The following is a 230,686-nucleotide window of genomic DNA, read 5'->3' on the forward strand; positions in this document are numbered from 1 at the left end:
AGTCTGAACAGGGCGCTTTAGTTAGTAGTGGTAGACGCGAAACCGTGTGATCTACCCATGGGCAGGTTGAAGCTGTAGTAACATACAGTGGAGGACCGAACCGGTTGACGTTGAAAAGTCTTCGGATGACCTGTGGGTAGGGGTGAAAGGCCAATCAAACTCGGAAATAGCTCGTACTCCCCGAAATGCATTTAGGTGCAGCGTTGATTTATAGTTTTATAGAGGTAGAGCTACTGATTGGATGCGGGGGCTTCACCGCCTACCAATTCCTGACAAACTCCGAATGCTATAAAATGTTGATCAGCAGTGAGGGCATGGGTGCTAAGGTCCATGTCCGAGAGGGAAAGAACCCAGACCATCAGCTAAGGTCCCCAAATGTATGTTAAGTTGAATAAACGAGGTTGAACTGCTTAGACAGCTAGGATGTTGGCTTGGAAGCAGCCATTCATTTAAAGAGTGCGTAACAGCTCACTAGTCGAGCGGTTCGGCATGGATAATAATCGGGCATAAACATACTACCGAAGCTATGGACTTGAAAAAGTGGTAGGGGAGCATTGTAGTGTCGTCGAAGGTGGGTCGTGAGGCCTGCTGGAGAAGCTACAAAAGAAAATGTAGGCATAAGTAACGATAATGCGGGCGAGAAACCCGCACTCCGAAAGACTAAGGTTTCCTCAGCTATGCTAATCAGCTGAGGGTTAGTCGGGACCTAACGCGAACCCGAAAGGGGTAGTGGATGGACAACAGGTTAATATTCCTGTACCTGCTCACAATAAAAGTGACGGAGGCGAAAAGTTGGTGCGTACTGACGGAATAGTACGTTGAAGGGAGCGGTAACGCCCCGATAGTACACTAAAGCTACGGCTGCGGTGATAATCCAGCAAATCGACTTCCAAGAAAAGCGAGTGAAGCAGCCCGTACCCTAAACCGACACAGGTAGTTGGGATGAGAATTCTAAGGAGCTCGAGAGATTCATGGCTAAGGAACTAGGCAAAATAGACCTGTAACTTCGGGAGAAAGGTCGCCACGCTTCGGCGTGGCCGCAGTGAAAAGGTCCAGGCGACTGTTTATCAAAAACACAGGGCTATGCTAAATCGAAAGATGACGTATATGGCCTGACACCTGCCCGGTGCTGGAAGGTTAAGTGGAGGGTTTAGCTTCGGCGAAGATCTGAAATGAAGCCCCAGTAAACGGCGGCCGTAACTATAACGGTCCTAAGGTAGCGAAATTCCTTGTCGGGTAAGTTCCGACCTGCACGAATGGTGCAACGATCTGGACACTGTCTCAGCCATGAGCTCGGTGAAATTGTAGTATCGGTGAAGATGCCGATTACCCGCAGTGGGACGAAAAGACCCCGTGAACCTTTACTATAGCTTAGTATTGGCTTTGGATAAGTAATGTGTAGGATAGGTGGGAGACTTTGAAGCGGCGTCGCCAGGCGTTGTGGAGTCATTGTTGAAATACCACCCTTTGCTTATCTAGAGTCTAACCCTTCACAAAAGGGGACAGTGCTTGGTGGGTAGTTTGACTGGGGTGGTCGCCTCCAAAAGAGTAACGGAGGCTTCTAAAGGTTCCCTCAGCACGCTTGGTAACCGTGCGCAGAGTGCAATGGCATAAGGGAGCTTGACTGAGAGACATACAGGTCGATCAGGTACGAAAGTAGAGCATAGTGATCCGGTGGTTCCGCATGGAAGGGCCATCGCTCAAAGGATAAAAGGTACTCCGGGGATAACAGGCTGATCTCCCCCAAGAGCTCACATCGACGGGGGGGTTTGGCACCTCGATGTCGGCTCGTCACATCCTGGGGCTGGAGAAGGTCCCAAGGGTTGGGCTGTTCGCCCATTAAAGTGGCACGCGAGCTGGGTTCAGAACGTCGTGAGACAGTTCGGTCTCTATCTACTGTGGGCGTTAGAAATTTGAGTGGATCTGACTCTAGTACGAGAGGACCGAGTTGGACGAACCTCTGGTGTACCAGTTGTTCCGCCAGGAGCATTGCTGGGTAGCTACGTTCGGAAGGGATAAGCGCTGAAAGCATATAAGCGCGAAACCCACCACAAGATGAGATTTCTTTAAAGGGTCGTGGGAGATGACCACGTTGATAGGCTACAGGTGTAAAGGCAGTAATGTCATAGCCGAGTAGTACTAATAACCCATAGGCTTATTGTACGGCCGTTCTTTTTATAGGTACAACAAACTAATCATGTAGACTTTTCAATATGTCAACAATATACGGACCGAGCGTCCGAAAGACTTAAGGTGGTTATAGCGACGGGGCTCACCTCTTACCATTCCGAACAGAGTAGTTAAGCCCGTTAGCGCCGATGGTACTGCACTCGTGGGAGAGTAGGTCGCCGCCTTTTTTGAAAACCCTTTCATTGCATAGATGAAAGGGTTTTTTGTTTTGGGGGTGTAACGAAAAACAAAGTTTGTTTTAGGTTATAGTATTATAGTTTAAAAAAAGTGACACTCCTTAATGATATATAATATATGATAAACCAGTTGAGTTATGGAAATTGCTAATAGATAGAAAATTAAGCTATAAAAAAACCTGCTATAAGGCAGGTTTTTCATTTTTCATGTTTTTAATAAAGCCTTTTTATGCTCTAATAACACCTCTAGAAATTACGATTTTTTGAATTTCAGAAGTACCTTCGTAAATCTGTGTTATTTTTGCATCACGCATTAAACGCTCTACATGATATTCTTTTACAAAACCATTACCGCCGTGTATTTGAACGGCTTCAACAGTTTGTTCCATAGCTACTTTACTAGCATAAAGTTTTGCCATAGCACTAGACATATCGTAATTATTCCCTTGATCTTTATCCCAAGCAGCTTTCATTACTAGCATTCTAGCAGCTTCAATTTCAGTAGCCATGTCTGCTAATTTAAAGGCAATAGCTTGATGGTTACAAATTTCAGTTCCAAACGCTTTACGTTCTTTAGAATATTTTAGTGCCAATTCATAAGCACCTGAAGCAATACCTAATGCTTGAGCAGCAATGCCGATACGTCCGCCTGAAAGTGTTTTCATGGCGAATTTAAATCCAAAACCATCTTCTCCAATACGATTCTCTTTTGGAACTTTAACATCGTTGAATTGTAATGTGTGAGTATCACTTCCTCTAATACCTAATTTATCTTCTTTTGGTCCAATATCAAAACCTTCCATGCCTTTTTCAACAATAAAAGCATTTATCCCTCTGTGGCCTTTTTCTCTGTCAGTTTGAGCAATTACTAAATATACGTCAGATCTCCCTCCATTTGTAATCCAATTTTTAGTACCATTAATAACATAATGGTCACCCATGTCGATTGCTGTTGTAGCTTGTGAAGTGGCATCACTTCCTGCTTCAGGCTCACTTAAACAAAACGCGCCAAGATATTCTCCTGTAGCTAATTTAGTAAGGTACTTTTGTTTTTGTTCTTCGGTTCCATAGGCTTCTAAACCATAGCAAACCAATGAATTATTAACAGAAACCATAACTGAAGCTGATGCATCAATCTTTGATAATTCTTCCATTATTAATACATAAGAAATAGCATCCATACCACTTCCTCCATATTTTGGGTCAACCATTACACCCATAAAGCCAAGTTCTCCCATTTTTTTGACTAATTCGTCAGGAAACTTTTGTTCATTGTCACGTTCAATAACGCCTGGAAGTAATTCTGTTTGTGCAAAATCGCGAGCTGCGTCACGAATCATTATATGCTCTTCTGTAAGGTTAAAATCCATAATTTGAATAAATTGTTGAATTGATAAAATAAGACTGCAAAGATACTTTATTAATAGCATTTTTTCAATAAGGATTTATATTTTTACAGAATATGATAAAATCAGAATACTTTGTTGTTGGTTGCATGTCTGGAACATCATTAGATGGATTAGATTTAGCCTATATTCGTTTTTTTTTAGATAAAAAATGGAATTTTGAGATTATACAGGTTGTAACTGTGCCTTATTCTGAAGAGTGGAAGAATGATAAGTTGAAAGCTTTAGTGACCTTTTCAGTTGAAGAACTCAAAGATGTAGATGAAGAATATACCGAATTGTTAGCTGATAATATTAATAACTTTATCAGTCAAAATAATATAGCTAATCTTGATGCTATCTGTTCTCATGGACATACAGCCTTGCACCAACCGGAAATTGGATTAACATATCAAATAGGAAATTTAAGACTGCTTTCAAAACTTACTCAAAAAACTGTAGTTTGTGACTTTAGAAAACAGGATGTTGAGTTTAATGGGCAAGGAGCACCATTAGTACCAATTGGGGATAGACTATTGTTCTCTGAATATGATTTTTGTTTGAATTTAGGAGGGTTTGCTAATATTTCATTCGAACAAAAAGGTCGTCGTATAGCTTTCGATATCTGTCCAGCAAATATTGTACTTAATCATTATGTAGGTGAATTGGGATTGGAATATGACCCAAATGGAGAAAATGCTTCTAGAGGTCTAATTAATGAGTCGTTACTTAACAAACTAAATAAACTTCAATATTATAAACAAAATCATCCAAAATCATTAGGGTTGGAATGGGTTGAGAATAATATATATCCATTAATAGATAGCTATAATCTAGATGCGAAAACTATTTTGCGAACTTTTGTGGAGCATATAGCCGTACAAATAGTTAGTGCTTTTAATGAAATTCCTAAATCATCAGTATTAGTTTCTGGTGGTGGAGCTTATAATAGTTTTTTAATTGATTTGTTAAAGTCTAAAAGTTCAAACAAAATAGTGATTCCAAGTCAAGATATCTTGGAATATAAAGAAGCTTTAATCTTTGGACTATTGGGGGTACTTAAATTACGAAATGAAATAAATTGTTTAGCAAGTGTAACAGGTGCTGAAAAAAATCATAGCTCGGGAGAAGTCTATCAACCATAAAATTATTGTAAAATTAATATAAAGCGATTTTTTGTTTTTTATATTTGTTGAAACAAATCTAACTAGTCTTAATGAAAGAATTACTTCAAAAGTACGAAGACAAATCACCAGAAATTATTTTTAATTGGAAAGACCCAGAAACAGAAGCAGAGGGTTGGACAGTAATCAACTCTTTAAGAGGTGGAGCTGCAGGTGGAGGGACGCGAATGCGCAAAGGTTTAGACATGAATGAGGTGCTCTCTCTAGCTAAAACCATGGAAGTTAAGTTTACAGTTTCTGGTCCAGCTATTGGAGGTGCTAAATCGGGAATTAACTTTGATCCAAAGGACCCTAGGAAGAAAGGTGTTTTGGAACGATGGTATAAAGCGGTTTCTCCTTTACTAAAAAGCTATTACGGAACAGGAGGTGATTTAAATGTTGATGAAATTCATGAAGTTATACCAATAACTGAAGAAAGTGGCGTGTGGCATCCACAGGAAGGTGTTTTTGAAGGGCATTTTAAGCCTACACAAGCTGATAAAATAAACAGAATCGGTCAATTACGCCAAGGTGTAATTAAAGTAATTGAAAACCCAAATTATTCACCAAGTGTTGCGCAAAAGTATACGGTCGCCGATATGATAACTGGTTTTGGTGTCGCTGAAGCTGTAAGGCACTATTATGATATATATGGTGGAAATATTGCTGAAAAGCGAGTTGTTGTACAAGGGTTTGGAAATGTTGGTTCTGCAGCAGCTTTTTACATTTCAAAAATGGGAGCAAAAGTTGTTGGTATAATTGATATTGCTGGAGGTTTAATTAATGAAGATGGGTTTACTTTTGAAGAGATTACGGAATTATTCCTTAATAAGGATGGTAATGCTCTATCAGCAGAAAACCTGATTCCTTTTGATGAAATGAATGAACGTATTTGGTCTTTGGAAACAGAAGTGTTTATGCCTTGTGCCGCTTCGCGTTTAGTGACAATAAACCAAATAGATGAAATGATAGATACAGGACTGGAAGTCATTTCTTGTGGAGCCAATGTACCTTTTGCAGATAAAGAAATATTTTTTGGAACTATCATGGAGCATACAGATTACAGAGTGAGTCTTATACCAGATTTTATTTCTAATTGTGGAATGGCGAGAGTATTTGCTTATTTTATGGAGCGTCGTGTTCAAATGACAGATGAAGCGATTTTTAATGACACATCTAACACTATAAAGAAAGCGATGCAGAAGGTTTATGAGCAAAACCAATCTCAAACCCAAATTAGTAAAACAGCATTTGAAATTGCTTTAGGGCAGTTAATTTAAAAAAAATAAATTTTATGGAATCATTAATAATTATTGTATTTGTTGTAGGCTATTTAGCTATAACCCTAGAACATAATTTGAAAATAGACAAGCTTATCCCAGCGTTGGTTATGATGTCGCTTTGTTGGGCTTTAATTGCTTTAGGTCTTGAACATTTTCCACAATGGTTTGATTCCGCTAAACATGCTCTACTTGATAATTTTGGCGATTTAGGTCATGAAGAAAAGATGCATTTAATGGAAGAAACCTTATTGCATCATTTAGGAAAAACAGCAGAGATATTAGTTTTCCTCCTAGGAGCAATGACCATTGTTGAAATTATTGATTATTTTGATGGATTCTCTACCATTAAAACTTTTATTAAAACCAAAAGTAAAAAACGTATCCTTTGGATATTTGGGTTTTTGGCATTTTTTCTTTCAGCAATTATAGACAACTTAACTGCTACTATAGTTTTAATTTCAATACTTCAAAAAATAATACCGAATAGGGATTCAAGAATTTGGTATGCTGGTTTAATTATAATTGCAGCTAATGCAGGTGGTGCTTGGTCACCAATTGGTGATGTTACAACAACAATGCTTTGGATAGGCAAAAAGGTTTCAACAGGACATTTGTTTGTATACTTGTTTGTGCCTTCATTATTGTGTATGCTAGTGCCCTTTTTTATTGCAAGTTTTTTACCTGCTTTCAAAGGAGAATTAGATTATGAAGACCAAGATGATAAACCTAAAAGCCGTTTTAGCTCTACAATGTTGTATTTAGGATTGGGTGGTATTGTATCAGTACCAATTTTTAAAACAGTAACGCATTTACCACCTTATGTAGGTATGATGCTCGCATTAGGGGTAGTGGCCGTTTTTGCCGAAATTTACAGTTCTTCAAAATTCAGTATATCTAATTTTGATTCTGAAGAAAGTGATGCCCATAGCTCTCATAGTCCAGTCCATCATTCCCTTTCTAAAATTGAAATGCCAAGTATTTTGTTCTTTTTAGGAATTTTAATGGCTGTTGCTGCTTTGGAATCTTTGGGGATATTGTTTGGTTTTGCCACGTCATTACAAGAGAATATGCCCATGTTAGGTACGGAGTTACACCATGAAGGCGTTTCAGATTTGGTGGTTTTACTATTAGGTGTGGGCTCCGCTGTCATTGATAATGTACCTCTGGTAGCGGCTAGTTTAGGAATGTTTTCTGTACCTATGGATAATGAACTTTGGCATTTTATAGCCTATTCTGCGGGAACAGGAGGTAGTATGTTGATCATTGGTTCTGCTGCAGGTGTTGTAGCCATGGGAATGGAGAAGATTGATTTTTTCTGGTATCTAAAAAAGATCTCATGGTTAGCACTAGTTGGGTTTTTGGTAGGAGCTGTAGCCTTTATGTTTACTAGAACAATCTTCTAGCATAATTTAGTTAGAAAAAACACGTTATAAATTAAAAATAGATTCAATTATATATGATAAATTCTATAATTCAAGAAGTTCAAGATGGCACTGAAGTGTTAACGGATGGAGAATCAGTTGAAAAAACATTGTCCATTATTGAGTTGATTACCAGTGGAGGAACAGCAGGAATGTTAATAATTCTATTGCTTTTTGTACTATTAATAGTTGCTTGTTACATCTATTTTGAAAGATTATTTGCCATCAAAGCTGCTTCTAAAGTAGATAGTAATTTTATGAATCAAATTAAAGATCATGTAAGTAATGGTAAAATTGATTCAGCGCAAATGTTGTGTGCCCAAGTAAATTCACCTGTATCACGTTTGATTAATAAAGGTTTGACACGCATAGGAAAACCTTTGGAAGATATTAACACAGCTATTGAAAATGCCGGTCGTTTAGAGATTTATGGTTTAGAGAAAAACGTTAGTATGCTGGCCACTATTTCAGGAGCCGCTCCAATGATAGGTTTTCTTGGCACTGTAATTGGTATGATTTTGGCCATATTTGAATTGGCAAATGCAGGAGGAACAATCCAAATGGATGTTTTGGCAAGTGGGCTTTATACTGCTATGACGACAACTGTAGCCGGGTTGATAGTAGGTATTGTTGCTTACATAGCCTATAATCATTTAGTTGTTAAAACCAACAAAGTGGTTTATCAAATGGAAGCTAATTCAGTAGAGTTTTTAGATCACCTAAACGAGCCAATATAATATGGATATTCGCGGAAGAAATAAAGTAACACCAGAATTCAATATGTCATCTATGACGGACATTGTATTCCTTTTACTTATATTTTTTATGATCGCTTCTACTTTAGTTACTACAAGTGCTATTGATATTTTATTGCCAAAAGCTAGTGGCAAAACTGAAAATAAGAAATCAGTAGCCGTTAGTATTACAAAGGATTTACGTTATTATGTGGACCAGAAATTAGTTGGTGAGAGTGTTTTGGAGAATGAATTGGTAAGCGTTTTATCTAGTAAAGATCAGCCAACAATTGTATTGCGGGCAGAAAAAACGGTACCAGTAGATAATGTAGTTAAAGTAATGGATATAGCTAACCGAAACAAGTTTAAAGTTATCCTTGCCGTAAAACCGAATAATTAGCATGAAATATTTAGAGACTAAACATGAACGTAATTCAGCTAAAATCACAACTTTAATAGTTATGATTATTTTGCTGCTTTTGTTTGTTGTTGGTCCTCCATATATGGATCCGCCTATTGAATATGGTGTGGCTGTTAATTTTGGAAACAGTAATGTTGGTCAAGGAAATGTCCAGCCTAAAAAACCAATAAAATCAGAACCTAGAGAGGTGCAAAAACCTGTAGAAGAAGTTTCTAAACCAGAGGAAACCACTCCCGAACCGGTGTCATCTAAACAATCAAAGGCTGAAGATGTTCTTACTCAGGCTGAAGAAGAAGCTATTGCCATTAAAAGACAAAAAGAAGCTGAAAGAAAAGCACAATTAGAAGCTGAACAAAGAGCAAAAGCCGAAGCAGACGCTAAAGCAAAGGCCGAAGCTGATAGAATAGCTAAAGAAAAAGCCGAACAAGAAGCTAAAAAGAAAAAACTGGATGCGCTAATAGGAGGTGTTAGTAAATCTGAAGGTTCTGAATCAGGTGGAGAGGGTAATGATAATGAAGCAGGAGATAAAGGTCAGTTAGATGGAGACCCTTATGCAGCAAGCTATTTTGGAGACCCAGGCACTGGTAGTGGTGGTGTAGGCTATGGTTTAAATGGTAGAGGTAAAGCTACCTATCAAAAGCTTAAACAAGACTGTAATGAATCTGGTATGGTGATTGTTAAAATTGTTGTGAATAGAAACGGAAACGTTATTGAAGCCGTTCCAGGTGTTAAAGGTACTACCAATACAGCACAATGTTTATTAGAGCCTGCAAAAAAAATAGCTTTATCACATAAATGGCGACCGGATTCTAATGCACCAGCCAAACAAATTGGTTTTGTTAAAGTAAACTTCAATTTAGGCCAATAACTAATGACATATCAAGATACTTTAAACTGGATGTTTTCAAAACTTCCGATGTATCAAAGACAAGGTAAGGCAGCTTATAAAGCCGATTTGGGCAATACTATCTTGTTGGCTAATCATCTTAATAATCCAGAAAAAAAGGTCAAGTGTATACATGTAGCTGGAACTAATGGAAAAGGTTCCACGAGCCATATGATTGCTTCTATTTTACAGGAATCGGGTTTAAAAGTGGGGCTTTTTACTTCGCCGCATTTAAAGGATTTTAGAGAGCGTATTAAAATTAATGGTGTTTGCGTAAGTGAAGAATTTGTGATTGAATTCATTAACCAAAACAAAACATTTTTTGAAAGTCAAGCGCTTTCATTCTTTGAAATGACTACAGGAATGGCTTTTGAATATTTTTCAATCCATCAGGTTGATGTAGCTGTAATTGAGGTTGGACTTGGAGGGCGATTGGATTCAACAAATATTATTACACCATTAGTATCTGTGATTACGAATATAGGTTTGGATCATACCCAATTTTTAGGAAATACTTTAGAGGAAATAGCCAATGAAAAAGCAGGGATTATTAAACCAGAAGTTCCTGTTGTTGTTGGGGAATACCTAGAAGCTACTAAACCTGTCTTTTTAAATAAGGCACATAAAAATAAATCAGAAATATATTTTGCCCAAAATCTACACCATGTAAATTTTGAAAGTGATTTAAAAGGTAGTTACCAAAAGCACAACATTAAAACGGCAGTAAAAACTATACAAGTTTTAAACTTATTGGGTTATAAAATATCAGATATAAATATAAAGAAGGGGCTTTTAAATGTAGTAGCAAATACCGATTTAAAGGGTAGATGGCAAGTATTGCAGGAAAAGCCTAAAATAATTTGTGATACTGCTCATAACGAAGACGGATTAAAATATGTTATGAATCAATTGCAAGCTGAAAATTATGAAAACTTATACATAGTCTTTGGTGTGGTTAATGATAAAGATTTAGATTCTATACTAAAGTTATTGCCTAATCATGCATATTATTTTTTTTGTAAGTCTAATGTTCCCCGTGGTTTGGATGCGCATACACTTGCAGATCAATTTATAAAGAAAGGATTTAAAGGTGAAATATGTGAAAGTGTAGAAGGTGCGTTAAATACAGCCAAATCTAAAGCAAGTATTAACGATGTTATTTACGTAGGCGGAAGTACTTTTACGGTGGCCGAAATAATTTAGTTCACCTGCTTTTAAGACACTATATTTGTTTTTCAACTAAAAAAATATTTTAAAATCATGAAGAACTTAATTACACTATTATTGTTAGTGGTTTCTACAATTTCATTTGCCCAAGAATCTACCTATTTAAGATTTAATTACAATACAGGCGATAAGTATTTGATGAATATGGTCATGACCCAAGATATGGGTGAAATTATGAAAATGGATATGCAGATGGAAATGCAAACAGAAGTAAAAGAAGCTATTGATACTATTTTTAATACGGAAATGAGCTTTAAAAGCATTAAAATGGATATGAGTCAAGCAGGAAATAAATTATCTTATGATTCAGATACTAAAGAAGAAAATCTAGATGACGAAGGTAAAATGATGAGCGCGCAGATGAAGCCTATTCTGGAAACCATTTTAGCTGTGAAAACTAATGCTTATGGAGAGGTTTTGGAAATGAAAATGATTGAAGGTAATGCTGCCAATGCCGATCAGTTTACTAACCAGACGCAAAGTGTTATATATCCTAAAGAGGCTGTTAAATTAGGTTCTTCTTGGAGTGATGAAAAAGAAAACAATGGTATGTTAATCAGTTACACATATACAGTAAAATCCATTGACGCTAAATCAGTGATTTTAGATGTAAATGGAAGTGTTTCTGGTGTTGCAACTGGTACATTAACGGGGAGTATGAATATAGATAAAGCTTCGGGCATTTCTAATACATCAAACGTAACCATGGATGTGGACGTTATGGGACAAAAAATGACAACTGAAGTAGTAATTTCTATGACTAAAGTGCAATAACTTTAAAACATATAGATTGATTTAAAAAAGAATTTATTTTTTTTTAAAAAAGCTTTTGTGAATTGAAAAACTACTTTATATTTGCAGTCCGATTACAAAGGGCGATTAGCTCAGTTGGTTCAGAGCACCTCGTTTACACCGAGGGGGTCGGGGGTTCGAATCCCTCATCGCCCACAAAATTAAGTCCGTTTTAAAACGGACTTTTTTATTTTTGGGTCATTAACTCAGTTGGTTCAGAGTGTTACCTTGACAGGGTAGAAGTCACTGGTTCGAATCCAGTATGACCCACTAAAAAAATCTGCTGAATGCAGATTTTTTTAGTTTTAATAGTCTAGTAAATCCATAATACGTTCTAAAGCCATGCCTCTTGAGCCCTTAATAAGCAACAAACTATTGCTGATTTCTAAATCCTTATTATACTCTTTAAATTTGTCATAGGATTTAAAAAATAGACTGTTTGGATCATTGTTTTTGGATAAATAGAAATGCTCTCCAATGAAATATTTTCTCTTGAATGACATGTTTTGAACGAGTTTAACGATACGTTGGTGTTCCAATTGAGAACTTTTGCCCAACTCAAACATATCGCCAAGAAAAACTATCTTGTGTTTAGCTTTTTGATTGTTGAAGTTTGTTAAAGCGGCTTCCATGCTAGTTGGATTAGCATTGTAAGCATCTAAAATAATATTATTAGTTCCTTTGGATATTATCTGTGATCGATTATTATTTGGTGTGTAGTTTTCAATAGCTGCTTTAATATTTTCTAGAGAAACTTTAAAATAATCACCAATTGCTATTGCGGCAGCAATATTTCCAAAATTGTAATCACCAATTAATTGAGATTGAATTTGTTGATTTTTGTAGGCAACTTTAACGTAAGATTCAGAATCTAGTAAGTTAATGGTTATTACATCAGAACCTGAAGATGTACCAAATTTTATAGTTTTAGCATCTTTCGTTTTTTCTAATTGAATAGAGTTGTCAGCATTTACAAAAATAGTTTTATTATAATTTATTAAATGGGTGTACATTTCCGACTTTCCTTCTATAACACCTTCTACACCACCAAAACCCTCTAAATGAGCTTTTCCGAAATTAGTTATGTATCCATAATCTGGCATAGCAATATTGCATAAAAATTCAATTTCTTTTTTATGGTTAGCTCCCATTTCTACTATGCCCAACTCGGTTTGATTATTCATGGAAAGTAAGGTTAATGGCACACCAATATGATTATTTAAATTGCCTTTAGTAGCTGTAGTTCTATATTTTTCCGATAGTACTGCATTAATAAGCTCTTTGGTTGTGGTTTTGCCATTACTACCGGTAAGAGCGATAATTTTAATACCAAGATAATTTCTGTGATAAGTAGCTAATTCTTGTAGTGTTTTTAAAACATTATCTACTAAAATGGTTTGGTTATCAATCTTGTAAGTTGCCTCATCTATTATCACATATTTTGCTCCAAGTTTTATGGCTTGCTCGGCAAATGTATTTCCATTAAAATTTTCGCCCTTTAGCGCAAAAAACATATCATTTTTTGAGATTTTTCTGGTATCGGTTGAGACGCTTTTGCAGTCTAAAAACAGCTTGTGAATATCTTGAATTGTCATAGACTAAAAGTATAAAAAAAGTCCTGACGACAGTCAGGACTTTTTAAATTATTTTAAAACAAATTTCTAGTTTTTTGTTTTGTTTTTATTTTCAGATTTTGAACCTACACGAGACATGGCACATCTAAATCCAATATAATCTGTAGCCATATCCTGTGGAAAATAACGACGAGTAGCTGGGTCTAACCAATACTCTCTGTCTTTCCATGAACCACCTTTATACACACGAACTTCATCATTAATTAAAGAAGTACGCTTATCAGATTGATCATACTCACGAATTAACTGTCCAGAAGAATCAACTTCTACATTATGCTTTGGAGAATTATACATTTTACGTGTGTGTGAGTCTTCAGTTGTTCCGCCATCTTCATCTTCATTAAAGTTGTCTCTATATTGTCTTGAAGAACGCTTGTCACCATCTCTAAAGTTTCTGTTATCACTAGTGTCAAAGTTCATTCTCAAGTATGTTTCATTTTCATCAACTGGTACTTGATGAATTTCTCCAGGTAAGTTTCTAGCTATTACTTTTCCATTTGGTAAAGTATCAAAAACAATATCTTCAGTAGTTACTACTTTTACAGTACCATCTTCATTAATAGCATTTTTAGTATATACATTACCACGGTAGTAGTTAAAGTCAGTAAACTCATCATCTACTATAGGTCTATAAACATCAGCTACCCATTCGGCAACGTTTCCGGCCATATCATATAAACCATAGTCGTTAGGTTCGTATGATTTTACTTGGTTAGTAATATCTGCACCATCATCAGACCATCCTGCTATACCGCCATAATCACCTTTACCTTGCTTAAAGTTAGCTAATTGATCACCGCGAACTTTACGTTTCCCAGAACGCGTGTATTGACCGTCCCAAGGGTATTTTTTACGACCTCTGTATACATTATAACTTCTTAATGATGTTAATCCTAAAGCAGCATATTCCCATTCAGCTTCAGTTGGGAGTCTATATTTAGGGGAGATCAAACCTGTTTCTCTAGTTGCATATACTCCAACAGGGTCACCATTGGCATCTGTTTGCACACGTCTTCTTGTATTAGCTGGATCAGTAATATCAGTATTACCTCCATAAGTTTGAGTAGGGGCACTGATGTATGTATCGGTATTAAAAGTAGCGTCAGCAGATACATCTGTTATTTTAGCATCTCTTTTAATATAGCCTTCATCTTCTAATTTGGCTTCATTAACACGGTCTGAACGCCAGTTAGCAAACTCAACAGCTTGAATCCAACTTACACCTACAACAGGATATTCTGCATAACCAGGATGGCGTAAATAGTTTTCAGTCATAACTTCGTTGAAACCTAAACGATCTCTCCAAACCAATGTGTCAGGTAAAGCACCATTGTAAATGGCTCTGTAATTTTCATCTGTTGGGGGATAAACACGCTTAATCCAATCTAAATATTCTAAATACATTAAATTGGTTACCTCTGTTTCATCCATGTAGAATGATTGAACGTGTTGCTGATTGGGGGTGTTGTTCCAATCGTGCATGACGTCATCTTGAACTTTTCCCATTGTGAAGGTTCCGCCTTCTACAAAAACAAGACCGGGACCTGCCTCTTGACCTTTGAAGGAAGTATTGTATTGGAATCCACCCTCTCTCGAGTTGATGTCCCAACCGGTAGCTCTGGAGCTGTTTGAACTGGATGATCTTTTACAACCAACCATAGTGCTAGCGATAGCTAAAACTAACAATACCCTTATTGTTAATACATTTTTCATATCCATACTTTTAAGTAAGCCATTATTATTTTGGTGACGCAATATAAGAATTATACCTAATAATACAAGCAAAAAAACGATTTTTAGCTAAAAAAATATGCATTTCATCCTATTTATTAGGCATTACACCGATGATTTTTGACGTTTTTATTGTTGTTTTCTCACTTCATAACGTCTATTTTTGTCATTTATTATTGTTGACTAATCTTGTTTTTTGAAAATTGTTAATTTTCAAATAATAAGATGTGTTAATTCACGTTATTTGTGTGATGAAAAAGAAATTGTTACTACTAACCATATTGACTCACCTAATTGTTTTTTCGCAACAAAAAAGTTTTGTGATAAACTGGGAGGGTGATAAAACTATATCCACAGAAAGTTTTTCACTTAAGGTTCCTGCATTTAACCAAGAAAATTTTAACTATAGTCTTACTGATGGTTTGCAATTTATCAGTCAATGGAGCATAAGTCAACTTGTTGATGAAAATTCTGTAGAAATAACCAATGTAAGTTATGGAGTAATTTCAAAAAACGAGTTAAAAGGACTAAATCTTCAAACTGTTCCTAAATCACTGCGGCTTAAATTAGAAAATAGTATTGCTCGTGACAAGCGCTATGCATTTTTAACGGTTTCGCCAATTATTAATGAAAATGGAGTTTACAAGAAAGTAACAGCTTTTACTGTTTCTTATCGTACAAATAATAATGCTAGAACAGGATTTAGGCGTAATATTACGAATTCGGCTTTAAGCTCTGGAAGTTGGTACCGTTTTCAAGTCGATAAAACAGGTGTTTATAAATTATCTAAAAATTTTTTAGAGCAAATAGGTGTTAATGTAAATAGTATTGATCCCAGAACTATAAAATTGTATGGCAATGGTGGTCGAATGATACCTTATGCCAATTCAGAGCCTTACCCTTATGATGTTACTGAAAACGCTATACGGGTTGTCGGGGAAGAAGATGGCGTGTTTCATGATAGCGACTACATTTTATTTTATGGCCAAGGACCAAGAGGTTTCGATGAAACCCGAAACACCAATATTAACTGCTATACAGATATTACGTATTACTATATTAATGTGGGTTCTGGAAATGGAAAACGTGTACAACCTATTGTTGAGCCACCTGGGAATCCTGATGTGGTAATAGATACGTTTCAGGATTACGAATTTCATGAACTAGATGAATATAATTTAGCTAGTGTAGGTAGACGTTGGTTTGGTGATAATTTTGATGTTGAGAACAGCAAAAGTTTTGAATTTCAATTTCCTAATTTGGTAACAACCGAACCTGTGAAGCTAAAAACTTATGTGGCTTCGACTTCTGAAGTAGCTTCAATTATGGAGTTGTCATTGAACGGTAATAGTGTTGCTAATTTGGTAATACCAGCAACTACTTCAAGTACATTGGCTAGTGAGGCTATTTATGATGGTAATGTTAATGTAAGTTCAGATAATATTACTGTTTCTCTAACTTATGATAACAATGGTAACCCTTCAGCTTCGGCTTATATAGATTATGTTTCTGTAGAGGCAACCCGAGCACTAACGTATGCTGGTAGTCAGTACACGTTTTATAATAATGGTGTTGCTAACATATCTGGAATAGCTCAATATAATATATCCAATACCAATCAAGTAAATGAGGTTTGGGATGTAACCGATATTTACAACGTTAGAACTGTTTTGAATCCTGACTCTGACTCTAATATAAGTTTTAAATCAACACTAGGTAGTTTAAAAAAATATGCCATTGTTCCCGCAACAGGATTTTATGAGCCTATTTCTGTTTCGAATAGTAGGGTGAGTAATCAAAATTTAAAAGGAACCATTTTCAATAATGCTCAAGGTGTTTTTGAAGACATAGACTACCTAATTATAACAAGGAGCGATTATGTTAATCAAGCGCAGCGTTTGGCCGAAATTAATCGTATTCAAAATAATTTAAATGTAAAAGTTGTTTCGTTAGAAAGCATATATAATGAATTTAGCACCGGCAATCCAGATATTGGTGCTATAAGGAACTTCGTGAGGTATGTATATTATAACGCCAGTAATCCAGAAAATAGATTAAAATATTTATGCCTTTTTGGCGATGGCTCTTACGATTACAAGAACCGATTGTCCTATAATACCAATATAGTGCCTTCTTGGCATGCTTATGATAGTTTTAATTTAACAAGCTCATTTGTATCTGATGATTTTTATGGAATGATGGATGAGAATGAAGGTGCCATGCGAACGTCTGATAAGTTGGATATTGCTGTTGGTAGAATATTGGCTGATACACCACAACGAGCTAAAGATATGGTCGATAAAATTCAATCGTACTATGTTGAAGCCTCTTTTGGAAACTGGCGCAACAACTTTTTAGTAGTGTCTGATGATGTGGATGAGGCTTGGGAGAAAGATTTGCAAGGAACAACAGATGAAATTGGAGATTTAGTGGCTGAAGAAAAGCCCTTTATCAACGTAACCAAAATACATTCAGATGCCTACTTGCAAGAATCTTCAGCAGGAGGTGATCGTTACCCGAATGTGACTTTGGCCATGACAAATTCTATTGAAGCTGGTGTACTGGTTGTAAATTATTTTGGACATGGTGGTGAAGACGGTTTAGCCAAAGAGCGTATATTTGAAAAACCTGATGCTCAAAATTTAAATAATGTTTGTAAGTTGAATTGTTTTGTCACCGTAACTTGCGAATATACGCGTTTTGATAACCCCTTACGTCCAACAGCAGGAGAATACACTTATTGGAATAAGGATGGTGGAGCAATAGGGCTTATTACTACCACACGCCAAATTTTTGTAAGTGTTGGAATAACCTTTAATATTATTTTGGAGGAGTACTTATTTTCGTTTAGTGATGATGATGATTATGACGATGATGAATATCCAACAATGGCAGAAGCTTTAAGGCTTACAAAAACAAATCCTTCAATTTCGGGTATTGGTCAAAGACGATTAGTGTTTTTTATTGGTGATCCAGCAATGAAATTAGCTTTCCCAAAACCTGATATCAAGCTTACAGCAATTAATGATATACCAGTTGGTCAGCAAACAAGCCCTATTCAGGCATTAAGCAGAGCTAAACTAAATGGTGAAGTGGTTGATGATTCTGGAAATGTGATTTCAGATTTTAATGGTGTTTTATCAGTTGTTATTTACGATAAAAAAATTGAGAGGCAAACTTTAGGTAATGATGGTACTCGAGAAAATGGTCAACTAATCATTATGGACTTCGAAACTTTAGGTGCTGTAATCTTTAGAGGTCAAGCTTCAGTTACAAATGGAGAGTTTGAGTTTGAATTTATTGTGCCTAGAGATATTGGTATTCCAGTTGGGGAAGGCAGAGTCAGTTTTTATGCCAAACGTGAAAACCAGTTGGTTGATGTTGCCGGAGCTAATATTGATGATTTACTAATAGGGGGTTTGAATCAAAATGCTCCAGAAGATAATACGGGACCATTAATTTCATTATACATGAATGATGAAAGTTTTGTTTCGGGAGGTATAACTAACGAATCTCCGAGTTTATTGGTTAAGTTGGAGGATGAAAATGGTATTAATACGGCTAGCGGAATTGGTCATGATATTGTTGCCATTATAGATGGTGACGAAACAAATCAGTATGTTTTGAATGATTATTATCAAACGGAATTAGACGACTACCAAAGAGGTTCAGCAAGTTATCCGTTACGTGATCTGGAACCTGGACTGCATACTTTGACACTTAAGGCATGGGATGTTTATAATAATTCCTCAACTGATGAAATTCAATTTGTTGTACATGATGAAGACCAAGAGTTAATGGTTAATAATGTGCTTAATTACCCTAACCCGTTCGTAAATTATACAGAATTTTGGTTTAATCACAATAGTTCAGAGCCTTTAGACGTTTCTGTACAGATATTCACTGTTTCTGGTAAATTGGTTAGAACATTAAATGCCCAAACTAATACAACAGAATGTTGTGGAAAGGGGGCTTCAGCGTTATCACGGGATATTATTTGGGATGGTCGTGATGATTTTGGAGATAAAATAGGTAAAGGTGTTTATGTTTATAAGCTTAAAGTACGATCAAATACCTTGAACAAAACCGTTGAAGTCATAGAGAAACTTGTAATACTATAATAATAATTTATATTTGTCAAATAAATTCAATTCATGAAAAATAAAATTTTAATACTATTTGCAGTTGTTTTTGTAAATCAAATTTTTGCGCAAACAGTTGTGTTGCCAGATGAGCCAGATTCGAGAGTAATTACTACTGGTATGCCTTTTTTGCTAGTTGCGCCAGAAGCTAGAGGTGCTGCAATGGGAGATATGGGAGTAGCAACATCTGTTGATGTGTATTCGCAAAATTGGAATTCTTCTAAATATGCGTTTTCAGAAGCAAAACAAGGTTTTGGTATTAGTTACACGCCGTATTTAACAAAAATTGTAAACGATATTTCATTAGGGTATTTATCTTACTTCAATAGAATAAATGACCGTAGTGCATTTGCTGCAAGTTTTAAGTATTTTGGTTTAGGAGAAATAGAATTGGTTCAAGATGAAAACTCGCAACCATTGGTTGTTAAACCTAATGAGCTTTCTCTTGATGCCTCTTATGCTTTAAAGTTAAGTGAGCAATTTGCTATGTCTGTAGCTATGCGTTACTCACGCTCAGATTTAAAGATACAACAAGTGGATGCTAATGCACAAGCCGCGAGTACATTTGGTGTTGATATTTCTGGATATTACCAAAGTGAAGAAACCGCTTATAATAGTTTTAACGGTAGAACTCGTTTGGCTTTTGCTATTCAAAACATTGGCCCAAAATTTAAATACGATGAAGGTGGGCAAGAAAACTTTCAACCAACAACTTTACGTTTAGGAGCAGGTTTTGACTTTATTTTAGATAACTATAATAAAGTATCTGTAACAGGTGAGGTAACCAAATTATTAGTGCCAACACCTCCGGTCTATGGAACGGAATATGAGTATACAGATAATAATGGGAATGGTCAGTATGATCCAGATGAAGATGATTTGGGTGCGGTTGTTCAAACAGATATTATAATTGACGGCAAAGACCCTAATGTAGGTTTTTTCCAAGGGATGTTCCAATCGTTTGGCGATGCGCCAGGAGGATTTAGTGAAGAAATGAAAGAATGGACTTGGGCTCTAGGGGCTGAATATGTCTATAACGATGCCTTTGCTTTACGATTAGGTTACTTTCACGAATCTGAAGTAAAGGGGGCGAGACAATTCTTTGCTATAGGTGCAGGATTTAAATATAATATAATTGGTATAGATTTATCATATCTGTTCTCATCTTCAAATGTGCAGAATCCTTTGGAAAACACGTTGCGATTCTCGCTGTCATTTAATATAGATAGAGGTGCTTATGTCGAATACTAAAAAAACCAATAAGATCAACAAAAAAACTATTGCCTAACGCAATAGTTTTTTTGTCTAAAATAGTTTCTTATTTTTATTGAGAATACCAAAGTATGAAAGAAGTAAAAATTGAATCAGTTTTACAGGTCTACGACAACCTTGATGAGTTGCCAAATGACATTGCTGAATTAATGAAAAAGGCTTTTGATGCGAGGCAAAAATCCTATTCGCCATATTCTAATTTTAGTGTAGGGGCAGCATTGCTTTTAAATAACGGTAAAATCATTACAGGAAGTAATCAAGAAAACGCGTCATACCCATCTGGTCTATGTGCAGAACGCACAGCAATTTATTATGCAGGGTCACAATATCCCGATGCAAAAGTTTTAAAAATGGCCATTACCGCTGGATCAAAATTAAAAACAACGGTAACACCAATTCCGCCTTGCGGAGCTTGTAGACAGGCCATTGCAGAATATGAAGTCAAGCAAAATGCGCCAATAGAAATTTATTTTATGGGAGAAACAGGTAGGGTGGTTAAGTCCGATTCTTTGGCAAATTTATTACCTCTAGTTTTCGATAAATCTGTCCTATAACGTTTTCGAAATAAATTTTACGTTTTTCGGTTTTTTCATTACTAACTAAAGTGTTACTTTTGTTAATCGTTTATTTAATTAACGTAGCTCATGCAAAAAATAACAAAAGAAGTTTACCTAAAGTGGTATGAAGATATGTTATTCTGGAGAAAGTTTGAAGACAAGCTTGCTGCAGTTTACATTCAGCAGAAAGTGAGAGGATTTCTTCACTTATATAATGGTCAAGAAGCGGTTTTAGCAGGTGCTTTACATGCTATGGACCTTTCAAAGGATAAAATGATTACGGCTTATAGAAACCATGTACAACCTATAGGAATGGGAGTTGATCCACGTCGTGTAATGGCTGAATTATATGGTAAGGCAACCGGAACGTCACAAGGTTTAGGTGGTTCTATGCATATATTTTCAAAAGAACATGGGTTTTACGGAGGTCATGGTATAGTTGGAGGACAAATTCCTTTGGGTGCTGGTATGGCTTTTGGTGATAAGTACCATGAAACTGGTGCAGTTACTTTGTGTTACATGGGAGATGGAGCAGTAAGACAAGGCTCACTTCATGAAACGTTTAACATGGCTATGAATTGGAAACTACCAGTTGTATTTATTTGTGAGAACAACGGTTATGCTATGGGTACATCGGTTGAACGTACAGCCAACCATACTGATATTTGGAAACTTGGTTTAGGTTATGAAATGCCATGTGGTCCAGTTGATGGTATGAATCCTGTAAAAGTTGCTGAAGCCATGCATGAAGCTATGGAAAGAGCGAGAAAAGGAGAAGGGCCAACATTCCTTGAAATGAAAACTTACCGCTATCGTGGTCACTCTATGAGTGATGCCCAACATTATAGAACCAAAGAAGAGGTAGAAGAGTACAAGAAAATAGATCCTATTACGCAGGTCAAAGATATTATTCTTGAAAAGAAATATGCTACAGAAGCCGATTTAAAGAAAATAGATAAACGCGTAAAAGATTTAGTAAGCGAATGCGAAAAATTCGCAGAAGAATCTCCATGGCCAGAAAAGAATGTCATGTACGATACCGTTTATGAGCAAGAAGATTATCCATTTTTACAACATAAATTATAAGCTATGGCTGAAATTATAAATATGCCTCGTTTGAGTGATACCATGGAAGAGGGAACCGTTGCTTCTTGGTTGAAAAAAGTGGGTGATAAAGTTGAGGAAGGTGATATTCTAGCTGAAATTGAAACTGATAAGGCAACCATGGAGTTTGAATCTTTTCATGAAGGAACACTATTACATATTGGCGTTCAAGAAGGAGAGACTACCAAAGTAGATGAGCTTTTGGCAATTATTGGAGATGAAGGAGAAGATATTTCGGACTTGTTAAATAGCTCTTCAAATAATTCAGAAGATAAAAAAGAAGATAGTACTGTTCAAGATGAGGCTGAAGAGCCTAAAGAAGAGTCATCTGAAGTTGAAATACCTGAAGGGGTAACTGTTGTAACCATGCCACGTTTAAGTGATACCATGGAAGAAGGAACCGTTGCTACTTGGTTGAAAAAAGTTGGTGATGAGGTTGAAGAAGGTGATATTCTTGCTGAAATAGAAACCGATAAAGCTACCATGGAGTTTGAATCGTTCCAATCGGGAACTTTACTTCATGTGGGATTAAATGAGGGAGAGTCGGCTAAAGTAGACGCTTTATTGGCTATTATTGGGCCTGTAGGTACAGATGTTTCTCAAGTTGCCAAAAACTTTAAAGCGGACAGTGGTTCTGCTAAAAAAGAAGAACCTGCAAAATCTGTTGAGGCGCCTAAAACAAAAGAAGATGTTGTTTCTAACGAAAACGAAAAATCGCAGCAACAACCTCGTGAAACAAGTACTGGACGAATTTTTGTTTCACCATTAGCCAAAAAATTGGCAGAAGAAAAAGGTGTAAACTTGTTACAGGTTCAAGGCTCTGGAGAAAACGGTAGAATCATTAAGCGTGATATTGAAAATTATACGCCTTCAACTATAGCTGCTTCAGTTGGTAAATTTGTGCCTTCAGGGCAAGAAGATTTTGATGAGGTTCCAAATTCAAATATGCGTAAGGCGATTGCTAAAAATTTAGCTAAATCTAAATTCACAGCTCCACATTATTATTTAAATGTGGAATTTGATATGGATAATGCCATAGCATTTAGAACGCAATATAACTCGCTTCCCGATACTAAAATATCGTTTAATGATATGGTGGTTAAAGCTTGTGCTTTAGCTTTAAAACAACATCCTCAAGTTAATTCGCAATGGTTTGATGACAAAATGAGAATGAATAATCATGTCCATATTGGTGTAGCTGTTGCGGTACCAGATGGCTTGGTTGTGCCAGTTGTTAAATTTGCTAATGAGCAGTCGTTACCTCAAATTAATACTGCGGTGAAGGATTTTGCTATTAGGGCAAGAAATAAAAAACTAGCTTTAGATGAAATGGAAGGCAGTACGTTTACCATTTCTAATTTAGGTATGTTTGGAATTGAGAGTTTCACTTCTATAATCAACCAACCAAATTCAGCTATATTATCTGTTGGAGCAATTATTCAAAAACCAGTAGTTAAAAATGGGCAGATTGTTGTTGGTAATACCATGAAACTTTCTATGGCATGTGACCACAGAACGGTTGATGGTGCAACTGGAGCAGAGTTCTTACAAACTTTAAAAGGTTACATAGAAAACCCAATAACCATGCTAGTCTAAAATACTAGAGTTTTAAAATACTTTAAATCCCATTTCCAGTAATTGAAATGGGATTTTTTTATCTTTAGCATCTAATTTCGTTATATGAAAAAACTTATCATTTTAGTGTTGGCTGTAGCGCTTTCAGCTTGTAAGGGTTCTAATGTTTCAAACAAGAGCGTTGTTATTACTTCTAATGAAGTTAAGGAAACGGTGTCGTTTTTAGCATCGGACGATCAAATGGGAAGAGGTACTGGTACAGCCGGAATTGAATCTTCCTCAACATTCATTGAAAATGAATTAAAGGCATTTAACATAAAGCCCTACTATGAAAGTTATAGAGATAGTTTTAAGGTTAAAGACTTGAATGCTTATAACGTTGTTGGGTTTTTAGAAGGTTCAGATTCAAAACTAAAAAATGAAATCATTATAATTGGAGCGCATTATGACCATATAGGAACACGAGTAAAACCGGTAGAAAATGATTCAATTGGAAATGGAGCCAATGATAATGCAGCAGGTACTTCAGCTGTATTGGCTATGGCTCGCTATTTTGGAACCAAAAAAACAAACAAACGAAGCTTAATGTTTGTGCTTTTTTCAGCAGAAGAAATGGGTTTGCTAGGGTCTAAACATTTAGCGCAAAGACTAAAAGGTGATAATATTGATCTATATACAGTTGTAAACATAGAAATGATTGGAGTTCCTTTTAAAGACAGGGATTATGTGGCTTTTGCTACGGGATATGAAATGTCTAATATGGCAACAAAGATTAACGAATATCTTGGTAGTAATTTTATTGGGTCTTCAGATGTGGCTAAACAGTATAATTTATTCAGGGCATCAGATAATTACCCCTTTTATGAGGTATTTAAATTGCCAAGTCATACTATATCGTCTTGTGATTTATCGAACTACGATTATTACCATCATGTAGATGATGAAGTGGATAAATTGGATTATGATTTTATGGCCAGTTTTATCAATAAACTTATTCCGGCTATTGAAAAAATGAGTAATACACCTACAAAAGAAATCGTAATGACAAATGAGTAAAAACATAATCATAACAGGAACAAGTAGAGGTATAGGTTTTGAAATGGTAAAATTATTTTCAGGGCAAGGCCATAATGTTTTGGCACTTTCTAGAAATTCCGAAACTGTTAGCAGGCTTAACTTGAAAGGTGTTACTGCATTTTCCTTCGATTTGAGCAATAATTCAGATTACAAAAAGGTTTCAGATTTTATTGAGAGTGAATGGCAAAGTGTGCATGTTTTAATTAATAATGCTGGATTATTACTCAATAAATCCTTTTTAGAAACTACAATAGCAGATTTTGAAATGGTTTATAAAACCAATGTTTTTGGGGTTAGCGAAATGATACGTACCGTTTTACCGTTTATGCAAAATAGTAGTCATGTGGTTACTATAAGTTCAATGGGTGGTATTCAAGGCAGTATGAAGTTTCCAGGTTTAGCAGCTTATAGTTCGAGCAAAGGCGCTGTTATTACCCTAACCGAATTGTTGGCTGAAGAATATAAAGATTCTGGAATATCATTTAACGCACTGGCTTTGGGAGCAGTACAAACTGAAATGTTAGAGGAAGCTTTTCCAGGTTATCAAGCACCAACCACAGCGAATGAAATGGCGACTTACATTTGCCAATTTGCCTTAAGCGGTCAAAAGTATTACAACGGTAAAACATTACAGGTTTCAAATACCACACCTTAATTTATATAAGTGGAAATTTAAAAATATAAATTTCCTGTAATTGATAGGTATTTTTGCTAGTAAATATTATACGAAATTAACTAATTTTGTAAGCCAAAATATTTTAAATGCAAACAACTAACACCATACTGATGATTCGTCCTGTAAACTTTAGGATGAACGAGCAAACTGCTGTCAATAATTATTTTCAAGAAGATATAGACTTAAAGAATGCTGAAATTAATGCAAAAGCTCAAAATGAATTTGATGCATTTGTTGAAAAGCTTCGTGCAGTTGGTGTGAATGTTATTGTTGAAGATGATGACAGGTTAATGGATACTCCAGATTCAATTTTTCCCAATAATTGGGTTAGTTTTCATGAGAATGGAGATGTAGCACTTTATCCCATGTTCGCAGAAAATAGACGTAAAGAACGACGTGATGAAGTGTTTATGCGTTTAGAAAGTGAAGGGTTTAAAATTGAAAACATTATAGATTATACTAGTGCTGAAGAAGAAGGAATATTTTTGGAAGGTACAGGTAGCTTGTTGTTAGACCGTATTAATCATAAAGCTTATTGTGCTTTGTCGCCTAGAGCAGATGAAGATTTGTTTATTGAGTTTTGTGAAGATTTTGAATATTCGCCAATTGTTTTTACTGCGTATCAGTCTGTAGAAGGTAAGCGACTTCCTATATATCATACCAATGTCATGATGTGTTTGGCAGAAAATTTTGCGGTTATATGTCTGGATAGTATAGATGATAAAAAGGAGCGTAAAAGTGTTGTAAAGAGTTTAAAGCAAGATGGTAAGACCATTATAGAAATCTCTGAAGTACAGATGCATCAATTTGCCGGTAATATGCTACAAGTCAGCGGGCATTTAAATCAACGTTATTTGGTTATGAGCCAAGCTGCTTATGATAGTTTAACTCCAGATCAAGTGTCGCAAATTGAAAAATTCTGCCCTATTTTGTCTAGCTCGTTGGAAACAATAGAAACTTGTGGTGGAGGAAGTGCACGTTGTATGATGGCCGAAGTCTTTCTCCCAAAAGCTTAACTAAAAAACAAATTTAGGAATTGTTTAATGGGTTGGATTTTGGTAATTCAACATAAAAAGTACTGCCAGAATTTAAATCGCTTTCGACCCATATTTTACCGTGGTTTAAATCTACTAGCTCTTTACAAATAGATAAGCCTAAACCTGTTCCTTTTTCGTTTCCAGTACCTATTGTTGTGAATGAATTGCTTTTAAATAACTTTTTCTGGTTCTCTGGGGAAATTCCCACACCCGTGTCAGACACACTTAAAATGGATTTACCGCTGCTAATATGATTTGCTATAGTTATGGTATCGCCTTCTTTACTAAATTTAATAGCATTGGATAGTAGGTTTTGAATAACTATTTCAACCATACTTCTGTCTGCGTAAACAAAATCACGTAGTGTTTTGTTTCGAAGTAAAATACCTTTTTTATCAAGCTTCTGCTCAAGTAATTGAGTTTTTTCTTCAAATACTTCTTGAATATCAAATAAACTAGGGCTAGGCTCTAAAGATTGCATTTGCGATTTAGACCAGTTTAACAAATTAAATAAAAGCAATGAAGCATTATTGGCATTTTCACTTAACTCAGGGATTAAGTTGTTAAATTCAGATTGTGTTAACGAGCCTTCTTGTAATAAATCAATGAAACCTTTAATAGACGTTAAGCTATCTTTTAAGTCATGCGAAACAATTGAAAACAATTTATCTTTTACTTTGTTTATGTCTTCCAAGTGTTTGGTTTGTTCTAAAATAGCTTCGTTTTGCAATTCAATTTTTTTGTTTTTTTCTTCTAATTCACGAGTATATTTTAAGCGACTATTACGCTTGACATAAACTAGAATAAAGAATGTGAGCACAATAGCAAATGCAGCTAATAAAGCATATAGTATTAGTTTAAAATCTTTTAGTTTTTTCTCACTTTCTAATAATTCTTGGCCTTGTTTTACAATTAAATTGGTGTTAGAATTAGTTGGAATTTTATTTATGTCTTCAACTTGAACTGTACTTGGAGCAGAATTCACAGATTGCAGATTTTTTTCGGTAGCTAATTTATTTTTTAAATTAAAATAATCGCGTTGCCATTTAAAAGCACGTTCAAAATTCCTGTTGGTAGAGTCTAGAGATTTATACAGTTTATAGTTTTTAAGTAATTCGTTATTATTATCAATTTGTATTGCAATGATTCTTGCTTCATTTAACTGCAGTTCAGAAGCCTTTACCCTTCTTTGCTGTAAATTTAAATCCGCTAGATTATTAAGTGCAATAAGTAAGCCTAGTTTGTTATTTGTTTTTCTGTTAAGCTGTAGGCCTTCAATTAAATAATTAGCGGCAACATCATAATCCTTAAACTGTAGGTATTCTCCACCTAGCCTAGGGAGTATTTCACCTCTTAAGGAATCATTGTCTAGAGATATGTCTTTTAATACCTTTTCGTAATAATCAATGGCTTTACGATGTTCTTTTTCTTGAGAGTATAATTCAGCCAAATTTTTGTGGGTAGAGATAACTCCCATTTTATTCCCTAATGCTTGTTCAACTTCAAGCGTTTTTAAATTAAACTCAATGGCTTTAGACCTGTCGTTGGTCTTTTTGTATGCAGTAGCTAGGCTTTTATAGGCAGAACATAATTCATGTTTTAAGTTTCGTTTTTCTAATTCTCTGATAGCAGATAAAGCGTATTGCAAACCTTTATTATAGTTACCTCGCTCAATTTCTATTAAACCAATACTATTGTTTACTTTGGCAACGCTTAAGGTGTCTTTTTGTAGAAGGAATAGCTCTTTAGACTTTGTATAGTTGTCTATAGCGTTAATATAGTCGTTCTTTTTGGCGTAAATAAGTGCCTTGTAATATGTGATTTGAGCAATCCCTTCGGAATAATTTAAACTGGTTGCTAGTTTTTCACTTTCTGAAATAAATTTTAAAGCCTTGTTGTAGTCCTCAGAATTGTATAACGATTTAATAAGGCGTAATGAAGTTATAACTTTAGAGGTGTCTGACTTTTGAAAAGCTAACTGTATGGTAAGACTATCTTGTTCTCTAGTTTGTGAAAAACAAGTGATAGCAAAAAGGAATATAATTATAGTAATTAAATTCTTCATACGGTAAAAAACAAGTGCACACAATAACAAGCATTCTTTTTAAAGAACTGAATGTTAACTACCGACACTTGAAAGATGTTAGTTAGTTTAAGAAAGTCCATCAATTTGGGGAATTAATAGCATTACTTAACAAAAATTGCCAAAAGTGATTTAAAAAGCTAATTAATGGGTTTTAATACCAATAAATTAGATGAAAGGATAAGAAAAATTTTACATGATTTGTGCCCAATCGACTAACGGCAAATATCTTGGAAAAACTACACATTTGTCGATGAAATGCACGTTTGTAAATTGATAAATTCGGATGATTGGTTAATAGACATAAATACAAAAACTACAGCTTAAAAATATTTTGTTATATTAATGAGAATAAAAACCAAGAAATAATGAACAAAAATGTTAAAACAATTTTACTGGGAGTAGGTGTAATATTAGTTATTTATGGTATCTATACGCTTATTGCACCAGAAGCTTCGGTAGGAATTGGGGATTTAAGTATTGAAGCTCAAGATAATACCAATGCGTATATTACTATTGGTTTGGGGTTGGCCTCTCTAGCTTTAAGTTTTTTAGGCGGTAAAAAGTAGCCTAGGGTTTCTTAAATTTAAGGCTTGATATTTATTGATGTTAAGCCTTTTTATTGTGTCTTTATTTTAAAGTTTAACTGTTGAAAAGTTTTATATTTGCAGTCTTAAATTCATGATATGAACATTCAAGAAACCCTTTCAAATCAGGTAAAGTTAGCTGTAAAATCCAAATATAATGTAGACCTTTCTACAGTTGAATTTCAAGCTACCCGTAAAGAATTTCCAGGAGACATAACAGCTGTTATTTTTTCCATGCTTCGTGAAGTGAAAGGAAATCCTGTTCAGATTGGTGAAACTATAGGAAAGTTTTTAGTAGAACACGTTGAATATGTTAAAGACTATAACGTAGTAAAAGGCTTTCTGAATATTGAAATTAAGGATGAGGTTTTTTTAAACGATTTTAATGCCATATTAAAAGATGATAATTTTGGTATAAAGTCTGCTGATACTAATGGAAAGGCTGTAATGGTTGAGTATTCTTCACCTAACACCAATAAGCCGTTACATTTAGGACATATTAGAAATATTCTGTTGGGTTATAGTGTGTCCGAAATTTTAAAAGCTTCAGGTAAAAAAGTATACAAAACACAAATAATTAACGATAGAGGAATTCATATTTGTAAAAGTATGTTGGCCTGGCAACGTTTTGGAAATGGAGATACCCCAGAAACAACTGGTGTAAAAGGGGACAAGCTTGTAGGTGATTATTATGTGAAATTTGACCAAGAGTATAAAAAGGAAATTCAAAATTTAATACAAAAAGGTAATGCTGAAGAGGAAGCTAAAAAGAATGCACCAATACTATTGGAAGCTCAAGATATGCTTCGTAAGTGGGAAGCCGGTGATGCAGAAGTCGTATCCCTTTGGGAAACCATGAACCAATGGGTTTATGATGGTTTTGATGAAACTTACAAGGCTTTAGGAGTTGATTTTGACTGTTTGTATTATGAAAGCCAAACCTATTTGTTAGGTAAAGAGTTTGTGGTAGAGGGGCTTATAACTGGTGTTTTTTATAAAAAAGATGATGGCTCGGTTTGGTGCGATTTAACGGAAGACGGTTTAGATGAGAAAATCGTTCAGCGAGCTGATGGCACGGCTGTTTACATGACTCAAGATATAGGAACAGCCATTCAGCGTGTAAAAGATTACCCGGATATTGGAGGTATGGTTTATACGGTTGGTAATGAACAAGAATACCATTTTAAGGTATTGTTTCTAATTCTTAAAAAATTAGGATTTGAATGGGCTGAAAATCTTTATCATTTAAGTTATGGGATGGTTGATTTGCCAAGTGGAAAAATGAAAAGCCGAGAAGGTACCGTTGTTGATGCTGATGATTTAATTCATGAAATGGAAGATACTGCTGAAGATATTTCAAAGGAACTTGGTAAGCTTGATGGATATTCAGAAGAAGCCAAAAATGAGCTGTATCACACAATTGGTTTAGGAGCATTAAAATATTATATACTAAAAGTAGACCCAAGAAAACGTATTTTGTTCGATCCAAAGGAATCAGTTGATTTTCAGGGTAACACAGGCCCTTTTATTCAATATACATATGCTAGAATACAAGCTATTTTAAGAAAAGCAAATTTTGATTATAGCCATACAATTTCTGATAAGGATTTACATGAAAAGGAAAAGCAACTTATAAAGCTTGTGCAGCAATTCCCTGAAGTAGTACTGAATGCTGCAGACAGTCATAGTCCTGCTTTAATAGCAAATTACACCTATGATTTGGTAAAGGAGTTTAATTCGTTTTATCAAAATGTATCCATACTAGGAGCAGATTCTGAAACCGATAAGGTGTTTAGAGTTCAGCTTTCTATGGTTGTTGGGCGTACTATTAAGGCGGCATTTAAATTGCTTGGAATTGATGTTCCTGAACGGATGTAAGATAGTGGTTGTTCTAACAAAAAATCGTTAAAGTATAAATCAAATTCAGATAAATCACTAAATTTGAAGACCTTAATTTAAATTCCTTTACCATGAAAAATTTAGCATTATTTAGTAAGGTCATTATCCTTTCTTTGTTATTTACTCTAGGCTCTTGTAGCTCAACAGACGATAATGATTCTACCGGTGGAGGTGGAATCGGTGGTGGTGGAACTGGTGGAAATGTTAACACACAAATAGATGAGTTAAAGACTACAATGGCTACTGGCTCTTGGGTTGTTACATTTTATTTTGATACCGATCATGAAGAAACTAATAATTTCACAACCTTTTCTTTTATTTTCAATCCGCAAGGAAGTATAAATGCTTCAAATGGAGTTGATACCTATAATGGCACATGGTCTGTTACTCCAGATAGTAGTGGAGACGGTGATATCGATTTTAATATTTCTTTTGCCAGCCCGCCAGATTTTGAAGAGATAAGCGACGATTGGGATGTGACTTTTTATTCTGATGTCAAGTTAGAACTTCGCGATGTAAGTGGAGGAAATGGTGGAACTGATTTGTTAACCTTTGAACGATTATAATTTAAAACGATACCCTAAAAGAAACATTGGGTGTTATGCCTAGAGAGGTATTTTCAATCTTGACCAAATTGCTATTGCTGTCTTTAGTATAGTAGGAATTAAGTACATTTCTTGTGTCAAAAATATTCCAAACAGATACGCCTAAATGCCCGTTAAATGTTTTTGATAGCTTGATGTTGTACGTAGCCGAAAAATCAGATCGCCAATAATCAGGTAAGTTTTCACTGTTTGGAGAATTGTAATTAATAGTTGTAGTGTTTGCTGAAGTGTTATTGTTTACAAAAGTAGTAGGCCTACCTGAATGCCAATTTAATCCTAACGCTACTTTTAAATTATTAATCGTATATGTGCCAGCAAGGGTTAATTGGTGTGTTATGTCTAGATTATTAGGAAAACTATTACCATTATTTAAATCGGCAAACGTGTAATTGTTTTTGCTAAACGAGTAACTTAACCAAGTGCTAAATGTGCTAAATTGTTTATTGATTAAGAAGTCAACGCCTCTAACATTATACGCTCCAATGGCATTAACAAATTGATACTGATTTTGAAAGCCTTGACTACGGGAAGTAATGCCCTCTACATATTTGTAGTAACCTTCCAAACTAACTAATAATCCGTTTTTATTATAATGGACACCAGTTGATATCTGTTGGCTTTGTACTAATGGTATGTCTTTATTATTGGCCAAAACCCACCGCCGTTTTTCAATACCCAAAAAATCGTTTTGTAAATCAATAATTTGTGATGTAGTTTGACTTTTTAATTCCCCCAAAATTTCAAGTCTAAAATCTTTCAAAAAAGTTTGATTAATTGAAATTCGTGGTTCAAAAAAGAAATCGGAAAATTTTTCTATGTAATTGGCTCTTAAACCAAGTCTAGCGTGTGTGTTTCCAGAGTTTGATTTAAAGAATAACTCATTGTAAATGCTATGTGTTCTAATCACTTCTTTAATGTAACGCCTAAATTCAGGATTGTCTACATCTTCAAGATTGCCAATACCGACTTCGGTAAATTGATAACCACCAGAATAGTTCAAGTTTTTATCAATATTATAAATGGCTTGAAATTTTAGTCCGCCATCAATAACCTCATTTTCTTGTATTAGTTTTTGATTGTTGTTTAAGTCTTGATTTGTAGCATATAAATCATAATCTGAATAATAAAACGATGCAATGGTTTTAAATTTAGTGCTCCAATTTCTAGTATATTGAGTGTTAAAGGCTAAACTTCCTTGCGAGAGATTGCTGTTACTCGAAATATCCAGACTGTTATTGTTTATGGCTTCTTCGTAGTCAAGTGAATTGTAAATATTTAAGAAGCTAAATGCCAACTTATCTTTTTTAGATATATCATAAATTAGTTTGGAAGTCAGATCGTAGAAATAAAGGCGTTCATTATTTACAGAAACATTTTCAGTGTTATTTGTTAAATCTGAATCTTGAAAAATTCGTTTAAAATATTGGTTGTAGGTTGGGGTTTCATATAAATCTGTCAAGGAACGCCGTGCAGCAAATTGAAACTCTATTTTATTTGATAAAGGAATTTTAACAAAACCGTCAGCAGCAATTAAATTCATTCCTAATTCACCTTGAAGTGTATTTGATCGTTTGTTTGACGACTGCATATCGATTATTCCAGATACACCATCACCATATTTAGCACTAGACCCGTTTTTAGAAACCACAACATTGTCAATTAGCGAGCGGTTAAAAGGGGAAATTAGCCCGAAAAAATGACCCGATTGATACATTTTAATGCCATCCCAAAGAATTAGGTTTTGGTCGTTGGTTCCACCTCTTATGTTTAAATTGGAAACGCGTTCGTCAACACTTATAATACCAGGTAATGCTTGAATGGTTTGCAATACGTCTGGTTCAATCAAACCTGGTAAAATTCCAAATTCATTGAGTTTTAAAAGCGTGGTGCCATCATCATTCAGTAAAATACCTTGTGTCAAATAATTTTTAAGTACAACTTCTTCTAAAAATTGCGTTTTGGTGATATCTGAAAATTCCAATTTGCGTATCGCATAGGTATTGTTGCTTAGTTTTTCAAAAACCAACCCGGTTTCATGTTCTAAATAGACAATAAGTTCATTAAGTTTTATGTCGGTTTTTGGACTGTTTACGTTTTTTTGTACAACGTTAACATCGGCATAAGTGAAATTAATGTTGTACGACACTTCAATGGTTTTAAGCACATCTGAAAGAGGTTGCTTATTCTGACCTTGGAGTTGTGTTACAACGATTAGAAAAAAACAGAATACAATTACAAGGCGTTTACTCACGACTTAATTCAATCAGTTGGTTTTTAATCGAATACTTAATGTTTAAAGGTAAGGTAATTGATTTTAGTGCCAACTCCATGTCGTTATGAGTAAAACCGCCAGTAAACAGCACATTAGTGTCAATTGTTTTTGAAACTATTTTCATGTTGTACTGGCGCTCAAACTCTTCGAGGACAAATTTAAAAGGTAAGCTGTTAAATTTGCTTTCGTTGTTTAACCAATTAGGCTTACTAAAGGTTTCTTCTTCTGTAGCAATGAATTTCCCATCTAAAATTAAAAAGTTGTCACCAGGTTTTAAAACTTGAGTGTTAGTATCTGAAATTACTTTTACTGAACCCTCGTAACAGGTAACTTTAAATAAATTTTCACGACTATTTACATTAAATTCAGTTCCCAGAACGGTAATATTACCTTGCGTGGTTTGTACGGTAAATTTCTCTCCTTTCGACACTTTAAAAAAAGCTTCTCCAATTAAATCTAAATTACGATTGTCTTCCCATTTTTTTGCATTGTAGGTTAAGGTAGATTTGGCGTTTAAGGTAACTGTCGAGGCATCGGGTAAGGTTAGGTTTGTTTTTTCTGAAGTAGTTGTTGCAAAACGCACATTTGTAGGCGCAGTAAAGTAGTATATGCTAAAACAAATAGCTAATAATGCGGCAACTCTTAAAAATGGTCTTACCCAATTGGTTTGAACCTTTTGCTTTTTATGTATTTCAGTTGAAATAGTGTCAAAAACACTTGTGCTATCAAAATCAGGTGCTTTAAATTTATTAACAGCATCATGGAGTTTAACTAAACTACTATAGTCATCAAGCTTTTTAAAAGCTTGGTGTTCTTCAGCAGTTAAATCATGATTTAACCATTTTTTAATGAGTGTTTCTTTATCCATTTTCAATGTTCTATTAATATAACAGTTATGAATTAAAAATTCCTACCCCAAATTTTAAATACCCTCAATTTCTTGTCGTAACTGTTTTAAGGCACTATAAATTCGTTTTTCAACAGCTTTGGTTGAGATATTTAATAATTCGGCTATTTCTTTATGTTTTTTGCCTTCAATTCTATTCATTAAAAAAGCAGTGCGTTGCGCTTCGGTTAAATTTGAAATTGCTGTTTGTAATTTCAGCATATATTCCTTTTCCTCCATTAAAAATTGAGGGGTTTCATGAGTTGCCGATTTGGGTTTTACCTCTTGAAATTTTAAAACTACTTTTTGATGAGCCACTTCATTTAACATGAGATTGTTGCCAACAGTAAATAAATAAGACTTTGCTTTTTCGGGTAAAACCTTCTTGCAGTTTTTCCAAAGTTTCACAAATGCTTCTTGAACTTTGTCTTGCGGATTTAACTTCTCGCCATATTTGTAGTAGAGGAAATTGTGTAAATCTTTAGAATGCCTTTTAAAAATACTTGAAAAGATATTTTCATCACAAACATTATCATGTAGGTTATTTGGCATATAGTGTATAATTTCAGGTAAATGTATAAAAAAAGATATATTAAGGTAGGAATTTTTAGAACTCACTTGTTTTATAAGAAATAACCAAAAAAACATTTACTATGAAACTTAATTTGAAACCTTTTTACTTACTGATTGTTTTGTTGGGGTTAACCTTCTCGTGTCAAGATGAAGTGGTAGAGGAAACACCTACAAATGAAGAAGAAACACTGGTTGCAGATTCAAATCTAGCGGTCTTAATGCGAAATACCGTTACATTGGATGGCTCTATGGACAATATAATAGACCATGCCAATTGTATTTTAATTGATTTACCAGTTACAGTTGTTGTAAATGGAGTTACCCTTACTATTGAATCTGTAGAAGATTATGATGCCATTGAAGAAATAATTGATGAGTTTACAAACGATCAAGATGAAATAGAAATTCAATTTCCAATTGTTATTATTTTAAGTGATTATACAGAAGTCACAATTGAAAATCAAGAAGAATTAGAAACCTATATAGAAGATTGCTTTGGAGAAAATGAACCCGATGATGATATTGAATGTATTGATTTTCAGTATCCAATAACCTTTTCAATTTATAACAGTAATTTTCAGGTTATAGATACCGTTGAGATTCATTCCGATCAAGAATTATATGTTTTTATTGAAGAATTAGAAGGCGGTGTTTTAGCTAGCATCAATTTCCCAATTAATATGGTTTTGGCAAGTGGTGAAGTTATAGAGGTTAACAATAATACCGAATTGGAAATAGCCATTGCCGAAGCTGAGGACGATTGTGATGAAGATGATGACAACGATCATAACGATGATGATGAATGTAATTTGAGTTTAGACTTTGTAGAATTATGGTTGTATGAATGCCCAATTGTGGCCCATACTTATGACGAGAATGGTGATTTATTAGATGAGAACTTACTTGAGTTTGGTCAAAATGGTGAGGTTGTGGTTAACGGAACACCAACAGTTACAGAAATTGGAGCATGGACTCTAGAAGAAACCAATATAGGCATTGTTCTAAATATTTCAGGGTTAAATACATTTAATTTGATTGATGGTGATTGGACATTAACAAGTTGTGAAAATAATCATTTAGAATTTTCACAAGAAACAGGTTCAGGCACTAGAACCATGGTTTTTGAAATGGATTGTAATGTTGTTGAAACACCGTTTGATTGTTTTGGAAATACAACAGTAACAGCTTGTGATTTTGACAATGACGGATTTACAACTTTTGAATTAGAAACGCAAGTGCTGGGTAATGTTACTTGTAATGTTGACTTTACGCCGTCTTTCCATTTGTCTCAAACAAATGCGGAAGCTAATGTAAATCCAATTGTTGAACCCAATGCATTTGTCAATACAATGAATCCGCAGACTATTTATTTAAGAATTGAAGCACTCAATGGTGATTTTGAAGTGTTCGCAATAGAGCTTATAGTAGAGGATTGTAGTAGTTCATGCTCTGAAGTAGAAGTTGATGCCTTTTTACAGGAGTGTATCTGGAATGTGGTCAATTTTAATGGTGATGATCATCTCATAAGTTACGATTTTGATTTTATTTCTACTTCTGAAGTTGTAATTACCGGTAATGGTTTGACCATAGTTTCAGGTTGGTCAACTTCACAGTCTGCCAATGGTACAATTGTAGAATTCAGTAATGTTTCTGGACCAGATATTCAAGCTATAACAGGAAGCTGGTTAGTTGTAGAATGTCGTGAAGACCGATTGCAGTTTGAAGCATTAAATAATACCGATACAATGGTTATGGAACGTGATTGCTCAGATTGTACCAATCCGGGTATCTTAACAAACGATTTAGTTGTGTACATGCCTTTTGCAGGAGAAGCTAAAGATTTAATTTCTGGAGAATCAGTACCTAATATTACTAACGGATTTGTGGAAGACAGAGCTGGAAATACTACTTGTGCTATTGGTTTTACTGGTAATGACAATATATCCATTCCAGTTACATCTGAAAATCAAATTGTGCAAGGAGATAGTTTTTCAATAAGTGTATGGTTTAAAATGCAAAATACAGATGCTGGTGATTTAGAAATATTTTTTAGAAAACCAGGTAACGCAACCGTAGGTTTTAATTTAGGGGCTTATGACTTAAATACGCCATTGTTTGGCGATAATTTAAGCACCACATTATGGGATAATGACTGGAATCAAGAGGTCGATGTTGTTTGGGATAATACGGACTGGCATCATTTAGTTGCAACCGTAGACTCCAACAATACAGTTAGGCTTTACAGAGATGGTGAGTTGAGAAATGTTGTGGAAAATTCAGATCTTTCAATAGGTTCTGACCCGGCAACTCAATATCTTATTGGAGAAGGATTTCAAGGGCATTTGGATGATTTAAGAGTGTATAAGCGTACATTAAGCGCGAACGAAGTTGGTGATTTATATAACCTAGAAGCAGATTGTCATACTTGCTTGTAATACTAATTTTAGGTTAATTAGTTTAGGTGAAAAGCTACTGGAAACAGTAGCTTTTTTTTGTTTGCTTAAACTTTATAAATACAGTGCAAATTCCTAAATTTGCAATTCTTAAAATTCAAAGAATCCTATGTTTAATAATTTAAGTGAAAAGTTAGATAAAGCGTTACACGTCTTAAAAGGTCATGGTAGCATTACTGAAGTAAATGTGGCGGAAACCTTAAAAGAAGTTCGTAGAGCACTTTTAGATGCCGATGTTAACTTTAAGATAGCAAAAGAGTTTACAAACAGAGTTAAAGAAAAAGCATTAGGGCAAAATGTATTAACAACCTTACAGCCAGGACAATTAATGGTTAAGATTGTTAAGGATGAACTAACACAATTAATGGGTGGTGATGCCGAAGGAATTAACCTATCTGGAACACCAAGTATTATTTTAATGTCTGGACTTCAAGGTTCTGGTAAAACTACATTTTCTGGAAAACTTGCCAACTACTTAAAAAATAAAAAAACCAAGAAACCATTACTTGTTGCTTGTGATGTATATCGTCCTGCCGCAATTGATCAGCTTCATGTTGTGGGTGAGCAAATAAATGTTGAGGTGTATAGCGACAAGGGTAATCAAGATCCAGTAGCCATCGCCCAAGCTGGTATAGCTCATGCAAAAGCTAATGGTCATAATGTAGTTATTATTGATACCGCGGGTCGTTTGGCAGTAGATGAAGCCATGATGACCGAAATATCTAATATTCATAAAGCCATTCAGCCTCAAGAAACTTTGTTTGTAGTAGATTCTATGACAGGTCAAGATGCGGTAAATACGGCAAAAGCGTTTAACGATATTTTAAATTTTGATGGTGTTATCCTTACCAAGTTAGATGGTGATACGCGAGGTGGTGCAGCTATATCAATTAAGTCAGTTGTAGATAAGCCTATAAAGTTTATTGGTACTGGTGAAAAGATGGAAGCTATAGATGTTTTCTATCCGTCACGTATGGCAGACCGTATTCTAGGAATGGGAGATGTTGTGTCTTTAGTTGAAAGAGCTCAAGAACAATATGACGAAGAGGAAGCACGTAAGCTCCAAAAGAAGATAGCCAAAAATCAATTTGGTTTTGATGATTTCTTAAAGCAAATCCAGCAGATTAAGAAAATGGGTAACATGAAAGACCTTATTGGCATGATACCTGGTGCTGGAAAAATGATGAAGGGTATTGATATAGACGATGATGCTTTTAAGGGTATTGAGGCCATAATACATTCCATGACACCTAAAGAAAGAACAAATCCATCAGTAATTAATGCTAGTCGAAAAAAAAGAATAGCAAAGGGTTCAGGGACATCAGTGCAGGAAGTCAATCAATTGCTAAAACAATTTACTCAAATGAGTAAGATGATGAAAATGATGCAAGGTGGTGGCGGAAAACGTATGATGCAAGCTATGAAAAACATGAGGTAACTCATGTTTTTTTATTTTTTAATAATTTAAAAAACCAAAACATATCATGACTATACTAGACGGCAAAAAAACAAGTAACGACATTAAAAATGAAATTGCTGAAGAAGTAAAAAAAATGAAAGCTAAAGGGGAGAAGGTTCCGCATTTGGCTGCTGTCATAGTTGGGAATGATGGAGCAAGTCTAACCTATGTGGGTAGTAAGGTAAGGGCATGTGAACGTGTTGGTTTTGAGTCTACATTAGTTAAAATGTCTAATACAACTAGTGAGATTGAACTGTTGGATAAAATTGAAGAGCTCAATCAAAATCCAGAAATAGACGGATTTATTGTGCAGTTACCTTTGCCTAAACAAATTGATGAGCAAAAAGTGCTAATGGCTGTAGATCCTAAAAAAGATGTTGATGGATTTCACCCACAAAACTTTGGTAAAATGGCATTGGATATGTCAACCTTTATCCCAGCTACGCCTTTTGGAATTTTGGAATTGTTAGATCGCTATGGCGTTGAAACAGATGGGAAGCATACAGTTATTATTGGCCGTTCGCATATAGTTGGTCGCCCTATGAGTATTTTAATGGGGAGAAAAGGGTTTCCTGGAAATTCGACCGTTACACTGACGCATAGCCACACCAAAAATATTTCTCAAATAACCACACAGGCCGATATTATTATTTCTGCATTGGGAGTACCAAATTTTCTTAAAGCTGAAATGGTAAAAGATGATGTTGTAATTATTGACGTTGGCATTACACGAGTTCCAGACGAATCGTCACCAAAAGGGTATGTTATTACAGGCGATGTCGATTTTGAAAATGTATCGAAAAAAGCAAGTTTTATAACTCCAGTCCCTGGAGGTGTTGGTCCCATGACCATTGCCATGTTATTAAAAAACACCTTATTGGCTAGGGAGCTTTCGAGATAGAAATACGCTAGAGCGTTATTTTATTGTCTTATAAAATCCTTATCTTTTAAGGAAATTATTTGACTAATGAAACCTAAAATTCTTTTTTATCTTTTAGCAGCATTTACATTTCTTTATAATTGTGGTTCTAAAGAACCAAAACCTATTTCACAAAGCGGTATATCTGTAAGGTATTCAAGTGATTTGAATGTCCAGAATTTAGATGGTAGACTGATTCTTATATTAGCGGAAAATAAAAACATCGAACCGCGTTTTCAAGTAACTTATAATTTAAATGCACAACCATTATTTGGCAAGAATGTTGAAAACATGCAACCAAATGAAGATATTGTTTTTACCACATCAGATTTTGGATTTCCATACGCGTCTTTATCAGATGTAAAACCAGGAACGTACTATATGCAAGCTGTTTTGCATACCTATGAAACATTTAATTTAAAAACTGGTCATACTGTAAAATTGCCTATGGACAATGGCGAGGGTCAAAAATGGAATACATCACCAGGTAACCTATACAGCAAGCCTTTAAAGGTTGAGATTTTAGAAAATGAAGTACCTAGCTTCAAAATTGTAATGGATCAGGTTATCCCAGAAATTGATGAGCCCAAAGACACAAAGTGGATAAAGCACATTAAAATGAAATCAGATTTATTATCTGATTTCTGGGGTCGTGACATGTATTTAGGTGCTCATGTACTATTGCCAAAGGGATTTGATGAACATCCTCAAGCTAAATATCCGTTGATGATTTTTCATGGGCATTTTCCAAGCGATTTTGGTGGATTTAGAACCACACCTCCAGATCCAAATTTAGAACCTGAATATTCAGAGCGATTTGGGGTTGAGGGATATAATATAATTCAACAACAGGAAGCGTACGATTTTTATAACAGATGGAATGAACCAGATTTTCCTAGGTTTCTAATTATTGAAATTCAACATCCAACACCTTATTATGACGACTCTTATGCAGTTAATTCAGAAAGTCAAGGCCCTTATGGAGATGCAATAACTTATGAATTAATTCCACATATTGAGAAACTTTTTAGAGGACAAGGTGAAAGTTGGTCTCGTTTTTTGTATGGAGGTTCAACAGGTGGGTGGGAAGCATTGGCAGTTCAAGTAAAGTATCCCGAAGAGTATAACGGATGTTTTGCTGCATGTCCAGATCCAATTGATTTTAGAGCCTATTGTTTAAATAATATATATGAAGCTAAAAACGCTTATTATGCTGATGCTAAACATAAAAAAACAGAAATTCCAGGACATCGTGATTATTTGGGAAATGTAAGTACATCAGTCAAAGATTTTAACCATTTGGAGTTAGTTCTTGGTGATAAGTCAAGGTCTGGTGAACAATTTGATATCTGGGAAGCCACATATTCACCTCAAGGAGATGATGGGTATCCAAAACGGTTATGGGATAAATATTCTGGAGATATTAATGCTGAGGTTGCTGAGTATTGGAAAGAGAATTATGACTTAAGATATATTTTAGAGCGGGATTGGGACAAATTAGGAGAGAGTTTAAAGGGCAAAATTCATATTTATTGTGGTGATATGGATAACTACTATCTTAATAACGCGGTTTATCTTATGGAAGATTTTTTGGAAAGCACAACAAACCCCTATTATGATGGCGAAGTGGATTATGGAGATAGAGCTGAACATTGCTGGAATGGAGATCAAGAAAACCCAAATCACATATCACGATTGCGGTATAATAGTATGTATGTGCCTAAAATTATGAAACGCATTATGGAATCTGCTCCAGAAGGTGCCGATTTATCAAGCTGGCGATACAAATAATTATTTGGCAAAAAGCTGATTTATATCCTTAAAGGCTTTAAACTCTAAAGCGTTCCCTGATGGATCTAGAAAAAACATAGTAGCTTGCTCACCTGGTAGGCCTTCAAATCGTATATAGGGTTCAATTAAAAATTGAATACCTTTATGGGTTAGATTTTTAGCAAAATCTTGAAATGTTTCCCAAGGAAGTACAACACCATAGTGTGGAATAGGTACATTTTTACCATCAACAATATTAGTGTGAAGTTCATCATCCGTTTTTGGTTTGTAATGGATAACCAATTGATGTCCAAATAAATTAAAATCTACCCAATGGTCGCTACTTCTACCTTCTTCGCAATTTAGTATATCACGATAAAATATTCTGCAGGTTTCTAAGTTATGAACAGGAATGGCAATATGAAACGGTGTTAGTGTAGACATAGTAAAACTATATAGTTAATGATATCTACCAAAATTAATACTATTTCCCAATACATGAATTAAAGTTTTTAGAGCTTTAATCTTTTCTCGTGCAATCTATTTTCCAAGTAGGAAAAACTACAGATTCTGTTTTATCCACCCATTCACCAACCCATTTATAGCCAGATTTACTAATATCGTAAAAGGTTAGTCTGTAAAAACCTTCAGTTCCGTTAGGTGCTGCTTGTTCCCTGTACAGTATTATGTTGCCATTTTCTGATTTGTTGCCTTCCCAAGTTGGAAACGTAGTTGATGGTGTTTTAGAGCTAAACCAATGCACGTACCATCTGCTACTATCGGCAATATATTGACGTATGCTTCCAGAGTGGGAACCATCGGGCTTTAAGGTTTCGTCTTGTACACCCATACCATTCATTATATATTTCCAAGACCAAATAATATGCTCTGGTTCTGTCCAAGTACCATCTTGGTTTCTTCTTGTTGAGGTGCAGTTGCAACTCCCAATCATTGCTTGATAATCGGTTATTTGTTTTGGGGCATTGGGATTAGGTAAGCCATATGGGTGTTCGTTTGATGCTGCATACTCGTATTGTGCAGTAATTGATGAAATTGAAAAAAGTAGAGCTAAAAATAAAATAGAGTTTTTCATAATATGTTTGTTTTTGTCTAATTAACCAAAAACAAAAACACTACAATTGGTTTTTGCAGAGAATGGAATTAAAAATGCAGTAAGTTACGTTAAGAAATTATTAATTACTGGCTTTGTTATTAAGGTAGTCTTTAACCTTTTTAAGATTGCTTTTGGAAATTGTTATAGAAGTATCGTCTTGAATAATAAGGCTGGGCTGACTGGAATTATTTAAAGATTTTACTTTGTCCATATTAACAATGGCTTTTCGGTGAATCCTTAAAAACTGTCCGTTTAGCTTTTGTTCCAAAGCTTTTAAAGAACTGCGCATGGCGTAAGAACTACCATTGGATGTGTGCACTTTTACGCAGTAATCGTCAGATTCAATCCAGTTAATGGTATCGACTGCAATTATTTTATGGTTGTTCCCAATTTTAATATTTAGAATTTGTGCTTTGTCATTCATTTTAGATTTCAAGTCCTTGTAAGCCTTTGCGTGCGATTGCTTTAAATCTTCTAATCGCTGTACTTCAACTTGTAGTTGTTCATTTATAAAATGAAAATATAATATTATGGCAATAGCAATGTAGCCCAATGTATAGATTGGTGCTTTCTGAAATGTAAAAAACGGAATGAATTCTAAAAATAAATTATTAATAGAAAATACTGCATCAGAAATTAATAGTTGTAAAACCGAAATGCTAAATATGCCCAGAGCCACCAATCCTACAATTAACAAAGCATACTTTAACAAGTCTGAAGTAGTTACCTGATTTTTTAACGCCATTTTTCTTGAAAAACCTATAAGGAAAAACGATAGCAGCAACCAAACTATCCAGCGCAAGGCTTGAAACTTTAATAGCCCAAAAAACGTAGCGTCAGCTGATAATTGATAGCGGTTTATATAGTAAAGCTGTTGGTAGGATTCAAAGACTATTCCAATAATTATTACACCTAATACAATAAGAATAGTACGTTTAGGATTGGATATGTTAATCGATTTAATCATCAAAATTTTCGATGTCTTCTTCTCGAAGATGTCTCCGAATAAGTTTTTTGGGAACCTTCAAGTAATGCGTTGAGTTCCTTTAATTCATTATCCGTAAACTCTCTATGTTTTCCAATAGGAACATCCAAAGCAATATTCATGATGCGTACACGCTTTAATGTCTGAACTTCATAGTCTAGATACTCGCACATTCTACGAATTTGCCTATTTAAGCCTTGAGTTAAAATAATTTTGAAGGTATGGGAATCTAATTTTTCTACGTGGCATTTTTTTGTCATGGTATCTAATATGGGAATACCATTAGACATACGCTGTATAAATGTTTGTGAGATGGGTTTGTCTACTGTAACAATATATTCCTTTTCATGATTGTTGCTGGCCCGTAATATTTTGTTTACTATGTCGCCATCATCCGTCAGGAAAATTAATCCTTCGCTTGGTTTGTCTAACCTGCCAATAGGAAAAATGCGCTTTGGATAATTAATAAAATCAATGATGTTGTCTTTTTCAACACGTGTATCTGTTGTGCAAACAATACCAACAGGTTTGTTGAAAGCCAGATAGGTGAATGTTTTTTTATTGTTCTTTATTTCTTTACCATCAACACTCACAATATCATTTGGACTTACTTTTGTTCCCATTTCTGGAACATCGCCATTAATTGTCACACGTCCAGCATCAATAAGTTTATCTGCTTCACGTCGTGAGCAATAACCTACTTCACTTAAATATTTGTTGAGTCTTGTTAATTTTTCTTCCATATAGCAAATATAAGATTTTAGCTTGCTATAAACTCATGAATAGATTTATAAACCTGGTTATTGTTTAAAGAGTGTCCAAAGCCATTGGTAGTAATAAGGTTACTGTGTTTATAACTTTGGTTAATGATTAGTGCATCAGAATAAGGGATGATATTATCATTTTTGTCATGTATAATAAGGCCTTTAGAGGTCATGCTTTTTAGTAGCTTGGCTGTGGAGAATTCGCTTGGGTCAGCGTTAAATTGTTCTTTTATTAAACGGTAAACACCATCAATAACGCGATTATTGTAGCTCATCATTTTAAAATAACGATTGAGGACATCAGTAAACTCTGATGGTGTTCCCAGTAATATAAGATTTTCTTTCTTATGAGCGCTATACTTACTTTGATAAATGGCAGATGCCATACCTCCTGCTGAATGGCCAATAATTATATCTGGGCTGAACTTTTTACTAACAACTTGAATAAATTCGGCATATTGAATGGCTGTAAAACGCTTGCTGCCACTTCTACCATGTGCAGGAGCATCTAAAGCTATAATTGAGTAGTGATGCTTTTTTAATTGATCGATAAGTGGTTGCCAACGTGCGGAATTACTTTCCCAACCATGGACCAATAATATCGTTTTTCTATTGCCTAGCCAACGATATGTCATGATGCTGGTGTCTTTATAATCAATCTCTTCTCGAAAAGCCGTTCCTAAAAAATCAGATTGTTTTTCATTTATTCTACCGCGTCTAGGAGTCGTGAACAGATATAAGGCTATTTTACCTGCAGTACGTTTTGAAAACAGGGATACAATATTGACTAAAAAACCAATGAGTTTAGTTATAATCTTCATTCGCTTTCTCGGTTAACTAAATCCATTGAAAAAGCAGGTGTGCAGATAGCGAGATACTCACAAGGTTCAGTAAAGGGATTAGAGTATTGAACCCTAGTGTTTTTGTTTATTTTTATGGATTGACCAGCTTCCAAAACAACAGTTTCGTCCTCAATGATAAACTGCTTCTTCCCTTTAATAATAAAAGTGAATTCATCAAATTCAGGAGTTTGGAAGGGCTCGCTCCAACCAGAAGGTGCAACCATGTGTGCAATACTAACCTCTCTATTACCATCTGTTGCTAATCCAAAATGCTCTTTTATAATTTTACCGTCTGTGGTTGGAACTACAAAAGGTTTGGTTTGAATTTTATACTTTTTCATACTATTTTAAAGGTTTGCGTTTTATCATACCTCCTCGTAAATCTTTTACAATGCCCATAATTATAAAGGCTTTTTTGTCAATTTTATCAATTTCAGTGTGAAGCTTGGCAAGCTCCAATCGTGTTACAACTGTATAAATAATGTCTTTGTCATAACTTTTTCCACTTGTGCCATAGCCGCCTTTTCCGGCGTAAATTGTACAGGCACGCCTTAATTTATCAATAATCATAACCCGTAATTCTTCATGCTTGTTCGATATTATGGTAACACCTACATACTCTTCAACACCATCGACTACAAAGTCAACAGTTTTAGCTGCTGCCAAATAGGTTAGAATAGCGTACAAGGCCGTTTCTATAGATAAAATGTAGGCGCCAAACGAGAAAATGAGAATATTAATTAGTAACAAAACATCACCAACCGTTATGGAAAGTTTTCTGCTTAAATAAATAGCCAATACTTCAGTACCATCTATAACACTTCCGCCTCTCATGGCCATGCCAATACCTAAGCCCAGAAAGAAGCCTCCAAAAACGGCTATTAAAAGCTTGTCGTCAGTTATGGTTGGATATTCCACAAAGTGAACAACCAAAGCTAGAAAAGCAATGGCAACTATACTCTTTAATGCAAATCTTAAATTAAAGGTTCGGGCTCCTAAAATAATAAACGGTATATTGACTAAAATCAATAGAAAACCCAGCTCAAAGTTGGTAATGTTTTCTAGAAGCAGCGAAATACCTGTTGCGCCTCCATCTATAAACCTATTGGGCAAAAGAAAACCTTTAAGGCCAAATCCTGCTGCAAAAACACCAATTGTAATAAAAATAAATTCTTTTATGGCATGTTCTAATTCAACACGTAAATTTCTTATAAGTGGAACTAATTGCCTATTGGATATATTTTTGGAAGCAGATGTGGTTTCTAGCTTTTTCTTGGCAACAAAACCTAATAGTTTTGAGATTAATGATGATTTCATATATCTGTAAGATAGTAATTACCATCCAATCATAAAATACTTGATTTTTGCTTTATCTGGTATTTGAATGGCTTCTATTTGAGTCGATGTATCAAATTGTAATTCTGCTGGGAGTTCTTTTTTATCTATGGTAATAAAAGCATCGATTTCATTTACAAACACAACTACATTTCTTAATGTGTTTTGAATACTTGAAATTTTAAGGTTGTTTTTTATATCCCCAAACGTACTTAATGTGTTAATTTCTTTTACTGTTTTGTAACGAGGGTCTATAATTTTAATGGTTTCAATGGTTGCCGTAGAATCTTTTGGTTTATTGGGAGTTAAAACTAACAGCATTTTGCCGGTTTTATCAAAAATCTCAATATCGTTTCTGTTTCCAATAAACTCATGGTCTTCTGTTCTGAATACAATAGAATCGTTTTTATATATGTCTTTTAGGTCTTTTACTTGGGTAGAGTCAGTAAGCAGGCCGATGCTTTTATTGCTTATTAAAAAGGGGTCTTGTTGCTTGCCGCAGCCAATAATTACTAATAAGATTAAAATTAGGGGTAGAAAAGTTTTATTCATGTTGTTATTTGAGTTTAGATTCAGATTTATTTTTTCATAACTTTTGTGAGAATCCCAAAAACGCTTCTTATAAATGTTGCGCTAGTCAACACTTTTACAATAGGGTTCATTCTCGTACTTTTTCTGGTGGTGCCGGATTTTCTTTTAGATTCGGCCTTTTTAAGAGCTTCTTTTTCTTGCTTGGCCTTTTCCTTGGCTTCTTCTGCTTCAGCTTGCTCAATTTTTTCATTAAGCATTTCGTAAGCACTTTCCCGATCTACTTCCTCGTTATATTTTTTAACTAGGTTTGATTCTGATAATAATTTCTTTAATTCAGAATCGGTTAGAATATCCATGCGACTCATTGGAGCACGCATCATAGTTGCTGCCAGCGGAGTAGGGCGACCTTTTTCATTTAATGCAGAAACCAATGCTTCTCCCGTTCCCAGTGAAGTTAAAACGTTTGCTGTATCATAATATTCTGTATCTGGATAATTTTGAGCTGTAAGTTTAATGGCTTTACGGTCTTTAGCCGTAAAAGCACGTAAGGCATGTTGCACTTTAAGACCTAGCTGACTTAACACAGCTTCTGGAACATCTGTTGGGTTTTGGGTTACAAAATATAAACCAACGCCTTTACTGCGAATCAATTTTACAATGCTTTCAATTTGATTGAGCAGGGCTTTTGAAGCTTCGTTAAAAATTAAATGAGCTTCATCTATAAACATAATGAGTTCTGGGCGCCCAGTATCACCTTGTTCCGGAAAGGTTGAATAAATTTCAGCTAATAAGCTCAACATGAATGTTGAGAATAATTTAGGCTTATCTTGAGTGTCTGTTAATCTAATAATATTTATGTAACCACGTCCATCTTCATCTATTCGCAATAGGTCGTCTACTTCAAAGGATTTTTCTCCAAAAAAGAGCTCACCGCCTTGTTGTTCAATCTCAATTATTTTACGCAAAATAGCACCTGTAGATGCTGTGGAGATTCTACCATAAGCTTCTTGAAATTCTTCTTTTCCTTCGCCCGTTGCATATTGCAATATTTTTTTGAAATCTTTTAAGTCGAGTAGAGGTAGTTTATTGTCATCACAGTATTTAAAAATTACCGATATTATTCCGGCTTGCGTTTCGGTAACATCTAAAATTCTGGAAATCAGTACAGGGCCAAATTCACTAATTGTTGCACGAAGTCGTACACCATTTTGTTCAGATAATGTTAAAATTTCAACGGGAAAAGCTTTTGGGTTAAATGGTAATCCAATGGCGGCATGACGTTCGTCTATTTTTGGGTGACCAGGACTTGGTTGGGCCAATCCGCTTAAATCACCTTTAATGTCCATTAGCAAAACTGGTACACCTTTCTCACTTAAATTTTCGGCTAACACTTGAAGTGTTTTTGTTTTTCCGGTTCCTGTTGCACCTGCAATAAGCCCATGCCTATTCATAGTTTTTAAAGGTACATTAACAAAGGCTTTTTCAATAGTTTTTCCATCGAGCATAGCCGACCCCAATGTTAAATATTCACCTTTGTTGGTGTTCCCTTCGGTTATGTGTTTAAAGAAATCGTCCTGTCTTCCCATTCTAAAAATTTTCCATAAAAATACTAATCTTAAATTAATGCAGCATAAAATAATTTGAACAAAATCTTATGGTTTCAGGCTATTAGCTATCAACTTAATAACTATCTTTGCAGGCTATGACAAGAAGTGAGAGACAAGAGTTGATTGACAAGGGATTATTGTTGCCTTTGATGGAGGAATTCTATACCATCCAAGGGGAAGGCTATCATAAAGGAACTGCAGCCTATTTTGTTAGAATTGGTGGTTGTGATGTCGGCTGCCATTGGTGCGATGTTAAAGAAAGTTGGCTGGCAGAATTGCATCCGCCTACCGAAACAAGAACAATTGTTGAAAATGCTGTTAAATATAGTAATACCATTGTAGTTACTGGTGGAGAGCCTTTAACGTGGGATATGACAGAGTTAACTACCCAATTAAAAGCTAAAGGTGTCCAGACTCATATTGAAACTTCGGGAGCTTATAAGTTAACTGGAATTTGGGATTGGATTTGCTTGTCTCCAAAAAAAATGAAATTGCCGACTACGGAAATTTATGCTAAAGCCAATGAATTAAAATGTATTATTTATAATAAAGATGATTTTAGGTTTGCCGAAGAGCAAGCAAGTAAGGTTAATGAAGACTGTATTCTGTATTTACAGCCAGAATGGAGTAAGCGTGATAAGGTTATTCCTATGATTGTTGATTATGTTATGGAAAACCCCAAATGGAAAGTAAGTTTGCAAACCCATAAGTATTTGAATATACCTTAAAAAAACGCCTTGAGAAATCAAGGCGTTTTTATCTTGTAGGAAATCAATCCAGGTAGATTATTTTGTAAAAGGAACAGCAACTCTAACGGTTCCCCATCCTAAATGCATATTTACACCATTTTCGGCTTCGTCAAAAACTATAGAAAAAGCTTCAATAGAATCTTCACCTTGAGTAACAGGGACCTTAAGTCGAGCAACATCATTAGCTTGTTTGTAGAAATAACTTCCCCAAACATTTAAATCTTTACTTATTATAGCGGTCCACTCTTTATCGCCAGGTATAACATAAAATGTATAAGTTCCAGCAGGTACTTTAGTGTCGCCAAGCTTCATGTCTGTATATAATGTTAATTCAGCAGCTTCATTGGCGCCTGTACGCCAAACTTCGCCATTAGGAGCTAATTTGCTTACTTTTCTTTCTTTTAATTGCGGTCTACTGTAAACGATCTTAATCTGCTTGTTAGAATCCTTGTAACTTGCTGGAAAAGCGGCTGCATCCATAGGGCTTGCGTCCATTTTTGGAAAATCTTGAGCGGAAACATGTAATGTTAGCAACATCATAAAGATGAACGATACTGCTGAAGTAATAGATAGTTTTTTCATGGAAATAAATTTTCATTTTCACATTTGTGAAAACAGGTTAATTAATAAGTATAAAATTATTGAATTGATAGACTTAAAGTCGAAAGGTTCTGTTAAAGTTTACAATTAAAAGCAAAATATTACTTTTTCAACCAAATAATTTTCAAATGCATATAAAATCATTTATTTTAATTTAATTTTATAATTAAATATATATTTAAAGTTTATTATATAAACTTAATAAATCATATTTGTTATTAAATTATAATAAAACAATAGAATTATGTGTGGAATTGTTTGTGCGTTTGATTTAAAACAAAAAACTGAAGATTTAAGACCTCAAGTTTTAGAGATGGCAAAAAAAATACGTCATCGTGGGCCAGATTGGAGCGGAATTTATAGTGATGATAAAGTGATAATGGCTCATGAAAGGCTGGCCATTGTTGATCCTGCTTCTGGAAAGCAACCCTTATTTAGTGAAGACAAAAAATTAATATTGGCTGCAAATGGAGAAATCTACAATCATCGTGAGTTGCGCAATCAGTTTGATGGTAGGTATAAATTTCAAACAGAAAGCGATTGCGAAGTCATACTAGCCTTATATAAAGAAAAAGGTGTTGATTTTGTCGATGACATGAATGGTATTTTTGGATTTGCTATTTACGATGTTGAAAATGATGAATATTTTATTGCAAGAGATCATATGGGAATTATTCCTTTATACATAGGCTGGGACAAATTCGGAACATTTTATGTGGCATCTGAACTTAAGGCTTTAGAAGGTGTTTGTTCAAAAATTGAATTATTCCCACCTGGTCATTATTTTTCGAGTAAAGACGGCAAGTTTGTGCAATGGTACAAACGCGATTGGGAAGATTATGAGGCTGTAAAAGATAATAAAACAGAAATAAGAGAAGTGCGTCAAGCATTGGAAGATGCTGTTCATAGGCAATTAATGAGCGACGTGCCTTATGGCGTATTATTATCTGGAGGTTTAGACTCTTCTATTACTTCGGCTATTGCAAAAAAATATGCCGAACGTCGAATAGAAGCCGATGATAAAGAACAAGCTTGGTGGCCACAACTACATAGTTTTTCAGTTGGATTAGATGGCTCTCCAGATTTGGCAGCAGCACAAAAAGTGGCTGACCATATTGGAACCGTTCATCATGAAATAAAGTTCACTATTCAAGAAGGTTTAGATGCAATTCGTGATGTTATTTACAATTTAGAAACCTATGATGTAACAACAGTTCGTGCCAGTACACCCATGTATTTAATGGCTCGTGTTATTAAATCAATGGGAATAAAAATGGTTCTGTCAGGAGAAGGTGCAGATGAGTTGTTTGGTGGTTACCTCTATTTTCATAAGGCACCAAATGCTCAAGAGTTTCATGAGGAAACTGTACGTAAATTAAGTAAGTTGCATCAATACGATTGCTTGCGTGCTAACAAGAGTCTAGCAGCATGGGGAATTGAAGGTCGTGTGCCATTTTTAGATAAAGAATTTATGGATGTAGCGATGCGTATAAATCCTCAAGATAAAATGATTAATGGCGAGCGCATGGAAAAATGGGTTATCCGTAAAGCTTTTGAAGATATGTTACCAGAAAGCGTTGCTTGGAGACAAAAAGAACAATTTAGTGATGGTGTTGGTTACAGCTGGATAGATACTTTAAAAGAGGTTGTAAATAGGGAAGTGTCCGATGACCAAATGGCAAATGCACATTTTCGATTTCCAATTCAAACACCGCAAAACAAAGAGGAGTTTTATTACCGTTCTATTTTTGATGACCATTTTCCGAGTGATGCTGCGGCTAAATGTGTGCCACAGGAACCTAGTGTTGCCTGTAGTACAAAAATAGCCTTGGAGTGGGATGAGGCTTTTAAAAATATGAATGATCCGAGTGGTAGGGCAGTAGCAAAAGTGCATGATGATGCCTATTAAAAATTAAAAAAATCAACAAAACTGTTGGTTTTTTTTATGTTTTATTAGAGTATCTTTACACTAGAAATTATTAAAAATCATGGTGCCTTCTAGTAAGTTGTTTAGTTTTATAGGAATTCTGATCGTCGCTTTTTTTTGTGTCAATAATCAAGTTTTTGCTCAAGAAAATGATATTCAAGAATCTATTAGTATCCCTGAACCACTGATGTTTGATTTGGTTCGTGGTTTAGGTGCTAAAAAAGGAGAACTAGAAATAAATGCACTTGCAGATTTTCCAATAAACAATATCTCTTCAAGGGAAGTAGAGTGGGCGCCAGAAGTTGAATATGCCGTGTTTAATGGTTTCGCGGTAGAATTAGAATTACCATTTGAGAATTTTGAGTTGGAAGCTATTAAAATGGCTATACAATGGACTATAGGACAATCAAAAAATAACAAATATATTCATGGTATTCAAGTAATTGGTGAAACCATGCTCCATGATAATATAACAGAATTTAGTTTTCTTTATGTGCCAGGGTATAGGTTTAATGAAACGTGGAGTACTTTAGGTCTTTTCGGTTTAATGTTGGAAGTAGGATCAGATGCACCAGAGAAAAAAGAAACGATTTTGTTAAATGCTTCAATTTTTGCAGATATAAATGAACATATGGTTTTAGGGCTAGAGCTTAATAATACCGATCCAACATTACAGGGTCTTGACGATAATGAAATGTCCTTATTGGTATTGCCTCAATTGCATTATGAATTTGAAAGCGGACTTGCTTTTCAAATTGGATTTGGACCACGATTTGAAGATTCAGAAATTGATGCTTCAGCTGTTTTAAGAGTGATTAAGACTTTTTAATCTTTATAAGTTTAATAACTAATTAAAGCCAGCTTTTATAGCTGGTTTTTTTGTTTCAGAAATTAATTATCTTTAGACATTAACCAACCAACAAAATGATTAAGTTCTTCAGACGCATCCGTCAAAGTCTTATTTTAGAGAATAAAACGGGTAAATACTTCAAATACGCTATCGGTGAAATTGTACTTGTTGTAATTGGGATATTAATTGCATTGCAGATTAATGCCATGTACAATACTTCACAGAACAATAAGCTTAAGCAAGTTTATGTTAAGAATTTAATAAGCGATCTAACAAAAGACACGATACAATTAAATGCGAGGCTTAAGGTAAATGAAAATAGTTATTTAAAACATTCAGATTCTTTGTTAGCGATTATTACTAAAACAACAACAACGGTTGAGGATGTTAAAAATATGGGACAAACTGCAGGTCTTATTGGTTTGCGCACAATGAATACTTACAATACGAATACGCTCAATATTTTAACTTCTACTGGTAATATCGATTTGTTTGAGGATTTTGTAATTCAAGAGATTATGGAACTAAATAGACTTCAGGAATATGAGATTAGTGTATCTAATGGTAATAGAGATTCTTATTTTAGAAATTTCGGTAATTATAATGAAAATTATACTGATAGTTATGGTACGAATAACTTACTAGCTGAACAGCTTTGGAGTAATGTTGACCCTATAAAACATGCTCCACTATATATAAATGCACTAACGATACACAACCATGCGGTAACTCGTTATATTAGTTTAACAAAAGAGATAATAACAAAGACAGAAGAATTGTTAGTTGTCATGAATAATCTTGAGAATAATGATTAGTTTCTTTAGAAAAATTCGCCAAAATTTAATTATGAAAAATAAAACAGGTAAATACATTAAATATGCATTTGGAGAAATTATTTTAGTTGTAATTGGAATTCTCATTGCATTACAGATTAATAATTGGAATGAACTAAACAAAGAAATAAAAGAAGAGAACCGTATACTTTTAAACTTAAATAAAGATATAGAGAACGATACCTTGCAATTAAATAATCACATTATTCAATCTAATAAGCGATTAAAATTATTAGATTCTCTGATGCACACCTTGGCAAATAACAAAACCGAAAACCTTGTAGATTTTATAGACTCAAGTATTAACGGTATTGGCTATGAAAATTATTTTAGAGTGAATAGTGGAACTTATGATGAAAGTGTTGCTTCAGGAAGTATTAAATTTATTCGTAATGATTCTTTAAGGCAGTATATTTTTAATTATTACAGAGATGCTAAATTAAATTATACAGATAAAAATTCGGTTCAACAAGTTTACCGAGATATTTATCCTGTGTTTTGGAGAAAGTTAATGGCCACTAAAGATGTTATGGAATTAATGGGTGTTCCCTCTCAACTATCTCATTTAGAAATTACTCAATTGGCTCGAGATAAAGAATTTATGGGTATGATTTTACAAAAAGTAGGCTCAGAATATAATCAACTAGACGATTGGGAAAGTTTTAATACTCGGGCTAAATACTTAAGTGATTTACTAAATAAGGAACTAAATAATGATTAAATTCTACCGTATAATCCGTCAAAACATACTCATGGAGAACAAAACAGGTAAATACATTAAATATGCATTTGGTGAAATTGTTTTGGTTGTAATAGGTATTTTAATTGCTGTTCAAATAAATGGATATTACAAAAAACAGGCAGAAATGCAAATCAATATCCAGCTGTTAAATCGTATGATTTCAGAAATAGATTTAAACATAGAGCGTCTAGATTTTTTAGAATATAACACGAATTTAGACTCATTAAGAACTAAAGTTTTTTCTGAAAATGAAAAAGAGTTGAAATGGAGTTTAACTATACTGGAAAATGGAGTTAAAACTCAAGATATAGATAGTTTAGTTTTAGTTGACTTTAATAGAAGTAGTTATAATCTTCATCGCTCTATTTATGATAAAATGATTAATACAGGAAAATTATATAATCTTGGTTCTGATTCATTAATTGGAGAAATTAATGAATACTATAAATTAATCGAAAGAGAAGACTACTATAATAAAAAACAAATTATTCGAACAAATGATTTGTATTTTCAATGTAAATATGGCTGGGTTAATTTGGTAAATGATTACAGATTAAAATCGGGTGTTAATCTTGCTGATTACCCTTGGTTAAGCGATAAAACATCAAAGGAGTATGTTAATTTAAGAACATATTGGTCCAAGGCTCATGCAGTAATTAAAAGAAGTCGCGAACGTATGGATGGTATTAGAATGAGATCTTATAAACTTAAAGAACATATCCAATTAGCTATCAATGATTAAATTCTTCAGAAAAATTCGTCAAAACTTGCTCATGGAAAATAAAACAAGCAAATACTTTAAGTACGCTATTGGTGAAATCATACTTGTAGTGATTGGAATATTGATTGCCTTACAAATTAATACATGGAATCAAATTCATAAAGACTCTAAAGAGGAATATTTTGTTTTAGAAAAATTACATGAAAATCTTAAAACAGATACCACAAACTTAAAAAGCAGCATATTAAGAATTCAGTCGTTTTTAGATGATTTAAAAGTTATTGAGCAGGAAATGAAAGATGAAACTTTGTCTAATTTTTCAGTTGAATTATCTATGCCTTTATTAAGTGTAGTTGGTACGAATTTGGAAACGACTACTTGGGAAAATTTAAAGTCTACTGGTAAACTCGGTTTAATAAAGAATAGAACCCTTGTGGATTCTTTACAAGCATATTATAAAATATTTGAAAATGTAAACCAAAATTGGATTGATGGATTTCAGAGCTATAATCGAGGGGTTTTAGCACCAAAATTTTTTGAGTTTGATGACCTTTCATTTTTTGCGCCAAAAGGGACTTTTTTAAATGAGGATATTCAACGTTTCCCACCTGTTAAATATGGTGATAATGTATTTTTTCGAAATGCTGTACGATTTAGAATAGGTGCTTTAAATAGTATAAAGGCTGTTTTTGAGGCAGACCTCAATAGGGCTGTAGCTATGTTAAATAGGTTTAATAACGAAATCGAACTAAAGAAGTAAATGATTAAATTCTTTCGTAAAATCAGATATAACCTTATGAGTGAAAATAAAACCTCAAAATATTTCAAATACGCTATTGGTGAAATCATACTTGTGGTAATTGGAATTCTCATTGCGTTGCAGATTAACAATTGGAATGAAAACCGAAAGAGCAATAGATTATTAAAGCAATATACGAGCAATTTAATTCAAGATTTGGAGAAAGATAAGCTTGATATTACTACTTCGATAAGTAAAATTAAAGAAGATTCAACAGCATTATATCTTATTCAACAACGTGTCATCAATGCAATAAGTCCTTTAGATACTTTGTATAAAATTGCGCGATACGACTTTCAATATTATATATCAGGGCATGATGATTTTAATAACGATACGTTTCAGGTTTTGAATTCTACAGGAGATTTAAGTTTATTTGATACGGATATTATTAATGATTTAAATGATTTGAACAATATACATGAAAAGGTCGTTAACAGAAGCCAATATACTATTGAGAGTTATATTAAGAATGCCCATAATTACGTAAAAAAGTATCCACTTCCTTTTGAAGGTAATCTTTTTCCAAATGGAAGCAAAGCAGCAGATTTAATTTGGGAGCAAATTTCACTATCAGAACATGCTACTATTTTTAATTCATTGGTAATTGCCAAAGGAGATTCTTACAGATTGTCATTGATTTATTTGCCTCAAGTTTTAGAAAAAACAAATGATTTGTTGGAGAAGTTAGAGAAAATAGAAGCTCATGATTAAATTCTTCCGTCATATTCGGCGTTCGTTAATTCAAGAAAATAGAATGGGTAAATACCTTAAATACGCAATCGGAGAGATATTTCTAGTCGTTATTGGAATTCTTATAGCACTTCAGATTAATAATTGGAATGAAAATCGAAAAGAAACTCTCAAAGCCAAAAGTTATTTATTAAATATTAAAGAAGATTTAATATTAGATACATTAGAATTTAGTAGAGCCATTAGAAATCTAGAAAGTTCAATCGACAAAGCCACAAGATTATTGCGCTTAAAAAGTTTTGAAAGCTTTCAGACTGACTCGCTTTTAAGTTTAATACCTAACACGTATTACCAAATTTCTATAAACTCACAGACATTCGACAAGCTTATTAATTCTGGAGTAACAGAATTGTCTAGCTATGATGAAAGTTTTGAATTAATTAATATTTATTATACTAACCAAAAGAATTTTTTTCAATCGGTAAGAGATTGGGATATGGAGGAGACTAAAAAGGATAATGATATGATTTTTAGTTCTTCTTCATTTGAAATTCATGCTATTAATATTGACGATTATTCAGGTGAGTTCTTTTATGTCCAAACACCACAACAACGACATGAAGAATTATCAAATCTTTTACTAGCTGTAAAAACCAGAAATAGATTGAGAAATGCATTGTACAGAAAAAAAAGGCTTGCTAATACCTTTAATAAAACGGCTAATGAAGCAAAAAATATTATTTATATAATTAATCAGAAGCTAAATGATTAAATTCTTCCGTCATATACGTAAATCGCTGCTTATGGAAAATAAGACCTCAAAGTACTTCAAATACGCCATTGGTGAAATCATACTTGTAGTTATAGGAATTTTAATAGCGTTGCAGATAAATAATTGGAATGACCTAGCAATTCAAAAAAACCAAAAGCGCACCTATATAGAATCTCTAATTGGAAATCTGGAGCAAGACTCTATTAGTTTAGATCGTTTTTTAGTAAAAAGTAAGAATGAGTATGACAAAACCATGAATCACATTACAAGGATCTATAGTCCAATGGTTACAGCAGATAGTCTAATAAATATAGCGAGATATGAATTTAATCAATCCACTTATGTTTTCGCTAGCACGTTTCATAATGAAACGTTTAAAACACTTGTGGCATCAGGTGAGATTGAATTATTTGATAGTGAAGTCTCGAACGGTTTAATGCAATTAAATTCACTACAGGAACAGGCTATTTTAAATATTGAAACGCACAATGAAAACTATATACGGCAACTAACTAAATATGGAGAAAAATATCCTATGCTTCCTGCAGTTCCAAAAATAGAATCACCTGTTCAAAAAATGTTATGGGAAAGCATTAATAAAAAAGAATTTTCAAGTTTGTTTATGAGTGTTGTAGCATTAAAAGCTGTGTTAGTAGCCAATGGAAAAAGTTATAATGAAGAAATAAAAAATAGAACATCTTTACTATTAAGAAAATTAAGAAAGCAAAAAGCTCAATATCGTGATTAAATTTTTCCGTCATATACGTCAAAACCTAATTATGGAAAACAAAACAGGCAAATACTTCAAATATGCCATTGGCGAAATTGTGTTAGTTGTTATAGGGATTATGATTGCTTTGCAAATCAATAATTGGAATGAGGCCAGGAAACTTCAGGAAGAAATCAATACCTACCTCACTCAAAAACTTGAAAATCTTAAAGAAGATAGATTACGTTTAATTGAAATTAGAGATGTGCGAAAAGAGAAAGCCAATAAAAGTAAAAATATTCTTGATATTGGTTTAGAAAATGTTGACCCTATTACTGTTACTAACACAGTATATGTGGTTCTTATTGAGCGTCATTTTATAAGTACTATAGAGCGCAATGAATCATCAACTACCAAATATTATGCAGGTCTTAAAGAAGCAACAATAAATAAACTTGAACAATTGTATATCAATAAAATAAAGGAAATGACTTTGGAAGAAAATCGCCTAAATTCCTTTAGTGAGAATGCAGAATTTAGCTTATGGACTGATGGATTTTTAGTGGATAATAGAGCGCTTTTTTCATCAATTATTGGAGATACGGATAAATCAAAAATTAAAGGCAATGTTCCATCATTAATCCTAGATGGTAACAATGGTCAAAAAGCACTTGAAGGAATTTTTAGGAGAAACGAATTGGCAAGTGAAAGCCTTATAGTAAAGCTTGACAAGCTAATAGATATTAATCAACGATTTATTGATGAAATAAAAAGGTATTTAAATTAAGTATGAGCCAATGATTAAATTCTTTCGTAAAATCCGTCAAAACCTAATTATGGAAAATAAAACAGGTAAATACTTTAAATATGCCATTGGCGAAATTGTGCTTGTAGTTATTGGAATTCTCATTGCACTCCAGATAAATAATTGGAATGAAGAACGGAAAGAAAGGGAGCAATCGGTGTTTTATCATGAACAATTAATTGCCGATCTTAAAAATGTCATTACCTCATTAAACCAGGATATTCGCTGGGCAATAAAGGTCAAATCTCAACTCAACACGACTACAATCGCCTTAAGTAATGACCAGATTAATGATTCTATACGTCATATAGTAGATCAAGCTTTAGGTAATTATTTTCGGTTTAACAGACTACTACCTGATATCACGAGTTATGAAGAAATGAAAAGTTCTGGTCAACTCCACCTGATATATAATCAATCCTTACGTCAAAGCATTAATGATTATTTGGTGCTTCATTATAACATAACCAACATTTTTGCAGAGTTAAATACAAAGGTCAATCAATCGGAATTTTTGGATCCTTATGTTAAATATGATGAGGAAAATACATTAAGAAGTAATCGGTATACTTATGATTTTTACGAACTTTCCAAAAATAAAATGGTCATTAACACTTTGTCACGCTATGCCTTTCATTGGGAAGCTAAATTTGCGTTTGCAACTCAATTAAACAAAAAGGCAGAGGACCTAAAATCAATTATTGAAAAAGAGCTCCAAAAACTAAAATGATTAAATTCTTTAGACATATACGTAAATCACTTCTTATGGAAAATAAAACCTCCAAATATTTTAAATATGCTATTGGCGAAATTGTTCTTGTTGTTATTGGTATTCTAATTGCGCTCCAGATAAATAATTGGAATGAAAATCGAAAAAACACCATTAGAGAAACTCAATTTTTGAAAAATTTTAAAGCAGATTTGCTGACTAATAAATTAGAACTTGAGCGTGTAATAAAGAAGACAGAACGAACAATCATATATGCAGATTCCATTTTACAACATAAAAAAGGTGCGTTAGATTCTTTAAGTTTATTTAGCTTTACCAATTGCATAATGAACGCTACAGGATTTACAGTTTACCAATCTCAAGAGGGAACAATACAAGATATTTTGGGTTCAGGCAATTTAGATATTATTTCAAATGACAGTATACGATTTGCAATAGGGTCGTGGACTGCCAATTTAAAGAATATTAGAGAATGGGAGTCTTTAGATAAAAATACATATTCAAATTATAGTAATTACCTTCATAAGCATATTAATCTTTATGAAATAGATGAAAGACGTGTGCTTCCAGTTAACAACGGTATTATGGAGGAACTTATGCGAGATAGAGTTTTTTTAAATGGCATAAGAGATCGTGTTCGGAACCCAAAAATACTTAATAGTCTTTATAAAAATGAAATTTTAAGAATTGAAAATTTAATTATTCTAATTAATGCTGAATTGCAACAATAAGTCTTAAAACCTCTATAAACAGTGTTAATGACAGATAGGTGACATTTAAATGGCGTGTTAAAAACCAATATTCCAACGTAGATTTGTACCATCAAAAATGATACAAAATGAAAAAACAATCACTTAAAGATAATTTGCTTTATCAGCGTAAATTAAAAGGATTAACCCAAGATGAATTGGCTGAAAAAACTACAGTTGGAGTACGTACTATTCAACGTATAGAAAAAGGAGAAGTGCAACCACATTTACAAACCATAAAATTATTGGCTGTAGGACTTGATGTTGAGGTGATGAATTAATAGTTTTAGAAAATCCTAAAGAAGAAACTATACAGCGTAAATGGATGTTGTTATTGCATGCTTCACCATTTTTTGGTTTAATTATTCCATTTGCAAATGTTTTGTTTCCATTATTTACTTGGATGAGTAAAGCTGAAGACAATAAAGTATATGATGAGCATGGCCGAAAGGTTATTAATTTTCATTGTACCATTAATTTACTTTTATTAGTTTCATTGCTCCTGTTTTTTGTAATTCCTGGATACAATTTTTTTATTACTGGAGCTATTGTTCTTTTCGGTATTATTGTTAGTCTAAAAAATGTTATGTCTTCTTTGGAATCAGGTAAATGTTATTACCCGTTATCCATTCCTTTTTTAAAGCCAAAAACAATTTAAACTTAATTTAAAATTTAATAAAAATGTTAGGATTATTAATAATCATAGTAATCTCATGGGCGCTTTTACGCTTTATTGAGAAAAAAAATAGCGATGTTTTAGGAATTATACCTTACCCGAATAGACTGCTTCAGTTTTTTATTGGACTGGTCTTTATGGTGCTTCTGTGTCTTTTAATGGTTGCTGCTGAAACCTATATTTTAGATGTAGAGTGGAAACAAAAAGAGACTGTTGATTACAGTTTAATCTTCCAATCTTTCATTTATCATATAAGATCGGCTTTAACCGAAGATTTAGTCTTTCGTGGAGCAATTTTGTATGTTTTGATTCAAAGAATTGGGTCAAAAAAGGCTATTCTGCTATCTGCATTGTGTTTTGGTGTTTATCACGTGTTCTCATATGGTATGATGGGGGAGAGGTTAATACCAATTATATATGTAATTCTAGTAACAGGATTTACAGGCTATGTTTGGGCATATACATTTTATAAAACAAACTCTGTAATGTTGGGTTTAGGTTTTCATTTAGGTTATAACTTTTTAATGACGTTCTTTTATGAATCCTATCCATATGGCGGGTTGATTTTTACAGAAGTATCAAAAACCTCTCTACAGGACTGGAATTGGATTTTCTTTAACCTGTCTAAAGGATTATTGCCATCTATCATAACACTGGTCTTTGTTAATTATTTAATAAAATCAACAGCTGTAATTAAATCAAATAGTAATCAATCATGAAACGACTGTTTGCAAAATACCCCAATGCATCGCGTATTCTTTTAGCTATTATACTTTTTGGCTTTGCATTGGGATTAAGTACAGTAATTAATAAAGGAGTCATTAAAGCTTATTTTCCTTACGCAGCTCCAATATTATTGGGAGTGGCCACATGGTTGTTGTACAAGACTGAAAAAAAATCATTATCAGAAATCGGATTAAATTTGCGTTTAAAAAACCTGTCATTTTTGCCTTTGGGTTTGATAATTGGGGTTGTTGCTTTATTTGCGGCTAAATATGCAAGAGCTTTATATGCTGGTGAATCATTTGTTTTAAGTGGATCTTTTGATTATTCATCTATTTTATATACGCTTTATTTTATTTTGCCTACAGTAGCTGTTGAAGAGTTTTTGTTTAGAGGTTATTTATTTAAAAAAACAATTAAATTGTCTAATGTGGTTATTGCAAATATTATTTTTTCAGTAATGTTCATGTTGATTCATGTTATAGATGATAGCGTGATGAATAATAAAGGTTTGATGGTTCTTTTCATAATTAGTATTCCAGTAGGACATTTATTATTTGCTACAGCTCTATTAAAATCGAAAACTTTGTTTTTTCCAATAGGACTTCATTTAGGAAACAATTGGGCAACCCGCCACTTAATAACTAATGAAAATAGCGGCAATGGCATTTTATATACTACAAACAAGACGACTTTTGATACTTGACCATCATTCATTGGTTTTATTTTAATTTTTAATGGTGTGTTTTTGGTTGTTACAGTTCTCATTTGGAAATGGAATAATTTACCGTTTTTACGTCGAAAAAAGTAAATTTTTGATGTTATTTTACCAAATAAAAAATGCATTAAACTTCCTTTAAAGGGTTTTTGAGTTTTTGAGATTTGCTAATAGTCTAAAAAAATCAAAAAATCTATTTTAAGACTATTTTTAAGCGATTTAAGCCATTTTTGAGTAATTAACAAATGTTAATAAAAATAACTTATACTCGTTAAAATGCTTTTAAAAAGCATATCTAATTCGTATATTTGTAAGTATCCCGAAAATGATGCATGAGCGTCATTTTTTTATTGTAATAAACTTAAGATTTAAAGATATAAATTCATGAGCGAAGAAAACAAAAAACAGTATTCTGCCGATAGTATTCAGGCACTTGAAGGCATGGAGCACGTACGTATGCGTCCATCCATGTATATTGGAGATGTTGGTGTTAGAGGTTTACACCATTTGGTATATGAAGTGGTCGATAACTCCATTGATGAGGCATTGGCTGGGCACTGTGATAATATAACGGTTACCATCAACGAAGACAATTCCATTACTACTGAAGATGATGGTCGTGGTATTCCTGTAGATCTACATAAAAAAGAAGGCGTTTCAGCACTTGAAGTTGTTATGACTAAAATTGGTGCTGGTGGTAAGTTTGATAAGGATTCCTATAAGGTTTCTGGTGGTTTGCATGGTGTAGGTGTGAGTTGTGTTAACGCCTTGTCTGAACATTTAAAAGCAACAGTTTATAGAGACGGTAAGATTTGGGAGCAAGAATACGAGCGTGGAAAAACACTTTATCCTGTAAAGCAAATTGGCGAAACGGATAAAAGAGGTACTACCGTAACCTTTAAACCCGACCCAACTATTTTTACGCAGACTTTAGAGTATAGCTACGATACTTTGGCGAGTAGAATGCGTGAGTTGGCTTATTTAAATAAGGGGATCACTATTCATTTAGTAGATAAGCGTCATAAAAAAGAAGATGGTTCTTTTGAAGGCGAAACATTTCATTCAGAAAACGGATTGCCAGAATTTGTAAAATTCCTAGACGGTAATCGCGAGCCATTAATGCAAGATGTAATCGCTTTTGAAGGAGAGAAAAATGGTGTGCCTGTTGAGGTGGCTATGGTCTACAATACCTCTTATGCCGAAAATTTACATTCTTATGTTAACAATATTAATACACACGAAGGTGGTACGCATCTTTCAGGATTTCGTCGAGGGTTGACACATACCTTAAAAAAGTATGCTGACGAATCTGGGATGTTGGATAAGCTAAAATTCGATATTGCTGGTGATGATTTCCGTGAGGGTTTAACGGCAATTGTATCAGTAAAAGTAGCTGAACCTCAATTTGAGGGACAGACTAAAACCAAGTTGGGTAACCGTGAAGTTTCGGCTTCTGTTAGCCAAGCTGTATCAGAAATGCTTACTGATTATTTGGAAGAACATCCAGACGATGCTAAAACCATCGTGCAAAAAGTGATTTTGGCTGCTCAAGCGCGTCATGCTGCTCAAAAAGCACGTGAAATGGTACAGCGTAAAACTGTTATGAGTATTGGTGGTTTACCCGGAAAATTAAGTGATTGTTCAGAACAGGATCCAGCAAAATGTGAAGTGTTCTTGGTTGAGGGTGACTCGGCAGGTGGAACGGCAAAACAAGGTCGTGATAGAGCTTTTCAAGCTATTTTGCCATTGCGAGGTAAAATATTGAACGTTGAAAAGGCTATGACGCACAAAGTTTTTGAAAACGAAGAGATAAAAAATATTTTTACAGCACTTGGTGTAACTATCGGAACTGAAGAAGATAGTAAAGCGCTTAACTTATCTAAGTTGCGTTATCATAAAGTGGTTATTATGTGTGATGCCGATATTGATGGGTCTCACATTGCTACTTTAATTTTAACATTCTTCTTTAGATATATGAAGGAGTTAATTGAAAATGGTCATATTTATATTGCTACACCACCACTATATTTAGTTAAAAAAGGTAATAAAAAGCGTTATGCTTGGTCTGATAAAGAGCGTGACGCCATAGCTGAAGAATTTGGTGGAAGTGTAAGTATACAACGTTATAAGGGTCTTGGTGAGATGAATGCTGAACAGCTTTGGGATACAACTATGAATCCGGACTTTAGAACATTACGTCAGGTGAATATAGATAATGGAGGAGAGGCAGATAGAATATTCTCAATGTTAATGGGTGACGAAGTGCCACCTCGTAGAGAGTTTATTGAAAAGAACGCTATCTATGCCAATATTGATGCGTAAGTAGTTAAAATAATTGTTGTTAAAGCAGAAGATTATTCTTCTGCTTTTTCATTTACACTATAATAATTCGTAATTTCGCAGTCTCAAAAAAACAACACAAAATTAAAATATAAAAAATTATGAAAGTAACAGTAGTTGGAGCAGGAGCAGTAGGTGCTAGTTGTGCAGAATACATTGCTATAAAAGATTTTGCAAGTGAGGTCGTTTTATTGGATATTAAAGAAGGTTTTGCAGAAGGTAAGGCCATGGATTTAATGCAAACTGCTTCATTGAATGGGTTCGATACCAAAATAACAGGTGTTACAAACGACTATTCAAAAACAGCAAATAGTGATATTTGTGTCATAACATCTGGTATTCCTAGAAAACCAGGAATGACTCGTGAGGAACTTATTGGGATTAATGCTGGTATTGTTAAATCTGTTTCTTCAAGTTTAATCGAACACTCTCCAAATACTATATTGATTGTTGTGAGTAATCCAATGGATACCATGACTTATTTGGCTCACAAGTCTACTAATCTTCCTAAAAATAGAATTATAGGAATGGGTGGTGCTTTAGACTCTGCACGTTTTAAATACCGTTTGGCTGAAGCTTTAGAAGCACCTATTAGCGATGTTGATGGCATGGTTATTGGGGGTCATAGCGATGTTGGTATGGTGCCATTAACGCGTTTAGCTACAAGAAATAGTGTGCCGGTTTCAGAGTTTATTTCAGAAGACCGTTTAAACCAAGTAAAAGAAGATACAAAGGTTGGTGGTGCAACATTAACTAAATTATTAGGTACATCGGCATGGTATGCGCCTGGTGCTGCGGTTTCTGCTTTGGTTCAGGCTATTGCTTGCGATCAAAAGAAAATGTTTCCGTGTTCAGCTTTATTGGATGGAGAATATGGTTTATCTGATTTATGTATTGGTGTACCAGTAATTTTGGGGCGCAATGGTATAGAAGGTATTGTTGATTTGGATTTAAATGATGCAGAAAAAGAGCATTTGAATACCAGTGCAGAAGGGGTTAAAAAAACAAACGGATTACTTGATGTCTAATAAATTTAATTAGGCAATTTTAGTAACAAAATATAGAGTTGTGCTACAAATACTAGAACAGCTATTAACAATTAAAATTTAAAAAACAATTCACATGAAAAAACTAATTTTTGTTTTGGTATTGGCATTAAACGTTTCGGTTTTTGCTCAAGAAAAAGTTACCGAGGGTGTTGCAAAATCTAAAATGACAATGTCTAGCGATAATGAACAGGTTCAAGCTCAACTAGCGATGGTTGGTGAAACATTAACAACTACATATTTTAAGGGGAATAATACGCGTTCCGAAACTTTTAATTTGATGACAGGTAGTACAATAACTATCATGGATACTGCCAAAAAACAAATGCTAATTATGGCAGACAATCAAATGGTTGGAAAAAAGTATATGCTTAAAAGTATTGAGTCTGGAGAAGAAGACATGAAAGATGTAAAGGTTGAAAAGGGAGATGAAACCAAAACCATTTTAGGTTATGTATGCCAAGAGTATAATTTAACAACTACTCAAGAAGGGACTGAAATACAGATTGATATATACGTTACGGATAAAATTTCAGCAATGTCCAATCAACTTACACGACTTGGTGCTGAAATATCGGGTTTTCCGTTATATATGGAGATGAATGTAAGCCAAATGGGTATGGGTATGAAAATTACCAGTGAAGTAACTGAAATTAAAAAAGAATCGGTTTCAGATGATAAGTTTGACCTAACACCTTTAGAAGGTTATGAAAAAACAGAATCATTACAAGGTATGTAATGGTACTGTCAAAACGTTGTATTGTAACATATAACGGATATAATTATAAAAAGACTGTAGCAATACAGTCTTTATTTTTTTATATTTGGCGCGTGAAAACCCGATTGCACATTTATATAGTAATTTTAATTCTAACATTTGTAGGTATTGTTAGCCAACAACAAACTGCAAATGCAAATCAGGAATTGGTATTGCATTTCACCAATATCGATTCTAGTTCTTTAGAAGCTAAAAAAACTATTTCTATTGTAAAAAGACAATTACAGGATTTAGGTGTAGATAATATTCAGGTCAAACATGAAAATCAAGGTAAACTTGTAATTACGTATTACAGTCATGTAGATGTTGCAAGTGTTAAGCAAATCCTTTCTACTGAAAAACGATTACATCTAAACTATCCCCAAAAGAAACCTGTTGAAGAAGATCCAGACGGAAGCAAACAGGTTAATTACAATTTAGACATTTTTGAAATTCAAACCGGAAATGATTATAACCCTGGTTTTGATGGTTGTATTGTAATTGAAAAAACAGAAAGTGATAGATATTACGATCCAAACACATTTTATGCGTCATCGGTTTTAAACAATCAAAACGAAGAATCTTTATTGCAGGTATCTTTTAAGATATGGAAAACTATAGGCGCTTCATTAGACAACACTTCTTATACCATTCCAGAGGTAAGGGCTGGGCCTAATAAATTTGGGAATTTATAACACGATAAAGTTCCCGTTAATTCCAAAAACTTAATATTTAATTTTAAGTCGTCTTTCTAAAAGCAATTGAAAGACTATCAATCAATAATTTATTCATAAAAAAATAATTGTCAAATTATGCGGTAAGTTCTATATTTGCTCGTTTTTTAAAAAATTTGACACATAAAAATTAATAACAATGCAAAATAAAGGATTAGTAAAACTATTTGCAATTTTGTTCGGTTTGGTAAGTATTTATCAGCTGTCATTTACATTCAAGGCAAATAGTGTTGAAGAAACTGCTCAAGTGGTTTCAAATGGCGATGAAGTTAAAGAACGCAAGTATTTAGATTCTCTAGCAAACGAAGAAGTTTTTAATTTAGGAATCGCAAATTACACTTACAATGAAGTAAAGGAAAACGCCATGAATTTAGGTTTAGACCTAAAAGGTGGTGTTAGTGTTATTTTACAGGTTTCTGTAAAGGATATCTTGAAAGGTCTTGCAAACTACAGTAAAGACCCAGTATTTAATAAAGCTTTAGATGATGCTGAAGAAATACAAAAGAATAGTCAGAATACATTTTTAGAGGATTTTTATGTTGCGTTTGATAACATTAAAGGTGACACCAAATTAGCCTCGCCAGATATTTTCTATACTAGGGCGTTAGATGGTGAGATTGAAGGCTCAATGACAGACGATGAGGTTAAGCCAATTATCGAGAGAAAAATTGATGAGTCAATTGTTTCTGCTTTCGAGGTATTGCGTAAGCGTATTGATGAGTTTGGTGTAACATCACCAAGTATTCAGCGTTTAGGGAATTCTGGTCGTATTTTAGTAGAATTGCCAGGTGTAAAAGATAAAGAGCGTGCTATTAAGTTATTACAAAGTACGGCTCAATTAGAGTTCTGGGAAGTTTATAAGCGTGATTTATTTGGGCCATTTTTAGTTGAAGCTAACAACGTGTTAAAGGACATGCAAACTCCAGATAAAGAAGAGGTTGCTGAAGAAGAGCCTCAAGACTCTGAAGATGATGCTATTGAAGATCTTTTAGGGGCAGATCCAGATTCTACTGCAGTTGAGGTTAATCCGTTGCGTGATTTATTATTCCAGTCTCCAGATCCTGCTGCATTAGCAATAGTTAATATAAAAGACAAGGAACAAATAATGGAGTATTTGAATATGCCTCAAGTACGATCGTTATTGCCAGCGGAGCAGCGTTTTGTGAAGTTTGTGTTTGGAAAACCGGCTAAAGATAGTGAGGTAGTTGAGCTATATGCTTTAATTGGAAATCGTGACAACGTACCACCATTAAGTGGTGCTGTGGTTACAGATGCTCGTCAGGAGTATGATGCTGTTGGAAAGCCAAATGTGTCTATGCAGATGAATGCTAAAGGAGCAAAAATCTGGGAAGAAATGACAGGTAAAGCCTTTACCCAAGGTTCTCAAATTGCTATTGTTTTAGATAATGTTGTGTATTCTGCTCCAGGTGTAACTACAGGAGCTATTTCAGGAGGTAGCTCATCTATTTCAGGAAGCTTTACATTGAATGAAGCAACCGATTTAGCCAATGTATTACGTGCGGGTAAATTACCTGCTTCAGCAGATATTATTCAAGGAGAAGTTGTAGGTCCTTCGCTAGGACAAGAAGCTATTGATAGTGGTAAGATGTCATTTTTAATTGCTTTAGGTGTTGTTCTAGTTTGGATGTTTTTATACTATGGTAAAGGGGGCTTATTTGCTGATATTGCCATGTTATTCAATATCGTTTTAATCTTTGGTGTGCTATCAGGATTAGGGGCTGTTTTAACATTGCCAGGTATTGCCGGTATTGTATTGACAATAGGTATGTCGGTTGATGCGAATGTTCTTATTTTCGAACGTATACGCGAAGAGTTAGCAAAAGGTAAGGGCATGAAAGAATCTATTGCAGATGGATTTAGCAACGCCTTATCTTCTATTTTAGATGCCAACATTACAACAGGCTTAACGGCTCTGATATTATTTATATTTGGTACAGGACCAATTAAAGGTTTTGCAACAACATTATTAATAGGTATTGGTACATCGTTATTTACGGCTATTTTCATCACTAGATTGTTAGTGGATTGGTATGCTGAAAGAGGCGGAACTTTAGATTTCAGTACTGCTATTACCAAAAACCTGTTTAGAAATATTGATATCAATTTCCTTAAGAAAAGAAAAGCTGCCTACATTATTTCAGGAGCTTTAATTCTATTGAGTTTAGGGTCATTGTTTACAAATGGTTTAGACCAAGGTGTCGATTTTGTTGGAGGGCGTACTTACCAAGTGCGTTTTGCTCAAGATGTAAGTGCCAATGAAATTTCATCGGCCTTATCCAATGCTTTTGGAAGTGCAGAGGCAAAAACCTTTGGAAGTGCCAATCAATTAAAAATTACAACAAAGTATAAGGTAAACGAAACTGATAATGCTGTAGACGAGGAAATAAGAACTACGTTGTATAATGAGTTGCAGCCATATTTTGATGGTTTATCATACGAAGAGTTTATTAGTGATGATGATACTAAAACAATTGGTTTAATGAAATACTACAAAGTGAGCCCTACAATTGCCGACGATATTAAACAGGCTTCGTTTTGGGCCATTTTAGGGTCATTAATTGTTGTATTCCTATACATCTTATTCCGATTTAAAAGATGGCAATTCTCGTTAGGAGCCGTTGCTGCGGTTTTCCATGATGTATTAATTGTATTGGGTGTGTTCTCGTTAACTTATAAGTACATGCCATTTAGTATGGAAATAGATCAAGCGTTTATAGCTGCAATACTTACAGTTATTGGTTATTCGTTGAACGATACGGTTGTTGTGTTCGATAGAATTCGTGAATTCTTTAATGAACACTCATCATGGCCATTTAATAAGGTTATTAATTCGTCATTAAGCAGTACATTAAGTAGAACATTGAACACCTCGTTAACTACTTTGGTAGTGTTACTTTCAATCTTTGTATTTGGAGGTGATTCTATTAGAGGATTTATGTTTGCCTTAATTGTTGGTGTTATAGTTGGTACATACTCATCTATGTTTATCGCTACACCATTAATGTATGATTCAGTTAAGAAAGGCGATGCTAAAGAAGCTTTAAAACATAAAGTAAAAGAAGTTGAGGAAGAAGAACAGGTATAAGTCCTTTTTCCAATAACAATAAAAAAAGCCTTTTTGATCATTCAAAAAGGCTTTTTTTTATTAAAGTTCTATTTCTGTTTAATCTTTTGTGAAAGTCATTTTATCTCCAATTTCTAATTGCCATTGTTTAACTAAACCTGCATTGACTTCTAATACATATTTCGCAGCTGCGTTAGAAGGTAAAGAGCTTTCATCAAAAGGTTTTGCATTTTCTTGGAAACTAACCACAATTTTATCGGTGTCCAGATAAATTAAGTCCAATGGGATTTTAGTGTTCTTCATATAGAATGAACGTGGTCTTGAATTGGGGAAGATGAATAGCATGCCACGATTTGCCTTCATGGACTCACGGTACATTAAGCCGGTTTGCGTTTCATAATCATTATCGGCTATTTCGATATCTAATTCAGCAATAACAGAATCGTTAGCGGCTTTTATAAGTTGTAATTCGCCTTCTTTTTTAAAAGTAACCTTGGTTTGTTTAACAGATTTTTTTTCTTCTTTGCAAGACGTGGTTACTGTAAATATTAAGACACCAAAGGAAATACAAATGATTTTAAAATACTTACGAATCATTGAAATTATGATTTGATTTTAGGCTTGTAAATAAACATAAAGTAAAGTCCGATTAATATAAACGGAATGCTCAACATTTGACCTGTATTTAACCCCAACATGGTAATATACTCTTCGCCTTGTGGTTCTTTTACAAATTCTACAAAAAATCTAATGGTCCAAAGCATGACTAAAAAAGCGCCAAATAAAAACCCTGTTTGCTTACTTTTTTGTGTTTTTGTGTATATAAACCATAAGATTAGAAAGACAAAAATATAACAGAAAGACTCATATAATTGTGCAGGATGCCTATATGGAACCGCATCAAGTAAATGTTGAAATTGAGGATTGTTGGTAACGGCAGCATAGGCTTCTTTATAATCTTGTATACCAGTTTCTGCCACAATTTGACGTTTACCATAAAAATCCTGAATAAAACGGACACCCAAAGCAGAATCGGTTACCTTTCCTATAATTTCAGAATTAATAAAATTTCCAATTCTAATAAATACAGCGCCAGAAGCTACGGGAATGACTACACGGTCTAAAATCCACATAAGCGATTTATACTTGTATTTTCTTCTGTATAAATACATACCGATTATAATCCCAATGGCTGCACCGTGGCTAGCCAACCCTTGAAACCCTGTAAATTCGAATTCAGGGTTGAATCTAAAAGGCAAAAAGATGCTAAAAAAATCTTGAGATATTAATTCAGATTGATAAAATAAAACATGTCCAAGTCTTGCCCCAAGCATTGTGGCCAAAACGGTATAAATGAATAGCGGGTCTAAATATTCTATTTTTATTTTTTCTTTAGTAAAAATACGTTTCATGATGTACCATCCCAAAAGGAAGGCAACTATCCACATTACACTGTAGAAATGTAATTTAAAATTACCTGCTATATCAATGCCAGTAATGGGATTCCAATCGAATTTTAATAAATACATAGATTATTATTTAGCGAAGTAAATATATACAATTGAAAACGGAAACGAAAGTAATGGAATATAATGATATGTTATTTTTTATCAAGCTTTTCAGGAACAGGATCGTAACCGCTTCTTCCCCAAGGGTGGCAGCTAAAAATTCTTCTTAAAGCTAAACCTCCGCCTTTCCACAAGCCATGCTTTTCTAAAGCTTCTTTAGAATAATGCGAACAAGTTGGTTGAAACCGACAAGTGGCTGGTGTAAGTGGTGATATTAATGTTTGATAGACTTTAATTAAAAAAAGAAAAGGCGCAATTAAAATCTTTTTCATAATTAATTAATCGAAAACGTAGTGCCTTCTCGGCTATCGTTAAGTTGTATGCCTGCTTGAGCCAACTCATCACGAATTCTATCAGATAAAGCAAAGTCTCTGTTGGCACGAGCCTCTTGGCGCATTTTTATCAAAAGTTCAACAGCACCAGATAATTTGTCAGAATTGTTTTCGGTTTTTGAAATGTTTTCTAGACCTAAAATATCAAAAGCAAATGTAGTCATGGTTTTTTGCAACAACTCTAAATCTTCTGAAGTTATTGTTGCTTTGCCATCTTTTATCTGATTAATATATTTAACGCCTTCAAAGAGATTGGCAATCAATATAGGTGTGTTAAAATCATCATTCATAGCATCATAACATTTCTGTCTCCATGCTGAAACATCAATTGAGGATGATGAAGAGGCTTTTAAGTGATCTATTAAGTTTATGGCGTCAATCAATCTGTTAAACCCTTTTTCTGCAGCTAGTAAGCCATCGTTTGTTAAATCTAAAACACTTCTGTAGGCAGCTTGCATCATAAAGAAACGAATAACGCCAGGAGAAAAACCTTTGGACATGATATCATTTTCGCCAGAAAACAATTCAGCTGGATTAATATAATTGCCAGTTGATTTACTCATTCTGGAGCCGTTAAGTTCAAGCATATTGGCATGCATCCAATACTTAACTGGAGCTTGATTTTTTGCTGCTTGATTTTGTGCAATTTCACATTCGTGATGTGGAAATTTTAAGTCCATTCCGCCACCATGGATGTCAAATTGTTCGCCTAGATACTTGGTGCTCATGGCAGTACACTCTAAATGCCAACCTGGGAAACCATTGCTCCAAGGGGAAGGCCAACGCATAATATGGCTTGGTTCGGCTTTTTTCCAAAGGGCGAAATCTTGCGGATTTTTTTTATCACTTTGGCCGTCTAAAGTTCGTGTGTTGTGAATTAAGTCATCAAGTTTACGTTTGCTTAAAATACCATATTCATGTGACTCATTGTATTTGAGAACATCAAAATAAACAGAACCATTTACAACATAAGCAAAGCCATTGTCAATTATAGTTTGAATAAGCTCAATTTGCTCAATGATATGACCGGTTGCAGTAGGCTCAATGCTTGGTGGAAGGAAATTTAAGGTTTGTAGAACATTGTGAAAATCGACAGTATAGCGTTGAACAATTTCCATAGGTTCAATAGACTCTAATCGTGCTTTCTTTGTTATTTTATCCTCACCTACATCAGCATCATCTTCAAGATGTCCAGCATCAGTAATATTTCGAACGTAACGCACTTTATAACCCAAATGCTTAAGGTATCTGAAAATCATATCAAAAGACATAAAAGTTCTAACATTGCCTAAATGCACATTGCTATAAACCGTTGGGCCACAAACATACATGCCAACATAGCCATCAATTAATGGTTTAAATAGTTCTTTTTCACCACTTAAGGTGTTGTATATTTTTATGTCTTGTTGCTTGTACAATTCCATGTTGAAAGAATACTAATATATTAGAATTGTGTATCTAACTTTATATAATCTAAAAATTCGCGACGTGTTTCTTTTTCTTTGAATTTTCCACCAAATTCAGAAGTCACCGTACTACTTTCGGTATCTCTAATACCTCTTGAATTGACGCATAAGTGTTTGGCATCAATTACGCAGGCAACATCTTCGGTCTGCAAAACGTCTTGAAGTTCTTTTACAATTTGAATGGTTAACCGTTCTTGTACCTGAGGTCTTTTGGCATAATAGTCAACAATTCTATTCATTTTGGAAAGCCCGACAACAGTTCCATTGGAAATGTAAGCAACATGGGCTTTACCAACTATAGGCAGCAGATGATGTTCGCAAGTTGAGTAAACCGTAATGTTTTTTTCAACTAACATTTCACCATACTTGTATTTGTTCTCAAATGTAGATGCATTAGGCTTGCGTTTAGGGTCTAGCCCACCAAATAACTCCTTTACAAACATTTTGGCAACACGATTAGGTGTGCCGTTTAAACTGTCATCTGTTAAGTCGAGGCCAAGGGTCTCCATTATATGACGTACATCGTCTTTAATAATATCAATTTTTTCATCAGTGCTCAACGAAAACGCATCCTTTCTCAAAGGTGTGTCAGACGATGTGCCAATGTGGTCATTCCCTAATGCGTCCAAATCTTCAATGTTATTGTTAAATTTCATGAAATTGAAAATATATTAGTCTGCAAAGATACACAATTCCGTTTTTTTGCACATTGTATTAACAAACAATTAATTTCATCGATAAATTAGGGGGATTTTCCTGATTTTTTCTTAATTTTCACGCCTGATGTTAATATTGGATTAATAATCCTTTAACCCTTAAGTAAAATAGCCCTGAAAAAATATTTAAAGTTCTTGTTTATGAAAAAGATAGCAGTATTATTTCTTTTGTTTTCCGCATTTGTTATATCTAATTCTTGGGCGCAATTAAGCGCGATTGATGATGTTTTAGTTGGAAGGGCAAATAACCCGAATCCGTCTAATTCAAGTGGAGATAGGATTTATTTTAACGATTTATTTAATGGCACACCTATTACCGTGGCAACAATTGGTAATTTTACCATGACTGAAACCGTGCCAGACCCAACGGGCTTTACTACGTTGAATACAGCATTTGGTTTTGTTGGTATAGTGGCCAATACTCCTCCTGGATTATACTATATTACCTATGAAATTTGCGAAAATGCCAATCCAACTAATTGTGATACTGCTGTTATAGAAATTAGAGTTTTTGAGTCCACTACAAGTTCTGGTAGCGGATCTTTTGATTTAAATGTTACTTCTAGTGCAGGTTCAATAAATTGTAGTGGAGATGTTTGTATTACTAATGGTGGCTGTATTGATCAAGCAACAGGAACTATTCCACCAATTACTCTGTCAGCTACATATACTGAAGTAGGGGAAAGTAATACATATGGTGTGAGATCAATTCCATTTAACCCACCATTTAGTTTTGGAGATACTGCTGGAGACACTAATCTTAATGTAGATGATATTTGGAGTAGTGTTTTGAACTTTGCTTTCAATTTTGAGTTTTATCAAAATGATTATACCAGTTGTGTGTTGTCGACTAATGGAGCAGTTAGTTTTGATTTAAGTAACGCCAATACTTTCCATTATTGGACACCTGCTGCCGGTGCAACCATACCTAATAATACTGATGCTGCCTTGGGGGATGGAAATATTTTTGGTGCTGTTCATGATATTTTTCCCGGAGCGGGAGGAGTTGATCCGAATACATACAATATTACATTTGGAGTAAAGGGTACTGCCCCTTTCCGTGTGTTTGTATTTAGCTTTTTTAATCCACCACAATATGGATGTACTACATTAAGAACTTCACAAATGATTCTGTTTTATGAATCTACAAATGTTATAGAGACTTATATTTTCCAAAAACCAGTTTGCTCAACTTGGGCTGGCGGCCGTGCAGCTATAGGTATACAAAATGATGCTGGAACTCAAGGCATTGCGCCACCAGGTAGAAATACTGGTGTCTGGGATGTTTCGATTCCTGAAGCTTGGCAATTTTACCCGAATGGTACTCCAATCTATGATTTTGAATGGTTAGATGAAACAGGAGCAGTAATAGGGACAGATCCCACAAATTTAACGGTTACACCTAATACAACAACAACTTATATTGCCCAACTTACTTATACCGACGCTATAACAGGAGATGAATATGTGGCGGTTAGGCCTATTACTGTTGTGGTTCAGCCTACTCCTGTAATTACTTTAACCAGCAATAATTCTGTTTGCTCTGGCGGAGATGCCGAGTTTACAATAACAGGATCAGAAGGTGATGTTGTGGATTATAATGTTAATGGCGGAGCGACCCAACAAGTTACACTAGATGCCACAGGTGTTTTTGTGGTTACTATTCCGGGAATTACAGCAGATCAAACATTGAATTTAGAGAACGTTTATAATCCTAATTCAGGATGTAATGGTGCGTTAACACAATCAGAGACTGTTACAGTAAATAACTCTGGAAGTGCAACATTTACCTTAACGCCTACTTGTGATGGTGCGACAGCTACAATTACAGGAACATCAGGAGGAACGTTTGCTTTTAATCCTGTTCCAACAGATGGTGCGATTCTTGACGTAGATACAGGAACAATTACAAATGGTGTTCCAGGAACGCAGTACACTTTAGAATATACAATAACAGGAGCTTGTAGTGCAACATCTACTGAGGATGTTACAGTATTAGCAGCAGATGATGCTAGTTTTACAACCACACCAACATGTGACGGTGGAACAGTTACTATAACAGGAACTACAGGTGGTACATTTGCATTTAACCCTGTACCTCCAGATGGTGCTGTTATTGATACAACTACAGGTACAGTTACCGGAGGAGCCTCTGGAGCGACTTATACGATTGAATATACTACAATGGGATCATGTCCAGCTACAAGTACTCAAGATGTAACTGCTCTAACAACATCGGACCCATCTTTTACAACCACACCAACATGTGATGGCGGAACAGTTACTATAACAGGAGATACAGGAGGAACATTTGCTTTTAATCCAGCACCAACTGATACTGCAGTTATTGATCCTGCTACGGGAGAAGTTACTGGTGGAACTTCAGGAGCAACTTATACCATTGAATATACTATTTCTGGTGCATGTGGATCGAGTAGTACAGAAGACGTAACGGTGTTAACAACGGCTAATCCAGCCTTCACGACAACGGATACTTGTGATGGGGGAACAGTTACAATAACAGGAGATACAGGAGGAGTGTTTGCATTTAACCCTGTTCCAACGGATGGAGCAGTTATAGACACCACATCTGGAACGGTAACTAGTGGTGTTCCTGGTACAACTTACACTATAGAGTATACTATATCTGGTTCATGTGGTGCAAGTTCTACACAAGATATAACCGTATTGCCTAATGACGATGCGAGTTTTACTACTACGCCAACATGTGATGGTGGAACTGTTACTATTACTGGTACAGCAGGTGGAACCTTTGCCTTTAATCCAGTACCTACAGATGGTGCTGTAATAGATACTGCAACCGGAACAGTTACTCTAGGAACATCAGGAGTAACTTATACTATTGAATATACAACAACTGGCGTTTGTCCAGCTTCTTCAACACAAGATGTAACAGTTTTAACTACTGCTAATCCTGCATTTACAACCTCACCAACATGTGATGGTGGAACAGTAACTATAACAGGAGATACTGGTGGAGCATTTGCATTTAATCCAGTACCTACTGATATGGCAGTTATAGATCCGGTAACAGGTGAAATTACTAATGGAACTTCAGGAGCAACCTATACCATTGAATATACTATTTCTGGTTCCTGTGGTGCAAGTAGCACTGAAGATGTAACGGTGTATTCTCAAGAAGATCCTGCGTTTACGGTTTTAGAAAATTGTAACGGAGGAACAATGACCATAGTTGGAGATACGGGAGGTACTTTTGCATTTAACCCAGTGCCAACTGATGGAGCTACCATAGATTCAAATACAGGAGAAGTAACAGGTGGAACACCAAGTATGACTTATACAGTTCAATATACAACTGGTGGACCTTGTCCAGAATCAAGTTTTCAAAATGTAACTGTTTTACCAGCAGATGATGCGAGTTTTACAACAACGCCAACTTGCGATGGTGGTACAGTGACCATTATAGGAAATGTTGGTGGATCATTTGCATTTAATCCAGTCCCTACTGATGGTGCTCTAATTGATGTAGCATCGGGAGAAGTTACAAATGGAACTTCAGGAACAACATATACTATAGAATATACAACTGTTGGAGCATGTCCAGCAACAAGTACAGAAGATGTTACAGTTATTACAATTGATGACGCGTCGTTTACTGTCTCTCCAACTTGTGATGGTGGTATTGCAACTGTCACTGGTTTACCAGGCGGATCGTTTGCATTTAATCCAGTGCCAACAGATGGTGCTGTAATTGATACTGTGACAGGTGAAGTAACAGGAGGAACTCCAGGAGCTTCGTATACCATTGAGTATACAACAAATGGAACCTGTCCGAATACATCAACTGCAGCACTAAACGTACACCCATTACCAACTGTTGTGAATCCTACATCACTTGTGGTTTGTGATGATGCTACACCAGATGGAATGGTTGAAATGGACTTAACAGTTAAAAATGACGAAATTTCAGGAAATAATTCGAATTATAGCGTAACCTATCACAACTCATTGGTAGCTGCCCAAATGGGTACACCAGAAGTAATGCCTTCAGATACAGCTTATGTAGGAACAGATGGTGAAACGCTTTATGTCAGAGTAGAAGATAATACTACAGGATGTTACGATACTACAACTTTAACTCTAGAAGTTACTAATGGTCCTACTGTGGCTACTCCAACACCTTTGCGTGAATGTGATGTAGATAATGATGGTCTTGCGACTTTTGATTTGACTAGTGCTAGAGATGAAATTTTGGCTGTAGATCCTACTTTAGAAGTATCATTCCATTTAACACAACAAAATGCTTTAGATAATGTAAATCCTCAAGGTGACACACTGTCTAATGTTGCTGGTCAGATTATTTATATAAGAGTAAGTTTTGGTACAGGGGCTGATTGTCCAACGGTAGTTGAGTTGATGCTTATTGTTGAACCATCACCAGATGTTCCATCAAATATTGATCCTTATGCTTTGTGCGATGACGATGACGATGGTATAGTATCATTTAACTTGAATACTATGAATGATACTATTTTTGGTACTCAAAACCCGGCTGATTTTACACTTACTTATCATGAGACTTTAGCTGATGCTGAGGCTGTACCAGCAATGAATCCAATAGTTGAGCCTCAATTGTCAGACTATGTTTCGGGGAATACAACAATATATGTTCGTTTAGAAGGAAACAATGGATGTGTTACTGTTGGTCAATTCGATTTAGTTGTAAATCCATTGCCTGTTATACCAGCAGATGCTCAAGACAGTATTTATGAGATTTGTGATGATTCAAATGATAATGATGGTTTTGCAACATTTGATTTAACAACGCAAAATGATGACCTAACTGGAGGTAATGCTTCATTAGTTGTTGATTATTATGAAACGATGATGGATATTCCTAATAATCCAATTTCTGATTACACGGCTTATGATAATACTTCAGTTGGAGGTTTACCACATAATCCACAAACACTTTTTGTAACCGTTACTGAAACTACCAGTGGAAGCAGTTGTTATGCGCTTACAACATTAACGTTAGTGGTTAATACATTACCGACACCTAATGATGTGTTACCAGATTTAATAGAATGTGATGATAATGACCCTGGTAATTTGCAAGAAGAGTTTGATTTGACTCAAAATGAAGGTTTGATGCTTAATGATTTTGATGAGTCAGTTACTTATTATGAATCATTTGCTGATGCAGAATCTGGGGATAATGAAATTGCAACTCCAACAAATTACACTAATATTTCGACGCCACAAACCATTTATGTTAGAGTAACTAATACGGGTGACCCTGGAGATCCTAACGATGATGGAACAGGCTGTTATACTATTATCACTTTTGATTTAATAGTTAACCCTCTTCCTGTGTTTATACCAGATGATCAATATGTTATTTGTATAAATACAAACGGAACCGAAGTTGTTGGGCCTCCAACTATTGATACTGGTTTAAATCCTTCTGAATATACTTTTGAGTGGGTAGATCCTAATGGAACAATAGTAAGTATAGATTCTGTATACACCGCTACTCAATCGGGTACGTATACAGTTGAAATTACTAATATTGCTACAGGATGTTTTAATATCATACCAGTAGTTGTAGAAGAAAGCTCGCCTCCTGTTGTTAGTGCTGAAGTTGTCACTGAAGCATTTGCAGATAACAATGTGATTTCTGTAACAGCAACTGGTGAAGCATCAGCAATTTTTGAGTTTAGTATTGATAATGGTCCATGGGTGAGTAACGAGCCTAACGATAATACGTATACATTTACTAATGTATTATACGGGGAGCATGAAATTCAGGTTAGAGATATTAATGGGTGTGGAATAGCAAGTGATACAGTTTTTGTTATAGATTATCCTCTTTTCTTTACACCAAATAATGATGGAGATAATGATCTATGGCAAATTTCAGGTATTAATCCAGATGCCGTTATTAATATCTTTGATAGATATGGTAAGTTGTTAAAACAATTAAGTCCAAATAGCCCTGGATGGGATGGAACTTTAAATGGATATCCGTTGCCTACCAGTGATTATTGGTTTACGGTTGTTTACAAAGAGTCGCCAGATGATGAAGCAATGAAGGAATTTAAGGCTCACTTTACTTTAAAACGTTAAAGTAAGTAAGAGAAAATATAAGAAGACAAGTAATAAAAAAAGCCTGAACAATTTGTTCAGGCTTTTTTTATAAATATTGTTTTTGGTTAAAGATTAAAAACTACTGTCATTGTAAAATTGGAGATAGTTGTGTCTAAATTAGCACGATCAACCAAGCCAATAGTATAGAGTTGAGGATTGCTTTCGCGTTTAGATTGATCAAATGATAAATCCAATTTTACAACATTATTGAAATTGTAACCTAAACCTGTTGACCATGAATTTAAATCTCCAACAGTAATTTCATTTTTATAAGGGCTTTCTTCAAAACGATAGCCACCTCTTAAACTTAAACGATTTAATTTTATTTCTGCTCCAACTCTATAAACTGAAGCTGCTTTTAAATTTGTATTTATAATACTGTTTTGTTCAGAAAAATAAGTATCAGATTTTGGTTTAAATTTAGCATTACCATAGTCTTTTAAAGAGTAATCAAAACTAATCAGACCATAATTTCCAAATACATAAGCCAAGCTACCAGTAATTTTACCGGGTGTTTGTAACCGGTAAGTAGGATAGATGTTAACGATTAATGGATCTATAACTTGTGAAACATTTGAACCATTATCATCTCTAACCGTTCTTATATATTGTGTTGTTTCGTCAGAAATGTTCATCCAAGTTGGGGAGTTATAAGTAAATCCAGCACGTAAGCCATGAGTTACTTTTATAATTGTTCCTAGTTGAAATGAAAATCCTGAACCGATTGTATAAAGACTATTGCCAAAATTTACTTGACTAACATTGGACCCTTGGTTATTGTTAGTTTCAGATAAATACGTGTAACTGCTATAATTAACGAAATGAGAATTCAAGTTTAGGCCTATATATAAGCGGTTATTGTATTCTGCAGCAGCATTCATAGTAAACTTCCCGTTGTACCCTGAAGATGTATAATTATAATTTTGATTGTAATTTCCACCGCTAATATTTGAGGTGTAAATAGTATTGTCGTCATTAAAATCATCAGGTTCCAATATATAGGATTCATAACCTAAAAATGCCTGTTGATTCCCATAGCCGAATAAACTACCTATCTCTGAATAAGCTTGAGAATAGGTTTCACCCGGTAAAGCGGATATCTCATCTAATCTTAAACCATTAGCATATTCTAAAAAATAACGATCTATAGAGTTATTGGGGTTTACGCCATAAGCATACCAGTCATTGTCATAATCCTGAATCTGTTCATAGGAAGCTCCTATGGTAAATTTATTCCATTTTGAGTTTTGATTTCTATTGTTAAAAACAAAAGCTGCGCCAGATTGCCCTAAATCAATATTTGAAAATGAATTCCCAGAAAAATCATTATAATATTGGGTTTCATTTTTAACGTGTTTATTTGATAAAGACATAGAAATATGACTTGACGAAAAAACAGCCGAGCCAGCTGGGTTTACGCTAACAGCACTTATATCTCCTCCTAAAGCACCGAAAGCACCGCCTAAAGCTCTAAAACGAGCAGTTCCTTTAATTTCATCTTGAGAATAGCGTAAGGCGTCTGTTATGTCTTGAGCGTAGGTTGAAGACAAGCACAATGCGCTAATGATTGGAATCATTAATTTTTTCATAACAATTTTTTACTTGATTTAACTACAGATTAAATACCTCCTCTACCACCACCGCGACTAGAGCCACCTCCACCTCGTGAAAAACCACCACCTCCACTACTAGGTCTTGGTGAACTATAACTTCTGCTTGGAGCTGAAGATCTAGGTCTGGATGATGAGTTGTACTGCGATCTAGGTCTGGATGATGAGTTGGATCTTGGTTTGGAAGTTGTTCCGTTATAATTTGATCTAGGTCTAGGGGTAGAATTTGTATTCGTTCTTGTTCTGCCGCTTCTAGGTTTTACAGTAGAGTTTGAATTTGTTACCGAATTATTTGGTCGTCCTTCTGAAGTATACGTTCTAGTTCTTCCCGAAGTTGTATTGCGTCTAGTAGTTGTAGTATTTAAATATCGAGATCTACCTCCCGTATTTAAGTAATTACTATTATATGCTGTACGTGAATAACCATTCCTATACGACGATACACCTCTTCTTCCGTTTACATAAGAATAGCGGTATCCGTTAGAATAGTATGGTGTAGGATAATAACATCCATAATAAGGTGGGTAATATCCCCAGCCATAACCTGGGTAGCCCCAACCTGGACCCCAATAACCTGGATAACCCCAGCCCCAACCATAACTTGGATATCCCCAACCCCAACCAGCATTCCAACCCCAATAGTTGTTCCAGTATCCAGCATAGCCAAATCCAAATCCACTGTATACATTTATGGAAACGCTACCTGTTTCTTGTCCCCAGCCAGCATAATTATTGTAGTCGACTTGTAATGAATCGTTTTCTTCAGCATAATCACCTTCATATTCGTCAACATCAGTAAAGACTTCATCTTCAGTATAAATATCATATTCAGAAGCTTTCTCGCTAAAATAGTTCTTATAATAATTGCTGTTAGGGTTGTTTTGTTCTGAAGGCGTTTGTTCAACATCTACATAAGTCACAGTCTTATCTGGCGAGCCGTAAATGCCATCACTATCTTGAACAACTTGCTGACTGGATCCACATGAAGTTAAGATAAGCAATACACTAATTAATGTAAATGGCGCAAATTTTAGGCTTGGGTAGTTTTTAAATTGCATATCTTCTATATTTTATTGTTGAACATCACAAAAATAGTTAGTTTTGCTGAACTATTTTTTTATTTAACATAGTCACAATTTTTGTGCCAAAAGCCTGTATATGAGCAAAAAACTTACAAGTAGGGAAGAGGATTATTCTAAATGGTATAACGAATTAGTTGTAAAGGCTGACTTGGCCGAGAATTCAGCCGTTAGAGGATGCATGGTGATTAAGCCTTATGGTTTTGCGATTTGGGAGAAAATACAAGCAGAATTAGATCGAATGTTTAAAGAAACAGGACATCAGAATGCTTATTTTCCACTTTTTGTACCAAAAAGTTTATTTGAAGCGGAGGAGAAAAATGCTGAAGGATTTGCTAAAGAATGTGCGGTTGTTACGCATTATAGGTTGCAAAATGATCCTGATAATGCAGGTAAGTTACGTGTGGATCCTGAAGCTAGACTTGAAGAAGAGTTAGTGGTAAGGCCAACAAGCGAGGCCATTATTTGGAATACCTATAGAGGTTGGATCCAATCTTACAGAGATTTACCTATCCTAATCAACCAATGGGCAAATGTGGTACGTTGGGAGATGCGTACGCGTTTGTTTTTGAGAACAGCTGAATTTTTATGGCAAGAAGGGCATACAGCCCATGCTACTGAAATGGAAGCTATAAAAGAAGCTGAATTAATGAATAATGTTTATGCTGCTTTTGTTGAGAACTTTATGGCAATACCCGTAATTAAAGGTATAAAATCTGATAGTGAGCGTTTTGCTGGAGCAGTAGAAACCTATTGTATTGAAGCTTTGATGCAAGACGGCAAAGCACTACAGGCAGGAACATCACATTTTTTAGGTCAGAATTTTGCAAAAGCTTTTGATGTGAAGTTTACTTCAAAAGAGGGTAAACAAGATTATGTATGGGCAACATCTTGGGGTGTTTCAACGCGATTAATGGGTGCGCTTATTATGACTCATAGTGACGATCACGGATTGGTGTTGCCTCCAAATTTAGCGCCAAATCAGGTAGTAATTGTGCCAATTTATAAAAATGAAGAACAGTTAAATGAGATATCTAAACTTGCCAATGTTATTATTGATGAATTACGATCTAAAGGCATTACAATTAAGTTTGATGATCGCGATACGTTACGTCCAGGAGCAAAGTTTGCACAGCATGAATTACAAGGTGTGCCTTTAAGAATAGCCATTGGCCCTAAAGATTTAGAAAATGGAACAGTTGAATTGGCTCGTAGAGATACTTTGTCAAAAGAAATTGTAGCTATTGATAATCTGACAACAAAAGTTGTGGATTTAATGGATGATATTCAAAGTTCATTATATAAAAAGGCATTAGATTTTAGAGATTCGCACATCACTGAAGTTGATTCATACGACGATTTTAAGCTTGTAATTGAAGAAAAAGGTGGTTTTGTTTCTGCTCACTGGGATGGTACTGAAGAGACAGAAACCAGAATAAAAGAAGAAACTAAAGCTACTATTAGATGTATTCCTTTGGATGATAAAGTTGAACCTGGGGTTTGTCTTTATTCTGGGAAGCCTTCAAAACGTAGAGTATTGTTTGCAAAAGCCTACTAATTATTTTTTTAAAAAAAAGATGATTTAGTTGTTGCAACATTTAAAAATAGTTGTATTTTTGCATCCGCAATGGAAACATTGAGAGTTATTTGAAAAGTATTGCAAGTTTAGATTTTTAAATTTATATTTGCGCACTCAAAACCAAATGGCCCGTTCGTCTATCGGCTAGGACGCCAGGTTTTCATCCTGGTAAGAGGGGTTCGATTCCCCTACGGGCTACAATTTTTAATAAGAAAAGAAACAAATGGCAAATCATAAGTCAGCGTTAAAGAGAATTAGAAGTAACGAAGCAAAACGCTTAAGAAATAGATATAAGCACAAGACTACTCGTAATGCAATTAAGAAATTGCGTGACACTACGAATAAGAAAGAAGCTGAAGAATTATTGGTTTCTGTATCTTCTATGATTGATAAATTAGCGAAGAAAAATATTATTCATAATAATAAAGCGGCTAACCTTAAGTCTGGTTTAGCAAAGCATGTAGCTGCACTTTAATACAAGTATAGCTTTAAAGATATAAGTAAGCTTCTCATTAGAGAAGCTTTTTTTGTTTCCAGCGATAAAGTTTATTGTTGGTGTAAACATAAAAAAAAAGCCTTGATAACAATCAAGGCTTCCTTTTTTTATAATAATCAAAAGTTTTATCCATTCATAGAGATTAAAAACTCTTCATTGTTTCTGGTTTGTTTAAAACGCTCATTAATAAATTCCATGGCTTCAACGGGATTCATATCAGCTAAATACTTACGCATTACCCACATACGCTGAATAGTATTGTCGTCTAGCAATAAATCATCACGACGTGTGCTCGAAGAGGTTAAATCGATAGCAGGGAAAATTCTACGATTAGAAATCTTACGATCCAATTGCAATTCCATATTACCGGTTCCTTTAAATTCTTCAAAAATTACTTCGTCCATTTTAGAGCCAGTTTCAGTTAATGCAGTAGCAATTATGGTTAACGAACCGCCGTTCTCAATATTACGTGCTGCTCCAAAGAAACGTTTTGGTTTATGTAAAGCATTGGCATCTACACCACCTGATAATATTTTTCCAGATGCTGGTTGAACTGTATTATAAGCTCTGGCCAAACGGGTAATTGAATCTAATAAAATAACCACATCATGACCACATTCAACCAATCGTTTTGCTTTTTCTAGAACAATGTTGGCAATTTTCACATGTTCATGTGCTTCTTTATCAAAAGTTGAAGCAATAACCTCACCTCTAACATTACGTTGCATGTCGGTCACCTCTTCTGGGCGTTCATCAATTAATAAAATCATTTGATAAACTTCAGGATGGTTTGCTGCAATAGCATTGGCCACATCCTTAAGCAACATAGTTTTTCCTGTTTTAGGTTGCGAAACAATCATGCCACGTTGTCCTTTTCCAATAGGAGAGAACAAATCCATAATACGTGTAGATATTGTACTTTGGCGTTCAGCTATATTGAATTTTTCCTTTGGGAACAATGGTGTAAGATGTTCAAATGAAACACGATCTCTAACAACTTCTGGTTTCTGCCCATTTATTTTACTCACCTTAATTAAAGGGAAATATTTTTCTCCTTCTTTTGGAGGTCTTACATGGCCTAAAACCGTATCACCAGTTTTTAAACCAAATAAACGGATTTGCGATTGAGAAACGTAAATATCGTCAGGGGAAGACAGGTAATTATAATCTGAAGATCTTAAAAAGCCATAACCATCTTGCATGATGTCTAAAACACCTTCACTTTCAATAATAGCATCAAATTCAAAATCAGGTTCGCGGTAACGATTTCTATTGTCTTTATTTCCATTGTTGCCTTGCGAATTATTCTTGTTTTTAGTGTTGTCGCGCTTTTGACGATTTTGATTATTGTCTTTTTTCTTGTCGTCTTTTGTGTTGGTTTTATCAGTATCTTTTTTCTGATTGGTATGCTGCGGTGCTTTTTGTTGGCTTTTATCTTGAGTTGGTGATTCCTTTGCTTCAGGCTTATTGTCTGTACTTAAACTACTGTCCTGTTTTTGCTTTTGAATACGTTGTCTTGGACGTTTTTGGGCAGGTTTTTTATTGGTGTTGTCGCTTGGGTTATCAGAAGGTTTCTCGGCGGCTACAACTTCTTTTACAGCTTTAGGATTAGCTGCTTGATGATCTAGGATTTGATATACTAAATCTAATTTTTTTAATGAACGGTATTTAGAAACGTTCAGTTTTTTAGCAATTTCCTGTAATTCAGGAAGCTTCATTTCTTTTAATTGTGCTATTTCAAACATTGATGTTGAATTGAATGTTTTGATTAATTATTTTAAGTTGAATTATTCCGAAGAAAAATTGATCTTATTTTGAAGAATTAACAACTTACAACTGTGGCAGTTGTAAATCATTACTGCAATTATACAACTTTATTTTTATTTTTTTCGGCTAATTTTAAAAAAGAAACTATTATTTTTGTGCTCGATAAATTAAAAATGTAATGCTTCAAAGAATTCAAACCTTATACTTATTAATGGCTGCTGTGGTTTCAGTGGGATTAATTTATGTGTTTGAATTGTGGACTAACCCTGAAGGTGAGAAGATTTATGCCCATGATGTAAATTATGTTTTTGCTATTTTTTTAGTTTCAGCATTTTTTTCAATTTTATCAATATCTAGATTTAAAAACAGGAAGTCGCAATTTATGTTGGGACGACTGAATATAATATTAAACTTTATTTTACTAGGAGTATTTGTGTATCAATCTCTAAATTTATCTGGAGAAACAGTTGTTTCTGAGAAAGGTATTGGGATTTTTCTTCCTATTGTTTCTATCGTGTTTTTGGCGTTAGCCAATAAAGCCATTAAAAAGGACGAAGATCTCGTAAAATCTGTAGATAGATTACGATAAACCTATCATCTTAGTATATTAGTGCGTGAGCCCAAGGTGAAGATCTTGGGCTTTTTTATTTCTTAAATTCAATAACCTCCAAGTTTTCAATCTTTCTGCCATCTATAGTAAAACGCAACATAGTGCGCACTTTGTGAAACCCATGTTTGCCAGCAGCTCCAGGGTTCATGTGTAATAAGTTGAGTTTTTTGTCTGGTATGACTTTTAAAATATGAGAGTGACCCGAAATAAATAAGTGTGGCGGATTCTCTTTAATTTTTTCACGAATGCGTATGCTGTATTTATTGGGATAACCGCCTATGTGGGTTATCCAAACATCTACGCCTTCGCACATAAATCTGTTGTCTAATGGAAATTCACGACGCGCTTTTTCATCATCAATATTGCCGTAAACCGCTTTTAAAGGTTTTAAGTTTTTAATACTGTCTGTTACTTTTAAATTACCAATATCGCCAGCATGCCAGACTTCATCAGCTTGTTTTACATATTTTAAAATGGTATCATCAATATAACTGTGGGTATCAGAAAGCAGAAGGATTTTTTTCATGTTAGTTTCCAATTGAATAGGCAATCTATTTATATTAACGTTTTATTGAAATTTAAAGTTGGATAAAGTTTTATCTTTGCCTTTCACAAAAGTAGACTTTCTTGCGATATTTTTTAGAACTTTCATATAATGGTAAAGCTTATCACGGTTGGCAAAATCAGCCTAATGCTATTTCTGTACAGGAAGTTATAGAAAATGCCTTAAGTAAATTGTTGAATGCTGAAACTAAAATTGTTGGTGCCGGACGTACGGATGCTGGTGTGCATGCCAAACAAATGTTTGCACATTTTGATTCAAATGTTAGGATAGAAAGTGATCATTTAAAGTATAAGCTAAATGCTTTTTTGCCTCAGGATATAGCCATTCACAGCGTATTTGAAATGCATAAAGATGCGCATGCGCGATTTGATGCTGTTGGCCGAACCTATTTATATCGTGTGGCTATAGAGAAAGATGCATTTAATTTTGATTCGGCATACTTTATGAAAAAGCCTTTGGATATAGGTTTGATGAATCAAGCTGCAAAGGTACTATTGGGTCATAAAGATTTTCAATGCTTTTCTAAAACCCATACAGATGTAAAAACGTATTATTGTGATATAAAAAAGGCTAATTGGGAACAGGTAGGCAATGAACTGCATTTCACCATAAAAGCTGATAGGTTTTTACGTAATATGGTGCGCGCTATAGTTGGAACACTAATAAATGTTGGTTTAAATAAAATAACAGTTGAAGATTTAGAAACCATAATAGCTTCAAAAAATAGAAGTGAAGCTGGGTATTCAGTCCCAGCTCATGGTTTGTATCTTACTAAAATAGATTATCCCGAAACGATATAAATGACCGATAAAAAGAAAAATAAAATACTTGATACGCATCTGCTTAAGAAACTCATGCAGTTTATATCACCATATAAAAGTGTATTTGTTGGGGTTTTAATTGCAGTTATTTTGTTGGCTGTTTTAGGTGCTGCTAGACCATATATTTTACAACAAGCCATAGATAAAAATATTGCAACTAAAACATTTGAAGGCTTTTTGCCTTATATACTATTGATGGGTGGCATGTTATTGGCCGAGGTTATTTGCCAACTGCTTTTTATTTATTATGCTGGTTGGTTGGGGCAAACAGTAGTAAAGGATATACGCATTAAACTGTTCAACCACATGCTGGGCTTTAAAATGAAATATTTTAATAATTCTTCTGTTGGTGTTCTAATTACAAGGGCAGTAACAGATATGGAGCGTATAGCTGATATTTTCGGACAAGGTTTATTTATGATATTCCGTGACTTGCTTACTATGTTAGTTGTTTCTGGTGTCATGATTTACATGAATTGGGAATTGAGTATTATCGTGTTTTTGATGTTGCCATTGGTATTGTATGCCACACGCTTATTTCAAAAGTATATGAAAAAAGCTTTTGAAGAAGTGCGAACCGAAGTGTCCAATCTTAATTCTTTTGTTCAAGAGCGTGTTACTGGTATGAAGATTCTGCAATTATTTACAAGAGAAGATACCGAATACAAAAAATTTAAGGAAATAAATGAAAGACATAAACAGGGTTGGTTAAAGACTGTTTGGTATAACTCCATATTTTTTCCAATTGCTGAATTGTCATCATCGATAACCATTGGGCTTATTGCTTGGTATGGAGGTCTTAATACGGTTATAGATCAAACGGCATCATTAGGTGATTTAACAGCCTTTATTATGATGATACCAATGTTGTTTAGGCCATTGCGCCAAATCGCAGATAAGTTTAATACACTTCAAATGGGCATGGTGGCAGCAACACGTGTGTTTAAAGTATTGGAGACAACTTCGCAAATTGATGATACCGGAACTCAGGTTGCTACACATTTTAAAGGAGAAATAACATTTAGAGATGTACATTTTAGTTATGTTGAAAATGAAGAGGTTTTAAAAGGTGTGTCTTTAAATCTTAATGCAGGAGAAACAATAGCTATTGTTGGTGCAACAGGAGCAGGTAAGTCTACCATCATAAATTTACTAAATAGATTCTATGACATTAATAATGGTAGTATTTTAATTGATGATGTCAATATAAAGGATATGACATTGGCGTCATTGCGTAGTCAAATAGCAGTTGTACTTCAAGATGTTTTCCTTTTTGCTGATACTATTTTAAACAATATTACATTAAACAATCCTCATATTACGGAAGCAGAAGTGATTCAGGCCGCAAAAGATATCGGTATTCATGATTTTATCATGAGTTTACCCAATGGGTATCATTACAATGTAAAAGAGCGTGGTATTATGCTATCGTCAGGTCAGCGGCAATTAATTTCATTTTTAAGGGCTTATGTTACCAACCCAAGTATTTTGGTTTTGGACGAAGCGACATCTTCGGTTGATTCCTATTCTGAACAACTTATTCAAAATGCAACCGATAAAATCACAAAAGGCCGAACGTCAATTATTATAGCACATCGTTTAGCAACTGTAAAGAAAGCTGATAAAATTGTAGTTATGGATGCTGGACAAATAGTTGAAGAGGGTACGCATAATGAATTGCTGCAAAAAACTGACGGGTATTACAAAAACCTATATGAAGTGCAGTTTTTAAAAGAAGAGGAGGAAGTGGCCTAATAACTATTGATTTGCACCTCCAAAAGCTTCTACAAAACCTTCTAAACCACCATAAACCACAATCATTATGGCTATAAAAAGAATAATAACCAATACATATAAAATACTAAAAACCACAAAAAATAATAGTGTTTTTAAAAGTAGCTTCTTCATGCTCAATGCAAATACTTTTTTTAAACAATAGGCAGAGTAAGCTATTTGAAATATTATAGTTAAAAAGGTGAAATCGCCATAGGTATACCCCAGAGCAGTAAAAGCAATGACAGGTAAAAGCATTACTATAGTTATTTGCGATAAAATATATAAGAAAGTGACCAAATGTTCGGTGTAATTGTATTTTTTGTAGTTGTAAAAGACAATTTTTGACATTAAAGCATAGGCAGGAACAAACAATGGCAATATTAAAGATTGATAATCTTGAATAAAACTGAAATACGAATTTGCAAACTCTTCTTGGCCTTCTATGGTTATATTAGATAAATCAAAGCCTTCGGGAAAAAAAGTTTTAATAATATAAATTTGGAATCCGGCAAGGGTAATGGCCAAGGCAAAGTAACTTATAGGATTGATATACTTTTTTCTGACACCATCAATATAACCACCAATTACATCATCGGGTTTTGTGAATAAAGAAATGAATGTTTGAAGAAATAGGTTATCGTAATTTAAAAACTGGGAACTAAAATGTTCAAATAGATTTTGAATAGTTAGTCTCTTCTTAACTATTTTTCCACCGCAGTTTTTACAATAATTATCGGTGCTGTCAATAGCTATTTTACAGTTTTTGCATAGCATTACCCTAAATCTTCTTTAATAATATGAGTTAAATCTTGAGTATCTTTAAACATGACAAACTTGCCATCTTTAAAATATGATATTTGTCCTGTTTCTTCGCTAACAACTAGAGCCAATGCATCCGTTTTTTCGGTAATACCAACAGCAGCACGATGTCTTAGTCCAAAACGTTGCGGTAATGTTTTTTCGTTGTTAACAGGTAGTATAACCCGAGTTGCTTTTACCACATTGTTTATAATGATAATGGCACCATCGTGTAAAGGACTGTTCTTGAAAAATATACTTTCAATAATAGGTTGCGTAACCTTTATGTTCATCTCATCACCAGTGTTGGTCAAGAAATCGAGATTATTATTGCGTTCAAAAACTATTAAAGCTCCGGTTTTTGTGGTGCCCATTTTATTACAGGCGTTAACAATAGCGCTAACATCTGTTTCGGTAGCAGATTCAGTTTTTAAAAATTTTAATTGTTTAAAGAATTTCCCGCGTTTGCTGAAGTTGGTTGATCCAATCATAAGAAGGAATTTCCTGATTTCCTGTTGAAACACAACAATAAGTGCAATTAAACCTACACTCATAAAGCCGCCAAGTATTTTGCTTAACATCTTCATTTGTAGGGTTTCCGTGATAAGATAGATGAAGTAAATTATTACAATCCCAATAAAAATATTTATAGCTACAGTGCCTTTTACTAATTTATAGACATAGTAGAGTAGAAGGGCTACCAAAATAACGTCTATAATATCAACTATTGTGAATTTTAGTAAATCATCAAAAATTTCCAAAGGCAGTGGGTTTTGGTAAATTTAACAAAATAAGCTTAATAAATAAACTCGTTGTTGTCTATTGTAATGTCTTCAAAATTAATTGTAGTCAATTTTTCTTTTAGAGAAATATAATCCTGAAAAGTCAAAGAAGCTTTAAGTCGTAACGATACTTTTTGAGGGGTTTCGGTAGAAATGTTCTTTAAATCTGAAATTAGGTTTTCAAGGTTGGTTTCAAAACTAATAATAGCTGCTGCTGATTTTTTTATGGATATGTTGTCTAAAGTTTCAACTATAACTTCTAAAGTTTTTGAAGCGCTTTCTGTTTCTAATAGATGATAGTTAATACCCGTGAATTCAATAAACCCTAAATTATTCTCACTTAAATCATGGCAGGTATAGTAATTCTTTGCAGCCTCATTCTTATGACTGGAATTGTTTTTTTTCTGTTGTAAAAATTGAATTCTTGGTATGGCTTGCCCTAGAGTCAAACGTTTGTCAACATTTACTAGCCAGTTAGTTGTGCTAATTAAATTTTTACGATTTAGCTCTACACTGTCAGGTTGCATTTCATCGTAAAACAAATAAGCAGGTGAAACGTCATTAATTTCAGTGATTTTTGCTTGCTTAATTTCTGGCAGTTCAATTATTTTTTCTGAACTACAGGACATAAAAACAATAAGCAGTAATACTAGTGAAATTCGCATATTAGTTTTGTAATTGATTAATAAGTTGAACACATTCAACAGCTTCTTTAACATCATGGACACGCAAAATATTGGCGTTTTTTTGTAAGGCTATCGTGTTGAGTACACTTGTTCCATTCAATGCCTCGTTAGGGGAGCTGTTCAAGGTTTTGTAAATCATTGATTTTCTAGATAAACCAACAAGGATTGGTCTTTCTATGGTTTTAAATAATTCTAAATGATTTATTAAGACAAAATTCTGCTCCCGAGTTTTTGCAAATCCAAAGCCAGGATCAATTATAGTGTCTATTATGCCATAACTACGAGCCAAAGCTAAACGTTCTGAAAAGTAGAACATAATGTCTTCAATGAGATTTTCATACTGTGTCTCTTTGGTCATGGTTTGCGGTGTGCCTTTCATGTGCATCATAATATATGGGACTCGTAGTCTTGCAACTGTAGGCATCATATTATCATCTAATTGCCCAGCGCTTATATCATTGATTATTGAGGCGCCAGCTTCTATCCCCAATTTAGCAACTTGACTTCTAAATGTGTCAATTGATAATAGCGCATTGGGAAACTCCTTAAGAATTAGTGTAATAATAGGAGAAAGGCGTTTTTTTTCTTCATCTTCACAAATATCAACAGCTCCTGGCCTGGAACTATAAGCGCCAATATCAATGAAAGTAGCACCATTTTTTAGCATCATGTACACTTGTGATAGTATCTCACTTTCATTTTTATATTTGCCGCCATCATAAAAGGAATCTGGGGTAAGATTAAGAATCCCCATTACTTTTGGGGTGCTTAAATCTATGAGGTTGCCTTTACAATTAATTGTCATTTATACCGAGTTAGAGGTTGTTGGTAAAGGGTTTTGAAACTTTAAACCGGAAACTTTGAACATTAAAATTATTTATGCGAAATTTACGGAAAATTCAATTTAATTCATGCAAGATACTTCAAAACAATACGATGTCGTAATTGAAACCTGTAGAAGTTTATTTATAAAAAAAATGTCTGATTATGGAAGTGCTTGGCGTATTTTAAGGCTACCATCATTAACCGATCAAATTTTTATTAAGGCGCAGCGCATACGAAGCTTGCAAGAAAATGACGAACGCAAAGTAGATGAAGGTGAAGTGAGTGAGTTTATTGGTATTATCAACTATTGTATTATGGCGTTAATCCAGTTAGACAAAGGTGTTGTAGATCAACCAGATTTGTCAACTGAAGAGGCAACGGAACTTTACGACCAACAAATAGCTACTACAAAACAGTTAATGCTAGATAAAAACCATGACTATGGCGAAGCTTGGCGTGATATGCGCGTGAGCTCATTAACCGATTTAATTTTGCAGAAATTATTACGCGTGAAATCAATTGAAAACAACAAAGGCAAAACTTTAGTTAGTGAAGGTATCGATGCTAATTATCAAGACATGATTAATTACGCTGTATTTGCAATGATTCATTTAAACGAAAATTAGCATATGAAATATTTAGTAAACATTAGTAGAATATTAGTAGGCGTTTTATTTATAATTTCAGGATTTATAAAGTTGAACGACCCGTTGGGGTTTTCCTATAAGCTGCAAGAGTATTTTAGTGCCGATGTTTTAAATATTCCATTTTTAGAGCCTTATGCACTTATAATTTCAATATTGGTTGTTGTTTTTGAAGTTGTTCTTGGTATTTTTCTGCTCATAGGATATAAACCCAAGTTTACAGTATGGAGCTTGTTGGGAATGATTGTGTTTTTTACATTTTTAACCTTTTATTCGGCATATTTTGATAAAGTAAAAGATTGCGGTTGTTTTGGCGATGCACTTAAACTGACGCCTTGGGAGAGCTTCACTAAAGATGTTATACTATTGGTATTTATCTTGATTTTATTCAAGGGTGTAAAACACATTAACCCAATAATGAATAAATTAGGTTTAACCGTAGTGGCTCTTGGGAGTTTTATAGCGAGTTTGGGCTTTGCCTATTATGTGTTAATGCATTTGCCAGCTATAGATTTTAGGGCTTATAAAGTAGGAGCCAATATTCAGGAAGGTATGATTGTTCCAGACGATGCACCAAAACCAGTTCAAGAATTCACATGGACATTTAATGTTAATGGTGAAGAAAAAGAATATGTTACAAATGGTAGTTATCCAACCGTAGATGGTGAATATGTTGGCGTAGAAACTAAAGTAATTGAAGAAGGTTATGACCCACCTGTAAAAGATTTTTCAATTGAAACTGATGATGCCGATTTTACTGAAGCTTTTTTAAATGAAGAAAACCTTATCATGATAATCATGTACAATTTGGCAACAGCAGAACCTGAAGGTGTTGCTAAACTCAAGGCATTTTCTGATAAGGCTATAGATGCAGGGTATGTTGTAATAGGCCTGTCGGCTTCTGGTGCTGAAGAAAAGCAAGCTTTTAAAGCCGAACATAACTTAAGCTTTGATTTCTATTTATGCGATGAAAAAGCATTAAAAACAGTTGTGCGTGCAAGTCCTGGAATTGTAAAACTCAATAAAGGTACGGTTATGCAAAAAGCACATTGGAATGATTTAGATAAAATAGAATTGTCAAAGGTAGAAGAAAAACCAAAGGCGGCTATTAGGAATGATGGAGAACTTTTTTTAATTGACGGAAAAATATCAACTAAATTAGAAGCAGATTCGTTAAATGAAGAAGATATTGAAGCGGTATATTTTTTAATGGAAAGAAAAGAAGGTGATATATTAGACTCAATTAATAAAGCTAATAATACATCGTATACCTCTTTTGTTAAAATTGATTTAAAGAAAGAATAACCTGATAAGCTATTTTTTAAATAAACTGTTCTACGCTTTTCTCACCTTATTTGGTGTTGTTACGGTAATTTTCTTATTATTTAATGTACTTCCTGGTGATCCTGCAAAAATGATGTTGGGTCAAAATCAGTCAGCAGAACAAGTTGAAGCCGTCAGAAAAAAATATGGTTTTGATAAACCTAAACTAACACAGTATTTTTATTATTTGAATGATTTATCACCTGTATCTTTTCATTCCAATCAATCTGAAGATTATACATTTTTAAGAAAAAACAAGTATTCGGCAGCAAAACTGTTTACGATTGCAAATACAACAGTAGTTTTAAAATGGCCTTACTTGCGTGAATCATTTACCAAACAAGGCAAGCCTGTTTCCCAAGTTATAGGCGAAACTTTACCCAATACGTTTGTGTTAGCGGTTTCGGCTATCATTATAGCTATGTTGTTAGGGTTGGTTCTTGGTGTTATTTCGGCTATTTATAAAGACACGTGGCTTGATAAACTCATTCAAATTTTGAGTACAGTTGGCATGAGCGTGCCTTCGTTTTTTAGTGCCATATTATTTGCTTGGTTCTTTGGTTTTGTATTGCATGAATATACTAATTTAGAAATGACAGGAAGCCTTTATGAGTTAGATGATTATGGAGAATCGTTACATATTCAATGGAAGAATTTAATACTTCCGGCTGTGGTATTGGGAATAAGGCCTTTGGCAGTAGTCATTCAGTTAATGCGTAATTCCTTATTGGAAGTTTATAATCAAGATTATATTCGAACAGCTAGGGCAAAAGGTTTAAGTGAATATCAGATAATTAAAAACCATGCCATAAAAAATGCTATGAATCCTGTGGTAACTGCAATTTCAGGGTGGTTTGCATCCATGCTTGCAGGCGCTGTTTTTGTAGAGTATATTTTTGGCTGGAATGGTTTGGGTAAGGAAATTGTAAACGCATTAAATACATTAGACTTACCTGTTATTATGGGAGCCGTATTAATTATTGCCATTATATTTATTATAATCAATATTTTTGTAGATATTATTTATGCGTGGTTGGATCCTAAAGTTAATCTTCAATAATTAAAATAAACATCATGAGAAAACATATAGTTGCAGGAAACTGGAAAATGAACAATGGTTTAATTCAAACAAAGACATTAATTACTGAATTAAAGCAGCAGAAAAAAACTTCAGATGCCGAAGTTATGATAGCTCCTGCATTTACTAATCTTTGGCCAGCATTTGAGGAAACAAGGCAATTTCCCATTGAAGTCGTTGCTCAAAATATGCATTTTGCTGAAGATGGTGCATATACGGGTGAAATTAGTGCGGGAATGCTTAAAAGCATAGGTATACAGTCTGTTATTCTTGGTCATAGTGAGCGTCGTGCATATTTTAATGAAACAGATAAGGCTCTAGCAAAAAAAATAAATACAGCTTTAGAGCATGATATGCGAGTGATATTTTGTTTTGGTGAGGAATTAAGTGATAGAAAATCTGGCAATCACGAATCAGTAGTAGAGCGTCAAATAAAGAATTCTTTATTTCATTTAGAAGCATCAGCTTTTAAAAATATTGTTTTAGCTTACGAACCCGTTTGGGCTATTGGTACAGGTGAAACAGCAACCCCAGAACAAGCGCAGGATATGCATGCTTTTATTCGAAAAACTTTGTCTGACAAGTATGGAAGCGATACAGCAAATTCAGTTTCAATCTTGTATGGTGGGAGTGTAAAGCCTAATAATGCCAAAGAAATTTTTTCGAAGCCAGATGTTGATGGTGGGCTTATAGGCGGTGCATCATTAAACGCTGAAGACTTCTTTGCTATTGTTAATGCTTTTTAGTACAAAAACAAATTATGGGAGCAAAATTATTTCGTAAACCCCATCTTTACTTTTGGATTTCTATTCCAATACTGCTCCTTTATGGATTTTTGAATGGACACGGCACACTCTCGGTTAATTATTATGATACGTATTTCATAATCGAAAACGCTTATTTAGTTGTGATACTCGCTATAGCTTTTAGTATAATTGGATTTTGGTATTGGTTAATGCGAAAGCTTAACCGGAAACTAATTATGTGGATGACAATAATCCATGTGATTATAACAATCGATGGTATCATTATCGCATTCTTGCTTGAGCTTTTTTTTAAAGATTCTGATATAAATTCTATAATGGCTATTATTATAATGCTAATTTTTACCGTTCAAGTCGTTTTTCCATTAAATTTAATGCTTAACTTTTTAAAGAAATCTAAATAAATTTAATTCATGAGTAACACTATTTATATTGGTTACGATTTTAAAGTTTCACCATTACAACCAGGTGTAGAAATACTAATTGCTGAATTGGGCTATGCTGGTTTTGAAAGTTTTGTGGAAACCGATGAAGGTGTTACGGCATATATTCAAAAAGAGGACTGGAATACAGATATTTTAGAGGGTATACAAATACTTAATGCTGATGAATTTTCAATTTCATATACATTTAACGAAATTGAACAAATCAATTGGAACGCCGAATGGGAACGCAATTTCCACCCTATTGTCGTTGGTGATTTATGTACGGTACGTGCGCCTTTTCACGAACCGTTTAATACGCAATATGATATTGTTATTGAGCCCAAAATGAGTTTTGGTACTGGGCATCATGAAACCACACACATGATGATTCAGCATATTTTAAAAAATGATTTTGAAGGAAAATCGGTTTTAGATATGGGCTGCGGTACAGGAGTTTTAGCCATACTAGCTGAAATGAAAGGCGCTAAAAAGGTTGATGCTATAGATATTGATAATTGGTGTTACTTAAATAGTTTAGAAAATGTAGCACGCAATAATTGCAAAAACATTAATGTTTTTGAAGGTGATGCTAGTTTGTTGAAAGACAAACGATACGATATGGTTATTGCCAATATAAACCGAAATATTTTATTGGAAGATTTAGACAGTTATATGGCTTGTTTAAATGCCAACGGTTTAGTATTTTTAAGTGGATTTTATAAAGATGACATTCAAATTATAAAAGAAAAGTGTAATATATTAGGATTGCAACACGTTGATACTTTAGAGCAAAATCATTGGGTTGCCCTAAAATTTATAAATTAGTAGTAAAATTGCCATGAGTCTCAAAGAAAAAACTTCAGAAGCGACGCTTCTCGATGAAAAAACCTTAAAACAAAACGAAATTATTCTTTATAACGATAATGTCAATACTTTTGACCATGTTATAGAAACTTTAATATATGCTTGCGACCATACACCAGAACAAGCCGAGCAATGCTCCATTATTGTGCATTACAAAGGTAAGTGCGCTGTAAAAACCGGTCCTTATAAAGAGTTGGAGCCACGTTGCTCTATGCTTCAAGAAGCTGGTTTAAGTGCAGAAATTGTATAAAAAAGGCATCTACAGACTAAATAGATGCCTTATTTAAAGAAACCAATCTGGTGAAAAAGTTTCTCGATTAATAGCCTATTAAAGGTCAGCATTATAATTGAAATAACCTATGATTTTTATCAGGTTTGAGAAATAAAAAAAGCTTTCAAGTACTTGAAAGCTTTTTTGTTAGTGACCACGGCAGGATTCAAACCTGCAACCTCTTGAGCCGTAATCAAGTGCGCTATTCAGTTGCGCCACGTGGCCGATTTTGTGGGTGCAAATATATTCCTTTTTTAGATAAACTGCCAAATAAATTTTAAATTAATCTAAAGCATTTTTTGTAACATACAATTTCCATCCAAATATGGCCATTTGTAATTTACTGGCCTTGCTTAAATCTAAACGTTGTTTCGTATAGCTTGGTAAAACGGCTTTATTGACTTTTGCTAAAAACTTAAAAAAGGATTTTCTCATTCTGATTTTATTTCAAATGTTAAAATTAATGATTTATTAAACCAATTAATAATTTAATGATAAACAGATGATTACTTTTGCAAAAATGCTTTTTTATGAAACAAATTTTACTTTGTATAGCGCTTCTAGTTTTTTCTTGGCAGTCTGTTGCCCAAATTGTTATTAACGAACTGGATTGCGATACGCCAGGAATTGACGACAAAGAGTTTGTTGAATTAAAATCTGACACGCCCAACATGGCTTTGGATGGTTATGTTGTTGTCTTTTTTAACGGGTCTACTTCAGGTGCTAATTCAAGCTATTTTACAATAGATTTAGATGGTTATTCAACAGATATTAACGGCTTGCTGCTCATAGGTAGTGAAACGGTTACGCCTTTTCCACAGCTTTTAATTTCTGCTAATGTCATTCAAAATGGTGCCGATGCAGTAGCCATATATCAGGCCAATGATTTTGATTTCCCTGAAGGAACCGTTGCCACCATTACAAACTTGGTGGATGTTTTAATTTATGATACTTCTGATTCAGATGACGTAGATATGATTGATATATTTAACGACGACCCAAGATTTGTAGATATTCAGCAAATAAATGAAGGGTCTGGTAATAACACCAATTCCATTCAGCGTAATAATGATGGGAGTTACACATCTACGACGCCAACTCCTAGAGCTTTAAACGATGGAAGTGGTGTTGTTTTTAATCCTTTGGAAATTTCAGTTGCTCAAACTCAATTTAATGAAGGCGATAGTTTTGATATCACATTTACCACTCAGGAAAATGTAACTTCTGATTTCGATTTTGGTTTTACATTAGACAATGAAGGATTTGATGCGTCAGATTTTACAGGAAATACTATGCTAACTATTTCAAACGGAACCAATAGTATTTCCACTACTATAACATTGATTAATGATACTGATGATGAAGGTGATGAGGAACCTGTAATTAAATTTTTAGCTTTGGAATCGCCAATCATTCCGTTTAACAATTTTGTAAAACTGCGTGTAATTGATGATGATTTTACAGTTGCTAACTTTGGGGCGCCTAATGACCCAACCTTTGGTTTGGTTGCAAGCACACAGCCAAGTGATTATTATGATAGTTTGGATGGTCTTTCTGATACTGACTTGCGTCAGGCTTTACAAGATATTATTGCTAATCCAGCAATCGTAAGAGCACAAACGTATAATGACTGTATTGATATATTAAAGGAGGCAGACCAAAACCCTGAAAACAGCAATCAGGTTTGGTTGGTGTATTTAGAAGAAGGTAGGGCTAAATTAGATTTTCAGACTACCTCTAATAATGTTGGCACATGGAATAGAGAGCATACGTTTCCACGTTCGCGAGCAGGTTACTACAGTATTGAAGAAGATGAAATAGCTGATGGTATAGACGTATTTTGGGAAACAAAAGCAGATTCGTTGCGTCATGGTAATTCAGATGCGCATGCTTTGCGAGCTGTTGATGGGCCAGAGAACAGCAGTCGTGGTAATCAGTTTTATGGTGAATATAATGGTCCAGTTGGTACACTTGGTAGTTTTAAAGGAGATGTGGCTAGAGGTGTTTTTTATTTGGCTGTAAGGTATAACGGATTGGAAATTGTTGATGGATTTCCTGATGGTATGGTTGGCCAGTTTGGTGATTTGGCAACATTATTGGATTGGCATAGAAACGACCCTCCAGACGATTTTGAAATGAACAGAAATAACATAATTTACAATTGGCAGTTTAATAGAAATCCATTTATAGACCAACCAGATTTAATAGAATATATTTGGGGAAATATGGTTGGCGAAACTTGGAGTCAGCCATTAAGCGTTAATGAAGTGGAAGTCAATTTGGTTAAGATTTACCCAAACCCATCAAATGGAAGAATCAACTTTAAGTTAAATGTAGATCGCGTTAACGTTGAGTTATATGATGTTGATGGCCGATTTTTGGAATCCCATACTGTGCTAAACAATAGTTCTATTAATTTAGATTTTTCGTCTGGTATTTACATTATGAAAATAACTAGTAATGGGATAACTCAAGTCCGGAAAATTATTATTGAATAAAAAAAATCCTAGGTCAAAGCCTAGGATTTTTTGTTGAGGTTTTTTTAGTCTTTTGAGGTTATAATAATAACACCATCTTTAGCTTTGTTGCCATATTTGCTAACAGCTTCATCGCCTTTAATTACATTAATAGTATCTATGCTATCTGGATCAAGCTCGTCCATTTCTTTTTTTGTAATTTCCTTGCCATCTTTTAGTATGTAAGGCGTGCCTTCGCCATCAGTTGAGATAAAGAAATTTTTGCCTTTACCTTTAGATCCTATTTTGTATTCAAATTTTTTGTTTTTGTCGTCAACCCATACTGCATTTTTAGAGCTGATTTTACCATCTTTGGATTCAAAGAAATAAACATTCTTGTCGCTTTTTAACTCTATGACTTCATCTTCACCATTTTCATTGGTTATAGTTACTGTGCGTTTGCCGTTATTAGTGTTACTGTTTTTTATAACATAAGTGTTGTTGCCCCTAACAATTACGTTTTCATCCTCTCCGTCATGTGAATCGGTGCGGAATTCAAATTTCACATCATGGTCGTGGTCGCAATCGGTATCACAAGTATGTATACGATGACTACTACCTGAAACCGTACCCGCACGACTACGGCTACGTGTTCTGTACACTCTGTTTTCTCTAGCATTTCGAGTACGAGTGCTATATAAATGAGTTCTGTGTTGTCTGCCTGAACCAATGGTGATATTTTTTCCGCCTTCATCAAATGTAATTTGAATTGGGTTTATGGGGCCATCGTCATTTAAATTAAAGCTAGCCTTTGAGTGATCTGAACTGACCTCTATTTTAATGGCAATAATCTCACCATTACTATTGCGCTTTATACCTCTTATTTTTGTTTTTAGACCTTCCTTTTCTAATTGTGCTTTAACTAAATTAATATCGGCTTCACTGAAATCTTTAGTAATAATAAAGTCATTAAGTCTTAAATGGTTAGTCGCTTCAGCTTTTCCAAAAGACGTATTGCCATTAAATATAACTGCTCCATCCTTGCCATCGCTCCCAAATCGTTTTTTGCTTTCTTTTTTGTTTAAAATTTCAATGCTGCCTTTTGTTGGGATCTTATTGCTTGGCAGGTCTTCTTTTTTATAGTGTTTGTTGCCAATGACATAAAGCGGATTTTCTCCTAAAGAATTATCTTCTGTTTTCTTATGTGTTTTTTTTGATGTTGGAACGATTTCACCAACAGTTGTATTCTTTTTTAAGCTTACTTTATGTTTGCTGATGTTGGTTTCAGAACTTTCTTCTAAAAAGTTTAATGTTATATCATCTTGACTAGAGTCGAACGATACTTTAAAAGGAGTTATAACGTCAGTATCCGATTTTGAAACCGTAATACGTTTAGTGTAATCTGTTCCGTTGGCGTATTTAGTGTTTAAAGATAATGACTTCAATTGGTTTTCTGAATTTCTAACAACTTCAGAAAACAGCAATTGTACGGGTTTGTTCTTAAAATAGTTGGTAATTAACTCTAAATCATTATCGGTACTTGAAGATGAAATAATAAAGTCTTTTTTAACAACTGGCACGGTTTCTATATCCTTTGAAATATAAACCTCTTTAGTGTTAAAACTCATTAAGAACAATGCTAAAATAGGGACGACAAGGGCGTATTTCCAAGCATTTAATTTGTTTGATTTTGATTTGTGTAACATAATTATTCGTTTTTTGATTAATGAATTGTAAAAATTATTTGTGAGAACCAATGGGTGATGAGGCACACTAGTTTTTAATAACAGTTTTTGATAGCTGGTTTTACAGTCAGATATGGTTTGAGCTTTCTTGTCTGCTATAAACTCCAGGTTTTGCTGTAATTCTTTTTTATACAACCAGACTAATGGGTTGAACCAAAATATAGCACAGCATATTTGAGCAATTAATACATCAATGGTATGATGTTCATTGGCATGGATTTTTTCGTGATTAATAATGTAGTTTAATTCCGTTTTTTTGAATTGATTGGGATTGTAAACTATCCATTTAAAAAAGGAAAAAGGCGCTACGCGGTCAAATATTTCTATTAATGAATAGCGTCCAACTTTCTTTTTTGGATTTTTTTGTATCAATCTGTGTAAAGAAGCTAGCTCAATAAAAAATTTTACTAAAAAGAAACTAACACCTATTATATATAGGTAAGTTGAAACCTGTATCCAATTAATGGGGTCAGCTTCGGCAACTGTCTTGTTGGAAACAGCTTCAGTAATCAATATTGGAGTGCTAGATGCTATGGGTGTGTATTCTATATATATAGGTATAACTACAGAAGGTAGCAATAATGCTATTGCCAATCCAATAATTAAAAACCATCTATTAGATTGAAAAAAAGTCTCGCGTTGCAAGAATATTCGATAAAACAAATAAAACAGGGCAATAATGGCTGATGATTTTAGTAAGTAATCCATTGCTTATTTATTTTTTTCAATTAATTCAATAATCTCTTTTAATTCGCTAACGCTTATTTTTTCTTCTTTCGCAAAAAATGACACAACATTTTTATATGAATTATTAAAGTAGTTTTCAATTGCTGTATTCATGTACTTCTCTTTATATAGCTCTTTGCTTACAATAGGATAGTACTGATGTGTTTTGCCGAAAGCATTATAGCTTACATAGCCTTTTTCTTCTAAATTTCTAATTATAGTAGATAAAGTGTTGTAATGCGGTTTGTCTTCTTTTATTTCAGCTAGCACATCTTTAACAAAAGCTTTTTCTAGCCTCCATAAAATGTGCATGATTTCTTCTTCTTTGTTTGTTAATTTTTGCATGACAGATAAATTATAGTCCAAACATATAACTATTTTTATAGTTATACAACTATGTATATAGTTATTTAACGAAATTTTTAGTTTTTATTGTAGAATAAAATGAAATAGTATCTTCGCAAAAAATAGTTTATGAGCTTAATTTGGGTTTTGTTAGGGTTGGTTTTATTGGTAGTTGGTGGTGAGTTTTTAGTGCGTTCTTCTGTTGCCTTATCCTTTAAGTTTAATATTTCAAAGCTTGTAATTGGTATGACGGTTGTCTCTTTCGCAACTTCTGTACCCGAACTTTTGGTTAGTTTGCAGGCGGCTTTAGATGGTTCGCCAGATATTGCACTTGGAAACGTAATTGGCTCAAACATTGCCAACATTGGATTAGTGCTTGGAGTTACTGCTTTTATATCACCATTGGCAATTAGTAGGGATTTTTACAAATTAAATTGGCCTATGATGATGCTGTTGTCATTGGCACTATACTATATTTTAAAAAGTGGATTAATAATTAATTTTGGGGAAGGGGCAGCTTTGGTTTTGTCGCTTGTTGTGTTTTTGTATATACTAATCCGTAATTCTCGAAGCCATGGAGCGGCTATTCCGGAAGAAATAGATGACGCTTTGCAGGTAACTTCAAACTTTAAAATTATACTTTGGTTAATTATTGGTGGGTCTGCGTTGTACTTTGGAAGCGAGTGGTTGGTGGAGGGAGCTAAAGAAACAGCTGTTTATCTAGGAGTAACTGAACGTGTTATATCTGTAACGATGGTTGCTATAGGGACAAGCGTGCCAGAATTAGCGGCTTCTGTTATTGCTGCTTTAAAGAAAGAAAAAGCGATTTCATTGGGGAATTTAATAGGCTCTAACATATTTAATATAGCTTCTGTTTTAGGTTTAACTGCTATGGTCCATCCTATTGAAGTGAAAAACGAAAATATTTTAGGACAAGATATTTTTTGGATGCTTGGTTTTGCGGCTATTTTACTACCATTAGCTTTTTTACCAAAACGATTTACAATTGGGCGATGGAAAGGTATGCTGATCCTTACGGCTTATATTATTTTTATTTATTCGGCTTTTTTAGGAGATAAATAGGGTTTGTTTCATTGTAATTAACAAATGTTGATAATTGACCCTAAAAAAAATAGGGTTAACTATGTTGATTTGATTAAAATAATTATTTTTGCCCTATAAAAATAATCCTAAACTGTATTTTATGTCTACTTTAAGATTTCATGCCATTAAAGAATCGTTAACTAGAAAACCGGTTCATATTGAAGAAAATGAGCGACGCTCATCTATTTTTGGGTCTAACGTATTTAACGAAGATACAATGCGTCAGTTCCTGACAAAAGAAGCGTTTAACAGTGTTATGGATGCGGTACAAAACGGAACTAAAATTGATCGTGTTGTTGCCGACCATATTTCTACGGGAATGAAAGAATGGGCTATCTCCAAAGGAGCAACGCATTACACACATTGGTTTCAACCTTTAACCGGAGCCACTGCTGAAAAACATGATGCATTTTTCGAGCCAATTGGAAATGGTAGAGCCATTGAAAAATTTGGAGGCGGTCAATTAGTACAGCAGGAACCAGATGCTTCAAGTTTTCCTAATGGAGGAATTAGAAATACATTTGAAGCGCGTGGGTATACGGCTTGGGATCCAACTTCTCCGGCATTTATCTATGGTACAACATTGTGTATTCCAACGGTTTTTGTATCCTATACTGGCGAAGCTCTAGATTATAAAACCCCATTATTACGTGCTTTACAAGCTGTGGATCATGCTGCGGTTGACGTGTGTAAGTATTTTGATAAAAATGTTAAAAAAGTAAATGCATCTTTGGGTTGGGAACAGGAGTATTTTTTAATTGACAGTTCCCTGGTTGCTTCAAGACCAGATCTTGTGTTGACAGGTAGAACCTTATTGGGGCACTCTCCTGCAAAAGGGCAGCAGTTGGACGATCATTATTTTGGTACGATTCCAAATAGAGCTATGCAATACATGCGTGATTTGGAAACAGAGTGTATGCTTTTAGGTATTCCTGTAAAAACAAGGCATAACGAAGTAGCGCCTAACCAATTTGAATTAGCGCCAGTTTACGATGAAGCTAATTTAGCTGTAGATCATAACTCCTTATTAATGGATGTTATGGATAAGGTTGCTGAGCGACATAATTTTAAAGTGCTGTTTCATGAAAAGCCATTTGCTGGTGTAAACGGTTCGGGTAAACATAACAACTGGAGTTTAAGTACGGATACTGGAGTTAATTTATTGGGTCCAGGTAAAACACCTATGAGTAATTTACAGTTTTTAACGTTTTTTATTAATACTATAAAAGCTGTAAATGATAATGAAGAGTTATTGCGTGCTGCTATTGCATCAGCAAGTAATGATCACCGATTGGGAGCTAACGAAGCACCTCCGGCAATAATTTCTGTATTCATTGGTGAGCAATTAACAAATGTGCTTAATGAATTGGAGCATGTTACTAATGGTAAATTGTCTCCTGAAGAAAAAACAGACTTAAAATTAAACGTTGTTGGTAAAATCCCAGAGATTTTATTAGATAATACCGACAGAAACAGAACATCGCCTTTTGCTTTCACAGGTAATAAATTTGAGTTTAGAGCTGTTGGTTCTAAAGCTAACTGTGCTAATGCCATGACGGTTTTAAATACAATTATGGCCAAACAGTTAATTGAGTTTAAAGCTGAAGTTGATGCTTTAATTAAGAAAAAGGATTTAAAGAAAGATGAAGCGGTTTTTAATATCTTAAGAGAGTACATCAAGAAATCCAAAAACATATTGTTTGAAGGAAACGGTTATGGTGAAGCTTGGGAAAAAGAAGCTAAAAAGCGTGGCTTAAGCAATAATAAAACGACTCCAGAAGCTCTAAAGGCTAAAATATCTGATAAAACAATAAAGATGTTTGAGCAGCTTGGTGTAATGAATAAAGTAGAGGCAGAAGCGCGTTATGAAATTGAAATGGAAGAGTATGTGCTTCGTATTCAAATTGAAGGTCGTGTATTGGGTGATATTGCAAGAAATCACGTAGTCCCTACTGCTGTTCGTTATCAAAATATCCTAATTGAAAATGTAAAAGGGTTGAAAGAGATTTATGGTAACGATTTTAAAAAGTATGCCCAAGAGCAAATGCAATTAATAGAAGACATTTCAAAGCATATTGAATTGATAAATTCTAATGTAACCAAAATGACAAACGAGCGTAAAAAAGCTAATGCGATAGACGATATAGAAAAGAAAGCCGATGCTTACTGTTTTAAGGTAAAATCAATTTTTGATGATATTCGTTATAGCTGTGATAAATTGGAGTTATTGGTTGATGATGAGTTGTGGCCATTAACAAAGTATAGAGAATTGTTGTTTACTAAATAATTGATATATAATCACTTATAAAAACCCCATCCTTTTAAAACGATGGGGTTTTTTTTATGGTTACAAGTGTGTTGTTTGCATTTCGTCTGAATAAAAATGTATATCAACGAAAAATTAAAATAGAATTTAATTCTAGTCTAAAACTTGCCTATTTTTGATAAGCTATTAATCATTAATCTATTGACATGAAGAGGCTTATATTAAGTGTTCTTATGCTTTTGGCTGCAACCCTCATTTTTTCGCAAGCCAGTGAAAATCTTGAAGATGATGTATCAACTCAAGAAATTGTGAAACAAGAAGACGGTTCATTAGCTGTTGGCTAAAGCACTCTAAACGTTATTACAATTCCCTTTATATTTAATCATGGCTCTTTTGCCATGATTTTTTATTTATTTTATATCTCTCATTATTAGAGATATAAAAGCTTTTGTTATATTGCGTGAGATGTTTTTGTAAACTATTATATCAATGTTAATTAAGCATATGTTTGGCAAGTTCAAAACCTTCAATTCTATATTTCTTTTTAAATGTTTATTTGCTGTTAATCTTCTTGTTGCGCAAGATGACATTGAAACTACAAGCATGTCAAATATTCCACAAACAGACTTCTATGATTACAGAGGGACTAATGTTGTAGATATTTCTATTGGTTCAGCTGTGATGAATGGTGATTATCCAGATCCGCTTTTTGATGTGTATTGGCATTTTGGATATAAACGCTATATCATTCCTTATGTTAGTGTAGATATAGGTTATCACAAGTTTAATTTGGTCTATAAGGATTTGTTTAATAATGGCTACATGTCTTTTGATGCGAATGTAGAATTGCTCCCTTTTCCTCATGAGCGTTTTTCGCCATTTGCTTATTTTGGAGGCGGAATTCATGCGTCAAATTATTTTAATGAAGTTGCGCCAAAGGTCCAAGGAGGTTTGGGTGTTGAGTACATTGTTTATGAGGGTATAGGTTTAACATTGTATTCAGATTACAATGCGGTATTTAGCGATGAGGTTGATGGCAGGATATTTGGGGAAACTGATGATGCTTACTGGCGAATAGCTATAGGGCTTAACTTTTATTTTGGTGGTCAGAAGAAAAAACAAAAATTATTACAAAATGTGCCATCTGTAATCAAAACAAATCCAATTACTTCCCAAAAATAGATAACAATTTCTATTTTTGCATTTCAAACTAGTTTCATGAGTCAAGAAGTAAGTAAGCGTTATGCTCAAAGAGGTGTTTCTGCATCAAAAGAAGATGTGCACAATGCCATTAAAAATATTGATAAAGGCTTATTCCCCAAGGCATTTTGTAAAATTGTTCCAGATTATTTAACAAATAGTGATGAGCATTGCCTTATCATGCATGCTGATGGTGCCGGAACAAAGTCTTCATTAGCGTATATGTATTGGAAAGAAACTGCAGACCTTTCAGTTTGGAAGGGTATTGCGCAAGATGCTCTAATTATGAATATAGATGATTTGTTGTGCGTGGGTGCTACAGATAACATCATGCTGTCTTCAACAATTGGGAGGAACAAGAACCTTATTCCGGGCGAAGTTATTTCGGCAATAATAAATGGAACAGAAGAGCTGATTCAGGATTTAAAAGAATTTGGCGTAACTATTCATTCAACAGGTGGAGAAACGGCAGATGTGGGCGATTTAGTTAGGACGATTATTGTTGACTCGACTGTTACTGCACGAATGAAAAGAGCAGATGTTATAGATAATGCCAATATTAAAGCGGGTGATGTTATTATTGGTTTGGAATCTTTTGGTCAAGCAACTTACGAAATGGGATACAATGGTGGCATGGGAAGTAATGGTCTTACTTCTGCTAGGCACGATGTGTTCCACAATTATTTAGCTAAAAAATATCCTGAAAGTTTTGATGCCTCGGTACCTGAAGGGCTTGTGTATTCGGGAGGAATGAAGTTGACGGATTCAGTTGAGAATTCTCCAATTGATGCTGGAAAACTGGTTTTGTCTCCTACAAGAACTTATGCGCCAATAATCAAGGCTGTTTTGAATAAGTATGATAAGAAAACTGTTCATGGTATGGTGCACTGTAGTGGAGGTGCCCAAACAAAGATTCTTCATTTTGTAGAAGATTTACATATTATAAAAGATAATTTATTTGATGTGCCGCCATTGTTTAAGTTGATTCAGGAACAGTCCAAAACAGATTGGAAAGAAATGTATCAGGTGTTTAATTGTGGTCATAGAATGGAATTATATGTGTCTACGGAGATAGCTGATGATATAGTGTCAATTTCAAAATCCTTTAATGTGGATGCCAAAATAATTGGTCGTGTAGAATCCAGTTCCAAAAAGAAACTTACAATAAAAAGTGATTATGGCGAGTTTGTATACTAATTTAATTAATAGCTAATTTTTAATTTTTTTAACTATGACCAGATTTGTAGTTATCTGTTGTTTTATTGTTTCATTTAAAATTTTCGCCCAACCAGACTCATTGTTTTTTAAGCAATCTACTATTCCATTGACGCCCATTTGGAGTCAAGACAATAAATTTGGGGTGGATATTAACCAGGTGGCTTTTGTGAATTGGAATTCTGGAGGGGTGAATTCTATAGCGGCACTTTTTGCTCTTAAAAGTGCTTTAAAATATCAGTACCGTCATTTTATTTGGGATAATCTTTTAGATGCGAGGTATGGTGTTAACAGTCAGCAAAATCAGGAATTAAGAAAAACTGACGACTTGCTTGAGGTTCGTTCCAGTCTTGGTTATCGTAAAAATAAATTTACAAATTGGTATTATTCGGCACGATTTAGTTTTAAAACGCAATTTGCAAAGGGGTTTAATTATCCTAATACAGATAATGTTATTTCTAAATTTATGGCTCCTGGCTATTTGTTTGTGGGTGGAGGTGTTGAGTATGGAAAAAACATTGAAAAGCTATCTACCTATTTTTCGCCATTAACGCTCAAATCAACTTTTGTTTTGGATGAGGATTTGTCAAATGCGGGTTCCTTTGGTGTTGCTCCTGCAGAGTATGACAATGATGGAAATTTGATTGCGGAGGGTGAGCGTGTTAGAAAAGAATTGGGAATTTTATTGACGAGTGCTTATGAGGCGGAACTTTTTCAGAATATAGCTATAAGAAATTTGGTTAGCTTTTATACGGACTATATAAACGATTTTGGGAATATTGATGTTGACTGGGAATTAGTTTTTGATTTTAAGGTAAATAGTTTTGTCAGGGCTACTTTAGGATCGCATTTAAAGTATGATAACGATGTTAAACTACTGGTTGAAGTTGAGGATCCTGAAAACGATGAGCTTGAATTTGCGGAAGAAGGCGCACGAGTTCAGTGGAAGCAAATTCTAGGTGTGGGCGTGATAGTTGGGTTTTAAGAATTTAAAAAATTTGTTAACTTTTTTTTGTTGATAAATTTTAATTTATTGAAAATCAATTAATTAAAATAAAAACTTGCAAACTTTATGATTTTTGTCATATTTTAAGTTTATTTTTTTTGCTTTATTTACATCTCGTAATAAGCTATTAAAAATAAAACTTAAACCTCGTATGTCAACACAATTAAAACCCAAAGTTGCCAAAAAAACATTTACTCAAGAAGAAGCGTTTAATGCTTCAAAAGATTATTTTAATGAAGATGATTTAGCCGCTCAAGTTTGGATAAATAAATATGCCCTTAAAGACTCGCATGGTAATTTATATGAGCTTACACCAAACGATATGCATCGTCGCATTGCTAAAGAAATTGCCCGTATTGAATCGCGTTATTCTAATCCATTATCTGAAAATGAGGTTTTCAATCTAATAAAAGATTTTAAATATATCGTACCTCAAGGTAGCCCAATGGCTGGAATTGGTAATCCTTATCAAACGGCCTCATTGTCAAACTGTTTTGTTATTGGTAATGATGGTGATTCAGACTCTTATGGTGGCATTATGAAAATCGATCAAGAGCAGGTGCAACTCATGAAGCGTCGTGGAGGTGTTGGTCACGATTTATCACATATAAGACCAAAAGGGTCACCGGTAAAGAACTCGGCTTTAACGTCTACAGGCATTGTGCCATTTATGGAGCGTTATTCAAACTCAACGCGAGAAGTGGCACAAGATGGGCGTAGAGGTGCGTTAATGTTGTCAGTTTCAATTAATCATCCCGATTCAGAAGATTTTATCGATGCTAAATTGGAGCAGGGTAAGGTTACTGGAGCTAATGTTTCAGTTAGAATTGATGATGCATTTATGCGAGCCGTAAAACAGAATACTGATTACACACAGAAGTATCCTATTTTTAGTGATTCACCTAAGTTTTCCCAAACCATTGATGCGAATGGTATTTGGAAAAAAATTGTACATAATGCTTGGAAATCCGCAGAGCCAGGTATTTTGTTTTGGGATACTATTATTAATGAATCGGTTCCAGATTGCTATGCAGATTTAGGTTATAAAACGGTGTCGACCAATCCTTGTGGGGAAATACCGCTATGTCCTTATGATTCTTGTCGTTTGCTGGCTATCAATCTATTTTCTTATGTAGAAAAACCTTTTACAAAAGAAGCGACTTTCAATTTTGAGTTGTTTAAGAAGCATGTAGCTTATGCACAGCGTATTATGGATGACATTATTGATTTAGAGTTGGAGAAAATTGATGTGATTTTAGAAAAAATAGAAAACGATCCAGAGTTAGATGATATTAAGGCTACAGAACGGAATTTATGGTTAAATATTAAAAAGAAAGCCGAAGAAGGTCGTCGTACAGGTATTGGAATTACAGCAGAAGGCGATATGTTGGCTGCTTTGGGGATTCAATATGGTAGTCAGGATGGTAATGATTTTTCCTTAAAGGTTCATAAAACGTTGGGTATAGAAGCGTATAGAGCTTCGGTGCAAACGGCCAAAGAGCGAGGTGCTTTTGCTATTTTTGATTCTGATAGAGAAAAGAACAATCCATTTATTCAACGCTTAAAAGCTGCAGATGAAAAGCTGTATTACGAAATGCTAGAACATGGACGCAGAAATATAGCCTTATTAACCATTGCACCAACCGGGACAACAAGTTTAATGACACAAACTTCTTCTGGAATTGAACCTGTATTTTTGCCTGTATATAAACGTAGACGTAAAGTGAATCCGAACGATAAAAATGTAAGGGTTGATTTTGTAGATGAAGTTGGTGATTCGTGGGAAGAGTATGTTGTTTTTCATCACCGCTTTAAGCAATGGATGGAAGTCAACGGAATAGATACTTCAAAAAATTACAATCAAGAAGAATTGGATGATATTGTAAGGCAATCACCTTATTATAAGGCTACTTCAAATGATGTGGATTGGTTGAGTAAGGTTACCATGCAAGGTGCCGTACAAAAATGGGTTGATCATTCTATTAGTGTAACTATTAATTTGCCTCACGATGTTAGTGAGGAATTGGTAGGCGAACTATACCTTAAAGCTTGGGAGGTTGGTTGTAAAGGAGTCACGGTTTATCGAGATGGTTCGCGTTCGGGCGTGTTAATTTCTAACGATGACAAAAAAGAAGAGGAGCAAACGGAGACCTTAACTAATTTTCCTGTGAAAAGACCGCAGGTTTTAGAGGCTGACGTGGTACGCTTTCAGAATAAAAAAGAAAAATGGATTGCTTTTATTGGATTGATAGATGGTAAGCCTTATGAAATATTCACCGGTTTAGCAGACGATGAGGATGGTATTTTAATTCCGCGATGGGTTGAAAAAGGATTGATTATTAAAAATCGAAATAACGATGGTACATCGCGATACGATTTTCAATATCAAAATAAACGAGGTTACAAAACCACTATTGAAGGCTTGTCGCATAAGTTTAATCCAGAGTTTTGGAATTATGCCAAATTAATTTCAAGTACTATGCGTCATGGAATGCCTATTGATAACATTGTAGAATTAATTAACAGTCTTCAGTTAGATAGTGAGTCTATTAACACATGGAAAAATGGTGTTGGGCGTGCTCTAAAACGTTATGTGGCCGATGGTACTAAAGCAAAAGGTCAAACCTGTGCTAACTGTCAATCTGAAAATTTAATCTATCAAGAAGGTTGCTTAACTTGTAAAGATTGTGGGTCTTCTAAATGTGGTTAGAACTATAAAATCCGTAATAAAAAAGGAAGCTAACAGGCTTCCTTTTTTTAATTGCTAAAATCTTGGGTAAGGTATTTGTAATCTTTTAACTCGCTTAAGTCATTTATAAGTTTACTACAGCCATTGGTTATTAAGTAAATACTATCAGAAACATCAATAACCTCGGTATATCTATGGTCGGTTAGGATGATGATTTTATGTTTCTTTTCGTAGTTTATTAAGTTTTGTATCGTTTCAATATACAATGGAGCTACGCCATTAAAGGGCTCGTCCAACAATACAATTTGTCCAGCTTTTTTAAGAATTAAATAAATTTCTATAACCCGACGTTCACCACCCGACAATCTATTAAATCGCGTATTATTAAAGATTTCAAACTGAGGAAACCTATGAATAAATGCATCCCAATCAACTTGATATAGCTTAAAAGCCATTCCAATTTTCGTCTGATCGGGAACAAAATGATGTTGGGGTAAAAACGAAATCTTTCTGGAGCGATATAAAGCTTTCAAAAAAGGCTCATTATTCAAGCGAATAAGTTTGTATTTTGGTTTTAAAGAACCAAATATAATTTGAAGTAAACAACTTTTTCCGCAGCCATTACTACCTAATATCGATGTGACTTTACCAGTTTCTGCCTTTAAATAAATACCATTTAAAATGCGTTTTCCAGAAAAATTTAATTCAACATTATCTACCTCTAAAATCATATAAACTCTTTAACTAATAATAAAAAGCAAGATGTTATAAAGATATCAATTAAAAAAATAGTACCGAATAATTTGAGTGATGAGATTCCTAAATTGTTATAAAAAATTAGCTTTCGTTTGGACCGTGTTTCAGTTATAATGTACCATAAGAAAAGTGTGAGGAAAAATTTTGAAATCAATATAGGAGGAATGTTTGGGCTAACAATTAATAGAAAAATGTTAATCCCAATGGACCATAAAAAGTATGGCTTATAAAACAACAGTATAGCCCCAAAGCGTTGCATGATAAAATAAAAACGTAAATCCAGAAGTATTATTTTTAGCTAAAGCAAGAATAAATATTTTGGTTCGAACAAAAAACTATCAATTCATAAATTATCGTATTTTTGCTACACAATTTAAATTGGTAAATGTTAGAAAAACTTCAAATTATAAAACAGCGCTTTGATGAGGTGAGCGATTTAATTATCCAACCAGATATTATATCAGACCAAAAGCGTTATGTGGAATTAAATAAAGAGTATAAGGATTTACGTGTTCTAATGGATAAGCGTGATGCTTATATAGAATTGACCAATAATTTAAAGGAAGCTGAAGAGATTATTGCTGATGGAGGCGATGATGAAATGGTTGAAATGGCTAAAATGCAATACGATGAGGCTAAAGAAGGTATTCCTAAATTAGAAGAAGAAATCCGTTTTCTATTAATACCAAAAGATCCTGAAGACTCAAAAAACGCTGTTGTAGAATTACGTGCTGGTACAGGTGGAGATGAAGCTAGTATTTTTGCAGGTGATTTATTTAGAATGTATTCCAAATATTGTGAAAGCAAAGGATGGAAAGTAGATACTGTAGATTTTAGCGAAGGTACCAACGGCGGATTTAAAGAAATTCAATTTGAAGTTTCTGGTGAAGATGTTTATGGAACCTTAAAATTTGAGGCTGGAGTGCACCGTGTACAACGTGTGCCGCAAACCGAAACACAAGGTCGCGTACATACTAGCGCGGCGACTTGTATGGTGTTTCCTGAAGCTGAAGAATTTGATGTGGAAATCGATCCTAAAGATGTGCGAATTGATTACTTCTGTTCCTCTGGTCCAGGTGGTCAGTCGGTTAATACAACGTATTCAGCTGTACGTTTAACACATATCCCAACAGGGTTGGTTGCGCAATGTCAAGACCAGAAATCACAGCATAAAAACAAAGAGAAGGCTTTTAAGGTTTTACGATCACGGTTGTATGATTTGGAATTAGCCAAAAAACAGGAAGAAGATGCAGCCAAGCGTGGAAGTATGGTTTCATCTGGTGATAGAAGTGCCAAAATTAGAACCTATAACTATCCGCAAGGACGTGTAACGGATCACCGAATTGGTTTAACGCTTTATGATTTACAAAATATTGTGAATGGTGACCTTCAAAAAATAATAGATGAACTTATGTTGGCTGAAAACACTGAAAAGTTAAAAGCTAGCGACGAACATATTTAATTCAAGGCCTCTTTTTTGAGGCTTTTTTTATAGCATGACAACACAACAATTAACCGAACAAATTAGAAAAAAGAAATCCTTTCTGTGTATAGGATTGGATGTTGATTTAAATAAAATTCCACAACATTTATTAAGAGAGGATGATCCCATTTTTGCTTTTAATAAAGCTATTATTGATGCAACACATCATCTCTGCGTAGCCTATAAACCCAATACGGCTTTTTATGAAGCTTATGGAATTAAGGGCTGGCAAGCATTGGAAAAAACCATCAACTATCTAAACACTAATCACCCTGAAGTTTTTACCATTGCAGATGCTAAACGAGGCGATATAGGTAATACAAGTAGTATGTATGCCAAAGCCTTTTTTAAAGATTTAGCTTTTGATAGTGTAACCGTTGCACCATATATGGGTAAAGATTCGGTTGAACCGTTTTTAGATTTTGAAAATAAACACACCATAATGTTAGCCTTGACTTCCAATCAAGGTGCCTTTGATTTTCAAACACAAACTGTTAATGGGGTTGAACTTTATAAGCAGGTATTGGAAACTTCAAAAACATGGAAGAATTCCCAAAACCTTATGTACGTTGTTGGCGCTACTAAAGCAGAATATTTAGCCGATATTAGAAAGATAGTTCCAAATAGTTTTCTTCTTGTACCTGGAGTAGGGGCACAAGGCGGTAATTTACAGGATGTTTGTAAGTATGGCATGACAGAACAAATAGGATTGCTGATAAATTCTTCAAGAGGCATTATTTATGCTTCTAATAAAACCGATTTTGCAGAAGCAGCTGCTGTAAAAGCATCTGATTTACAGGAACAAATGCAAGGGGCTTTAGAAGCAAACTAAAGTTTTCTTGCCTTTTGTGGGAGTAGAGTTATGCAGGAAGTTCAACTATGAAAATTAATGATCAATTAAATAGAACATTGGTGTTTTCTGAACCACCAACTCGAATCGTATCTCTAGTGCCAAGCCTTACAGAGCTTGTTTGTGATTTAGGGTTGAAAACTTTTTTGGTCGGCGTAACAAAATTTTGTGTACATCCTGAAGATATAAGGTATAAAGCTGTTGTTGCAGGCGGGACAAAACAAGTTCATTATGATAAAATCCGTGAGTTGAACCCTGATGTCATTTTATGTAATAAGGAAGAGAATACTCAAGATATGATACGAGAGCTAGAGAAAATAGCACCTGTACATATTAGCGATATCAATACTATTCAGGATTGTTTAGATGTTATTGAAGTGTATGGTATAATGCTAGGTGTTGAAAAACAAGCCGAATTAATAGTTTCTAAAATAAAAGACGAGCAAAGTAATTTTGAGTTATTCATTAAAACAAAACCTATTCGTACGGTAGTTTATTTTATCTGGAAAGACCCTTGGATGGCTGTTGGAAAAAATACCTTCATAAATTATATGCTTACCCTTAATAGGTTTGATAATTATTTTGGGAGTCAATCACGCTATCCAGAAGTGAATATGAAAGAAATATATTCAGAGGTTGACATGGTTTTACTTTCAACAGAACCGTTTCCTTTTAACAAAGAGCATTTTAAATTCATACAGCCAAGATTTCCTAACGCTAAAATCCTTTTGGTTGATGGCGAAATGTTTTCTTGGTATGGGAGTCGCATGGTAAAGGCTTTTAAATATTTTAAAGAGCTACATGGCGATTATTAGATTCAAACAGAGCCTTTTTAATTTTAAAGGCTTTGTAATAAAGAATATCGCTTAATCCAGCATCGGTCATGCTAATGTTATAAGCCTGCTCTATCAGTTGCTTATATCGTTTTCTTAATTTTATAACTTTTTTTGAGATAGGGCTTGAGTTGCCTATTTTACAAAATTGTGGACTCATATCGTATGTTTTATATTATATACGTGTATGATTGTTGTAAAGGATAAGGAGTAAAGTTAAAATTTTGGTAATTTTTAAACAGAAGGTTTCATGTTGTCTCTGTGCAAATAACTCAAACGGTTGAGTTTGTCAAGTAGTTGTATAGCTTGGTATTCAGAGATGTCACTTTCAGCCGAATCAGTTTGTCTTAAATTATAAGCTTGTTCAATAAGTTGCTTGTAGCGTTTTTGCAACTTAATTTTTTGTTTTTTGATTTCGGTTAGTCTTTTCATCTTTTAAGCCCAATGGAATTTAAATATATTTAAAATATTGTAATTCAGCAAACTAAAAAGCTAATTTGTAACAAAAAAAAAATCGGGCTTGGAGAAAGACCGATTTTTTAACTAACTAACTCTTACTAATCCAAATTATGGGTTGTAAATTCTTTATATGAGAACACTGCAAATTTGCAAGATATTTCAAAAACTAATGTTATGTTAATATTAGCATTATATTAAATATCATTTAATAACTTTTTGGCAATAAACCATTTATTATGAAAAATATACTACTCATCATTATGCTATCTATGAATGTTACTGTTTTTTCTCAAAAAGAAAACTGTATTTGTTGTACCGAAAAACATGCTGAATTTGATTTTTGGATAGGAGATTGGAATGTTACTAATCCAGATGGTTCTAAAGCAGGAACGAATACTATTGTTAAGCTTCAAGATAATTGCATGCTGCAGGAAAATTGGGCTAGTGCTAATGGTAAGGTTACTGGAACCAGTACTAATTTTTATAATTATAAAACAGAGCAATGGGAGCAGATATGGGTTGATAATAGAGGAGGAAATTTGCATTTAAAAGGGAGTCGCGTGGCTAATCAAATGATTTTAAAAACCGATCAAGAGTTTAATAAAAAAGGTGAACCGTTTTATCATCGGGTTACATGGACTTTAAATCCTGATGGTTCAGTACGTCAATATTGGGAAACAATAACAAATGATAAAGATATTACTGTAGCTTTTGATGGGCTTTATACAAAGCAATAAGGGTATATAAAAAAAGGAAAACTACTAGGTTCTCCTTTTTAAATTTTTTAATAACTTATTTGATGACTTTAATTGTCTGGGTTTTATTATTTGCATTTACTTTTATTAAATAAATGCCATTAGATAATGACGTCATGTCTATCTCCTTAATCGGATTGTCCGATTGTATTTCTTTTACTTTTTTACCAAGAATATTAAAAATAGAGATACTCGTAACTGGTGAAACAGATTTAATATTTAATCTGTCAAAAACAGGATTTGGATATACACTAACATCTTCTTTTGAAAACTCGTCAACACTTAAACTGGTAACATCAAAAACAATATCATCGTAAAAAGCAGTAGTTGAAGAACTGGCAGAATAGAAATCAACTCCACCCAATATTGGGTCTGATTGAAAATCAGTTGGAGTAGGATTAGCAACCGTACCATTAATAGTCATTTGGTATGTATGCGATGGAGAGTCTAAATCAAATGCAATTGAAACTGGGAACCAAACATCATGAGGGAAACTAAATGTAACGTTTGTAGCTAAATCAATACCTACACCTGGCGCTGCGTTTCCTTGGTTGAAGTAAATGTCTCCAGAATTCCAAATACCAGATAAGGAACCTCCAGGGATTGTTCCTTGAATGTTAAAATAACCTTCACTTCCAGAGGGTACATACATATTAAATTCGAGAGTATATTGCCCTGATGATAAATTACCTAGAAGTAATATGGCATCTTGAATACCACCATTGCCAATAAGTCCAGATTTGGTTCCGGAACTAGCTTGAGTACTTGAGATAATTATGTTTTCTGCATTGTTTGAAGCTGAAGAATTTTGACTCCAGTTTGTCCAGTGCGCAGTAGGTAATAAAGGGCCTAGATTATACGACTCGAAATCATCATCAATTATTTGAGAAAATCCAGTCAAAGCCAGTAATGTCAAAAGAACTGTTAAAAAGTAGTTTTTATTCATGATGCTATTGCTTAATGTGTTAATAATGAATACAATATAATTAAAAATAGCGTCAAAAACTAAATTTTATTTATAAACTAATCCTGTAAAGCAAACACGCGTCGTAATAAATCTGTAGTTCTTGAGGATAGCTTGGTTCTAATTTCCTTTTCTTCAACAGCAATCATGGTATAAACACCTTTTAGTGCTTCTTGTGTTACGTAATCTGTTAAATCAGGGTTAACATTATTTGTAAATGGTATAGCGTTATACTTATTAATTAAGTTTGTCCAAATATCATCAGCGCCAACCTTTGCAAACGAATTATTGATGATAGGATGAAATTTGTCGTACAAACTGGCTTGCGTTCTGCTTTCTAAATACGTAGTAGCCGACCTGTCATCTCCCAAAAGTATATTTTTGGCATCATTAAATGTGATGCCTTTTACCGCATCAACAAATATAGGTGTGGCTTCACCAACGGCATCTTCAGCAGCCCTATTCAAGACCTTAAGTCCCTCATCAGCTAAATTGCCCAACCCAATATCTCTTAATGCTTTGTCTACTTTTTTAAGTTCGTCTGGGAGTAATATTTTAACTAATTCATTGCCGTAAAAACCATCTTTATTCCCAAGTAGTGTTACTTGTTCGTCTATGCCCTTATCTAGTGCTTGCCTTAAACCTTCAGCAATATCGGCATTTGTTATTCCTGTAGAGTTTTCGGGTAATTCATCAATTACCTGTTGTAATTCTGCACAGGATGAAAGTATTGTTAAGCTAATAAATAAGAGAATGTTACGATACATAGTATGGGGTTTGTTATCTTTAGCAAAGATAAAAGTATTATTATGAAACCCATTCAATTATTGTGCCTTATCTTCTTACTTCAATTTTTTTCCTGTCAAGAAAAATTAAAAACAGAAATAAAAGCTATAGATGTAGCTCCTAAACAATACATCACAGTTTTGGGCATTGCACAAGACGCAGGTTATCCACAAATAGATTGTAGTAAAGAATGTTGCCAATCATTTTACGATGAATTTGAAACAAAAAAAATGGTTTCATGTTTAGGCTTGGTTGATTTAGAATCTAAAAGCAAATGGTTGTTTGATGCTACGCCAGACATTTCAGAACAGGTTCATATTCTAAAAGCCAAACATTTAAATAATAATAAAGTTATAGATGGTGTGTTTTTGACACATGCACATATTGGACATTATACTGGACTGATGTATTTGGGAAGAGAAGCTATTGGAGGTAAGAATATTCCTGTTTACGCCATGCCAAGAATGAAATCGTATATCGAAAATAATGGGCCATGGAGTCAGTTGATTACGTTGAACAATATTGATGTAAATCCATTACACAATGATTCTACAATTGTTTTGAATTCAAACTTAAAGGTCACACCATTTTTGGTTCCACATCGGGATGAATTTTCGGAAACAGTTGGTTATAAAATTGAAGGTAAAACCAAATCAGCTTTATTTATTCCAGATATTGATAAATGGGACGTTTGGGAAAGAAATATAATTGATGAAGTCAAGCAAGTTGATTACGCCTTTTTGGACGCTTCGTTTTTTGCTGATGGTGAGTTGGAACGCGATATGAGCAAAATACCACATCCCTTTACTACTGAAACAACTACGTTGTTTGAAAGTGAATCTGAAGCAACTAAAAATAAAATTCATTTTATTCACTTCAATCATACAAACCCTGCTATTAAAGATTCTCATCCGTTGAAAGATAGTCTTCAAAATTTAGGTTTTCGTTTCCCAAAAGAAGGTAGTGTCTTTGAGTTATAGTCTGTTAGATAATTACTAAAAATGCGGCAATATTTTTGAATATTTCGTAATTTTGCCGCACTAAAAAATCAGATTGATAATTCATGAAACAAGTAGCACCCTATAAGCCAAAACATAAAGTCAGAATCGTAACAGCAGCCTCATTGTTCGATGGTCACGATGCCTCTATTAATATCATGCGTCGTATCATTCAAGCCACAGGTGTAGAAGTTATCCATTTGGGCCATGATAGAAGTGTGGAAGAAGTCGTCAATACAGCCATTCAAGAAGATGCTAACGCTATTTGTTTAACATCGTACCAAGGTGGCCACAATGAATATTTTAAATACATGCACGACCTTCTTGAAGAAAAAGGTGCAGGTCATATAAAAATCTTTGGCGGCGGCGGCGGTGTTATTTTGCCTTCTGAAATTAAGGAGCTTATGGATTACGGTATTGACCGTATCTATTCTCCTGATGATGGTCGCGAAATGGGTTTACAAGGAATGATTAATGATTTGGTTGAACAATCTGATTTTGCCATAGGCGATTCTTTAAATGGTGAAGCAAAAAATCTTATCAATAAGGATCCAAGGGATATTGCTCGTGTCATTTCATCTGCTGAAAACTTCCCTGATGTTGCCAAAGCTGCTTTAGATGAAATTCATAAAAAGAATAAAAATTCAGTAACACCAGTATTAGGTATTACAGGAACTGGTGGAGCAGGTAAATCGTCTTTGGTTGACGAATTGGTACGTCGCTTTTTAATCGATTTCCCAGAAAAAACGGTTGGTTTAATTTCTGTTGACCCTTCAAAACGAAAAACGGGTGGTGCACTTTTAGGTGATAGGATTAGAATGAATGCCATCAATTCACCACGTGTATATATGCGTAGTTTGGCGACACGTCAATCTAATTTGGCTTTATCAAAATATGTCAATGAAGCTGTTGAAGTATTGAAAGCTGCTGAATATGATTTAATTATTCTGGAAACATCAGGTATTGGGCAGTCTGATACTGAAATCATAGAACATTCTGATTTATCACTTTATGTGATGACACCAGAATTTGGTGCAGCCACACAGTTGGAAAAAATCGATATGCTTGATTTTGCCGATTTGGTCGCTATAAATAAGTTTGATAAACGCGGTTCATTGGATGCTTTGCGTGATGTGAAAAAACAATACATGCGCAACAATAACCTTTGGGATACGCCACAAGATGAGTTGCCTGTTTTTGGAACCATAGCATCACAGTTTAACGATCCTGGTATGAATACGCTTTACAAAGCGGTTATGGATAAATTGGTTGAAAAAACAGATGCCGATTTAAAATCGACTTTTCATATTTCAAATGAAATGAGTGAGAAGATATTCGTTATTCCACCTGCACGAACACGATATTTGTCTGAAATTGCAGAGAATAATCGTGGTTATGACAAAACTGCAAATGAACAAGTCGAGGTTGCCCAAAAATTGTATGGCATTTATAAGACTATTTGTTCAGTAGCCAATGTCGCTTCGAGCGATGTCGAGAAGTCTTTGATCATTAAATCGGGTTTAAATCAAGATGAGATTTTGAATCAAGTTCAGAATGACAATGATAAAGATTTTTTAAAATTATTACTTAAAGAATTCGATCGCGTAAAGTTAAACCTTGACCCTTATAATTGGGAAGTGATTTTAGGTTGGGATGAAAAGGTCAATAAATACAAAACCCCAATTTATTCTTTCAAAGTAAGGGATAAAGAAATCAAGATAGAAACCCATACGGAGTCCTTGTCTCATACACAGATTCCTAAAGTAGCACTGCCAAAGTACCAAGCTTGGGGTGATGTTTTACGTTGGACATTACAAGAAAATGTACCAGGTGAGTTTCCTTATACTTCAGGATTATATCCGTTTAAACGCACAGGTGAAGATCCAGCCAGAATGTTTGCAGGTGAAGGCGGTCCAGAGCGTACCAATAAACGTTTTCATTACGTAAGTCAAGGTATGCCTGCAAAACGTTTGTCAACGGCTTTTGATAGTGTAACCTTGTACGGCAATGACCCAGATTATCGTCCAGATATCTATGGAAAAATTGGAAATGCAGGCGTATCCATTTGTTGCTTGGATGATGCCAAGAAATTATATTCTGGTTTCAATCTGGCCGATGTCATGACATCTGTGAGTATGACCATTAATGGACCTGCACCCATGTTGCTTGGGTTCTTTATGAATGCAGCCATAGATCAACAATGTGAACTATACATTAAGGAAAATGGTCTGGAAAAAGAGGTGGAGTCTAAAATAGCTGAAATCTACAAGAATAAAGGTGTTGTTAGACCACAATACCATGGCGACCTACCTGAGGGTAATGATGGTTTAGGGTTAATGTTGTTAGGTGTAACTGGAGACCTAGTGTTACCGGCTGCTATTTATAATGATATAAAAATTAAAACCATTTCTCAAGTTAGAGGAACCGTACAGGCGGATATTTTAAAGGAAGACCAGGCTCAAAACACCTGTATATTTTCAACGGAATTTGCCTTACGTTTAATGGGTGATGTTCAAGAATATTTCATTGAAAATAATGTGAGAAACTTTTATTCGGTTTCTATTTCTGGATATCATATTGCCGAAGCAGGTGCCAATCCTATTTCGCAGTTAGCATTCACTTTGGCAAACGGTTTTACTTATGTGGAGTATTATCTCTCTCGAGGTATGGATATCAATAAATTTGGCCCAAACTTATCATTCTTTTTCTCAAACGGAATTGATCCAGAATATGCTGTGATTGGACGCGTTGCCAGAAAGATTTGGGCAAAAGCTTTGAAGCATAAATATGGGGCCAATCCACGCGCCCAAATGTTGAAATATCATATTCAAACGTCTGGACGTAGTTTGCATGCTCAAGAAATTGACTTTAATGATATCCGTACAACGCTTCAAGCATTGTATGCCATTTATGATAACTGTAATTCACTTCATACCAATGCTTACGACGAAGCGATTACTACACCAACCGAAGAGAGTGTACGTCGTGCTATGGCTATTCAGTTAATAATCAATAAAGAATTAGGTTTGGCTAAAAACGAAAATCCAATACAAGGGTCGTTTATTATTGAAGAATTAACTGATTTGGTTGAAGAAGCTGTTTTAGCCGAGTTTGATAGGATTACAGAACGCGGTGGTGTTTTAGGCGCTATGGAAACCATGTATCAGCGTAGTAAAATTCAAGAGGAGAGTTTATACTACGAAACTTTGAAACACAATGGTCAATTCCCCATAATTGGTGTAAATACATTCTTAAGCTCTAAAGGCTCACCAACAGTTCAGCCTGCAGAAGTTATCCGAGCCACTGAAGAAGAAAAAGAAAATCAAATAAAAACTTTGGAAAATCTTCATAAAGGAAATGATACCAAAGCGCTATTGAAAGACTTACAAATGAAAGCCATAAACAATCAAAATATTTTTGAAGCCTTAATGGATGTTTGCAAAGTGTGCTCTTTGGGTCAGATTACAGAAGCCTTATTTGAAGTTGGTGGACAGTATAGAAGAAATATGTAAATTGTGTAGCAATCAATTTATTATATTTTATGTATCGATTTTTTTTAGCATTACTGCTCATTTTATGTTTTAATTGCAATGCTCATTCCCAGGATGGTAAGATTGTTAATAAAGAAACGTTTGTTATTTCAGATAGCATAATTAATCGTATCAGTTCTTTTGATGCTGAATTAGCAGAAGAATTAGACGAACTAAATTTTTACAAGATTACTTATTTGTCTGATGGTTTGCGTATTAAAGGTTTTATAGCTGAACCTAAAAAAGAGGGTAAATTTCCATGTATTGTATCAAATAGAGGCGGTAACCGAGATTTTGGACAATGGACTGATATAAGTGTTGTTTATTTTTTGGGTAAAATGGCTAGTTGGGATTATGTGGTTGTTGCAAGCCAATATAGAGGCGTTGATGGCGGTGAAGGCCTAGAAGAGTTTGGCGGTAAGGATGTCAACGACGTATTGAATTTAGTAAATACCCTAAAAGAAGTTCCAAAAGCCGATACCAATAGAATTGGTATTCAAGGCGGTAGTAGAGGTGGTATGATGACTTATTTAGCGCTGAAGGAAAGTTGTGATTTTAAAGCCGCTTCAGTTACTGCAGGGGCCGCCAATGCCTTTAAAAATATTGAAAGCCGGCCAGACATGGAAAAGCATGTTTACGCAGAACTTGTTCCCAATTATTGGGAAAATAAAGAAACCGAATTAAAAGCACGTTCTGCCGTATTCTGGGCGGATGAGATTTGTAAAACTACACCGCTTTTAATCATGCATGGTAGTGCAGACTGGCGAGTATTGCCTGAAGAGTCTATGGAATTGGTTAAAAAACTTTACAAAGCTAAACACCCAACACGTTTTATACTGTTTGAAGGCGCCGATCATGGTATTCGTGAATTTCGAAAAGATCTATTTTATGAAATGAAACGCCACTTCGATTATTATGTTCGTGATTTAAATGCGTTACCCAATATGGAGCCACATGGCAGATAATTTTAAAGTGTAAGCATCCAGCTGCGTTGTAATTTTTTAAACGTTTTTAATTCAGAATTTAATAGTGGTAAATAGTCTTTGCCATTACTGTTTGCTTTTTCTAATCGCTTAATGTTTTTGTTGAGCAAATGTGTGAGTCGTTGTATTGATGCAATGTGCTTATACTTTTTATCGGAATGGCGCTCTTGTTCTGCTTTTACAATTTCTGGTGCCAAGGATACCGATTGCTGTACAATATCTCCTGAAAAATAGATGTGACTATTTTCTGATCCGTCTTCCAATAAAGATGATAAATCTTGATTTAAATACGTAGAAATGCTTCTAGACAATGTAATGATTTCCATAGCCTTTTGATAAATAGGCAGGTAGTACAGATTTGATGGGATATTAGGTATCATGGTAATAACAGCAATTTCATCAAAATTAGTGACAAGAAAACATATTATACTTTAGTTATTAATGTAAAATTGTATATTTGATTTAATTATTAAGTTATTTATATACTATTGCTTTAAAATGAGTATTGATTCGCTTAACTGGAAAATTTTAACGTGTTTACAGCAAAATGCGCGACTTTCCAATGCAGAAATTGGACGACAAGTAGGTGTCAGTTCACCAGCGGTTTCTGAACGCATAAGAAAAATGGAAGACCTTGGTATTATTCAAGATTACCACACAACAGTCTCGCCATTTGAAGCAGGTTATCAATTAAAAGCCTTGATAACCATTAGAGCTTTTATGGGCATGTTAAAACCGTTTTTAGATAAGGTGAAAACCTATGATGAGGTAATTAATTGCTATCGTATTACAGGCAATGAAAACATTGTTATGGAGGTCGTTTTAAAAAACCAAAAACACTTGGAGGCTTTTATCGACCAGCTTATTGTTTATGGTGAGACCAAAACACAAATTGTGCTTTCCCATGTTATTAAACATAATCCGGTTAAGCCTTTAAAATAATTAATCCTCGTCACTTTCGTCATCGTTTGATGGAATATCGTTATCTGGATCATGGTCATCATAGTTTATTCCAGGTGGATTGAATAAGCCCCAACGGTCAATGATATAATTCCAGGGATCGAAAGTTTTGACCCATTTAGCAAATAGAATTCTGAATTCTTCCATTTCTGCACGTAAAACATCCAAATATTCTATGTCTTTAAAGCCATAATATTCCAACGTGGTTAAATCTGTTAATATTTCTCTGGCAGCTTTTCTAATAATGGTCGCATTTTCCATTTTGATGTCATATAAAGTGTCTTCTTCTACTGCTGCTGCGATATTTGAAGGAAGGATTAGCGAATTATCCACCAGATAGTTTATACTGTCGTCTATCATTTTTCCATCTTCTTCAGTTTCAAAGAACATCTCTGATTCCATCGTGATTTCAACAATGGAATCAATGAGTGTCCTAATACTTTCAGCTTTTTGGAATATTGGTAGGTTTTCCCAAGGTCTATCCATAACTTAATTCATTTTTAGCTTTTAAATATCGTTTTAATATCCATAATAACAAAGCGCAAACCATTCCAAGACCTGTCATAATATACCAGGTATTATCAAAACCAATAGAGTCTACCAATTGCATACCGGCATTATGGCCAAAAATATGTGCTATGGAAAACGAAATGGTGTAAAGCGCCATGTATTCACCTTGATTGCCTTTTTTTGCACGTTCCATGGCAAAAGCATTGGAAAACGGAAACGCTATCATTTCTCCTATGGTCATAAATAACATACCTATCAGTAATATTCCTATCCATGATGTTATGTTGAGTACTAAAAAACTCATGGCTGTTAAAAATGCACCAACCAACATTAATGTGGCTTTCGAGTTTTTGGTATTTTCCAACCATTTTATAAGTGGCATTTCCAAAAGGAAAATAAACGCACCATTTAATCCTAAAAGCATACCAATTTCTAGTTCAGAAAGCATATGAACATCTTTATAGTATATAGGCATTGTTGAAAAATATTGCAGGAATATGACTCCAAACAGTGTCATTGATATCAAGAAAATCCAAAACGCCTTGTCTTTATAGGCAGATTGGGGATTTTCATTAATAACAGTATCTAAAGGTTTGGCTTTTTTAGGGTGTAACACTCTAATTAACAACAGTGTTGCCAGTATACAAGTGATCCCATCTACCCAAAACAAACCTGAGTAGCTCATGGAGGTAATAATTAATCCACCCAATGCTGGCCCAGCTGAAAACCCTAGATTTATGGCTAGACGAATAAGTGTTACACTACGTGTTTTATTTTCTGGTTTACTATAGGCGCTTAATGCTACAAACATAGCTGGACGAAACATATCGGCCACAAGCATTACTAGAAAAATACCCAAACAAATAGAAGCAAAAGTGTTTAAAAACTGTAAGCCAATAAAAAGTACACCTGTGGTTAAAAGGCTTCTAACCATGACTTTGTAATATCCTATTTTGTCGGTTAGCTTACCTCCAAGCCAAGATCCTGCAAAAGAACCCAAACCAAAGGCCGTCATAATCCATCCCACATCTTTAGGTTCAAAATGTAAATCTTCAGTTAGGTATAAAGACAAAAATGGAATGACCATCGTACCAGCTCTGTTTATAAGAGTTATAAGTGCGAGCCACCATATCTCTTTAGAGAGGCCTTTAAACGTGTTTAAATAGTTAAAGTATAGTTTTTTCATTTTTTGATTGCTAGTTGTAAAAATAAAAAGTCCGACGTTTATGTCGGACTTTTCTATATTGTTAAATTATATGTTTATATCATCATAATATATAGCCAGCCCAACTTCTTTCCCAAGAGGTTTGTCTTTGTGTATATTTAACGATACAGTTGTTCATTGTTTTCTAAAATGTTTACCAAAACTAGGTAAAAAAACTTTAAGTTGTATTTTTGAAGTCAAAAAAATATTATGATGAAAAACATTCTTATACTTTTTCTAGCTATTACTGCTCTTGCCTGCGCTCAAGATAAGCAACCCATTTTAGGTGAAACAGATTGGCAAAAGCAAATTAATGCTGATTTTAAAGATGCTACTAAGTCTCCATTAAAAGATAAGGATAGAAAAGATTTTATTGGGTTAGATTTTTTTAAGTTCGATTCGGTTTATGTTGTATATGCAACATTAAAGAGAACACCTGACGAGAAACCCTTTAAAATGAAGACAACCACAGAACGATTGGCCAATTATGTAAAATACGGCACAATTGTTTTTGAATTAAGCGGAAAAGAGCACGAACTTAATATTTATCAAAATCTAGACTTGTTAAAAAAACCTGGTTATGAAGATTATTTGTTCTTGCCTTTTTTAGACAATACCAATGGAGAGGGTAGTTATTCTGGTGGGCGATATGTTGAAGCTAGAATTCCGGAAGGTGATATAATTCAAATAGATTTCAATACTGCTTATAATCCTTATTGTGCTTATAATGATAAATACTCTTGTCCTATTGTGCCTAGAGAAAACACGCTGTATACACGAATTGAAGCAGGTGTAAAGGCTTTTAAAAAGCACTAAATATATCTTATTTTACTAAAAACATACCAAAGAATACAGCTAGAAAACCAATTGCAAAACTGGCAATGGTATAAATAGCAAAGCTTGTGAAATCGCCTGATTTCAACATAACATGATTTTCGTATGCAAACGTTGAAAATGTTGTAAATCCACCACAAAAACCTGTTGCCAAAATTAATGTTTGACTGGAATTAAGCGTGTCGTTTTTTGCGGCCAACCCAAGAATGATTCCAATAAGTAGACTTCCTATAATATTAGCTGCGAAGGTACCATATGGTATTCCCGTTTCGGTACTATTCAAGAATTTTCCTAAAATATAGCGAAGAGCGCTACCTACACCACCTCCAATGAAAACTAAAATTAAATTCTTCATTTATTCTGCTAAAGCAATATATATTTCTGTTACCCAGTCAGCAGGGTTAGGAGTAGATCCAGGGTCAGTTAAATAAACTTCTAACATTGGCCCTGATTCAGCAATAATCAGTTGGTAGTTTTCAATATACTCAAAAGTTTTATCCCAAGCTTCTTTTAGGTTTTCGTAATCTCCAGTTAAAGTCGTTCTAACGGCTTTGAATGGTTCTAATTGCCCAGTTAATATATCGCTTTCAGTAGTTATAACTTGTGCAGTTGTTGGAATACAGCAAGAAAACATTACTGCATTGTTTGCTTCATCCCACTTGTGATACATAACAAAAGGAGCTCCAGCCATTGGGATTTTATTTTTCATGGCATAATTACCAACTTTAGGCATCATTTGCTGCATTTTAGTTTTAAAATCACTCATTTTAGTCGATGTGGTATTGTAAATATAATAACCACCACTATGGTTAGTGACCCCTTGAACATTTATACTGTAAACGCTCATTGATGCTACAATAATACTATCAAGCTTTTCTAATCCGCGTTCATAATCAGGACCAATCATATTATCAAAACCACCGTTTATGAGTGCACTAGCTTTAAAGAAAAAAGGCACATTGTCACTATTCATTTTCCAGGTGACATTTGTTTTTCCATCATTGGTTGGTTCGAGATTCCAAGTTACTTGAGAAGGTTCAAAATCACCAAATTGTAATTCTTGGGTAATTGTATGGGGAGCATTAGTTTCTAAAGTTTTCATTCTACCTTCACCATGCGAATCAACCCACGAAAATGCACCGTCAATACCTGCAGTTTTGTCGTTTAATGTTATAACGGTTTCGGGATCATTTTCAACCCAAGAAGACCATGCTTCCCAATTTTTAAAGTCAATAACATTATTGTAAATTACAGCAGCTGGCGCATTAATGGTTCGAGATCGTTTTACTTCAAAGGAATTAGGTTGGACAGCAATATAGATTGATATTCCAATAACTAGTATTAAAACTATAAATAGAATGTATTTTATGGCTTTCATCTTTGGTAATTGTAGTTTAACCAAAGATAGTTAAATTATTAAAGTTATAAGAAAATAATCTTCGTAAGCGACCTATTGAAACAGCCACTTTATAGTAACAATAAAAAGTATAAACGAAATAAAAGCAATTAGAATCCATAAGCTCCCTTTGTAGTACTTATCATGAAGCTTTATGTCTTTACGATAGGCGTAAATAAGTGCAACAATAAATGCAATAGCAAATAAAACACCAAAAACCCATTGCCCCTTTGTAAACATATTGTTAGTTTTATGCGAAATTAACTAAAAAGAACAAGAATTCCGATTTTAAGGAAGCGAAAACAAATTATCATGAAGGAAAAAATTGAAGCTGTAAAAGCATTTCATACGGCATTTAAAATAGGTCATAGAGAAACCCCTAAAGCCGATTTGGGTTTAGAAAAAAATATGTTACGCTATAAACTCATGCGTGAGGAAAACGAAGAATATTTAGAAGCAGCTAATGATAATGATTTAGTTGAGGTTGCCGATGCTCTAGGTGATATGCTATATATATTATGTGGCACTATCATAGAACATGGTTTACAGTATAAAATTGAAGAAGTTTTTACCGAAATTCAACGTAGTAATATGAGTAAATTGGGCGAAGATGGAGAGCCTATTTATCGAGAAGACGGTAAGGTGTTAAAGGGTCCAAACTATTTCAAGCCCAATATTGAAGCTATATTGAAACAATAAAAAAAGCAGCTTGAAGCTGCTTTTTTTATGGGTTTAAACACTTAACCTCCAACCGTGTTTATCTTCGGTAAGGTTATGTTGTATATTTAGTAATTCCTGCTTTAATAGGGTAGCATAACTTTCTTCAATATCAGGTAATTCAAAAACCTCTTCTGCATGTTCGAAAGCTGAAATAGGGCTAATAACTGCTGCAGTTCCAGTACCGAAAACCTCTTTTAGGGATCCGTTGTTTGCAGCTTCTTTAACCTCACTAACGCTTATACGTCTAACTTCAACATTGATGCCTTTGTCTTTTGCTAATTGAATTATACTTTTTCTGGTAATACCATCAAGAATTCTATCATTGGTAGGAGCTGTAATTAATGTGTTATTAATTCTGAAGAAAATATTCATGGTGCCAGCTTCTTCCAAATATTCATGTGTATTCGCATCTGTCCAAATGATTTGTTGAAAACCTTTCTTTTGGGCAAGACTAGTTGGGTAAAATTGGGCAGCGTAATTACCAGCAGCTTTTGCAAAACCTACACCACCGTCAGCAGAACGGCTATATTTTTCAGCAAATAGCACACGCACTTTACCTGAATAATAAGCTTTGGCAGGCGAACAAATAATCATGAAGCGATATGAGTTTGCAGGAGCGGCAGAAATCGCTGGCTCAATGGCTATTATAAAAGGTCTTATATATAAAGAATTGCCAACACCAGGCTTTATCCATGCTTTGTCTAATTTCAGTAATTCGGTTAAGCCATTTAAGAAATATTGTTTTGGAAATTCTGGCATTGCAAGACGTGCAGCAGATTTATTAATTCGCTCATGGTTATCTTCAGGCCTGAATAGGAAAACATTTTCTGAATTGTCCTTAAAAGCTTTCATGCCTTCAAATACAGCTTGTCCATAATGGAATACACGTGCAGATGGCTCAATAGTCATGGATTGGTAAGGCATAATCTTTGGTTGTTGCCATTCACCATTAACAAAATCACATACAAACATATGGTCGGTAAAGACACGTCCAAAATCTATTTTATCAAAATCTACTTCATTTACTCTTGATTTCTCTACTCTAACTATATCGATTTCGTTAATCTTCTGATCTACCATTTTTTTCTGTTTTTTTGTGCTGCAAAAATACTTAATTTCCACCTTTTAAAAAACATAATAATTACTTAAAAAAAGCGTATATTTGAGGTTGAATTTTTATATTAATAATTACTTATGAAAAATATTTTCTCTTTACTATTACTAGCTTTTATTATTGTTTCATGTAAGAATAATGAGCAGAAAACAGAATTGGAAACTGTTGAAGTTGAAACTCCAGAAATTGCTTATGCCTCTTTTGGAGATAAAATTGAGGCAGATAATGCAGTTGATGCATCTGTAATGGCTGAGAAGTTTAAAGCCATGCAAGTAGGTGACAGCGTATCCTCAAAGATGGTAGCTAAAGTTGATGAGGTTTGTCAAGCTAAAGGATGTTGGATGCGATTGGATTTAGGTAATGACGAACAAGTAATGGTTAAATTTAAAGATTACGGGTTTTTTATGCCAAAAAATATTGCAGGTAAAGAGGTTATTATAAATGGGAAAGCTTTTGTAGAAGAAACACCTGTTGAAGAATTACGTCACTTTGCTGAAGATGCTGGAAAATCGGAAGAAGAAATAGCCGCAATTACTGAACCAAAAAGAACCTATTCATTTTTGGCTGATGGTGTGCTTTTAATTGAAGAATAGTGAAGTATTTAGTTTTAGTATTAAGTATATGTATTCTTTTTAGTTGTAAACAAAACGAGGAAACTCAAGAAGTAACTGCTAAACAGGAAAAGATTGTTTATGATATGTATGAGCCATCTGAAATGGCCAATCTCATGAATCAGATGTATGCACATAACCTAAAAGTCAAGAATGATATTTTGGCTGGAAATGTCCCTACAGAATTTCCGTTAGATTTTTTAAAGATCCATTCAGCAGAGATGTCTGAATTTAAAGAGCGAAATACTGTATTTCAAAGCTTTTCAGAGTTGTTTATTGAAGCAGAGAAAGACATTTATAATACAGAATCTACCGTTCCATTAGAAGACCGTTTCAATACAACAGTCAATCTTTGTATATCTTGTCACCAAACCGAATGTACAGGACCAATACCTAGAATAAAAAAGCTGTTGATTAAATAGTTTGAAACGCCAAATTATCACTACTGCAGATGGTTCAAAAACCATACAAATAGAAGATTGGAATGAGCAGTATCATTCAATTCATGGTGCCTTACAAGAGGCACAACATGTTTTTATAAAACACGGTCTCGAATATTTTATAGACCTTTTCAGAGATATAAAAATACCATCTATTTCAATATTAGAGATAGGGTTTGGAACAGGTTTAAATGCCTTTCTTACTTTACTGGAAGCCGAAAAAATGGAAACTCCAATTGATTATGTAGGTGTGGAGGCTTATCCAGTTTCAGTTTCTGAAATCCAAGCGCTTAACTATCCTGAATTATTAGAAAATGAGCGATTTGTCAATAGGTTTAAAGGTTTGCATTCATGTAGTTGGGAAGAAGAGCATACTATTTCACCACATTTTAATTTAACCAAAAGAAAGCAGGAGTTTCAAGGTTTAAATGATCAGAATCGTTTTGATATTATTTATTTTGATGCTTTTGGAGCCCGAGTTCAACCTGAATTATGGACAGAAACCATTTTTAAAATAATGTTTGATGCTTTAAGGAAAGATGGCGTTTTAGTTACTTATTCGGCCAAAGGAAGCGTAAGACGTGCCATGCAGGCTGTTGGTTTTACTGTTGAGCGGTTGGAAGGTCCTCCGGGTAAACGCGAAATGTTACGCGCTTGTAAAGAAGCGTAACATTCGGAGAGCGTTGTGAGCCCAATGTTTATAAGTAGAAAAGCGTAACATTCGGCAAGCAGAGCGAGTCAAATGCATCATGCTACGAAGCATTGTTAACTTTCGTTAAATCTGTTAAAGCTACATTAAACTATGGCTTTTTGCGCCATGCATTTCTTATCTTTATTAAAAATTGAATATGAAAGTTTTAATTACAGGAGCAACAGGCTTAATAGGTAAGTCTATTGTGCAGCAATGTCATGCGCTAGGTTACTCTGTACATTTTTTAACCACTTCAAAAAGTAAAATAGAAAATAATTCTAATTATCAAGGTTTTTTTTGGGATCCTAAAATTGGAGAGATTGATGCTAAATGTTTAGAAGGTGTTACCGCTATTATTAATTTGGCAGGTAGTACAATCGCCCAACGGTGGACAGAAGCTAATAAGAATAAAATTTTAGAGAGTAGAATTAATAGTTTAAAAATATTACACAGTTTATTAAGCGAACAGAAACATTCTATTAGTCATATTATTTCTGCCAGTGCCATTGGCATATACCCCAGTTCTGATACTAATTTTTATGAAGAAGACTTTTCTGATGTTTCTGAAACCTTTCTAGGAGAAGTTGTTGTAAAATGGGAATTAGAGGCAGATACGTTTAAAGAGTTGGGATTAACAGTTTCAAAAATACGAATAGGTTTAGTTTTAGATGATAAGGAAGGTGCTTTGCCTCAAATTGCTAGACCAGTTAAATTAGGGCTTGGAGCGGCTTTTGGAAATGGCAATCAATGGCAATCGTGGATTCATAAAACAGATTTAGCAGCCATATTTTTATACGTTATCAATCATAATTTGCCAGGTGTATTTAATGGCGTAGCACCTAATCCTGTAACCAATTCAGAACTAACCAAATCAGTGGCTCGAACCCTTAAAAGACCTTTATTACTTCCTAATATTCCTCAATTTATTATGAAATTAGTATTAGGTGATATGCATATCTTGTTGTTTGAAAGTCAGCGTGTAAGCAGTAAAAAAATTGAGAATAAAGGTTTTCAATTTACCTATGCCAATTTAAAGTCAAGTTTAGCCAATCTGTTATAAAAAAATAAAGCCGCCGTAAATTTACGGCGGCTTTATTTTCAAATTTTGCTCTTTTATTACGCTTTTTTTGCCGTAACTGAAATTTGTAGTTCAATATCGTCGTTAATGAACTTATCACCTAAATCATCAAAGAATGATTTTGATTTAAACTTAACGTTCCATTTAGAACGATCTATAGTAAACGTTTCACTGGTAATTGTAACCGTATCGCCATTTTCAGTTACATTGACAGGAATAGTAATGTTGTTTTCAACATCTTTCATTTTTAGATTTCCAGAAAGCATTGCTTTGCCATCCTGCATTTCAAAGGCTGTTACTTCGAAAGCTGAAGATGGATATTGCTCTACATGAAAGAAATCATCACTTTTTAGATGACCTGTTAATTTAGCATTACTTTCTTCTTCAGCAGGAATGTCTGTAACTGTTATTGAACCCATATCAATTAAGAATGAGCCACTCTCAATAGCAGTGTCGTTCATGGTAAACACACCATTTTCAATAGCAATAGTTCCTGTATGGGTTCCTGTTGGTTTAAATCCTTTCCACATAATAGTAGAGTTCCCAGCATCTACCAAGTATTTTGTAGAAACAGCAGTGGTTTCAGCAGTTTCTTCAGCTGTAGTAGTCTCGGCTTCTTTAGCTTTATCCTTACAGTTTGTAAGTGCAAGGGCTAATATTGTTATTCCAGCAAATTTTAAAAATGTTTTAGTCATAATAATTTTCTTTTAGTGTTATGACACAAAAATACGCATTAGTAGTCTAGATATTTCTAAAAAAAAACTTAAAAATTTTGAGTGACATTTTGACATTTTAATAATAATGGCAGTACTTTTGCTCGTCCATACTAGTATTGTATAAAAAGGAAGTTACTCATGAGTAAAAAAGATAAAAAAGAAACTATTTCTGAAGATCAAGTTCTTGAAAACCAAACGGTAGAACAGGAAGGTGAATCTGTAGAAGAGCAGCTTGAAGAAGCTTTACAGCAAGAGAAAGATAAATTTTTAAGGTTGTTTGCAGAATTTGAAAATTATAAACGACGTACGGCAAAAGAACGTATAGAGTTGTTTAAAACCGCAAATGAAGATGTTATGCAAGCTTTATTGCCCATTTTAGATGATTTTGACAGGGCATATTTAGAAATATCAAAAACTGATGAAAAGGATTTGCTTAAAGGTGTAGAACTTATTAAAAATAAATTAAGAAATACTTTAAATCAAAAAGGATTGGAAGCTATTGAATTGCAGGAGGGAGATACTTTTGATGCCGATATTCATGAAGCGGTTACACAAATTCCGGCTCCTAACGAAGATTTAAAAGGTAAAATAATTGATGTAATTGAAAAGGGCTACAAACTAGGTGATAAAACTATTCGATTTCCTAAAGTAGTTATAGGACAATAAGACATGGCAAAACGAGATTATTACGACATATTAGGAGTAACCAAAAGTGCTTCAGATTCAGAAATAAAGAAAGCTTACCGTAAAATGGCTTTAAAGTATCATCCAGATAAAAACCCAGATGATAAAGAAGCCGAAGCTAAATTTAAGGAAGCTGCAGAGGCTTACGAAGTATTGAGTAATGCTGATAAAAAAGCACGTTACGACCAATTTGGGCATCAAGCTTTTGAAGGTGCTGGAGGTTTTGGAGGTGGCGGCATGAATATGGACGATATATTCAGTCAGTTTGGAGATATATTTGGTGGTGCTTTTGGCGGTGGCGGATTCTCCGGCTTTGGCGGTGGCTTTGGTGGCGGCGGACAACGTCGTGTAAAAGGGAGCAACCTGCGTATTCGTGTTAAATTAACACTAGAAGATATAGCCAATGGTGTTGAGAAAAAGGTAAAAGTAAGACGTAAAGTTCAAGCGCCAGGAACAACATACAAGACATGTAGTACTTGTAATGGAACGGGCCAGGTTACACGAGTAACCAATACCATATTGGGCCGTATGCAAACGGCATCTACGTGTAATGTTTGTGGTGGAGCAGGACAGACTATAGATAAAAAACCTAGTGATGCCGATGCACAGGGTTTAATTATAAAAGAGGAAACTGTTTCTATTAAAATACCGGCTGGTGTTGTGGATGGTATGCAATTGAAAGTTTCTGGTAAGGGAAATGAAGCACCAGGAAATGGTATTTCTGGAGATTTGTTAGTTGCTATTGAGGAAGAAAATCATCCAACATTGCAACGTGAAGGCGATAATTTACATTATGATTTGTATGTTAGCTTGCCTGATGCTGTATTGGGGACTTCAAAGGAAATTGATACCGTTACAGGAAAAGTTCGTATTAAAATTGAACCAGGTGTTCAATCTGGTAAAATACTGCGTTTACGAGGTAAAGGTATTCCATCTATAAATGGTTATGGTAAAGGTGATCTACTAGTACATGTTAATGTTTGGACACCCAAAACATTAAATAAGCAGCAAAAAGACTTTTTTGAAAGCATGCGAAATGATGAACATTTTGAGCCTAAACCAGAAATTGGTGATAAATCGTTTTTTGAGAAGGTAAAAGATATGTTTTCATAGTTAGTCAATTACTTGAACCCTATATAAATCCGCTTGTTCAGCGGATTTTTTTTAATATTTAATGAAGTTATTTATCGACTTTTATTAATAGTTACAGAAAAAACACTATATTTGATTTATCACTATTCTAGAATAGTGGTAATTTTTCTTTTTCATAGCAATTTTTTCCCATCCTTGAATTCATTTTTAAGGATGGGTTTTGTTTTTATTAAAACGTATTTAGGGCTTATTATTTTTAATTTACTCTACTACATTTAATATCTTTACCCAATGCAACAATTAATAGCAATTCAAGAATGGGTTACTTATTAGAAGTACACGATGTTTCTAAAAAATTTGGCGATTTTACAGCATTAAATAAAGTCTCTATTGCAGTTCCTAAAGGCAGTGTTTTTGGGTTGTTAGGTCCAAATGGAGCCGGGAAAACAACTTTAATTAGAATAATAAATCAGATAACCATGCCAGATCAGGGTGGTGTAATTCTGGATTCTGAAGCTTTACAACCTAAACATATAAAAGATATTGGTTATTTACCTGAAGAACGGGGGTTATACAAATCTATGAAAGTAGGAGAGCAAGCCCTTTATTTGGCTCAGCTTAAGGGTTTGAGTAAACAGGAGGCCAAAAAACGCTTGAAATATTGGTTTGAACGTCTGGAAATAGGAGATTGGTGGAATAAAAAAATTCAAGAACTCTCTAAAGGAATGGCGCAAAAAATTCAGTTTGTTGTTACCGTTTTGCATGAACCTAAACTGTTAATATTTGATGAGCCTTTTTCAGGATTCGATCCTATAAATGCCAATATCATTAAAGATGAAATAATCAGGCTCAAAAATAATGGAGCAACAGTAATATTCTCAACGCATCGAATGGAGTCTGTTGAGGAACTGTGTGACCATATAGCTTTAATTCACCAATCAAATAAAATTCTTGATGGTAAATTAATAGATATTAAAAAAGCATTTAAAACAAATACCTTTGAGATTGGTATTAACCCTTTTCAAGAAAATGGTTTCGAAAATGAACTCATATCTAGATTTAAAACGTCAAAAGCTAATTACAAGTCTATAGGAGATGAATTAAAGTATAATGTCAAACTATCTGATTCTGATTCGGCAAACGATTTATTAAACTTTTTAATGACAAAAGGAGATGTATGTCATTTTGTTGAACAAGTGCCAAGTGCCAATGATATTTTTATTCAATCTGTAAAGAGTAATTAAGCATGAATCATTTACCACTAATTATAAAGCGCGAGTATATAACTAAAGTTAAGAACAAGTCTTTTATTGTCATGACAATTTTAAGCCCTGTAATTATGATAGCTTTAGTTGCAGTTGTGGCATATTTGTCTCAAATTAATAATAATGCTAAACGGGAAGTTTCGGTTTTAGATGATTCTGGATTAATACAATCTGTACTAGAAAATACAGATAATATTACGTATTCATTCTTGTCTAATATGTCGCTTGAGGAAGCAAAAACACTAGTTGAGGAGCAAGAAAATTATGGTTTATTGTATATAGACAATAGCACAGATGTTGATACCTTGGCTAATCATATTAAGTTTTACTCCGTAGATTCACCTTCGCTTACTTTCATAGGAAGTTTGGAAGATAAATTAGGTAACTATTTAACCGACTTAAAATTGGAGCGATTAAATGTTAATATTGAACAGATAAGAGCGTCAAGAGTACGTGTAGATATTGCTCAAGAAAGTTTTGTTGGTGAAAAAACATCAAAAACAGATAGTATAGTAAAGCTTGTTTTTGGTGGTGCAGCTGGATATTTACTGTTTATGTTCATAATTATTTATGGTAATATGATTATGAGAAGTGTTATAGAAGAAAAGACCAGTCGTATCATTGAGGTTATTATATCTTCTGTAAAACCTGTACAATTAATGCTAGGCAAAATAATAGGGACATCGTTGGCAGGTATTACACAATTTATTGTTTGGATTATTTTAGGTGGTATACTTATGCTAATAGTGTCGAGCGTTTTTGGTATAGATTTAATGCAATCACAATTAACACAACAAGAGTTAATTAATCAATCCACTAATACTGGAGTCATCGCTTTTGAGGTGCAGCAGGTTTTGGTAGCATTCTCTAATTTACCTATTTTAAACTTAATTTTAGCATTCATTTTCTTTTTTATTGGTGGGTACTTGTTGTACAGTTCGCTGTATGCAGCTATTGGAGCTGCTGTTGATAACGAAACAGATACCCAGCAATTTATGCTGCCTATTTTAATGCCGTTAATTTTAGCAGTTTATATTGGTATCTTTACGGTAATAGAAGACCCTCATGGCATGGTGTCTACCTTGTTTTCACATATTCCTTTTACATCTCCTGTGGTTATGCTTATGCGAATTCCATTTGGTGTTCCAATTTGGGAGCAATTATTATCTTTAGGAATATTAATTGGAACTTTTGTTTTTACAGTTTGGGTTGCAGCAAAAATCTATCGTGTAGGAATATTAATGTATGGTAAAAAACCAAGCTATAAAGAACTCATTAAATGGATTAAATATTAAGTTTATGAGACAGAATCAATTAGAAGAAATTGAAGAAATTGTAAAAGAGAGTAGTATTTGGGAATCATTTGTGGATTTTCTAGGAACGGTTTTGTATGTAAATGAAGATAAAACCATTAAAATAACTATAGGGTTAGTTTTATTGGTAATTGTAATTTACTTAATTACGACAGTTGTTTTAAATATTATTAAAAGACTGTTTTCAAGACGTTTGCCTAAAGATGATAGAGCCAAGTTTCAAACCGTTTTTTCTTTTGCACGATGGGTGGTGTACATTGTGGTTTTACTTATTGTTTTTGATTCTGTTGGTATTAATGTAACTGCCATTTTTGCGGCTTCGGCAGCATTGTTGATTGGTGTTGGTTTAGCATTGCAAACCCTTTTTCAGGATATTATTTCAGGCGTTTTTATTTTAATAGACCAGAGCTTACATGTTGGCGATATTATTGAAATAGATGGTATGGTTGGGAGAGTAGATGAAATTAAACTACGTACGACGCGTGCTGTAACGATTGATAACAAGGTGCTAGTCATTCCTAATCACTTATACCTGACCAATAGTCTTTATAATTGGACACAAAACGGTATAACAACACGTGAAAGTGTTGAGGTTGGGGTGGCTTACGGAAGTGATGTGCAACTTGTAAAAAAATTGCTTATTCAGGCTGCAAACGCTCAACCCGAAACTTTAGACCACGATGCAACCATAGTATTGTTTACAGACTTTGGAGATAGCTCATTAAACTTTAAAGTAATATTTACCATAAATAATAGTTTTAAAGCACAATTTCCCAAGAGTAATATCCGTTTTGAAATAGATAAATTATTTAGAGAAAACAATGTTTCAATCCCGTTTCCACAGCGCGATATACACATTATTGAAAAACCTAGCTAGCAATAACAATTATTAAGTTAATTAAGCAAAAAAAGAATACTCAAATATTTAAAGTGATAATATTAGTCACTTTAATGTTGGTATCAAATAATACCATAGCGCAGCTTACAGATATTGCTCGATTAGAATATTCATTTATCCCACAAAGTCAGTCTGAAGATCAATATACACGTTTACGAGCCTTATTCAACTATCCTATAGAATTAAAAAAAGATACCTATTTTGTATTGGGAGCAGAATATAATAGGGTGTTGTTAAAACTTGAAGAACCCTATCCTTTTGAAACTCAAAACATCGATAACTTTCATGTTATCGATGTTTCAATTGCTTATACATTTAAACCTAGTAATAATTGGCGTTATGGCGTTAAATTTTACCCAAGAATAGCTTCAACTCTTACACAACAAATTACTAAAAACGATTTTTTTTTAAACGGAGGAATATACGCTATTAAGGACAGGACAAAGGATAAGAACGTGAAAAAACCTTACCGATTAGTTCTTGGTTTAACCTATAACTCAACTACAGGTGTGCCATTTCCGTTACCCTATGTTAGTTATTTTAGAAGGCTTAATGAAAAATGGAGTTATATGTTGGGAATTCCTAAAACCAATATCAGATTGAATTTAAACGAAAAAAACCTTTTACAAGCTTTTGTAGCTTTAGATGGTTTTTATGCCCATATTCAAGATGCGATTATAATTGATAATAAAAGAGCAGATCACATTTCATTATCTGTAGTTGTTGGCGGACTAGGTTATGAATATAGCTTTACAGATTACCTAGCAACTTATGTTTATGCTGGTTATACCTTTAGATTAAATAACGTTTTAAGAGACGTAAATCGAGATGAAATTTATAAATTAGACAACATAAATGCACCTTATTTAAGAACCGGATTAAAATTTAAAATATAATATGGCCAAAATATTAGTGATTGAAGATGAGGCGGCAATACGCCGTGTATTAGTGAAAATTTTATCAGAAGAAAATGATAGTTATCAAGTTGATGAAGCCGAAGATGGCTTGTCGGGTATCGAAAAAATAAAGAAAGGCGATTTCGACTTAATTTTATGCGATATTAAAATGCCAAAAATGGATGGTGTTGAAGTTTTGGAAGCTGTTAAGAAAATAAAGCCTGAAATACCAATAGTTATGATTTCTGGTCATGGCGATTTAGATACTGCTGTTAATACGATGCGTTTGGGTGCGTTTGACTACATATCAAAACCACCAGATTTAAACCGTTTACTTAATACCGTTCGTATTGCATTGGATAGAAAAGAATTGGTCGTAGAAAATAAAATGCTCAAAAAGAAAGTGAGCAAAAACTACGAGATGATTGGTGAAAGTGAAGCTATTTCCCATATCAAGGATATGATTGATAAAGTAGCATTAACAGATGCTCGTGTGCTGATAACTGGACCAAATGGAACAGGAAAAGAACTAGTTGCGCATTGGCTGCATCAAAAAAGCGAACGCTCTAAAGGACCATTGATTGAGGTTAACTGTGCTGCAATTCCAGCAGAGCTTATTGAAAGTGAATTATTCGGTCATGTAAAAGGAGCTTTTACAAGTGCGGTTAAAGATCGTGCTGGTAAGTTTGAAGCGGCTAATGGAGGTACTATATTTTTAGATGAAATAGGAGACATGAGCCTATCTGCTCAAGCTAAAGTATTACGAGCGTTACAAGAAAATAAAATCCAACGCGTAGGTAACGATAAAGACATAAAAGTTGATGTTCGTGTGGTTGCTGCAACTAATAAAAATTTAAAAAAGGAAATAGAAGAAGGGCGCTTTCGTGAAGATTTGTACCACAGGTTAGCAGTTATTCTTATCAAGGTACCTGCATTAAATGATAGACGCGATGATATTCCTTTATTAATAGAACATTTTGCCGATAAGATTTCTAAAGAGCAAGGCACAGCTAAAAAATCATTTTCCAATAAAGCTGTTAAGCTCCTCCAAGAATATGATTGGACAGGAAATATTCGTGAGCTTCGTAACGTAGTTGAACGTTTAATTATACTAGGAGAAAAAGAAGTCAGCGAAAACGATGTTAAGATGTTTGCTTCAAAGTAAGTAAAAAAAACACGAAAGAACATAAAAGAGCACCGCATAAACGGTGCTTTTTTGTGATTAATAGTGTCTGTTGAATGTTGACCAATTCAATCATTAGGAATTAGTATATTTATAATTCTAATAAAAATTCACTTTATGAAGGAAATTAATATTGAATCGTTTCAAGTCAAACAAACCATAAAATTATCTGAAATACCAACAACATTTGATTTACAAGCCAATAAGAAGAAAATTGAGCATGCTCTGGAAGACGTTTGTGAAGATTTAGCAGAAATACAAAATACTATGTATGCCCATGGGAAATATGCAGCATTAATTTGTATTCAAGGTATGGACACGGCTGGTAAAGATAGTTTAATTCGTGAGGTTTTTAAAGAACTCAATGCTAGAGGCGTTGTGGTGCACAGTTTTAAGGTTCCAACTGAACTGGAATTGAATCACGATTATTTATGGAGACATTATATAGCCCTACCTGCTCGAGGCAAGTTTGGGGTGTTTAATCGCACACATTATGAAAACGTTTTGGTTACTCGTGTGCATCCACAATATATTCTAGGGGAAAAACTGCCAGATGTACGTTCGCTAGACGATGTAAATGAAGCTTTTTGGGAAAAACGTTTTGAGCAAATTAACAATTTTGAAAAACACATTGCCGAAAACGGTACTATAATATTTAAGTTTTTTCTACATCTGTCTAAAGATGAACAAAAACATAGGTTATTGCGTCGCTTAGCTAAACCAAACAAAAACTGGAAGTTCTCTCCTGGTGATTTAGATGAACGAAAACTTTGGGACGACTATCAGTTTTGTTACGAAGAAGCTATTAATAAAACATCTAAACCACATGCGCCATGGTATGCTATTCCTGCTGACGATAAGCCAACAGCTAGATATCTTGTAGCCCGCGTTTTACATGACACTTTAAAGCGTTATACAGATATAGTGCCACCTGAACTCGAGCCAGATGTTAAGGCAAACATAGATTTGTATAAAAAGCAACTTGAAAACGAATAGCATTTTCAGTTAATCGATTTTATACTTTTTTTCACTTTTAGACCAGAATTAATATAGTATCTTACCATTTCAAATTTTTTCAAATGCATAAACTTATTTTCATATTAGGATTTTTATGTTCTACGATGTTAACTGCACAAACCGATGCTGAAACTTTACGAACAATTTATACCACATCACTCACCAATGGTAAGAGCTATGAGTGGCTTGATTATTTGTCAAATCAAATTGGAGGCCGTTTGTCTGGCTCACTAAATGCTGAAAAAGCTGTACAATACACAAAAGAAGAACTCGAAAAGTTGGGGTTGGATAAAGTTTGGTTACAACCTGTTATGGTTCCGAAATGGGTGAGAGGTACTAAAGAGTATGCATTTATTGAATCTGGATTAGGACAAACAACAACAGTTAATATTTGTGCCTTAGGGGGATCAATAGCAACACCTTTTGGCGGTGTAAAGGCTCCAGTAATTGAGGTTAAGGATTTTGAAGAATTAAAAGCTTTGGGTCGTTTAAATGTTGCAGGCAAAATAGTATTTTTTAATCGCCCTATGCAACCCGATTTAATTCAAACTTTTGAAGCTTATGGTGGTTGTGTTAATCAACGCTATGCAGGTGCCATGGAAGCTGGAAAATTAGGAGCAGTTGGTGTTATTGTGCGTTCTATGAATTTACGTTTGGACGATTTACCGCATACAGGAAGTATGAGCTATGGTGACCTTCCAAACGAACAACGTATACCATCTGCAGCCATAAGTACAAACGATGCCGAAAAATTAAGTGGTATGTTGGCATTAGATAAAAATGTAAAGTTCTTTTTCAGTCAAACCTGCCAACAGATGAAGGAAGTTCAATCCTATAATGTTATTGGGGAAATTACCGGTAGCGAGTTTCCAAATGAGTATATTATTGTTGGAGGTCATTTAGATTCTTGGGATTTAGGCGATGGTTCTCACGATGATGGTGCTGGATGTGTACAATCTATGGATGTACTGCGTTTATTAAAAGAAAGCGGTATTAAGCCCAAACGTAGTATTCGCGTGGTATTATTTATGAATGAGGAAAACGGTTTGCGTGGTGCCACCAAATATGCCGAAGTAGCCAAACAAAAGGATGAAAGCCATATTTTCTCATTAGAAAGTGATGCTGGCGGATTTACACCAAGAGGATTTAGTTTTGATTGTAGCGATGCTGTGTTTAATAAAATTGAAAGTTGGAGAAGCTTGTTTAAGCCGTATTTAATTCACTATTTTGAAAAGGGAGGTAGTGGTGCCGATGTAGGACCATTAAAAACAGAAACTAATGTTTGTGCAGGTTTACGTCCAGATTCGCAACGTTATTTTGACCATCATCATGCTGCTAACGATACTTTTGATGCCGTTAATAAACGCGAACTAGAATTAGGTGCAGCAACCATGACCAGTTTGGTATATTTAATTGATAAATATGGTATTTCTCCAATTTCAAATAGTGAAGAATTAAAAGATTGATAACATGAAAAGAATAATACTCCTAGTTTTTGTTTTCCTTTCTTTTTATAGTTTTTCTCAAAACCCAGAACTTGATGATAATACGTGGTATCTACAAAATGTAGTTATTGATTGTGATGATCATTTGGCTCCAGTAAATGAAGAAATTTCTGAAGTTACATTAGATTTTTTTATTGCACCTTTTGACTTTCATTCCAATATGTGCAATAGTCTTACTGCTGATATTGAATTTAATGATGCAAATTCAACTTTTATGCTTTCTAATATATTTCAAACTTTTGCGACATGCGGTTTAGCGGAAAATAGTATTTATGAACAAATGTATTTTAATTTATATTCCAGTAATCAAGCTAATCCATTAACGTATAACATTTCTACAAATTCTGATTCTAGTACTCTCGTTGTAACAGCTTCAAATGGCGATCAAGCTATTTATGGTAGTGCCAGGCTTCATGCTAAAGAGTTTCGTATGGCAGATTTAAAAACCTATCCCAACCCTATTATTGATGAACTTTTTATAGAAAATCAAAATAATGATAATTTAAATATTAGCGTTTATAACATTAATGGTCAATTAATACATTCTGAATCTGTTAGCCATGAGCAATCGGTAATTAATGTTTCAGAATTAAAATCAGGTATTTACTTTTTTGTTTTTGAAGGAGGTAATTTTAAGAAAGAGATTCGAAAAATAATAAAACAATGATGCAAAAAACTCACCTAACACTTCTGATTTTTATTTTCGGGATTATGTTGTCATTTTCTCAAGATAAATTACCGTATTACGAAATTCCCGATGCACCAGAAAATTATACGGCTGGTACAGTGGCAGCACGAGCTGTTGATGGATTAGGATTTCGGTATTATTGGGCAACAGAAGGCTTAAGACAAGCCGATTTGGATTTTAAACCCAATGCCAATGCACGTTCATCTATGGAAACGGTAGAGCATATTTACAATTTGTCAAAAATAATTGTGAATTCAACATTAAAAAAGGACAATAACGAAAACGATGATGAGGCAGGATTAAGTTTCAATGATATGCGCAAAGCAACTCTTGTCAATTTAAAAACAGCCGCTGATATTTTAAGAAATAGCGAAGACATCAGCCAATATAAATTAATTTTTGGTGAACGTGAGTTTCCCTTTTGGAACCAAATAAATGGTCCAATTGAAGATGCTGTTTGGCATTGTGGACAAATTGTACTTTTAAGACGATCATCTGGGAATCCGTTTAACTCTAAAGTGAGTGTTTTTAATGGTAAATTAAGAGAGTAATGGAAAAAGCACATTTACATCAAATACACCCTGTTTTACCTGTTCAAAATGTTTTGGCAGCCTTGTTTTTTTATGTTAATAAACTAGGTTTTGAAATAGCTTTTGCAGACGATCCTAAAAACCCTACCTATGCTGGAGTGCGCAGAGATGATATTGAAATTCATTTACAGTGGCACGATGCCAAAGAGTGGGAGTCTGGAGTAGACAGACCCATGTTGCGGATAGTTACCCAAAATATTGAGAGTTTATTTAACGAATATAAATCTAAAGATGTGTTTCACGAAAGTACCGCAGTAAAGGAAACACCTTGGCAGACTAAAGAATTTGCATTTTATGATTTATATAAAAACGGATTAACTTTTTATAAGGATGTCAATTAAAATTTAGAGGAAGTTACTGTGCTTGTTTTTCTTCTTTTTCCTCGCGTTTCATTTCTAGATATTTTGTAATAAGCCTAATACCTAATCTTGCGAAAAGAATAATAGCAAAAGCCATAACTATACTAAAACCGTCCATAACAATTATTTATGGTACAAAGATACTTTGTTTAACGGCTAAACAATAATTTTTAAAATGGTTTAACTAATAATTATGACAAATATAATTCTGTTTCTTTCAGATTTAATTTCATTCGCTGCTTATGTTTAACGCTTTGTCAATTCGACTTAAATTATTGTTGATTTTTAGTTTTAAGCCTTCGCATTGAATATTGGCAATTCTGGAATAGGTTAGTATAGTTACTAAATAATCTTCAAAATCCTCATTGTTAAAAATGGTTTTATACTCTAATATTTTATTCGATCGATTGACACTTTCTACATTTTGGATAGATTTATTTAAGTTAAATTTTTCGGTTAAATGTGTTAAAGATAACATAGCATTAAAACTATTTCTAAGTTGAATGTTTTTAACCAAAAAGGGCTGGTAAGTACTAAAGTAATATTCCAATAAAACGGTTTCCATTTCGGTTACCTGGTCTATGTCGCTTGTCCAATTGGATAGCGATATTCTTAAATCATTATCTTTTATAAGATGTAACTTACCCGAGTTTATGATATCATTGGTAACACCACTTGTAGCATTGAATGTTGGGAAAATTGTGGTTGTGCCAATATAGGTTTCAATACTATCAACAGAATAGTTTTGTAGGTTTTGATTGTTATCTAAAATATCCAATAATTGATTGGAGGAATGGATAATTTTTTCTCTAATGAATATCTTATCGTTTAATTGGTTTAAGTTATCAATATATTCCTTTTTCAACGATTTCAGTATTTGTGATTCTTGAGTTCGTTCAACTCTATTTTGGTTCCATGTATTTATTTGAAGTGCAATTAAAATACCTATAACAACCAATAAAATCTCACCAATGGCATACTTGATATATCTTCCAAGCTTATTCTGGGCTATGGTTTTCATACGTATTCTGTTGAAAAGCTTAATCATGTTTTAATACAAAATATTGTCCATAATTCTATCTAGATTACGTTCCATTATTTTAAAATCACAATCAGTAAAAAACACTTCATACATTTCCCGTCTTAACTCACCAAGTTCCATTGTTGTAAACTCGTGTAGATGGACATTGTCTTCAATTTTTTCGAGACGTTGGTCATCATTGTCATTACTAAACTCTCTATAGATTTTTTCAAAAGTAGTTGGATTAACTTTAGATTTAATAAGGCTGATTTCTTCTTCGCTTTCCGAAGAATCAGCATTGGCACACATGAGCAAAATGTAAACTTGTAATTCAGTCTTGCTTAACTTGTTTTGTTCTCTATTCATAATTCAGGGTAATTTTATTTTAAAAATTTTACAGATAACTTAACCACCATTTGTCCTTATTGTTTGCTTTATATTTCATAAACATATTACAGAAAGGATACAGGATTACTACAACGAGAATCCATACCACATAGGTAACCCATAAATCAAAACCTTTATTGGCAAGATAGCCACTCATAAACCTAGAAGGTGTCATAATTAATTCTCTCCAATCTTCTCCTAATATGGTAAGTCCAATTAAGCCCACTAAATGAATGACATATAGATGTATGATATAATAGAAAAAAGGAACGCGTCCTATAACCACTAAAACATGGGTAATAGCATTTTTTACAGATTCTATACTGTATAAAAACAGCATTGATGGACCTAAAGTCATTAAAGTGTACAAGAGTGATGGCGGATATTTAGTCGTGTTCATGAACGATAAAAAGGTGTATGTGCTATCTTTTTGAACAATCCAAGGTACTAAATCTCCATATACATTTATATAGCGTAGAACTATAAATAACGCTATTGAACCAAAACCAAGTATTAATAGCCATTTTTTTCTGATAGCCACATTAAAGTCTTTTTTGTAAAAGTATCCAAAACAGTAACCCAAAATCATAATTCCTAGCCAAGGTAGAATAGGATAGGCAACAAACATTAAAGTCTGTCCGCCATTAAACACCACAAAATTTTGTTGATGTATGAAATACCATAAAATAGAAAGCGATTCGTTGCCTTGCATGGTTATTCCATCTAATAAATTGTGTCCAAACAAAATTATTAATCCTAAAACTAATAGAGCCTTTTTTGGTAGGTAAATTAAACCTGCTAATAGTATCATACAAGCACCTATGGCCCAAATAACTTGAAAAATATGGAGACTTAAATTAATGTCAAAAGTCCATGCAAAATTAACTATGGTTAATTCTGTAAAAACTAACCATAATCCACGAGTAAACAAAAATTTTGACAAGGCTTTTTTTGATGTTTTTTTAGAACCATATAAAAAAGCAGATGTTCCAGCCAAGAATACAAATACAGGGGCACAGAAATGTGTAATCCATCGTGTAAAAAACAAACTGGGAGTCGTTGTGTCCATATTGGTAGGGTCTAAAAATAAATATCCCGTATTTGTGTAATCCCTAACATGATCCAAAGCCATGATTATCATTACCAAGCCTCTTAAAATATCAATGGATTGAATTCTGGTTGATTTAACTAATGTCATTTCTTTAAATTTAATTAATGAAGAAAACTTTTTTTATTTTACCCTTTTCGATATGGTAGATTGCGGTAGCTTCTAGGAGGTTGTCACCAAATTGAACACGTTCTTCATCAATGACTATATTACCTTGAACAATTCTGTTTTCTAATTCACAATGTAAGTTTGGAGTATTTTCAAACATGGAAGCATACCCTGTTCGCATAGCATCTTTTCCTTTAAATAATAATTTATCAGGGAAATTATAAACTTCAACATCGTCTGCATATGGTTCTAAAAAGGCATCTATGTTCCTTGAATTATAGGCATTTAACTGTCTTTGAGCTAATGCTTCTGGAGAGTTTTCAATAATTGAATTTACTTTTAAAACGTGTCCTTTATTGATTATCTGGCTTATGCTAGTTAAGTTGTTTAAGTCATCAATAGGGTTTTTATCTAATAGTATGAGGTTTGCTTGTTTACCTACACTTACTGAACCAATATTGTTTTCTTGTCCTAGTACTTTTGCTCCATTTATCGTAGATGCCTCTATAATTTGCCAGTTAGTCATGCCACTTTTTTTCATAGCCATAATTTCTGCTAAATATGACGACGCATGTAGTGTGCCAATATTACCCGCATCAGTTCCTGTTGCAATGGTTACATCTGCATCAACTAATGTTTTTAAATTGGTCATCATGGTAGAGTTGATACTTTCAGTTCGAGTTTTAGATTGTTGTGAATTAGCCATGGTTTTATAACCATCAACCAATTGCTTATTGTCAATATGAGATAAATCCATCAAAGTACCCAATTGATAAGGATTCGATTCCAATAATTCATGATTGTCAAAATCATAATTTTGAGCAAATGTTTTAATATACCTGTCATGTACAATAAGTGTCGGGCAAAGTATGGTGTTGTTGCGCTTCAATAGATTTGCGAAATCAGAAGTGATAATCTCATCGTCAATACTATGAACCAAAAAATCGGCACCATTTTCAACTGCCAATTGCGCAGTAATACGCTGTGTAGCATGAACAGCTACTTTTAAATTATTTTTATGCGATTCTTCAATTATAGCTTTAATAATTGGCAGATTTTTTCTAGCACTGCTTTCATTGTCAAGACCATCCAGACCAACTATGTACCAGATTTTGATAAAGTCAGGATTATATTGTAATTGGTTTTGAACCATTTTAATACCATCATTAATTGTTTTTACCAAACTAAAGGGCTCGTCTTTATTAAGATTGCTATAAACTTCAGGTTCGTAAGTTGTTAATAATGGGCCTGTCATATAAATATTAGGAGCGAGTGAGTCATTTTTTAATTGCTGCCGCTTTTCTAGCATATTATATGTCGATCCGACATCAATTACAGATGTGATACCATTTTTTACATAATGTTTTGAGTGGACTTTCATATTGTTTTTAGCAAGTTCAATTTCTTTGTCGTAAGGCATGTCACCCCTTAAATCAATAGCATCTGGGCGTGAGTATAGTCCACCATTTTGAAAGAAATGAACATGGGCATCAACAAGTCCTGGCGCTAAAAATTTGTTCGCTCCATCAATCACAGTGGCATTTTCTGGAATAATTGCTTTTTTATGAGATTGTATGTTTGAAATTTTTCCATTGGTAATTTCAACAGTTTGATCTGCAATCAATTTTTTATTGTCAACATCAATAATGGTGACGTTTGTTATATAGGTTTGTGAAAAACCAATGGTAATTACAAAAATTAGGACTAAACTTAAAAGATATTTTTTCATAGCACAATACTTAAAATTGAAAATAAATAAACTGTTCACCGCTACCTTGCGATATTATTATTAAGAATAACATGAATGCCCAAAATACACCCAAAACAACTGGGTTGGTTTTTAAAGATACAGCTTTCATAGATGTATTCCGCATAAGCCAATGACAGATAAATAATATTCCAACAACTAGGCTTACTTTTAAAACATCAAATGAACCTAATATTTTTTCGCCATCTGTTTGCATGTAAAACATGGATTTAATCATGCTCCAAGCTGTATCAAATTCACGTGCCCTAAAAAACACCCAAGTAATATTTACACAGGAAAATGTAATGAAGGCCAAGAAAATGCCATTCCATTTGGTTATTTTAAAGGGTAAGTATTGTTTTTGAAGTTTTTCGAGTATGAGATAGGTTCCATGCAGGCCACCCCAAACCATAAAGGTCCAAGCAGCACCATGCCATAGTCCTCCTAACAACATGGTTAGCATAAGCGCGACATACATTCTGGTAATGCCATGGCGATTCCCTCCTAAAGGAATATATAGATAGTCTTTTAGCCAACTGGATAAAGAAATATGCCAGCGACTCCATAAATCAGAAAAACCCAATGAAGCATAAGGATATCTAAAATTATCTGGTAATATTATACCAAGCATAAGAGCGATCCCTATGGCACAAGTTGAGTATCCGGCAAAGTCAAAGAATATTTGCCCTGAAAATGCCAGAGTTCCTATCCAAGCATCAACGCCATGTAACAATTTATCTGAACCAAAAACAGTATCAGATGTGTTGGATAGTAAGGTGTCTGCCATAACTACTTTTTGAAATAAGCCAATGGTTAATAAAAAGATGCCCCAAAAAAACTGATTGGCAGTAGCTTTCTTCTCTTCATAAAATTGTGTTATTAAATCTTTTGCTCTAACAATTGGTCCAGCTACTAATTGCGGGAAGAAAGTAACATATAAGGCAAAATCTAAAAAGGTTCTTGCTGGTTCAATTTTACGTTTATACATATCAATAGTATAAGACATGGTTTGAAAGGTATAAAACGAAATTCCCATTGGTAAAATAATATCCATAGGCAAGGCTTCAAAATCAAAACCTATTGCATTAACTACAGTTGTAAAGTTTTCCAATAGAAAATTACCATATTTAAAGAATGCCAAAAAGCCAAGGTTTACGAACATACTTAACAGCAACCACATTTTTCGTTTTCTTTGGTTGTTTTCAATTGCTAATTTTTTACCAGCAGTCCAATCGACAACGGTTGAAATCCAAAGTAATATTACTAATGGAGGATTCCACAGCCCATAAAATATATAACTGGCCAGAAGAAGCATACGCTTTTTATTGGTCCAGTTTAAAAATTTAGAATAATAAAGCAGTAAAACTATAACTAGGAATACTACAAAACTTAAGGAATTAAATAGCATATCTAGTTAGTTTTAGGATTAAAAGGGATAGCCTTGTCGGCCATCATAATTTTTGCAATTTCAGTTGTAAAAAAATCAGCATCTTCACCTGATAAGTGAGACCATTCAGGGCAGTCTAAATCTTTAAGTTGCAAGTAGTCTTCAAAATGATAGCCTTTTGCTCCAGATTGTTTTAACAGCTCATCCCAAAACTCATCTCTACAATAAAAATTCTCTTCCTTTTTACGATAGTACCCAGTTGAAGGGCATCTTAAAAGGACAAGATTTCCTCCGCGTTCTTGAAATATTTTGGCATCTTTTGTAAATAGTTTCATTACGCTGTCTTTGCTCATTTCCCTTGGTGGTGTTTCAGGAGTACTTTTAAAACTCCAAACATTTTTTATGAGCCTTGCAAAGGAGGTGTCTGTGACTGTTTTTTCCGTCATTCGCAAGTTTCTGTCAAGAGAAATATCTGCAAAGTTTGGAAAAGGAGGAAAGTCGTTACCTTCAATGCGATTGCCAAATTGAATACCTTCTAAAAGAAATTGTAATTTAATAGCATCTACACCATCAGCATCGCTAATAAAAGCTAAATTTTGTTGAAGTGGAATTGATAAAAGATGGTTAATACGCTGCGCATAAGTTTGATCATGATAATATTCAACTTTATCATTAGCACTTCTATAGGCTCGTTTTTCAGTTGTAGTTGAAGAAAAGAACAAACCTGGGGTAACACCAACTATAATGGTTCCCACAAAATTTGTGTTGTTAACCAAATCATCAAAGACTGGTAAGGGAGTGGCTCCTGGATAGGCTAATTGTATGGGCTTTATCCCCGTTTCTTGCATCCAAATGTCTAATTGAATATCAAAATGAATTCGCGATGAACCAATTAGTATGACGTCAGAATTTGATGCTTTTTCAGCACGATTTCTTTGCACAGCAAATAAAGCTTCGTCGTTATCTACATCTGGATAGTAGCCTTGGGAACGCCAATACAATTCCCAAGCTATAGTTCCAAATAAGCATATAGCTATTGCTATTGTTAGTGATAGTTTTAAATTCATATTTCGGTTGGTTTAGTTGATTAAGGTTATGGTTAAAATGAACCATTATTCACATCCTTAATAAATTTAATTAGTCCTTTAAAATAAGTTTTTTGATCATCGTATTGCGCTAAATGGCTGCCATTCGGACATAATAAAAATCTACCATTGGGTAACTCGTCAGACATCCACTCCATGTATTTAGGATCCATAGTGTCATAAGCTCCTGCAATAACCAATGTAGGGGAGTTGATTGTCTTTAATCTATCGGAAACATCCCAATTTTTTAATGTCGCATTTCCCGCCATACCAAATTCACTTGGTCCTTGCATGTATAGATAAATATCATGGTTAAGATGTTGAAATAATAAATTAACCGATTTTGGCCATTTTTCTATTGGCATACGAAGGGTGTGCTCAACATAATAATGTTTCATCAATAGTTCAGCATATCTTGGGTTTGTATAATCTTCGTTGGCTTCAAATTCCAATACCTCTTTTAATACTTCTGGCGGCATCTGTGGGCCAAGCACTTCGGCTGCATATTTGCTATATTCTGGAGCACTAGACATCATGTTTGAGATGATTAATCCTTTTAGGTTGTCTTGATATTTTAAAGCATATTCCATAGCAAGAATACCACCCCATGATTGTCCCAATAAATAGAAATTGTCCTTGTTTAGGTTGAGTGCTTTTCTAACCTGTTCCACCTCTTCTACATAATGTTCAGTTGTCCAAAGTGTTGAATCATTAGGCTTGTCGCTATAATAAGAGTCTAACTGATCGTAATATATGTATTCAATGCCTGCATTGGGTAAGTAACCATCGAAGCAATCAAATTCTTCATGTGTTCCCCCAGGTCCGCCGTGAAGGAGTAAAACGCGCATTTTCGGGTTGTTACCAACACGTTTGGTATACACGTTAAAAGTCCCAATTTCAGTTTTTATGGGTATCATATTAATACCTCCTGTGAATTGGTCTTCACTATTTGAATAATCTAGATAGTTACTTGCTTTATCTTCTACAGGAGTAGATTCGTCTTGTTTTACTTTATTATTGCAGCTAACTATTATAGTGCAAATGATTAGCAGTAATTTTATTGCAATTTTCATCTGTTAATATTTATTGTTTTTCCAGAGTTCGTGATTAAAAAAAGAATTAATTTGAAGCATCTGCTAGTTGCCTTGTATCAGCATATTGTTGGAACCCCGTAATTTTGCCATTCTCTAATGTCCAATGATGTGCCACTTGGGCATCAATGCTTTTTCCAGTTGCTTTATTTGTTCCATTGTAGCGCAAAGTCGCTAATACTTGATTTTCAGACATTTCATGAAGCTTAATGTTAACTAACTTGAATCCGTCCCATTCGTTAACCACTCGGCCAAAAACACCTTCAACAATTTCGTTTGCTCCTTTGTATGGGTTTTTATCTGCATAAGGGTTTCCTTCTGCTTCATACCAAACTATGTCAGGACTAAATGTGGCAACCACTCCTTCAACATCCCCTTTTGCAAAAGCGTCATAAGCTGTACTTATAATAGCTAGGTTATTGGGATCAGATACAAAGCCTAATTGTTGCATGAAGACCATGTTGTCCATAAAGTCTTGCTCTTGAGCTATTTTCCCATCTTTCATTTTTACAAGTGTAGTACCTTCAATATCTACTGTTTTGTTTGTTGGTGGAATACCAAAAAAATCGCCAGTATGTTTTCCTGTAAAATGCCAGTGCTTAACCAATTTGTCGCCTTGACCAAAAATATCCTTTATGGTAAAATTTGGATTAGAAAAGCCAGTGATGAAATTAGAATAGTAACCTTTAAAATTGTCTATCCCAACTACATTTTCTGGGCTAGTAACAAGTGTAATGTTTTCATCAAAATAGGTGTTGTTAATTTTATCTAACTCACCTTTATTAATAATGTCATCCCAAACTGAAGAATACATTTCTATATCTTTTTGTGTTTGTTGATTGAGATTGTTACACGATAAAATCAGCAACATGCATACTAGTGCTAGAATGTTAATAGAATTTTTCATAATGTATAGTGATTTAATTGGTTAGAAATACTTATTTTTTGGGAAGGGTAAGCACACGAAAAGTTGTCCCAATTATTTATTGAGATAGATATGGTAGGATAATTTTTGAGCTTTAGGGAGTGGAACATTGAGTCTTTAAACTCAATGAAGTTAGTTGGTTTAAATGTCATAAGTCTTTATTAAAGCTATTAAAAAGACTTTAGGGAATTATAAATATAACAAAAAAACACGAACTTGTTGTGTGTAAAACAAAAAGCGCGATTAATAAAATCGCACTTTTTTCTAAATATCTAAAACAATTTGATGTTTAAGTATATCATCAAAAGTTTCGCGTTCACGGATTAGATGTGCTTTTTTATCATGCCATAAAATTTCGGCTGGTCTATACCTGGAATTATAATTTGAAGCCATAGAAAAACAGTAGGCACCTGCATTTTTAAAAGCTAAAATGTCACCTTCAGTAATTTCGGCAATACGCCTATTATTTGCAAATGTATCTGTTTCACAAATATAGCCTACAACGGAGTAAAATCTTTCACGACCTTCAGGATTTGAGATATTTACAATTTCATGTTGAGAACCATAGAGCATAGGTCTAATAAGATGATTAAATCCCGAATCTATTTGAGCAAATACAGTAGATGTTGTTTGTTTTACAACATTTACTTTAGTTAAAAAATAACCGGCTTCGCTGACTAAAAATTTACCTGGCTCAAATGCAAGGGTTAATTCTTTGCCATATTCTTTACAAAACTCATTAAAGCGCTTCGTCAATTTTTTGCCAAACTCTTCAATATTAGTTTCAATGTCACCTTCTTTGTAAGGTACTTTAAAACCTGAACCGAAATCTATAAACTCTAAATCGGTAAAGTTTTTGGCTGTTTCAAATAAAATCTCACTGGCATATAAAAACACATCAATATCTAAGATATCGCTACCTGTATGCATATGAATCCCATTAATGGTCATATTGGTATTTTCTACAATTCGTAAAATATGAGGTATTTGATGGATGGAAATGCCAAACTTGCTATCAATATGTCCTACTGATATATTGGTGTTTCCACCAGCCATAACATGAGGATTGATTCTAATGCAGACAGGCACCTTTGGGTGTCTGGTGCCAAATTGTTCTAAAATAGATAAATTGTCAATGTTTATTTGAACTCCTAATTTTGAAGCCATTTCAATTTCTTCAAGAGATACACCATTAGGTGTATAGATAATATCTTTAGGGTCAAAACCAGCGGTTAATCCTAATTTCACTTCTTGGATGGAAACAGTGTCCAATCCGGAACCCAAAGAATTCATTAATTTTAAAACAGATAAATTAGATAAAGCCTTAACGGCATAGTTTATCTTTACCTGTTTCACCTTATTAAAAGCCTGTTTTAATCGTTTGTATTGAGATACAATTTTTTCAGAATTATAAACATAAATAGGACTTCCATGGTCCTCGGCAATTTGTAATAAGGTTTTTGAATTCATTTTTTTTAATTTAAGTCCTGCAAAGCTAAAAAGTATTTCGGGATAGCTAATAGAATCTATAGGTATTTATATCAAATTTCAGTCAATTAAAAAGGACAGGAATACTTCCTTTAAAATTTATTGGTTAAATGTTATAGGATGTTTACTTTTGTGGCACTATAAATTTTACACATAAATGAATTTACACGAATATCAAGGAAAGGAAATTTTAAGCAGTTTTGGCGTTCGCATTCAGCGTGGTATTGTTGCTCAAAATGCTCAAGAAGCTGTAAAAGCTGCAAAACAATTAACAGATGAAACTGGAACAAGTTGGCACGTAATAAAAGCTCAAGTACATGCTGGTGGCCGTGGCAAAGGTGGTGGTGTTAAATTGGCAAAAAATTTAGAGGAAGTAGAGCAAATTGCTGGTCAAATAATAGGAATGAACCTTGTAACACCTCAAACTTCAGCTGAAGGTAAGCGTGTTCACCAAGTGTTGATTGCAGAAGATGTGTATTACCCTGGAGAAAGTGAAACAAGCGAATTTTACATGTCTGTTTTATTAAACCGCGGTACAGGACGTAATATGATTATGTATTCTACTGAAGGTGGTATGGACATTGAAACTGTTGCTGAAGAGACACCGCATTTAATTTTTACTGAAGAAGTTGATCCAGCAGTTGGATTGATGCCTTTTCAAGCTAGACGTGTAGCCTTTAACCTAGGTTTATCAGGTGTGGCTTTTAAAGAAATGACAAAATTCGTTACAGCATTATATACAGCTTATGTAAAATCAGATTCATCATTATTTGAAATTAATCCGGTTTTAAAAACGAGCGACAATAAAATAATGGCTGTTGATGCTAAAGTTACCATAGATGACAATGCCTTATACAGACATAAAGATTATGCTGAATTACGTGATTTGCGTGAGGAAAATCCAGTTGAGGTTGAAGCCAAAGAAGTCGGACTTAATTATGTGGATTTAGATGGTAATGTAGGTTGTATGGTAAACGGAGCAGGTTTGGCTATGGCAACTATGGATTTAATTAAGCAAGCAGGTGGTGAGCCAGCAAACTTTTTGGATGTTGGTGGTACTGCAGATGCGGCTAGAGTAGAAGCTGCCTTTAACTTAATTTTAAAGGATCCGAATGTAAAAGCTATTTTGATTAATATTTTTGGCGGTATTGTACGTTGCGACCGTGTGGCTCAAGGTGTAATTGATGCTTATAAAAACATGGGTAATATTAATGTTCCTATCATTGTACGTTTACAAGGAACCAATGCTGATGTTGCCAAAGAATTAATTGATAACTCTGGATTAGATGTTATGAGTGCAACAGAATTCCAAGAGGCAGCAGATAAAGTACAGCAAGTATTAGCTTAAAAATAATTGAGTTTTAAATTTAAAAAGAGCAGCATTTATTTGTTGCTCTTTTTTTGTTGATTACTGTTATTGTTTTTATTGGGTTTATTCTTTGGTTTAGGACCTCTTAAATGTATGACGAGCCCATTCAAAAAATTGCGTAATATTTGGTCACCACATTCTTTGTATTTAGGGTGATCTTCTTTTCTGAAAAAAGCACCAAGCTCACTTTTGGAAATTCTAAAGTCAACAAGTTCTAAAATCTTTACAATTTCATCATCTCTTAACTGCAGAGCGACTCTTAATTTTTTAAAAATATCATTATTTGTCATTAGTTACTTTTAAATATGATTTGTTTGGTGCTTTAATAAATTATCGATGAAATGCAAAAACGTATTAAAAAGCTGTTTTTCAGTCAATTGAAAAGAGCTCTTAGAGTAAATGAATGAAATTACCGATAAAAAGCATTAAATTTTTCGACAAGTTACAATTTATAGCGGATTATTTAAAGGTCTATCTCCGTATCTTTATAACAGTAATAATTAATCTATTCCTCACATGATAAACAGGGTTGAAAAATTAAGCCTCCTATCTGAAATGATTTCGTTTGCAAAAACGGAAAGCAATTTAAAGCCTATTGAATATAATTTTCTTTTAGCGATAGCGAAACAGCTTGATATTTCACGAGAAGATTTTGATTATTTAATAGACCATCCCATAAATTATATTCATTTAGAATCGCATAGTGAACGTATTGTACAGTTCCATAGGTTGGTTTTATTAATGAACATAGATAATGAACACACACCTAAAGAAGTAGCAAAACTTCATAATTACGGATTGCGAATGGGATTGAGTCAGGAATCCATTAGAAAGGTTTTGTATTTAATGGAGAGTTTTCCAAACAAGATAGTTCCGCCAGATGTGTTAATAGACATCTTTAAGGTACAATATAATTAAACCTTAAGTTTCTCTAGCTTTTGCTGATAAGCTTTAATCTCATCTCTAAATTTTGCAGCTTCTAAAAAGTCAAGAGCTTTTGCGGCAACTTCCATGAGTTTGCGCTTTTCTCGAATTTTCTGTTCTAGTTGACTTTTAGTTAGGTATTCGCTTTCTGGTTCAGCAGCTTTTTGAGCTTCTAATTCGAAGCTGTAGGTACTAACCGAATTCTTGGCTAATGCATTATCTAAACTTTTATTAAGGGCTTTAGGCTTTATATTGTTTTCTGTGTTATAGGCTATTTGTTTCTGTCTTCTGTACTCGGTTTCATCAATTGTTTTTTGCATGCTATTGGTAACCTTATCAGCGTACATAATGGCTTTACCATTTAAGTTTCTCGCTGCACGTCCAACAGTTTGGGTAAGCGATCGTGCAGAACGTAAAAATCCTTCTTTATCAGCATCTAAAATAGCAACTAATGATACTTCAGGTAAATCTAAACCTTCACGGAGTAAGTTTACACCGACTAGGACATCAAATAAACCTTTACGTAAGTCTTGCATAATTTCTACGCGTTCAAGAGTATCAACATCACTATGGATGTACCTCACTCGAATTTGAATGCGTGTTAAATACTTTGTCAATTCTTCAGCCATGCGTTTGGTAAGCGTAGTTACCAGAGTGCGCTCGTCTTTTTCAACACGCAGCTGAATTTCTTCAATTAAATCATCTATCTGGTTTAAACTCGGTCTGACTTCTATTTCGGGATCCAATAATCCAGTTGGACGAATGACTTGCTCAACATATACACCATCGGTCTTTTGCAGTTCATAATCAGCTGGAGTAGCACTCACATAAATAACCTGATTTTGTAAGGCCTCAAATTCTTCAAATTTTAAAGGCCTGTTATCCATGGCAGCAGGAAGCCTGAATCCATATTCAACAAGGTTTTCCTTACGGCTTCTATCACCTCCATACATAGCGTGAACCTGTGAAATGGTAACGTGACTTTCATCTACTACCATTAAATAATCATCAGGAAAATAATCCAATAAACAGAATGGTCGCGTTCCTGGCTGTCTTCCATCTAGGTAACGTGAGTAGTTTTCAATACCAGAACAATACCCTAATTCGCGAATCATTTCTAAATCAAACTCTGTACGTTCCTTAAGCCGCTTGGCTTCCAAATGTTTGCCAATATCTTTAAAATAATCGTATTGTTTTACCAAATCATCCTGAATGTCTTTAATAGCGTTTTGAAGTACTTCAGGGGAAGTTACAAACATATTGGCCGGATAGATATTAAGTCTATCATACTTTTCTAAAACTTCATTCGTCTGAACATTGAAAGCCTCAATGTCTTCAATTTCATCACCAAAAAAATGAATACGAAACGCGTGATCATCATAACTTGGAAAAACATCAACCGTATCGCCTTTTATTCTGAAGTTACCATGATTAAATTCAGCTTCGGTTCTTGAATATAGACTTTGTACCAATTGATGTAATAGCTTTGTTCGAGAAATAACCTGATCGCGTTCTAATGATATTACGTTCTTTTGAAATTCAACTGGGTTACCAATACCATATAAACATGACACAGAAGCTACGACCAACACGTCTCGACGACCCGAAAGTAATGATGACGTTGTGCTTAAACGCATTTTTTCAATTTCTTCGTTTATAGAAAGGTCTTTTTCAATGTAAACTCCAGAAACTGGAATGTAAGCCTCAGGCTGGTAATAGTCGTAATAGGATACAAAATATTCGACAGCATTATCCGGAAAAAACTGTTTGAATTCTGAATACAATTGTGCGGCCAATGTTTTATTATGTGCCAAAACTAAAGTTGGCTTTTGAACATTTTGAATAACATTGGCCACTGTAAATGTTTTACCAGAACCCGTAACACCTAATAGGGTTTGATATTTTTCGTTGGAAGAAATACCATCAACCAACTGTGAAATAGCTTGTGGCTGGTCTCCAGTGGGTTTGAAATCAGATTGAATTTTGAATCGCATATTACAAATCTAGTAGAATTAACGTACGAGTGCAAAATGCCCTCGAAATTCTTTACCATTAGGTAGAATGGCCAAATACCAATAATCTGCACTGGTCAGGTTCTGCCCATTTAGTTGGCCGTCCCAACCGTAATCATTGCCATCAATTTCCTTTAATAACTTTCCGTAGCGGTCAAAAATAAGCACACGCATTCCTGCATTTTTTTGGCTGACACCTAGTGGTTGCCAAGTATCGTTATCTCCATCTCCGTTTGGTGTAAAGAATTTAGGGAATCCTAAAATAGCAGTTTCTTCGGTAACAATACCGCAACCATTTTTATCTCTAACGTAAACGGTGTAAAAACCAGGAGGTAGAAAAGTAAAGCTATTGTTTTCTTGATACCTAACACCATCTAATGCGTACTCATAGTCACCTTCACCCTCTACTGTTATTGTTATTGAATTGTTATAAGAAGCTTCTTCAACAGCTATGTTTGTAATTATAGCTAGATTGGAAGCCTCAACCACGATAGATCGAGAGGTACTGCAACCTGACGGATGCATTACTGTTACGGAATAGTTTCCCACCTCATTAATTGCAATTCGGGAGTTATTGATGTTTAGGCTAGTGCCATTTCTAAACCATTCATACGTAAAACTATTAGGGTTACCATTTGTTACACCAGCATTTAAGTTTATGGTACTCGGGGAACTATTTAGACAGTAGAACAGGCTTTCATCGGGTTCTAATTCAGGTATAGGATTCACAACTAAATCAATGGTACTATAGGCGTAGCAGTTTCCATTATTGGTTATTTGAACCCATAAGGTTTGCTGATTTGGATTTGAGTTTTCAAACGATCCTGAAATTGGGTTTGCCTGATTAATTAAATCAGTTTCAGATTCATATAATGTAATACTTGATCCTGTTGGAACATTATTTTGAGATTGGATAAAACTACTTATTTCAGAAACATAGAATGTTATGTAACCATCGTTGTTATCGTCACAGGTTTCAAAATCGGGTAACGTAACCGAATTGTTTGAAATGTCTAATAGGACTTCTGCTATAGAGAAACAACCATTCCGGTTTTCAACTCTAGCAAAAACAGTTTGCAAAATGCTTGTATTAGAATAAGAATTAGAATTTGGAATTGGGTTATTGTTTTGATTGGCATCAGTCAACAACTCAAAAAAGTTGACAACATTTAACGTGTTGTCTCCTAATGTTATGTCATTTACAGTGTCGAATAAATTATAGGTGGTGTAACCGTCCAAGTCTATATCGCAATTGATAAGTGTTGTATTTGAAACTGTTGGATCAGGTGAATACTCTATAACGACTTCACCATAAAACGTGCAATTTATGCCATTGTATAGCTCTAAACTGTAAGTGCCTGGTGCACTCACTTGTAATGTCGGGTTTGTTTCACCTATTAGTTCAACTCCATCTTTAAACCATGTATAGGTTGCATTGGCAGAGCCAGGAACACTGCTGGTTAACGTATAAATATCGTTTTCGCAAAGCGCATTGTCGTTGGCAATTAATCTATTAGGTCCTAAATCTGTGGATAATTGAAAACTACCAGCCTCTAAAAATACAGCAGAATCATAACGGTAGTTAATATGGTCTGCAATCACCAATTTTACATGATACGTAACATTGGGTAAAACATTTGCAACGGCTCGTAATACTTTTGTTTGTCCATTAAAATTAATGGGAGCATTGGTATCATTCCAACTGCCAAAATAACTTTCGTTAATAGGGTCGCATCCACTATTTCCAGGTATCCCAGAATGCACTGTAGTGACTTTAATAGGTGTTGTTGTGTCTGGAACTAACGCAATATTTTCATACTCTTGCTGATTGGTTGGCCGAATGAGAAATCCAAATAAATCAGAATATTGGCAGGTATTGCTATTACCTTCTTGATATTCCTCTGAAGCAAATACATACCTAAAACTTATTTGTGAAGCATAGTTAGACAGAAAATCGAATTCTATAATGGTTGCATTTAGTGTTTCCGATTCTTGAAGAACACGCTCTAAATCTTCGTCGCCAATCCAACCTGGTGCATCATCATCACTTAACGAGTCGTTTGGACCTTCAACATTTTGTGAGCGACCCGTACTTAAAACCAAACCATTTGCAAAAGGGAAATTAGAACCCGAAGCATCAAAATATCCATAACTTTCATCATTACCATTAAAGTCTCCGCCAACTACATTTGTGACTACAACATCTGTAATACAATCACTTCCTATTAAAATATCTTCAATAAGCTGTTGTGGTGTATAGCTTTGGGCATCTACTTGGACATTTTGAGACCAAGCAAAAACTGTAGTAAAACAAGTTAGTAGTAATAGAGCTTTCTTCATGCAATACTATTGGAGTGCAAAGATAAGGATAATACTATTTTATAAAATTTAAAATGTGGTTAATGTCTATGAGATTCTAAAATTGAACTTTTAATTGATTCAATCTTCTAAAAGATTTTTACCACTATAACTCATATAACTAACATCTTTAACAGTTCCTGCATACGAAGTTGACCAGATTATTAATTTGTTATGTAATTCAGGATTTTCAATTAACATTTTTTCTGGTAGATTGGTTACAATATATATGCGTTTGTAAAGGCTTAATTCAATGTGTATTTCATAATTCGTTTTTCCTTTGTAATAATCTAAAGGATCGATATAACTAATTGAATCTTTGTTAACTAGTTTACCTAAATTGTATAAACTTATATAATCAAGAGTCTTATAATCTATTCTGAAAGAATAATTATCACTTTGAAATCTCTTATCATCACTTTTTGTGTCGAAATACGCTTTATAGCCTAATACATCGTGCCTGAAATTCTTATTATTAATGAAAATGTAAATTTCATCAAATGCCGTTTTATAATTTTGTGCGTTTGAATCAACATTAATAATTAATAATAGTAGAAATATTATTGTACTTCTCATTTGTTTTACAAGTTGAACTTCTAAAATAGCAATTTAATTTTAAATATAAATTAGTGAGTAGAATTTAATCTTTCAACAGTATTTAACGCTTTAACGTAAAATGTCGCCTGACTTCAAATTGTTTGTCTCCTTTTTTAACATTGGCGACAAACCAATAGTCGTTGGTTGGCATGGGTCTTCCGTTATATGAGCCATCCCAACCTTGCGATGTATGCCTTAAGGTTTTGATAAGCTTACCATAACGGTCGTAAATATATACTATGGTTCCTACTAATTGATCTACTCCTGTAATGTGCCAGGTATCGTTTTGCCCATCGTTATTAGGTGTAAAAAATAAAGGCGCATCAATTATTACAATGTCTTTTATTGCCGATGCGCATCCGTTTAAATCGTAAACTTCAATAGTATGAGGACCTAAAGTCACATTATAAAACGTGTTTGATTCTTGAGGTGGTCCACCATCTAGAATATAAACATAGTTGCCAATACCACTAATGGTAACGGTTATATTATTAGGATCTGAAAAATCTATGGTTTCTGTGAATTCTATGGTAGCCTGTTCTGATTCAATGACGTTAAAAGTTGCTGTTGTGGTACAACCATAAGCTGAAGTAACCGTAACCGAATAAGTACCTATTTGCGTGATTTCAATTTCAGGTGTTGTCTGGTTATTTGACCATAAATAGGAATCTGTGTCAAATCCTGTTTCAGCAGAAACCACTAATGGTAAATTGTCTAGACAAACGGTTTGATCGGGTATGACTACCTCTGGTTTACGCTGAATCAAAGTTATGAAACTTGTTGTTGTAAAACAGCCTGTTGCATTGTTTTCTAAGCGCGCATAAATGGTTTGCTCATGAAACGCTTCGTAGTTTAAATCTATAATTGGATTGACACTATCTGTTGCTTCTTCAAGTAATTCAAAATAAGAAACGGTATAATTATTAGTGTTTAATCCGCCTAAGACAAAAGGTGTTTGTTGCGATAGATTGAAAATTAACAAGGCGTCATAATCATCATCACAGGCTTCCATGTTAGGCGCATTTCCAGCTGAAGGTAATGGATTAACTATTAAATTGAATGATGCAGTAGTAAAGCAACCCGTTAGCGTGTTTTCGGCTCTAACAAAAATAGTATCACTATTTGATGTATAATTGTAGGTGCTATTTAATGGGTTTTGAGCGTTATCGGCATCAGACTGTGAGCTGTAGAAGTTTATGTCTACATTTGTTTGGTTTCCAATTAATGCTTCAATAGTATTATCTAGTTCAAAACTATCAGAATCATTATCACAAGCTTCAAAATTTCCTATGGCATTAATGGTAGGAGGTAAGTTAACTATTAATTCTAAAGGTAAAGCAACATAACAGTTGGAAACTGTATTGGTAACACGAATATAAACGGTTTGTGGATTTGATGTGTTGTTATAATTGTTTGGATTCTGAATTGGGTTTGAATTGGCTTCTAAATCGTCTAAAGATTCATGGTAGCTAACTACAATATCGTTTTGACGCACATCTAGTACCTCAATTTCTGATACTGTTAAATCAAAACCAACCGAACCATCATAATCAGTATCGCATTGCTCCATAGCCGATGCTTGGTTAACAAGCGGCACTTGAATGACGTTGAGTCCAAATTCTGCTATACCATGACAGTAGGTGCCATTTTCAACACGTGCATAAATTTGTTGTGGATTGGTTTGATTGGTAAAGTTTAATGGTATTTCGTTTTCTCCATTTTCGGCATCGTCTAGTGAGATGTAAAACGTAATGTTTAAGTTATCCGGACTACCTTGAGCCATGTCTTGTTCAATTCGCGATAAATCAAATTCTTCTTGACCGTCGTTACTAATATCATCACATAGAAACATATCTAATGGTGCATTGAAAACAGGAATAGAGCCAACTTCAATAACAAATGAGTCTATTCCATAACAGTCTATATCACTTATATTTTCTACTCTGCAAAAAATAGTTTGCGGATTTGAAGTGTTTTGATAGTTACTGTTTTTATCAATGCTATTTGTGCGATTGGCAGCATCGGTTTGTGTTTCAAAGTATAATACGCGTTTTCCACCCTGGCCATTTAAAATTTCGTTATCCTTATCAGAAAATAAGAAATCGGCAACTTGATTGCCATCGGTTTCGCAATTTCTAAAATTGGTAATAGTTGAAAATTCAGGTAAGGTATTGACGATAATTTCAAATGATTCAATAGAAAAGCAACCTGTGGAGTCATTTTCTATTCTCGTATAAATGGTTTGTGTATTTGCTGAATATGTAGTTGTATTGATTATAGCATTTAAGCTATTTTCGGCATCGGTAATTGATGTGTGAAACGATATGTTTAATCCAGAAGTATTGGTAACCATTTCTGATATTTTATTTTCTAGATTTACCATAGTAAAAGCATCTTGATCATCATCACAAACTATAATATCTGTAGCTCGAGTAGTTGTTGGTGCTGGTAATACTTCGATTTCCAATGCTTCCACATCATAACAGTTAGTAGCTGTATTTGTAACCCGAACATAAAGCGTTAAAGGATTTGTTGTATTGGTGTGAAATGGAGGCAATGGATTCACATCATCCAAAGCATCATTTTCATTGAGATAATAACTGACATTGGCATTAGGTATTCCAGTGCTTACAGAGCTATCAAAAACACTTAATTCAATTGAAGTAAAGGTGTCATCATCTGTATCACAATAAGTAATAGGGCTTAATGGTTGAATTATAGTAGCCTCATTAATAATCAAACTTATTTCTGAATCATAAATACAATCAGGATTTTGTATTGAAATAAATAGTTGATGTGGCGAATTGGTTACCTCATATGGTATGGTTTGGTCAATGACATTTGTGTTGTTGTCACGATCATCTTCAGTTTCATAAAAATATACAGTTACATCATTCAATCCGTTGATAATGGTGTTGGCAATATTTTCTAAATTGAATTCAACAATACCGTCATTAGACTCGTCATCGCATCTTGAAAAGTTTCTAATGTTAGTCGCTGTATCTAAAATATTAGTGTGAAGTACAATACTGGCGATTGAAGCACACCCTGTTACATTATCAACAACTCTAATGTAAACGGTTTGAACATTTGGTGTTGTATTTGTATAGTTTTGGAAGTTTCCTATGGGATTATTTCCCGTTTCAGCATCTGTATAGGTTTCATGAAATGATGTGGAAATATTGGTTAAACCTTGTAAAACATCATCAATAACAGCTGATAGGTCAAAAACTTCAAAACCATCATTATCTTGTTCACAGGCGTTAATGGTTTGTGTTTCGTCATTAATATCTGGCGCATCAAGTACAGATATGGTTAATGTTGTTGTATTGATACATCCGGTTAGAATATCAGTAACACTAACGTAAAGCAATTCTGTTTGTGTTGTATTAACGTATGGGGTTGGCACTGGATTTGTGCCAGAATCGGCATCACCTTGAGTATAGTGGTAATTAACCGTGTAGTTGCTATTTCCGTTTGTGATTTCTGAATCTCTTACGGTTAAGTCTATTGTTGTTATGCCATCTGAAACGGTATCGTCACAAACCTCCAAGCGAGTTGGGGGTGTAATTGTTGGCGATGGATTGACTACTAAATTAAACGTAGAAAATGCTAAGCAACCGTTGTCAATATCTTCAACTCTTACATAAATGGTTTGAGGATTTGTGGAATTTTGAATAGGTGATGTAATAGACGATGTGTCATTTTGGGCATCTGTTTGGTTTAAATGGTAGCTAATATTATAGTTTCCAGATGGTACTGCAGCTAAAACATCAGGATCCGTTACAGATAAATCAAATGTTTCAATACCATCATTGCTACTATCATCGCAGATTTCATAATCAGGTATACTACCTGCTGATTGTTCGGAATTTAGAGTTATGTTAATGGTGTCGGTAATCTCACAAGTCGTATTGTTTATAGGAATAGAAACATTAACCGTATAGGTTCCTGAATTATTTACAGTTAGTGTAGGGTTATTTTCACCATTTATAATACTACCATTGTTAAACCATTCATAAGTAGCTAACGGGTTTTGAGTGTCACCGTTAAGTGTAATACTATTAGCACAGGTTGTAACATCAGGACCTAAATTGACAGAAGCATTAAAGCTATTTCCTTCAATAAAAACTGCAGAATCAAAGTTTTCATCGGTTTGATCGGCAATAACGAGTTTTATATGGTACTGTACATTAGGCTGAATGTTTGCACTAGCTGTTAAAACTGTTGTTCTGCCGTTAAAGTTTGTGTCACCTAAATTATAGCCTTCAAAATACTGTTCGTTTTCTGCGTTACAAAATCCTACAATTTCTTCATGAATTGTATTGGTATTAACAGGAATGTTTGTGCCTGGAATTACGGCTATATTAACATAAGGGTCTTGTGTACCAGCTTCTTTTATTAAAAAGGCAAATCCATCGGAATATTCGCATGGATAGTTTGCATAATATTCTTCTGAAGCTAAAATATAATTGAATTGTACTTGGTTGGATACAGATACAAAATCAAATTCTATTGATGTTGCATTTAGTGTATTACTAATACCTAATGCCGTTTCTAAATCAGGATCGGTTAACCAATTTGTTTCCCCATCATTTAAGGTGTTGGCATTTGTAGTGTTACCAGCAGCGTTTGCGCTACCTGTTGATAGCATTATTCCATTTTCAAAAGGAAAAGCAGAGGACGAACGTTCAAAATATCCATAACTGGCAATTTGATTAATACTGCCATTACTATTTGAAGTAATATTAGAAACTTCAACACAACCTAGAACTAGATTATCTTCAATAAGTTGTTGAGCAGAGATGTTGCTATCTATTGTGATTTGCTGTGCTTGTATGTTAGTTTTAAAACAGAATAGGGCAACTAATAAATAGAAAGCAGTGGCGTAGGTAAAGGGATAGTTTACTTTTTCAAATTTTAACAAAGTCCTTATTTTAAGATTTGGGACTGAAAAATAAAGTTATAATGGATAAAACGCAAAAAACATCGATAAAATACATAATATTTTAACATTTAATAGTTTACATAAACCCAACCTGTCCAAGTTTTGTAGTTATTGTCGTTTGGGTACAAGACATAAAAGTAAGTACCTACAGGTACCAATTTATCTAAATTGTTAATACCTCTATTTGTGCGGCCATACCATTTTAAGTTGTTGTTACCTTCAAAAATTAAGGTGCCGAACCTATTATAAATTAAGAGTTTATGATTTTCAAAAATGTCATATAAGCCTTGAATATTGAACCAATCGTTAAAACCATCGTCATTAGGCGTAAAAACTTCTGGAATATAAGGTGGGCAATTTTCCACGGTTAGGTCAAAAATATAATTATCAAAACATATCGTATTTTCTACTCGAATAAATACAGATTGTGGATTAGATCTATTGTCATACATTTCTGGAATACTAATAGCGTTATTTTGATTAAGCAAATCGTCATAAGATTCATAAAAAACCACATCATCAATAGAGTTGTATTCTATATGTTCCAATTGTTCAGTTAAATCAAATTCAGCTGTATCAAACCTCACATCACAAGCTAACAGCGGTTGTAACATAACTATTGGAGGTTCAGGAATAAGCTCCATATCCTGGTAAGTAGAATTGTTTAACTCATTTAACTCAATAACAATTCCGTTTCGAGTTCCATCGTCATCTACTGCTAGTTCTAAAATAAAATTATCTGAAATGCTTTCAGGAATTGTAATACTAATACTTTGTGTTTCAGATCCATCAATAGGAATTGTATTTAATGTTTCAGATTGAGCAACTAGCTCATTGTTTGCGTAAAAAGCAATAGGCGTAAGAGCAGGTAAAACTTCAGTGCAATTAACATTGTAAACTGTATAGTCGCACAAAATATCCCTACTGGCACATTCTAACGTGAAATCGTCTAATTGTACTGTGGCATCTGGTAGTTGACTGTTTAAAACAGTAATGATGTTATTGATTATAATTAAGTCGGCACGCAGAATACCAAATTCGTCAAAATCTCCTGTTGTTAATTTTATTTCTACAGATGTGTCACCAATTTCGATATTGTTTTCAATATTATAAACATCTAAATCGGCATTGTAAAAGGTGGAACTATTTGTAAAGGAATTGGTTCCGTTAAAGGCGTTGTTTCCTAAATTTAATGGCGGATTAGAAATTAAGTTGCCATTTATTAAGAGGGATTCACCAAAGTCTAAAATAGCATCGCCTTCCCAAGCTAAAAAACCAATTTTGGCTCCAGTATTATCTAAAACATTAACATTGTCGAGCGATATAATTAACTCTTGGACATTTCGATTAATGATGTCTAAACCTTGAAACAGATTTATTTGGTTTATAGGTAAATTGGTGTCTTCATAAATTATATAAATACTCCAACCTCCAAAATTTGTGCGGTTTTCGCAATAGCCTTCATTATTGTTTAATGTTTCAGAAATATCTAGGTCAGAGAATGTATATGTGCCATTACCCGTACTTAAAATATAGTCAGTAATATCGGCATAGCACGAGAAATAATTAAGTAAACCCCAAGTTGCATCGTTGTAGTCTACAGTATAAATATTGTCTGCAACAAACTCAGTATTATTAAGTGTTATGGTATCATCGCCAGTACCCGAGCCTGCCCAATACAAGTATGCTGCAATAATTGTTCTATTACTAGCTAAATTTAAATCGGCACTGGATTCTGGTAAGATTTCACAAAAACTTCTATCGATATTGTTTTCGAATTGGTTAAGTGTATTGCCAATTGCCAAATAATCATAACGACCATTAAATTGCTGGAATAACTCTATTTCTTGGCAAAACGCTGTGTTGGATAAAACAACACATAAAACTATATAGATAACCTTACGATACATTCAATAGAAGTTGTTGTATTAAATGTACGACATAAAAACTTAACGTTTTAAGGTAAAGTGATCGCGATATGCTCTTCCATCTTCAAGAATTACTGAAAACCAGTAATCATCTGTTGGCATGCGACTACCATTAAATGTTCCATCCCAACCTTGACTTGCAGGAGAAAGCGACTTTAACAGTTTACCATATCGATCAAAAATATATATTTTAGAATTAGGCTGAAACTGACCCGATATACCTTGTACTTGCCAATAATCGTTCTCGCCATCACCATTTGGTGTAAATATTTTAGGAAAACCAATGATTGAAAATGAGCCTTGGGCAATACCGCAGCCATTTTTATCCTGCACATAAGCTATGTGAATTCCCGGTTCTAGATCGGAAAAACTATTATTGTCTTGATAAGGTCCGTCACTATCATCTACGGCATACTCATAATCTCCTATCCCTGAAGCATTTATTGTGGCTGAATTTCCACTTACAGGTATTGAGTTAATAGTAGCTATTCCTGAAGTGCTAACAGTTACAACTCTTTCTGCAAAACAGCCATCAGGATTTTGAGGTGTAATAGTATTAATAGGTGTTATTCTTACAGTATATACACCTTGGGACTGAACTTCAATTTGATAAGTAGTTTCATTACTATCAAGCCACAAATAATTATAGTTGGATACACTATCCTCTAAAGAGCCCGCATCAATAAATATAGATGCATCAGGGTCATTTATACAGAAGAAAGCCGAATCGGTTTCTTCAATAATTGGACGTTCTGCAACCTGTAACTCCAATTCACTAATACTGTAGCAATCTCCTCTTATGCTATTTTGTAGTCGTACATAAATTATTTGAGGATTAGCTGTATTCGTGTAGGTGTTTACATTAATAATAGGATTAAAAAAGTTTTCAGCATCTGTGAAATCTTCATAGAATGAAATTGCGATGGTATCATCGTCAATTATATCTTGGGGAATAGCAGAAATTAAATCAAATTCAGCTGTCCCATTAGCAACTTCACAACTCACTAAAGGCTCTAGATTAAGTTCTTCAGGTTGCTCCGAGATTATTAGGGTTCTATATACCGTTTGAATTTCACCTTCAGTATCAATTGAAATAGTTACCAAAAACTCACCAGTAGTGGTAAATATATGTGTAGGATTTAAATCGGTTGAGGTATTATTGCCTCCAGATGCAGGATCGCCAAAATCCCAATGAATACTATCAATTATTGTTGAAGTATTTATGGTAAATTCAGTAGTATCTCCATAGCATGTGTTTCTAAATACATTGGTTGCAAAAAAATAGGATTGGATAAAAGGCGGTAAGCCAAAATGGCTACTATTACCACCAAGGTAAACGCCTTCAAACTCAAAATTAGAATCAGCACCACGCTCGTTAGGATTGGCAATAACAGATAAATATTGGCCACCTTCTATGGCAATGTATAGTCTACCATCCAGTGCTTGTTGAACAGCTCCTAATTCTTCACCCACTTCACCAATAATTATATCTGAATTTATAATGGCAGCCTGACTGTTTAATGTTAAATCGTATTGATGCACTTTTGATGTTTCAGAAGCTCTATCAATTTCAGTGACATATAACAAATTACTGTCTGGAGAGAACTCACATCCATATGGTCCAATATTATTTGAATTGTAGTTTGAAATTGTTATCGGATTGGATAAAACTCCAGTTGTAGCATCAAAATCAAAAATTTGCGTTTCACTCAAATCATAAGAGACAACACTTGCAATTTTTTCTCTATTAGGTGAAGCTTTTAAATAACCAATTGTATTATTGATGTCTCCAGTATGGGTTGAACCTACTGCAGAAACTACTGGTGTTGTACTTACTCCGGAGTCAGAAACAAGATAGGCTATATACTCGTTACTCATCCAACGGTGACTGATTACCCATATGCTCCTTCCGTCTGAACTTTCAATAGCAGTGATTTTTTCTGTTGTTGGGTTAGCAAGCAAAACATTTTTATTGTTCGTTACGCCGCCTAAACCACCATCTAAAGTCATATTTACTTCAGAGTAACGCAATCCTCCAGCACCACCTCGGTCGTCCACCGTGAAGATGTAAAAAATATTGTCATCATCTGGTTTCGGTACGATTAAAGCAGATTGGGTGCTGGATTTATCACCTTGTAATCCTGTTCCATTTAGCATGACAGCATTATTTTTATTCCAGACTGTAATGCCATCAGAATAGAACAATAAATTTCCCAGTCTATCAGAAATGCTGGAACATCCTTCGGGAGTGTCAATTAAGGAACCATCAAAAGGGATAGGATATCCAAAGTTAAAGTTTAATCCTGCTCGTACACCAAAAGCCCAATTAGCAGCCTGATTTTGGGCTGTTAGTGTTGCACTTGTTATAACTATAAATGCGATTAGTATATGTTTTAATCTTGTAGCCAAAAAATTATCGTTTTAGGGTGAAATGGTCTTTAACAACACGTCCATCCTGTAGGGTAGCCGCAAACCAATAGTCGCTAACGGGTAATGGTGTTCCGTTAATAGTGCCATCCCATCCAGGACCTAATGGGTTTATTTGTGTTAGTAATTTACCGTATCTATCAAAAATTAATATTTTAGAATTGGGGTGGAAAATATTTGAATTCCCTTTTATGTTCCAAAGGTCATTGTCGCCATCTCCATTAGGCGTAAATACTTTTGGGAAACCAATAACTGAAACTGAATAATCTATAATTCCGCAATTATTTTTTACATCTCTTATACTTAACGTGTAAATACCAGGACTAATATTGTTAAAACTATTTTCAGATTGATAAGGATATGCCAAACCAAACTCATTATAAAGCGCATATTCGTAATCGCCTTCACCAGACGTTATTACGGTTATAGAATTATTATCTGTTGCATCAACAACTTCCACCGATTCAATTGTTGCAATGTTAGAGGGTTCAACAGTTATGGTCCTTATAACGCTACAATTTGTAGTATTATTTGTTACTTGAACGCTATAAGTGCCAACCTCATTAACATTAATAGCATATGTAGTTTCATTTGTAGACCATAGATATGAATAGCTAGAAGGCGAAGTAATTTCACCAGAATCAATTGTTATCGTATTAGGATAAGTATTTAAACAATAAAATAAGGTTTCTTCTGTATCAATATCAGGTAGGTTAAATACAAACAACTCAATTTCTGCAATGCCATAGCATTCATCAACATTTTCTACACGTGCAAAAATAACTTGTTGGTTAGGTATTGTATTGGTAAACAAAGGCGAAAGTGCATTGGTTTCTAATAGGGCATCATCTATAGTAGCATAATATGCTATAGTTGACCCAATTGGAGTACCATTTAGAATGTCAGCATTTGCTTGATTTAAATCGAATTGAAATAAACCATCTTCGGTTCCGTCAGTATCACACTCTATAATTTGAGTATTGTTAACTGTAGTACTACTAATTTGTAATTCTAATTCTGAAATACTAAAACAATCTGTATTGTCATCAACAACCCGAACATAAATTGTTTGAGGATTCGATACACTTGTATACGAACTACTATTTGAAATAACATTAATGTCGTTTTGGGCGTCATTAAAACTCGTGTAGAACAGTGTTGATCTACCTGCAGTATTTCCAGTAAGTGTGCCGTTTGAATTTGTGAGATTAAAAATGGAAGATGCTGTGTAGCTGCATTGAACTTGCACAGCATTAAACGCTTCGGGTGTTTCTAAAACGATGAGGTTTAATGTTCTAATACTAAAACAATTTACGTTTGCAGCATTTTCAATTCTAATGAAAACTTCTTCTAAATAAGGTGTTGTGTTGTGGTAATAGTTTGGAAGCGGATCAAGATTAAATTCAGCATTTGAATACGACTCATGATACGTAATATTTAAGTCATCTGGATTTTGACCAACCAATATTTCTTCATTTTTTGACTCAAGATCAAAAATAACTTGACCATTTGAATTGTCACCGTCGTTATAGTCATCACACAAAATATAATCTGATGGTGTAGGGTAGTTGGCCCCATCACCAACTATAAGGTTAAAGGGTATGATTTCAAAACAGCCTGTGTCATCATCAGTTATTTTAGCGTAAACTTCCTGTGGATTTGAAATGTTGGTGTATAACCCTGTTATTTGATTGCTACCTATACTAGCATCAGTTTCTGATTCGTAGTAAGTAACTGAAACATTGGTTTGAGAACCGATAATCAAATCTGTATTTACACTTAAATCAAAAGTAGTCATGAAATCATCAAAAGGAAATACGGCATCACATTCTGATAAATTTAATTCTAAAGATGAGGATGACTCATTTGTAGGAGGGCTTGCAAATTCTGCAGTACCTGTCCACTCCAAATTAAATGGGCTATTTCCAATTGGTCTATCAATAACAATAAAATAGGTATCTCCCGCAACAACATCAAGCCAGCTAACAAAGCTATTGCCATCAGGTCCAGGCCCTTCAGAAGTATCGGTTTCTGCACCGTTCATCCCTGTTAGATTCCAATGTAAACCAGCACCAAGAGGATTTGTTGTTGAACAACGAATAGCTGGGCTTAAATTGCCGCAATCTGGGTTTGGCCCAAAGACAAAAAAATCGTAGTCTTCATTTAGGTCAGTACTTTGAGGTGTTAATGTGAATCCCAAAGTTCCGTCGGTTACAACGGTAACTTTTAACCACAAACTATTATGTTCTACACTACTACAGGTGTTTAAACCAATGAATTCTTGAGTTCCAATGCCATTGACATCTAAATTAATATTTGAATCACCACATACTGTAATGGCATTAACACAATCTGTAGGTTGTTGAGCAACAAGACAAAATTGGCTTAAGCAAAATGCGAAAGCCAAAATTAAATTTTGCCGTGTTACATGTAGTTTCAATTTGTTATCGTTTTAATGTGAAATGACTTCTGTAAAGTCGACCATCTTGAAGTTGAACCGTAAACCAGTAATCCGATACAGGCATTTGTTGACCATTAAACGTACCATCCCAACCATCACCAAGAGGATTTAGCTGTTTAAGTAATTTACCATATCGATCAAAAATTAAAATTTTTGTATTCGGTTGGAATTGCTGTGAAACACCTCTAACTTGCCAGGTATCATTATCACCATCTCCGTTTGGTGTGAAAAATTTAGGAAAACCAATTACAGAAACAATATCATCTACAATACCACAATTGTTTTTCACATCGCGTACACTTACTGTATATAAACCAGGGAATACATTTTCAAAATAATTTGACGATTGATATGTGGCATACAGATGTCCATCTTGATCGTACAAAGCGTATTCATATTCACCTTCACCAGAAACTATAACTGTAATGGTATTATTATCTGTAGCGTCAACAACTTCAATAGATTCAAATGTTGCAATATTGGAAGGTTCAATAGTGATGGATCTCGATTTGGTACAACCGTGAATGTTCATAGCTGTTACCGTGTAAACACCAACTGCATTAATATCAATTTCATACGTTGTTTGCCCAGAAGACCAAGTATAGGTGTAATTATTAGGCGAATCACCTACAATACCAGCATCAATTGAAATTGTATCAGGAAACGTGTTTAAACAATATAATAGTGTTTCGTCATCTTCTAATTGCGGCAATGGATTTATTGTTAACACGACTTCACCAATACCAAAACAAGCATTGTTATTCTCAACTCGAGAATAAATAGTTTGGTTATAGGGGTTTGTGTTGGTGTAGGGCGATGCTAATTCGTTTTGTTCCAGTAAAGCATCATTATAAGTTTCGTAGTATGTTACGGGGAATGTTATACCATTATCAGCTTGAATAGCTGCGGTAAACTGGTCTAAATCAAACGTATTTATACCATCTTCAGAATCTAGTTCATCACAGACTTCTGGAGCTTGATAATCGTTGATTTGCGTTGTGCTTACCTCCAAACTTAATTCGGCAATACTGTGGCATAATGTGGTGTCATCTATTACACGTGCAAATACAATTTGTGGATTAGCCGTATTAAAATAGGCATTGGCATTTACTGGACTATTACTAGATTGAGCATCAGGGAAGGACTCGTAAAATTCTATAAATACGCCTGTTGCGTTGCCTGTAAGCGCGTCAAATGCTTCATTTAAGTTAAACACAGTAAAGCCATCAACTGTACCATCTTCATCACATTGTATTAATGAGGCATCAAAAGATGGTGGAATAGGATTAATAATGGCATCAAATGAGGTGGTGTCAAAACATTCGTCGTTATCTACATTTTCTACACGTACAAAAATCTCTTCTTGAAAAGGTGTTTGATTATAATATATCGATGGTAAAGCATTATCGCCAGTATCGGCATCACCTTGAGATGAATGATAACTAACATTATATTCTAATGGATTTTGACCATTTAAAATATCATCATCAAAATCCTGTAAGTTTATGTTTATCTGTCCATTGGTGTTATCGCCATCTGCATCGTCATCACATAGTTCAAAAGTCGATACAGGATTTGCCAAAGGTGTATTGAAAACTTCTATGTCAAAAGTTATGGTATCATAACAGTCTTCATTTCCATCATTGTGAATTCTAGCATATACCGTAGCAGGATTGGTGGTATTGGTATAAAGACCCGTTATTTCGTTTTCGTTATTATCAGCATCAATTTGCGATTCAAAATAATGTACGCTATAAATGGTAGGATCTTGAGTGTCTAAAATTCCTGTATCTTGCTGGGTTAAATCAAAATTCCAAGAGCCGTCGTTATCATCGTCACAGATATTAAAATTCCCTACAGGATTGGCCACTGGAATGTCAAAATATGTTACAATAGCTTCACCTTCTAAATACTCACAGTCTCCATTATTTAAGTCTATTGTTAGTTCGTAGGTTCCAGCTTGCGTAATATCTAAATCGAAATCGGTTTCTGGCAATACAGTTCCATCAAAAGTCCATTCATAGGTAGCACCCGGAATATCATCGGCTGTTAAGGTATAGGTATCTCCAGTACACAATGGTAAGAATGTGGTATCCTGGCCGTTACGAATAATATCAATTTTTTCAGTAAAAAATGAAGCGATAAAAGGTGGTAAGCCTTGCATGGAGTTAGCGCTTAATGCTACTGAATTGTTATCATAATTACAGGCAGCTCCTAATGCATTTGGATTATTAATAGTACTTAAAAACGGAGACCCAATATCATAAGTTTGGGCCATGGACCTATAAATTCTACCATCTGGACCTAATTGTAAAGCACTTCTGTATGCATTTCTTTGGTCAACTATAAATGCTGAAGCACTTATATCAGCTGCAGCTAAATTGTATTGGACTAAAATAGAAAAATGAGTATTAGGATCATGATCTTGTCCGTTTGCAAAAAAATCATTTGAGGCCGTAACATAGAGTACTTGGCTATCAGGTGAAAATTCCGCGCCATAGGGTTCGTTATTGTTAGTAGTAGGTACGGTTAAACGTTGCCTATTACTGGCAAAACCGGTGGTAACATCAAAATCAAACAGATATAACCCATTATCGGTATTGGCACAGGCTAATTTGGTGCCATCAGGTGATAGCTTAAGATAGCCACGCGCATCGGTAATACCAATTCTGTCAAAATTAGATTTTACTGCTGTGGTGTTTATACCCGCATCTGTAACTTCAAAAGCGTGAAAGGTATCTAATGTAGAAATGGATGTGCCATTAAAGTCTGATAAACCAATAACCCATATAGCACCCGTTTCACAGTCCTTTAAAACGGCAGCAATTTTTTCAGCAGATTGCGAGAGTAGATTTTGATTTTTTAAGGTTACTTCGCCACGCCCCATATCCCTAGACATATCAACAACAGAATATTTCATTCCGGTTCCAGTTGAATTTGCACCTACCGTAAAAATGTAATAAATATCAGGGTTGTTAGGTCGCGGGACCACAATAGCCGATTGGGTACTAGAATCGTCACCTAATAACCCCGAACCATTACGCATAACCGTATGCACATTGGTGTAAACAGTAGTGCCATTTGTGTAGAACAATAAATTACCATTGTTATCTGAAATAGACGAGCAACCTTCTCGGGTGTTTAGTTGGCCGTCACTTAAAGGAATAATATTGTTGTTATTATCGAATCTAATTCCAGCATTTTCACCAAAATACCAGTTGGCTGCTTGACGCTGACTATAGGTGCTGACAAAGCACAGGAAAAGTATATAATAGAGTGTTTTTTTCATTTTTGATAGCAATAACTATCAAATATATTACAAATCTCGCTTTTTTAATAATCTAAACGATAAAAAGATGAATAAAGCTGTCCAAGCCAATACGATAATAATCTCAGAAGCATGCACACCATAATCATAAGCTAAATCGCCATTGTCTGGAAATTTTGTAATCATAATACGTTGAAAAGGCTGGTCTATAAGCTTGTACATAGATTTTAGTGGGAAAAAGTTTTGAATTTTTTCGGCTATTTCCATGTCGGCCTTCCAAGAAATTAATCCGAAAACTATCCACTCCACAATATAGAGTATAAACAAAAATCCTAAAGCAAATGCAGAACGTTTTAAAAGCATACCAAAAAACAAACACAAGCTAAAGAAGCCGACTAATTTTACAAAATAGGCTAACAAGAACTCGGTTTCCCTAAAAATGATATTAACTTCAGTATAGCTAGAATAATACAATCCAATAAAGAACGAGGCTAAACTTATAAGTACAGTTGCCAATAGGGAGAAAAATATAATAGTATAAAATTTAGAAAGTATAAACTCCTTTTTGCTCAAGCCATCTATTAAGTTTTGCTTAATGGTTTTATTGCTATACTCATTGCCAATCATACTAACTACAACTATGGCAAAGAAGAATTTAAAATACGATGCAAAAAATGTAGTTATATGCCAAATTATTGGAAAATTGAAGATGCCCAATTCACCCAATTCCAAAGTAAAGAAACCAAAGAAATTAATTTTTATGGACGATAGAATTAAAACTGTAAATGGTAAAATAAACGAAATAAAGATTAGTACTTTACTCGTTCTGTTTAACAATAGTTTTTGTAATTCTAATTTAAGAAGTCGTAACATGCGATTGGTTTTGATTGATTAGTTGTTGTCTGTAAGTTGTAAAAATTGTTCTTCTAAACTTTCTTTACGTTTTACCAAATGGGTTAGTGTAATGCCGTTTTCAAACATGAGTTGATTAACTGACTTAGCATCCATGGGTTCATCTAAAAATGCTGTAATTAAACCGTCTTCAACTTTAATTTTACCAAACATTTTTTTGGCTTCTAAAAACTGAACTAATTTATCTGTATCATCCGCCTTGAGCTCTAGGTAGCCATGGCTGGATATCATTTCGTCAACTCGACCAGAGTATAGTTTTTCTCCCTTTCGCAGGACAACAACATGCGAGCATACTTTTTCAACTTCATCCAATAAATGCGAGGCCAATAAAATAGTTGTGCCATTACTTGCAATTTCTTTGATGAGCGAACGAATTTGATGGATTCCTTGAGGGTCTAAACCATTGGTAGGCTCATCAAGAATTAAAATTTCAGGATCGTTAAGCAATGCCGAAGCAATGGCCAAACGTTGTTTCATACCTAAAGAATAGGTTTGAAATTTACTATCCTTTCTATCTAAAAGCCCAACAACTTCAAGTTTTTCGTCAATCTTGGAATAATCAACACCTTTAATTCTACAAACCAGTTTAAGATTTTGGTAAGCACTCATGTATGGATAAAAATTAGGCCGCTCAATAATGGCGCCTACTTTTTTTAAGGCGTCATGTGTTGTTGTGTTGCCATCGAACCAATGAAAATCTCCAGCGGTTTTATTTACAACATTTAAAACAACACCTAATGTTGTAGATTTACCACTACCGTTTGGACCGAGAATACCATAAACATTGCCTTTGTTTATAGTAAAACTCAAGTCTTTTACAGCTGTTAGGTAACCAAATTTTTTAGTAAGATTATTAATGGTTAGGATTGTATCCAAGATATTTTATTTTTAATGTGAAAATCAATTTCACAAAGGTTGGTAATGTAAATATGACGACTGATTCAATTTTTTGTTACATAAAAATAAAAAAGCATTCTCTAAACAGAATGCTTTTTTAACTTTTATTAGGAATTAATTCCAGTTTTCATCAAAATCGAGATTATCGTAATCTTCAATGTCTAAATCGTCTTCGTAATCGTTAAAGTCATCTAGATTTTCAGCTTCAAAAGATTTTTCAGGGGCTTCATCTGGAACTTGCCCATGAACAAACATAAGGTTAGGGTAATCTGTTCCTTCTGCCTCTTCAACTATTTCAGCCAGTTCAACATAAAAGGTCCACATGCTTAAAAAATCGTAGACATATATCAGTTTGGTTTGGTCTTCATGGACTAAATCTTTTAGGGTAGTGTTTCCCATGAGTTTAGTTTTGTTAATACCATCACTCATATCGAAAAGTGAAATTTCTTCACCTTGATTCCATTCATCGTCACTTATATAAAAGCTAGCCATTTCAGAGCCGTCAAAACCAAAGGATTGTGTTATGGTATTGTGTAAGTCTTCAAATGAATCTGATTCACGAATTTCTATATCGCGAAAAATATCATCTTCACTATCATTATCCAATACAATTCTAAATCTGTAAATCATGGTGTTATTTTATTTTGCAAATGTACTTTATTTTAGGTTATTTGCTGTAACGATGCAAGGTAAATGTCATAGCGCTCAATAAGAAAAATGCACCTATTTGATGTGTTACCCCAAGCCAAACAGGAACGCCGTACATTATGGTTAGTACACCCAATAAAAATTGTACACCCACCAAAAGGAGCAATGCATTTAACCCCTTAAGTTGCATCTTGTCTGGTGTCATCATTTTTCCTTTGTACCATATTAGTAAAATAAAAATTACTACTACGTATGCTAATGTTCTGTGTATAAATTGTACGCCACTTTTACCTTCAAAAAAATTTTTTATAACAGGCACTTGTTCGGTATATACGGTTTCGTGGATCAATTTTCCTTCACTCATAAATGGCCAATGATTATGAATGAATCCGGCATCTAATCCTGCTACAAATGCACCATATATAATTTGGATTAGGAGTACAGCCAATCCTAACCGTATTAAGTTTCTGAATTTTACTTGAATGGTTTTTTTAATGGGAAACATTAAATCCAAAGCGACCCAAAATGTGTAAGCAAACGTTATAAAAGCCGTGGTTAAATGTGCCGCTAGTCTGTAATGACTGACGTCTGGATTGTCTACCAATCCGCTTTTCACCATGTACCAACCTAAAAAACCTTGAAAACCTCCCATTATTAGTAGTACAATAGATTTTTGTATTGTAGGTTTGGTAAGCTGTTTGGTGATTAAAAAATATAGGAAAGGAAGGAAAAATACTAACCCAATAAAACGACCAATAACACGATGTAACCACTCCCAGAAATAAATATCTTTAAAGTCCTGCAAAGTAAAGTGGTTGTTAAGCTTTTGGTATTCTGGATATTGTTTGTACAAATCGAAAGCCTCCTGCCATTCTACTTCATTCATTGGTGGAATGGTACCAGAAATTAACTTGTAATTGGAAATAGATAATCCTGAATGTGTAAGCCTTGTAATACCGCCTACAACCACCATGATAAAAATTAAAATACATCCGGTTAATAACCAGTAAATAACCTTTTTGTTATCCTTTTTCATTTTTTATTAATTAGAATATTTTTTTAAAGCATAGACTGTTTTCCATGTTTCTATATTGTCCATAGTTTGGAATATCCAAATAGCTATTCTTGTGATAAAAGTTAACAGCCTCAATTTGACGCTTCCCTGTTTCTAGTATTGCAGATTGAAACCCTAGTTCTTTTGCCCAAGTTTCTAGTTCGCTAAGAATTTTTCCAGCAATTCCGGATTGCCTCATGTCCGGTTTTGTAAACATGCGTTTTACTTCAACACTATATTTGTCAAATTTCTTAAATGCACCACAGCCAACAGGAACTCTATTATTGTAGGCTACAATGGTGTGTTTTAAAACATCTATTTTGTTAAACTGATTGTAAAAATAATGCTCATCGCCATCAGTAACTTTTAAATAGGAATCCAAAGCTTTAACTAGTTCTATAAAGTCTGTGTTTTCGGAATTTGTTCTAACAAGCTTTATCATTTAACGAGCTGTTTTTAAACCTAATCGTTCACCTTCTTTAAGCATGAGTTGGTACGCAGCATCATAATCGTTTGGTATATCGCCTTCTAATATAGCCTCTTTTATGCTGTCTTTTATTATACCAATTTCTCGAGATGGTTTTAAGTTGAAGGCTTTCATAATTTCCTCACCACTAATTGGAGGTTGGAAATTTCTGATATGATCACGTTCTTCAACCTCAACAATTTTTTCTCTTACAATTTTAAAATTGTTGTGGTATTTTTTAAACTTTTTAGGATTTTTTGTAGTTATGTCGGCTTCACATAATGTCATGAGATCGTCAACATATTCACCAGCATCAAAAATTAAACGTCTCACCGCAGAATCGGTTACAATATCATTGGCCAACACAATTGGTCTCGAACTCATAAATACCATTTTCTGAACAAATTTCATTTTATCATTCAATGGCATTTTTAATCTTTTGAACAAACGATAAACCATTTTTGAGCCTTCAAATTCATGAGCATGAAATGTCCAACCTACTTTTTTATCAAAACGCTTTGTAGGTGCCTTGCCAATATCATGAAGTAAGGCAGCCCAGCGTAACCATAGGTTATCTGTATTTTGCGAAATATTATCAACCACTTCAAGCGTGTGGTAGAAATTATCTTTATGACGCTGACCTTCAATTTCATCAATGCCTTTTAGGGCGGTTAATTCTGGAAGTATATATTTTAATAAACCTGTTTTTTCCAATAATAAAAAACCTATTGAAGGTTTATTGGATTCCAAAATCTTATTCAGTTCTACAACAATACGCTCTTTGGTAATAATTTTAATACGTTCGTTATTTCGGGTAATGGCGTGTAACGATTCGTCTTCAATTTTAAATCGTAATTGTGTAGCGAATCTTATGGCACGCATCATACGCAATGGGTCGTCGCTATAAGTAATATCAGGGTTTAGTGGTGTGCGAATAATATTATCTTCTAAATCCTGAATACCGTTAAAGGGGTCTAGTAAATCTCCATAGTTAGAAGTGTTTAAACTCAAGGCTAAAGCATTGATGGTGAAATCTCTTCGGTTTTGGTCATCTTCTAGTGTGCCATTTTCTACAATAGGGTTGCGGCTATTTTCATTGTAGGATTCTTTACGGGCTCCTACAAATTCTATTTCAATATCATCAGTACGCAACATAGCTGTACCATAGGTTTTGAAAACCTGAACTTTAGGTTTGTTGGGTAACTTTTCGGCAACCTTCTTGGCCAATTGTATACCACTACCAACGGCAACAATATCGATATCTTTATGCGAGCCTCTATCAAGAATAAAATCTCTTACAAATCCTCCAATAACATAGGCGTCAACCTGTAATTCTTGAGCAGATTTAGAAATTATATCAAATACTGAATGTTGTAAGGCGTTTTTGTAGTTCATAAGTGTTAATTACAATCTTCAAATTTCTTTATAAATAGGTTTGAAATATGAGATTTACTCACGAATAACAGTTATACTACCATCATGCTCAACTTTTAGTATGGATGATGGTTTGGCTTCTGTTTTTTCGTCTGGCAAATTTACAACATAGTCAACACCTTTTAAAATGTCAGGATGTATTTCTTTAAACGATTTTGGGGTTGGTTTGCCACTAATATTTGCCGAGGTTGAAACAATGGGTTTGTTAAATGTTTGTAATAGCTTATTACAGAATTCATGATTTACTACGCGAATAGCCAAAGTATTATCTGGTGCTATCAAGTTTTGGGCAATTCCAACGGGATTATTATATATAATTGATGTGGGTTTGGTGGTGTTTTTTAAAATTTCAATAACCCTATCAGGAATATGTTTAACATAAGATTTTAGCATGTTTAAATCCTTGACCAAACAAATTAAGGCTTTGCTTTCTTCTCGTTTCTTTAAGGCATAAATTTTTGAAACAGCTTTTGGGTTGGTGGCATCACAGCCAATTCCCCAAACGGTGTCTGTAGGGTAGAGTATAAGTCCAGAATGGACAAGCGTATCATTCGCTTTTTTTAATTCGGAATCCATGATCTAAACAAAAAATCATTATGATTTTGAAGCCACAGTGGCAAATTGTAAGAACCTCATGTCGAGTCCTTTAAATAGTCTTGGTATGTTGTAAAGGTAAGGCCTTAAGGATTTACCTTTATTAATGCCTACATGTGTGATTATTTTAAACCCTAAATCTTCATACATTTTTCTAATGGATTTTTTGGTAAAAAACCGTAAGTGGGTTTTATCTAAAACGCCTTCTTCTTTATACGCAAAGTTCTCTTCAAAATACATTTCCTTAAAAACTTCATAATACCTAATATTAGGAATAGAGCTTATTACCACACCCGTGTCCGTAAGTTTAGTTTTAATAATCTCTAATACTTTATAGGGATCTTGCATGTGCTCTAATACGTCATTAAAATAAACAGTATCAAAATAATTGTCCGGAAGATCATTAAAAAACTTTTCACATGGACCTATAAACACCTTGTCCAGAACCTCTTTTGCCTTTTCACCTGCAGATGGTGTTAACTCAATACCCCAAACTTCAGCATTGTTTTTAGTTTTCATTGCTAAACCAAACGCACCTTGTGCACAACCAACATCTAATATTTTTTTGGACGTATCTGGTAAAAATGCTAACATTTCCTCTCGTACATGTTGATAATACCCATCGGGCTTGTTGTTGTAATCCATTGTTATTAAATTTGACAAAAATTTTGAACAAGATACTACATTCTTTTCCAAAATAACAGCTAATTTTTTATGAATACTAGTATTCCTGATTTTGAATTTTTACCTATTGATTTCTTTGATAACAATTCTATTTCCTTTCAACGCAGTTCACCTCCGTTAGTTTCAATAATTATACCTGTTTATAATCAGCTTTCTTATACGTTAAACTGTTTGTATTCTATAAAGCGGGAGTGTAAGAATATTGATTATGAAATAATTTTGATTAATGACAACAGTATTGATGACACAAAAGAATACCTTGACCGTATTAACGGTATACACGTTATTCATAATGAAGTAAATTTAGGATTTTTAAAAAATATTAATAATGGCGTAAAAGCTTCAAAAGGTGAGTACGTGCTTTTGCTTAATAATGATGTTATTGTTTTGCCAAGGTTATTGGAAGAGCTTTTGGCTGTTTTTAATAACCAATATTGTGTTGGGGCCGTTGGCGGAATGGCTATTCACCCTTCAGGGGTTATTCTTGAAGCTGGTTCTGTATTATTGGCAAATGGAGGAGCTGTAAACATTGGAAGAGAGTTTTTTCCAGACGACCCAAGATATCATTTTTTAAAGCGAATGGATTATTGTTCGGGTTGCTGTTTGTTGTTAAAGCGAATTTTACCAGACAATACTTTGGTACAGTTAGATGAGTTGTTCTTACCTGCGTATTATGAAGAGACAGACTTGTGTATGCAATTGAAGCATAAATTCAATTTAGACGTTTATTACCAGCCATTTGCAAAAATTATTCACTTTGAAAGTATTTCGTACAATGCTGAAGATCAAGAACGCAAGCAAGGATTAATAGATAATAACAGAATTAAGTTTTATAATAAATGGAAAGCAGTTTTTAACCAAAAACCATATGGTTTGAAATTAAATGCCAATTATTTAAATAAAGACTATATAGGTAAGCGTGAAGTATATTTAGAAGACTATTTATCTGAAAGTGCTTTAAATGAAATTGAACGAAAGGATACCATTCGTCAAAAGGTAATTGTAGTTTTAAAAGCAAAAGATAGCTTAAAAGAAGAGAAAATAATTGAACTTCAAAAGCAAGGTGTAGAAGTTTTGTATCCTTATGTGACAAAAAATGAAAGAAAAAAATCTTTTTTAAGTATGTTAAAGTATGCTTTTGCAATAAGCGATGTGGTTTACACTAAAAACCCGTTTTATTATTCTTTTTACTACGTAATAAAATTTAAAATAAAAGCCTTTGGCTAAATTTTTGCTAATATCTTTGCAAATTATAACGTGTTTATAGTTCAAACCTTTTTATAAAAGATAAATGAAACCTAAAATAGTTAAAGGCTTAAAGCTTAAAGTAAAAAACAAAATTTTTGAAAAGCGATTAATCAAAAAAAAAGCTTTTTGTGACTTTAAATATTTGGATTCTAAAAAACCTATAGTTTTTATTATTGACTCTATCATTCCAGAGTTTGATAAGGATTCAGGCTCTAGAAGACTGTTCAGTTTAATTAAGTTGATGCTTAAAGAAAATTTTACGGTTGTTTTAATGGCAGATTTAAAGGAATATAAATACAACAGAAGTATTTATATTGAAAAATATAAGGCAATAGGAGTGCATGTATATGTACCGTGCCTTAATGGTGATTCTGAATTAGTAACAAGGGAAGTGTTTGTAGAACAGGTTTCAAGAAAGGCCGATTTTATTTGGTTACATCGTCCTGGTATTTTTGACAAATATTATTCAATAGCCAAAAAAAAAGCAACTAAAGCCAAGTTTATTTATGACATGGTTGATTTTCATTACTTAAGATTAAAACGAGAATGGGAATTGAACCAAAACCAGCAAACCCTTAAGGAAGCTAATGAGTATTTGGAAATAGAATTAAATGCATGCAAAAATGCAGATGAAATCATTTTAATTTCTAAAGACGACAAAGTTGCTTTAAATGATTTTAAAGTTGATTTATCTAAAACCACCATTTTAAGTAATGTTCATAACTTTATTGAAGACACTGTAAAAACACCCTTTAGCGATAGGCAAGATTTACTTTTTATTGGCGGTTTTTCTCACACCCCAAATATTGATGCAGTTATATATTTACACGACAAGATACTACCAATAATTTGGGAGACAATACCAGATTTAAAAGTTAATATAATAGGAAGTTACCCAACAGATGACGTTTTAGCTTTACACTCTGAAAAGTTTAATGTTCTGGGTTTTGTTGAAGATATAGCTCCGTATTTTAAATCTGCTAAAGTTTTTGTCGCACCCTTGCGATATGGAGCTGGAATAAAAGGTAAAATAGGACAAAGTTTAGAGTATGCTTTACCTGTAGTTACTACTGATATTGGAGCTGAAGGTTTTGACTTTGGGATGTTTAAGCAAGATATGGTGGCCAACACTCCCAACGAAATAGCTAAAAAAATAATAAGTATTTACCAAGATTCTGAAAAATGGGAAGCAATTAGTAATTACTCAAAAACAATTTTAGAGCCATTTTCATTAGAAGCTACAGAAAAAACAGTACTAGAAATTCTTAAATCATAAATTAAAAACGGTTTTAACCCAGTTTTTTAATGTGTACTTTTCATAGATATTACTATCTATCGGCTCATACTCTTGTTCAAAAAATAAAGTGTCAAGCGGTTTGTCATTAAGGATGAAAATATTGCTTTCAGAGTAAAACGGATAGTTCTTTACATTGGCATTATTGGTAATTATTTTTTTACTTAAAGCCATAGCTTCAAAAAATCTAAAACTCAAACCTGTTTGTTTGTCTCTAATTAAGTCTACTATTGTTTGAGAGCGGGAATAAAAATTAATTAATTGCTTTTGGTTTAGTTTAGTACTATCAAATTGGATTAAATCACCATATTCTTCAATTAAAGGTTTTAGCTTTCTTTTTTTTCCAATTACCAAAAATTTATAAGGAACCTCAAGGGTTTTTAGAAGTTTAGCCAAACTAATGAGAGCAGGTAACCTATCATCTAATGAGCCCACATAAACAGCATTGTATTCATTGGTTTCAGAAGGCGGTTGTTTGGGTAGGTAAATGTAGTTGTTTGAAGGAATTAAATTATGCTTTTTAATATCCTCTTTATCAAAGGAGTAGATTTTATCAAATATGTTGTCAAATAAATGTTCAACAGGATGCCTTTCTAAACTATCGTATAGATACGCCATATAGGTTGTGCAGAACGTTTTAATTTTTAAGTGAAAATCCTTATTAATAACTTCAGGGTTTATAACTAGTATTTGGTCTTGTTTCCCAAGTGACTTAAGACAATCAATAATGTATTCTTGCCTTCGAATTTTTTTTAAATTCTTTCCTCTAAACACCTTGCTAAAAACATTGATAATCCTGTCTTTAAAACTGGCGTGTTGATACCCATCAATTTTTATGTGGTTGCTATTGTAACCTAATTCATTTAAAGTGTCGACTATATGATGGTCGTAGTTCCAGTGGTCAAAACTAATTACACAAATGTTTTGGCTCATAGTATAATTTATATTTCTAACAAATGTAATATAATCTCGTATTGTTTACTATTTTTGAGCAGTGATGTTCTAAAGCCTGTTTAATTATGAAAAAAATTCACGTCGGATTTTTGTTGTCTTATGATTATGAGAAATTAAAAAAATCCATACCACCAGTTTATCAAGATGCTGATGCTATATTTATTGCTAAAGACCACAAGAATAGAACTTGGGCAGGTGAAACTTTTACTATAGACGATTCTTTTTTTAAATGGCTTAAAGCGTTTGATGTTGATAATAAAATTGAACTTTACGAAGATGATTTTTACGACGCAAACCTCATTGCCATAGAAAATGATAATCGCGAGCGTCACATGCTTTCTCTTAAAATGGGTATTGGTAACTGGCTAATACAAATAGACAGTGACGAGTATGTGTTGGATTTTGGAAAGTTTGTAAAAGACTTAAGAAAGTATGACAAATATCTAGATAATCCTGAAAATCACAAAATTCAGATTTCCATGTATTCGGTGAATTTGTATAAGTATGTAGACGATGGAATTTTATTTGTAAAATCGCCAACAAAAGCAGTTGTCGCTACAAATTTCCCCAATTATAAAGTCGCCAGAGTTACAAGAGAACGAATAATTTATACCCAAAACATTTTACTTCATGAAAGCATTGCTCGAGATGAAGATGAATTAGTTTTTAAGCTAGATAATTGGGGACACAATATTGAAGTCCAAAATAAAGAAGCCTTCTTGGAAAAATGGCGAACTACCAATAAACATAACTATAAAGAAAGAGAAGACTTTTTTTATATTGAGCCTGAAAAATGGAAGTATTTAGAGTTTTGCGAAGGTCAAACTATAGAAGAAATCCGTGAGAATATGAATATTAATGCCATTATACCTTCAAAGTTTTACATAGCAAAAAAGAACTTTGGCCAATGGTTTAAGTTTCTATTCAAGTAAGCTGTTGTAAAGCCTTATATATTGTTCAGCAGTTTTAGACCAATTATATGAATTGGCATGGTTGATAATAGCTTTTCTCATATTAGGATTACTATTGTAAGTCTGCATACCTTTATTAAACTGTTCAGCCATATACTCTGGATTAAATTGTTCCCAATAGAACGCCTGATTTCCGCCAACTTCAGGCAACGAGCTTTTGTTAGATAAGAATACAGGTTTGCCATATTGCATAGCTTCAATAGGAGGAATGCCAAAACCTTCTCGTAATGATGGAAAACAAAAGGCATAACAGTTTTTTAAATAATAGGCTTTGTCATTTTCACTTATCTTGCCAGTTAAAAACACACGATTAGCTAATTGATGTTCTGATATCTTATTTTCAATAAACTTGGCATAATCTGTAGTTTTTTTACCAGAAATAATTAAATTCAGATTAGGTAAATATTTTAGCATATCAACCAACGTGTGAAAGTTCTTTTTCTCTAAAACCTCACCAATAGTAAACAGGAAATCTGCTTTAGGAAGAAATTCTGGTTTATAGTTATCGGCTATTTCAATAGGTTTAGAACTACCATTGTAAATCACATATTCGGGGACTTTAGGAACATTAAAGTAAGAATGTGTCATGGACTTGGCATATTCAGATATGTAAGTTATAGCCTTGCTGCGCTCAAGTTTTTTTTTAAATAACTCTTCACGTTTTTTTAGTTTTTTTCCCTTAAGTTCTTCCATAAAATTAACATCATGAACGGTTAATAAATAAGGGAGATTAAAATAGGGTTCAACTTTAGTATTCTGATTTAGAGAATGCCATAAGTCATATTTTGTTTTTATACTAAAAACTCTTTTGCGATGCAGGGATTTATATTTTTTATAACGGAATGCTTCGCCAAATTCAAGTTCCAATTTTTTTGGATTCTTACTAATTAATGTAATATTTAAATTAGAATCTTTAAGTAATTTTTGATGTTCATAAAATCCTTTTATCAAATGGTAATTGAATTGTCCAAACCCAAAAAATAAATTGTCAATATTATGAGATTCTAAACAAATATTTGGCATAGAAAAGTCTTTCCTGCAAAGTAAATAAAATGACTCTTATCCGCTAATTTTATTACAGATTAAAACAAAATATTATTGTAATATTGTATTATGAATTACAAGATAAATAAGGGGTTTCAAGCTCAAGAGCAATTACTAAAAGAAATTGTTGTGAATTATGAAACCAGAGGTGAAAACTTTGGAAATCAAGACCGTAATTCGTTAAAATTATTTGATTTAAAAGGCATGACTATCAATGTCAAATCTTTTAAAGTACCCAATATATTCAATAAAATAGCTTATAAATTTTTTAGAAAGAGTAAAGCTCAACGCTCTTTTGAGTATGCCAATACACTTATGGAATTAAATATTGGAACACCACAACCAATAGCTTATTTTGAGTTTAAATCCGGACTGTTTTTTAAAAACAGTTACTATATAAGTGAACACTTGCATTACGACTTAACCTATCGTGAATTAACTACGGATTTTAATTATCCGAACCATGAAGCTATTTTGAGAGCCTTTACAAGGTTTACCTATGATTTACATGAAAAAGGTATTAATTTTTTGGATCATTCACCTGGTAATACTTTAATTCAAACAGCTAAAAATAACTATAAATTTTATTTAGTTGATTTAAATAGGATGCGTTTTGAAACCATGAGTTTTGAAGAACGCATTAAAAACTTTGCTAAATTAACCATACATAAATCAATGGTTGAAGTTATGAGCGATGAGTATGCCAAGCTAATTGGTAGAGATTATGATGAGGTTTTTGATTTGATGTGGAAAGAAACCCAAGCGTTCCAAAACCGATTTCATAGAAAGAGACGCATAAAAAATAAAATTCTGTTTTGGCGACCAAAAAAATATTAATTTCTAGGGTGCCATAATCTGTAAAGCTTAATATACTTCAAGAAGGTAACATTGTAGGTCTGTACACAAATAATAAATCCGTTAAGCCCGTCTAAAAACCCAAGTCTTAAAAAATAAGCTTTAAAAAATGCCCAAGTTGGTCGGTAAATAATTTTCCATATTGAAGAGCGTTTGCCTAATTTATAATAAGCTTCTGCAGCAATAGAAGAAAAACGTTCTACCTTTTCATTGTGCTCAGAATAATCTCTGTAAATCCAATGCAATAAATCACCTTTTATGAATCCTGATTTAAAGTCTGGTTTTAGAGTAAATCTATCGTGAGGATTAATGCCTTGCCATTCGCCACATTCTTTTTTAAATAGTCGCAATTTTTTATCGGGATACCAGTCAGAATGCCTAATCCATTGGCCACAATAATTGTTTAATCGGTTACAATAATAACCATCATATTGCCAGTCTTCTTTTACCTTATTTATTGAAGTTTTTAATTCTTCAGATAAAGCCTCATCACCATCCAGGGATAAAATGTGATTATAATTGGCTAAAGATAATGCATAGTTTTTTTGTTCTATGTAACCCAAGAATTTTTGCTGATGGAAACTAACGTTAAACGATTTGCAAATTTTTGGTGTGCTATCTGTAGAAAACGAATCAACAACAACAATTTCATCAGCTATACCAACCAAAGACTCCAAGCACTTTTCTAGGTGTTCTTCTTCATTATAAGTTATGATAACTGCTGACAGTTTTATCATGCTGTTTATGCAAAAGGTTTTAAGAAGTTATTTAATTTGTCTTTAAACCATTCAGGTTTAAATTGAATATACAAATTTTTGGCATCAGCCTTCATGTCTTTTTCAATTTTACCAGTATAAATTTCAGGTTTGTAATCTTTTAAATGTACGGATTCATTGACGTCTTTTTCCTCAAAAACACTCCAGGTTTGTTTATCTATCCATGGTGCAAAAATGGCAAAAGTTTTGACATTTAAAGCTTTAGCCATGTTAATAGCTCCTCCCTCATTACCAATAACAGCATTACAACATGAGGTTAAGGCTAAAAATGAACGTAGGCTTTTGCCAAAAACATTAAAATAAATCTGTTTTTGAGTTTCGGGTTTACAAGCATTAAATATAGATTCAGCTTCAGCTAATTGATTGGGAATGTAATTAAACAGTATTTGACCATTTGTTGTTTCAACAATTTCATCAATAACGGTTGCCATATATTCAAAAGGATATGTTTTATTTAATCCACTACCTAAAACACTTATCATAAATAGAGGTCTTGATAATAAAATGTTATTTGCCGTTAGTAGTTTTTTTGCGCCCTCAATTTCACTTGAGGTTAAATGAATTTTGGGTTTAATAGGATTAAATTGAATACCCAAGGGCTCTAAAAGCTGCAAGCGGTTAACTAGGGCTAGTCCGCAATTTTTGTAAGTTGCTTTAAGGCGTTTAACGTTATGATTATAAATTAACGTTGTATACCATTTGTGATACGATATTTTTGTTTTGGCACCCGAAAACAGCGTGATAAGGTTGCTTGATATTTTTGAATACACATCAATTACAATATCATAATCTTTTTTTTTGATAGATATTGCGAATTGGAGGAGTTCTTTTTTACTTGATTCTATTTCGGGCGTAAAAAAGATAAACTTATCAATACAGGGATGATTTTCAACAACTGGATAGGTATGTGTATTTATCAGGTAATGTAATTCAGCTTTAGGATATTCTTCACGAAGTGCTTCAAACAAGATACTGCTTGTAAGGACATCGCCAATCATTTTTTGTTGAATTACTAATATCTTCATTTATACAGCAACGTCATATTCACGCAAAGCGTCATTAAGTGATGTTTTCTTATTTGTACTCTCTTTCCGTTTCCCAATAATTAGTGCACAAGGAACATTATAGTCTCCGGCCGGGAATTTTTTAGTATAACTTCCGGGTATAACCACAGAACGCGCCGGAACAATTCCTTTCATTTCTTTTGGTTCATCGCCCGTTACATCAATAATTTTTGTGGAAGCTGTTAAAACAACATTGGCACCCAATACAGCTTCACGTTCAACTTTTACGCCTTCAACAACAATGCATCGTGAACCTATAAATGCATTGTCTTCAATAATTACAGGAGCAGCTTGTAAAGGTTCTAACACCCCTCCAATACCTACGCCTCCAGAAAGATGCACATTTTTACCTATTTGAGCACAACTTCCTACAGTAGCCCAAGTATCAACCATAGTACCTTCGTCTACATAAGCACCAATGTTTACATAGCTAGGCATCATAATAACACCTTTTGAAATATAGGCTCCATGCCTTGCTACTGCATGAGGAACCACTCTAATTCCTTTATCTTTATAGCCAGTTTTTAGTGGGATTTTATCATGATATTCAAAAATACCAACTTCAAAAGTTTCCATTTTCTGTATGGGGAAGTAAAGTACTACAGCTTTTTTTACCCATTCATTAACTTGCCATCCATTATCTGTTGGTTCTGCCACACGTAATGTACCTTGATCTATTAAATCAATAACATTTCGTATACTGTCAATGGTAAGTTTATCGGTTAGCAATTCGCGATTGTCCCAAGCGTTTTCTATAATCTGTTGTAGTTGTTTCATAGTTAGATTTCAATAATAAGACAAAGATAAAGGTATAATTGGTTTGTTAAAACAGAAAGGTGTAATATTCAATACTAACAATAGGTCTTCTGTATTAATAATGGTAAATTTGCAACCAATATGGGAAGAGTTTTAGCAATAGATTTTGGAAAAGTTCGTACAGGTCTGGCTGTAACAGATGAGTTGCAAATTATTGCATCAGGACTGACAACAGTAGAAACCAAAAATCTTATTTCGTTTTTAAAAGATTATACTCAAAAAGAACATGTAGAATTGTTTTTGGTTGGTGAACCCAAACAAATGAACAATGAAGCATCTGAAAGTGAAGTTCTAATTTCACCATTTCTTAAAAAACTTGAAAAAGCTATTCCTGATATTCCCGTTAAGCGTATTGATGAACGTTTTACTTCTAAAATGGCTTTTCAAACTATGATTGATAGTGGTTTGTCTAAAAAAAAGCGCCAAAACAAGGCTTTGGTTGATGAAATTAGTGCTACGCTAATACTTCAGAGTTATTTGCATTACAAGTAGCTGATATGTAGTAGTTTATATCGATATTGCGTTTGTTTTTAACGATTAAAGGTTTTTGTTTTTCAAATAATCGAATTTTTATGAATTTAAACCATTTTATTAATACAATAAAAAGCCTGAAATTATATTTGGCCAAACCAAATCTTTATCATTATGAGAAAACTTTACCCAACTTTAGTGCTTTTATTTGCACTTTTCTATTTTAATAACTGTTTAGCGCAAATTTGTCCTGCTAACGGATTTTCAAATTCAACATCATTGTTTTTCTATTATGAACCTGGTGCGTTGTCTTGTGCAGAAAGACCAGATACCGTAACAGTTGATGGTAGCGTATTTACTTTAGCATCTTGTGATATGTCACTATCTATTTACGATTTAACATCTGGTAGTCCTGTTTCAAACATTAATGAATTTACTGTTGATTTCGGTTCGGCAACTTGCGAATATACCAGCGGTGATCTTACTGGTGAAACACTTTCACGAGAAAGCTTTGAATCTGTTATTAACAGTTTAGTGGTATTTCCCAATCCAGTATTAAATAACGGAAATGTAAATATTGTTTTTGGCAAAAACATAAGCGCCAATATTGAATTATATGCTGTTACCGGAAAATTGATTTTAAAAGATAGCATTACTAATTTAAGTAGAAAGCAATTGTCATTATCAAATATTCCAAATGGAGTTTACCTGCTTAAAATTAGTACAGATACGACGTCTGTAACCAAAAAGCTAATTGTAACACAGTAATATTTTTAAATATTAATGATTAAAAGCTCCTTTTAAAAGGGGCTTTTTTTGGGTTCTTAACTGAAGCACTTTAGTATTGTCTAGCTGTTTATTTGCTCTTTATCCAACTCTTAAATCGATAAAACACCCTCTGTAAAGGTTTATTAACACTACGTTTATCGATGAAATACACGCCTTTATCTTATTATCGATTTTATGTCACGATTCAACAATTTTTTTACATTAATGCATTTCATCGATACTATATTTGTCATGTCTCAAATTAAAATAATAAGACAATGAAACGATTTTTAATTTTATGTGTTTTTATATTTTTAGGTTTAAATAGCTTAAAGGCACAATCTAATTTAGAGATTCAGAACAAAGAAATAGTTGCTGTTGATGTTGCTAATACTGATACTGAAAAAGATATTATCAATATAAAAGAAACTGCAGCTAAAAAGAAAGATATTTTAAATGCAAAAATAAATTCTAAACTTAAAGGTAAAGTTGATTTGTTTTTTGTTGCTGATAAAAGCATTGTTTGTTAATTATTATACAAATAATTTCATATCCATAGTAAATAAAACTCCTTTTATTAAAGGAGTTTTTTTATGCGTATTACTTTAAGAATTGTACTTTTGCACTAATAAAAATAGCAAATAAATGATTTTACCTATTGTAGCTTATGGAGACCCGGTTTTAAAGAAGAAGGGTAAGGATATATCAAAAGAGTATCCTAAACTAAATGAGTTGTTGGATAACATGTATGAAACCATGTACAATGCCTTTGGCGTTGGATTGGCTGCTCCACAAATAGGATTGCCCATTAGACTGTTTTTAGTGGACACATCACCGTTTGCTGAAGACCCAGACTTATCTCCCGAAGAGCAGGAAAACCTTAAAGATTTTAAGCGCACTTTTATTAATGCCAAAATTATCGAAGAAGAAGGTGATGAGTGGGCATTCAATGAAGGGTGTTTAAGCATTCCGGATGTAAGGGAAGACGTCTTTAGAAAACCAAAAATTACCATCTCTTATGTTGATGAGAGTTTTGAACCACATACAGAAACCTTTGAAGGGTTGATTGCTCGAGTTATTCAACATGAATACGATCATATAGAAGGTATTTTGTTCACCGACAAACTATCTAGCTTAAAAAAACGTTTAATTAAAGGTAGACTATCCAATATATCGAAAGGTAAGATTAACGTGGATTATAAAATGCGTTTTCCAAACCAAAAAAAGAAAAGATAATACTTGTTTAGCAATAGTAAACATAAGATATTTGCGCACTTTAAATTAAGATTATGGGTCTAGATAAAATATTAGCAATAGCCGGAAAACCGGGTTTATACAAAATGATTACTCAAACACGCAGTGGTTTTATTGCTGAATCTTTAATTGATGGTAAACGGTTATCTGTTGGTATACATCATAATGTAAGTATTTTAAGCGAAATAGCTATTTATACGTTAACGGAAGAAAAACCCCTTATAGAGGTCTTTCAATTAATTCACGATAAAGAAAACGGTAATGAAACATCCATCAGTCATAAAGATAGTAAGGATGTGTTGGAAGAATATTTATTTGGTGTGCTTCCAGATTATGATGAAGACCGTGTTTATGCCAGTGATATAAAGAAAATTGTACAATGGTATAATTTGTTGCAGAAACATGATTTATTGAGTTTTGATGAGGTTGAAGTTGCTTCAGCTGAAGAGGAAGAATAAATTATATTAATCATATATACAAATCCAGCCTGAAGCTGGATTTTTTTATTTTATATTAAATCGAAAACCAATATTAATCGTAATTTTAATAAAACTTCAAAAATGAATTCTAGAGCAGATCAATTAAAAGCCTTTGATAGATTATTAACTATTATGGACGAATTGAGGGAGCAATGTCCGTGGGATAAAAAGCAAACCATGGAAAGCTTAAGGCATTTGACAATAGAGGAGACTTACGAGTTGGGTGATGCTATTTTAGATAATGATTTAGAAGAAGTTAAAAAGGAATTGGGCGATGTACTTCTGCATATCGTTTTCTATTCAAAAATAGGAAGTGAGACAAGTGATTTTGATATTGCTGATGTTTGTAATTCCATTTGTGATAAGCTAGTTAATAGACACCCACATATTTACGGTGATGTAAAGGTAGATAATGAAGAAGATGTTAAACGTAATTGGGAAAAGCTGAAGTTAAAGGAAGGTAAGAAAAGTGTTTTGGAAGGCGTGCCTAAAAGCTTACCAGCACTTGTAAAGGCTAATAGAATTCAGGATAAAGTAGCGGGTGTTGGTTTTGATTGGGAGGAACCTAATCAAGTTTGGGAAAAAGTTGAGGAAGAAATACGCGAGTTACAATCTGAAGTTGAATCAAATAATCAAGACGCTATTGAAAGCGAGTTAGGCGATGTGCTTTTTTCTTTGGTTAACTATGCGCGATTTCTAAATGTAAACCCAGAAAATGCTTTAGAGCGTACCAACAAAAAATTCTCCAAACGGTTTCAGTATTTAGAACAAAAATCTAAAGCGTTAAATAGAAACCTGAAAGATATGACACTTGCCGAGATGGATAGATTTTGGGAAGAAGCTAAAAATATTTAATTTTTTTTAATCCTAAAAAAATCCAAAATTCAAATACAACCGTATATATAACAAATGATGCTTTTTTAATTGATTAATAGCATAATTTACTTCCTTAAAAGTATCATTTGGTAAGTTGGTTATTTTGGTTGGGAAAATAACTATTTAGTTAGTTTAGTTAGAGCTAAAATCCCGCTTGAGTTTTCATACTACAAGCGGGATTTAGTTTTTTTTGGTTATTTAGTTTATTAGGAAAAACTTTTTATTTTATTCAACTTCGTTTTCCAAAGATTTAAATCTTGTTTATGCTTCTCAATGTTTTTATGCACTTCTTGAACCAAAGGATTATCGTCGTTTACATTTTGAAAAAATTGTAAGTTGTTTTCTAATTGATTGATTTCTGCTTTAACTTCATTTATCTTTTTTCTTATAAATTGACGTTCGTTGTCTAAATGTCTAGAATCTTCAGCATTACTTAAATTCTCTAATTTAGTTTCAAACTTTATCATTTCACCTTCGTTCGGGTTAAGCTTTAATTTTTTGAAAACACCATCTAGAGTTTTATGAAGTTTACCTTCTATATAACGTTTGTTTCCAGGTACGTTTCCTACTTCTTTCCAAGAATTTATAATGACTTTAATTGCCGCTAAATCGTCTTCTTTTTTACCAGTTAATTCTAGGTTTTTTAGTGTATCAAGTAGTTTAACCTTTTCTGCATAAGCTTCATTACCTTCAACATTGGCAGCATCTTTTGCAGCATGAAGTCTATCAAAATAATGATTACATGCCGTTTTAAACTGTTTCCAAATTTTATCACTGTTTTTTCTTGGTACATGGCCAATTTTCTTCCAATCACTTTGTATGCGTTTCATCAAAGGGGTAGTGGTCTGGAAATCTTCACTGTCTTTGTTGTCTTCAGCAACTTTTATAAGATCCAGCTTCTTTTGGAGATTATCATATTGGGCTTTTTTCAGATTTTTATAAAAGGCATTTTTATTGCGGTTAAATTGTCTGACAGCCTCTTTAAATTCTGCCCAAGTAGCTTCGTTGACTTTAATGGGTACCTTACCAGCGCTAAAAAATTCGTTTCGTAATTCTTCAACTTGTTTTATGGCATTTTGCCATGCATTATGTGAATCTGCTCCTTTTTCTGCAATGGCTTGAATTTGCGAAATAAGGTCTTGTTTAACTTCTAGGTTTTTCTCATAAATGGTATCGAGTTCGGCAAAGTATACTTGGCGTCTGTCATGAATGGTTTTGGTGGCACTTTTAAAGCGTTCCCAAATTTCTTCCCGATGTTCTTTGCCAACAGGCCCTAGCTCTTCTTTCCACATTTTATGTAATACCTGAAGCTCTCTAAAGGCACGATTTAAATTATCGTCTTTTGCCAATTCTTCAGCACGTTCAATAATTTTTAGCTTTTGCTCTAAATTATGTTTGAAATCTAAATCTCTTAAATCGCGATTTAGGTGAAGAAAGTCATAGAAAATTTCTACATGATGATGGTAACTGTTCCAAGCATTGTTGTACTTGTCTCTTGGAATTGGCCCTGCATTTTTCCAACGCTCTTGTAGCTCTTTAAAATGCTTATATGTTGTGTTTATGTTTTCCTCTACATTTATGAGGCTTTTTATTTCTTCAATTATTTCAAGACGCTCGGTAAGATTATCTTTTAAGCTTTTCTCAATGTTCTTGTAGTAGGCATTTAGTTTATTTCTATACTCTTTGTAGGTTTCCTTAAAACGTTTCTGTATTGGGCTTGAATAGTAGAAATCTATTTCGTTTCCACCATCGTTTAAAAACTCTTCTTTCTTTTCCTCTAAAAGGGAGTTGAATTTAGATTTAAATTCGGAGCGAATGCTCTCTACATGTGATTTAATGGCTTGAACCTTTTCTTTGGTAACCAGCTTGTCTAATTCGTTAGCCAGTTCTTCTAAAGACATTTTATCATATTCTTTTTCCTCAATATGATGTCTGTCTGCATTGCCTTCATCTTCAGCGTCTTCAGCATTAGATTCGTCAATCTCATTTATAGCGTCTTCATCTTTATTTTCAACTTCTGGAGTCGTTTTTTCAGGAGTTGTTTCTGTTTCTAATGACTCTTCAAAAGAGTTTTCTATAGCCCCTTCAGTTTCATTTGTTTTTTTGTTTACTTCTGAGGTTTTGGTTTCGGTTTGAGATTGAATTTCATCTTTTTTTCCATCTGCTTCTTGCAGGTTATCATGCTCTGACATCTTATAAATGTTAAGGTTCTTAAATACTCTAGCGTTAAAGATAACAACAACTGTAATATTTACAAAAGTTAATTAAGAATTTATAAATCAATAGCGTTTTCTACTTGGTCCAAATTTTCCAAGCTTTTTCTGCCTGATATGTCAGCATACTGTAACCATTTATGGTAGTCGCCTGATTTTGCTTACCGTTTTTAAGAAATAAAGTCTCATTTGGATTGTAAATTAAATCGAATAGAATGTGGTTTTTTGAAATAGAGCGATAAGGAATGTTTGGGGCTTCATTAACATTGGGGAAGGTTCCTAAAGGTGTACAGTTAATAATAATTAAATGGGTGTCTATAATATCTCCAGTAAGAGATTTGTAGGTTAAATACCCTTTTTTAGAAGGCTTTCTCGAAACGAACTGATAGTCAATATTTAGTTGTTTTAGGGAAAAGGCAATAGCTTTACTAGCACCACCGGTTCCTAAAATTAAAGCGCGTTTATGTTTGGGTTTTAAGTACGGCTTAATAGCTTTTTTAAACCCATAGCAATCGGTGTTATAACCTATTAATTTCCCTTTTTCTGTAATTTTAATAGTATTAACAGCTCCAATTTTTTTAGCTTTTTTGTGAAGCTTGTCTAGATGTGGGATGATAGATTCTTTATAAGGAATGGTTACATTGAGCCCTTTTAAATTCAAATTGGATTCTAATACGTCGCAAAATTCATTTATGGTTTGAATATCAAAATTTTTATAAGTAGCATCTAAAATACTTTCATCAGTAAACTTATTGTTGAAATAGTTTTTTGAAAACGAGTACGAAATATTTTTACCAATTAAGCCAAACTCACGCATATTTTCTCTTTGTTTTTTCACCATACTTGGCCAAAGCCAATACTATAAGTATTCCCACAATAATGTAAACTACTGCCAATAGCGTTTCAAGGCTTATTTCAGGCATATAACGTTTATAGTTTTCAACAATAGGATTGCCTTCAGAGTTTAAAATTAAACTTCCATCAGTTTGTAATTTATAAACCGTTTTTTTCCAGGGCCAAACAACACCAAGCGACCCTGTTATGAACCCAATTATGGTTGCTAAAGTTATACTCTTGTAATGTTTGAGGATATAGTTTAATATATGTGAAAAGCTTACAAGACCAGCTATAGAACCTAGAGTAAACACACCTAAAACTTTTAACATACGCACACGAACAGCATCATGTATAAAACTGAAATCGCCTTGTAGAATATCAGCAAATGTATCGTAAAGTGCATTGACAGAATCAACCAATAAAAGGACATAGTTTCCAAGGAGCATTAAAATAAACGACCCGGAAAAGCCTGGTAGAGTCATTCCAGAGACACTAATTATACCACAGAAAAAAACAAACCATAGGTTGTCATTTTCTTTAGCCGGATCTAAAAAACTTATACTTACCCCTAGAACAATACCAATAATTAAAGCTAAATTGGTTTTTAAATTCCAATCTTTAAAATCTTTCCTTATATAATGAATAGAGCCGATGATCATGCCAAAAAATACACTCCACACATATAGCTCATAATGCTGAATTAAATAGTCTAAAATTTTGGAAACACTAAAGTAACTAACAACAGTTCCTAAAAATAGTACACTTAAAAATCTCCCGTTAACGTATTGATAAAAGCTTTTAAATCTACCGTTGATCAATAATTTAAAGGCTTTACCATTAAATTTTTGCAGTGAATAGATGAACTCTTCATAAAAACCAGCCACAAAAGCCACTACACCACCAGATACCCCAGGAACTTTATTTGCTGCACCCATAGCAAGCCCTTTTAAAAAAAGGAATATTCTATCGGTAAAAGTTCTGGTGCTTTGCATTATTTATTTCTGGTACCTAGTTTTTCTAAAATAAAAATAGTCAAAAATCCAGCAACCATAAGTAAGATGGCTGGAAGCCATTGAGGATCAATATTATTGTTTAATTCTGAATAGGTGAAAGCTGAAACACTTTTTTCTGAAACAACTTTTAACGACTCAAAATCCATAACCTGTTGTTGGTAAAGTGTTAGGTTGTTTAAAGTTGATACATCTGAAAAAGGTAAAATTCCTCCAGTTTCTTTAACCATAACAGATTCGGTAATTTTCCATGGCCATACTTTATTCAAAGAACCAAAGATAAAGCCCGTTAACAAGGCCAATGTAACATTATGATAGTTTTTAAATAGCCATTTTAAAATATGACTGAAACTTAATAGGCCAACTAAAGCACCAGAGGCAAAAATTAAAATACGTTTGATATCAAAATCATGAAAGGCATCACTTAATGTTTTGTAGGCACCTAAAACCACTAAAATGAATGAGCCGGAAATTCCTGGTAAAATCATTGCGCATATAGCCAAAGCACCTGCGAAGAAAAGAAAAAGTGGATGTTCGTTATTTGCCGAACTTGGTATGAGTGTTATGGCATATGCTACAATGGCACCAATTATTAAGGCGGATATTGAACCGAGATGCCATTTTTTTATTTGCCTTCCAACAAAATATATACTGGCTATAATGAGACCAAAGAAGAACGACCAGATTAAAATAGGGTGGAATTCAATAAGGTATTTTGCGAGACGCATAAAGGAAACAAAACTCACGACAATACCTAATAGTAATGCAAACAAAAAGCTACCATTTAGTGCTCTCCAAAATGCTAAAACACCATCGCGTTTTAAAACTTTAAAAAGTGAAAGATTAATATTGCTTATGGTATCAATAAGTTCTTCGTAAATTCCTGATATAAAAGCAATAGTTCCACCTGAAACGCCAGGAACTGCATCTGCAGCACCCATAGCAATTCCTTTGAGTGATATCAACAAATAGTCAATGTTTCGTCTTTGCATGCTTTGATTTTAAAATGGAAAATCAAAGGTAGTAATTAAAGTATGATTAGTGAACTAAAGTTCAGCTTTTAGCAGCAATTTAACCTGTGAATTTGTATAGACTTGAGGAAATAATTCTTCAATAATAATGGCGAATTCAGCATTAAAACGGATTCCGTTTTTTAAATGGTATGATCCTGTTTCTGTTTCGTTTTGCATATAATATAAACCTGCAAGTCTAAATTCGATCTCGGCATTTTCAGGATAGAATTCTGATGCTTGTAATAAATTGTAAATAGCGGCTTCAGGTTCGCCCAATTTCCATAAAATGTCGCCACGAGTTAGCCAAGTGCTTAATTCGTAATTCCCTAACTCTAAAGCTCTTTTGTAACCGCGTTCAGCTTCCTCTAAAAAACCTAAACGTTGATTGATTTGTGCATATAATTTCCAATATATTACATTATCAGAATCAATATTTATAGCCTTGTTAATGTAATACAATGACTTTTGATAGTTTTTTCTCTTATTGTAAAATTTGGTAATAGCTATCCAGCCTTTATCAAGTAATGGATCTTCTTTAACCGTTTTGTAATAGTATTGTACAGCTAAATCTTTATTTCCCAATTTTTCATGACATTGACCTATGCGTAACAAGGCAAACGAGGTAGGGTCATCTAGTTTAAGTGTTAAACTGTAGCTTTCAATAGCTTCCTCATACTTTTTTAGTTTTTCTAAAACTTTACCTTTTTCAAGATAAGCGCCAATAAAAGTATCGTCAGAAATAATTGCAAAATCGAATGCAGCCAATGCTTTTTTGTAGTCTTTTAGTTCAAAATATTGTTTGCCTAATTGATGCCAAGCAATTTCGCAATATGGGTTGTTGTCTAAAAATGTGTTTAGGTAGGAAATAGCCTCATTATGTTGGCCTAAAAACTCAAAGCAATAGATCATATTGTGAAGTGCAGAGTAGTCCATTAAATCAGCTTCCAGACATTTCATAAAACAGGTTTTAGCATCTTCAAATTGATCTAAAAACAAGTGCTCCATTCCAATCAAAGAATAGATATCTATTGGATCTTCCGAAAGTTCGAGTGCTTTTTTCAATACTTCAATGGCTTTTGCATGATCATCACGTTTGGATAGAATATTAGCCTTTTGAATGTATATTTCTTCATTTAAGGGCTCTAAAGCATAAAGCTCATTAATCATTAAATCAGCGCGATCCAAATCGTTTTCAAAAACAAAAACTTCAACTTTAAAAAGCTTTAAGTTGGTTGAAGTAGGGTGTTGTTGCAACCCCAACTTTATAGCTTTTTTTGCTAATGCAATTTTTCCTTGGTTGAGGTAATGGTGAATGATGTTTTCGAATTCTTCTGAATCAAAAAACAAAACGTTGTTTGTTTTTAGCATTGATTCAAATCTGGTAAGTGATAAATTGTTGTTGTCGTTGGGACGTAACTCCATAAGCACTATTATATGGTTTCCGCTAATAAATGTACTGTTCTAAATGGACGGTTGACTTGAATTTGATAAATGTTTTTAACAAAATAATCAACATTAAAGCTTATTTACAGATTTATAATTGATTATCAGTGAATTGAAAATCAGGCTTCAGATGATATTTTGTTTAAGATTTCTTTAATGATGTTACAACCTGTAATAATTTCATCATCCGTTATGGTAAGAGGCGGTGTAATACGTATGGCTTTAGGTTCAAATAACAGCCAAAACAAAATAAGGCCTTGATTTTGAGCTTCTAAAATCACATTGTTTGTTATGTTGGCAGAAGGAGTCATAGCAGCAAGCATCAACCCTTTTCCTCTTATTTCAGTAATAAGCGGATGCTTTAAATGCTTTCGAACCAACTTTTCTTTTTCCAGTGCTTTATTCATTAAGTCGCTTTCAATTACTTCTTTTAAGGTAGCGTGTGCAGCAGCCGCGATTACAGGATGTCCACCAAAAGTAGTTATGTGGCCAAGCTTTGGTTGGTCTTGAAGCAAGTCCATTAGTTTTTCTGAAGCTGTAAAAGCACCAATAGGCATACCGCCACCTAATCCTTTGCCTGTAACTAAAATATCTGGAACACATTTATAGTTTTCAAAGCCAAATAGCTTTCCAGTACGTCCAATTCCAGGTTGTATTTCATCCAAAATTAATAAAGCTCCAACCGCTTGGCAACGTTCCTGAACTTTTAATAGGTAATCATTTTTAGGTTCAATAAATCCAGCACCTCCTTGAATAGTTTCTAAAATAACACAAGCCGTATGCGTTGAAATATAGTTTAAATCCTGAACTTCATTGAAGTTTATAAATTGAATATTTGGAATTAAGGGTCTAAACGCTTGCTTGCGTTCTTCAAAACCCATAACACTCATGGCTCCCATAGTGTTTCCATGATATGCTCGATGTGCAGCAATAACTTCGCTTCGCCCTGTAGCCCGTTTTGCTAATTTTATAGCGCCTTCAATGGCTTCAGTACCAGAGTTGGTTAAGTAAGTTTTTTGAAGCTTTTTGGGCAGATGATTGGCTAGTAACTTGGTGAGTTTAACGGCAGGTTCTTGCTCATACTCACCGTAAACCATAACGTGTAGATACTTATCCAATTGGTCTTTAATGGCATTAATAATCTTTGGATGCCTGTGTCCTAATGTACATGCAGAAACACCAGCGACAAAATCTAAATAATGTTTTTGGCTTTTATCGAAAATATAGTTGCCTTCGGCATGAGAGACTTCCATTGCCAAAGGATGTGGTGAGGTTTGTGCTTGATATTTAAAAAAATCTGAACTCGCCATTATCCATCAGATTCTAGAGTTGGTTTTTTTCGTTTTAGAGCTTTCTTCTTTTTATCAATTTGCTCTAATTTATCTTTAGGGATATTTCGGGATGCTTTAGACGGTTTTTCAATAGCTCCTTTTTGTTGTTGCTTCTTGTTTTGTTTTTTAGAACTGTTACCGGCTTTTTCAACACGATCTAACATAGCATCATCAAAAAACTCTTCTTGAGGGACATAATCTTCTAAACCTTTTATAACTGGTAAAACCAAAGGAGGATCATCGCTAAATAAATCTTCAACACTTTTTGGTCGCTCCTCATCGCGCCAAACAAAACCTCGAAGTAACCTGGCGTTTTCTGGGAATTGCGATTCCGGATAACTAACCGCATCTACTTGGTTATACCGATTGTATTGTTCGATGGTTCCTTCGCTAAAGAACATAGAAATTCTCCCTGATTTGGCTTTGTCAATACTAAACAACACTTGGTTTTCATCTCTAGCAAAAAAAATGGATTCAGCATTTTTATCGATATCAACTTGCCGTAATGTATTGTTATCATCAAATAACCCTATTAAGGTTTTGCCTTTAATTTGGTTGAAGCCATTTTCGCTAATAGTGTCTTTACTGATAATAAAGGCATTGTTAAAAACGAGAAGCGAATCTATCTTTTCGGTTTTTGGATTGGAAATGAGATGAATGGTATCGCCTGTCATTTGGTTTTGTAAATTCCAAATAATGGGATGCCTGCTTTTCGCAAACGGATCTGTTGATGAAAAACCCGACAAGTTAATCATTTGTGTCAGACCCGAAGCATGATCTACATGAACCGAATCGGCTTTTCCGCTCATATCAGATTTATAAAATTTAGCATTATAATAGGCACGTGTAATACGTTTTTCGGGTTTGCCTGTCACCATTAAAGTATCAGCATGCATATATATCGAATCGTTTTCTTGAACTGTAATAGCTAAAGCCCGTTTGGTAATGAAAACAGAATCTTTTTCTTTGTAAATTTCGGCATAATGTCCTTTTATAATACTATTGTTTACAGTATCTGTAACCTTAATATTATTTGTGGCAGAAGCAAAGCTTCTCGTGTTGTCAAAAAACATACTGTCGCCTTCAAAAATACGATTGTCATAGTCTATTCTTGACTTTTTAACCGCATAACCTTGTTTGGTTTCGGTGTTGTAGAATCCTTTTTCGCAATAGATTTTACTTTCTTTGGTAGTTATTGTTGATGGACCAAATAAGTAAGCATGACCCGATTCTGAATAAAAATCGAGATTGTTGGTTTTTATGGTATAGTCTGGATTTACTAAAACGACATCATTTACAAACTGATATTTTTTAGAGTTCATATAATAGCGTCCAATTTTACTGGTAATAGTCCCGGACGAATCACGAACTACACGACCTCCACTTTTATAAAACGATTGTTGTTTCACGCGATCAAAATATAAGGTGTCAGTAGTTAAGACAGAATTTGGTTCGGTTAAAACTACGTTGCCACTTGCAAAAGCCAATTTGGTTTTACCACTATACTCCACATATTTGGCGTTCATATTAATGGTGTCGCCTTGTTTCATTTTTACATTGCCAAAGGCTTCAACAAAATTTTCATCGCTGTATAGTAAGGCTTTGTCGCACCACATATCAACACCTTCGTGAAATACATGAATTTGTTGTCTATCGTCACGAAGCATAACTTTAAGACCAGGCGTTTCACCTTCTTTAATATCTAAAAAGCCTGAATATTTAATTTCTATGGTTTTTTGTTCTTGAGCATGTAAATTAGAGATCATGCAAAATGCAACCAAGAGTAGGTAATATATATAGTTATGTGGTTTCAAATTTTAAAATTTGATTCAAAAATAATGATTAATTTGGTCTGATAAGATGCATTAGGATTTTTTTAATAGAAATGAACTGCTACATTGCCTTTTACTGTAAAGTATAAATTTTTAAGTTTATATTAATGGTAAATTAAAATTATGAGCTTCCTATTTGACCAGTATTTGCTAAATTAAATGTTAGTAAATACTAGGACTTAATAGTAGATTTTATAATACCTCATTTAAAAAACCAAATTTTCTATAAAAGCAAAAGTTTATGATTTTACAAGTTATCAAATTGAGATCAAACCTGCCCGAAGAAGAATTATTAGCCAAAGCCAAGGAGAGAGAGCCAAGATTTAAAGAGATTCCAGGGTTGGTGCAAAAGTATTATGTAAAGACTGGTCAGTCTGGAGAATATGGTGGAATTTATGTTTGGGATTCACCAGAGTCGTTGCAATCTTACCGAGAATCTGATTTGGCTAAAAGTATTCCGCAGGCTTATGAAATTATTGAAGCCCCAAATATTGAGATTATGGATGTCCTTTTTCAATTAAGGGAATAATAAAACAAAACAGTATAGGTAAAATATTGAATAAAGAAAAAGAAACTTTTGAAACTTGGAATAGGATAGCTTCTGTATATGAGGACAAGTTTATGAATTTGCAATTGTACAATGAAACGTATGATTGTATCTGCAATACCATTAGGGAGCCAAACGCTAAATTACTGGATGTTGGTTGTGGTCCCGGAAACATAACGAAATATCTGTTGTCCAAACGACCTGACTATGATATTCTTGGAATTGATATAGCATCAAATATGATTGCATTGGCAAAGAAGAATAATCCCTCTGCAAGTTTTGCTGTGATGGATAGTAGAGAAATCCATAACCTTGAAGATACCTACGATGGAATTATTGCAGGGTTCTGTTTGCCCTATTTATCCCAAACTGAAAGTCAAGATTTTATTTTTAACTCTTATAATCTATTAAATAATAAAGGATTGATTTACATTAGTTTTGTTGAAGGCAATCCTGCACAATCTGATTATAAAACTGGAGGAGGAGGTCGTGTGTTTTTTTACTACCACAAATTGGAAGATTTAAAAAACACACTAACAGAAATAGGGTTTTTAGATATTTGTGTTTTTAAAGTCCCCTTTAAAACATCAGATACCGAGTTTGATGTTCATACTATTTTGATAGCAAGAAAGTAGAACAGAATTACCTAAAAATAGTCTGCTTTCTGTCAGGTCCAACAGATACTATGGTAATAGGAATTTCCAATTCTTTTTCCAAGAAAGCGATATAAGCATTTAACTCATCTGGCATTTGTGATGCTTCAGACATTTCGGTTAAATCTGCAGCCCAGCCTTTAAAATCGGTGTAAATTGGTTCTACATTTTCAGGTTCTATATTGTATGGAAAATGTGTAATGGTTTCACCCTTGTATTTGTAAGCGGTACAAACTTTTAATGTTTTAAACCCAGAAAGCACATCGGCTTTCATCATCATCAACTGGGTTACACCATTTACTTGGCAAGCGTATTTTAAAGCTACCAAGTCTAACCAACCACAGCGACGAGGTCTCCCTGTAGTAGCACCAAATTCATGCCCAACTTTAGCCATGGTTTCTCCATCTTCATCAAACAATTCCGTAGGGAATGGTCCAGAGCCAACTCGTGTAGTGTAGGCTTTAAAAATACCAAATACATCACCAATCTTGTTCGGTGCAACACCTAGGCCAGTACATGCACCAGCAGCAGTTGTATTGCTAGATGTAACATAGGGGTATGTTCCAAAATCTATGTCTAATAACGAGCCTTGTGCGCCTTCAGCTAAAATAGTTTTGCCTTCTTTTTGCGCTTGAAAGATATATTCTTCAGAGTCGATTAACTTTAACGATTTTAAAACTTTTACAGCTTCAAAGAATTCGTTTTCTAACTCTTTTAAGTCATATTGAATTTCTACATTGTAGAAGTTAATCATAGCTTCATGCTTGTTGGCCAATGCACGATATTTATCCTTCCAGTCAGCCAATTCTAAATCACCAACACGAATACCGTTTCTACCAGTTTTGTCCATATATGTTGGGCCAATACCTTTTAATGTAGAGCCTATTTTGGCTTTTCCTTTAGCAGTTTCACTAGCCGCATCTAACAAACGATGCGTAGGAAGAATAATGTGTGCTTTTCTGGAAATATATAATGATTTCTTATAGTTAACGTGTTGTTCGGCAAGCTTATCCAATTCTTTTTTGAAGATAACAGGATCTATTACTACACCGTTACCAACTAAATTAATGGCGTTATCATGAAAAATTCCAGATGGAATGGTGTGAAGTACGTGTTTCATACCGTTAAAAACAAGTGTGTGTCCAGCGTTTGGACCACCTTGAAAACGCGCAATAATATTGTATTTTGAGGTTAATACATCGACAATTTTCCCTTTGCCTTCATCTCCCCATTGTAATCCTAGTAGTAAATCTACTGCCATGTTGTTATTCGTTATTTAGTTGATTTTCGGTTGCCGTAAAAGTAGAGTGAGTGATTTTTTATTTCGATATCAAAAACTTCTTCAATAGTTTTTTTGATAGATTGAATTCGTGGGTCACAGAATTCAATAACTTCACCAGTATCGGTTAAAATGACATGATCGTGTTGTTTGTCGAAATATGATTTTTCGTAGTGAGCCTGATTTTGACCAAACTGATGTTTACGAACCAAGCCACACTCTAATAACAGTTCAATAGTATTGTATAGTGTTGCTCGACTAACACGATACTTTTTGTTTTTCATGTTTAGATAAAGCGATTCTATATCGAAATGTTCTTCGCTATTGTATATCTCTTGAAGAATTGCATAACGCTCGGGTGTTTTTCGGTGACCTTTTTCACTTAAAAACGATGTGAATACGTTTTTTACAATCTCTTGATTATTTGTATCGTTTTTTACACTCATAATAAGTGTGCAAATTTACACTATTTTTTAAACTCTTTCTACTTTATCTATACCATTAATTTTTTTTAGATTATCTATTAGTTTTTTAATCATGGTATTGTTTTTTACGACTACATTTATTTTTCCAGAAAATATGCCGTCATCACTTTCAAAACTGATGCTTTTCATGTTTACGTGCATGTTTGAAGAGATCATTTGGGTAATATTATTTACTAGTCCTAAATTATCGATTCCTGAAAGTTTTATTTGAGCGGCAAATTCTTGTTGGGATGAATCTATCCATTTGGCCTGCATTATTCTGTAAGCATAATTGGATTGTAGGCTTACCGCATTTGGACAATTTTTCTTGTGAACTTTTAAACCATCATTAATGGTAAGGAAGCCAAAAACGGGATCACCAGGAATGGGATTGCAGCAGTTGGCAAATTTATAATCTAATTTCTGCTCTTCTTTTCCAAAAACCAATAAGTCGTATTTTGAAGTAATTTCGTCTTTTTCAATTTCTTCTTTTGGTATAGGTGTTTTTCTAGAAATTTTATTCTTTAAATAGCTCATAAAAGCATTGCTTCTGGATGAAGCAAAATCTTTAAGCATGGTATTATCTATAGTGCCTATGCCAACACGGTAAAATAAATCGAGACTGGTTTTTAACTTGAAGTAGTTAACCAATTCGTTAACCGATTTTTCATCAAGTGTGATTTTAAGTTGTTTAAGCTTTCTGCGTAATAGTTCCTTACCCTCTTCGGCAACAAGTTTTTTGTCTTCTTTTAGCGACGATTTAATTTTACTTCGAGCCCTAGCTGTTGTTGCGTAATCTAACCAGTTGGGATTTGGTTTGGCACTTTCTGATGTTAATATGTCTACACGATCACCACTTTTAAGTTCATGGCTTAAGGGGACTAACTTACCATTGACTTTGGCACCTCGAGTTTTCATACCAACTTCGGTATGAATACTGAAAGCAAAATCTAAAGGTGTTGCGCCTTTTGGTAGAGATTTTAAATCCCCTCTGGGTGTAAAAACAAATATTTCTTTAGAGTAGAGGTTAAGCTTAAATTGCTCAACAAAATCTACGGCGTTAGTTTCAGGGTTCTCAAGCGTTTCTTGTAGCTTGGAAATCCATGAATCTATGCTATCGTCATTATCATTGCCTTCTTTGTATTTGTAGTGTGCTGCATAACCTTTTTCGGCAATTTCATTCATACGCTGACTTCTAATTTGAACTTCAACCCAACGGCCTTTTGGCCCAACAACGGTAATATGCAAGGCTTCATAGCCTGTAGATTTGGGAGACGAAATCCAGTCGCGTAAACGTGTAGGATTAGGTCTAAAATGATCGGTTACAATGGAGTAGATTTTCCAGGCCAGAAATTTTTCGTTTTCAGGATTGCTTTTGTAAATAATCCTTACGGCGAATTTATCATAAACTTCGTCAAAAGAAACCCCTTGATTAAGCATCTTGCGGCGAATTGAAAATATGGATTTAGGCCTACCTTTTATTTCATAGTCCAGTTGTTCTTTGTCTAATGATTTTGAAATTACAGAACTGAACTCTTTAATATAATTGTCTTGTTCTTCTTTGCTTTCCTTTATTTTGTTTAGAATGTCATTATAGACATCGGGTTCGGTATATTTTAAACCTAAATCTTCAAGTTCGGTTTTAATATTATACAAACCTATTCTATGTGCTAAGGGTGCATAAATATATAAAGTTTCTGAAGCTATTTTTACCTGCTTGTCTGGCCGCATAGACTCCATGGTTTGCATATTGTGCAGTCTATCAGCAATTTTTATAATTATAACGCGAACATCATCATTTAATGTTAAAAGCATTTTTCTGAAATTCTCTGCTTGTAGCGAGACGTTTGTATCTTTTTTTAAAGATGATATTTTAGTCAGGCCTTCAACAATTGTGGCAACGGTTTTACCAAATTGTTTTTCAATAAATTCAATGGTGTAATCTTCATTGTCTTCTACAACATCATGTAATAAGGCTGCAGCAATAGAGGTTGCGTCTAATCCAATTTCCTGTGCAACAATTTTAGCAACTGCAATAGGATGGAAAATATAAGCTTCGCCAGATTTTCTACGTTGATCTTTATGCGCTTCAACAGCAACATCAAAAGCCTTTCTAATTAACAATTTATCTTCTTTAGAAAGGGTTCTGTAGCTTACTTTCAGTAGCTCTTTGTAAGCTTTGGCAATAGCAGCATTTTCTTTTTCAATATCAACTTCTGTCATAAATTAAAAATAGTATAAACAAGGGTAACAGGCAACCAAATTTTCAGATAAATTTTTAACCAGTTACTATTGTGGGAATTATGATTTTGCTACTGATGTTCCTTTTTCAGCAAAGTTTTTAAAATCGGTTAGATATTTTTTGGTTTGCTTTTTAAATGCATTGGGCATTAAAAGTGTCATCATGCGCAGCATAAAACTTGTTGGGATAAACTCGTTTTTAGATGTCCATTTGGTTTGGTTTTTATCTATTTCTTCAAAAAAGTTTTCTTGTATATTATGCATGCCTTTGGTATCGTATGTGGCATGTAAAGCATGAGGTAGGTCATTGAACGTGATAGTTTCAATTAGTTCCATTTCACGTTTGCCCATTTTGTAAGATAACTTCATTTTTGAACCAATTTCACCTGGTGTTCCATAAACGTGGTCGTAATCTATCAACCCTTTTTGCCAATGTTTCATATTTTCTGGATTATCCAGTTTTTCAATAAACTCTATTAAAGGGACATTTATAATCATTTCGGTTGTATACTTCATTTTGATTGCATTTTAGATAATTAAAGATATAAATTTTAGAGGTAACCACATGACGAAAAAATACATACTAAAAAACTTTAACTTCCGTTTGTTGGTGTAACTTGTTTAATAGGTTAATATTCCTATTTTTGCAACTATTCAGATAAATAAGTTAAACAGCCATGATTAGAAAATTTTTGTTTGTATTTCTAGCTCTTTGTTTTATGCAAGCGCATTCTCAAGTTGCTAATAATGATGTACTTTTTACCATAGCAGACAAACCTGTTTATGCTTCAGAGTTTGTCAGGATTTTCAATAAGAATTTAGATTTGGTTCAAGACGAATCTCAAAAAGATGTAGATGAGTATTTAAACCTTTTTATTAACTACAAGTTAAAGATTGCTGAAGCAAAAGCGAAAGGGTTGGATAAAAATGCCACTTATATAAGAGAACTTAACAATTACAAAAAACAGCTAGCCAAAAACTATTTGACCGATACCGAAGTTACTGATGAGTTGGTAGATGAGGCTTATTATCGTGTAACCAATGAAGTAAAAGCCAATCATATTTTAATTAGAATGGACGCAAGTGCTAGTCCTGAAGACACCTTGTTGGCGTATAATGAGTTGTTGAATTTGCGTGATAGGGTTAAAGCGGAAGGTTTTGACAAGGTGAAGAGGGATGTTCATAACGGAAAAACCGTTTATGCTGAAGAGTTGGGTTATTTTTCAGGATTTAAAATGGTTTATGAGTTTGAAAGTATGGCTTATAATACAGATGTAGGCGAAATTTCCATGCCATTTAAAACCCAATTTGGATACCATATTGTAATAGTTGACGATAAACGTGAATCAAGAGGAGAGCGCACTGTAGCCCATATAATGGTAGCTAACAAACAAGGTGAAAATCAAGAGAGCGCAGAAACCCGTATTAATGAAATTTATCAAAAAATTCAACAAGGCGAGTCATTTGAAGCCTTGGCTAAACAGTTTTCTGAAGATAAAAGTTCTGCGGCCAATGGAGGTAGGCTCAACACCTTTTCGGGAGGCCAGTTAAGTTCTATTGAGTTTGAAGATGTAGCTTTTGGCCTTGAGAATCCGGAGGATATTTCAGAACCTTTTGTTACCGAGTATGGATGGCACATTATTAAACTTATAGATAAGCAAGGGATTAAGTCGTTTCAAGAAATGAAACCAGAGTTAGAGGTAAGGGTAAAAAGAGATTCTAGGTCTAAACTTATTGATAATTCTATTGTGAGTAAGTTAAAAACGCGATACAATGTTACAGATAATGAGCCTGCATTAGCTTATTTCGAATCTATTATAACCAAAGATTATTTTGTAGGGAAGTGGGAAATTCCTTCAGATTTTACAGCAAATAAAACACTTGTCGTAATAGATAAAAAAACAGTATCCTATAATGACTTTGCACAATATTTATATAAAATGCAACGTAAGGCAAGAACCAAAAAAACAATTTCAGATTTAGTTAAAGACGAATATCATAACTTTTTAAGTCAAAATTTAATGGTTTATCAAGAAGAGAATTTAGAATACGAGAACGAAGATTTTGCTCATATTGTCAATGAGTATAGGGATGGATTGCTGTTATTCGATCTTATGGAAACAGAAATATGGAATACGGCACAAACAGACTCTGTTGAACTCCAAAATTATTATGATGGCAATAAAGAAAAATATTACTGGAATGAACGCGTGGATGCTATTGTGGCTTCTTCATCAGATAAAGCAATTATAAAACAAGTAAAGAAGTTGCTTGAATTAGGTAAATCTCAAGATGATATAAAAAAGGAAATTAATGTTAATGGTGAAGTGCATGTAATTTTTTCAACAGGTATAATGGAATCTACACATCAAGCTTTGCCAAAAGCAGTTAAATTTGAAAAAGGAGTTTCTAAAATCTATAATCATAATGATGCATATGTTGTGGTTAAGATAACAGAAGTCATGCCTAAATCGCCAAAATCGTATGATGAAGCCAAAGGCCAAATCATCAGTGATTATCAACAGGTCAAAGAAACTGAATGGATGAAAGAACTTAAGCTGAAATACCCTATTGTAATTAATGAGTCAGTTCTTGAAAAAGTTAAGACACAAATTAAAAGTAAGTAATTGAAAAAAATAACTGTCATATTAATTTGCCTTTTGAGCGTTACGTCTTGTGATTATTTTTTTAAACAAGTAGATGACAGGAAACCTATTGCTCGTGTTGATGAAATCTACTTATATCAAGACGATATTCAGCATTTGTTGACCGAAGGAATAACTCCCGAAGACAGTACTATACGTGTGACAAATTTTATAAATCAATGGGCCACCGAGCAGCTTTTAGTAGCTGGAGCTCGTGTTAATTTAAATGAGCAAAAGTTAAACGAGTTTGATAAAATGGCTGAAGATTATAAAAAAGATTTATATGCTTCGGCTTACTTGGAAGCATTGGTAACACGCAGTATAGATACTGTTGTTTCTGTTCAAGAAGCTCAAGCCTACTATCAGGAAAATATTGGAATTTTTAATTTAAATGAAGATTTAATTAAATTTCGATATATACAGTTGGATGAAAACAGATTAGATGCAACCGATATCAAAAAAAAGCTTGAGCGATACAATATTCAGGATAAGCGGGATTTAGATTCAATAGCGATTCAGTTTAAGTCGTATTCCCTAAACGATTCTATTTGGATAAAAGTAAATCAGGTTATTGATAAAATTCCAGCAATAACAACAGAAAACAAAAATCAATTGTTAAAAAAATCTAATTTTATACAACTCAAAGATTCATTAGGACTATATTTGATGCATATTAATGATGTGCTAGAGCGAAACAATACAGCTCCATTAGAATATGTAAAACCTACTATTGATCAGATAGTTATAAACAAAAGAAAATTAGAGTTAATTAAAGAGCTTGAAAAAGATATTACTAAAGATGCTATTAAAAACAAGAAATTTGAAATATATAATTAAATCAACACTGCTATTACTTGGGGTTGTATCACTGCCGTTGCAAGTTCAGTCGCAAGAAATTATAGAAGATGAGGCACCAAAACAACAAAAAGTGGATTCAGTATTAACGGCTGGGGCTTTAAAACTTGATGGTGTTGCGGCTGTAGTAGGAGATTATGTTGTTTTAGATTCTGATGTAGACAGAACACTTTTGCAGTTAAAAGCCCAAGGCGCTTCGTTAGAAGGAGTAACACGTTGCCAACTGTTTGGTAAACTTTTAGAAGACAAATTGTATGCTCATCATGCAATACAAGATAGTGTAGAGGTTTCAGATGCTGAAATACGTTCAAATGTAGACTATCAAATACAACAATTTTTGGCGCAATCAGGAAAAAGCATGGAAGAGTTATTGGCTTTTTACAATAAACCTGACGAAAAGAGTTTTAGAGACGAAATGTATGAGATCAACAAAAGCAATAAGCTAGCAAGTGAAATGCAGCAAAAAATTATAGCAGATGTTGAGGTTACACCAGAAGAGGTAAGACAGTTTTTTAATAAAATACCAAAGGACGAACGCCCTACTTTTGGAACCGAATTAAAAGTGTCCCAAATAGTAATAGAGCCTCAAGTTTCTGAAGAGGAAAAACAACGTGTCATCGATCAGTTAAACCAATTTAAAGCAGATGTTGAGGAAAATGGAGCAAGTTTTAGATCGAAAGTGGTTTTATATACAGATGACAAAGAATCTATAAAGATGGGAGGTCTTTATACGTTAAACAGAAAAAGACCTCGAATGGTAAAAGAGTTTAGGGAAGTTGCTTTCTCATTGCAAGAAGGTGAGATTTCTGAACCATTTGAAACAGATTTTGGATATCACATAATTTATCTTGAAAAAATTAGAGGTCAGGAATACGATGTTCGCCATATTCTTTTAATCCCTAAAGTTTCAGAGCAGGCAGTTGTAGAAGCTAGAGAGAAGTTGGTGAAAATTAGACAGCGTATTGTTGATGAAGATATCAGTTTTGCAGACGCAGCTAGAGAATCCAGTGACGAAAAAGAAACAAGAAGTGAAGGCGGATTTTTAATTAATCCAGCTACCCAGGATTATAATTTTGAATTAACCAAAATGGATCCAGAGCTATACGCCCAAATTCAAGATTTAAAAGAAAATGAGATTAGTTTGATTCAAACCGATAGGGGGCGAACAGGAAATATTAAGTTCAAAATATTAATGGTTAGTGACCGTGTGGATGAGCATGTGGCAGATTATGCTCGTGATTATCTAAAAATTAAAGAGCTTGCGCTTAGTGAAAAACGTATTAAAGCAATTGATGCTTGGCAAGAACAGAAAATTAAAGATACTTATATTAAGATTAATGGTGAGTATAGAGATTGCGATTTTACTAGTAACTGGTTAAAGAAATAAGAATGTCAGACGTATCTGCAATAGAATCATTTGTAAAAAAATATAAAGACTTAAAAACCGAAATTGCTAAAGTAATTGTTGGCCAGGATGATGTGGTAAATCAAATCTTGATTTCAATTTTTTCGGGTGGACATGCGCTATTGATTGGTGTGCCAGGTTTGGCAAAAACATTAATGGTCCATACTATTGCACAGGCGTTGGGATTAGATTTTAAGCGTATTCAGTTTACACCAGATTTAATGCCTAGTGATATATTGGGTAGTGAAATACTTGATGAAAATCGTACGTTTAAGTTTATTAAAGGTCCTATATTTTCGAATATTATTTTAGCTGACGAAATTAACCGAACACCACCTAAAACGCAAGCCGCATTATTAGAGGCTATGCAGGAACGTGCTGTAACTGTTGCTGGCCATCATTACAAGTTAAGTTTACCGTATTTTGTTTTAGCAACACAAAACCCAATAGAGCAAGAAGGAACTTACCCTTTGCCTGAAGCTCAATTGGACCGTTTTATGTTTGCTGTAAATTTAAGTTACCCAACTTTTGAGGAAGAAGTGCAAGTTGTAAAATCTACTACTACAGATACACAGGCAACCGTCAATGCGTTATTCACTGCACAAGAGATTTTAGATATTCAGCATCTTATTAGAAGAATTCCAGTAGCAGATAATGTTGTGGAATATGCCGTAAAAATGACAGGCAAAACAAGGCCTAACAGTCCGGAGGCTACAGATTTGGTAAAAAATTACATTGATTGGGGAGCCGGACCAAGAGCATCCCAAAACTTAATTTTAGCAGCTAAAACTCATGCGGCAATTCATGGTAAATTTTCACCAGATATTGAAAACGTACAAGCTGTAGCACATTCTATTTTCAAGCATAGAATTATCAAAAATTATAAAGCAGAAGCCGAAGGAATTACCGAAGAACAAATTATTAGGGATTTATTCTAAAATATCCAATCTCTAATTGTTGTTAATTTATTATTTTTTCAATAGTAAAATTATCAAAATCTTAAAATATTATGTAAAAATGTAATATTTTTTGAATTATTCTCATGAAATTCAGTATTTCGTTACACTATTTTTAAATGTCTTGGATATTTTGTACTTTTGCAGGACTTAAAAAATTAATCACCTAAAAAAGATACTATATGGCATTTGATATTGACATGATAAAAAAGGTTTACGCTACAATGTCAGAGCGTGTTGATGCAGCAAGAGAAGTGGTAGGCAAGCCTTTAACCCTTTCTGAAAAGATATTATACTCACATCTTTGGGATGGTAAGCCAACCCAAGCTTTCCAACGCGGTAAGGATTATGTAGACTTTGCACCAGATAGAGTTGCATGTCAAGATGCTACAGCACAAATGGCTTTGTTACAGTTTATGCAGGCTGGTAAAGATAAAGTTGCGGTTCCTACAACAGTGCATTGCGATCATTTAATTCAAGCTAAACAAGGTGCTTCAATAGATTTGCAAAGTGCGCTTAACACAAGTAATGAAGTATTTAATTTCTTGGAATCTGTTTCTAATAAGTATGGTATAGGTTTCTGGAAACCTGGAGCTGGAATAATACATCAAGTAGTTTTGGAGAATTATGCTTTTCCAGGAGGAATGATGATAGGTACAGATTCACATACTGTTAATGCTGGTGGATTAGGAATGGTTGCTATTGGTGTAGGTGGTGCAGATGCTGTTGATGTAATGGCAGGCATGGCATGGGAGTTAAAATTTCCAAAGCTAATAGGTGTGAAGTTAACCGGTAAGTTATCAGGATGGACTGCCCCTAAAGACGTGATTTTAAAAGTAGCTGAAATTCTTACCGTAAAAGGAGGAACCGGAGCTATTGTGGAATATTTTGGGCCTGGTGCGACAGCAATGTCTTGTACAGGAAAAGGGACTATTTGTAATATGGGTGCCGAAATTGGAGCTACAACGTCAACATTTGGTTATGATGATTCTATGGAACGCTATTTACGTGCAACCGATAGGGCTGATGTTGCTGATGCGGCTAATGAGGTCAAAGATTATTTAACTGGTGATGCTGAAGTTTACGCTAATCCTGAACAGTATTTTGATCAAGTTATAGAAATTAATTTGTCAGAACTAGGGCCATTATTAAATGGACCATTTACACCAGATTTGTCAACACCAGTTGGCTCTGAAATGACTGAAAAGGCAAAATCTAATGATTGGCCTATAAAAGTGGAATGGGGATTAATAGGTTCTTGTACCAATTCATCTTATGAAGATTTATCACGTGCTTCTTCAATTGCGCAACAAGCGTTGGATAAAGGTTTAAAAACTAAAGCTGAATTCGGGATTAATCCTGGTTCGGAGCAGGTTAGGTTTACAGCAGAACGCGATGGAATTCTACAAGTATTTGAAAAATTAGATGCCAAAATATTTACGAATGCCTGTGGACCATGTATTGGACAATGGGCGCGTTATGAAGATCCTAAAAATGCACCTAAAAATAGTATTGTGCATTCTTTTAATAGAAACTTTGCGAAACGTGCAGATGGTAATCCTAATACACATGCATTTGTAGCTTCGCCAGAATTAACAGCAGCTATTGCTATAGCCGGGCGATTGGACTTTAATCCATTAACCGATAAGTTAATAAATGAAAATGGAGAAGAGGTTATGTTAGACGAGCCTACAGGATGGGAATTGCCTCCTAAAGGTTTTGAAGTAGATGACAATGGGTATTTAGCTCCTGTAGCAGATGGTAGCCATGTCCAAGTAACAGTAGATCCAAGTTCAGAACGTTTACAATTGTTGACACCATTCGAACCTATTGGGAGAGAGATTAAAGGTGCTAAATTGTTAATAAAAGCTTTTGGAAAGTGTACAACAGACCATATTTCTATGGCTGGGCCTTGGTTGCGTTACCGTGGGCATTTGGATAATATTTCAAATAATATGTTAATTGGTGCAGTTAACGCTTACAACAAGAAAACAAACTTTGTTAAAAATCAATTAAATGGTGATTATGAAGGTGTTCCAGATGTTGCTCGTCAATATAAAGCTAATGGAATTTATTCAGTAGTTGTAGGTGATCATAATTATGGTGAAGGGTCTTCGAGAGAGCATGCTGCTATGGAACCAAGGCATTTAGGTGTTGCTGCTGTAATTGTAAAGTCCTTTGCTCGTATTCATGAAACCAACCTTAAAAAGCAAGGTATGTTGGGCTTAACGTTTGCTAATGAAAACGATTACGATTTAATTCAGGAAGATGATACGATCAACTTTTTAGATTTAGATGGCTTTGCACCTGATAAACCATTGCATATAGAGTTTGTGCATAAAGATGGTTCGAAAGATGTTATTGAAGTTAATCATACATATAACCAAGCGCAAATTGAATGGTTTAACGAAGGTTCTGCTTTAAATTTAATAAAAAAGCAAAACGCTTAATTATAAAAATTGATAATATTAAAAACTCCTAACAATTAGTTAGGAGTTTTTTTATGTTGTTTGTAAGTATTTGATTTCCATTACGACAATCTCACTACTAACAATTTCAAAGCAATGGGTAATCTATGGTTTTTTGAAGACGTAAACTTGTTTAAAGTGTTATGTCCGCATAAATTCAAAGCATACAAGTCTAATCATGATTTTGATGCCTACAAGAAAAAAGATTACATTTATTTTGAAGATGATGCCGCAAATAAGGTATATCTTATAGAAAAAGGGAAAGTAAAAATTGGTTACTACAGTGAAAATGGAGATGAAGTAGTTAAGGCTATTTTGACTCGAGGCGAGCTTTTTGGAGAAAAAGCTATTTTGGGAGAAGCGGTTCGCGATGAATTTGCACAATCTGTAGATAATAATACATCTATTTGTCCAATAGGTGTTCAAACCATGCATGATTTAATGCGTGATAATCAAACCTTCAGTTTTAAAATATATAAGTTTATTGGTTTTAAGTTCAAGAAACTCGAACGACGTTTGCAGTTGCTTTTATTCAAGGATGCAAAAACTAGGTTAGTAGAATTTTTAAATGAATTATGTACTGAATACGGTTATGATTGCGAGCAAACAGGGGATCATGTAATTAAACACCCTTACACACAAAAAGACATTGCTTCTCTAATTGGTACATCTAGGCCTACACTTAATATATTACTACAGGAATTAAAATCGGAAAATTATTTAGATTTTAGCCGAAAGGAAATCAGAATTTTTAAAAATGCCAGTTAGTGTTAGCTAGCTAACATTTTAAAAGCTTCAGACATTTTAATTTTGAACTATAACTTTTTAAAATTAAAATGCAATGATTAAAAAAATGTTTTTTTCGGTATTAGCATTGTCTGTTATAATTACATCTTGTAGCAATGACGATGATAACAATCCCAACACACCAGTTAATTCTCCTTTAACATTAAATCTTTCGGGATTAGAAGATTTAGGAAGTGATTATGTATATGAAGGTTGGATTATTGTAGATGGAGCACCAATTTCAACAGGAACCTTTTCTAGTGTTACGTTCCCTCAAACGTTTATGGTTAGCACAGCACAATTGAACAGTGCGACTACGTTTGTGTTGTCAATCGAGCCAGCTATTGATAGTGATCCTGCACCAGCTGATACTAAAGTTTTGGCTGGCGATTTTTCTGGTAATTCAGCTAACGTGAATACTGGCATTTTAGGTGATTTTTCTAATGCTTCAGGTGCTTTCTTTTTAAGAACGCCAACTGATGAAGGTGGTATGAATAATGGCAATGACGAGAATGGTGTTTGGTTTGGTACTCCTGGAATGCCACCAGTTCCTAACTTTAATTTACCAACATTGCCTGATGGATGGACATACGAAGGATGGGTTGTTGGTGATTCAGGGCCATTAACAACAGGGACGTTTAATGTTTTCGATATGGCTGATGATGCTGCCCCTTTTAGTGAAACTGTACAGCCAGGACCTCCAGTTCCAGGTGAAGATTTCTTTTTAAACGAACCAGCAGGAGAAACCTTTCCGCTAGATATAAGAAATAGAACAGTGGTTATATCGGTAGAGCCGGTTCCTGATAACTCACCAGCCCCTTTTGCGATGAAGCCTTTAGTTGGTACGGCGGGAATGGCAACTGCACCTGCAGTTCACGACTTTGGTCAGAATTTGGGATCATTACCTAGTGGTTCTGTAAGCAGATAAGTTGGTTAACCAGCTTTGTTTTTGTTAGTTTTAAAGCATAGTTTCGTCAAAGAAATTATGCTTTAATTTTTTAAAATGAAAAGACCAAAAGTAAAAACAAGCAATATAATCTTCATAATAGTAATTGCATTATTAATTATACCACAAACTAGACAACCTATACAGGTTTTTATTCACAGTGGTTTAGCTTTAATAAGTCCATCAACAATCGATAATCCAGACCAAAAAGCGATTTCTGATTATAATTGGAAATTGGTAGATCAAGATGGAAACCCTTTTGATTTTAATAATGCTAAAGGTCAAGTTATCTTTGTAAATTTTTGGGCAACCTGGTGTCCGCCCTGTATTGCCGAAATGCCAAGTATTGAAGCCTTGTACAAGGATTATAATGACAAGGTCTTGTTTTTATTGGTATCGAACGAAAAACCAGAAGCCATCGTAAAATTTAAGGAAAAAAGGAGTTTTAATTTTAAGTTTTATAACCCTATTAGTGCTCCGCCAAGTTATTTTGAAACGCGAAGTATACCCAAGACCTATGTAATTGATAAATCAGGAAATATAGTTATGGATAGAGGTGGAGCTGCCAATTGGAATAGTGATAAGGTAAGGGCAACTTTAGATAGGCTAATATCTGAATAAAACCCTGAAAAAAGCTTTTATAAAAGTAATAGAGAATAACGACTGCATAATTTTAATGTCTTGAAAAAAAGTGGTCTCTTCATCTAAAAACTGAAACATGGTGTTTACTGAATTCTTTTTATAAAACTGTTCGAAAATCCAAACACCTTTATCATTATTTTCATATAATACGTTAAGAAAAATTTTGTCGTAGAATCTATATTTTTTCTTTATTAAATTATCTGTTGGATTTTTATATGATTTAAGATTCATAATTATCGTAGCAACATTCTTTTCTGTATGTTTAAACGAATATCCAGTTGAGCCTTTAACCCAACCACCACCAGTACCAATTTTGGTTATATGTTTTGAGTTGTAATTCCAAAATTCAAAATCTGTCATAGGTATATTGCCACGTTCGGTTTCAGTTATTGTGTATTGATCCAAATTTAGTTCGTGTTTTAAATAACTGTCAATCCCTTCATCATAAACCTGTTCGTCAACCGGATGTGGTGTAAAAAAAGTGTATTCAATTAGAGCTTCGCTTTCAGAAAAAGGTAATACATAAATAAAACTTGTTGTGAGTTTGTATTGAAACCGAAAGTCCATTATGGTAAAGTTACCAGGATTAAAACATGGAGTCTTACTTTTTATAACAAATCCTTTAAAATGCTGATGGATTATGGTATGTTTTGTATCAGAAAAAAAAGCTTCTGGAATTCTACTATCAAACACATGTTGGCCTATGTAATTATGTTTTTCGCCATATACATTTACGTGTTCTCTTTCTTCTAGGCGATTAATGGTATCTAAAACAAAGTGGATGTTATCTTGTTCTTTTAGTTCATTAATTGCTAAAGTGTAAAAATCTATCGAACGGATAGTTTTATAGGTGTAATCTTTTAAATCAAGTTTTAGATTAATTTTATTGGAGCAAAAAAGTGCCGTGCTCCACGTTTTATGTGTTATTTTATCCCATTTACTTGAGCCTTGTTCCCAAAAACTCCATGTTTTGTCATTTTCGGTCTTATTTTTTGGGTCTATTAGGGCAATTTGTTTGTTTTTAAAGAAATGATCACGGGATAAACCTAATGCCAACTGTAAACCGGCCAATCCACTTCCAATAATAATATAATCGAAATGTAAAGGCTTGGGCATAAAGCTTATTAAGATTAAAGACTATTTTTTAAAGTATTTGAAAGGTACGAATAACATACCAAAACACTCGCCATCATGTTTTCCTAAATGTTTGTGATGAATTTTATGAGCACGCCTTACACCTTTGGCATACCAATTATTGGCATTTCTGAATAGTTTAAAACGCTGATGAATAAAAATATCATGAACTAAAAAATACGTGCAGCCATAGACGAATATTCCTAACCCAATTGGTAATCCAACCCAAAAGTCGTTGTATTTCCAAAGTAAGAATAGTGTGATGCTCACTATAGCATAAAAAATAAAAAATGCATCATTTCTTTCAAACCAACTGTCATGATCCTTTCTATGGTGGTCTTTATGTAAATACCAAAGAAAACCATGCATAATATATTTATGGGTAAACCAAGCCATGAACTCCATGAAAAGGAAAGTCCCTAAAAAAATTAATATCCAAAGTATTACGGTCATGTTACAATAAATTTAATTGATATTTTACATAACTACGCGTGAGTAGTTCGATTTTTTTATAATTTGGCACTCTAATCCTAGAGTTTTTAATTTGAAGAGCAGGCGTTTTCTTAAGTTTCTTTAACAGCTGTTTGTAGTAGCGATAAGCTACGAAAACTCCAAATTTAGCTTCTATAGGCAATTGTTTTATACCTTCTAATCCCAGTTCAAAATCATTTTCTATTTCATTAATAATGGCTTGTTTAGACTCTTCATCTAATTTAGATAAATCAGTGTTTGGAAAATAAGATCTATTTAGTATTTCGTAATCACTTTTTAAATCGCGTAGGAAGTTTACTTTTTGGAATGCTGAACCTAAATGCATCGCGGTAGACTTCAGGTTTTCATATTGTTCTTCATTACCATTGACGAATACTTTTAAACACATTAAACCAACTACATCTGCAGAACCATATATATATTCTTTGTACTCCTCTTGCGTTAGATAAGTGGTTTTAAATAAATCTGTACGCATGCTTTTCATAAATGCTTCTACAAGATCCCTGTTAATATTGTATTTGTGATACGTTTCTTGAAATGCATTAAGAATAGGGTTGAGGCTTATTTTACGCGCTAAAGCAAGATTTAAATCTTTTTCAAATTCCTCAAATAGCTCGGCTTGGTTATAATTATGAAAACTATCTACAATTTCATCAGCAAATCTAACAAAACCATAAATATTATAAATATCCTGACGTATTGAAGGCGCCAGCATTTTGGTTGCTAGTGAAAACGATGTACTATAGGTTTTAGTAACTGTTTTACTACAAGAATACGATACATTGTCAAAAATTGATTTCATGATTTATTCGCGTGGTGTTTGTTAATGAGTTCTGCAACAAGTTTACCTGAAATTAATGATGGTGGGACTCCAGGCCCAGGAACTGTTAATTGTCCTGTGAAATATAAATTCTTTACTTTTTTACTTTTAAGCTTTGGTCTTAAAAAAGCTGTTTGCATAAGTGTGTTGGCCATTCCATAGGCATTGCCTTTATAGGAGTTGTAGTCTTTGATGAAATCGTTGACACAAAAAGACTCTGAAAATAAAATTGAGCTTCTTACTTTTTGTGAGGTTAGGGTTTCAAATCGATCCATAATTTTTGTAAAACACTCACTTCGCATTTTTTTTGTGTCTTTAAGACCAGGAGCCAGTGGAATTAAAAATATTCCTGCTTCCTTGCCTTCGGGAGCGGCATTGGAATCTGTAATAGAAGGGAAGCTAGCATAAAATAATGGATCGTCAGGCCATTCAGGGCTGTCGTAAATTGACTTGGCATGTTTATCAAAATCAACATCAAAAAAAAGTGTATGGTGATTGACATTTTTCAATTTTTTATCAAAACCAACATAGAAGAGAAGTGATGAAGGAGCAAAAGTTCTGCTTTCCCAATATTTTTCTGAATATTGCCTGAATTCAGGCTCTAACAATGTTTCGGTATGATGATAATCTGCACCGCTTAAAAGGATATCGCAGGTGTAATTTTTACTATTTGAAATAATTCCAGTTACCTGTCCATTTTTAATCTCTATACTATCAATAGGAGCATTGGTTCTTATTTTTACACCTAAACTTTTTGACAAAGCTTCTAAGGCTAGAATGACTTCATACATACCTTTTTTTGGATGAAATGTACCTAATCCAAAATCGGCATAATTCATAAAGTTATAGAATGATGGTGTATCACTAGGTTTGGCACCTAGAAATAGTACAGGAAATTCTAAAATTTTAGTCAGTCTTTCATTTTTAAACGCTTTTCTAACGTCTTTTTTTATTGTGCTAAAAAACTGATCTAATTTTTTTATTGTTTTTGATGTTACGAGCTCAAATGGAGAAACACCCGGATTGTAAACCAGATCCTTTATTGCGATATTATAGTTATCTCTGGCTTTGTCAATAAACTTTTTGAGTAGAGTTGAGCTTCCGGGCTCCTCTTTTTCAAAAGCCTCACAAATTTTTTCGAGCGTACTTTCTATAGTTATGTAGTCATCTTTACCAAAATAAACAGAATAAGCAGGATTTAACTTTTCAAGTGTATAATATTCTGAAGGTTTTTTATTGAAGTCATCAAAAAATCGTTCAAAAACATCTGGCATCCAATACCAAGTTGGACCAATATCAAAACTAAATCCCTCTTTTTTTAATTGCCTTGCGCGCCCACCAATGGTGCTATTTTTTTCAAAAATAGTTACATCATAACCTGCTTTTGCTAGGTAGCAAGAAGCAGATAGGGATGAAAAACCTGAACCAATTATTATAATTTGCTGTTTCATTTGTTTAACAAATATACAAAAATGTTAAACAAAAATATAATTTTATATTTCTTTTATGAAATTTTCGACAGAATGGTAAGGTTTAATGGATTTATCTAGTTTATTGGCATTTACGTTGTCCAATAATCTACCAAAAATCCATAGCTGATTATCATTAGTAAGCAGCTCATTTTTAAATTCGTTTAAGTAATCTAAAATACTATCACTATC

Annotated in this window: 208 protein-coding genes, 4 tRNA genes and 2 rRNA genes (2 of these 214 cut by a window edge); 119 read left to right on the plus strand and 95 right to left on the minus strand. The window is 34.0% G+C overall.

Annotation, left to right across the window (positions count from 1 at the left end; all coding sequences use genetic code 11):
• Window positions 1-2,163, plus strand: a 23S ribosomal RNA gene (locus K7G76_RS04525); it begins 658 nt to the left of the window's first position.
• A gap of 86 nt (window positions 2,164-2,249) precedes the next feature.
• Window positions 2,250-2,357 (plus strand): 5S ribosomal RNA (rrf, locus tag K7G76_RS04530).
• 236 nt (window positions 2,358-2,593) lie between these two features.
• Here rrf and K7G76_RS04535 read toward each other — a convergent pair.
• The gene (locus tag K7G76_RS04535) at window positions 2,594-3,736 is read right to left on the minus strand and encodes an acyl-CoA dehydrogenase (RefSeq protein ID WP_223032995.1); all 1,143 of its coding nucleotides are present in this window, start codon (window positions 3,734-3,736) and stop codon (window positions 2,594-2,596) included.
• 92 nt (window positions 3,737-3,828) lie between these two features.
• Between K7G76_RS04535 and K7G76_RS04540 the strand changes: the two genes are divergently transcribed.
• The 10 genes from K7G76_RS04540 to K7G76_RS04585 all read left to right on the plus strand — a co-directional run bounded on the left by K7G76_RS04540 (window position 3,829) and on the right by K7G76_RS04585 (window position 11,948).
• Window positions 3,829-4,896 (plus strand): anhydro-N-acetylmuramic acid kinase, encoded by a 1,068-nt coding sequence (locus K7G76_RS04540; protein WP_223032996.1) that lies wholly within the window; start codon window positions 3,829-3,831, stop codon window positions 4,894-4,896.
• 71 nt (window positions 4,897-4,967) lie between these two features.
• Entirely contained in the window at window positions 4,968-6,194 is a 1,227-nt protein-coding gene (locus K7G76_RS04545; RefSeq protein ID WP_223032997.1) for a Glu/Leu/Phe/Val dehydrogenase dimerization domain-containing protein, read from the plus strand.
• A 14-nt stretch (window positions 6,195-6,208) separates the two neighbouring features.
• Entirely contained in the window at window positions 6,209-7,600 is a 1,392-nt protein-coding gene (gene nhaD / locus K7G76_RS04550) for a sodium:proton antiporter NhaD (protein WP_223032998.1), read from the plus strand.
• A 53-nt stretch (window positions 7,601-7,653) separates the two neighbouring features.
• Entirely contained in the window at window positions 7,654-8,355 is a 702-nt protein-coding gene (locus tag K7G76_RS04555) for a MotA/TolQ/ExbB proton channel family protein (protein ID WP_223032999.1), read from the plus strand.
• Between the two features lies 1 nt (window position 8,356).
• Window positions 8,357-8,752 (plus strand): ExbD/TolR family protein, encoded by a 396-nt coding sequence (locus K7G76_RS04560; RefSeq protein ID WP_223033000.1) that lies wholly within the window; start codon window positions 8,357-8,359, stop codon window positions 8,750-8,752.
• Between the two features lies 1 nt (window position 8,753).
• Window positions 8,754-9,641 carry an energy transducer TonB gene (locus K7G76_RS04565; RefSeq protein WP_223033001.1) on the plus strand — a complete coding sequence of 296 codons (888 nt, stop codon included), beginning with the start codon at window positions 8,754-8,756 and terminating at the stop codon, window positions 9,639-9,641.
• Between the two features lie 3 nt (window positions 9,642-9,644).
• Entirely contained in the window at window positions 9,645-10,862 is a 1,218-nt protein-coding gene (locus tag K7G76_RS04570; protein WP_223033002.1) for a bifunctional folylpolyglutamate synthase/dihydrofolate synthase, read from the plus strand.
• A 57-nt stretch (window positions 10,863-10,919) separates the two neighbouring features.
• Window positions 10,920-11,660 carry a DUF6263 family protein gene (locus K7G76_RS04575; protein WP_223033003.1) on the plus strand — a complete coding sequence of 247 codons (741 nt, stop codon included), beginning with the start codon at window positions 10,920-10,922 and terminating at the stop codon, window positions 11,658-11,660.
• Between the two features lie 99 nt (window positions 11,661-11,759).
• Window positions 11,760-11,834: transfer RNA gene (locus K7G76_RS04580), tRNA-Val, on the plus strand.
• A gap of 39 nt (window positions 11,835-11,873) precedes the next feature.
• Window positions 11,874-11,948 (plus strand) — tRNA-Val (locus tag K7G76_RS04585).
• Between the two features lie 35 nt (window positions 11,949-11,983).
• Here K7G76_RS04585 and K7G76_RS04590 read toward each other — a convergent pair.
• Complete coding sequence (locus tag K7G76_RS04590; protein WP_223033004.1) at window positions 11,984-13,273, minus strand: UDP-N-acetylmuramoyl-tripeptide--D-alanyl-D-alanine ligase; 1,290 nt, start codon at window positions 13,271-13,273, stop codon at window positions 11,984-11,986.
• A gap of 66 nt (window positions 13,274-13,339) precedes the next feature.
• Entirely contained in the window at window positions 13,340-15,031 is a 1,692-nt protein-coding gene (gldJ, locus tag K7G76_RS04595) for a gliding motility lipoprotein GldJ (protein ID WP_223033599.1), read from the minus strand.
• Between the two features lie 263 nt (window positions 15,032-15,294).
• Between gldJ and porU the strand changes: the two genes are divergently transcribed.
• From porU to ctlX, 8 genes are all read left to right on the plus strand, one after another.
• Window positions 15,295-19,164 carry a type IX secretion system sortase PorU gene (gene porU / locus K7G76_RS04600; RefSeq protein WP_223033600.1) on the plus strand — a complete coding sequence of 1,290 codons (3,870 nt, stop codon included), beginning with the start codon at window positions 15,295-15,297 and terminating at the stop codon, window positions 19,162-19,164.
• A gap of 33 nt (window positions 19,165-19,197) precedes the next feature.
• Entirely contained in the window at window positions 19,198-20,436 is a 1,239-nt protein-coding gene (gene porV / locus K7G76_RS04605; RefSeq protein ID WP_223033005.1) for a type IX secretion system outer membrane channel protein PorV, read from the plus strand.
• A gap of 92 nt (window positions 20,437-20,528) precedes the next feature.
• Complete coding sequence (cdd, locus tag K7G76_RS04610; protein WP_223033006.1) at window positions 20,529-21,011, plus strand: cytidine deaminase; 483 nt, start codon at window positions 20,529-20,531, stop codon at window positions 21,009-21,011.
• Window positions 21,012-21,101: 90 nt separating this feature from the next.
• On the plus strand, window positions 21,102-22,100 hold the full coding sequence (pdhA, locus tag K7G76_RS04615; protein ID WP_223033007.1) for a pyruvate dehydrogenase (acetyl-transferring) E1 component subunit alpha: 999 nt from the start codon (window positions 21,102-21,104) through the stop codon (window positions 22,098-22,100).
• 3 nt (window positions 22,101-22,103) lie between these two features.
• Window positions 22,104-23,714 (plus strand): pyruvate dehydrogenase complex dihydrolipoamide acetyltransferase, encoded by a 1,611-nt coding sequence (locus tag K7G76_RS04620; RefSeq protein ID WP_223033008.1) that lies wholly within the window; start codon window positions 22,104-22,106, stop codon window positions 23,712-23,714.
• Window positions 23,715-23,798: 84 nt separating this feature from the next.
• Complete coding sequence (locus K7G76_RS04625) at window positions 23,799-24,749, plus strand: M20/M25/M40 family metallo-hydrolase (protein WP_223033009.1); 951 nt, start codon at window positions 23,799-23,801, stop codon at window positions 24,747-24,749.
• Window positions 24,742-25,425: an SDR family NAD(P)-dependent oxidoreductase gene (locus K7G76_RS04630; RefSeq protein ID WP_223033010.1), complete on the plus strand. Its 684-nt coding sequence runs from the start codon at window positions 24,742-24,744 to the stop codon at window positions 25,423-25,425. The genes K7G76_RS04625 and K7G76_RS04630 overlap by 8 nt, the downstream gene beginning before the upstream one ends.
• Before the next feature lie 107 nt (window positions 25,426-25,532).
• Window positions 25,533-26,462 (plus strand): citrulline utilization hydrolase CtlX, encoded by a 930-nt coding sequence (gene ctlX, locus K7G76_RS04635; protein WP_223033011.1) that lies wholly within the window; start codon window positions 25,533-25,535, stop codon window positions 26,460-26,462.
• A 13-nt stretch (window positions 26,463-26,475) separates the two neighbouring features.
• Here the strand turns inward: ctlX and K7G76_RS04640 are convergent, their stop codons facing one another.
• Window positions 26,476-28,548 (minus strand): tetratricopeptide repeat-containing sensor histidine kinase, encoded by a 2,073-nt coding sequence (locus tag K7G76_RS04640; protein WP_223033012.1) that lies wholly within the window; start codon window positions 28,546-28,548, stop codon window positions 26,476-26,478.
• Between the two features lie 386 nt (window positions 28,549-28,934).
• On the opposite strand from K7G76_RS04640, the gene K7G76_RS04645 reads away from it, so the two are divergent.
• The 3 genes from K7G76_RS04645 (at window position 28,935) to K7G76_RS04655 (ending at window position 31,618) form a co-directional block, all read left to right on the plus strand.
• Window positions 28,935-29,135 (plus strand): hypothetical protein, encoded by a 201-nt coding sequence (locus tag K7G76_RS04645; protein WP_223033013.1) that lies wholly within the window; start codon window positions 28,935-28,937, stop codon window positions 29,133-29,135.
• A gap of 117 nt (window positions 29,136-29,252) precedes the next feature.
• Entirely contained in the window at window positions 29,253-31,031 is a 1,779-nt protein-coding gene (argS, locus tag K7G76_RS04650; protein WP_223033014.1) for an arginine--tRNA ligase, read from the plus strand.
• A 92-nt stretch (window positions 31,032-31,123) separates the two neighbouring features.
• Window positions 31,124-31,618, plus strand: a complete 495-nt coding sequence (locus K7G76_RS04655; RefSeq protein WP_223033015.1) for a hypothetical protein — start codon at window positions 31,124-31,126, stop codon at window positions 31,616-31,618.
• A 1-nt stretch (window position 31,619) separates the two neighbouring features.
• Here K7G76_RS04655 and K7G76_RS04660 read toward each other — a convergent pair whose 3' ends face one another.
• Genes K7G76_RS04660 through K7G76_RS04670 form a run of 3 tightly spaced genes read right to left on the minus strand, consistent with a single transcriptional unit; the run spans window position 31,620 to window position 35,367 of the window.
• Entirely contained in the window at window positions 31,620-33,908 is a 2,289-nt protein-coding gene (locus K7G76_RS04660) for a TonB-dependent receptor plug domain-containing protein (RefSeq protein WP_223033016.1), read from the minus strand.
• Complete coding sequence (locus K7G76_RS04665; protein WP_223033017.1) at window positions 33,901-34,797, minus strand: FecR family protein; 897 nt, start codon at window positions 34,795-34,797, stop codon at window positions 33,901-33,903. The genes K7G76_RS04660 and K7G76_RS04665 overlap by 8 nt, the downstream gene beginning before the upstream one ends.
• A gap of 54 nt (window positions 34,798-34,851) precedes the next feature.
• Window positions 34,852-35,367, minus strand: coding sequence for an RNA polymerase sigma factor (locus tag K7G76_RS04670; RefSeq protein WP_223033018.1), 516 nt, complete (start codon window positions 35,365-35,367; stop codon window positions 34,852-34,854).
• 101 nt (window positions 35,368-35,468) lie between these two features.
• On the opposite strand from K7G76_RS04670, the gene K7G76_RS04675 reads away from it, so the two are divergent.
• From K7G76_RS04675 to K7G76_RS04690, 4 genes are all read left to right on the plus strand, one after another.
• Window positions 35,469-37,823: a LamG domain-containing protein gene (locus K7G76_RS04675; protein ID WP_223033019.1), complete on the plus strand. Its 2,355-nt coding sequence runs from the start codon at window positions 35,469-35,471 to the stop codon at window positions 37,821-37,823.
• A gap of 127 nt (window positions 37,824-37,950) precedes the next feature.
• Window positions 37,951-39,279, plus strand: a complete 1,329-nt coding sequence (gene ffh / locus K7G76_RS04680; protein ID WP_223033020.1) for a signal recognition particle protein — start codon at window positions 37,951-37,953, stop codon at window positions 39,277-39,279.
• 46 nt (window positions 39,280-39,325) lie between these two features.
• Window positions 39,326-40,201: a bifunctional 5,10-methylenetetrahydrofolate dehydrogenase/5,10-methenyltetrahydrofolate cyclohydrolase gene (locus K7G76_RS04685; RefSeq protein WP_223033021.1), complete on the plus strand. Its 876-nt coding sequence runs from the start codon at window positions 39,326-39,328 to the stop codon at window positions 40,199-40,201.
• 66 nt (window positions 40,202-40,267) lie between these two features.
• The gene (locus K7G76_RS04690) at window positions 40,268-42,010 is read left to right on the plus strand and encodes an alpha/beta hydrolase-fold protein (RefSeq protein ID WP_223033022.1); all 1,743 of its coding nucleotides are present in this window, start codon (window positions 40,268-40,270) and stop codon (window positions 42,008-42,010) included.
• On the opposite strand, the gene K7G76_RS04695 is transcribed toward K7G76_RS04690, so the two are convergent.
• The 9 genes from K7G76_RS04695 to K7G76_RS04735 all read right to left on the minus strand — a co-directional run bounded on the left by K7G76_RS04695 (window position 42,011) and on the right by K7G76_RS04735 (window position 49,146).
• A complete protein-coding gene (locus tag K7G76_RS04695; protein ID WP_223033023.1) occupies window positions 42,011-42,433 on the minus strand; it encodes a VOC family protein in 423 nt (140 codons plus the stop codon).
• Between the two features lie 76 nt (window positions 42,434-42,509).
• Window positions 42,510-43,082, minus strand: coding sequence for a hypothetical protein (locus tag K7G76_RS04700; protein ID WP_223033024.1), 573 nt, complete (start codon window positions 43,080-43,082; stop codon window positions 42,510-42,512).
• Window positions 43,083-43,182: 100 nt separating this feature from the next.
• Window positions 43,183-44,070, minus strand: coding sequence for a LytR/AlgR family response regulator transcription factor (locus K7G76_RS04705; protein WP_223033025.1), 888 nt, complete (start codon window positions 44,068-44,070; stop codon window positions 43,183-43,185).
• Complete coding sequence (rluF, locus tag K7G76_RS04710) at window positions 44,070-44,831, minus strand: 23S rRNA pseudouridine(2604) synthase RluF (RefSeq protein WP_223033026.1); 762 nt, start codon at window positions 44,829-44,831, stop codon at window positions 44,070-44,072. The genes K7G76_RS04705 and rluF overlap by 1 nt, the downstream gene beginning before the upstream one ends.
• A gap of 17 nt (window positions 44,832-44,848) precedes the next feature.
• On the minus strand, window positions 44,849-45,673 hold the full coding sequence (locus tag K7G76_RS04715) for an alpha/beta fold hydrolase (RefSeq protein ID WP_223033027.1): 825 nt from the start codon (window positions 45,671-45,673) through the stop codon (window positions 44,849-44,851).
• Complete coding sequence (locus K7G76_RS04720; protein ID WP_223033028.1) at window positions 45,670-46,035, minus strand: cupin domain-containing protein; 366 nt, start codon at window positions 46,033-46,035, stop codon at window positions 45,670-45,672. The genes K7G76_RS04715 and K7G76_RS04720 overlap by 4 nt, the downstream gene beginning before the upstream one ends.
• Before the next feature lies 1 nt (window position 46,036).
• Entirely contained in the window at window positions 46,037-47,011 is a 975-nt protein-coding gene (locus tag K7G76_RS04725; RefSeq protein WP_223033029.1) for a YitT family protein, read from the minus strand.
• An 18-nt stretch (window positions 47,012-47,029) separates the two neighbouring features.
• Entirely contained in the window at window positions 47,030-47,581 is a 552-nt protein-coding gene (locus K7G76_RS04730) for a hypothetical protein (protein WP_223033030.1), read from the minus strand.
• Between the two features lie 26 nt (window positions 47,582-47,607).
• A complete protein-coding gene (locus K7G76_RS04735; protein ID WP_223033031.1) occupies window positions 47,608-49,146 on the minus strand; it encodes a helicase HerA-like domain-containing protein in 1,539 nt (512 codons plus the stop codon).
• Between the two features lie 116 nt (window positions 49,147-49,262).
• Between K7G76_RS04735 and K7G76_RS04740 the strand changes: the two genes are divergently transcribed.
• Window positions 49,263-49,895 carry a 7-carboxy-7-deazaguanine synthase QueE gene (locus K7G76_RS04740; RefSeq protein WP_223033032.1) on the plus strand — a complete coding sequence of 211 codons (633 nt, stop codon included), beginning with the start codon at window positions 49,263-49,265 and terminating at the stop codon, window positions 49,893-49,895.
• Window positions 49,896-49,952: 57 nt separating this feature from the next.
• On the opposite strand, the gene K7G76_RS04745 is transcribed toward K7G76_RS04740, so the two are convergent.
• A complete protein-coding gene (locus tag K7G76_RS04745) occupies window positions 49,953-50,498 on the minus strand; it encodes a DUF2911 domain-containing protein (protein ID WP_223033033.1) in 546 nt (181 codons plus the stop codon).
• 262 nt (window positions 50,499-50,760) lie between these two features.
• Here K7G76_RS04745 and asnB point away from each other — a divergent pair, with 262 nt between their 5' ends.
• The 21 genes from asnB (at window position 50,761) to secDF (ending at window position 70,946) form a co-directional block, all read left to right on the plus strand.
• Window positions 50,761-52,425, plus strand: a complete 1,665-nt coding sequence (asnB, locus tag K7G76_RS04750; protein WP_223033034.1) for an asparagine synthase B — start codon at window positions 50,761-50,763, stop codon at window positions 52,423-52,425.
• Window positions 52,426-52,504: 79 nt separating this feature from the next.
• Complete coding sequence (locus K7G76_RS04755) at window positions 52,505-53,272, plus strand: hypothetical protein (RefSeq protein ID WP_223033035.1); 768 nt, start codon at window positions 52,505-52,507, stop codon at window positions 53,270-53,272.
• Window positions 53,273-53,367: 95 nt separating this feature from the next.
• Complete coding sequence (locus K7G76_RS04760; RefSeq protein ID WP_223033036.1) at window positions 53,368-54,108, plus strand: DUF6090 family protein; 741 nt, start codon at window positions 53,368-53,370, stop codon at window positions 54,106-54,108.
• A gap of 31 nt (window positions 54,109-54,139) precedes the next feature.
• On the plus strand, window positions 54,140-54,847 hold the full coding sequence (locus tag K7G76_RS04765) for a DUF6090 family protein (RefSeq protein WP_255572921.1): 708 nt from the start codon (window positions 54,140-54,142) through the stop codon (window positions 54,845-54,847).
• Window positions 54,840-55,610 (plus strand): hypothetical protein, encoded by a 771-nt coding sequence (locus K7G76_RS04770; RefSeq protein ID WP_223033038.1) that lies wholly within the window; start codon window positions 54,840-54,842, stop codon window positions 55,608-55,610. The genes K7G76_RS04765 and K7G76_RS04770 overlap by 8 nt, the downstream gene beginning before the upstream one ends.
• Window positions 55,603-56,349: a DUF6090 family protein gene (locus tag K7G76_RS04775; RefSeq protein ID WP_223033039.1), complete on the plus strand. Its 747-nt coding sequence runs from the start codon at window positions 55,603-55,605 to the stop codon at window positions 56,347-56,349. The genes K7G76_RS04770 and K7G76_RS04775 overlap by 8 nt, the downstream gene beginning before the upstream one ends.
• 36 nt (window positions 56,350-56,385) lie before the next feature.
• Window positions 56,386-57,102 carry a DUF6090 family protein gene (locus K7G76_RS04780; protein ID WP_223033040.1) on the plus strand — a complete coding sequence of 239 codons (717 nt, stop codon included), beginning with the start codon at window positions 56,386-56,388 and terminating at the stop codon, window positions 57,100-57,102.
• Window positions 57,095-57,853 (plus strand): DUF6090 family protein, encoded by a 759-nt coding sequence (locus K7G76_RS04785; protein WP_223033041.1) that lies wholly within the window; start codon window positions 57,095-57,097, stop codon window positions 57,851-57,853. Before K7G76_RS04780 ends, K7G76_RS04785 begins: the two co-directional genes overlap by 8 nt.
• Before the next feature lie 31 nt (window positions 57,854-57,884).
• Window positions 57,885-58,601: a DUF6090 family protein gene (locus K7G76_RS04790; RefSeq protein WP_223033042.1), complete on the plus strand. Its 717-nt coding sequence runs from the start codon at window positions 57,885-57,887 to the stop codon at window positions 58,599-58,601.
• Window positions 58,602-58,632: 31 nt separating this feature from the next.
• A complete protein-coding gene (locus tag K7G76_RS04795; RefSeq protein ID WP_255572923.1) occupies window positions 58,633-59,349 on the plus strand; it encodes a DUF6090 family protein in 717 nt (238 codons plus the stop codon).
• Between the two features lie 10 nt (window positions 59,350-59,359).
• Complete coding sequence (locus K7G76_RS04800; protein WP_223033044.1) at window positions 59,360-60,097, plus strand: DUF6090 family protein; 738 nt, start codon at window positions 59,360-59,362, stop codon at window positions 60,095-60,097.
• Window positions 60,098-60,132: 35 nt separating this feature from the next.
• Entirely contained in the window at window positions 60,133-60,828 is a 696-nt protein-coding gene (locus K7G76_RS04805) for a DUF6090 family protein (protein ID WP_223033045.1), read from the plus strand.
• A 107-nt stretch (window positions 60,829-60,935) separates the two neighbouring features.
• On the plus strand, window positions 60,936-61,127 hold the full coding sequence (locus tag K7G76_RS04810) for a helix-turn-helix domain-containing protein (protein WP_223033046.1): 192 nt from the start codon (window positions 60,936-60,938) through the stop codon (window positions 61,125-61,127).
• 44 nt (window positions 61,128-61,171) lie between these two features.
• Window positions 61,172-61,504, plus strand: a complete 333-nt coding sequence (locus K7G76_RS04815) for a DUF4870 domain-containing protein (protein ID WP_223033047.1) — start codon at window positions 61,172-61,174, stop codon at window positions 61,502-61,504.
• 23 nt (window positions 61,505-61,527) lie between these two features.
• Window positions 61,528-62,241, plus strand: a complete 714-nt coding sequence (locus K7G76_RS04820) for a CPBP family intramembrane glutamic endopeptidase (protein ID WP_223033048.1) — start codon at window positions 61,528-61,530, stop codon at window positions 62,239-62,241.
• Window positions 62,238-62,951: a CPBP family intramembrane glutamic endopeptidase gene (locus K7G76_RS04825; protein WP_223033049.1), complete on the plus strand. Its 714-nt coding sequence runs from the start codon at window positions 62,238-62,240 to the stop codon at window positions 62,949-62,951. Before K7G76_RS04820 ends, K7G76_RS04825 begins: the two co-directional genes overlap by 4 nt.
• A gap of 396 nt (window positions 62,952-63,347) precedes the next feature.
• Window positions 63,348-65,285, plus strand: coding sequence for a DNA topoisomerase (ATP-hydrolyzing) subunit B (gyrB, locus tag K7G76_RS04830; protein WP_223033050.1), 1,938 nt, complete (start codon window positions 63,348-63,350; stop codon window positions 65,283-65,285).
• Between the two features lie 119 nt (window positions 65,286-65,404).
• Entirely contained in the window at window positions 65,405-66,331 is a 927-nt protein-coding gene (mdh, locus tag K7G76_RS04835) for a malate dehydrogenase (protein ID WP_223033051.1), read from the plus strand.
• Window positions 66,332-66,425: 94 nt separating this feature from the next.
• On the plus strand, window positions 66,426-67,088 hold the full coding sequence (locus K7G76_RS04840; RefSeq protein ID WP_223033052.1) for a DUF4412 domain-containing protein: 663 nt from the start codon (window positions 66,426-66,428) through the stop codon (window positions 67,086-67,088).
• A gap of 92 nt (window positions 67,089-67,180) precedes the next feature.
• Window positions 67,181-67,801, plus strand: coding sequence for a hypothetical protein (locus tag K7G76_RS04845; protein ID WP_223033053.1), 621 nt, complete (start codon window positions 67,181-67,183; stop codon window positions 67,799-67,801).
• A 178-nt stretch (window positions 67,802-67,979) separates the two neighbouring features.
• Window positions 67,980-70,946 carry a protein translocase subunit SecDF gene (gene secDF, locus K7G76_RS04850; RefSeq protein ID WP_223033054.1) on the plus strand — a complete coding sequence of 989 codons (2,967 nt, stop codon included), beginning with the start codon at window positions 67,980-67,982 and terminating at the stop codon, window positions 70,944-70,946.
• Between the two features lie 78 nt (window positions 70,947-71,024).
• Here the strand turns inward: secDF and K7G76_RS04855 are convergent, their stop codons facing one another.
• The 5 genes from K7G76_RS04855 to folE all read right to left on the minus strand — a co-directional run bounded on the left by K7G76_RS04855 (window position 71,025) and on the right by folE (window position 74,947).
• The gene (locus tag K7G76_RS04855; protein WP_223033055.1) at window positions 71,025-71,522 is read right to left on the minus strand and encodes a DUF192 domain-containing protein; all 498 of its coding nucleotides are present in this window, start codon (window positions 71,520-71,522) and stop codon (window positions 71,025-71,027) included.
• A 5-nt stretch (window positions 71,523-71,527) separates the two neighbouring features.
• Window positions 71,528-72,454 carry a prolipoprotein diacylglyceryl transferase gene (lgt, locus tag K7G76_RS04860; RefSeq protein ID WP_223033056.1) on the minus strand — a complete coding sequence of 309 codons (927 nt, stop codon included), beginning with the start codon at window positions 72,452-72,454 and terminating at the stop codon, window positions 71,528-71,530.
• Between the two features lie 71 nt (window positions 72,455-72,525).
• Window positions 72,526-72,765, minus strand: a complete 240-nt coding sequence (gene yidD / locus K7G76_RS04865; RefSeq protein ID WP_223033057.1) for a membrane protein insertion efficiency factor YidD — start codon at window positions 72,763-72,765, stop codon at window positions 72,526-72,528.
• Between the two features lie 2 nt (window positions 72,766-72,767).
• The gene (cysS, locus tag K7G76_RS04870) at window positions 72,768-74,249 is read right to left on the minus strand and encodes a cysteine--tRNA ligase (protein WP_223033058.1); all 1,482 of its coding nucleotides are present in this window, start codon (window positions 74,247-74,249) and stop codon (window positions 72,768-72,770) included.
• A 20-nt stretch (window positions 74,250-74,269) separates the two neighbouring features.
• Window positions 74,270-74,947, minus strand: coding sequence for a GTP cyclohydrolase I FolE (gene folE / locus K7G76_RS04875; RefSeq protein ID WP_223033059.1), 678 nt, complete (start codon window positions 74,945-74,947; stop codon window positions 74,270-74,272).
• A gap of 201 nt (window positions 74,948-75,148) precedes the next feature.
• Between folE and K7G76_RS04880 the strand changes: the two genes are divergently transcribed.
• Window positions 75,149-81,118, plus strand: coding sequence for a T9SS type B sorting domain-containing protein (locus K7G76_RS04880; RefSeq protein ID WP_223033060.1), 5,970 nt, complete (start codon window positions 75,149-75,151; stop codon window positions 81,116-81,118).
• An 86-nt stretch (window positions 81,119-81,204) separates the two neighbouring features.
• Here K7G76_RS04880 and K7G76_RS04885 read toward each other — a convergent pair whose 3' ends face one another.
• Both K7G76_RS04885 and K7G76_RS04890 read right to left on the minus strand, forming a co-directional pair.
• Complete coding sequence (locus K7G76_RS04885) at window positions 81,205-82,728, minus strand: OmpP1/FadL family transporter (protein WP_223033061.1); 1,524 nt, start codon at window positions 82,726-82,728, stop codon at window positions 81,205-81,207.
• Window positions 82,729-82,757: 29 nt separating this feature from the next.
• Window positions 82,758-83,807 carry a hypothetical protein gene (locus tag K7G76_RS04890; RefSeq protein ID WP_223033062.1) on the minus strand — a complete coding sequence of 350 codons (1,050 nt, stop codon included), beginning with the start codon at window positions 83,805-83,807 and terminating at the stop codon, window positions 82,758-82,760.
• Window positions 83,808-83,907: 100 nt separating this feature from the next.
• Between K7G76_RS04890 and proS the strand changes: the two genes are divergently transcribed.
• The 3 genes from proS (at window position 83,908) to rpsT (ending at window position 85,882) form a co-directional block, all read left to right on the plus strand.
• Window positions 83,908-85,386: a proline--tRNA ligase gene (gene proS, locus K7G76_RS04895; protein WP_223033063.1), complete on the plus strand. Its 1,479-nt coding sequence runs from the start codon at window positions 83,908-83,910 to the stop codon at window positions 85,384-85,386.
• 147 nt (window positions 85,387-85,533) lie between these two features.
• A tRNA-Glu gene (locus tag K7G76_RS04900) sits at window positions 85,534-85,605 on the plus strand.
• A 25-nt stretch (window positions 85,606-85,630) separates the two neighbouring features.
• On the plus strand, window positions 85,631-85,882 hold the full coding sequence (gene rpsT, locus K7G76_RS04905) for a 30S ribosomal protein S20 (protein ID WP_223033064.1): 252 nt from the start codon (window positions 85,631-85,633) through the stop codon (window positions 85,880-85,882).
• Window positions 85,883-86,028: 146 nt separating this feature from the next.
• Here the strand turns inward: rpsT and rho are convergent, their stop codons facing one another.
• Window positions 86,029-87,648, minus strand: a complete 1,620-nt coding sequence (gene rho, locus K7G76_RS04910) for a transcription termination factor Rho (protein WP_223033065.1) — start codon at window positions 87,646-87,648, stop codon at window positions 86,029-86,031.
• A gap of 200 nt (window positions 87,649-87,848) precedes the next feature.
• On the opposite strand from rho, the gene K7G76_RS04915 reads away from it, so the two are divergent.
• Window positions 87,849-88,259, plus strand: coding sequence for a DUF4293 domain-containing protein (locus K7G76_RS04915; RefSeq protein ID WP_223033066.1), 411 nt, complete (start codon window positions 87,849-87,851; stop codon window positions 88,257-88,259).
• Between the two features lie 55 nt (window positions 88,260-88,314).
• Here K7G76_RS04915 and K7G76_RS04920 read toward each other — a convergent pair whose 3' ends face one another.
• Window positions 88,315-88,806 carry a metallophosphoesterase family protein gene (locus tag K7G76_RS04920; RefSeq protein WP_223033067.1) on the minus strand — a complete coding sequence of 164 codons (492 nt, stop codon included), beginning with the start codon at window positions 88,804-88,806 and terminating at the stop codon, window positions 88,315-88,317.
• A gap of 101 nt (window positions 88,807-88,907) precedes the next feature.
• Between K7G76_RS04920 and truA the strand changes: the two genes are divergently transcribed.
• Together truA and K7G76_RS04930 are read left to right on the plus strand one after the other, a co-directional pair.
• Window positions 88,908-89,645 carry a tRNA pseudouridine(38-40) synthase TruA gene (truA, locus tag K7G76_RS04925; protein ID WP_223033068.1) on the plus strand — a complete coding sequence of 246 codons (738 nt, stop codon included), beginning with the start codon at window positions 88,908-88,910 and terminating at the stop codon, window positions 89,643-89,645.
• Entirely contained in the window at window positions 89,646-91,421 is a 1,776-nt protein-coding gene (locus tag K7G76_RS04930) for an ABC transporter ATP-binding protein (RefSeq protein ID WP_223033069.1), read from the plus strand.
• A 3-nt stretch (window positions 91,422-91,424) separates the two neighbouring features.
• On the opposite strand, the gene K7G76_RS04935 is transcribed toward K7G76_RS04930, so the two are convergent.
• From K7G76_RS04935 to folP, 4 genes are read right to left on the minus strand one after another with little or no spacing between them, the layout of a single operon-like run.
• On the minus strand, window positions 91,425-92,216 hold the full coding sequence (locus tag K7G76_RS04935) for a DUF3667 domain-containing protein (RefSeq protein ID WP_223033070.1): 792 nt from the start codon (window positions 92,214-92,216) through the stop codon (window positions 91,425-91,427).
• On the minus strand, window positions 92,216-93,001 hold the full coding sequence (cdaA, locus tag K7G76_RS04940; protein ID WP_223033071.1) for a diadenylate cyclase CdaA: 786 nt from the start codon (window positions 92,999-93,001) through the stop codon (window positions 92,216-92,218). The genes K7G76_RS04935 and cdaA overlap by 1 nt, the downstream gene beginning before the upstream one ends.
• A gap of 35 nt (window positions 93,002-93,036) precedes the next feature.
• The gene (locus K7G76_RS04945; protein ID WP_223033072.1) at window positions 93,037-93,687 is read right to left on the minus strand and encodes a hypothetical protein; all 651 of its coding nucleotides are present in this window, start codon (window positions 93,685-93,687) and stop codon (window positions 93,037-93,039) included.
• A 1-nt stretch (window position 93,688) separates the two neighbouring features.
• Entirely contained in the window at window positions 93,689-94,513 is an 825-nt protein-coding gene (gene folP / locus K7G76_RS04950; RefSeq protein WP_223033073.1) for a dihydropteroate synthase, read from the minus strand.
• Between the two features lie 106 nt (window positions 94,514-94,619).
• Between folP and K7G76_RS04955 the strand changes: the two genes are divergently transcribed.
• Genes K7G76_RS04955 through K7G76_RS04985 form a run of 7 tightly spaced genes read left to right on the plus strand, consistent with a single transcriptional unit; the run spans window position 94,620 to window position 99,881 of the window.
• Window positions 94,620-95,159 (plus strand): DUF1599 domain-containing protein, encoded by a 540-nt coding sequence (locus K7G76_RS04955; RefSeq protein ID WP_223033074.1) that lies wholly within the window; start codon window positions 94,620-94,622, stop codon window positions 95,157-95,159.
• 3 nt (window positions 95,160-95,162) lie between these two features.
• On the plus strand, window positions 95,163-96,482 hold the full coding sequence (locus K7G76_RS04960) for a BT_3928 family protein (RefSeq protein ID WP_223033075.1): 1,320 nt from the start codon (window positions 95,163-95,165) through the stop codon (window positions 96,480-96,482).
• 1 nt (window position 96,483) lies between these two features.
• Complete coding sequence (locus K7G76_RS04965) at window positions 96,484-97,560, plus strand: ABC transporter permease (protein WP_223033601.1); 1,077 nt, start codon at window positions 96,484-96,486, stop codon at window positions 97,558-97,560.
• Window positions 97,561-97,574: 14 nt separating this feature from the next.
• Entirely contained in the window at window positions 97,575-98,324 is a 750-nt protein-coding gene (tpiA, locus tag K7G76_RS04970; RefSeq protein WP_223033076.1) for a triose-phosphate isomerase, read from the plus strand.
• 14 nt (window positions 98,325-98,338) lie between these two features.
• Complete coding sequence (locus K7G76_RS04975; RefSeq protein WP_223033077.1) at window positions 98,339-98,746, plus strand: hypothetical protein; 408 nt, start codon at window positions 98,339-98,341, stop codon at window positions 98,744-98,746.
• Between the two features lie 9 nt (window positions 98,747-98,755).
• Window positions 98,756-99,592, plus strand: a complete 837-nt coding sequence (gene prmA, locus K7G76_RS04980) for a 50S ribosomal protein L11 methyltransferase (protein WP_223033078.1) — start codon at window positions 98,756-98,758, stop codon at window positions 99,590-99,592.
• A 13-nt stretch (window positions 99,593-99,605) separates the two neighbouring features.
• Window positions 99,606-99,881, plus strand: coding sequence for an ATP-dependent Clp protease adaptor ClpS (locus K7G76_RS04985; protein ID WP_223033079.1), 276 nt, complete (start codon window positions 99,606-99,608; stop codon window positions 99,879-99,881).
• A 172-nt stretch (window positions 99,882-100,053) separates the two neighbouring features.
• On the opposite strand, the gene K7G76_RS04990 is transcribed toward K7G76_RS04985, so the two are convergent.
• Window positions 100,054-100,127: transfer RNA gene (locus K7G76_RS04990), tRNA-Arg, on the minus strand.
• Window positions 100,128-100,184: 57 nt separating this feature from the next.
• A complete protein-coding gene (locus K7G76_RS04995) occupies window positions 100,185-100,337 on the minus strand; it encodes an SsrA-binding protein (protein ID WP_223033080.1) in 153 nt (50 codons plus the stop codon).
• A 95-nt stretch (window positions 100,338-100,432) separates the two neighbouring features.
• Between K7G76_RS04995 and K7G76_RS05000 the strand changes: the two genes are divergently transcribed.
• Window positions 100,433-102,400 carry an endonuclease gene (locus K7G76_RS05000; RefSeq protein ID WP_223033081.1) on the plus strand — a complete coding sequence of 656 codons (1,968 nt, stop codon included), beginning with the start codon at window positions 100,433-100,435 and terminating at the stop codon, window positions 102,398-102,400.
• A gap of 44 nt (window positions 102,401-102,444) precedes the next feature.
• Here K7G76_RS05000 and K7G76_RS05005 read toward each other — a convergent pair whose 3' ends face one another.
• Window positions 102,445-104,811 carry a M56 family metallopeptidase gene (locus K7G76_RS05005; protein WP_223033082.1) on the minus strand — a complete coding sequence of 789 codons (2,367 nt, stop codon included), beginning with the start codon at window positions 104,809-104,811 and terminating at the stop codon, window positions 102,445-102,447.
• Between the two features lie 3 nt (window positions 104,812-104,814).
• Entirely contained in the window at window positions 104,815-105,174 is a 360-nt protein-coding gene (locus K7G76_RS05010; protein ID WP_223033083.1) for a BlaI/MecI/CopY family transcriptional regulator, read from the minus strand.
• A 129-nt stretch (window positions 105,175-105,303) separates the two neighbouring features.
• Between K7G76_RS05010 and K7G76_RS05015 the strand changes: the two genes are divergently transcribed.
• From K7G76_RS05015 to K7G76_RS05045, 7 genes are all read left to right on the plus strand, one after another.
• Window positions 105,304-106,257, plus strand: coding sequence for a calcium/sodium antiporter (locus K7G76_RS05015; protein WP_223033084.1), 954 nt, complete (start codon window positions 105,304-105,306; stop codon window positions 106,255-106,257).
• 121 nt (window positions 106,258-106,378) lie between these two features.
• The gene (locus K7G76_RS05020; protein WP_223033085.1) at window positions 106,379-108,565 is read left to right on the plus strand and encodes a glutamine synthetase III family protein; all 2,187 of its coding nucleotides are present in this window, start codon (window positions 106,379-106,381) and stop codon (window positions 108,563-108,565) included.
• Window positions 108,566-108,750: 185 nt separating this feature from the next.
• Window positions 108,751-108,888, plus strand: coding sequence for a hypothetical protein (locus K7G76_RS05025; protein WP_223033086.1), 138 nt, complete (start codon window positions 108,751-108,753; stop codon window positions 108,886-108,888).
• 259 nt (window positions 108,889-109,147) lie between these two features.
• The gene (locus tag K7G76_RS05030; protein WP_223033087.1) at window positions 109,148-109,726 is read left to right on the plus strand and encodes a Curli production assembly/transport component CsgG; all 579 of its coding nucleotides are present in this window, start codon (window positions 109,148-109,150) and stop codon (window positions 109,724-109,726) included.
• A gap of 36 nt (window positions 109,727-109,762) precedes the next feature.
• Window positions 109,763-110,941: an AIR synthase related protein gene (locus tag K7G76_RS05035; RefSeq protein ID WP_223033088.1), complete on the plus strand. Its 1,179-nt coding sequence runs from the start codon at window positions 109,763-109,765 to the stop codon at window positions 110,939-110,941.
• A gap of 34 nt (window positions 110,942-110,975) precedes the next feature.
• Window positions 110,976-111,944 carry a DUF3078 domain-containing protein gene (locus K7G76_RS05040; RefSeq protein ID WP_223033089.1) on the plus strand — a complete coding sequence of 323 codons (969 nt, stop codon included), beginning with the start codon at window positions 110,976-110,978 and terminating at the stop codon, window positions 111,942-111,944.
• Window positions 111,945-112,116: 172 nt separating this feature from the next.
• The gene (locus K7G76_RS05045) at window positions 112,117-114,675 is read left to right on the plus strand and encodes an adenosylcobalamin-dependent ribonucleoside-diphosphate reductase (protein ID WP_223033090.1); all 2,559 of its coding nucleotides are present in this window, start codon (window positions 112,117-112,119) and stop codon (window positions 114,673-114,675) included.
• Window positions 114,676-114,722: 47 nt separating this feature from the next.
• On the opposite strand, the gene K7G76_RS05050 is transcribed toward K7G76_RS05045, so the two are convergent.
• A complete protein-coding gene (locus tag K7G76_RS05050; protein WP_223033091.1) occupies window positions 114,723-115,385 on the minus strand; it encodes an ATP-binding cassette domain-containing protein in 663 nt (220 codons plus the stop codon).
• A gap of 410 nt (window positions 115,386-115,795) precedes the next feature.
• On the opposite strand from K7G76_RS05050, the gene prfA reads away from it, so the two are divergent.
• The 3 genes from prfA to K7G76_RS05065 are packed head-to-tail and all read left to right on the plus strand — an operon-like array spanning window position 115,796 to window position 118,558.
• Window positions 115,796-116,872 (plus strand): peptide chain release factor 1, encoded by a 1,077-nt coding sequence (gene prfA / locus K7G76_RS05055; protein WP_223033092.1) that lies wholly within the window; start codon window positions 115,796-115,798, stop codon window positions 116,870-116,872.
• Between the two features lie 34 nt (window positions 116,873-116,906).
• Entirely contained in the window at window positions 116,907-117,725 is an 819-nt protein-coding gene (pyrF, locus tag K7G76_RS05060; RefSeq protein ID WP_223033093.1) for an orotidine-5'-phosphate decarboxylase, read from the plus strand.
• 47 nt (window positions 117,726-117,772) lie between these two features.
• Entirely contained in the window at window positions 117,773-118,558 is a 786-nt protein-coding gene (locus K7G76_RS05065; RefSeq protein ID WP_223033094.1) for an ABC transporter substrate-binding protein, read from the plus strand.
• Here the strand turns inward: K7G76_RS05065 and K7G76_RS05070 are convergent.
• Together K7G76_RS05070 and K7G76_RS05075 are read right to left on the minus strand one after the other, a co-directional pair.
• A complete protein-coding gene (locus K7G76_RS05070) occupies window positions 118,533-118,736 on the minus strand; it encodes a Lacal_2735 family protein (protein WP_223033095.1) in 204 nt (67 codons plus the stop codon). The two genes, K7G76_RS05065 and K7G76_RS05070, sit on opposite strands and share 26 nt — an antisense overlap.
• Window positions 118,737-118,810: 74 nt before the next feature.
• On the minus strand, window positions 118,811-119,008 hold the full coding sequence (locus tag K7G76_RS05075; protein ID WP_223033096.1) for a Lacal_2735 family protein: 198 nt from the start codon (window positions 119,006-119,008) through the stop codon (window positions 118,811-118,813).
• 263 nt (window positions 119,009-119,271) lie between these two features.
• Here K7G76_RS05075 and K7G76_RS05080 point away from each other — a divergent pair, with 263 nt between their 5' ends.
• Window positions 119,272-119,772, plus strand: coding sequence for a hypothetical protein (locus K7G76_RS05080; RefSeq protein ID WP_223033097.1), 501 nt, complete (start codon window positions 119,272-119,274; stop codon window positions 119,770-119,772).
• Between the two features lie 55 nt (window positions 119,773-119,827).
• Here K7G76_RS05080 and K7G76_RS05085 read toward each other — a convergent pair whose 3' ends face one another.
• Both K7G76_RS05085 and K7G76_RS05090 read right to left on the minus strand, forming a co-directional pair.
• Complete coding sequence (locus tag K7G76_RS05085) at window positions 119,828-120,736, minus strand: T9SS type A sorting domain-containing protein (RefSeq protein ID WP_223033098.1); 909 nt, start codon at window positions 120,734-120,736, stop codon at window positions 119,828-119,830.
• A gap of 77 nt (window positions 120,737-120,813) precedes the next feature.
• Window positions 120,814-121,521 (minus strand): DUF4197 domain-containing protein, encoded by a 708-nt coding sequence (locus K7G76_RS05090; RefSeq protein WP_223033099.1) that lies wholly within the window; start codon window positions 121,519-121,521, stop codon window positions 120,814-120,816.
• Between the two features lie 42 nt (window positions 121,522-121,563).
• Between K7G76_RS05090 and K7G76_RS05095 the strand changes: the two genes are divergently transcribed.
• From K7G76_RS05095 to K7G76_RS05105, 3 genes are all read left to right on the plus strand, one after another.
• The gene (locus tag K7G76_RS05095) at window positions 121,564-122,520 is read left to right on the plus strand and encodes an MBL fold metallo-hydrolase (protein WP_223033100.1); all 957 of its coding nucleotides are present in this window, start codon (window positions 121,564-121,566) and stop codon (window positions 122,518-122,520) included.
• 83 nt (window positions 122,521-122,603) lie between these two features.
• Window positions 122,604-126,050 carry a methylmalonyl-CoA mutase family protein gene (locus K7G76_RS05100; protein WP_223033101.1) on the plus strand — a complete coding sequence of 1,149 codons (3,447 nt, stop codon included), beginning with the start codon at window positions 122,604-122,606 and terminating at the stop codon, window positions 126,048-126,050.
• 29 nt (window positions 126,051-126,079) lie between these two features.
• Complete coding sequence (locus K7G76_RS05105) at window positions 126,080-127,033, plus strand: alpha/beta hydrolase family protein (RefSeq protein ID WP_223033102.1); 954 nt, start codon at window positions 126,080-126,082, stop codon at window positions 127,031-127,033.
• Window positions 127,034-127,035: 2 nt separating this feature from the next.
• Here K7G76_RS05105 and K7G76_RS05110 read toward each other — a convergent pair whose 3' ends face one another.
• Complete coding sequence (locus K7G76_RS05110) at window positions 127,036-127,431, minus strand: hypothetical protein (RefSeq protein ID WP_223033103.1); 396 nt, start codon at window positions 127,429-127,431, stop codon at window positions 127,036-127,038.
• A gap of 118 nt (window positions 127,432-127,549) precedes the next feature.
• Between K7G76_RS05110 and K7G76_RS05115 the strand changes: the two genes are divergently transcribed.
• On the plus strand, window positions 127,550-127,993 hold the full coding sequence (locus K7G76_RS05115) for an Lrp/AsnC family transcriptional regulator (protein WP_223033104.1): 444 nt from the start codon (window positions 127,550-127,552) through the stop codon (window positions 127,991-127,993).
• Here K7G76_RS05115 and K7G76_RS05120 read toward each other — a convergent pair whose 3' ends face one another.
• Window positions 127,994-128,497, minus strand: coding sequence for a hypothetical protein (locus tag K7G76_RS05120; protein WP_223033105.1), 504 nt, complete (start codon window positions 128,495-128,497; stop codon window positions 127,994-127,996).
• Complete coding sequence (locus K7G76_RS05125; protein ID WP_223033106.1) at window positions 128,490-129,707, minus strand: MDR family MFS transporter; 1,218 nt, start codon at window positions 129,705-129,707, stop codon at window positions 128,490-128,492. Before K7G76_RS05125 ends, K7G76_RS05120 begins: the two co-directional genes overlap by 8 nt.
• A gap of 231 nt (window positions 129,708-129,938) precedes the next feature.
• Between K7G76_RS05125 and K7G76_RS05130 the strand changes: the two genes are divergently transcribed.
• Window positions 129,939-130,541, plus strand: a complete 603-nt coding sequence (locus K7G76_RS05130) for a DUF1684 domain-containing protein (RefSeq protein ID WP_223033107.1) — start codon at window positions 129,939-129,941, stop codon at window positions 130,539-130,541.
• 7 nt (window positions 130,542-130,548) lie between these two features.
• On the opposite strand, the gene crcB is transcribed toward K7G76_RS05130, so the two are convergent.
• From crcB to K7G76_RS05145, 3 genes are all read right to left on the minus strand, one after another.
• On the minus strand, window positions 130,549-130,914 hold the full coding sequence (gene crcB, locus K7G76_RS05135) for a fluoride efflux transporter CrcB (RefSeq protein ID WP_223033108.1): 366 nt from the start codon (window positions 130,912-130,914) through the stop codon (window positions 130,549-130,551).
• Complete coding sequence (locus tag K7G76_RS05140; protein ID WP_223033109.1) at window positions 130,915-131,937, minus strand: SRPBCC family protein; 1,023 nt, start codon at window positions 131,935-131,937, stop codon at window positions 130,915-130,917. It lies immediately after the preceding gene.
• Between the two features lie 72 nt (window positions 131,938-132,009).
• Complete coding sequence (locus K7G76_RS05145) at window positions 132,010-132,195, minus strand: hypothetical protein (RefSeq protein ID WP_223033110.1); 186 nt, start codon at window positions 132,193-132,195, stop codon at window positions 132,010-132,012.
• Between the two features lie 72 nt (window positions 132,196-132,267).
• Between K7G76_RS05145 and K7G76_RS05150 the strand changes: the two genes are divergently transcribed.
• Window positions 132,268-132,654: a pyrophosphohydrolase domain-containing protein gene (locus K7G76_RS05150; protein ID WP_223033111.1), complete on the plus strand. Its 387-nt coding sequence runs from the start codon at window positions 132,268-132,270 to the stop codon at window positions 132,652-132,654.
• Between the two features lie 33 nt (window positions 132,655-132,687).
• Here the strand turns inward: K7G76_RS05150 and K7G76_RS05155 are convergent, their stop codons facing one another.
• Window positions 132,688-133,755 (minus strand): branched-chain amino acid aminotransferase, encoded by a 1,068-nt coding sequence (locus K7G76_RS05155; RefSeq protein ID WP_223033112.1) that lies wholly within the window; start codon window positions 133,753-133,755, stop codon window positions 132,688-132,690.
• 114 nt (window positions 133,756-133,869) lie between these two features.
• Here K7G76_RS05155 and K7G76_RS05160 point away from each other — a divergent pair, with 114 nt between their 5' ends.
• From K7G76_RS05160 to K7G76_RS05175, 4 genes are all read left to right on the plus strand, one after another.
• Window positions 133,870-134,382 carry a DUF4920 domain-containing protein gene (locus K7G76_RS05160; protein WP_223033113.1) on the plus strand — a complete coding sequence of 171 codons (513 nt, stop codon included), beginning with the start codon at window positions 133,870-133,872 and terminating at the stop codon, window positions 134,380-134,382.
• Complete coding sequence (locus tag K7G76_RS05165; protein ID WP_223033114.1) at window positions 134,382-134,822, plus strand: hypothetical protein; 441 nt, start codon at window positions 134,382-134,384, stop codon at window positions 134,820-134,822. Before K7G76_RS05160 ends, K7G76_RS05165 begins: the two co-directional genes overlap by 1 nt.
• A gap of 1 nt (window position 134,823) precedes the next feature.
• The gene (mnmD, locus tag K7G76_RS05170) at window positions 134,824-135,510 is read left to right on the plus strand and encodes a tRNA (5-methylaminomethyl-2-thiouridine)(34)-methyltransferase MnmD (protein ID WP_223033115.1); all 687 of its coding nucleotides are present in this window, start codon (window positions 134,824-134,826) and stop codon (window positions 135,508-135,510) included.
• 178 nt (window positions 135,511-135,688) lie between these two features.
• Window positions 135,689-136,591 (plus strand): TIGR01777 family oxidoreductase, encoded by a 903-nt coding sequence (locus K7G76_RS05175; protein WP_223033116.1) that lies wholly within the window; start codon window positions 135,689-135,691, stop codon window positions 136,589-136,591.
• Window positions 136,592-136,647: 56 nt separating this feature from the next.
• Here the strand turns inward: K7G76_RS05175 and K7G76_RS05180 are convergent, their stop codons facing one another.
• Window positions 136,648-137,304, minus strand: a complete 657-nt coding sequence (locus K7G76_RS05180) for a YceI family protein (RefSeq protein ID WP_223033117.1) — start codon at window positions 137,302-137,304, stop codon at window positions 136,648-136,650.
• A gap of 159 nt (window positions 137,305-137,463) precedes the next feature.
• Between K7G76_RS05180 and K7G76_RS05185 the strand changes: the two genes are divergently transcribed.
• The 12 genes from K7G76_RS05185 to K7G76_RS05240 all read left to right on the plus strand — a co-directional run bounded on the left by K7G76_RS05185 (window position 137,464) and on the right by K7G76_RS05240 (window position 148,797).
• Window positions 137,464-137,991 (plus strand): nucleotide exchange factor GrpE, encoded by a 528-nt coding sequence (locus tag K7G76_RS05185; RefSeq protein ID WP_223033118.1) that lies wholly within the window; start codon window positions 137,464-137,466, stop codon window positions 137,989-137,991.
• Window positions 137,992-137,994: 3 nt separating this feature from the next.
• Window positions 137,995-139,122, plus strand: a complete 1,128-nt coding sequence (gene dnaJ, locus K7G76_RS05190; RefSeq protein ID WP_223033119.1) for a molecular chaperone DnaJ — start codon at window positions 137,995-137,997, stop codon at window positions 139,120-139,122.
• A gap of 296 nt (window positions 139,123-139,418) precedes the next feature.
• Window positions 139,419-140,345: an ABC transporter ATP-binding protein gene (locus K7G76_RS05195; RefSeq protein WP_223033120.1), complete on the plus strand. Its 927-nt coding sequence runs from the start codon at window positions 139,419-139,421 to the stop codon at window positions 140,343-140,345.
• 2 nt (window positions 140,346-140,347) lie between these two features.
• Entirely contained in the window at window positions 140,348-141,661 is a 1,314-nt protein-coding gene (locus K7G76_RS05200) for an ABC transporter permease (RefSeq protein ID WP_223033121.1), read from the plus strand.
• 4 nt (window positions 141,662-141,665) lie between these two features.
• The gene (locus tag K7G76_RS05205) at window positions 141,666-142,556 is read left to right on the plus strand and encodes a mechanosensitive ion channel family protein (RefSeq protein WP_223033122.1); all 891 of its coding nucleotides are present in this window, start codon (window positions 141,666-141,668) and stop codon (window positions 142,554-142,556) included.
• Window positions 142,557-142,609: 53 nt separating this feature from the next.
• Window positions 142,610-143,473, plus strand: coding sequence for a DUF6268 family outer membrane beta-barrel protein (locus tag K7G76_RS05210; RefSeq protein ID WP_369412178.1), 864 nt, complete (start codon window positions 142,610-142,612; stop codon window positions 143,471-143,473).
• A gap of 1 nt (window position 143,474) precedes the next feature.
• Window positions 143,475-144,638: a sigma-54-dependent transcriptional regulator gene (locus K7G76_RS05215; RefSeq protein WP_223033123.1), complete on the plus strand. Its 1,164-nt coding sequence runs from the start codon at window positions 143,475-143,477 to the stop codon at window positions 144,636-144,638.
• A 135-nt stretch (window positions 144,639-144,773) separates the two neighbouring features.
• Window positions 144,774-145,652: a PPK2 family polyphosphate kinase gene (locus tag K7G76_RS05220; protein ID WP_223033124.1), complete on the plus strand. Its 879-nt coding sequence runs from the start codon at window positions 144,774-144,776 to the stop codon at window positions 145,650-145,652.
• 83 nt (window positions 145,653-145,735) lie between these two features.
• Window positions 145,736-147,139 (plus strand): M20/M25/M40 family metallo-hydrolase, encoded by a 1,404-nt coding sequence (locus tag K7G76_RS05225; protein WP_223033125.1) that lies wholly within the window; start codon window positions 145,736-145,738, stop codon window positions 147,137-147,139.
• Between the two features lie 4 nt (window positions 147,140-147,143).
• Complete coding sequence (locus tag K7G76_RS05230; RefSeq protein WP_223033126.1) at window positions 147,144-147,845, plus strand: T9SS type A sorting domain-containing protein; 702 nt, start codon at window positions 147,144-147,146, stop codon at window positions 147,843-147,845.
• Complete coding sequence (locus K7G76_RS05235) at window positions 147,842-148,417, plus strand: hypothetical protein (RefSeq protein WP_255572924.1); 576 nt, start codon at window positions 147,842-147,844, stop codon at window positions 148,415-148,417. The genes K7G76_RS05230 and K7G76_RS05235 overlap by 4 nt, the downstream gene beginning before the upstream one ends.
• Window positions 148,417-148,797 (plus strand): VOC family protein, encoded by a 381-nt coding sequence (locus K7G76_RS05240; protein ID WP_223033127.1) that lies wholly within the window; start codon window positions 148,417-148,419, stop codon window positions 148,795-148,797. The genes K7G76_RS05235 and K7G76_RS05240 overlap by 1 nt, the downstream gene beginning before the upstream one ends.
• Window positions 148,798-148,810: 13 nt before the next feature.
• On the opposite strand, the gene K7G76_RS15385 is transcribed toward K7G76_RS05240, so the two are convergent.
• The 10 genes from K7G76_RS15385 to lysA all read right to left on the minus strand — a co-directional run bounded on the left by K7G76_RS15385 (window position 148,811) and on the right by lysA (window position 159,144).
• Window positions 148,811-148,933, minus strand: coding sequence for a hypothetical protein (locus tag K7G76_RS15385; RefSeq protein WP_255572925.1), 123 nt, complete (start codon window positions 148,931-148,933; stop codon window positions 148,811-148,813).
• Window positions 148,934-149,044: 111 nt separating this feature from the next.
• On the minus strand, window positions 149,045-149,863 hold the full coding sequence (locus K7G76_RS05245; RefSeq protein WP_223033128.1) for a DUF6090 family protein: 819 nt from the start codon (window positions 149,861-149,863) through the stop codon (window positions 149,045-149,047).
• Between the two features lie 3 nt (window positions 149,864-149,866).
• Window positions 149,867-150,202, minus strand: a complete 336-nt coding sequence (locus K7G76_RS05250) for a hypothetical protein (RefSeq protein ID WP_223033129.1) — start codon at window positions 150,200-150,202, stop codon at window positions 149,867-149,869.
• A gap of 28 nt (window positions 150,203-150,230) precedes the next feature.
• Window positions 150,231-151,421 (minus strand): DUF1624 domain-containing protein, encoded by a 1,191-nt coding sequence (locus K7G76_RS05255; RefSeq protein WP_223033130.1) that lies wholly within the window; start codon window positions 151,419-151,421, stop codon window positions 150,231-150,233.
• A gap of 10 nt (window positions 151,422-151,431) precedes the next feature.
• Entirely contained in the window at window positions 151,432-153,168 is a 1,737-nt protein-coding gene (locus K7G76_RS05260) for an amidohydrolase family protein (protein WP_223033131.1), read from the minus strand.
• Between the two features lie 10 nt (window positions 153,169-153,178).
• Entirely contained in the window at window positions 153,179-154,594 is a 1,416-nt protein-coding gene (locus tag K7G76_RS05265) for an MBOAT family O-acyltransferase (protein WP_223033132.1), read from the minus strand.
• A gap of 2 nt (window positions 154,595-154,596) precedes the next feature.
• Complete coding sequence (locus tag K7G76_RS05270; protein WP_223033133.1) at window positions 154,597-155,640, minus strand: hypothetical protein; 1,044 nt, start codon at window positions 155,638-155,640, stop codon at window positions 154,597-154,599.
• A gap of 32 nt (window positions 155,641-155,672) precedes the next feature.
• Window positions 155,673-156,731 carry a proline iminopeptidase-family hydrolase gene (locus K7G76_RS05275; RefSeq protein ID WP_223033134.1) on the minus strand — a complete coding sequence of 353 codons (1,059 nt, stop codon included), beginning with the start codon at window positions 156,729-156,731 and terminating at the stop codon, window positions 155,673-155,675.
• 46 nt (window positions 156,732-156,777) lie between these two features.
• Window positions 156,778-157,656: an ester cyclase gene (locus K7G76_RS05280; RefSeq protein WP_223033135.1), complete on the minus strand. Its 879-nt coding sequence runs from the start codon at window positions 157,654-157,656 to the stop codon at window positions 156,778-156,780.
• A gap of 282 nt (window positions 157,657-157,938) precedes the next feature.
• Complete coding sequence (gene lysA / locus K7G76_RS05285; protein WP_223033136.1) at window positions 157,939-159,144, minus strand: diaminopimelate decarboxylase; 1,206 nt, start codon at window positions 159,142-159,144, stop codon at window positions 157,939-157,941.
• A gap of 175 nt (window positions 159,145-159,319) precedes the next feature.
• Between lysA and sucC the strand changes: the two genes are divergently transcribed.
• Window positions 159,320-160,510, plus strand: a complete 1,191-nt coding sequence (sucC, locus tag K7G76_RS05290) for an ADP-forming succinate--CoA ligase subunit beta (protein WP_223033137.1) — start codon at window positions 159,320-159,322, stop codon at window positions 160,508-160,510.
• Between the two features lie 35 nt (window positions 160,511-160,545).
• Here the strand turns inward: sucC and K7G76_RS05295 are convergent, their stop codons facing one another.
• Complete coding sequence (locus K7G76_RS05295) at window positions 160,546-160,821, minus strand: DUF1456 family protein (protein ID WP_223033138.1); 276 nt, start codon at window positions 160,819-160,821, stop codon at window positions 160,546-160,548.
• Window positions 160,822-161,047: 226 nt separating this feature from the next.
• On the opposite strand from K7G76_RS05295, the gene K7G76_RS05300 reads away from it, so the two are divergent.
• Window positions 161,048-161,449 carry a TerB family tellurite resistance protein gene (locus K7G76_RS05300; RefSeq protein WP_223033139.1) on the plus strand — a complete coding sequence of 134 codons (402 nt, stop codon included), beginning with the start codon at window positions 161,048-161,050 and terminating at the stop codon, window positions 161,447-161,449.
• Here K7G76_RS05300 and uvrB read toward each other — a convergent pair.
• The 16 genes from uvrB to K7G76_RS05380 all read right to left on the minus strand — a co-directional run bounded on the left by uvrB (window position 161,446) and on the right by K7G76_RS05380 (window position 188,104).
• A complete protein-coding gene (gene uvrB / locus K7G76_RS05305; protein WP_223033140.1) occupies window positions 161,446-163,449 on the minus strand; it encodes an excinuclease ABC subunit UvrB in 2,004 nt (667 codons plus the stop codon). The genes K7G76_RS05300 and uvrB overlap by 4 nt on opposite strands.
• An 18-nt stretch (window positions 163,450-163,467) precedes the next feature.
• Window positions 163,468-165,807 (minus strand): T9SS type B sorting domain-containing protein, encoded by a 2,340-nt coding sequence (locus tag K7G76_RS05310; RefSeq protein WP_223033141.1) that lies wholly within the window; start codon window positions 165,805-165,807, stop codon window positions 163,468-163,470.
• A gap of 99 nt (window positions 165,808-165,906) precedes the next feature.
• On the minus strand, window positions 165,907-166,401 hold the full coding sequence (locus tag K7G76_RS05315) for a hypothetical protein (protein WP_223033142.1): 495 nt from the start codon (window positions 166,399-166,401) through the stop codon (window positions 165,907-165,909).
• An 82-nt stretch (window positions 166,402-166,483) separates the two neighbouring features.
• Window positions 166,484-171,349, minus strand: a complete 4,866-nt coding sequence (locus K7G76_RS05320; RefSeq protein ID WP_255572926.1) for a choice-of-anchor L domain-containing protein — start codon at window positions 171,347-171,349, stop codon at window positions 166,484-166,486.
• A gap of 89 nt (window positions 171,350-171,438) precedes the next feature.
• Window positions 171,439-173,280 (minus strand): T9SS type B sorting domain-containing protein, encoded by a 1,842-nt coding sequence (locus tag K7G76_RS05325; protein ID WP_223033143.1) that lies wholly within the window; start codon window positions 173,278-173,280, stop codon window positions 171,439-171,441.
• A 39-nt stretch (window positions 173,281-173,319) separates the two neighbouring features.
• On the minus strand, window positions 173,320-175,707 hold the full coding sequence (locus K7G76_RS05330; RefSeq protein ID WP_223033144.1) for a T9SS type B sorting domain-containing protein: 2,388 nt from the start codon (window positions 175,705-175,707) through the stop codon (window positions 173,320-173,322).
• 4 nt (window positions 175,708-175,711) lie between these two features.
• Complete coding sequence (locus K7G76_RS05335; protein ID WP_223033145.1) at window positions 175,712-178,165, minus strand: T9SS type B sorting domain-containing protein; 2,454 nt, start codon at window positions 178,163-178,165, stop codon at window positions 175,712-175,714.
• Between the two features lie 4 nt (window positions 178,166-178,169).
• On the minus strand, window positions 178,170-181,475 hold the full coding sequence (locus tag K7G76_RS05340; RefSeq protein WP_223033146.1) for a T9SS type B sorting domain-containing protein: 3,306 nt from the start codon (window positions 181,473-181,475) through the stop codon (window positions 178,170-178,172).
• Window positions 181,476-181,502: 27 nt separating this feature from the next.
• A complete protein-coding gene (locus tag K7G76_RS05345) occupies window positions 181,503-182,327 on the minus strand; it encodes an ABC transporter permease (RefSeq protein ID WP_223033147.1) in 825 nt (274 codons plus the stop codon).
• An 18-nt stretch (window positions 182,328-182,345) separates the two neighbouring features.
• On the minus strand, window positions 182,346-183,242 hold the full coding sequence (locus tag K7G76_RS05350; protein WP_223033148.1) for an ABC transporter ATP-binding protein: 897 nt from the start codon (window positions 183,240-183,242) through the stop codon (window positions 182,346-182,348).
• Between the two features lie 135 nt (window positions 183,243-183,377).
• Window positions 183,378-183,893 (minus strand): plasmid pRiA4b ORF-3 family protein, encoded by a 516-nt coding sequence (locus K7G76_RS05355; RefSeq protein WP_223033149.1) that lies wholly within the window; start codon window positions 183,891-183,893, stop codon window positions 183,378-183,380.
• Between the two features lie 37 nt (window positions 183,894-183,930).
• The gene (locus tag K7G76_RS05360; protein WP_223033150.1) at window positions 183,931-184,947 is read right to left on the minus strand and encodes a COX15/CtaA family protein; all 1,017 of its coding nucleotides are present in this window, start codon (window positions 184,945-184,947) and stop codon (window positions 183,931-183,933) included.
• Window positions 184,948-184,957: 10 nt separating this feature from the next.
• Entirely contained in the window at window positions 184,958-185,407 is a 450-nt protein-coding gene (locus tag K7G76_RS05365) for a GNAT family N-acetyltransferase (protein ID WP_223033151.1), read from the minus strand.
• A complete protein-coding gene (locus K7G76_RS05370; protein ID WP_223033152.1) occupies window positions 185,408-186,826 on the minus strand; it encodes a CCA tRNA nucleotidyltransferase in 1,419 nt (472 codons plus the stop codon).
• A gap of 54 nt (window positions 186,827-186,880) precedes the next feature.
• Complete coding sequence (locus tag K7G76_RS05375) at window positions 186,881-187,441, minus strand: L-threonylcarbamoyladenylate synthase (protein WP_223033153.1); 561 nt, start codon at window positions 187,439-187,441, stop codon at window positions 186,881-186,883.
• 18 nt (window positions 187,442-187,459) lie between these two features.
• Window positions 187,460-188,104 carry a class I SAM-dependent methyltransferase gene (locus K7G76_RS05380; protein ID WP_223033154.1) on the minus strand — a complete coding sequence of 215 codons (645 nt, stop codon included), beginning with the start codon at window positions 188,102-188,104 and terminating at the stop codon, window positions 187,460-187,462.
• 69 nt (window positions 188,105-188,173) lie between these two features.
• Here K7G76_RS05380 and K7G76_RS05385 point away from each other — a divergent pair, with 69 nt between their 5' ends.
• Both K7G76_RS05385 and K7G76_RS05390 read left to right on the plus strand, forming a co-directional pair.
• Window positions 188,174-189,370: a glycosyltransferase family 2 protein gene (locus K7G76_RS05385; protein WP_223033155.1), complete on the plus strand. Its 1,197-nt coding sequence runs from the start codon at window positions 188,174-188,176 to the stop codon at window positions 189,368-189,370.
• Between the two features lie 64 nt (window positions 189,371-189,434).
• A complete protein-coding gene (locus tag K7G76_RS05390) occupies window positions 189,435-190,667 on the plus strand; it encodes a glycosyltransferase (protein ID WP_223033156.1) in 1,233 nt (410 codons plus the stop codon).
• On the opposite strand, the gene K7G76_RS05395 is transcribed toward K7G76_RS05390, so the two are convergent.
• Entirely contained in the window at window positions 190,662-191,618 is a 957-nt protein-coding gene (locus tag K7G76_RS05395; RefSeq protein WP_223033157.1) for a hypothetical protein, read from the minus strand. The two genes, K7G76_RS05390 and K7G76_RS05395, sit on opposite strands and share 6 nt — an antisense overlap.
• Window positions 191,619-191,704: 86 nt before the next feature.
• Between K7G76_RS05395 and K7G76_RS05400 the strand changes: the two genes are divergently transcribed.
• Window positions 191,705-192,571, plus strand: a complete 867-nt coding sequence (locus tag K7G76_RS05400; protein ID WP_223033158.1) for a hypothetical protein — start codon at window positions 191,705-191,707, stop codon at window positions 192,569-192,571.
• Here the strand turns inward: K7G76_RS05400 and K7G76_RS05405 are convergent.
• Window positions 192,560-193,633 carry a glycosyltransferase family 4 protein gene (locus K7G76_RS05405; protein ID WP_223033159.1) on the minus strand — a complete coding sequence of 358 codons (1,074 nt, stop codon included), beginning with the start codon at window positions 193,631-193,633 and terminating at the stop codon, window positions 192,560-192,562. The two genes, K7G76_RS05400 and K7G76_RS05405, sit on opposite strands and share 12 nt — an antisense overlap.
• Window positions 193,634-193,723: 90 nt before the next feature.
• On the opposite strand from K7G76_RS05405, the gene K7G76_RS05410 reads away from it, so the two are divergent.
• Window positions 193,724-194,491, plus strand: a complete 768-nt coding sequence (locus K7G76_RS05410) for a lipopolysaccharide kinase InaA family protein (protein WP_223033160.1) — start codon at window positions 193,724-193,726, stop codon at window positions 194,489-194,491.
• On the opposite strand, the gene K7G76_RS05415 is transcribed toward K7G76_RS05410, so the two are convergent.
• The 3 genes from K7G76_RS05415 to K7G76_RS05425 are packed head-to-tail and all read right to left on the minus strand — an operon-like array spanning window position 194,488 to window position 197,126.
• The gene (locus K7G76_RS05415) at window positions 194,488-195,246 is read right to left on the minus strand and encodes a glycosyltransferase family 2 protein (protein ID WP_223033161.1); all 759 of its coding nucleotides are present in this window, start codon (window positions 195,244-195,246) and stop codon (window positions 194,488-194,490) included. The genes K7G76_RS05410 and K7G76_RS05415 overlap by 4 nt on opposite strands.
• 5 nt (window positions 195,247-195,251) lie before the next feature.
• Window positions 195,252-196,310 (minus strand): glycosyltransferase family 9 protein, encoded by a 1,059-nt coding sequence (locus K7G76_RS05420; protein WP_223033162.1) that lies wholly within the window; start codon window positions 196,308-196,310, stop codon window positions 195,252-195,254.
• Window positions 196,311-197,126, minus strand: coding sequence for a 2,3,4,5-tetrahydropyridine-2,6-dicarboxylate N-succinyltransferase (locus K7G76_RS05425; RefSeq protein WP_223033163.1), 816 nt, complete (start codon window positions 197,124-197,126; stop codon window positions 196,311-196,313).
• A gap of 120 nt (window positions 197,127-197,246) precedes the next feature.
• Between K7G76_RS05425 and ruvX the strand changes: the two genes are divergently transcribed.
• The 6 genes from ruvX (at window position 197,247) to mazG (ending at window position 200,992) form a co-directional block, all read left to right on the plus strand.
• Window positions 197,247-197,657, plus strand: a complete 411-nt coding sequence (gene ruvX / locus K7G76_RS05430) for a Holliday junction resolvase RuvX (protein WP_223033164.1) — start codon at window positions 197,247-197,249, stop codon at window positions 197,655-197,657.
• Window positions 197,658-197,810: 153 nt separating this feature from the next.
• A complete protein-coding gene (locus tag K7G76_RS05435; RefSeq protein WP_223033165.1) occupies window positions 197,811-198,404 on the plus strand; it encodes a T9SS type A sorting domain-containing protein in 594 nt (197 codons plus the stop codon).
• A gap of 278 nt (window positions 198,405-198,682) precedes the next feature.
• Entirely contained in the window at window positions 198,683-198,934 is a 252-nt protein-coding gene (locus K7G76_RS05440; protein ID WP_223033166.1) for a hypothetical protein, read from the plus strand.
• 115 nt (window positions 198,935-199,049) lie between these two features.
• Window positions 199,050-199,640, plus strand: coding sequence for a peptide deformylase (gene def / locus K7G76_RS05445; RefSeq protein ID WP_223033167.1), 591 nt, complete (start codon window positions 199,050-199,052; stop codon window positions 199,638-199,640).
• Between the two features lie 53 nt (window positions 199,641-199,693).
• Entirely contained in the window at window positions 199,694-200,116 is a 423-nt protein-coding gene (locus K7G76_RS05450) for a DUF5606 family protein (RefSeq protein WP_223033168.1), read from the plus strand.
• A gap of 102 nt (window positions 200,117-200,218) precedes the next feature.
• Entirely contained in the window at window positions 200,219-200,992 is a 774-nt protein-coding gene (gene mazG / locus K7G76_RS05455) for a nucleoside triphosphate pyrophosphohydrolase (protein WP_223033169.1), read from the plus strand.
• A gap of 227 nt (window positions 200,993-201,219) precedes the next feature.
• On the opposite strand, the gene K7G76_RS05460 is transcribed toward mazG, so the two are convergent.
• The 7 genes from K7G76_RS05460 to K7G76_RS05490 all read right to left on the minus strand — a co-directional run bounded on the left by K7G76_RS05460 (window position 201,220) and on the right by K7G76_RS05490 (window position 210,626).
• Complete coding sequence (locus tag K7G76_RS05460; RefSeq protein WP_223033170.1) at window positions 201,220-203,205, minus strand: DUF349 domain-containing protein; 1,986 nt, start codon at window positions 203,203-203,205, stop codon at window positions 201,220-201,222.
• Between the two features lie 100 nt (window positions 203,206-203,305).
• Entirely contained in the window at window positions 203,306-204,067 is a 762-nt protein-coding gene (locus K7G76_RS05465) for a shikimate dehydrogenase family protein (protein ID WP_255572927.1), read from the minus strand.
• A complete protein-coding gene (locus K7G76_RS05470) occupies window positions 204,036-205,055 on the minus strand; it encodes a DUF368 domain-containing protein (RefSeq protein ID WP_223033171.1) in 1,020 nt (339 codons plus the stop codon). Before K7G76_RS05470 ends, K7G76_RS05465 begins: the two co-directional genes overlap by 32 nt.
• A complete protein-coding gene (locus K7G76_RS05475; RefSeq protein ID WP_223033172.1) occupies window positions 205,055-206,065 on the minus strand; it encodes a DUF368 domain-containing protein in 1,011 nt (336 codons plus the stop codon). Before K7G76_RS05475 ends, K7G76_RS05470 begins: the two co-directional genes overlap by 1 nt.
• 54 nt (window positions 206,066-206,119) lie before the next feature.
• Window positions 206,120-207,508 (minus strand): tetratricopeptide repeat protein, encoded by a 1,389-nt coding sequence (locus tag K7G76_RS05480; protein WP_223033173.1) that lies wholly within the window; start codon window positions 207,506-207,508, stop codon window positions 206,120-206,122.
• 140 nt (window positions 207,509-207,648) lie between these two features.
• Window positions 207,649-208,839 carry an aspartate aminotransferase family protein gene (locus tag K7G76_RS05485; RefSeq protein ID WP_223033174.1) on the minus strand — a complete coding sequence of 397 codons (1,191 nt, stop codon included), beginning with the start codon at window positions 208,837-208,839 and terminating at the stop codon, window positions 207,649-207,651.
• Window positions 208,839-210,626, minus strand: coding sequence for an OstA-like protein (locus tag K7G76_RS05490; protein ID WP_223033606.1), 1,788 nt, complete (start codon window positions 210,624-210,626; stop codon window positions 208,839-208,841). The genes K7G76_RS05485 and K7G76_RS05490 overlap by 1 nt, the downstream gene beginning before the upstream one ends.
• A gap of 307 nt (window positions 210,627-210,933) precedes the next feature.
• Here K7G76_RS05490 and K7G76_RS05495 point away from each other — a divergent pair, with 307 nt between their 5' ends.
• Together K7G76_RS05495 and K7G76_RS05500 are read left to right on the plus strand one after the other, a co-directional pair.
• Window positions 210,934-211,221, plus strand: a complete 288-nt coding sequence (locus tag K7G76_RS05495; RefSeq protein WP_223033175.1) for a YdhR family protein — start codon at window positions 210,934-210,936, stop codon at window positions 211,219-211,221.
• Between the two features lie 14 nt (window positions 211,222-211,235).
• The gene (locus tag K7G76_RS05500; protein ID WP_369412190.1) at window positions 211,236-211,874 is read left to right on the plus strand and encodes a class I SAM-dependent DNA methyltransferase; all 639 of its coding nucleotides are present in this window, start codon (window positions 211,236-211,238) and stop codon (window positions 211,872-211,874) included.
• Window positions 211,875-211,881: 7 nt separating this feature from the next.
• Here K7G76_RS05500 and K7G76_RS05505 read toward each other — a convergent pair whose 3' ends face one another.
• From K7G76_RS05505 to K7G76_RS05520, 4 genes are all read right to left on the minus strand, one after another.
• Window positions 211,882-213,153: an adenylosuccinate synthase gene (locus tag K7G76_RS05505; RefSeq protein WP_223033176.1), complete on the minus strand. Its 1,272-nt coding sequence runs from the start codon at window positions 213,151-213,153 to the stop codon at window positions 211,882-211,884.
• An 11-nt stretch (window positions 213,154-213,164) separates the two neighbouring features.
• Window positions 213,165-213,617, minus strand: coding sequence for a Fur family transcriptional regulator (locus K7G76_RS05510; protein WP_223033177.1), 453 nt, complete (start codon window positions 213,615-213,617; stop codon window positions 213,165-213,167).
• A 27-nt stretch (window positions 213,618-213,644) separates the two neighbouring features.
• Complete coding sequence (locus tag K7G76_RS05515; protein WP_223033178.1) at window positions 213,645-215,858, minus strand: RelA/SpoT family protein; 2,214 nt, start codon at window positions 215,856-215,858, stop codon at window positions 213,645-213,647.
• Between the two features lie 78 nt (window positions 215,859-215,936).
• Window positions 215,937-216,392 (minus strand): SRPBCC family protein, encoded by a 456-nt coding sequence (locus tag K7G76_RS05520; RefSeq protein WP_223033179.1) that lies wholly within the window; start codon window positions 216,390-216,392, stop codon window positions 215,937-215,939.
• 161 nt (window positions 216,393-216,553) lie between these two features.
• Here K7G76_RS05520 and K7G76_RS05525 point away from each other — a divergent pair, with 161 nt between their 5' ends.
• The 8 genes from K7G76_RS05525 to K7G76_RS05560 all read left to right on the plus strand — a co-directional run bounded on the left by K7G76_RS05525 (window position 216,554) and on the right by K7G76_RS05560 (window position 226,558).
• Entirely contained in the window at window positions 216,554-218,503 is a 1,950-nt protein-coding gene (locus K7G76_RS05525; RefSeq protein ID WP_223033180.1) for a peptidylprolyl isomerase, read from the plus strand.
• Window positions 218,504-219,358, plus strand: a complete 855-nt coding sequence (locus K7G76_RS05530; protein WP_255572928.1) for a peptidyl-prolyl cis-trans isomerase — start codon at window positions 218,504-218,506, stop codon at window positions 219,356-219,358. It abuts the gene before it with no gap.
• Window positions 219,321-220,763, plus strand: a complete 1,443-nt coding sequence (locus tag K7G76_RS05535; RefSeq protein ID WP_223033608.1) for a peptidylprolyl isomerase — start codon at window positions 219,321-219,323, stop codon at window positions 220,761-220,763. Before K7G76_RS05530 ends, K7G76_RS05535 begins: the two co-directional genes overlap by 38 nt.
• 2 nt (window positions 220,764-220,765) lie before the next feature.
• Window positions 220,766-221,719 (plus strand): AAA family ATPase, encoded by a 954-nt coding sequence (locus tag K7G76_RS05540; RefSeq protein WP_223033181.1) that lies wholly within the window; start codon window positions 220,766-220,768, stop codon window positions 221,717-221,719.
• Between the two features lie 200 nt (window positions 221,720-221,919).
• A complete protein-coding gene (locus K7G76_RS05545; protein ID WP_223033182.1) occupies window positions 221,920-224,187 on the plus strand; it encodes an aconitate hydratase in 2,268 nt (755 codons plus the stop codon).
• Window positions 224,188-224,301: 114 nt separating this feature from the next.
• Window positions 224,302-224,973 (plus strand): Crp/Fnr family transcriptional regulator, encoded by a 672-nt coding sequence (locus K7G76_RS05550; RefSeq protein WP_223033183.1) that lies wholly within the window; start codon window positions 224,302-224,304, stop codon window positions 224,971-224,973.
• A gap of 73 nt (window positions 224,974-225,046) precedes the next feature.
• Window positions 225,047-225,919 carry an anti-sigma factor gene (locus K7G76_RS05555; RefSeq protein WP_223033184.1) on the plus strand — a complete coding sequence of 291 codons (873 nt, stop codon included), beginning with the start codon at window positions 225,047-225,049 and terminating at the stop codon, window positions 225,917-225,919.
• Window positions 225,920-225,994: 75 nt separating this feature from the next.
• Window positions 225,995-226,558 (plus strand): TlpA family protein disulfide reductase, encoded by a 564-nt coding sequence (locus K7G76_RS05560; protein ID WP_223033185.1) that lies wholly within the window; start codon window positions 225,995-225,997, stop codon window positions 226,556-226,558.
• Here the strand turns inward: K7G76_RS05560 and K7G76_RS05565 are convergent.
• The 5 genes in view from K7G76_RS05565 to K7G76_RS05585 are tightly spaced (at most 42 nt apart) and all read right to left on the minus strand, a layout consistent with a single transcriptional unit that may run on beyond the window.
• On the minus strand, window positions 226,544-227,695 hold the full coding sequence (locus K7G76_RS05565; protein WP_223033186.1) for a lycopene cyclase family protein: 1,152 nt from the start codon (window positions 227,693-227,695) through the stop codon (window positions 226,544-226,546). The genes K7G76_RS05560 and K7G76_RS05565 overlap by 15 nt on opposite strands.
• A gap of 21 nt (window positions 227,696-227,716) precedes the next feature.
• Window positions 227,717-228,166, minus strand: a complete 450-nt coding sequence (locus K7G76_RS05570; RefSeq protein ID WP_223033187.1) for a sterol desaturase family protein — start codon at window positions 228,164-228,166, stop codon at window positions 227,717-227,719.
• A gap of 1 nt (window position 228,167) precedes the next feature.
• Window positions 228,168-229,007 carry a phytoene/squalene synthase family protein gene (locus tag K7G76_RS05575; RefSeq protein ID WP_223033188.1) on the minus strand — a complete coding sequence of 280 codons (840 nt, stop codon included), beginning with the start codon at window positions 229,005-229,007 and terminating at the stop codon, window positions 228,168-228,170.
• Complete coding sequence (locus K7G76_RS05580) at window positions 229,004-230,476, minus strand: phytoene desaturase family protein (RefSeq protein ID WP_223033189.1); 1,473 nt, start codon at window positions 230,474-230,476, stop codon at window positions 229,004-229,006. The genes K7G76_RS05575 and K7G76_RS05580 overlap by 4 nt, the downstream gene beginning before the upstream one ends.
• Window positions 230,477-230,518: 42 nt before the next feature.
• On the minus strand, window positions 230,519-230,686 hold the final stretch of the coding sequence (locus K7G76_RS05585; protein ID WP_223033190.1) for a MerR family transcriptional regulator. It continues 729 nt past the right edge of the window; only the last 168 of its 897 coding nucleotides appear in the window; its start codon lies off the right edge, out of view — the gene reads right to left on this strand; its stop codon occupies window positions 230,519-230,521.

It is taken from the genome of Hanstruepera marina (assembly GCF_019880635.1).
Classification (GTDB): domain Bacteria; phylum Bacteroidota; class Bacteroidia; order Flavobacteriales; family Flavobacteriaceae; genus Hanstruepera; species Hanstruepera marina.

Excerpts from the sequence above, each read along its gene's own strand:
- K7G76_RS04535 (WP_223032995.1), bottom strand. The coding sequence starts at position 3,736 with ATGGATTTTAACCTTACAGAAGAGCATATAATGATTCGTGACGCAGCT.
- K7G76_RS04540 (WP_223032996.1), top strand. The coding sequence starts at position 3,829 with ATGATAAAATCAGAATACTTTGTTGTTGGTTGCATGTCTGGAACATCA.
- K7G76_RS04545 (WP_223032997.1), top strand. The coding sequence starts at position 4,968 with ATGAAAGAATTACTTCAAAAGTACGAAGACAAATCACCAGAAATTATT.
- nhaD (WP_223032998.1), top strand. The coding sequence starts at position 6,209 with ATGGAATCATTAATAATTATTGTATTTGTTGTAGGCTATTTAGCTATA.
- K7G76_RS04555 (WP_223032999.1), top strand. The coding sequence starts at position 7,654 with ATGATAAATTCTATAATTCAAGAAGTTCAAGATGGCACTGAAGTGTTA.
- K7G76_RS04560 (WP_223033000.1), top strand. The coding sequence starts at position 8,357 with ATGGATATTCGCGGAAGAAATAAAGTAACACCAGAATTCAATATGTCA.
- K7G76_RS04565 (WP_223033001.1), top strand. The coding sequence starts at position 8,754 with ATGAAATATTTAGAGACTAAACATGAACGTAATTCAGCTAAAATCACA.
- K7G76_RS04570 (WP_223033002.1), top strand. The coding sequence starts at position 9,645 with ATGACATATCAAGATACTTTAAACTGGATGTTTTCAAAACTTCCGATG.
- K7G76_RS04575 (WP_223033003.1), top strand. The coding sequence starts at position 10,920 with ATGAAGAACTTAATTACACTATTATTGTTAGTGGTTTCTACAATTTCA.
- K7G76_RS04590 (WP_223033004.1), bottom strand. The coding sequence starts at position 13,273 with ATGACAATTCAAGATATTCACAAGCTGTTTTTAGACTGCAAAAGCGTC.
- gldJ (WP_223033599.1), bottom strand. The coding sequence starts at position 15,031 with ATGGATATGAAAAATGTATTAACAATAAGGGTATTGTTAGTTTTAGCT.
- porU (WP_223033600.1), top strand. The coding sequence starts at position 15,295 with ATGAAAAAGAAATTGTTACTACTAACCATATTGACTCACCTAATTGTT.
- porV (WP_223033005.1), top strand. The coding sequence starts at position 19,198 with ATGAAAAATAAAATTTTAATACTATTTGCAGTTGTTTTTGTAAATCAA.
- cdd (WP_223033006.1), top strand. The coding sequence starts at position 20,529 with ATGAAAGAAGTAAAAATTGAATCAGTTTTACAGGTCTACGACAACCTT.
- pdhA (WP_223033007.1), top strand. The coding sequence starts at position 21,102 with ATGCAAAAAATAACAAAAGAAGTTTACCTAAAGTGGTATGAAGATATG.
- K7G76_RS04620 (WP_223033008.1), top strand. The coding sequence starts at position 22,104 with ATGGCTGAAATTATAAATATGCCTCGTTTGAGTGATACCATGGAAGAG.
- K7G76_RS04625 (WP_223033009.1), top strand. The coding sequence starts at position 23,799 with ATGAAAAAACTTATCATTTTAGTGTTGGCTGTAGCGCTTTCAGCTTGT.
- K7G76_RS04630 (WP_223033010.1), top strand. The coding sequence starts at position 24,742 with ATGAGTAAAAACATAATCATAACAGGAACAAGTAGAGGTATAGGTTTT.
- ctlX (WP_223033011.1), top strand. The coding sequence starts at position 25,533 with ATGCAAACAACTAACACCATACTGATGATTCGTCCTGTAAACTTTAGG.
- K7G76_RS04640 (WP_223033012.1), bottom strand. The coding sequence starts at position 28,548 with ATGAAGAATTTAATTACTATAATTATATTCCTTTTTGCTATCACTTGT.
- K7G76_RS04645 (WP_223033013.1), top strand. The coding sequence starts at position 28,935 with ATGAACAAAAATGTTAAAACAATTTTACTGGGAGTAGGTGTAATATTA.
- argS (WP_223033014.1), top strand. The coding sequence starts at position 29,253 with ATGAACATTCAAGAAACCCTTTCAAATCAGGTAAAGTTAGCTGTAAAA.
- K7G76_RS04655 (WP_223033015.1), top strand. The coding sequence starts at position 31,124 with ATGAAAAATTTAGCATTATTTAGTAAGGTCATTATCCTTTCTTTGTTA.
- K7G76_RS04665 (WP_223033017.1), bottom strand. The coding sequence starts at position 34,797 with ATGGATAAAGAAACACTCATTAAAAAATGGTTAAATCATGATTTAACT.
- K7G76_RS04670 (WP_223033018.1), bottom strand. The coding sequence starts at position 35,367 with ATGCCAAATAACCTACATGATAATGTTTGTGATGAAAATATCTTTTCA.
- K7G76_RS04675 (WP_223033019.1), top strand. The coding sequence starts at position 35,469 with ATGAAACTTAATTTGAAACCTTTTTACTTACTGATTGTTTTGTTGGGG.
- ffh (WP_223033020.1), top strand. The coding sequence starts at position 37,951 with ATGTTTAATAATTTAAGTGAAAAGTTAGATAAAGCGTTACACGTCTTA.
- K7G76_RS04685 (WP_223033021.1), top strand. The coding sequence starts at position 39,326 with ATGACTATACTAGACGGCAAAAAAACAAGTAACGACATTAAAAATGAA.
- K7G76_RS04690 (WP_223033022.1), top strand. The coding sequence starts at position 40,268 with ATGAAACCTAAAATTCTTTTTTATCTTTTAGCAGCATTTACATTTCTT.
- K7G76_RS04695 (WP_223033023.1), bottom strand. The coding sequence starts at position 42,433 with ATGTCTACACTAACACCGTTTCATATTGCCATTCCTGTTCATAACTTA.
- K7G76_RS04700 (WP_223033024.1), bottom strand. The coding sequence starts at position 43,082 with ATGAAAAACTCTATTTTATTTTTAGCTCTACTTTTTTCAATTTCATCA.
- K7G76_RS04705 (WP_223033025.1), bottom strand. The coding sequence starts at position 44,070 with ATGATTAAATCGATTAACATATCCAATCCTAAACGTACTATTCTTATT.
- rluF (WP_223033026.1), bottom strand. The coding sequence starts at position 44,831 with ATGGAAGAAAAATTAACAAGACTCAACAAATATTTAAGTGAAGTAGGT.
- K7G76_RS04715 (WP_223033027.1), bottom strand. The coding sequence starts at position 45,673 with ATGAAGATTATAACTAAACTCATTGGTTTTTTAGTCAATATTGTATCC.
- K7G76_RS04720 (WP_223033028.1), bottom strand. The coding sequence starts at position 46,035 with ATGAAAAAGTATAAAATTCAAACCAAACCTTTTGTAGTTCCAACCACA.
- K7G76_RS04725 (WP_223033029.1), bottom strand. The coding sequence starts at position 47,011 with ATGAAATCATCATTAATCTCAAAACTATTAGGTTTTGTTGCCAAGAAA.
- K7G76_RS04730 (WP_223033030.1), bottom strand. The coding sequence starts at position 47,581 with ATGAATAAAACTTTTCTACCCCTAATTTTAATCTTATTAGTAATTATT.
- K7G76_RS04735 (WP_223033031.1), bottom strand. The coding sequence starts at position 49,146 with ATGGGAAGACAGGACGATTTCTTTAAACACATAACCGAAGGGAACACC.
- K7G76_RS04740 (WP_223033032.1), top strand. The coding sequence starts at position 49,263 with ATGACAAGAAGTGAGAGACAAGAGTTGATTGACAAGGGATTATTGTTG.
- K7G76_RS04745 (WP_223033033.1), bottom strand. The coding sequence starts at position 50,498 with ATGAAAAAACTATCTATTACTTCAGCAGTATCGTTCATCTTTATGATG.
- asnB (WP_223033034.1), top strand. The coding sequence starts at position 50,761 with ATGTGTGGAATTGTTTGTGCGTTTGATTTAAAACAAAAAACTGAAGAT.
- K7G76_RS04755 (WP_223033035.1), top strand. The coding sequence starts at position 52,505 with ATGGTGCCTTCTAGTAAGTTGTTTAGTTTTATAGGAATTCTGATCGTC.
- K7G76_RS04760 (WP_223033036.1), top strand. The coding sequence starts at position 53,368 with ATGATTAAGTTCTTCAGACGCATCCGTCAAAGTCTTATTTTAGAGAAT.
- K7G76_RS04765 (WP_255572921.1), top strand. The coding sequence starts at position 54,140 with ATGAAAAATAAAACAGGTAAATACATTAAATATGCATTTGGAGAAATT.
- K7G76_RS04770 (WP_223033038.1), top strand. The coding sequence starts at position 54,840 with ATGATTAAATTCTACCGTATAATCCGTCAAAACATACTCATGGAGAAC.
- K7G76_RS04775 (WP_223033039.1), top strand. The coding sequence starts at position 55,603 with ATGATTAAATTCTTCAGAAAAATTCGTCAAAACTTGCTCATGGAAAAT.
- K7G76_RS04780 (WP_223033040.1), top strand. The coding sequence starts at position 56,386 with ATGAGTGAAAATAAAACCTCAAAATATTTCAAATACGCTATTGGTGAA.
- K7G76_RS04785 (WP_223033041.1), top strand. The coding sequence starts at position 57,095 with ATGATTAAATTCTTCCGTCATATTCGGCGTTCGTTAATTCAAGAAAAT.
- K7G76_RS04790 (WP_223033042.1), top strand. The coding sequence starts at position 57,885 with ATGGAAAATAAGACCTCAAAGTACTTCAAATACGCCATTGGTGAAATC.
- K7G76_RS04795 (WP_255572923.1), top strand. The coding sequence starts at position 58,633 with ATGGAAAACAAAACAGGCAAATACTTCAAATATGCCATTGGCGAAATT.
- K7G76_RS04800 (WP_223033044.1), top strand. The coding sequence starts at position 59,360 with ATGATTAAATTCTTTCGTAAAATCCGTCAAAACCTAATTATGGAAAAT.
- K7G76_RS04805 (WP_223033045.1), top strand. The coding sequence starts at position 60,133 with ATGGAAAATAAAACCTCCAAATATTTTAAATATGCTATTGGCGAAATT.
- K7G76_RS04810 (WP_223033046.1), top strand. The coding sequence starts at position 60,936 with ATGAAAAAACAATCACTTAAAGATAATTTGCTTTATCAGCGTAAATTA.
- K7G76_RS04815 (WP_223033047.1), top strand. The coding sequence starts at position 61,172 with ATGTTGTTATTGCATGCTTCACCATTTTTTGGTTTAATTATTCCATTT.
- K7G76_RS04820 (WP_223033048.1), top strand. The coding sequence starts at position 61,528 with ATGTTAGGATTATTAATAATCATAGTAATCTCATGGGCGCTTTTACGC.
- K7G76_RS04825 (WP_223033049.1), top strand. The coding sequence starts at position 62,238 with ATGAAACGACTGTTTGCAAAATACCCCAATGCATCGCGTATTCTTTTA.
- gyrB (WP_223033050.1), top strand. The coding sequence starts at position 63,348 with ATGAGCGAAGAAAACAAAAAACAGTATTCTGCCGATAGTATTCAGGCA.
- mdh (WP_223033051.1), top strand. The coding sequence starts at position 65,405 with ATGAAAGTAACAGTAGTTGGAGCAGGAGCAGTAGGTGCTAGTTGTGCA.
- K7G76_RS04840 (WP_223033052.1), top strand. The coding sequence starts at position 66,426 with ATGAAAAAACTAATTTTTGTTTTGGTATTGGCATTAAACGTTTCGGTT.
- secDF (WP_223033054.1), top strand. The coding sequence starts at position 67,980 with ATGCAAAATAAAGGATTAGTAAAACTATTTGCAATTTTGTTCGGTTTG.
- K7G76_RS04855 (WP_223033055.1), bottom strand. The coding sequence starts at position 71,522 with ATGATTCGTAAGTATTTTAAAATCATTTGTATTTCCTTTGGTGTCTTA.
- lgt (WP_223033056.1), bottom strand. The coding sequence starts at position 72,454 with ATGTATTTATTAAAATTCGATTGGAATCCCATTACTGGCATTGATATA.
- yidD (WP_223033057.1), bottom strand. The coding sequence starts at position 72,765 with ATGAAAAAGATTTTAATTGCGCCTTTTCTTTTTTTAATTAAAGTCTAT.
- cysS (WP_223033058.1), bottom strand. The coding sequence starts at position 74,249 with ATGGAATTGTACAAGCAACAAGACATAAAAATATACAACACCTTAAGT.
- folE (WP_223033059.1), bottom strand. The coding sequence starts at position 74,947 with ATGAAATTTAACAATAACATTGAAGATTTGGACGCATTAGGGAATGAC.
- K7G76_RS04880 (WP_223033060.1), top strand. The coding sequence starts at position 75,149 with ATGAAAAAGATAGCAGTATTATTTCTTTTGTTTTCCGCATTTGTTATA.
- K7G76_RS04885 (WP_223033061.1), bottom strand. The coding sequence starts at position 82,728 with ATGAAAAAATTAATGATTCCAATCATTAGCGCATTGTGCTTGTCTTCA.
- K7G76_RS04890 (WP_223033062.1), bottom strand. The coding sequence starts at position 83,807 with ATGCAATTTAAAAACTACCCAAGCCTAAAATTTGCGCCATTTACATTA.
- proS (WP_223033063.1), top strand. The coding sequence starts at position 83,908 with ATGAGCAAAAAACTTACAAGTAGGGAAGAGGATTATTCTAAATGGTAT.
- rpsT (WP_223033064.1), top strand. The coding sequence starts at position 85,631 with ATGGCAAATCATAAGTCAGCGTTAAAGAGAATTAGAAGTAACGAAGCA.
- rho (WP_223033065.1), bottom strand. The coding sequence starts at position 87,648 with ATGTTTGAAATAGCACAATTAAAAGAAATGAAGCTTCCTGAATTACAG.
- K7G76_RS04915 (WP_223033066.1), top strand. The coding sequence starts at position 87,849 with ATGCTTCAAAGAATTCAAACCTTATACTTATTAATGGCTGCTGTGGTT.
- K7G76_RS04920 (WP_223033067.1), bottom strand. The coding sequence starts at position 88,806 with ATGAAAAAAATCCTTCTGCTTTCTGATACCCACAGTTATATTGATGAT.
- K7G76_RS04930 (WP_223033069.1), top strand. The coding sequence starts at position 89,646 with ATGACCGATAAAAAGAAAAATAAAATACTTGATACGCATCTGCTTAAG.
- K7G76_RS04935 (WP_223033070.1), bottom strand. The coding sequence starts at position 92,216 with ATGCTATGCAAAAACTGTAAAATAGCTATTGACAGCACCGATAATTAT.
- K7G76_RS04945 (WP_223033072.1), bottom strand. The coding sequence starts at position 93,687 with ATGCGAATTTCACTAGTATTACTGCTTATTGTTTTTATGTCCTGTAGT.
- folP (WP_223033073.1), bottom strand. The coding sequence starts at position 94,513 with ATGACAATTAATTGTAAAGGCAACCTCATAGATTTAAGCACCCCAAAA.
- K7G76_RS04955 (WP_223033074.1), top strand. The coding sequence starts at position 94,620 with ATGCAAGATACTTCAAAACAATACGATGTCGTAATTGAAACCTGTAGA.
- K7G76_RS04960 (WP_223033075.1), top strand. The coding sequence starts at position 95,163 with ATGAAATATTTAGTAAACATTAGTAGAATATTAGTAGGCGTTTTATTT.
- tpiA (WP_223033076.1), top strand. The coding sequence starts at position 97,575 with ATGAGAAAACATATAGTTGCAGGAAACTGGAAAATGAACAATGGTTTA.
- K7G76_RS04975 (WP_223033077.1), top strand. The coding sequence starts at position 98,339 with ATGGGAGCAAAATTATTTCGTAAACCCCATCTTTACTTTTGGATTTCT.
- prmA (WP_223033078.1), top strand. The coding sequence starts at position 98,756 with ATGAGTAACACTATTTATATTGGTTACGATTTTAAAGTTTCACCATTA.
- K7G76_RS04985 (WP_223033079.1), top strand. The coding sequence starts at position 99,606 with ATGAGTCTCAAAGAAAAAACTTCAGAAGCGACGCTTCTCGATGAAAAA.
- K7G76_RS04995 (WP_223033080.1), bottom strand. The coding sequence starts at position 100,337 with ATGAGAAAATCCTTTTTTAAGTTTTTAGCAAAAGTCAATAAAGCCGTT.
- K7G76_RS05000 (WP_223033081.1), top strand. The coding sequence starts at position 100,433 with ATGAAACAAATTTTACTTTGTATAGCGCTTCTAGTTTTTTCTTGGCAG.
- K7G76_RS05005 (WP_223033082.1), bottom strand. The coding sequence starts at position 104,811 with ATGGATTACTTACTAAAATCATCAGCCATTATTGCCCTGTTTTATTTG.
- K7G76_RS05010 (WP_223033083.1), bottom strand. The coding sequence starts at position 105,174 with ATGCAAAAATTAACAAACAAAGAAGAAGAAATCATGCACATTTTATGG.
- K7G76_RS05015 (WP_223033084.1), top strand. The coding sequence starts at position 105,304 with ATGAGCTTAATTTGGGTTTTGTTAGGGTTGGTTTTATTGGTAGTTGGT.
- K7G76_RS05020 (WP_223033085.1), top strand. The coding sequence starts at position 106,379 with ATGTCTACTTTAAGATTTCATGCCATTAAAGAATCGTTAACTAGAAAA.
- K7G76_RS05025 (WP_223033086.1), top strand. The coding sequence starts at position 108,751 with ATGAAGAGGCTTATATTAAGTGTTCTTATGCTTTTGGCTGCAACCCTC.
- K7G76_RS05030 (WP_223033087.1), top strand. The coding sequence starts at position 109,148 with ATGTCAAATATTCCACAAACAGACTTCTATGATTACAGAGGGACTAAT.
- K7G76_RS05035 (WP_223033088.1), top strand. The coding sequence starts at position 109,763 with ATGAGTCAAGAAGTAAGTAAGCGTTATGCTCAAAGAGGTGTTTCTGCA.
- K7G76_RS05040 (WP_223033089.1), top strand. The coding sequence starts at position 110,976 with ATGACCAGATTTGTAGTTATCTGTTGTTTTATTGTTTCATTTAAAATT.
- K7G76_RS05045 (WP_223033090.1), top strand. The coding sequence starts at position 112,117 with ATGTCAACACAATTAAAACCCAAAGTTGCCAAAAAAACATTTACTCAA.
- K7G76_RS05050 (WP_223033091.1), bottom strand. The coding sequence starts at position 115,385 with ATGATTTTAGAGGTAGATAATGTTGAATTAAATTTTTCTGGAAAACGC.
- prfA (WP_223033092.1), top strand. The coding sequence starts at position 115,796 with ATGTTAGAAAAACTTCAAATTATAAAACAGCGCTTTGATGAGGTGAGC.
- pyrF (WP_223033093.1), top strand. The coding sequence starts at position 116,907 with ATGACAACACAACAATTAACCGAACAAATTAGAAAAAAGAAATCCTTT.
- K7G76_RS05065 (WP_223033094.1), top strand. The coding sequence starts at position 117,773 with ATGAAAATTAATGATCAATTAAATAGAACATTGGTGTTTTCTGAACCA.
- K7G76_RS05070 (WP_223033095.1), bottom strand. The coding sequence starts at position 118,736 with ATGAGTCCACAATTTTGTAAAATAGGCAACTCAAGCCCTATCTCAAAA.
- K7G76_RS05075 (WP_223033096.1), bottom strand. The coding sequence starts at position 119,008 with ATGAAAAGACTAACCGAAATCAAAAAACAAAAAATTAAGTTGCAAAAA.
- K7G76_RS05080 (WP_223033097.1), top strand. The coding sequence starts at position 119,272 with ATGAAAAATATACTACTCATCATTATGCTATCTATGAATGTTACTGTT.
- K7G76_RS05085 (WP_223033098.1), bottom strand. The coding sequence starts at position 120,736 with ATGAATAAAAACTACTTTTTAACAGTTCTTTTGACATTACTGGCTTTG.
- K7G76_RS05090 (WP_223033099.1), bottom strand. The coding sequence starts at position 121,521 with ATGTATCGTAACATTCTCTTATTTATTAGCTTAACAATACTTTCATCC.
- K7G76_RS05095 (WP_223033100.1), top strand. The coding sequence starts at position 121,564 with ATGAAACCCATTCAATTATTGTGCCTTATCTTCTTACTTCAATTTTTT.
- K7G76_RS05100 (WP_223033101.1), top strand. The coding sequence starts at position 122,604 with ATGAAACAAGTAGCACCCTATAAGCCAAAACATAAAGTCAGAATCGTA.
- K7G76_RS05105 (WP_223033102.1), top strand. The coding sequence starts at position 126,080 with ATGTATCGATTTTTTTTAGCATTACTGCTCATTTTATGTTTTAATTGC.
- K7G76_RS05110 (WP_223033103.1), bottom strand. The coding sequence starts at position 127,431 with ATGATACCTAATATCCCATCAAATCTGTACTACCTGCCTATTTATCAA.
- K7G76_RS05115 (WP_223033104.1), top strand. The coding sequence starts at position 127,550 with ATGAGTATTGATTCGCTTAACTGGAAAATTTTAACGTGTTTACAGCAA.
- K7G76_RS05120 (WP_223033105.1), bottom strand. The coding sequence starts at position 128,497 with ATGGATAGACCTTGGGAAAACCTACCAATATTCCAAAAAGCTGAAAGT.
- K7G76_RS05125 (WP_223033106.1), bottom strand. The coding sequence starts at position 129,707 with ATGAAAAAACTATACTTTAACTATTTAAACACGTTTAAAGGCCTCTCT.
- K7G76_RS05130 (WP_223033107.1), top strand. The coding sequence starts at position 129,939 with ATGAAAAACATTCTTATACTTTTTCTAGCTATTACTGCTCTTGCCTGC.
- crcB (WP_223033108.1), bottom strand. The coding sequence starts at position 130,914 with ATGAAGAATTTAATTTTAGTTTTCATTGGAGGTGGTGTAGGTAGCGCT.
- K7G76_RS05140 (WP_223033109.1), bottom strand. The coding sequence starts at position 131,937 with ATGAAAGCCATAAAATACATTCTATTTATAGTTTTAATACTAGTTATT.
- K7G76_RS05145 (WP_223033110.1), bottom strand. The coding sequence starts at position 132,195 with ATGTTTACAAAGGGGCAATGGGTTTTTGGTGTTTTATTTGCTATTGCA.
- K7G76_RS05150 (WP_223033111.1), top strand. The coding sequence starts at position 132,268 with ATGAAGGAAAAAATTGAAGCTGTAAAAGCATTTCATACGGCATTTAAA.
- K7G76_RS05155 (WP_223033112.1), bottom strand. The coding sequence starts at position 133,755 with ATGGTAGATCAGAAGATTAACGAAATCGATATAGTTAGAGTAGAGAAA.
- K7G76_RS05160 (WP_223033113.1), top strand. The coding sequence starts at position 133,870 with ATGAAAAATATTTTCTCTTTACTATTACTAGCTTTTATTATTGTTTCA.
- K7G76_RS05175 (WP_223033116.1), top strand. The coding sequence starts at position 135,689 with ATGAAAGTTTTAATTACAGGAGCAACAGGCTTAATAGGTAAGTCTATT.
- K7G76_RS05180 (WP_223033117.1), bottom strand. The coding sequence starts at position 137,304 with ATGACTAAAACATTTTTAAAATTTGCTGGAATAACAATATTAGCCCTT.
- K7G76_RS05185 (WP_223033118.1), top strand. The coding sequence starts at position 137,464 with ATGAGTAAAAAAGATAAAAAAGAAACTATTTCTGAAGATCAAGTTCTT.
- dnaJ (WP_223033119.1), top strand. The coding sequence starts at position 137,995 with ATGGCAAAACGAGATTATTACGACATATTAGGAGTAACCAAAAGTGCT.
- K7G76_RS05195 (WP_223033120.1), top strand. The coding sequence starts at position 139,419 with ATGGGTTACTTATTAGAAGTACACGATGTTTCTAAAAAATTTGGCGAT.
- K7G76_RS05200 (WP_223033121.1), top strand. The coding sequence starts at position 140,348 with ATGAATCATTTACCACTAATTATAAAGCGCGAGTATATAACTAAAGTT.
- K7G76_RS05205 (WP_223033122.1), top strand. The coding sequence starts at position 141,666 with ATGAGACAGAATCAATTAGAAGAAATTGAAGAAATTGTAAAAGAGAGT.
- K7G76_RS05215 (WP_223033123.1), top strand. The coding sequence starts at position 143,475 with ATGGCCAAAATATTAGTGATTGAAGATGAGGCGGCAATACGCCGTGTA.
- K7G76_RS05220 (WP_223033124.1), top strand. The coding sequence starts at position 144,774 with ATGAAGGAAATTAATATTGAATCGTTTCAAGTCAAACAAACCATAAAA.
- K7G76_RS05225 (WP_223033125.1), top strand. The coding sequence starts at position 145,736 with ATGCATAAACTTATTTTCATATTAGGATTTTTATGTTCTACGATGTTA.
- K7G76_RS05230 (WP_223033126.1), top strand. The coding sequence starts at position 147,144 with ATGAAAAGAATAATACTCCTAGTTTTTGTTTTCCTTTCTTTTTATAGT.
- K7G76_RS05235 (WP_255572924.1), top strand. The coding sequence starts at position 147,842 with ATGATGCAAAAAACTCACCTAACACTTCTGATTTTTATTTTCGGGATT.
- K7G76_RS05240 (WP_223033127.1), top strand. The coding sequence starts at position 148,417 with ATGGAAAAAGCACATTTACATCAAATACACCCTGTTTTACCTGTTCAA.
- K7G76_RS15385 (WP_255572925.1), bottom strand. The coding sequence starts at position 148,933 with ATGGACGGTTTTAGTATAGTTATGGCTTTTGCTATTATTCTTTTCGCA.
- K7G76_RS05245 (WP_223033128.1), bottom strand. The coding sequence starts at position 149,863 with ATGATTAAGCTTTTCAACAGAATACGTATGAAAACCATAGCCCAGAAT.
- K7G76_RS05250 (WP_223033129.1), bottom strand. The coding sequence starts at position 150,202 with ATGAATAGAGAACAAAACAAGTTAAGCAAGACTGAATTACAAGTTTAC.
- K7G76_RS05255 (WP_223033130.1), bottom strand. The coding sequence starts at position 151,421 with ATGACATTAGTTAAATCAACCAGAATTCAATCCATTGATATTTTAAGA.
- K7G76_RS05260 (WP_223033131.1), bottom strand. The coding sequence starts at position 153,168 with ATGAAAAAATATCTTTTAAGTTTAGTCCTAATTTTTGTAATTACCATT.
- K7G76_RS05265 (WP_223033132.1), bottom strand. The coding sequence starts at position 154,594 with ATGCTATTTAATTCCTTAAGTTTTGTAGTATTCCTAGTTATAGTTTTA.
- K7G76_RS05270 (WP_223033133.1), bottom strand. The coding sequence starts at position 155,640 with ATGAATTTAAAACTATCACTAACAATAGCAATAGCTATATGCTTATTT.
- K7G76_RS05275 (WP_223033134.1), bottom strand. The coding sequence starts at position 156,731 with ATGAAAATTGCAATAAAATTACTGCTAATCATTTGCACTATAATAGTT.
- K7G76_RS05280 (WP_223033135.1), bottom strand. The coding sequence starts at position 157,656 with ATGAAAAATTCTATTAACATTCTAGCACTAGTATGCATGTTGCTGATT.
- lysA (WP_223033136.1), bottom strand. The coding sequence starts at position 159,144 with ATGAATTCAAAAACCTTATTACAAATTGCCGAGGACCATGGAAGTCCT.
- sucC (WP_223033137.1), top strand. The coding sequence starts at position 159,320 with ATGAATTTACACGAATATCAAGGAAAGGAAATTTTAAGCAGTTTTGGC.
- K7G76_RS05295 (WP_223033138.1), bottom strand. The coding sequence starts at position 160,821 with ATGACAAATAATGATATTTTTAAAAAATTAAGAGTCGCTCTGCAGTTA.
- K7G76_RS05300 (WP_223033139.1), top strand. The coding sequence starts at position 161,048 with ATGATAAACAGGGTTGAAAAATTAAGCCTCCTATCTGAAATGATTTCG.
- uvrB (WP_223033140.1), bottom strand. The coding sequence starts at position 163,449 with ATGCGATTCAAAATTCAATCTGATTTCAAACCCACTGGAGACCAGCCA.
- K7G76_RS05310 (WP_223033141.1), bottom strand. The coding sequence starts at position 165,807 with ATGAAGAAAGCTCTATTACTACTAACTTGTTTTACTACAGTTTTTGCT.
- K7G76_RS05315 (WP_223033142.1), bottom strand. The coding sequence starts at position 166,401 with ATGAGAAGTACAATAATATTTCTACTATTATTAATTATTAATGTTGAT.
- K7G76_RS05325 (WP_223033143.1), bottom strand. The coding sequence starts at position 173,280 with ATGTATCGTAAGGTTATCTATATAGTTTTATGTGTTGTTTTATCCAAC.
- K7G76_RS05340 (WP_223033146.1), bottom strand. The coding sequence starts at position 181,475 with ATGAAAAAAACACTCTATTATATACTTTTCCTGTGCTTTGTCAGCACC.
- K7G76_RS05345 (WP_223033147.1), bottom strand. The coding sequence starts at position 182,327 with ATGTTACGACTTCTTAAATTAGAATTACAAAAACTATTGTTAAACAGA.
- K7G76_RS05355 (WP_223033149.1), bottom strand. The coding sequence starts at position 183,893 with ATGATTTACAGATTTAGAATTGTATTGGATAATGATAGTGAAGATGAT.
- K7G76_RS05360 (WP_223033150.1), bottom strand. The coding sequence starts at position 184,947 with ATGAAAAAGGATAACAAAAAGGTTATTTACTGGTTATTAACCGGATGT.
- K7G76_RS05365 (WP_223033151.1), bottom strand. The coding sequence starts at position 185,407 with ATGATAAAGCTTGTTAGAACAAATTCCGAAAACACAGACTTTATAGAA.
- K7G76_RS05370 (WP_223033152.1), bottom strand. The coding sequence starts at position 186,826 with ATGAACTACAAAAACGCCTTACAACATTCAGTATTTGATATAATTTCT.
- K7G76_RS05375 (WP_223033153.1), bottom strand. The coding sequence starts at position 187,441 with ATGGATTCCGAATTAAAAAAAGCGAATGATACGCTTGTCCATTCTGGA.
- K7G76_RS05380 (WP_223033154.1), bottom strand. The coding sequence starts at position 188,104 with ATGGATTACAACAACAAGCCCGATGGGTATTATCAACATGTACGAGAG.
- K7G76_RS05385 (WP_223033155.1), top strand. The coding sequence starts at position 188,174 with ATGAATACTAGTATTCCTGATTTTGAATTTTTACCTATTGATTTCTTT.
- K7G76_RS05390 (WP_223033156.1), top strand. The coding sequence starts at position 189,435 with ATGAAACCTAAAATAGTTAAAGGCTTAAAGCTTAAAGTAAAAAACAAA.
- K7G76_RS05395 (WP_223033157.1), bottom strand. The coding sequence starts at position 191,618 with ATGAGCCAAAACATTTGTGTAATTAGTTTTGACCACTGGAACTACGAC.
- K7G76_RS05400 (WP_223033158.1), top strand. The coding sequence starts at position 191,705 with ATGAAAAAAATTCACGTCGGATTTTTGTTGTCTTATGATTATGAGAAA.
- K7G76_RS05405 (WP_223033159.1), bottom strand. The coding sequence starts at position 193,633 with ATGCCAAATATTTGTTTAGAATCTCATAATATTGACAATTTATTTTTT.
- K7G76_RS05410 (WP_223033160.1), top strand. The coding sequence starts at position 193,724 with ATGAATTACAAGATAAATAAGGGGTTTCAAGCTCAAGAGCAATTACTA.
- K7G76_RS05415 (WP_223033161.1), bottom strand. The coding sequence starts at position 195,246 with ATGATAAAACTGTCAGCAGTTATCATAACTTATAATGAAGAAGAACAC.
- K7G76_RS05420 (WP_223033162.1), bottom strand. The coding sequence starts at position 196,310 with ATGAAGATATTAGTAATTCAACAAAAAATGATTGGCGATGTCCTTACA.
- K7G76_RS05425 (WP_223033163.1), bottom strand. The coding sequence starts at position 197,126 with ATGAAACAACTACAACAGATTATAGAAAACGCTTGGGACAATCGCGAA.
- ruvX (WP_223033164.1), top strand. The coding sequence starts at position 197,247 with ATGGGAAGAGTTTTAGCAATAGATTTTGGAAAAGTTCGTACAGGTCTG.
- K7G76_RS05435 (WP_223033165.1), top strand. The coding sequence starts at position 197,811 with ATGAGAAAACTTTACCCAACTTTAGTGCTTTTATTTGCACTTTTCTAT.
- K7G76_RS05440 (WP_223033166.1), top strand. The coding sequence starts at position 198,683 with ATGAAACGATTTTTAATTTTATGTGTTTTTATATTTTTAGGTTTAAAT.
- def (WP_223033167.1), top strand. The coding sequence starts at position 199,050 with ATGATTTTACCTATTGTAGCTTATGGAGACCCGGTTTTAAAGAAGAAG.
- K7G76_RS05450 (WP_223033168.1), top strand. The coding sequence starts at position 199,694 with ATGGGTCTAGATAAAATATTAGCAATAGCCGGAAAACCGGGTTTATAC.
- mazG (WP_223033169.1), top strand. The coding sequence starts at position 200,219 with ATGAATTCTAGAGCAGATCAATTAAAAGCCTTTGATAGATTATTAACT.
- K7G76_RS05460 (WP_223033170.1), bottom strand. The coding sequence starts at position 203,205 with ATGTCAGAGCATGATAACCTGCAAGAAGCAGATGGAAAAAAAGATGAA.
- K7G76_RS05465 (WP_255572927.1), bottom strand. The coding sequence starts at position 204,067 with ATGGTGAAAAAACAAAGAGAAAATATGCGTGAGTTTGGCTTAATTGGT.
- K7G76_RS05470 (WP_223033171.1), bottom strand. The coding sequence starts at position 205,055 with ATGCAAAGCACCAGAACTTTTACCGATAGAATATTCCTTTTTTTAAAA.
- K7G76_RS05475 (WP_223033172.1), bottom strand. The coding sequence starts at position 206,065 with ATGCAAAGACGAAACATTGACTATTTGTTGATATCACTCAAAGGAATT.
- K7G76_RS05480 (WP_223033173.1), bottom strand. The coding sequence starts at position 207,508 with ATGGAGTTACGTCCCAACGACAACAACAATTTATCACTTACCAGATTT.
- K7G76_RS05485 (WP_223033174.1), bottom strand. The coding sequence starts at position 208,839 with ATGGCGAGTTCAGATTTTTTTAAATATCAAGCACAAACCTCACCACAT.
- K7G76_RS05490 (WP_223033606.1), bottom strand. The coding sequence starts at position 210,626 with ATGATCTCTAATTTACATGCTCAAGAACAAAAAACCATAGAAATTAAA.
- K7G76_RS05495 (WP_223033175.1), top strand. The coding sequence starts at position 210,934 with ATGATTTTACAAGTTATCAAATTGAGATCAAACCTGCCCGAAGAAGAA.
- K7G76_RS05505 (WP_223033176.1), bottom strand. The coding sequence starts at position 213,153 with ATGGCAGTAGATTTACTACTAGGATTACAATGGGGAGATGAAGGCAAA.
- K7G76_RS05510 (WP_223033177.1), bottom strand. The coding sequence starts at position 213,617 with ATGAGTGTAAAAAACGATACAAATAATCAAGAGATTGTAAAAAACGTA.
- K7G76_RS05515 (WP_223033178.1), bottom strand. The coding sequence starts at position 215,858 with ATGACAGAAGTTGATATTGAAAAAGAAAATGCTGCTATTGCCAAAGCT.
- K7G76_RS05520 (WP_223033179.1), bottom strand. The coding sequence starts at position 216,392 with ATGAAGTATACAACCGAAATGATTATAAATGTCCCTTTAATAGAGTTT.
- K7G76_RS05525 (WP_223033180.1), top strand. The coding sequence starts at position 216,554 with ATGATTAGAAAATTTTTGTTTGTATTTCTAGCTCTTTGTTTTATGCAA.
- K7G76_RS05535 (WP_223033608.1), top strand. The coding sequence starts at position 219,321 with ATGCTATTAAAAACAAGAAATTTGAAATATATAATTAAATCAACACTG.
- K7G76_RS05540 (WP_223033181.1), top strand. The coding sequence starts at position 220,766 with ATGTCAGACGTATCTGCAATAGAATCATTTGTAAAAAAATATAAAGAC.
- K7G76_RS05545 (WP_223033182.1), top strand. The coding sequence starts at position 221,920 with ATGGCATTTGATATTGACATGATAAAAAAGGTTTACGCTACAATGTCA.
- K7G76_RS05550 (WP_223033183.1), top strand. The coding sequence starts at position 224,302 with ATGGGTAATCTATGGTTTTTTGAAGACGTAAACTTGTTTAAAGTGTTA.
- K7G76_RS05555 (WP_223033184.1), top strand. The coding sequence starts at position 225,047 with ATGATTAAAAAAATGTTTTTTTCGGTATTAGCATTGTCTGTTATAATT.
- K7G76_RS05560 (WP_223033185.1), top strand. The coding sequence starts at position 225,995 with ATGAAAAGACCAAAAGTAAAAACAAGCAATATAATCTTCATAATAGTA.
- K7G76_RS05565 (WP_223033186.1), bottom strand. The coding sequence starts at position 227,695 with ATGCCCAAGCCTTTACATTTCGATTATATTATTATTGGAAGTGGATTG.
- K7G76_RS05570 (WP_223033187.1), bottom strand. The coding sequence starts at position 228,166 with ATGACCGTAATACTTTGGATATTAATTTTTTTAGGGACTTTCCTTTTC.
- K7G76_RS05575 (WP_223033188.1), bottom strand. The coding sequence starts at position 229,007 with ATGAAATCAATTTTTGACAATGTATCGTATTCTTGTAGTAAAACAGTT.
- K7G76_RS05580 (WP_223033189.1), bottom strand. The coding sequence starts at position 230,476 with ATGAAACAGCAAATTATAATAATTGGTTCAGGTTTTTCATCCCTATCT.